We start from the raw sequence: 226263 nt of genomic DNA on the forward strand, positions 1-226263 counted from the left end.
TCCTTCCCGGCCTTGAAGGTGGGAACCCATTTCGCCGATACCGTGACCGGCTCACCTGTTTTCGGATTGCGAGCCTGGCGGGAAGAACGGTAATTCAGGTGGAAACTGCCGAATCCGCGAATTTCAACGCGGTCACCGTTAACCAACGCGGCATGGATGGCCCCGAGAATCTCCGCCACCGCCATCTCGGCATCCTTCTGCACGAGTTGCGGAAAGCGCTCAGCGAGCAGGAGGATGAGTTCGGAGCGGGTCATGCCGATATTTTACCTGAGGCGGCTTTTGCCCAACCGGAGTGAATCAGCCGTAGGTGTTTCCGCAGGGGTTGATGCGCGGGAAAGTCGCGAGAGCATGAATTGTCGGAATGTCCCGATGTTCATGGAGAAGCGCCATCATGGCCCACCCCAACGCCCATCCCGTTGTCGCCGTGCAGGGCGGCGTAACCGCTGCGCCGACCCTGCTGGGGCAAGGCCCCGCCCGCATTCCTACCGGCGGCAAGATCCGCGCCGGCATCAAGGTGCTCACCAAGAAGGCCGCCGGAGAGCCCCGTGCCAAGGCGATCTACGACCAGGGCGTGGCCGCGGGCCAGTCCTTCGAACAGATCGAGCGTGCCATCGCCGAAGCCTTGCCTAACCTCAAGACGCCGCTGGTGCCACGCAACGTCCCGTGGTTCACCGTGCGGGCCCAGGACTTTCCCAATCACGATATCGCCCGGGATATTCTGGAAGCCTATGGCGAGGACCGGGGCGAAGGCCGGCGCCTGTACCGGTTCCCGGTAGTGTTCCCCTCCGACTACTGGCAGACCGTGATGCCGCACGAGTTGGCGGCCTGGGGTGCGCACGAAAAGCACTACTGGTCGCAATACTCGGCCGATGGCCGGGTGCGCCACTGCATGTGCCATGCCCCGGTGCCGGTCGACGAGACGGGCCGGCGCACCATTCGCCTCTTCGGGGGCGCAAGACCATGATCCGCGAAGACAACGGCGGCCTTTGCGAACCCGAGGCCTGCTGCGAGTATCAGCAGCGCCAGTGCAACCTCACCGGCCGCTTCCTGTTCTTCATCCCCGGCATCCGGTCGATCAGCGCCTTCGAACTGCATACCAACAGCTTCTATGCGATGAACGCCGCGATCCAGAAGTTCGAGACCGTGGCCTTCCTGCGCGGCGGACGTATCTCGGGTTTCCTCGACCGGCAACGCACGCCTTTCTACCTCACGAAAAAACTGATGGAGGTGGCCCACATCGACGAGCAGGGGAGGGCGGTGCGCGTGCCGCAGTGGATCATCGATCTGGAGGCGCCGGTAGATGTGACGGCGTTGCTGCGCGACAACGACGACACCGAGACGGCCCTGGTGCAGGCGCAACTGGCGACGCAGGTGCTTCAGGGGAGCTCGGCTGCGGTGAGCGCCGAACCGCTGCGGCTGGAGGCGGCCGACATCCAGGCTGTGGCGGCGACCAACGAGGCGACCGTCGAGGAGCCGCCGTTGCGCGACGGCCGTCCCAGCTTCGAGCAACTGATGGCGCGCGCGCAGGCCTACGGGATCGCGCCGGAACGGTACCAGGCCTACGCCGACCGGCGCTGGGGACGGGGCTGGAAGATCAACCCGCACGGCCGGGCCCGGGCCTGGAATGAACTGGAACGCTACGGCAACGATCCGCAGGGCTATCTCGACAAGATCGAGAGCGAGATGCAACTGGCTTCTCGGGGGAGGACGGCATGATCCGCATCGCGCACTTCTCCGACCTGCACTACGGCACCAAGAACCTGGCGGAAGCCGACCGTTGCTTCGGCGCCGCCCTCGACCGGGCCATCGCGTTGGGTGCCGAGGCGGCGGTTATCTCGGGCGACGCCACCGACCATGGCCTCGACTTGCACGCCCCGGCCGCCGAACGGCTGGTCGCCCAGGTGCGGCGACTGGCCGACCATTGCCCGGTGCTGATGCTGCAGGGGACGTTCTCGCACGAACCCCCTGGCACCCTGGCAATCTTCCGGCTGCTGGGTGGACGGCATCCGGTGCATGTCGCTGATCGCATCGCGCAAGTTGCGCTCACGGCCCACGGCGAGTGGCTTTCTTCAACGAGTTGGTGCTTCGATGGGGTGCCGGCCGGTGCTCGTGCCCTGTTTTCCTGCATCCCCACGGTGAACAAGGCGGTGGTGGCCGCAACGGTCGGTGCGGCCGAAGCGGCCCAGGCCGTGGGGGAGCATCTGGCCCTCTTGTTGCGCGGCTACGCACCGACCCATCGCGCGGCCCGTCGGCAGGGCGTGCCGACAATCGGCGTGTCGCACGGTACGGTGTTCGGCTGCGTGAGCGAACATGGCGTGCCGATGGCCGGCTTCGATCATGAGTTCACTACCGGTGCCCTGTTCAGCGCCGAGACGCAGGCCTTCATGCTCGGGCACATCCACCGGCATCAGGCATGGGAACAGGAAATCAGGGTAGGGCGGCAATGCATCGCCTATCCCGGCTCGATCGGTCGTTTTCACTACGGTGAGGAAGGGGAAAAGGGGTTCTTGTTGTGGGAGGTCGACGCCGACCAGGCGCGCTTCACTCTGGAGCCCACGCCCGCGCGTCGGACCGTCGATATCGTGTTCGAAGGCAAACCCGATCTCGACGCCCTGCGCACAGCCGTCACCCAGCAGGACATCGCCGGCGCGTTCGTGCGCGTGCGCTGGACCGTCGCTGATGAAGACCGCCACCAGGTCGACCGCGCGGCGATCGAGCGGCTACTGGACGGGGCGGCGGAAACCAAGCTGGAGGGACGCATCGTGCCCGTGGTGCGCACGCGGGCGGCGGGGATTTCGCACCTGGCGAATCTGGCGGACAAAGTGCGCGTCTGGGCGCGGGTGACCGAGGTGCGGGCGGAGCCCTTGCTCGAGTGCCTCCAGTCGCTGTCGAGCCAGGAACCGGATGCCATCGCCGAGCTTGTGCTGCGTGGGCAGGAAGTCCCTGATGGCGGGGAATGCATCGACACCGCTGTCACCCTGTCGCCCCCGAGGGCCGATCTTGAGCCCGCGCTGCTGTTTTGACCTGGCCGGGGCCGGTCCCTTGGGGACGGACTTGCACACCCTTTTTCGTGCGGGAGACTGACCTGGTCATCCCGCTGGAGTACCACCATGCAACCGCTTTCACTCACTCTCAAGGGCTTTCGCGGCATTCGCGATGGCCTGGGACGCGATGTCCTCACCCTCGACTTCGAGCGACTGGCCGATGGCGCCGAACTGGTCGCCATCGCCGGCGCCAACGGGCGCGGCAAGAGCACCGTGATGGACAACATGCACCCGTACCTCACGATGCCCTCACGTGCCGGCGCGGCGGGGCCGGGTGGGTTCTCCTACTACGACCACGTCAGTCTACCTGAGAACGAGAAAGACCTGATCTGGGCCCACGACGGTCACCGTTATCGCTCGCAGGTGGTGATCCGCGTGAACGGCCGGCGCAGGACCGAAGCCTTCCTGCTTCGGCTCGCGGACGACGGCGCATGGAAGGCTGTGGTGCTGGACGATGGCACTGTGTCCGATGGCAAGGTGGACACCTATACGCGCTGCGTCGAAGCCATCTGCGGCAGCGCCGATACCTTCTTCACCTCGGTGTTCTCGGCCCAGGGCAAGCGGCAACTGAGCACCTACCGTAATGCCGAGATCAAGACCTTGCTGGCTGACTTGCTCGGACAGGAAGAAATCCGGGTGCTGGGCCAGAAGGCGAGCGAAACGGCCCGCCTGCTCAAGGCGGGCCTGGCGGCGATCCGGCAGGAACAGGCGGGACTGGATGCGGAAGCGCAGCGTATCGAGGCCGAGCAGCGCCGGCTCGACGGCGCGCCAGCCCGCGTCGCGCAGTGCCTTGCGGGGCGCCAAGCGGCCCAAGCCGCGCAAGAGTCGGCGCGAACCCGGCACGCGCAACTGATGGCCGAACGCGAGCAGTCGCGAGGTGTGGAGGCACGCCGGGGGCAACTTCAGGGCGAATGCCAGGCCGTGATCCAGGCCGGCACCCAGGCCATCGACATGTTGAAATCCCAAGACCGGGGCGAGGTTCAGCGGCTGGAACGGCTGGATCAGCGTATTGCACAGCGCCTCGCCCAGGAGTGCAACCGCCGGCAAGCGTTGCACAACCGGCGTCGACAATGCCTCGCGGTGTTGGCGGGTGTGCAAGCCGTGCGGCATGCCGAGTGCCGTCTGCCCATGGCCGAGCGGGTATTGTCGCTGCGTTCGGCGCAGGTCGGGGCATGGCGCCAACAGGTCCAACGCCTGACGCAGTGCCAAGCGGCGAAGGGTATGGTCCAGCAGAAGTTGTCCGGAATCGAACGCGAGGCCGGTCAAGCGGCGCTCAAGGCTGAGGAACTGATGCGGCGCTTCGGTCTCACTGGCGAGGTGCCGTGTGCCGGCACCGACCTGCAGGGGCAATGCCAGCTCCTGGGCGATGCGCGAGATGCCAAGGCCCTGATGCCCAGCGCCCAGGGGACGATCCGGCGGCTGGGGGCCGAGAAGACGGCGACACAGCAGGAACTGGACGCCTTGTGCAGGCAGCATGAGGAACTCGCGGGTGCGCCTCAGGCATTGGCCAGGGCCGAGCACCTGGCCGAGCTGGCCCGGGCGCGGGCCTCGCGGTTTGCGCTGCTGGCGGCCCAGGCAGGCGAAATGGTGCGGGCGCGGAGCACACTGGCCGGGCTCGAGCAGGAATTGACAGAACTGCCGGCCGCACAGGGAGCGGATGCCGCTGCCGGTCAGCAGCAGGTGGAGACGCCCGAGGAGGCGGCCGAGCGCCGACAGATCAATGCAGCACGGCAGACCATAGCCACCCAGCACGAGCAGCAGGCCACGCACTACCGTGCCACCCTGGATCGGCTCAAGCAGGCGCTGGCGGCCTTGCCGACCCCTTACGACGAGCAGCGCCTGATCGATGCGCGGAACGCAATGGACCAGGCGGCGCAGTCGGTCACTTCCGCCGAGCAGGATCACCTGGCCGCGGTGCGGGACGCCGAAGCCCTGGGCGCTCTCGTGCAGCAGGCAACCGCCCTGGCCGGTCGCCAAGCCCGAGTCACCAACCGCATCGCTAAGGTCGAAACCGAGTTGGCCAACTGGAACCTGTTCGCCAAGTGCATGAGCAACGACGGCCTGATTGCGCTGGCCATCGACGATGCCGGTCCGGCCTTGGCGGGCCTGGCGAATGATCTCCTGCTGGCCTGCTACGGCCCTCGTTTCACCGTCTCCCTCCAGACGCTGGTGGAGACCGGCAAGGGCGAGCAGAAGGAAGGATTCGACATCCTGGTGCACGACGGCGAGTCGGGCGAGAGCAAGAGCGTCAGTCTGATGAGCGGTGGCGAACGGGTCTGGATCAACGAGTGCCTGATCCGGGCGGTGGCGCTGTACCTCGCCCAGCACACGGGGCGGCGCTACGGTGCGCTGTTCTCGGACGAGGCCGATGGTCCTCTGGACCCCGAGCGCAAGCGCATGTTCATGGCGATGAAGCGGGAGGTGCTGCGCCTGGGCGGCTACCAGAGGGAGTTCTTTGTGTCGCAGACGCCGGAACTGACTGCTATGGCGGATGCGGTGATTGATCTGGAGGTCTGCGCGGCGGGTCCCATGCCTTGTGGCAGATGTTCCTCGGCAAGGGGGGCTCTCGACAGGAATGCTCCAGCCCTTGGCGCGCCCCTTGAAAATACGGACAACGGTAACCACTAAAGTTGTTAGTTGTGCCTTACGAGGGCGAGCCACCCTCGGGCTCCGAGATGAAGGATATTTTCAACTCAAGACCCAGCGTCTTGGCGAGTCGATAGAGAATCAACAAGGAGGGATTCGCGATCCCCCGCTCCAATTGCGACACGTAGGTCCGGTCAACTTCCGCAGCGAGCGCAAGTGACTCCTGGGAGAGTTTGGCCTGTTGTCGGGCAGCCTTGATTTGCCCTGCCAACTGAAGGCACAGCTTGTTGAAATCTTTATCGTCCACGCCCCCAGCTTGGGGGTGGCGAGACCTTTAATCCACGGATTATAATCTACAAAAATTCCATGTGCTTATTGATGGCAGCCGCTTCCGATGTTGCATCTCTACCTGAAGCCGAACTGTTGCCTGCTGATTAAAGGACTGATCGATTGGCTGTTATCGGTGAACCAAAACTCCAATTCAAGGAGCTCGATCGACTCCTGAGGCGTGCCAAGGCTTTGCTCGAGAAGCAGGGATTGGACAGGGGGTGTGGTTTCGCGACCTGTCCGGCAACCGATTCGGCTGCGTTCGACAAAATCCTTAGCGATGCGCTGATCTTCCTCACCGAGCGCTTCTACCATGAAGAAGAATTGATGAGGTCATTTACGGCAGATCCGCTGTTGCGAAACCATATCGATCGGCACAAGGAGGATCACGCCGAACTGTCGTCCGAACTCCTGGCGATCGTGTTGAATCTCCAGAAGCACGCGCTAAAGGAATTGGTGTTCCGGTTTCAACGACTCTTTGGTACTTCCCTCGACAACCATCGGAGGAACTATGACGCGGTACTGGATCAATGGCTGGCGGAGATAACGCCGGAGAAATCCGGTGTGTTGCCAAAATGAAGTGAATGAGCCCAGGGCCGCTGGGTCAGGATGGTATCCAAACGTTGACCGGGAAAAGGTGATGATCGTCGACGAGGATGGACGTACTAGGCGGGCTTCGACCACGACGCTGCGCCGGAAATTCCAGAGAGATCCTCGGTGGCCAGTCGCCGCGATTAGGTATTTCAATCCCTTTCTTTAAAGGCGAAATCATGTCAGCCTGTGACCAATCAGTGTGGGAATCCTATAAGACTGACCCGAACTTCCGTTGTTATCTGGAGGTGTGTCGGAATTTTGATCCCGAAGGATTCGATCGGGCATTAACGGAAGAAGAGGATGCGCACAGTTTCGACTTCCGGCGCGTCATCATCACGGCCTACCTGGAAGACTCTCTGGCTGGGGTGGTGCGATGATCTCGTTGCCCCCTGATCGACCGCCGGTTTGTTACAAGGGGTGACGATCTTGCTTGGTGAATTGGCGAGATATCGCCATTGAGTCGCACTGTCCGAGTATTCATATGCATCTGGGATGCCGGGCGCCGCCGTGATCATGTCTTCCATCACGGCGGCGCGTTAATCTAATTTCGGTCTGTTTACAACCACCTTATGCGCCGGGCGCGGACTGGTCGTAAACCGGTAGGAGGTCGATCACGGCCGCCTCGCTATCGAACTTCAGCCAGACGATGCCGGCCTGCTCGGCAACCTCGAAGATCGCCGCCAAGTCGGCTTCCGCCGGAATCCGGTAGCGTGGTGCCCCGACATAGATGAAGCCGCCGCAGTCGGTCGGGTAGGCGTTGACCGACAACTCGTCATCGGCCAGTTTCAGGCGGGTGCTTGAACTCAGATGCGAGATCGATAACGAAGCCAGGGGTTCAGCCTGCGCTTGCAAGCTTGCCACAGCCGGTTTTTCCATGCGGTTCTTCTTCATCTTGATGAGACGTCGACTTGGTCTTGGGGCGCCAGTCTGACGACTGAAGTTCATGCCGCAGTCGCGATAACGGAACCAGCGCAGGCGGCCCAGCGTACCCAGCGGCACGCCGTCGCCCGCGCAGACAGGACATTGGGGCGGGATTCTCGTCGACATGATGATTTCCTCACGCGACAGAAAAGGCAGCCCGACCCGATGAGGCAGGCATGCCTTTGAGCATCGGACGCCACGCGGTTGGCCGGCGGCGCATGGCGTTACACCAGTCCACATTCGGCAAACGACACCACCGTGTCGCCAGCGACGACGAAATGGTCGATCACCCGCACATCCACCAGGCTCAGCGCATGCTTCAGGTTCTGTGTCAGCAGTTCATCGGCCCGCGAGGGCGCGGCTTCCCCGAGGGATGGTTGTGCGCAACGGCCAGCGCGGCGGCGTTACGGGCGAGCGCCCCCTTGACCAGTTCCCGAGGATAGACGGAAGTCTGGGTCAATGTCCCCCGGAACAACTCCTCGACTTCGATCAGGCGATGCTGGGCGTCCAGGTAGAGCGCCAGGAACACCTCGTGCTCGAGCCCAGCGCAATACAGCCGCAGCCAATCGCGCAGGACTTGCGGCGAGTTCATCAGCGGGCCGCTGCGCATCTGCTCACGCAGATCGCGCAGCAGCAGTTCGCGGGCAATGCCCAAGCGATGGGCGAGAACGGTATCGGTGGTGCCGAGCATGCCCATTTGCGCCACGGCTTCGCTGACGTGCAATGGGTTGGTACCCGAGGCGCAAACCAGGGGTGAGAGTAATTCGCGGATCAGATCGGCGCGGGACAAGGCAGAAAGATTCATGGCGTTCTCCTCGATGTAACAAGAAAAGCGGGAACGCCGATCCCAAAGGGGACGAGGTCCCCGCTTGGGATGAATGTGCGGACCTGGGTCGGCACGATGAATGAGGCAGGTATCGACTGCGACGCCGGCTCGGGGCCGGACTACATTCCACGATGGAATGCAGGTATGCCCAGTCAGTTTCCAACATCAGTAGGGTGGATTCAAGGGGATGCGGAGGACGCAACGTTCAAGCGGCCGGAATTCGACGGGCTTGCGAATGGCGTTGGTGATGAGGGGGATGTGCCGGGATGAAGCCAAAATTTCACCGCGGACTTGTGTAACGCATTGACGTATTGGGGTTTGTCTCCGAACACATCACGGATGCCCTGATCGCGGCGCCGGAACTGGAGGCCCGCAACTTCGGGTTATGCTTATGCCGTCAAGCTTCCAGGGAGGCTTCATGGCGTCTGTCGAACGTACCGCCTATCCGCGGTTCGTCCGCTCCGACAGCCCGGCGGACCTCAAAGCAACGTTCTCGGTCTCCGAGGACGAGATCGAGTGGCTTCGAACCAAGACGCCGACTGCCCGCCATCGCCTCGGCCTCGCTGAAATCCCCGCAGAGGTCGTCAGCCACATCCGGGAAACCCTGGGCTACAGTCCCCGAATCCAGGTCGACTACTCCGGAAAGAACACCCTGCACCGGCACATGGCCGCGGTTCGGAGTTCCCTCGGCGTCACCGCCTTCTATGGCAAGGCCGCGTTCAAGGTGGCCGAGGAATTTGCCAAGAATGCCGCTGAAATCCTCGACCAGCGGGCCGACATCATCAATGCCCTGGCTACACACCAGCGGTGGCGGTGGCCTCGGCGGTGCCGCCCCTCCTGTTGGGCGCCGCATTCCTGGTGACAGGCTGAAATTCAAGGCTGAATACGTCCGATGTCGACCGCGATCTGCCCAGCGCCGACGGACGGAAGCTTTTTCCTGAGCACAGCGAAATCTTGCTCACGCCGGTTTTCCACCGTGAGCTTCTCGCTATCCCGGTCGATCAGGTGCAGGTTGAGCCGGCCGATGTACGTCGCCTGAGCGGCCTTCACCACGAAGGGATAGCTGAAAGTATCCTTCCGGCTGTCCTCGGCGCCCCCCTTCGGATCGGGCTCCCTCAGCCTCCAGGCGTAGAACTCATACTGTCCGGCTGGGAGGCGCATGGTTGTCAAGCGTCCAATGGGCGTCCCGTGGTCGATCACGTCGAGCGGCACGGCAGCGCCCGGCACCTTGACCCCCACGCCCCAGTCGGCGTCCCGGCGCCCACGCTCGCTTTGCATCCACTCTGTATGTTCCCTGGCCGATCTGAAGCGCGGGGTCGCTTCCGTCACCTGCTCGCCGTGAGGAGCGAGCGGCCTGACCCGGAATTCTAGGCTGGACACCTTGTCCAGCGGCTTGCCCGACACGGTCAGCGATACGACGGCCAGCCCCTCGGGGCTTTGGGGATTGAGGACGAAGTCGGGGGCAAGTCGGGAGCAGTGGCGCAGCCGGAAAGGCCCGCGGCAAGTAAGGCGGTCATTAGGCAATGTTTCATGATGTTTCCTTTCGTGGTTTGCATCTCAGCCTTCGACTACTACATCGGTGGTGCGCCGGCGTAAGATCTGTTGGCTATTGATTTCGCGGCCGATGGCCTTGAAGCGCAGGTAGAGGGTGGACACCAGCTCGGGGTGGGAGAGGAGAATCTGCTCCACCATCTGCCCTACGCGGTCGGATTCCTTCACGCCGGTCCCCGGCCAGGTGGCGGTGCTAATGGTCAGGGTGCCCTCGTTCACGTCGGTGAGGAAGGCGCGGCCGGCGAAGGCCAGGGCGGCGAGTACAATGGGGCTGACGGCGGCCACCGCCTGGGTAGCGGCCAGGGTAATTGGGGTCGCCGGCTCAACCAACGTCGGCCAGGCCATTGGGCTGAAAGTGATGGCCGTCATCCCCAGCCGCCTTGAAGACGACAAACGCAGTTCTCGCATCGAATTCTCCTTGTTGGACAGGAAAAATCCGGCGAGACCGGGAAGCTGGCTAAATCAGCAGCAGAAAATAAGGGGGTATCTCGCCGGGCTTAGGCAGCGAGAGCTATGTTCGGGCGCTCAGGCCCGTCGGGGATATGGGAAATATAAGTGGGCGGGGGAAGGTCGAACAGGGCCGCCCCCTGGGGAGTACCGCCGTGATGGGCGCGCTCAGGAAACATTGCCCGCCATTCAGATGTGAACTGCAATCGTTGTCGGCACTCGCGTTGAGCTTGCCCGGATCGCTCTTGCCCTGATCGCCGTGGGCCGTGTGCTTGTGCTCGTGATGTCCGAAATGCCGGGTGGCCTGTCCTTCCTCGTGCTGGCAATAAACGCCCCCTCCGGCCCATGCGAGCTGGAAAGGCAGGATCAGCACCAGGAAGATCACGAATACTTTTCTCACGATGACGAGTGTACCAGAGGTGGCGGCAACCCATCAAAATAAGACCAAAACCATGAGACAGAAAACGGGAAAGGCCTATTACCAATCCAGTCGATGCTTCTCTTCGGTTTCCTGGTGTCTGACATCGTCTCTGGAATGGAGGTAGATCGACGTGGTAGAAAGGGATTCGTGCCCGAGGTTATCCCGCACATGGCGGAGGTCCATCTGGGCATCTGCCATGCGGGAGCCTGCCGTGTGCCGCAGCCAGTGTGCCGCAGCCAGTGTGCCGAGGCGCGGCGCAAGTGCTCGACCTGGTGCGCCATATCCTCGCCCCGCAGGGCCAGCCGTTCGGCCGCCCGAACACCCGCTTGATGATGCCGTGCAGCGCTGAGCGCGTGAGCGGCTTCGGTTTCCCGGCGATGGTCAAGACGAGCGGCATGGTGTCGCCGGGCAGGGGCAGCGGCGCCAATCCGTACCCCCGGCGATAATGGATCAATTCCGCCAACAGCTCGTTGGTAACGGGGATGATCCGGATCTTGTCGCCCTTGCCGACGACTTCCAGCCACCATCGATCTTCGCATCGGGCATCCTTGCGGCAGAAAAAGCCGCCCATCGTATTGTCTGCCATCTCGGAGATGCGCAGTCCGCACCCGTACGGCAGGGAAAAAACCCAGCGCGCCCGGCCATAGTGCTCCCGTTCCCGGTCGGTCTCCCGCGGCGGGGCGGCGATTGTCGCCTTGACCGCCTGCCAGAGATCGTCATCGAGGAAGCGGGTCACGCGCGGCTTGGCTCGTCGGCTACGCTGCCGGGATAGCGATAGCGGGTTGCCGGCCAGGTAACCGGCGTTCACCAGCCACGAGAACATGGCATTGAGGATGACCATGGCTTGGCGCTGGCTGGTAGTTGCCAAGGGGCCGGCAAAGGGACGCCACGCGGGATTTTGGCGCGAGGGCTTGCGCCCCGCCCGGAACACCCATCGGCTGGCCGGCTGCGGGTCCGCCAGGAAGCGCTGATACACCAGAAAACCCTCATGAGTTAGGGAGGACAACCGCTCTTGCCGAAGAGCTGCAGCGTCTTCGTGCCACGGAGCCTACTGGGAACGCTGAAAGAAAGCCGGGAAGGAGCCGGAAAGCCCCCGAGAGTAAATAAATTACCTCGTCAACTCAATTTGTTACGCACGTCCATGGGGGGGTTTTTGCTTTATCCCGGCTGTACCCCATGAGGGCGTGCCGATCGCTTTCTGCGGCGCAAAGCTGCCGCCAGCTTGGTCAAAAGGGCCTACTTGCACGCCAGTGTGACCTGGATGCCAGTCTATTAGCACTGCATAAATTTTTTGCGTGATCGCCGTAAAACCCGCGACAAGTCTTAAAAATTTGATCAAGATAAAGGCTCAACCCTTCACGTAGAACGACGATGATCCGCCTCGGTTCGCACATTCGACTCACACGCCGGGAGGTCGAGCGCTTCCGGAAGATCACCGACATCGAGCCGGTGAACATCCGCACGCTCGACGACCTGGACGCCTACATCGCCCGATGCAAGGCGCACTACTGGGGCGTCTCCAAGGACACCCAGTTCCTGCATTGGCTCATCGACCGCGAATACGCCCAGTGCCGCCTGGCGGCGTAGCACGGTTGGTTTTCTGCGGGCGACCGCCTCCCCAGCGTTTCTGCCGGGGAGGCATTGCTCCATTGGGTAGTGCCCTCGAAGTCACTGGAAGACACGCGGCTCGATCGTCGCGCCGCGCATGAAGGCGAGGTAGGCGCCGGCCTTGCCGATGTCCCGGAAACTGGCGACGACTTCTTCGCGCCGCAGAACGTCCCAGGACCGGTCGGCGTCGCCCGAAGGCTTGATGCTCAAGTCGGCTTCGCGGTAGGCGGCATGGCGATACAGGAAGTCGGCCGATTCCCAATCCACGATGGCAAGGAGGCAAGCGCACAGAATGGCGCAGCCGCCATGCTCGCCGGACTCGATCAGCAAGGGGACCTTCAAACTCCCCGTCGAGCGGCCGATCCGGCCGACGACGTCGTGCTCTTCCAGCCAGGGTTCGCCGGTGCTCGTCTCGCCCAGGATCAGGCGGACCTTCCGTTCGCGGGTGCGGCAGGATTCCAGGACCCTGGTGGCCTTGGCATCCGTGCCGGGATCGAAGTAGGTCGTGCGCGTCAGGGGCGACTGGCTCCAGGCCTGGATGGCTTTCAGGTACTTATCGTAGCCGGCGAGGGTCGCGTAGTCCTCGTCCGTGAACGCCAGGTCGGCACGGCCCAGCTTGCTGGCGATCTGGTTGGCGTGATCCCGGGCGTTGGCGAAACCGAGGCAGGTATAGCCCTCGCCGCAATTGATCACGTAACGCTGCTGTGCCGCATTGATACTCACTTTGTTCATCTCGGGTTCCTTTCGAAATGTCGTGGAACCCCACCCCGTCGGGCGTGAGCCCCACGGGGTTGTTGGATCTCCGGCAGGCCGAATGTCAGCTGGCCGGTGGTGTCGCTGCGGCTCAGGCCGCCTGCGCCACTGCCTGGAATCCTTGCGCCAAGGCGCCAGCCTCGGTGGCGACTACGACCTGGTCGGACAGCAGGCGGTCCAGCTTCAGCAGCAGGGCGTCGGCGTGCTCCTGGTCATCCGGGTAGAGGGACGGGCGCAGTTTCTCAACCTCCTTCTTGATGAGGCGAAGCTCTGGGACGATGGCGCGCTCAGCGTGCGCTTCGATAGCGTTCAGGATGGCGGTAATGGTGATCATCAAAGGCTTCCTTTCATTGCTAGAAAAAGATGGGCCGGCATGCCGGGGGCAGATCGGCGGGCGGGGTTTGGCCCGACGGGCGCAGATGGCGTAGCGGGCGGATGGGGGCGCCCTGTGAAGTCGCCTTGCCGGCGTTCACGGGCACTCGATGGGGTGTGCGGGGATCGGGGCGAGCACCGCACGCGCCGCTGGGTGAGCAGCGGGCGTGGGCGTTCGGCGATCCGGATGCGACGGCTGGTGCCGGCCACATCACAGGCCGGGCCGGTGATGGCCCGGCGCTTCTCGGGTCAGGTGGCCGAGCGCGTTGTTTTTGCGCTGGGCGAGGCCTGGGCTTCGGTGGATACTGCTAGCGGATTGGTCGCAGGCTGGGCCGCCTGTTGCTCGAAGGCCGTGTGTGCCGTCGTGAACTCGGTTTCCCGAGCCAGGCGGCGCACTTGGGCCACGGCCGGTTCCTTGACCACTTCGGGCAGGCATTCGACGGCGATGTCGCTGCCGTGACGCAGACCCTTCTGCAGACTGTGCAGCGGCCGGACGAACAGGCCGTGGCACAGCCAGCGGACGAACTGGCCGATCCGCTTGTTGCGCGCCTGGCGGGCCTTGTGCCGACGCAGGGATTCCTTGCAGCACAGGTACAACGCCAGATGGGTACGCTTCATTTCGGGATCGGACTCGAGCTGGGCCATGACTTCGGTCGCGATGGCCGGATCACGGCCGACGCGCTGGTAGAAGCCGACCCAGGCACGCTCTTCCTCGGACTCGATACCGGAGCGCCGGGGGCGAGGACGGGGTTTCTCAAGGGACATGATGTTCTCCAAAGACGAATAGAGGGAACACCTGTCCCTGGTCGGGGAGGTGGTGGACTCCCCGGGGTTGCACGGACCTGCGGCGCTGCTAAGCTGAACGCTCACAGGTCAAGAGGTGCCCACACCATGCTGCGTGCAGGCGATGCACTACGGTTCACGCCCGACGAAATCGAGGACTTCCGAAAACTCGGTCTCGACTTCGACGGGGCGCGAACACAGGACGACATCAACCAGGCGTTGACCCGATGGGCCGATACGCTGAACGATGAACGTCCCGATCTGCTGGACAGAATCGCTGCGGCAATGGCGAAGGCCAGGGGCATCACGCTACCCGCACGCTTGACGCGGATACGTTGATGCGGCTTGCCTGCCGTTGTCCTCGGCAATCCTCAGCCAGCGGTCGGCGATCCGGTCCAGGTAGACCAGATCGTCGGCTTCGATCTCACCCGACTCTCGCAAGCGGGCGATCACCTCCTTGACCAGAGACGGATCGTCCTTGGCCAGTTGGATCACAGTGGCGGCAATGCGCCGGCGGTAGAGGCTGATCGGCATGGTCAAGCCCCCGCCGCACGGTACTCGGAAGCGCAGCCAGACCGTCCGGGGACGGTAGGCCGCGGCTTCAACAACGCCGGCACAGTCATACGCTGGGACCGTCGGGCGTACCCGGAACCACCCAGCAGCACGGCGACCGGGCGCGACTCTCTCGTCGCAGGGATTGCGAACATGGTGTTCTCCTTCAGGAATGAAAGGGAACACCCATCCCTGGCGGGGAACTTGGGGTTCCCCGTTCGGGATGCTCCGCCGTGGACGGCAGAGCGGCTCGGCAACGTGCCAGGCGGCACGTGCAGGATGAAGGCCCACAATTCTAGCGAATGGGGCCTTCGCTCGATGCCGATCGACCCCGAAGGTCGCGCGGCAGGATACGGCGTTCAGCCAGGCGGCTGAACCGGACACTCGGCCAAAGACATGGCCGGACCCGACCGAAGTCGGGGATCCAAAAGGCAGGTAACGACTGCGACGCCAGCAAGGCTGGACTTCAGGGCGACCGGGGTCGCCGATGAAGGCTGTGCAGACACGATGTCCACAGAAAGCGCTTGTAGTATCGCGCTGGACTTATCCGGGATTCAAGACAGCGGTTTTGTTTGCCACATGCAAGCGTCGGGAATTCCAAGCTTCTTGGCGAGGTGCGAGCTTTGCGCGGGTAATCTACCCACGGCGAGGCAGTTATGTGCCATCCAGATGGCACATAACCACCGGTGGCAACGACCGGGAAAACAGAGAGGTGCTGATGGAGTTGCGCGCCACGACCACTACAGGTAGTGGTATAAATTCGCCGAAGCACCGTATATAGTATATGCGCTTCCTTGACACCCCGCGTCTGTTAAGCCTAGACTCGGTGCCGTTGATGGTTCCCCACCCAGGGATTAAAAGGGAATCCGGTGCCGAGTCTGACTCGAATTCCGGGGCTGCCCCCGCAACTGTAATCGGCGAGCGCTTCGCCAACACATGCCACTGGATGCGTCCGGGAAGGTAGGTGAAGCGCGCTGAACCGAGAGCCAGGAGACCTGCCGCAACGAACTTTCTTTCATGGTTTTGGGGCGGGGTGTCCCTGACGAGAGGTTTATTGCGTGTCTTTCTTGCCGTTCGTTCGTCTGGCCGATTCGACCACGGGTTGCTACCCGCTGGCGTCGCGGCTGGTCGCGTCGAATTCCGGCCTGGCGCAACGTCGATTCTCCGCCCCCCGATACGGAGAATCGCCTTGCAATCGAATATTCACGCCCTTTCCGCCAGCAGCGAGTATGCCGTGGCTGCCCTGCAGGTCATCCGCCGCAACGGCGCCGTCGTTCCCTTCCACGCCGACAAGATCGCCGTTGCGCTGACCAAGGCTTTCCTCGCCGTCGAGGGTAGCCAGAGCGCCGTATCGTCGCGGGTTCGCGAAGTCGTTGCCCGGCTGACCGATGCCGTGGTCCGTTCGCTGACCCGTCGCCTGCCCGATGGCGGCACGGTGCAAATCGAGGACATCCAGGACCAGGTCGAACTGGCCCTGATGCGCTCCGGCGAGCACGACGTGGCCCGGGCCTACGTGCTTTACCGCGAGCGCCGGGCGGCGGAACGCGCCACGCTGGCGGTGGCGCAGGGCGCGCCGGCGCTGCATGTGACGGTGGATGGCGAGCGCCGGCCGCTCGATGCCGGGATGCTGCTGCAGACCTGCGAGGCCGCCTGTGCCGGGCTGGGCGAGGTGGTTTCGACGCGGACCATTCTCGATCAGGCGCTGAAGAATCTCTACGACGGCGTGCCGCTGGCCGACGTGCAGCAGGCGCTGATCCTCGCCGCGCGCACGCTGATCGAGCGCGAGCCGGCCTACAACCAGGTCACCGCCCGGCTGTTGCTGGCCAGCCTGGGGCATGAGGTGCTCGGCCGCCCGCTGGGGCTGGACGAGATTGCTACGGTCAACGGCGAATATTTGCCAAAATTCATCGCGCAGGGCATCGCCGCCGAACTGCTCGACCCGCGCCTCGCCACCTTCGACCTGCCGCGCCTGGCCGCCGCGCTGAAGCCGGAGCGCGACCGGCAGTTCGGCTACCTCGGCCTGCAGACGCTGTACGACCGCTATTTTCTGCACATAGCCGGGCGCCGCATCGAGCTGCCGCAAATCTTCTTCATGCGCGTCGCGATGGGCCTGGCCTTGAACGAAATCGACCGCGAAGCCCGCGCCATCGAGTTCTACGACCTGATTTCCAGCTTCGATTTCATGTGCTCGACGCCGACCCTGTTCAACAGTGGCACGCTGCATTCGCAACTGTCGTCGTGCTACCTGACCACCGTGGCCGACGATCTGGAAGGCATCTACCAGGCTATCAAGGAAAACGCCCTGTTGCAGAAATACGCCGGCGGCCTGGGCAACGACTGGACGCCGGTGCGCTCGCTGGGCAGCCGGATCAAGGGCACCAACGGCCAGAGCCAGGGCGTCATTCCCTTCCTGAAAGTGGTCAACGACACGGCGGTCGCCGTCAACCAGGGCGGCAAGCGCAAGGGCGCCGTGTGCGCCTATCTCGAAACCTGGCACCTCGACATCGAGGAATTCCTCGACCTGCGGAAGAACACCGGCGACGAGCGCCGGCGCACGCACGACATGAACACCGCCAACTGGATTCCCGACCTGTTCATGAAGCGGGTCATCGCCAACGGCGAATGGACGCTGTTCTCGCCGGTCGATGTGCCCGATCTGCACGACAAGTTCGGCGCCGAGTTCGAGGCGGCTTATGTCGGCTACGAAGCGCAGGCGGCCAGCGGCCAACTGAAGCTGCACAAGACGCTTCCCGCCGTGCAGCTCTGGCGCAAGATGCTGACCATGCTGTTCGAGACCGGCCATCCGTGGATCACCTTCAAGGACGCCTGCAACCTGCGCTCGCCGCAGCAGCACGTCGGCGTCGTGCACTCAAGCAACCTGTGCACCGAGATCACGCTGAACACCTCGGACGAGGAAACCGCCGTCTGCAATCTCGGCTCGGTCAATCTGCTGGCCCATTTGAAGGACGGCCAGCTCGATCAGGCCAAGCTGGCGCGCACCGTGCAGACGGCCTTGCGCATGCTCGACAACGTCGTCGACATCAACTTCTACGCGACGCCCAAGGCGCGCAACGCCAATCTGCGCCATCGCCCGGTCGGCCTGGGCATCATGGGCTTCGCCGATTGCCTCTACGAAATCGGCCTGCCTTACGCGTCGACCGCGGCCGTCGAGTTCGCCGACAAGACCATGGAAGCCGTCTGCTACCACGCCTATTCGGCATCGAGCGAACTGGCCCGCGAGCGTGGCCGTTATTCCAGCTACACCGGCAGCCTGTGGGATCGGGGCATTCTGCCGCTCGATTCGATTCGGCTGCTCGAAGCAGGGCGGGGCGGCCACGTCGAACTCAACCGCGACTCCAGCCTCGACTGGGCCGGACTGAAGGAGCGCATCGCCCGCCACGGCATGCGCAATTCCAACTGCGTCGCCATCGCGCCGACGGCGACCATCTCCAACATCGTCGGCGTCTCGGCCAGCATCGAACCGGGCTACCAGAACATCTACGTCAAATCCAACCTGTCCGGCGAATTCACCGTGGTCAACGCAGCGCTGGTCCGCGACCTCAAGGCGCTGAATTTGTGGGACGAAGTGATGGTCGCCGACCTCAAGTACTTCGACGGCTCGCTGGCCCGCATCGAGCGCGTGCCGGACGAACTGAAGGCGCGCTACGCCACCGCCTTCGAGATCGACCCGGTGTGGCTGATCGAAGCGGCCGCCCGTCGCCAGAAATGGATCGACCAGGCGCAGTCGCTGAACCTCTACCTGGCGCTGCCCTCCGGCAAGAAGCTCGACGAAATCTACAAGCTGGCCTGGCTGCGCGGCCTGAAGACGACCTACTACTTGCGCACGCTGGGCGCCAGCCAGGCGGAGAAAGCCGGGGCAGGGACGATGCCGTGACGTCGGAAGAACCGAAATTTTGCAGCATCGACAATCCGGAATGCGAGGCCTGCCAATGAACGTCAACCAACCGCAAGCGATGACCATGCTTTCCCCGTCGCTGCCGCGTCGCATCCTGCGCCGTGACGGCTCCGATGTGCCCTTCGAAGCCGACCGTATCGCCTCGGCCCTGGCCCGTGCCGGTGCGGCCAGCGGCGAATTCGATGCCGACGAGGCGCAACTGCTGACCGCCCGCGTACTGAAGTTCCTCCGCCATCGCTACGGCCACTCGGCGCCGGGTATCGAACAGGTGCAGGACGTCGTCGAGAAGACCCTGGTCGACGCCAACCACCTCGCCACCTTCCGCGCCTACGTCGCCTACCGCGACCAGCACCGCCGCCTGCGCGCGGACCGCAAGACGCTGGTCGATGTCGCCACCGCCATCGACGAATACGTCGACCGTGCCGACTGGCGCGTGCGGGCCAACGCCAACCAGGGTTATTCGCTGGGCGGCCTGATCCTCAATGTCTCCGGCAAGGTCATCGCCAATTACTGGCTGTCGCACGTCTACCCGCCGGAGATCGGCCAGGCGCATCGCGACGCCGACCTCCACATCCACGACCTCGACATGCTGTCCGGCTACTGCGCCGGCTGGTCGCTGCGCCAGGTGTTGTTCGAGGGCTTCAACGGCGTGCCCGGCAAGCCGGAAGCCGATCCGCCGAAACACTTCTCCAGCGCGCTGGGCCAGATGGTCAATTTCCTCGGCACCCTGCAGAACGAATGGGCCGGCGCCCAGGCTTTCAGCTCCTTCGACACCTACCTGGCGCCTTTCGTCAGGAAGGATGGACTTTCCTACGAAGCGGTGCGCCAAGGCATGCAGGAATTCATCTACAACCTCAACGTGCCGTCGCGCTGGGGAACCCAGACGCCATTCACCAACCTGACCTTCGACTGGGTCTGCCCGGAGGATCTGCGCGAGCAGGTGCCGGTCATCGGCGGCGTCGAGATGCCCTTCGCCTACGGTGACCTGCAGGCCGAAATGGACCTGATCAACCGCGCCTACATCGAGGTCATGAGTGCCGGCGACCGTCGGGGCAGGGCCTTTACCTTCCCGATTCCGACCTACAACATCACCGAGGATTTCCCGTGGGAGTCGGACAACGCCGAACGGCTGTTCGCGATGACCGCCAAGTACGGCCTGCCTTACTTCCAGAATTTCCTCAACTCGGACATGAAGCCCAACCATGTCCGTTCGATGTGCTGTCGCCTGCAGCTCGACCTGCGCGAGTTGCTCAAGCGCGGCAACGGCCTCTTCGGTTCGGCCGAGCAGACCGGCTCGATCGGCGTCGTGACCATCAACTGCGCCCGCCTCGGCTATCTTCACGCCGGCAATGAGGCGACGCTGATGGCCCACGTCGACCGCCTCGCCGACATGGCCCGCGACAGCCTGGAACTCAAGCGCAAGGTCGTGCAACGCCTGATGGACGACGGTCTTTTTCCCTACACCCGGCGCTACCTCGGCACCTTGCGTAACCATTTCTCGACCATCGGCGTGAACGGCATCAACGAGATGGTGCGCAATTTCACCGCCGGCGCCGCCGACATCGCCAGCCCCGAGGGCCACGCGCTGGCGCTGCGCCTGCTCGACCGCTTGCGCGACAAGATGCGCGACTACCAGGAAAGCACCGGCAATCTCTACAACCTGGAGGCGACGCCAGCCGAAGGCACGACCTACCGTTTCGCCAAGGAGGACAAGAAGCGCTGGCCCGCCATCCTGCAGGCCGGCACGGCGGACAAGCCGTACTACACCAATTCGTCGCAACTGCCCGTCGGCTTCACCGACGACCCGTTCGAGGCGCTGACCCGGCAGGACGAACTGCAGACGCGCTACACCGGCGGCACCGTGCTGCACCTCTACATGCGCGAACGCATTTCCAGCCCGGCGGCCAGCCGGCAACTGGTACGCACGGCGCTGTCGCGCTTCCGGCTGCCCTACATCACGATCACGCCGACCTTCTCGATCTGCCCAAAACACGGCTACCTGGCCGGCGAGCACGAGTTCTGCCCGAAGTGCGATGACGAAATCCTCGCCCGGCGCGGCCAGGCACATTGAAATTCCCCCCACTGCGAAAGGAAGAAACCATGTCTAAAAAGAAGTCCCAAGCACTCCTGAACGACGCCGAGCGCCAGCGCTGCGAGGTGTGGACCCGCGTCATGGGCTACCACCGGCCGGTTTCCGAGTTCAACCCGGGCAAGCAGAGCGAGCACGGCGAACGCCGGCACTTCGTCGAGCCGTGCCCGGCATCGCATGCGTGACGCCGAACTGGTGGTGGGCGGGCTGACGCCCTTCACCACCATCGACTTCCCCGGCCGGCTGGCCGCCGTGGTTTTCTGCCAGGGTTGCCCGTGGCGCTGCGGTTATTGCCATAACCCGCACCTGCATTCCCCGCAGGGCAGGGAAAGGCCGTGGAACGAAGTGCTCGACTGGCTGGAGACCCGGCGTGGCCTGCTCGACGGCGTCGTTTTCAGCGGCGGCGAACCGCTGCTGCAACGTGGCCTTTGCACCGCTCTCGGCGAAGTTCGGGCGCGCGGCTTCGCCACCGCGATGCATACGGCCGGCATCTACCCGGAACGTCTGGCGGCCGTACTGCCGGCGCTCGACTGGGTTGGGTTCGACGTCAAGGGGCCGTTCGAGGACTACCGCCGCATCACCGGCGCCGACGGCGGCGAAACGGCGCTGGCTGCGCTGGATGTCCTGCTCACTGCGGGGACGGACCACGAAATACGCTGCACCGTGGATACCGGGCTGCTGGATGCCGACGCGATTGCCCGGCTGGCACGCCAGTTGGCGGCTCGGGGTATCTCGCGGCTCGTTCTGCAGTCTTGCCGCGGGGTCGGGCAGCCGGCACAACTGCCCGACGCTCTGCTCGACGCAGCGGAGGCCTATCTGCCGCAGGTCGAATCGAGATAAGCGGATTAACCCATTTCACTGAAAGAAAGCCCGATAACAATGAATGCACCATCCCCCCACGCCTTGTTCAATGACTGGGAACTGCCGACACCCACGACCATGGAAACAGCGGCTGACCCCAGGGGCGACCCCGAAAAACCGGCAAAAACCGAAGTCGACCGTGGCATTTCGCCGGTCGCTCCGGTTCTCGCTCCGATCAACGCCGCCGACAAGCGCATCGTCAACGGCAAGGCCGACATCAACCAGCTCGCCCCGTTCAAATACCCGTGGGCCTGGGAGTTCTTCCTGAAGGCCAACCGTAACCACTGGACGCCGCTGGAAATCGGCATGGCGCAGGACGTGCACGACTACCACCACAAGCTCTCTGCCGCCGAGCGCCACGTCTTCGAGAACGTGCTGGCCTACCTGACGACTTCCGACATCCTCGCCATGCGCAACATCGGCCTGGCCGTCATGGAAAAGATGAGCGCGCCGGAAATCCAGATCTACCAGGCCCGCCAGGTCTACGAGGAAGCGCTGCATACCTGGTCCTACCAGCACTGCATCGAAAGCCTCGGTATCGACCAGCAGGAAATCTACAACCGCTACCGCGTCGTGCCGGAAATCCACGGCAAGATCGCCCTGGCCAACCGCCGGCTGGAGAAGGTGCTGCACCCCAAGGGTACTTCCTGCGGGGCGCGCTCGGATTTCGACCTCACCGACCGCGCCAAGCTGCACGAATTCGCGCTTTCGTACTTCTTCTTCGCGGTGATTTTCGAAGGCTGCTGGTTCTACAACGGCTTCACCCCCGTCTTCGCGCTGCAACGGCGCGGCCTGATGAAGGGCGCCGCCGAGCAGCTGCAATACATCATGCGCGACGAGGTGCTGCACTGCGCCTTCGGCATCCGCGTCATCCGCGAACTGCTGATCGAGGAAAACCTGAGCCTCGACCCGGCCGCCCTGCGCGAATTGTGGGACGAAGCCGAAGCGGCCGAAACCGCCTACGCCGGCTACATCCTGCGCGAACCGATTCTTGGCTACAACGCCGAACTGCACGTCGCCCAGTTCCGCTTCATCGCCAACCGGCGGGCCCGCCAGGTCGGGGTCGCCGAGCCGTTCCCGGGGGCTGAAAACGTCCTGCCCTGGCTCGACGAACAGGCCAACCTGCGCAAGGAGAAGAACTTCTTCGAAACGCGGGTGACGGAGTATCAGACGGGCGGGGCGCTGGCTTGGGGTTAAATCCGAGCGACGCCCATTTCCAGCGGCTTGAGTAGTGAGCGTCGGCTTCGCCAAAAAAATCCCCCACAGCCTTTCGGCCATGGGGGTGAAATCAACTCAAGCGGCTTGCCGTGCCTCGTCGGCGTCGACCTTCGCGCTACCGGCTTCGTCCTTGTCCAAGTCGAGCTGCTTGAGCAACTCGCGTTGCCGGACCAACAGATCGGTCAGCCGGCCTTCATGCTCGAAGGACCGGGCCAGTTCCAGCCGGAGGTCTTCCAGCCGCTTGCGGCGGGTTTCCAACTGGATCCCGGCATCGGCGTGATGCTTGCCCACCGATTCCAGCGCACCCAGCAAGGCGGCCACCAGCGCCGGACCCGTTTGATAGGGCTCGGCGTTGTACAGGCAATGTCCCGCCAGGTACAGGTTGGGTGTCTCGTCGCCGCGGGCCGCGAGGATACCGAGGTCGAAGCCGCCGAATCGGCCGACGATCCGTTCGATCATCCGGCTGGCCGTGCGTACCTCTTCCTTGGCCGTCCTCACCAACCCGCGCACAGCCTCGCCGACCCCATCGGGGCCGACGATCTTGCGCCCCGCCAGTTCCACGGCAATGCCCAGCATGGTCTGCGGCTCGATCCGGGCCGCATCCTGCGCGTACAGCGCGACCTTCTTCTCCAGCGCCTCGATCATCATCGGCAACCGGCCCACTTCGCTTTCGTTGGCGTAGCGCTGGTTGCGCCACACCGAGAACAGCGTCGAGAGCTTGGCCACCTCCGCGTCCACGCCGGCTTTCTCGATCACCAGCGGATTGCCTGACGCCAAGGCTTTCACCTCGGCATAGGACAGCGCCGCCAGTTCTACATCCTCCAGCGACCGGATGCCCTGGTCGCCCTTCATCACCTGGGCAATGAAGCGCGCCTTGGTCTCCAACGTCTGCCACATGTAACTGTCAAAACTGCCTTCCGTGACATACCGGAAGATTTCCACCTCCTCGCACTCATTGCCCTGGCGCAGGATGCGCCCCTCACGCTGCTCGACGTCGCAGGGACGCCAGGGCGCATCGAGGTGATGCAGGGCCGTGAGACGCGTCTGCACATTGGTGCCCACCCCCATCTTGGCGGTGGAGCCCAGCAGCACCCGCACCCGGCCCTCGCGCACCGCCTTGAAGAGCGTCGCCTTCTGGACATCGGTCTCGGCATCGTGGACGAAGGCGATCTCCTTCTCGGGGATGCCAGCCCCAATCAACCGGTTCAGTAGGTCGTCATAGACACTGAAGCTCTTGCCGCCCTTGGGGGACGACAAGTCGCAGAACACCAACTGGGCGCCGCGAAACTCCGCCGTGCGTTGCCAGATGGCATGGACCTCACGCACGCAGGCGGCCACCTTGCCGTGCTCGTCGTAGCGTGCCAGCGGCGCCACCAGCCGGAAATCCAGCGCGGCCTTGCGGCCGTCGGTGGTGATCGCCAGCATGTTGTCTTCGTTCGGCTTGACGTCGCCGTTGCGGATGGCTTCCGCCCGCTGGACCAGCGTCTGCACGAAGGCCTTCAGCGACGGGCTCGCCGGGCAGGCGACGATGCGCGGCTTGCCGCCGCGCAGCTTCGGCACCGGCAGATCCAGCATCTCCGCCGTGCGGATGTCGGCTACTTCGCCGAACACCGCCATCAGCTCGGGCACGTTGATGAACCGCGCGAAGCGCGTGTGCATCCGGTAGCCACTACCGTCCGGCGCAATCTCCAGCGCCGTGACGCTCTCGCCGAAAGTGGCGGCCCAGGCATCGAACTGCTGCAGCCCGAGCTCCTCCAGCCGGTTGGGCTGCAGGTACCGCATCATGGTGTGGATCTCGGCCATGGTGTTGGCCACCGGAGTCGCCGTCGAAAACACCACCCCACGCTGCGCATGCCCATGGAGTTGCATCGTGTAGCGCGTCTTCAGGAACAAATCGAAGGCGCGCTCCGAACTGGTCAGCGGCAGGCCCGCCACCCGCGTCATCTTGGTGAACCGATAGAGGTTCTTGTGCAGATGGGCTTCGTCCACGAACAGGGCGTCGATGCCCAGCAATTCCCAGCTGAGCAGGTCATCCTTCTTCTGGTCAGCAGACAGCTTTTCCAGCCGCACCACCCAGTTCTTCTTCATCGCCTCGAGTTGCTTGACGATCCGGTTGGACCGGTCGTTGCTCTTCTCGGCGCGTACCGCCATCTCTATTTCATGGATGATCTCCTTGATGAATCGCTCGCTGAATCGCGGCGACATACTGATGCGCTCGAAGCTCGAGTGCGTGATGACTACCGCATCCCAATCCCCGGTGGCGATGCGCGACACCAACTCGCGCCGGCGGTCGCCTTCCAGGTCTTCCTTGCTCGCCATCAGCACCGACGCGTTCGGATAGAGCCGGACGAATTCCGCCGTGTACTGGGCCAGCATGTGGTTGGGGACCACATGGCAAGGCTTATTGACGAAACCCAGCCGGCGCAACTCCATGCTGGCGATGACGCATACTGCCGTCTTGCCGGCACCGACTACGTGGAACAGCCCGGTGTTGCCGGACTGCACGATGCGCCACACCGAATCCAACTGGTGCGGATGCAGCACGAAGCAGCGGGAGAATCCCGGCAGCTTCAGGTGCGAGCCATCGAAGCGCCTGGGCCGCGTGGCGTTGAACAGGTCGTTGTAGATCCGGCACAGCTTCTCGCGGCGTTCGGTATCTTCGAAGGCCCAGACGGCGAACCGCTCCTTGATGAGGCCCAGCTTCTCCCGCGCCGCCAGCGTCTCGTCGGGATTGACGAAATACTTGTCGGTTAGCGGATCGCGGTCGCGCACGGTCGGCACCTGCACATTGAGCGCGCACTGCACGAGCTCGATCGCGTTCATGCGCGAGGTGCCGAACTCCTGGGTCACCTTGACGTTCTGCCGCGCTTCCCACTCGCTGTATTTCACCGACCAGGCGCCGGCTTCGGCCGAGTAGCCCACCTGGCAGTCCTTGAGTTCCAGGACCTGCTGGATGAACGCCTCGACATCGAGGGCCGGAATCCACACCGCGCCCAGGCGCGGCTCGATGGCCGCCGGTGGCAGGTCTTCCGGTTGCACCCGTTCCAGCGCGTCGATGTTGCGCTGGTAGGTACTCCCGGACAGCACCGCCTGCTTGAGCTTCGCTTTCACGTTGCCCGACAGGTAGTCGTCGGCGGTCTTCCACTCCCCGTCGGCCGGGTCGAGGAAAACCTGTCCCGCTCCGGCCAGTGCCTCCAGCACCGCCGCTTCGGGTGCCCCAAGCAGTTCGGCCATGTAAGCCGGATCGACCCGGCCACGCCACTGGACGGACGCAGCCAGCGCTTCGGCCGGCTCGCCCGCGCTAATCGGTTCGATGACCCGGGTCAGCGTGCGCCGGGTGAACAGCGCAGCCTTACGGGCCGTGTCCGACTCCTCGTCGTAATGCTCCAGCGACAGCAGCAGCGGATAGTCCGGGTCGCGCCGGAACGCCAGCGCGTTGGCGCGGGTGGACAGGCAGCCATAGCGCGACACAAAGCGCTCGTAGGTTCCATTGAGCATGGCTCGCAGGTGACCCAGGCGAGCGTCGCCCTCATCTGCCAACTGCGCGTCGAGCAGGGCCCGGGCGTGGTCGCGGATGGCACACAGGCCGGTGACGCGGGCCCGCTGCGTAGCATTGAGCTGGTCATGGACGTCGACCATCTCGCTGCCCTCGACCCGATGCACCCGCCCCTGGTGGAGACGGTAGCTGCCGGGACGGGCACCGGCCTCGGCCGGGACCACCACTCGCAGCGGGGCTGCCTTGTGCGCCACCGGCTGGTAAGCACCAGCAGGCAGCAAAGCGATGCGCTCGGGTAGGGCCGCCTCCAGGTCGCCCTCGAACACGGCGACCGGGACTTCCTCGTAGCCATTGCTCTCGCGGCGGATACGGCCAATGCAGAACTGGGGGTGCTCGGCGTACCAGGCGTTGATCTGCAGGTAGCGCTCGTAGCACTGGGGATGCCGGAGACTGTCGGGCACCGTGCCCAGCTTCAACCAGTTGGCCTCGACCGTCTCGGCCCGCTGCCGCTTGCGCAGGAACAGGATGTCGGTCTGCACTTCGGTCGAGGCGATCCCGGCGAAGGTGCCCTTGGGGAGCCGGATGGCACCGAGCAGGTGAGCCTGACTTGCGATGTACTCGCGCACCGCGTCGTATTGGCCATCCATCGTGTGGCTGCTGGTGATGAAGCACACCAGCCCACCGGGGCGCACCAGGTCGAGGGCACGACCGAAGAAGTAGTTGTGGATGCTGAAGCGGGCATAGGCCCGGTTGCTCGCGTCGGCGACCTTGTACTTGCCGAAGGGGACGTTGCCGATCACCAGGTCGAACCAGTGGTCGGGCAGCGGGGTTTTCTCGAACGGGGAAATCCGCACGTCCACGCCGCCGGGCGCGTAGAGCGCCTTGAGGATGCGGCCGGAAACCCGGTCGATCTCGACAGCGGTGGCGCTGCTGCGCTCGGCCAGATTTCGCGGCATGGCGCCGATAAAGTGGCCGATGCCGGCGGCGGGTTCCAGGATGCGCCCGCCGGTGAAAGCGAAGCGCTCCACCGCCTGCCATATCGCGTCGATCACGTGGACCTCGGTGTAGTGGCTGTTGTTGACGGATGCGCGCGCCGATTCGTAGTCCTCGGCGGGAAGCAATTCCTGCAAGCGACGGGCACGTTCGGCCCAGGTGCTATCTGGGGCTTCGAGATTGAAGCTGGCGGGCAGGCCACCCCAGCCGGTGTAGCGCTGAAGAACTTGGCGATCATCCGCATTGGCTGGCCGGCCTTCGGCTTCGATCTGGCGCAGAAGCGTGATGGCTGCCAGATTGGCCTCGAACTTCGCGCTCTGGCCGGTCAGGTGCTCCAGGTCGGCGCGGGTCAGTTGCGGCCAGAGGATGCGCGGGGCGGCCTCGGTTGCGGTGGCCACCACCCGCCAGTTGGCGCGGACGGTGGCCACAAACTGCTCTTGCTCGACGTCGCTGAGGTTCTCGTCGTGGATGACCTCGACAGGCTCGGCGGGCTCGCAAGAAACGGAAAGGCAAACCTGCTCTGCAGGGTGGGGCAGGGCTGGGGCCGCCGGGTCGAACCCGGGCAGCCACAGGGAAGGCGCGGTAGGACGGGCCATCGGTGTGTTCTCCAAGGAATACGGGGAACACAGCGACCCCATCGGGGAGGCGGGCTCCCCGGGTGGGATGGGCAAGAAAACGGTCGTGGACGACCGGTTGGCAAAGGCCAGACGTACGCGACTGCGCCGGACTTCATGGCGAAACCGGCAGATCGGGTACGAGGCGGCGAACGCCAAGGGCTTGGAAACCCGCCGACGAGCGTCGGCCGGCGCAGGGCTCAGTTCAGCGTGGTGCGCGGAACCAGGGGCAGCGATCGAACGCTGCCACAACAAAAATGCGGGTAACGACCGCAACGCCCGAGGCGACTCGGGAGCGCTCGAACGAGCGCGCGTTGGCCGAAGCCAGATGCCCTAACAGTGTGCCGTCCGGCGTGCAGCCGTGCGCACCGCTCGGCCATTCGCCTGCGAAATCCCTGGTGGAGCAGGCGGGTTGCGGGTGGCAATCGGTTGAGCGCCCACGAGTGGTCGGTACTGTACGGGGCTCGGTGCGCATCCGACCGTCACAGATGTGAGACTGAATGCGGAATCCGGTTTCATTGACTGCGCGAGCCGGTAAGTGCTGACCGAAGCACTGCTCCTAAACCGGCGGTGTGCGGTCAGTGCCGGTCATCCAGCGGCTCGAAGAATCTGAGCTTTAATGGTGCGTAAGCCATCAGGGACCGTCTAATCAACGCTGCTGGTAATTGGCCTCCTCCTCCTCCTCGGCCTTTGCTGCCGGACAGGAAGCGCCGATTGGGCGGCGGCAGTGCTCCATTCAGCCGTCACGCGGTGAGCAGGCACCAGGTTGATTAGGTGGGCTGCCCGAAAGAGCTGTCTTTATGCGTTCATGCAGGACCTGACACCCAACATTCCCGCATGCCGTGCTTGGCAGAACATCTCCTTGGCGCTGGGCATCAAAGTTGTATTTCTGGGATTGGGCCTGTTCGGTAGCGCAACCATGTGGATGGCTGCGTTTGCCGACATGGGGGCCAACCTGCTGGTCGTCGCCAACGGGTCTGCGGATGTTGCGAACCTCCGCGCCACAAACCAAAGCCTGATTAGCAACAATCGTCAGCCAGTCTCACGTGTTGAGAGTGAGCATCCGTAGAGTGATTGCCATCAGACTACGAGAGTAGCCATCATGGCGATGAATCGAATCCAATTTCAACCGGGGCTGTCGATGCCGGAATTTCTCAAAGACCACGGTACCGAGACGCAATGCGAACAAGCGCTCGAAGCGGTACGCTGGCCGGAAGGGTTTCGCTGCCCGCGGTGCGCAGGTACGGGGCACTATGCGCTGCGCGATGGCCTGCGCAAGGTCTTTCAGTGCAGCGCCTGCCGTCACCAGACCGCTGATTGCCGGAACGGTATTTCAGGGCACCAAGCTGCCCCTGAGTACTTGGTTCCTGGCGATCAACCTGATCAGCCAAAGCCAAGACCGGCCTGTCGGCGCTGGCCTTGAGGCGCCAATTGAGCGTGAGTTACCCCACGGCCTGGCTGATTCAGCACAAACTGATGCAGGCCATGGCCGACCGGGAGGCGCGCTATGCGCTGGAAGGCAAAGTCCAGGTCGATGATGATGCCTATCTGGGTGGCGAGCGCACTGGTGGCAAGGTCGGGCGCGGTTCCTAGAACAAGGTCGCCTTTGTCGCCGCCGTCTCCCTGACGGATGAGGATCGTCCGCTGTGGGTACGTGCGACTCACACCGGTGCCGGGTTTTACCCTCAAGGCAGTGGCTGCCTGGGCCAAGGAGCACCTGGCCTCGGGAAGTACGGTGTTCTCCGATGGCTTGGCCTGCTTTGCAGCGGTCACCGAGGCCGGCTGCACGCATCACCCGACAGTCATGGCTGGATGCAAGCCGAGGGAGGTCCCCGAGTTCAAGTGGATCAACACAGTGCTCGGCAATCTCAAGACCAGTTTGTCGGGTTGCTACCATGCTTTCGACTTTCAAAAGTACGCGGCGCGCTACTTGGCTGCCTTCTGCTACCGTTTCAATCGGCGGTTCGAGCTGCGTACGCTTCACCAGCGTCTTCTGGTCGCCGCGGCCACTTCCGCACCCTAGCCGCTTCGCTTGATCCGGTTGGCTGACGTTCATTGCTAATCAGGAACCAAAGATTGAAGACCCGTTGTTGGTCGGCATCGGCAAAAGCAGTGGGGCCGTCAGCAAGCCAGTCGTACGCCTATTTCGGTCTCGCCATGGGCCGATTTTGCGAAAGCCTCCCCGTCATGCATCCGGGCAATCGCGCTAACGATGGCGAGCCCCAGCCCATGATTCTGGTGGCCATGGCTACGCGAGGCATCTACGCGGAAAAAGCGATCGAAGATATGAGGCAGGCTCTCAGTGGAAATCGGTTCCCCTTGATTGATCACTGAGAGCTTGATGTGTCCACGAGTTTCCGCGGCGATACGAATCACGATTGAACTTCCGCGCTCGGCATGCCGAGCCGCATTACTCAGCAGATTGGACAGGACGCGCCGGAGTAGTGCCGCGTCGAGCAGGACCGATGCATCGCCTTCGATAGACCATTGAAGGTCGGATTCGATCAGCACCGCTTCGTAGTAGTCGGCCACTTCGGCGCAGAGCTGGGCAAGGCTTTGAACAGGCATTCTCCGGGCTTTAGCACCACGGTCGGCTTGTGACAGGAACAGCATGTCGGTGACGATGCCCGACAGCCTGTTCATTTCTTCGAGATTCGAACCGATGCAATCGCGTAGGCGTTCGTCCTTGTCGTTACTACGCAAGGCCAACTCGCTGCTGGCGATGATGTTCGCCAGTGGGGTTCTCAATTCGTGCGCCACATCGGCATTAAACCCTTCGAGCTGCTGATAGGCCTTTTCCAGTCGATTCAGCAAATCGTTGAACTGATCGACGAGAACTTGCAACTCGGCTGGAATCCCTTCTGTATCCAGGCGCTTGTCGAGAGAAAGGATCGCGAGACTGCGCGTTTGCTGAGCCAGCGTCCGAATGGGGGCCAGTCCGAAATAAACGATCAGGTAGCCGCCCAGGGTGATTGCGGCACTCCCGATCAACGCAGCCCCCAGAGGATGGCTGCGAGGCGATCCAGAATCGCTTCATCGGGCGCAGTCTCAAGTGCCAATTCGGCAACGGCAAAATCTGTCCTCTGTGCTTCATCGGGGAGCGCAAACGAATAAAAACGAGCTTTTGACGGCCACGCGCTCGGCGTCGAGATGAAGCGAGTCTCACCCAGCCGATCGATCAACTTGAGATGCGAGTCCCGATTGATTTTCAGAAGATCTTCCAGGTCATGCTCAAGCGACCCCGGTTGCAGGTGTGCCGGTGTTTCTTCAAACAGGTGCTGAATTGCCGTACTGAGCTTTTTAAGACGCAGGTCCTGTTGTGTTTCAAGGTTGGCCTTGACCGAGAAAAAGACTCCAAGGCACAAACATCCGAGGACACCCAAACTCAGCGAAGCGAGCCAGCGTATGAGGCGACCGCTCAGCGTCGGATTGATCATCCTTCCGAGTCTCATTCGCGCAGTTCGAGGACATAACCCATGCCGCGCACGGTATGCAGCAATTGCGTCTCGAAGGGCGTATCCATTTTGGCGCGAAGTCGCTTGATTGAAACTTCTACTACATTGGTATTGCTATCGAAGTTCATATCCCAAACCTGCTCGGCAATCTCAGTGCGCGATAGCACCTCGCCTTGTTTCCTGAGAAACAGAGAAAGCAGCAGGAACTCCTTGGCACTCAGATCGACGCGCTGACCGTTCCTGGAGACCTTGCGGCGAGCCAGGTCCATTTCAAGATCATGCAATACAAGACGGTTCGATGGGGCTTCCGGTTGCAGCGGCGCCGACCGGCGCAGCAGACCCTGGATTCGAGCGATCAGCTCAGAAAAGGCAAACGGCTTGACCAGATAATCGTCGGCGCCGGTCTGCAAACCGTTAACCCGGTCCTCCACTTTGCCCAGCGCTGTCAGCATCAAGACCGGTGTTTGTTTCTTGGTGCGCAAGGCGGCCAACAAGGAGAGCCCGTCCATGCCGGGCAGCATGGCGTCGAGGATGATGGCCGCGTAGTCGAACTCCAGACTCATGTGGAGTCCAGTGACGCCGTCGTGGGCAAGGTCAACGACGAAGCCTGCGGTACCCAATCCCTTTTGCAGGTACTGGGCAAGCTTTTGCTCATCTTCGACAACCAATAGTTTCATTTCTTCACGAATCGAAAGATGTCAATTTTGTAAACTTCCTGTTGGCGTTCTGTCACTGCTGATTTTTTATAGTTCATCCATGCCGTTCAGTTGTTCGGCATGCCCTAAACCCGATGAACCGAAACATCAATGAAGGAATTTCATCATGAACGTCAAACAAGCCCTTTCCATTCCCGTTCTCTGTGCTGGATTGGCCCTATCAGGGCAGGTGTTGGCCGAGTCGGTCATGCACAGCACGCCGGAGGGTCCGACAAAATTCTACCCGACGCACGATTCGAGCAGCAAATCCGCCCAGCAGGTGCAACAGGAACTCGATAACTTCAAACGCAACCCGGTTAGCGCTGACGGCCAGTATCGCTATGTTGGCGGTGACCAGGGCTGGGTGCTAATTCCGCACGAATATGCCTATCGTGATGGGAAATGGCAACACGTCGACAAACTCCAGCACAACACGCCTGCGCCATCCATGGTGATGACCCCGGAAGAAAAGAAGCAGCGCGAGGCGTTGTACCAGGGCGGTTAATGATACGCCAAGGAAGGATGTGTCGTCCATTGGATGATGACCAGGGAAACGCTGGTCATCATCCGGTCGCCTTACAATTCAATCCCCTCCGGAGACTTGGTTTTTGAACACACTTCTGTTCTGTTACTATTCACCTCATGCGTCGCTGGCTATCCATTTTCCTGGTGATTGTCTTGCCGCTCCAGATTTCCTGGGCGCTGGCAGCGACCTATTGCCAGCACGAAACGGGATCGGCACAGCGCTTCGGTCATCACGACCACAAGCACGACGCTGAAGATAACGAGAAACTGGCCAAAGCTTCTCCTGCCGACGTGGACAATGATTGTGCTGTCTGTCATGCAGGCTCTATTGCCGCATTGACCGCCTTCTGCAGTTCGCTGCCCGAGATCGGGGTAGTTGCTGATCATTTTCAGACAGTCCCGTTTCTGAATTCCCTGGTTGCTGCGGCCTGAGCCGCGCGCTGTGCCATTCCTGCTTGCCGGATGGTGCCCCGCCGATTCCCCAACGTGTATTTCATCACTGGAGAATCGGATGTGCCCAAGAAATTTAGCTGCCACGTTGCTGCTCCGAACCTGTTCGGATTCACGGTGTTTGCCAGCACCAACCTCTCGGCGCAGATGCAAGACGCGCTGTCCGCAACAACGTTTGCTCCTGCGCTCGCCAAGGCAGACTGCTGATAAAGCCTCCAAGCGATTGGGGGCTTTAATTTTTTATAATATCGGCATGCTCAAGCCTGCCTATCCTGCCCAAACGGAACTGGAGATGGTGACGTTGGAGAAACTGGTAATCGGCGCCCGGGCCGCAGGTGTTTGTTTGATACTGAAGCGCAAAGGAGAAATGAAATGAAAAACACGATCTTGGCAGCTATATTGTCTACCGTTGTGCTCTTGATGCAGCGCCAGCAGTGGATGTGGCAGCAGCCGCAATCGCGATAAGCCGCCTGCAGGGCGCGCTGAACATTAAGACCGCCGCGAGCCTGATCGTCGTTCTCGACGGCCTGCCGCCGCGTGTAGAGTATGGCGCTAATTTGCCGAATGCCCTCCGATTGCGCGATAACCCTGTTGCGATTACACTGCTAACCGTGACCAAACAGCTTTTGTTCATCCTCTTGATGCTGATACTGCCGCTCCAGTCTGTCTGGGCGGCGGCAAGCGCCTATTGCCAGCATGAACAGGGCACCGCCATGCATCATTTCGGCCATCACGCGCACCAGCATCAGACGACGGACAAGTACAAGTCGGGTGGCGGACCGCAGGCCACCTTACATGCGGACTGCGCCTTTTGCCATCTCGGTTTCGTGGGGGTTCTCACGTCCTCGCTCGACGTACCCCGGCCTACCCCGGCATCCCCGGCAGTCTCGCCAGAAATCAGCTTCCTCCCCTCCATCTTCCTCGAAGGCCCCGAGCGGCCCAAGTGGGCTTCCGCCGTCTGACCCGGCGGGACGCCCTTAATCTCTAGCTTCCCCTTTGCGGCTTGACCTGCACCTGCAGGCACGCATGCGTTCCATCGGATTTCTCCCCCCGATCCATCAAATGGAGATTTCGACGCGATATGCTTTCGAACAATTATTGCGGGCGCTTCGCTCGCTTCACCGCAGCGGTGGTTCTTTCGGCGGTTGCGCTGGGAACTCGGGCGGCCGAGCCCCCGCTGACCCTGGAACGCGCCTGGCAACTTGCAGAAGAAGCCAATCCCACCCTCAAGGCGGCGCAAGCCAGCCTGTCTGCCGCCGAGGGGCAACTCACCGATGCGCGCGGCCTACTCTGGAATAACCCGCAACTGGCCGCTGAACGCGCCCGCCGCAAGGTGCCGCAGCCGGGCTTGGGAAATGACGTCCAACGCGAATGGCGCGCCGAGATTTCGCAGACTCTCGAGATCGCCGGGCAGCACGGCTATCGCCGGGGAGCGGCCGAGCAGGATTTGTCCGCGTTCAAAGCGACCGTCGAGGAGACCCGCCGCGAGGTGCGCGCCGAAGTCGCGCAGAAGTTTGTCCGCGTCCTGGGGTTGCAGGCGCGCACCACCATGGAGGCCGAACTCGTCGGCCTGATCAGGGATGCCGCTGGCGCGGCCAAAAAACGCTTCGAAGCCGGCGAGGACACGAGGCTAGATGCCAATCTCGCCGAAGTGGAACTGGGGCGCGCCGAGAATCAGCTCGAAGCGGCGCGTGAGCAACTCATCCAGGCGCGTGCCAAACTCGCCACCACGCTGCAACTGCCGGCCGAGGCGCTGCCGGAAGTGCAAGGGGCGCTCTCCTCCGAAGCCGGCGTTCCTTACACCTTGGAGCAGCTACAGGCCGTGGCCGCCGACCGGCCCCTGCTGCGCGCCCTCGACCATCATGAGCAAGCCGCCCGCAGCCGCCTCGGCCTGGAGCGCGCCGCGGTCTATCCGGACGTGACCGTCGGGCTCTTCGCGGGCCGCGAAGGGCCGGGAGATGTGCGCGAGCGGATCACGGGCCTCTCCGTATCGCTGCCCCTGCCGCTGTTTCGCCGCAATGCCGCCGGCATCGGCCGGGCCTCCACCGAGCTCACCCAGACCCAGATCGAGCGGCAGGCCGCCCTCCGCGACACGCGCGCGACGGTCCTCGCCGTCTGGCAGCGGCTGGACAGCCTGCGCGCTCGGGTGCAGCGGCTGGAGCAGGTGGTCCTGCAACGTCTGCAGGAAAACCAGCGCCTGTCCACCACCGCCTACCGCGCTGGCGAGATCAACCTCACACAGTTGCTGCTCGCCACCCGCCAGGTCCTGGACACCCGCCGCGAGGTGCTGGAGGCCATGACCGATCTCGCCCTCACCCGCGTCGAACTGGAACAGGCGGCGGGCTGGAGCAGGGAGAAGGCGCAATGAAGCGTTCCGGCCCTCTCCTTCGCCCATGCCCTCCATCGAGAAACTACGCAGCGAAAGATCATTCATGAAACGCACATTCCCACGAGTCGGACTTCTTGCCCTCGGCTTGTCGGCCTTGATCCTCGGCGGCTGTGGCAAGAGCGAGGCACCGCAGGCCTCCGCCTACAAGAGCACGGTCGCTGACAAAGCTGAAGAAGAGCGTTCATCAAAGGACGCGCCCGGCGGGCAAAAGGACGAGCATGGCGAGGCGGAGTCGTTGAAGCTCAAGCCCGAGGAGATCCAGGCCGCCGGAATCAAGATCGAAGACCTCGCGGAGCAGGTGGTCAGCGAGCAGTTGACGCTGACCGCCACCATCCGCCCCAACCAGGATCGCATCACGCACGTGGCACCGCGGGTGCCAGGGCGCGTCGTCAAGGTCAACGCCAACCTGGGCGATCAGGTGAAGGCTGGGCAGACCTTGGCCGTGCTCGACAGCCTTGAAGTGGGCGAGGCGCACTCGGCCTATCTCCAGGCGGCCACCCAGCACACCGTAGCGAAGGCTGACTTCGAGCGCGCCGAGAAGCTCCATGCCGACCAGATCATCGCTGCGAAGGATCACTTGCGCGCCCACGGGGAGTTCGAGAAGGCGAAAGCCGCGCTCGCGGCCGCCGCCGACCGGCTGCGCATGTTGGGCGTGACCCCGGCGCCCGCCGCCGAAGGCAAGGCGGTGTCCACCTTCCCCCTCACCACCCCGTTTGCCGGTACGGTCATCGAAAAGCACGCCATCCTCGGCGAACTGGCCCAGCCGGACAAACAGCTCTTCATCGTGGCCGACCTCTCGACGCTGTGGATCGAAGCCAACCTGTTCGAGAAGGATATCGGCCGCGTGATGCCCGGAGCGGCGGCGGCCGTCACCGTCGCAGCCTACCCGGAAGAGATCTTCCCCGGCCGGCTCACCTACATTGCCGCCAGCGTGGACAAGGAGACGCGCACCGTTCAGGCGCGGGTGGAGGTCGCCAATCCTGACGGACGGCTCAAGCCCGAGATGTTCGCCACCGCTGCCATCACTACGAACGGCACGGGCGGCAAGGGCGGCCAAGTCAAGGCACTGCTACTGCCCGAAGAGGCGGTGGTGCTGATGCAGGGCCAGCCCACGGTGTTCATCGAGGAGCATGGTGCCTTCGAGCCGCGCGCCGTCGAGCTGGGCGACAAGCTGCGCGGCCGGGTCGTGGTGAAGAACGGGCTCGCCGCTGGCGACAAGGTGGTGACGGCAGGGACCTACGCCCTCAAGGCGCGGGTCATGAAGTCCCAGCTTGGCGAAGGCCACTGAGGGGACCAATATGTTGAATGGTATCGTCGCTCTTTCGCTGCGCTACAAGCTCCTGGTCTTGCTGGGGTTTGCGCTCGTCATTTTTTTTGGCGTGCGCGCCTTTTTCACCGTGCCGGTGGACGCCTTCCCGGACGTGACGCCGAACCAGGTCAACGTCTACACCGAGTCGCCGGGTCTCGCCGCCGAGGACGTGGAGAAGCTCCTCACGACGCCGATCGAGACGGCCATGGCGGGGCTGCCGGGCGTCGAGCAGATCCGCTCCGTGTCGCTCTTCGGTCTGTCCTATGTCGGTATCTATTTCAAGGACGACGTAGACATTTACTTCGCCCGGCGCCTGGTCGGCGAGAAGGTGCAGGAGGCGAAGGAGCGCCTGCCCCAGGGCTACGGCGAGCCCTCCCTCGGACCGAACAGTTCGGGCCTCGGGCAGGTGTTCTGGTACACGGTGGAGTCGGCGGACGAGAAGCTCTCGGCCATGGACCTGCGCACGCTCCACGACTGGAGCGTGCGGCTCATGCTGCGCACGGCGCCCGGGGTGGATGATGTCACCACTTGGGGCGGCCAGGAAAAGCAGTACCAGGTCCTCATCCATCCGCAGAAGCTCATCAAATACAGCCTCTCCTTCAAGGCTGTCATGGAGGCCCTGGCCGCAAACAACCGGCAGGTAGGCGGGCAGTACGTGAATCTCGGCCAGGAGCAGTATCTGGTGCGCGGCCTGGGGCTGGTGGCCAACACCACTGACATCGGCAACATCGTCGTCGCCGAGCGCGAGGGTGTGCCGATCCACGTGCATGAAGTGGCCGAAGTGAAAGAGGGCCCGGCGCTGCGCTTTGGCGCCGTGACGCGTGACGGCAAGGAAGTGGCGCTGGGCATCGCGCTCGCCCGCATCAACGAGAACGCCAAGAACGTGGTTGACGCGGTGAAGCAGAAGCTCGAGTTGGCGCGCCAAGCGCTGCCGGCGGGCGTGACCATCAACCCAGTCTACGACCGCACTGACATCGTCAAGAAGGCTCTCAAGACTGCCGAGAGCGCACTGGTGGAAGGCTCAATCCTGGTCGCCATCGTGCTGTTCCTCTTCCTCGGCGAGATCCGCTCGGCGGTGGTGGTGATCGTCACCTTGCCGCTGGCGATGCTGATCGCCTTTCTGCTGATGCAGCATTTCGGCCTGTCTGCCAATCTGATGTCATTGGCGGGGCTCGCCATCGGTATCGGCATGATGGTGGACGGCGCCGTGGTCATGGTGGAAAACGGTTTCCGCCTGTTGTCCCACCAGGCTGGCAAAGCGGTTAACCGTACCCACGTTATCTTGGAGGCGGCGCGCGAGGTGATCAACCCGATCGCCTTCGCCATCCTCATCATCATCGTCGTCTTCCTGCCACTATTCTCGCTGACCGGTCTCGAAGGCAAGCTCTTCAAGCCGATGGCGCTCACCATCACCTTCGCCATGGCGGGCTCGCTCGTCCTCACGCTGACCCTGGTGCCGGTGCTCTCGGCGCTGATCCTGAAGCCCAAGGAAGAAAAGGACACCATCCTGGTGCGCTGGGTCAAGGGCGTATATCTGCCCCTGCTCGATTGGGCGCTGGAGAACAAGAAGAAGGTGATCGGCGCGGCGCTGGCGCTACTGGTAGCAGCACTCGCCACCTTTCCCTTCCTCGGCAAGGAGTTCATGCCCACGCTCCAGGAGGGCGCGATCATGTTCCGCGTCACCGGCATTCCCTCCACCTCGCTGGAGGAGTCCGTGCGTGTCTCCCAGAAGATGGATGCGACGCTCAGGCAATACTACCCGCAGACCAAGTCGGTGCTGGCGACCATCGGACGCGCGGAAAAGGGCGAGACCACCGACGCCAACTATATGGAGGTGCTGGTGGATGTGAAGCCCCGGGAGGAATGGCCGGAGCAGATCTCCATGCCGGAGCTCTCGGACCGGATGAAGGAGACGCTGGAGCAGGCCATACCGACCGTGGTCCTGGGCAATACCCAGCCGATCCAGATGCGCGTGGAAGAGCTGATTTCCGGCGTGCGCGCCACGCTGGCCCTGAAGCTCTACGGCCCTGACCTGGCGACACTGGATCGCTTGGCCGCCCAGATCAAGCCGGTGTTGGGGCAGGTGGCCGGCATAGCCGACCTCTCGCTGGAAGCCAACAAGGGCAAGCCACAGCTCGTAGTGAAGGTGAATCGCGAAGAGGCCGCTCGCTTCGGCATCAACGCCGACGAGATCCTGGAAGTGGTCCAGGCCGGCATCGGCGGCAAGGCGGTGAGCACCCTCATCGACGGCGTGCGCCGCTTCGACATCCAGGTGCGCCTCGACAGCGCCTTTCGCGACACCCCCCAGGCGATCAACGACATTCCGCTGCGCACGCCGACCGGGGCCTTGGTGCCGCTCTCCCGCGTCGCCACCGTGGATACCGACGAGGGATACACCTTCGTGCGCCGCGAGCAACTGAGCCGATATGCGGTGCTGCAGATGAATGTGAAGGGCCGTGACGTGGACGGCTTCGTCAAGGAGGCGGACGCGAAGATCAGAGACCAAATCAAGCTGCCTGAAGGCTACCGGATCGAGTGGGGCGGCGCCTTCGAGAACCAGCAGCGCGCCATGGCGCGACTCGCCCTGATCGTACCGCTCACCATCGGCCTCATCTTCGTCCTGCTCTACACGGCCTTCAATTCGCTCACTCACGCCACGCTGATCATCGCCAACGTGCCCTTCGCCATCATCGGCGGCGTGCTCGGGTTGGCGGTCACCGGGCAGTACGTGTCGGTGCCCTCGGCCATCGGCTTCATCGCAGTGTTCGGAGTGGCGATGCTGAACGGCATCGTGCTGGTGTCCTTCCTCAATGACCAGCGTCAGCAGGGATTGACGATCCGCGAGGCCGTGCGCCGAGGTGCAAGTCTGCGCCTGCGCCCGGTGCTGATGACGGCGTCGGTGGCGATCCTCGGTCTCGTTCCCATGCTGCTTTCGCAGGGCGTGGGAGCTGAGACCCAGCGGCCGCTGGCCACGGTGGTGGTGGGTGGGCTCTTCACATCCACGGCGCTGACGCTGCTCCTGCTGCCGCTCATGTACGAGTGGGTGGAGATGCGGCGCGAGCGTAAGGCTCCGTCGGCCGACTGACCTGACCAAGACAAGGAGAACTCCCATGAAAGAGATCAAGGCATACATCCGGAAATACCGCATCGCCGACGTGGTGCAGGCGCTGCGCGACTCGGGTCTGTGCGATCTGGGCGCCAGCACCGGCTGCCACAACATCACGGTGGTCCAGGTGCTGCGACCACTGGCCAGTGCAGATCCCGCGGACCAGCACTATTCGATGGAGCTCGCCGAACCCGTCGTGGCCGAATTCAAGCTGGAACTCGCGTGCCCGGACGACTTGGTTGACGCGCTGTCGGACCTCATCGCCAAGGCGGCGCATACGGGGCAGCCCGAAGCGGGATGGATTTTTGTGACCGATATTCAGCGCGCAACTGAGATTCGATGAGCGCCCGAAAACGAACACGATTCGCGAAATGACATGGCAGACCCACTCGGCAAGGACATCCCGCAGGAGAACGAGATCGTGCAGAGCCAGCACGGGAGGCGGTCACGCCTGAATCACATTGATGGAGGACATTATGGGATTGTCGAGAAATTGCTGAGAGGGATGGCGGGTATCACGGCGGTTTACGCTGTGATCATCATGGCGAGGGAGATGGGTATCCAGATTTCCTTTCGTTGAAGCAATGGTTCCCATCGCCTGTACCAACGGAGATATCCCTGGCCATGGTTTCTGATGAATCGAGTTTGTTATTTGCAAACGCAATCCGGCGTGCCGTCGTGAACAATTGTCACGACAAGAGATGATCGAACAGGCACGGCAAATGTTCGAAAAGATCTCGCACGTCGCCATAGGTATGTGGCGACCGTACCGGATTGCCGCACAGAAGGTGCTGCCCAACGCCAAGATCGAGGTGGACAAGTTCCATGTGGTCAGTAAGGCCAATGCCGCGTTTGACGCGGTTAGGCGCAGCATCGGCAACCTGGACAAGAAGAAGCCGAAGTTCGAGGATATGGCAATGAGGCGGATGGCCTATTTCATAATGTCCAGCATGGAAGATGAGGAGGAATTCGAAACTCGGATTCAGACCCGCCAGGGCAGCCTCGGATGCGACCTGTCCGCCCTGGTGGCTATTTTTGACTCAGGGCAGTTCTAGGCCGTAAACCGGCTCCGTCCACCGGAAAATCCGGAAGCCCGATTATTTAACCCAACGAAAGGAAAGACCCATGAAATCGACTCATCTTGTCGCTGCTTTTGCCTTGTCCCTATTCGGCCTTGCCTACGCCGCCGGAGATCACGATCACGGCCATGAACACAAGGCATTGCATGGCGGCATCGTGAACGAAGTCAAGGATGTGGACTACGAACTGGTGGCCAAGCCTGATTTGGTGCAACTGCATCTGCGCGATCACGGCAAGCCGGTGGATGTCTCGAAGGCCACCGCCAAGCTGACCATTCTCGTTGGCACCGAGAAACAGGAGGTGGAATTGAAACCGGTTGGTACCCGATTCGAAGCCCAGGGGGCTTACAGGATTGCGGGTGGCAAAGTCACCGCTTTGGTGTCCGTCCCTGGCAAAGCGCCGGCAACGGTTCGTTTTGCATTGAAATAGGAGGAACTCTCAATGCCTACGCCAGCAAAATGGTTTACCGCACTTTTGATTGCTTTTGCGCTCGCCGGGTGTGCCGGGCACTCCCATCGGCTGGCGTCGGGCAATGCTTTGGAACGCGTCACTGGTTTCTTCAACCACGAAGGCAGCCAGGAACCGACGATGGTTCTTGACATCGACGGGATTCGATTCGAAGGAAGCGGGTTTGAGATTCAGCGGGGCCAGAATCTGCCTGGACTGCGTCGCATGTTTGGTCCCGGCAAGCACTACGATCGAATCATCAGCAGCCTCGACACAGATCATCTTGTTTACTCGGCAAACCCGGAACTGCGCGCCAAAAGTGGAGAGACGATTCGGTGCTTGTTGGTTTGGAATTCAGGTCAAGGTCCAGCCGGGGTCTGCACAAAGTCTGATGGAAAGCAGATTGATGTTCGTTTCCAATGACTCGGGACAAACTTGTTTCGGGAACACGTTTGGAGATCATCATCAGCCATCCATGGTAGGTAGCGACATCGGCGTCCTTGGCGGAGGACTCGCCCGTCAGTTGTCGTCTGGAACGGCTGCTGCACTTTACTACCTGCCCTTCGGCCGGCGACGGGCCGAAGGGCAACAATGGACATTAGAATAGGCACGAAGCAGACCGACAAATTGCACTTGTCATCCGGCCGCATAGGGGTCGGAAGTGACTATTCGGCTTGTAATGAACGGTGTCGGAGGTGTCCTGCAGAATAGCCACGGTGTCGGCATTGTTTCGATATCTGGCACGATACCGGAGCGCCGATGGGGCGTGGTGAATGCCATTTACCGCACGTTTGTCCTGTGCCCGTAGCGGCACTTGTGTCCAGCAGCGACGCCTGGAGCCTTGAAGGTCGGCGTTGGGATGAGATTCTGAACCCATGGTCATGCCCATCGGCATGCCTCGTTCAACCGTTCAGGAGCCCTCCGCATGAAATTCACGCAAGCCGAAATCGACGCCATCATCGAAGCGTCACCCCGTACCTTCGTTCCCTTCAACAAGCTGGTCCTCTCGCAGGACTATCAGGCGCGCGCCGGTGGCAACACGCCGAAGATGAGCATCGTCGAACTCGCAGCCTCGATCAAGGAAAGCGGGGTGCTGCAAAATCTCGTGGTCGTGGAAGGTGCTCGGGGCCACTACGAGGTCTGCGCCGGTGGCCGTCGCCTCGAAGCGCTGGCCCTGCTGGTGACCAGAAATGACATCGCCGGCAACTACCCGGTCCCGGTGCTAATCGTCCCTGCCGACAAGGCGCTGATCGCCAGCATCGCCGAGAACTGCTTCCACATTCCGATGCATCCTGCCGACGAGTTCGCCGCCTTCGCCAAGCTGACCAGGCAAGGCAAGTCGGTCGAGGACGTGGCTGCCGCCTTCGGCGTCACGCCGTTGGTGGTCAAGCGCCGCATGAAGCTGGCAACGGTCTCGCCCAAGCTGATAGCCCTGTTCCGCGACGATAAGATCAGTCTGGACTGCCTGATGGTGCTAGCCTCGGTCGATGACCACGAGAAGCAGGAACAGGCGTGGGCCAACCTGCCATCGTGGAATCGTCATCGCCGTACTTGACGTACTCGTCATAGACATAGCGCGTGCGGACATCGACCCATTTCCAGCCTTCGGCCTGTACCTAGGATGCTAACGGCTTCCCGGCCATCGGTGAACGCTTGGGCGCGAAAGTGCCGCGCCCGAGCATAATCGAGGGACCCGGCGGGCGTGACTAAGCCGTGCTGTGCTGCGCGTCGGTGGCGTCGTGAGGGGAGGCGGCCACAAGATCTTCATCTGTCGTCGCGGGTGTGTTACGCGACGGGCTGGCTCCCAAATACGCACATGCGGCTCTTGCCCGCGCATGCCCCGCCAACTGCGACACCGCCAGCCGCGCCGCCCGAGCCAGTTCCGGTGATACCGGCCCGCCACCCCGGACCGGGGACGGCACACCAGCGATGTCTTCATAGGCATTGTTAAGAACCTCGTGGCGCAAGCCGTGACCTGTCGCACCTCGCTTGCGCAAGGTGATGCCGAATTTCTCCAGGACGTAATCCAGCCGCCGCAGGTTTCGCTTCAGGTCCCGACGCGGATCGCCCATGTGGGCGTCGCGACTGTCGACCACGCCTTGGGCAAACGCCAGCGCTGCCAGATGGGCCGTGCTGTTCAGGGGAATCCAGCGCACCCGGCCGCCCTTGCCCTTGACCCATGCATACCGATCTGCCTGCTGCTGGTTCTCTGGTAGCCCGGTCTCGCTGAACGGCATGACGTGCTGGAATGGCCGGAACTGCACCGACTCCTTGCGCCGCAGCCCCAGGGTCGACATCAGCCGCAGCGAGGCGCCGACACGGAGGTCGAACTTGCACACCTCGGCGATTACCGCATCCGCATCGATCCCTTGGGCCGTCCAGCTCTTGTCACGCTGGGCCGACTCGTGGCGCTGGTACTCCTCCAGGCTCAAGCCGTAGTGGCCCGGCTTGCGCACGAAGCCGTGCTTGCCCATCCACATCGCCAGCCCCCGCAGGAAGCTCAGGTAGGTCTGGATCGTCGCCGGTGCCAGATGCGCCTGCTGCCAGACCTGCACCATGGCGTGGATGTGCTTCTGCCCGAGGTTGCGCGGGTCCGGCACCGTCTTGAAGCCCGCCTTCAGTTTCAAGTCGCGAAAGAAGCGCCGTAGAAACTGCCCGCGTTCCTGCCGCGTCTTATGCGAGACGGTTTTCTCCAGCGCCGTGTGCTGGGTGTTGAAGAGTTTGATCAGGACCTCCAGCACCTTGAGCGGCGGCGCCTTGCCCGGCTGGTAGCGGGCGAGGATTTCCTGGGGTGTCTTTCCCGCCCAACCCTGGGGGCGAACGGGCTGCTGCTGGCTCGAGTGACCGGGGCTGGCAGGTTCCTGCAGCCGGCGGCGAGATATACGGCGAACGGTGTTGCTGGGGATTGCGTTCGACATGGTCATAGCTCCTTGGTCGGAGGCCCGCCGCCCGAACGGCAAGCCGATGTTGGCGATGAAAGTGGAATCCAGTGCAGTTCCCGGCAGGACGGATTCCGTTGCCAGCGCCGGTCAGTGGTCTAGAACTTCGGCACCGCGCGCGACCACCGCGTCGCGGCACCTACCCAGGGGTTCGTCGGCAGCGCGTCTGCGCTCGCCAACTCGGTCGGTCTTAAAAACGAAACGGGTTGATCCGGCCCATCCGTGCATTTCTGCAGCCATGGGGGTTGTGATGCCGGCCGGCCTCTGGGGCAGGACTTCAGCATCAGCGACGAGGTCGGGCCTCGCGCCGTCTGGTGGATCGGTTCTGGAGTCGTAGCGCCATCCACTCGCATGGGTCCGCCCCTGACCGAAAGTCCAGGGCGGTGTCGAGGGTGTGAGCGAAGACGCGCGGGGAGCCCAAAGGGGCAAACACAACCGCGCGCTGCGGGGAACGCGTGCTCAAAGGATGGCGGGAACAGGGGCACGGCATCGGGTGCCGGCCGGGTGCTCTGTTGGCCGTGGTGCGCTTCAGGGAGCGCCTAGCGATGAACGCTGGCCACGCCACGGCGACTTGCACTACGAGAAAGACCTCGTGACCGCCGCCTCAAGGGCGACGGCATTGCCGGTTCGAGACCGGCGCTTCAAGGGCAGGTAACGACTGCGACGCCTTTTGCTCCGCGATGGAGCGGGGCCAGGATGGCCCTCGGGAAACCGTAGTTGACGCCAAGCGGGTAGGGCGGTCAAGCGGGCGGCTTGCAAACGCGCCGATTTGCCGGCGATTGCGGGTGGCACTTGCTCGTTCGGGAGAGTGCGGTAAGGCGCATTTATTGTCGCGAAGCGGCGGGCAACGAGGTGGCGGGCGGGCTTGACGGGGGAAATCTCTGCCTCTGGTCCTGAGCTGGGCAACTCAGGGCGATGCTCGCGCGCTGACCGCTCCGGCGGCATCTGCCGCGCATGGGGTTGATGCCCGCCATTTGAATGAGAGCGTAGTGACACACACGCAGCCCCGCCGGGGGATGACGCTTTCAAGTGTCAGCGAGATGTCCGTGCATCGCCGGTTCGCTGACAGCGGGCCGGGCCCGATGCCGAAATAGGCCTCTTTGAGTGGGGATTCCGTGTGGCGGGATCAGATCGCCCTGTCGATGCTGATCGACCTCAACCCTTCCTTGGAGCCATGCTATGGAATTGATCGTCAGAGCGGTGGATGTCGGATCCGGCAACACCAAATTCGTCACGGCCGCGGCCGGTACCGACATCCGCTGCGCCAGTTTCCCGTCCGTTGCCTATCCGTCGAGCGACGACTCGCCGTCGTGGCCGGCCAGTGAACGCAAGAAAACCGTGTGCATCCCCATCGGCCCGCTGTTCTACGAGGTCGGGCCGGACGTGAATCTCGCCGCCGATACCTTTCGCGCCAAACAACTGCACGATGAATACACCGAGACGCCCGAGTACATGGCGCTGCTGCGCGGGGCGCTCAGCACGATGAAGCTGAGCCGCATCGACCTGCTGGTGGTGGGGCTACCGGTGGCGCTCTTCGCGGTCAGAAAGGCGGCGCTGGAGAAGGCCATGACCGGTCGGCACGACGTCGGCGGCGGCAAGACGGTGACCGTGGGTAAGGCCCTGGCCGTGGCTCAGCCACAGGGGGCGCTGGTGCACTACGCCTCCGAGCACGAGAAGATGGCGGTCATCGGCAACGAGCAGAGCTTGATCATCGACCCGGGCTCGCGCACCTTCGACTGGCTGGTGGCGCGGGGCATGCGGCTCGTGCAGAAGCAGAGCTACTCCTTCAACCGCGGTATGTCCGATGTGCTGCGCCTGCTGGCGGCCGAGATCACCAAGGACATCGGCTCGCCCTACCGCGACTACGATGCCATCGACCTGGCGCTGCGCACCGGCAAGCAGCCGATGATCTTCCAGAAGCCGTACGACATGAAGCGCCTGCTGCCCTTGGCCGAGACCGTCGCTGAGCAAGCCGTGTCGTCGATGAAGGAGTGGATCGAGGCACCGCACAGCTTGCAGAACATCATCCTGGTCGGCGGCGGGGCGTTCCTGTTCCGCAAGGCGGTGAAGGCGGCGTTCCCGAAGCACCGCATCCACGAGGTGAAGGAACCGATGTTCGCCAATGTGCGAGGTTTTCAGCTGGCCGGGCAGAACTACGCGCGCAGTTCAATGGCAGCCACCGGGAAGGAACGCGTCCAGGGCGTGTCGGGAGAGATTGAATGAGCACCGATCATGTGAAGGATCCCAAGCCCATTCGTCTCGTCTTCGAACTGGCGCGGGCCGACCATCCGCGTCTGTATGACGAATTGATACAGTTTCACAAGGGTACCAAGCGGGTCAACCGCCTGCGCGTGCTGGCCTACGATGGGTTGCTGGCGCAGAGCGGTGTCTTCGCCGGCATGGGACGTGGCTCGTCTCATCTGTCTTCCGCAAGTAGCGCGCAGGAGGGCAATGGCGACATCACCAACGACCTCTTCGCGCCAGCGATCGATGCGTGAGCCGGCCATGGGCAAACGATCGCGCCGGTCGGTGAGCGGCCGGATGGTCAGTGCTTCGGACCTGGCACAGATGGGCCGCTGCGAACGGCTGGTGGTATTCGAGCATCTCCATGGAAGCCGGCGTACGGTTTGGCAGCAACAAGCCCGGGCACGCGGGCTGGTCGAGCATGAGCACTTCTATAGGGAAGGTTTGGCGGCTTCCGCGCAGGCCGGACGGAAGGGGCGCTGTTTCATCGCCACCTGCGTGTTCGGCGACCACCCCCGTGTTTGAGGAAGCTCGACATTGTCTCTCCGCCAAACTGATTGCGAATTCTGAATGGCCGGACGTCGGGGTAGTTCCTGGGATCGGGTGTCCTCGCTGCGCTGCGTGTAGCACCAACCTGAAGACCCTGCTGTGTCTATTCAGGTCATTTCTGCCCGCCCTTTCAAGAGGGTTGGATGGCGAGTTATTTTGCTGCATAATCGTTTTTGAGCAACGAGCATTGAATGTAATTGATTTGACGCAGCCTTAACCAAGTGGATGCCGACTCCTTGCTTGCATCATCGTTTTTGAGCAAACGAAAACTGTATTCCCTGGAGACGCCGCATGACCGGACTACCGACAGAACTGATTGGTGCTGCCTGGCTGGCGCAGACCTACGGAGTGATGCCGCTGGGGAGACCGCCTGTGATCAGTCAGATCGGGGGGCGGCGCGCGACCCAAGTCGACAACGGCTTCCGTTCGGAGGTCTATACGGAGGCCATGCGGCCAGCTGCGGAGTCGGCGGCGCACCTGCAGTTTCACCTTCGTCACGAGGTACCCCATCTGGAATTCCTCGCTCGCCTCTTCGAGCGAAGCGGTCCGGATTTCGTCCAAGCCTGGGTCATGGCCGAACCGACCGGGCAGTATGCCCGTCGGGCTGCCTTCCTGTACGAATGGCTGACGGGAGAGACGCTGGCGGTGCCGGAGCGCCTGGGGGGGAATTACATCGATGCCATTGACGACGCCAAACTGGTGGCGGCATCACCCGACCGGGTCGTCAAAGTGCAGCGCTGGCGGGTGAATGACAACCTGCCGGGGGCTCGGAATTTTTGCCCCATGGTGCTCAAGACCGATGCGGTGAATCGGGCTGCCAGTCTGGACGTGCCGCGCCTGTTCGGGGAACTGACCGCCGAGTTTGGCGAAGACCTGCTGATGCGGGCGGCAGTCTGGATGACGCTGCGGGAGAGCAAAGCAAGCTTTGCCATCGAAGGGGAAGCCGATCGGGCAGGGCGGGTGCAGCGTTTTGCGGATGTGATGGCGCGGCGCACCGGTCAGGGAGATTTACCGTTCAGTGATGCCGCGCTGGCCGAGTTGCAGCGGGAAATCCTGGGCGATCGGACAACGATTACCCATTTCGGGATGCGCCAGTCTCCCGTGTTCGTCGGCGAGACTGTGCGCTACCAGGAGGTCGTGCACTACGTGGCGCCACCGGCTGACGAGATCGCCGCGATGCTGGACGGGCTGCAAACATTCTTGGAAAGAACGCAAGGTCAGTCGCCCACGATGCGTAGCGCAGTGGCGGCTTTCGGCTTTGTCTACATCCACCCGCTGGCCGACGGTAATGGCCGTGTGCATCGGTTCCTGGTCAGCGACGTCTTGCGTCGCGATGGCGTGATCCCGGAGCCTGTGATTCTGCCCGTATCCGCCGTCATCACAGACGACGCCGGGGAGCGGCGCGGCTATGACCGGGTGCTGGATGAGGTGTCCAAGCCCCTGATACAGGCCGTGCGGGAGCAGATCGTGTTCGAGCCAGTGCGGACTACCTACCAGGATGGGGTGGTGTCGAATTTCGCCTTCCACGGTACCGAACAGGCCAGGCCGCTGTGGCGTTATCCCGATCTGGGGCCTCACGTGGTGTTCCTGTCCAACGTCATCGGGCGGACCCTGAGCGAACAGATGCGCGAAGAGTCTCGTTACCTGCGTAGCCATGCACGGGCACGCGCTGCACTCAAGGAGGTGGTCGAGATGCCGGATCAACAGGCGGACAGGGTGCTGCGCTCGCTCGAGCAAAGCCGTGGCGAACTCAGCAATGTGCTTGCCAAAGAAATGCCTGTGTTGCGGCAGCCCGGTGTGTGGGCGGAAATCGTCGAAGCTGTTACCCAAGCGTTTCAGGATTAGGATAGGACAAATCAGGACAGGGCCACGTTGCGGCAGCGAGCAGGCGAGGTGATAGGATGGTTTGCTTACGGTCATACTCCATCACCTCAACATGGACTGCCTTGTTTCGCTCAGGGATGTCCCATCGTAGGCGCTTCGTTAGCATCCCGGCAACAAATTCATGTAGCGATGCAGTAAAGCCCTGGACGAAGGGCTCCTTCCCTATCTCGACCGGCGATAACACGAAAGCGGGCAGATATCTATCGAGGGCGAATGGTATGTCGCGCAGCCTCGACGAATAGAACCAGGCTGTTCGTACCCAGGAGGCCTTGTACCTGGCCTGACGGTGACGCAGTTCTGCATTCGCCTGCGGCGATACGAAATCTTGATTTGCGGCTATGCTCTGGGCTTAGGTGCTTTCTGGATTTGTCAGCTAACACTACGCGTTACTACGCCTTGTCTTCAGGGGCTCGATTGAGTCTTCCCTTTATCCTTTTGGTAAGCGCGATTTAGAAAATCAGCGAAGGAGCCGCTAGAATTTCATCAGATTAAAAAAGTACTGTGCCTGTGCTCCCACCTCTGCATATACATTTGCTGGCTCATCCCCGCTCCGATGTGGCCAACGAGCTTGTCCAGGCGTTGTGGGCCCGACTGGTTGAAGCGCCAGCCAGCGGTGGTTTACGCGTGCCGGTCTTTTTTGCCCCAGATTGCGGGGATGATATGCCACCCACGCTCGTTGGTGACGGTGCCATAAAGCTTGATGCTGCCCAGCACACCCTTGTCGTTGTACTGGCAGATGCCCAGATGTTGCGTACTGTGCCGAGTGGAACGGGCCGAAATTGGCAAAACTTCGTCCGGCACCTTCGGGCGCAGACACCTCTCGATATCAGCCCGCACCATCTATTACCAGTAGCGATTGATCAGGAGGGTTTTCGAATCAACGATCAGGGGCATGTGCTGCCGGCGCTCTTGAACGCATCTTTAGCCGAAAGTGCCGCGATCGAACAGCGGCTGGCCGAGTTGTCCTTTCACGTCGCTGCGCGTGCGCTCCAGTTATTGGAGCACGGCAAAGTTCCTGCCGTTGCACCAAGCCGCATGCAGGCACCGGTCTGCCTCTTTCTAAGTCATGCCAAGGCCGATCTTGATCCGGGGTGCCATGACCCTGTACGTTATACGGCTGCCGCCTGTGATGATGAGGCATTCCCAATCGAGCGATGGTTCGATGCGCGCGACATTGCTACTAGCCAAGACTTTGTCGACGCTATCACCGCCGGAATTCGGGATTGTTCCATCATGGTGGCCTTCAAAACTGACCATTACAGCGCTCGCCCGTGGTGCAGGTGCGAGGTGCTGGAAGCGAAGCGTTTGGGGGCCCATATATTGGTGGTCAATGCTCTGGAGAAGGTTGAGCCGCGCAGCTTTCCCTACGGTGGTAATGTCCCGGTAATTCGGTGGAACCTGGCTGGTCAGCCGGAGGTGGAAGCCCGTCGCGTCATTGATCGGGCAGTGCTTGAGGCGCTGCGCTTTAAGCACAATCGCGCAGTGCTGGAAACCTGGGCGGAACCGGGCGATCTCATATTGCCAGCGCCACCAGAGGCACTCACATTGGCGGATATGATCAAGTCCGGTACTCATCAGTCCTGTCTTTATCCAGATCCACCTCTCGGGCGTGAAGAGCTTGAGGTTCTGTTCAAATTACGTCCGGATGTGCATTTCGTTACCCCGTTGACCCGACTGGCTGCACGGATTAAACCCAAATTGTCGAAACGCTTTGTGTGAGTATTTCGGAAAGCGGTGACGCTCGTCGCTATGGTCTGTCCGACCTTCATCTCACCGCGCTCAGCGACGAAATACATCTTTACTTGCTTCTGGCCGGGTTGAAGATCGCCTATGGCGGCGCCTTAACCGGGAGTTTCCCGCAAGGCTATAACTTCACATTGCGCCTGTTCGATCTCGTTCGAGGATATTCAAAACTTGCCGAGGGGGTGAGCGCTCAGCCACTCACTGTAGCTGTCCTTAACGTCGCGCCATGGCCGCTTCGACTTAATTATGGCGATCGCGAATGGGCTTTGTTTGATGGCGAGGTGGCGCGCTATCAGGAGGGGCCGCGCCCTGATCTTCCGTGGAGCGACGATGACTTGTTTCCATTGCATGGGGAGAAACGCAATTTGGCAGCGGATAACCCGCGCAAGCGCTATGCGTGGGCTCACGGCCTGACAGCCATGCGGCAATCCATTACGGTTTGTAGCCAAGCACGCCTCGTCTTGGGCGGTAAGATGACAGGATTTGCAGGTCTGGTTCCTGGCGTCATTGAGGAAGCTTGGATGTCTCTCAACCAAGGGCAGCCTGTGTACCTTGCCGGCGGCTTCGGTGGTGCAGCAAGAGCCGTTTGTGACTTGCTGCGAGGTTACGAGCGGAAAGAATTCAACGAGGATTGGATCGGTCTCAATGTCGCTGGCTACACGGACGCGGTCGGCTGCTTTCCTGCCGATACCACGCGGCTTAATTTGCTGCCCCGCATCGGCTCCGAAATCGCGGCTCTTGCTGGCGAAGATTTGGGCAAAGTTTTGAAGAATGGTCTCGACGATAGTGAAAATCGCGAACTCATGGCGAGCACCGATGCTCGCCAGATTACCGAATTGGTATTAAGAGGGGTAGGTCGTCTGTAGCCCGGCTCGTCGGGCTACGAAAGGATATTTCGAATCCGATTTCCTGATGCTTTAGGAATACCATCGGTCGCCAGTGCGGTTATTCGCGAAGCTATCTAAGGTGTTGTCCGGCGGCTTCTTGTCCCTTTGCAGGAAGGCTTGGTGTATCCAAGCCTGTACTTGGGATGGATTGTTGCTCCAGTCGTACAAATTGGCGAAACCGAATTTAATGTTGTAGTGGAGGCGCGGCGGGATGGTATAGGGGTCGTACTCTTTCGGTCCGGGTTTAGCGTAGGTAGGCAATAAAATCCCCAATAGACCAGAGCGAGGGTTATGCTGGGTGTGCCGAATGCTTGAGCCAATCTCCCAGTCCACATGTTTCCGCTGCCAAGTTTGTGATCCGACCAAGACAACGGTCACGGTGGAGTCCCCCAAATACTCGTCACGAATTTTCTGGCGAATGGTTTCCGTCTTCATATTTTCAGGAATGTCGCCAATTTGGACCGACCTGGAGCGCATGATGTCGTGCTGATTGGCAAATAACTCCTCGAAACTATCGCGGTAGTGCTGATCGTTTGCGTGGTGATAGCTCACGAAAACCTTGTGACGTGGTTTCGGGGGAGGGGAAAATCCGAACATTGAGCTTAGGCTCCTTTAACGCAATATTCATTGTATTGGATGTGCTGGCCATTCATCTATCGGCGCAGCGGCAGCTAGAATACGCAGTCATAATTTTGTGATCAACCTTTCTGGGTGTCCGAAATGAATACGTGGTTGTGCAGGGTATGGACCGACAGTGAAAATCGGGCAACACCGGCGTCATCAAGTCAGCATCAAGGATCCATTCGAAAATCTGTGTATGGCAATTTATAGCCGACGTCCGTGTAAGCGTGCGTTCTTATCGGTAATCGTAAGCAATGCGATGCACGGCTGGAGTTTTGTGCCTACGACCATGAGCTGATGCTCATGATTGCCACTACATTTCTCTCCTCAGCAGATATTGCGCAGCATCAGGATGACCTCCGTGAATACCTCTACTTCGATCACCTCGGGTGGTGCCACCTGGAGCGAGTGGTTAAAACAGCATGCATTTGGTGACCTTTTTGCCAGAGAAGGTGACCGGAAGCTGTTTGATCAGCTAACCTGGCAGCCCGGTGAGGCAGACCGCTTAGCAGCGTGGCAACTCTACACAGAACTACGTACGCGCATCGCGACCCAGGCATTGCCTTATGGCCGGGGTGATGAGGCGACGGCACTCAAGAGCGTATATCAACTCTTCGAACTGTCGCGTACCGCTATTTGTCGCTACCCGGAGGGCAGGCACTTTGCGTCGCTGATGGTGCGTGTTCTGAATCAGAGGGTCCGTCCATTTACTGCCAAGTGGCATCGATTGAGCGCAGATGGGGGGCTTTCCAATGCCGACGTTCGGTTTCGCTTCCGAGGCGAACTTGATGAACTACGCCAGTTTCTGGCGCAGTTTTGTCGCCTGCTTGGAGTGCTTGTGGAAGATCCCGAGGCCGAATTCTCCATTGGCAACGTATCTGGCGACGAAGACGAAAAGAATTCGGAAAGTCTTTGGAAGCCTTTAGCCTTTGGCATATCGAACGGGATTTCAATCGTTAATGAGTCGAACAGGATTGATTCTGCGGAAAAAGACGAGATTCGCGCCCGGCGGCGTTATTACGGCTGCACCAGTTCTAATGATGACGCTGATGCCATTGGGCTGGCAATCTCAGGCGGCGGTATCCGCTCTGCAACATTTGCGCTCGGCGTCGTACAGACACTAGCCCGCAAAGGCATCCTGCGCGACGTTGATTATTTGTCGACAGTGTCAGGTGGAGGCTATCTTGGTGCATTTATTAGCTCGTTTCTAAATGACCCTGCCTCGGAGACCAGCCTCTGTCCGGGACATCTGCCATTCGGTGCGACCGGACAGCCCGAGGCAAAGAGCGTGCGTCACTTACGGAACCACAGCAAGTATCTCAGTGAGGGCGGGTTCAAAACATTTGCGACGATCACGGGGCTCGGTGCATACGGTATCTTCGTGAGCATATTGCTACTGATGCCACTACTCTTGATCGGAGCATTAACTGCCGTGCTCTGGTTTGGCGAGTCTTATCGAAACGAAACCTATAGTGTGCTCCCCCTAGGTTTGGTAACGGCGGTGGAGCTTACTGGGCTGGCTGCTAGCGTCCTGCTGCTGCCAGTCGTGCACCTATTTGGACCGAGTCGGCGCTGGAAATCTAACTGGGAAAGTGTTTGTGTCTGGCTGACGGTTTTCGGCGTGTTCTTCTTGGTGTGCGAGGCCCTGCCAGCAATCTATCATCTGATTCGTTTGAATATTGGTATCAGCTCTGCGCTTGTTGGCGCAATGCTCTTCCCGTTTGTCGCAGGGGTACTAGGGCTAGGCTTGGGCGCAAAACGACACACCGGTAGATTCGTTTTAGGGTTGATTGGCCTGTCCGGTCCGCTGTTTGTCATGGCAGGCTTTTTTGGGCTATGCGAATTGTTGGTAACGTATTTCGTAGCAAGTAGCTTTCTGCACTGGGCGGTGCTGCTCTTACTGGGCCTCTACACTGTTTTTGCCGTCAATATCAATTTTGCGTCACCACATCGCTTCTATCGAAATCGCCTTGCACGTACTTACTTGACGCGTCTGCTCGGGCAGAATGGAGCAGGGGTTGTCGACCCACAGCCGTTGTCGCAGATGAATTGTGCTGCCAAGGCTCCATATCACTTGATTAATGCAGCTGTGAATATTCCGGCATGTGTTAATCCAGACCTTCGTGGTCGCAATACCGATTTCTTTCTTTTTAGCAAACACTTCTGTGGTAGCCCGATTGTCGGCTATTCGCCAACTGCCGAATGGGAATCTGTCGATGCTCATCTCGATCTGGGTACCGCAATAGCAATTTCTGGCGCAGCTGCTGCGCCACATATGGGCACACTTAATACCGCGCGCTATCGGTTTTTGTTAGCAATGCTCAACGTCCGTCTCAGCTACTGGTTGCGCCGCCCGAATCCGAAGAGTTGGTGGAGATCTATTCTGCCAGTCGGTGCCTGGTACTTTTTTCACGAGTTGACTGGCTGGATGAACGAAAAAACAAAATGCCTGAACTTGTCCGATGGCGGTCATATAGAGAATCTGGGAATCTATGAACTTCTAAGGCGGCGCTGCAAATTCATTATTGCGATTGATGGCGAGGCTGATCCGACACGCTCGTTCGGGGGACTGCTGACACTGACCCAATTGGCTCAGATTGACCTTGGTGTGTCGATCGAGCCTGATCTCTCTGATCTGCGTACAGAGGCAAACGGGCATGGGCGCGCGCATTTTGGATTGTCGCGTATCGATTATCCCAATGGTGAGCACGGTCTGTTGCTCTACATCAAGTCTTCGCTGACTGGTAACGAGTCAGAGTTTTTGAAACGGTACCAAGCGGAAAATCCAGATTTCCCGCACCAGAGCACGCTGCAGCAGTTGTTTGGCGAAACCCAGTTCGAGGCGTACCGAGCACTTGGCGAACATATTGCGGACGACTTGTTTCGTAAAGATCTCGTTGGTGATTGGGAGAACAGTTTTCGCGTGGAAGGCTGGTTCAAACGTCTGGCGAAGAGTCTACTGTAGGAACATCTCCATACAGGGGGTATCGACGAACGTTCCACGCAGCGCATTGATTTAGAGTTGATCGGATTATTGAGCACGATAGCTATTTCTCCAATCCCATGAGATTTCGTATGTGCGCCAAAGCGGTGTTTAAGCATTCGCAGAAATTATTGGAGTCCGACCAACAGCGCTGGAATAAGGGCAGGCCATTATCCTCGTTGATGGAAATTTCCTAGGGCTCGCCCCGCCAGTGTGCCAATCTAAAACACTGATGTGTTACAGCAAAGTTGGCCCAATAAAACATTTTGCGTTATTTTTGCTTTGTTTGCCACACGCAATTACCAAGGGTTTTCGGTGGCTCCAATGTGGCGAATTTTGTTCTGGTAATGTGCAAGCCGAAGTGCATATACTTGCTCAATCAGCACACGATTTGCGTAGATTCCAAGAGTTGGACTGTTACCAATAACAGATAGACGGGCTACGCTGATGTGTTCCTGACCAGATCAGAATAGGTTAGCAGAGGCGATACTTGGCCTAGCCGTTGGTAAAAGGGGAAGATGGTGTCGCGCAATGTTGCGAACGTGTTTATTAGTCATGTACACGAAGATGATTCGAGGCTGGGCGCTCTCAAGAGTCTTATGGCGAATAATGGGCTGCATGTGCGCGATGGGTCGATCAATAGCGACAAGCCGAATGCGGCCAAGAACGAAGCCTATATCAAGAGTGCGATTCTTGCTCCGCGGATTCAGTGGGCCGGTACCCTCGTTGTGCTCATCTCGCCACAAACTAAGCAGAGTGAGTGGGTCAACTGGGAGATTGAATATGCCCAGTCCCTCGGTAAGCGGATTGTCGGTGTTTGGGATCACGGGGCAGCAAATTGTGATGTCCCGGACGCACTTGATACTTATGCAGATGCTGTTATTGGCTGGCAAGGAGCGCGGGTAATCGACGCGATCGCCGGCAAGATCAATAATTGGGAAACGTCAGAAGGGGCTCTACGTGAGCCTCGGCAAATCCCTCGTTACGGTTGCTGAGCAGAGAATATGCGGCTTTTTTCTTACGTGGTTGCCCGTGACTATGGTTTTGCACCCAATCCATTTTACGGATTCTGCACGTTGGCGACGTGCAAGCCTGGTATCAGGCAGTCGGCACATGTTGGTGATTGGGTTGTTGGACTGACATGTGTCGGTGATCGTGCATCACGCGGACTTGTTTATGCCATGCAGGTATCTGAGGTGTTGGCCTACGATCAGTATTGGCGCGATGCCCGATTTTCTGAAAAGCGTCCTGACCTGCGGGGCAGTGTGAAACGGGCTTTCGGGGACAATATCTATCACCGAGCCGATCCAAGGGGGCTCTGGTTGCAGGCTGACTCTCATCACAGCTTTGAAGATGGATCACTCAATAGCGCCAATGTTGAGAACGATACCCAATCCGACAAGGTGCTAATTGCGACGCGATTTACATACTGGGGCAAATCTGCTCCCGATGTCCCCTCCCATTTGCGTGACTTTCAAGGGCATGATCTTGTTGTCGGCAGGGGTTATAAGAACAGTTACCCACTGGATTTTGTTCGAGCATTTGAGGCGTGGTATGACTCTTTGCATGTGGAGGGGTATCAAGGCTCACCATATCGATGGTGAATGCGGAGAGGGGGCGTATGGGTTTCGTTGTGCATTCGCTAAGGTCAGTAAGCTTTCGTCTGGCCTCTATTGGGTATGTCTCTACACCAGAGTTGTCAGCCGTTTGGTCGTAAATTCATCATGAGATGCTTCAATTACAGTGCTTTCACCGTAATCGGTTAAAACTTTGAAGTGATGCGCCAGCATCTTTCGCCAGTCAAATTCACTTGATACATAAAGCGTAATGGACCTAAATTCAGCCAGCGGGACACTAACTTTTCTCCATGTAACGGATTGCCATCTTTCGGCCTCTGCGACGGTTCAAACCATTGATCGGAAAACCAAAGCGCGGGGAGTAGATCAGCCACGGCGATCAAGAGTCCTTCAGGATGCGCTCCACAAACTGGCTGAAGACTTCGAACAAAGAGGCATGACCATTGATGGTGTATTGTTTTCCGGTGACGGTACGCTCAAGGGCGATCCAAATGGTCAATTAGAACTACGTAAGATGCTTCTTGCCGAGCTAGGCCGTATTGGGATTACTCCTGCCAACATCATTGCAACACCGGGTAATCACGACATTGTTGCGGGAACAGAGCCAAATAGTCCGGAAAGGTATGGTTTATTTCAGGACGCTTGGCTCCAGTCGGATCCAGTGGTCGTGCCGTTCCTCGAAGGCATTCACGACATCAACGATCTCGATATCTCATCACATGTGCTCAGGGCCCCCCAAGGCGATTGGGCTGCGTTCCCGATTAATACGGCGAACTGGTCGCAGTTAAGAATCTCCGATGACGAGGATGCTGAGATCGCCGACCTCAGGTCTCTTATCAAGGCAGATGGTAATGCCAAGCGTATTTCAACCTTGGATCGGCTATGCACCTACGATATTGCACGGGTGTCTGACGATCAGTTGGAAGCACTACGAAAAATGGTTAAGGAGGTGGGTGATGTTCGCCTTCGAATCGCCGTTCTCCATCATCATTTGCTACCCGTTGATGGGCGGGAGGAATTTAAGTCATTCGAGAGCATTACCAATCTTGGGCTGCTCCGGCAGGTGCTGCGTGATCTTGGATTTCACGTCGTCGTGCATGGACACAAACATGCCACCGCAGCCTACTACGATCACATTTACCCTGATCACTCTGCTCAGCAGAGTGCGCATCGGGTGCTGACTATATCGGGTGGCACCTTCGGACCGAGTTCGCAACATCCCGATACCCCGTTTCAGCTTATTAAGTTTGAGGGTATACCTCACGCACCAAGATGCACGATTGAATCGCTGAGTTCTGCAGTCGCTGGCCGCAGTCAAAAAACATCGAAGTCTCCTACCTACCGGCTTTGGGAAGATGATCCGACAGCAAGCGGGCCAGCGACGGTCTTTGGGACATCGATCGATGACGTCTATGTGCGGGCAATTCAAATGGTCAAGGATGCCCCCAATCGACCCATTATCTGCACCATCGATTTTTCCCCCGAAGATGAGCAGCTTCCTTTTCCCAAAGACTACCCCCGCGACGGAACCCCTGAGGAGAGGCGCGAGTGGTTTGGCGAGACAGTTCAGTGGTGGCAACTGCATGCTTCTCGAATCGAGGCCAGAATTCCCTATCTTCACGGCAGTCGTCTCAAACGATTCGGGGGAGCTTTGATCAAATTAAGCGCGTGGTTGATCTGATCAAAGAGGAAAAGACGACCAGTAAAGCCATTGCCCTAGTTGTTGATCCGGGGCGGGACTTTGGCGGAGATAGCCCTTTCGCTTCATTTTGTTTCGTTCAATTTTGCCTTCGTCCAGACAAAACGCTGGACTGTATCGGTTATTACCGTGCCCAAGAGTTTCAGTCCTGGTGGCCTGTCAATGTTGCCGAGTTGCGCTACCTGCAATTGGAGGTAGCAAAAAAAGCAACGGTCACACCTGGGAAAATAACCACCATTTCCCCTTACCCCCGCCTTAGTAAGGATCAGGACAATATTCGGCAACCAACGAAGGTGGCGGTACCGTTGATTGATCAGTGGGTAGACAATCACCCGGTTCGCATAGCAAAAATTGCGTTGATGCTGACGAACAATACCGCCACGCCGGATCCAGAAGGCATTCTGTTCTGGAATCGTTGTCTTGCTGATTTGGAGCAAACCGCAAATACAAAATTTCATCAGGATGGTGTCCAGGTAGCTATCGACGGTATAGAGCTACTGTTGCACTGGCTGGAGGCGACGACTGCTACCAAACAAATTGTCGATCCGATCCGGGGGTGCTAGAGACCAACAAGCTCTATGATCGAGGCCCGAAGGAAAGTCCCGATTTCACATCTTGGCAAAGAACGATGAGAGAGAAGTTGAGTTGCTTACGTAGCTTGCAAAAATCCTCCCTTGGTATCACTGATGAAATTTCGTCCTGAACGATCCTCTTCGCTGATATCCGCTCAAACTTCAATCAACAGAAATGGTTAATGGTGGCTATCAAACTCCTACCAAGTGCATCAGCAAACGGATTTTTCGAGTCAGCCAAGGAATCTGATTCATGATCCACCTGTTTGAAGGCAATACGGCTGATGAAATCTGGCGTCGGGCTGCAGATGACCTGATTCACATGGAGATGAACTCGCTTCAGGCAAGTCGTCTTGGCCCCATGCGCGAACGCATGCACAGTGGTCTCCATTTGCGCGATCCGCGTCAGCGCTGGGTTTTGTCGCGCCGGCCAGCGATAAATCCTGCTTTTGCCATTGCTGAACTGGTGTGGATACTGCAAGGACGCAACGATGCCGCTTTCCTGAATTATTGGAATCCGGCCTTGCCCAATTTTGCCGGCCATGGTGATACCTATCACGGTGCTTACGGATATCGCCTACGACGGCATTTAGGGGTAGATCAACTCGAACGGGCATACCAGATATTGGCTAGCAATCCGGATAGCCGGCAGGTTGTGCTGCAGATATGGGATCCGCGGATTGATCTCCCGCATCCCGATGGTACTGCCCGTAATGCTGATATCCCCTGCAATGTCATGGCTATGCCAAAAATCCGTGCCGGAAAGCTCGAGTGGTTGCAGGTAATGCGGAGCAATGACCTCTTTTTGGGTACCCCCCATAACTTCGTTCAGTTCACATCATTGCAAGAAATCATGGCCGGCTGGCTCGGCGTTGAAGTTGGTTCATTTGTCCTGATGGCAGATAGTCTGCATCTCTACGACAGTGATATTGAGAAGCTGGCAGTTGCAGAGCAAGCTCCTTTGACGGCAAACAACGATCGCCTTAATCTGAATAAAAATGAATTTGATAGAGTTTTAGCTCTGGTCGGTGAGGCAATGGATGAATTGCGCTCGGCCCCCTTGTTACCCGCACGATTTGTCCAATTGATTGAACGCAACGATCTGCCAACAGCTTGGCATAATCTGCTACGTATCGTTGCGGCAGATTCGGCGCGTCGGCGTAATTGGCGGGATGAAATGAAACTGGCCTCCAGTTCCAATACCAATCCAATGCTGGATGCCGCCTGGCGTGCTTGGGGAGAAAGATGTGAACTGTCCTCTGCAGGAGAAGCAAAGCTCCTCTCATAGTTATTCAGTATTCATGACGAAGCTACGATTTTTAATATCTCGTCAGCAACCAGATCAATCCGATTTTCATTTTTGATTGAGACTACCGGGTACTTAGCGGATTCCTGCTCAGCCAACTTCCGATAAGTCTGTGCTATCTCCTGTGGAACTGATGTCGACGAACGGCTCATCAGGAAAAGGGTTGTCGGCGTAACCTCCTGCCAGATCAAATGCTCGACGGAGAGTAGTCGATTGAGTTGTGCCACAGGCACTTTGGCGGCACTGCCGTAGATCCAAGTCGACCACCAGTATCGATCTAATAAGACCGTCTCACCCCGACGGAGCAACGGCAAAATGCGCTGCTCGATGGTATCGACATGGGCTGCGACATGGAGGATTTGCAGGCTCAGCGCTGACAAGCCTTCAACACCGAATTGGGCTGGCTGATGATGCAGCGCATAGATATGAGCCCCCAGCGTTCCAGATTCTCTACCTGGAAATGAAAATCGTGAGCAGGCCTGACCAGAGTCATGGAGGCGTTTTTCTACCGCCTCGATGGTGGTCGTTTTGCCCACACCATCGGGGCCTTCAAATACGAATAGCCTGCCCATTATTCAACTTTCGTATCAACAATGTCGTCACCATCATTCATTTTCAATAGCCTCATCTTCGGTCGCATCTCGAATGCCTGTATGCCATGAATCTACTGCAGCTGCTTGAGTAGCAGAGGCGCCCAGGGATTGGGGGCGGGTGATTGGGGTTGTCGTTCAACGCTGCAATCAGCATGGTTGGTATTCTCAGTAACTGGTGGCAATCACGCTGGCGACTGCAACGGTGCTGGTATGGCTGACGCTGACTAGCCATCCCGCAACTGTCCGCTCCAGTGCCAACTCGGATAGTTTTCGTTTGAGAACGACCGTTGGCGCTCCGGACTCCAAAGTGACGACTTCGACGTCGGTAAATGCAATGCCATTTCCCCATCCTGCACCTAGCGCTTTCATGACAGCCTCTTTGACGGCAAAGCGGCCTGCCAAACGCTGTATCTGAGTCACACCATCACCGGCAGCAGACATTTCGGCTTTGGTGAAATATTTATCCAGGAAGTCTTTGGCCGGATCTCTAAAGAGTCGGGAGAAGTCAGCGATATCTACGACATCGAGTCCGTGTCCAACTATCGAACCACGGCTCGGGCAATCATCTTGCCTTGGCGTGGGTTGAGCTCGACTATCGGGCTCTGAGGTCAAAGCGGATCACCTAAATCGAGTATCTTTTGCCTCCCGGGTCTCGCCACAGGTATTTCCTGATCGGATTGTCTTGTAATCTCTCCGGCAGAAAAGCTGGCCGCGATCTTTTCATTAATCCCCCATTTGGGTGGATACCAAGGGTCGACGAGCGCGCCGATGGGTGAGAATTTCTGCTTGATTCTGGTCCGGCCTGAAATTCCTGAGATGTCTGGATGGGCTACGCGTGCATATTTGTCGACTTCGCAGAACAGGTTCTGGCAATCAATAAGCTGCAACCTGCGCCCCCAGAGTGACTGGAACGAGATGCCCAGGCGTTCGAATTCGCGTTCTTGGTTATCGACCATCAAGCGAATGAGTTCCGCCTCGTTGAGTCCGGCGCTATCGGCAAAGCACTTCCGGATTCCATCCTTGGCTCCGGGGCCCGGGATGACAAAATCCATCTCGGAAAAATTGGTGATCTCGCTGTAATTGATGTCGGTCACAAACTGATAGGCGAGAAAGTCGCCGATGGTTGGATAGCTTCGCAATAGCTCAAAAGCCTGCTGCATTCTCTGCATCTTCTCGAGTTGTCCAGCCAGGTTGTCGGCCATCATCCGTTCGAGAAGACGAAGGTGGTTTTGGTGCTTGGCGCTATGGCCGAAGGCAGCGCTTCCCGGAGGCATGATGTAAGCTGCAGAGTAGATACGTTTGCCGGCCCGCATCGCTTGGCTCAAGACCTCATCGTAGTGTTCGAAGCGGTAATCCTTGAACGTGATGGCGCCGAATGTTTGCTCAAGCAGTTTCCAGGTTTCGATTTTGTTGAACAGTTTGAACAATAGCGTTCGAAACAAAACTTCGGCGCCCGAGGTCGGGAGGTCTTCTCGGTAGATGACATGGCGAACGAGATACTGGCTGACCCGGTCGGACGCACGGTAAGCGTTTGTGAATTTATGTGCCAAAACGATCGGGTCCGTTGTCCACGGACCTGGCTCGCCAGCCAGGCGACGGAAAAAGACGTTTTGTCGTTCCACCGCGAAGCGCCAGTAGCTATCAAAGACAGGGGTAAGCTTGAGGGGCGATAGGTGGGTTGGTCCTGTGCATGCCATTGGGGGCTGCACTTTCGAGCTCTCTGCGTTTTCGGCGAGAGCAGGGGGAGGGGCGAATCGGCGAATCACGTTGTGGTCTCTAGTTCCATTCTTGGTGCATGTGCAGAGTTTGATTCATCCGGTGCTGGGGAGGCGATACAGGTTCGTGCTGCAGCAATAAGTGGATTCATCGAAGCATCTGTTTTTGGAATTTCATCAAGTTTTTCAATGCCCACCATGACATTCAGGCGAGCCAATGGCATTTTCATTTCGTGAGCCATAAATGCGGCCAGCCGTGCGAGTCCCAGGTAATTTCCATAGCCTTTCTTCAATATCAACTGAGTCGCATAAAATGCATTGGCAACCAGTCCATCGTCCGTTGGCTCAAAGGTGACGTGCTGCAGGCAGGGAAACCCAAGCTGCGATGAGGCAACATGGTCACGCACCGGATCAAAAGTTGTCGCCTGAAACATCGATCGGCGTACGCCTGATCGGTTGTTGTGCTGAGAAATGATCCATTCGAGCTGGTTTCCTGCGCAAGGAGCTTCTTGGTTGTAGCTAGTCAGGCGCTCGAAGTACAGTCCGCGACCATTCAATTTTCGATTCATCGCTTGATACCTCGGAAAAGCCAAGCGATAGTACTCGAACAATTTGGCACGATTGCCGGCTGACATCTGCCAGAGTCGCTCAGGAAAGATCGTGTAGGCGACGTCTTCGACGTTTTGCATATTTTTCAGGATGAGCAATTCATCCAATGCCTGCCGAAGAGCGGCATCTTCTACAGCGATGCCATTATCCTGAAAACCCGTGATGCTGAGGACGAGGGGGGTGATTTCTTTCCCCGAGTTGTCGATGATATGCAGGAAGGCTTGCGCCCACGCCCTTGACAGGCAGGGTTCATTGACGACAAACGGTGCTGTGGCGGGATGCTTACTCATCAGTTGAATCCTCCAAGTGGCGATAGCGTGCCAGGCCTATGTATTGGCGTCTGGCAACTCGAACATAGGTTGCCCAGGGGGTTCCTGGAATTACGACGCGTGTAATGCCAGGTTTCAGCGTTCGAAAAAGTCGGCCCTTGGCAAGGTCACGTTCAGGCATCAGGATGCCGGTGTCGACAACGACCCCGGTCGGCAGCAGCAACAAGGCTCCTTCTTCAGCATCAAGCGTCGGAGAGTTCCAGTATTGATCGGCGACAGTCAAAGGTTCTGAAACGGTCTCGCTCAATAATTCGGTTCTAATCATCTTGGGGGTGATGCGCCCGAGTGTTGCTCGTTGAACAGGGGTAATCATATCGATGCCATATGCCATATGATTGACCAGAGTGGCTTGCCCGACACCAAAATTGCAGGCCACGGCATAAATATCTGAAGCCGATGCCGTGTTGGGGTCGAGGCCACGCCGGGTGAATGCTTCACGAAGCCCCAGGGTTGGCATGAGAACAAAGGAGGCAAAGGCGTCGGCAATTACCTCGTTAGGGGGGCGATTCGAGTATTTCGATTGTTCGTCTTGCAGTTCGTCAATTGTCGAACCATGGCCGAATACGTGGTGACCCAATTCGTGAGCACAGGTGAAATTCCGTCTCGCCAAGGGCCTGAGTGCCGAAACATGGATGCGCGGTTTGGGCTTCTGGTCGTACATGCCTTCCATGTTGATGTCGTTGAAGCGTACTACGACACCAAGTGCTTCGCATAGACCGTAGATACATGCGGGGCTCTTAAGGTCAAGGCGCGCTTTTGTCCGCACCGACATCGACATTTGCATGCCTTTCATCACCAGCGATTTTTGTGCGGCAGCGGGGGAGGTACTCATCGAGCGCGCGTTCATTTTGTGGGCTCCACGCCGTCGGCATCAGAGTTTCGCATGGATGCCAAGAGTCGCAAGAGGCGGTCAAGATCATCTGGTTTGAGTTTGCTCAGTTCGCGAGCGGCAAGTTGCAGCCGGGGATCATCCGTTGTTAGCTGCTCCGCTGTTTCAGCCAGCAGCCATGAGATGGTTACGTCGTAGAGTTCGGCAAATTTGGAGAGTTCGTCAGCTGATACGCGTCGATTTCCTGCCTCGATTTCTGAAATTGTCGGGCGGTGTAGTTCAAGCATTTTGGCTACCTGGCCTTGAGACAGACCAGCCATTTTCCGGGCTTCGCGTAACCGGGATGCCACCAAGGCACGCTTGTTATCTTTCGCTTCGTTCATTGCGCATTCGCCACTTTGGGTGTTGCCTGGACTTGAGCTATCGCGATATCGACAACCATTGCCACTGTTTCATCGATGGTCAAGCAAACGCAGCCTTTTTCACGACTGAAGATATTGACGTCGTCGGCAATGGCGATGCCGAGTTCCGCGGCCAGCATCCCGATTGCTACCGGCCAAATCTTGCTGTCGAACTGTGGCAAGGCTTCAAGCGGCTTGGTGGCGCCCGTGATTGTGGGGCATTCCAAGCCGCTTGCGGCCTGAATGTTTTGAAGCACTTCGACCAGTTTGGATTGCACAAGCATGGCGTTCATGAAAGCCTCCATTGGATTCTTACGAGTAGTAAGAATATCTTACCACTGGTAATCCGCTTTGCAATACTTTTTCTTCGGGATGATTCGGTCTTCGGGAGGGTTATCGCAATAACGATGGATGCCTCGTCCGTCGCCAATGCCTAATCACTCAATATCAGCAGGCATCGACAGCCAATGGTGCTTTAATCCGGCGTATAAAGCCAAGGGGAAATGCTGGTTGCAGCTACGCGATTTCGATAACTGGCCACTTGAACTTCAGCTGACGTGTCAATTTGTGCGTGCTGTAGGTGCTGATGGGCGATGGATCGTAAGGCCCCGGCGAAGTCATCTGTGAATTGAGGGCTTAGACCGTGAAGATAGTGTCCACTAAAACCGATGGTGGACACTATGGAAATCGAGAAGCCGAGCCGCCGCAGACGGACGCACCCCGAGGCGTTCAAGCTGGCAGTGATTGCGGCCTGTGGTGAGGCCGGGGCGTCAGTCGCCGGCATTGCCCTGGCCAATGGCGTCAATGCCAATCAGCTCCGGCGCTGGATGCGAGAGCGAGGCGTTGAGCCACCGAGCCGCTGCCTGCCGGGACGGTCCGTTTCACCGGCGCAAGGAACAGACCCCGCCTTTGTGCCGGTGCCGATTCCTCCCCTGGTCTCGGGCATCCCCGACATCCGGATCAAAGTGCGGCGGGGCCCTACGGCGGTCAAGATCGAATGGCCTGCCCAGGCGGCAAGTGACTGTGCGGCCTGGCTGCGAGACTGGCTACGGTGATTCGGGTCGATGCCCTGTGGCTCTCGACCACCCCGCTGGATATGCGCGCCGGCACCGAAACGATCCTGGCACGGGTGGTGCAGGTGTTCGGCGAAGCCCGGCCGCACCACGCCTATCTGTTTGCCAATCGCCGAGCCAACCGGATGAAGGTGCTGATCCATGACGGGCACGGTATCTGGCTGGCGAACCGTCGGCTCAATCAGGGGCGGTTCTACTGGCGACAGGGTAACGCCAGCGTTGAGCTGAGCCGGCCGCAGTTCGATGCGCTCGTTCTGGGTTTGCCGTGGGAACGACTGGCTAACGGCGGTGTGATCCGGATTATTTGACGGTCCACCATTGGGGAAGTCCACGATAGCCAGAGTCTGTGGTGGCCGGCATGATGCCGGTCATGTCCTTGCCAGCCAATCTCGACCAACTCAACGCTGACGAACTGCGTCGCCTGCTGGTCGAGAAGGACCGCGAGTTGGACTGGCGCCAAGCCAAGATCGACAAACTGACGCATGAACTGGCGATGCACAAGCGCTGGCGTTTCGGGGTCAAAACCGAGCACTGGCCGGTCGAGCAGGCGCAACTGTTCGAGGAAACCCTCGATGCCGACCTGGCGGCGATGGAAAAAGAACTGGAACAGCTTTCTCCAAAGCCCGCGAAGGCGAAGGGGCAAGCCAAGCGCCAGCCGTTGCCGGCCAATCTGCCGCGCACCGACATTCACCATGAGCCGGAATCGGCAGTCTGCCCCTGCGGCTGCACGATGCAACGCATCGGCGAAGATGTGGCCGAGAAGCTCGACTACACGCCCGGTGTCTTTACGGTCGAGCGCCACATCCGCGGCAAATGGGTCTGCGGGCAATGCGAAACGCTGACCCAGGCGCCGGTGCCGGCGCATGTGATCGACAAGGGCATCCCGACGACCGGTTTGCTCGCGCAAGTCCTGATTGCCAAGTACCTCGATCACCTGCCGCTCTACCGCCAGGAAGCCATCTTCGGCCGGGCCGGGCTGGCCATTCCGCAATCCACCCTGGCGCAATGGGTGGGGAAATGCGGGGTGGCCCTCCAGCCCCTGGTCGATGCGCTAAAGGGTGAGATGCTCGGGCATCGGGTGCTCCATGCCGACGAAACGCCGGTCGCCATGCTCGATCCAGGCGCCGGCAAGACGCATCGCGCCTATCTCTGGTCGTACAGCATCGGCGCCTTCGAGCCGATCAAGGCCGTGATCTATGACTTTGCCGAAAGCCGTGCGGGCAGGCATGCCCAGGCATTCCTCGGTGACTGGCGCGGGACGCTGGTCTGTGACGATTACTCGGGCTACAAAGCCCTGCTGGCCAACGGATTGACCGAGGCCGGTTGCATGGCGCACGCCCGCCGGAAATTCTTCGACCTGCACAGCCAGCAGCAAAGCCTGATCGCCGGCGAGGCGCTGGAATACTTCGGCCGGCTCTATGGGGTCGAGCGGGAGACTGCCGGATTCGAGATCGAGGAGCGACGACGAATCCGTGAGGCCAAAGCCCGACCGATTGCCGATGACCTGCATGCCTGGCTGAGCCGCCAGCGCCAGCGCCAGTTGGTGCCCAATGGCTCGGCGACCGCGAGAGCCATCGACTACAGCCTGAAACGCTGGGGTGCGCTGACGTATTACCTGTCCGACGGCCAGGTGCCGATCGACAACAACTGGATTGAAAATCAAATCCGGCCAATCGCGCTCGGACGCAAGAACTGGTTATTTGCCGGCAGCTTGCGCGCCGGAAAACGCGCCGCCGCGATCATGAGCCTGATCCAGTCGGCCAAACTCAATGGCCACGAACCCCTGGCTTACCTGAAGGATGTCCTGACGCGCCTGCCGACCCAACCGGCCAGCCGCGTCGCCGAACTGCTGCCGCATTGTTGGCAACCTCAAAATCCTGCCTGACTGAAACTTACGGGATTACCGGGGCGTTACGATGGATCCGGCGCCTTTGCTAGTCGGTGCTAAGCCGTGGATACCTTCGGTGATCAGGGGTAAGTACTCCAGGCAGGCAGACCTCCGCCAAAGCGCCTTAGTGTCGTCCACTTGATGCCGCTCTCTTCAACAAAGATGTCCGGATTGCCATTTGTGTACTTATTTTTCTGCACAACGGGGTAAAGATTCAGATATTCCTGGCCTTTGAATATCGCAGAATCCGTCTCGAGAATTGGCATGATCGCCAGGCATCCTGGTTTAAAACCATCGAAAAATCCCAATTCCCAAGGCATCCATTTCGAACTGCTCGCATTGTCCGTTGCGACATAGATTAAGGACTTCGATTGACGCATCCGTCTACGAAGCAAGTCTGCGGTCTCTTTTGATACGGTCTGGCGGTTTAGGTGAGGATCCTCGACCCAGTCAACATAGACTTTGAAGCCTTGGCTTTCCAATAGGGCCTTAACACCAAGAATCAATTCGGCATCGCTGATGGCGTGCGATAGGAATATGTCGAATGTGGCGCTGTCCTGTGCCGAGAGTGCTTCCTCTTTGAGAATTCGATCAAACGTCTTACCTGCACTCCGCTGAACTTGGCGGCCAACGGAGGCGGCGGAGCGTGCTTCGGATTTTGTAAAGTAGGCCATGGGAAATTACATTTTATGAGGGTCGGTCAGCGCAACCACTAAGGTCTGAAGCTGGTCAGATAGCTAACCTGGCTTCGTTCCATATGCGCAGTGTTGGCCATCGCATGTAATGCCTAGACGTGAGCGAAGCATGAATCAGCAATTTTCTTCAAATCGTCACGGGGCATATTTTTCCTGACCGCGACTTGAGCCTTCAGCCATTCGCTCCGCTGCATTATCTCGGTGGTCATCATGTAAATCTTGGATCCGTCCCACATTTCCTTGAGTTCTTTCTCATACAAATCTTGGTAGGTGCCACTGATGCCAATTTGTAGCACATCTCCCACCGAGATGCCGGCATCTGCCAACGTTGTCGCCAGAGGAAGCCCCTTGCCGTTCAGACGAATCCTGTAAGAAAAGCTCCACTTCATTCCGACGTTAGGAAGCTCAATGTTCCACGGGAGCGACAAAGTGTCAGTGAGGTATTGAATGGTCTTCTGTACAGTCCAGGACAAAGAACAACTCATTCGAAAGAACTTGTCAAACCGAGTCGAATGAAGATAGACAAATTCTGCATCTGGCATTTCGACGTCTGGCCAAGGGAATACGGCATCTTTGTCGGCGGCAACACACGCTGCGGTGTCTTTTCCCCAAAGGGATAGCAGTTCCTTTAGAGCGGAGTCATAGTCATTTCGGAAGTCTGCGTACCTTCTATGAGCAAGGAGGGGTGGAATTTTGCAGTCCTTCAGCAGGATTGGAAGCAAGAAGGATCCACCGTTTGCGACCTGTTTCATTAGCGCAGCGTTCAATTCTTCGGTAACCCACTTGGAGCTAATAGCAGCCGGGGACAGAACAATGGCAAAGTATTTAGAGTCAGCAATCCCATCATTGATCTTCCCGGGAACGCTCTCACCGATTCTCAAGTCGAGTTTGTCGTACCAGACTGGAAAGGAGTGCTTTGCGAGGTCAACTGCCAGGCGATCAACAAATGGTTTGTCGCAACTGGCATGAGACAAAAATACTTTTCCAACCTTCGTCATGAAGCGTGTCCTACCTTGTGATGGCTAATAGTTATTTAGGAGCAGAAGTGTCCGAGTCATTTCCAATATTACGGACATCATTGAATCGCCTGTAAGGTTTTAAATGACGTGGAGATTATCCGATGCCGGTCTCCTTATCAATCAACAATCATATGGACAGAGCCATTGTCCGGTATTGGGTTGTTTCTTGAGAGACCGCTGTTGACTGATAGTTTGAGTAGGTTCGTGCGCCCGTAAGTCGACATTCGCTGAAACTTGAAAATACCAATGGCTGCAATGCGGCACGTACGTCACAGACCAGGGTCATTTTTACTGTGTTGCTAACAACAGCGCGGCTAAAAAAACGTTGCAGCGAGCGAATCCCGGCTCTCAAACAACAAATGAGAGTCCTTGCCTGTGCTCAGGCAGCTTTCGCTTCGTAGAGGGACAGATGAGGACTGGCCTCCACAGAGTCTTTGAGGCAACCACTGGGGTGAAAGGTCACGACGTGACGAGCGGAAATGGGGGTTTCTTCACCTGTCTTGGGATTGCGCCCTGGTCGTGCAGCTTTCCTACGAGTATTGAATACGCCGAAGCCGGCCAGTTTCACGTCTTCATGATGTTCCAGGCAGTCCGAGATTTCTTTGAAAAATCCCTCAACCATCTCCTTGGCCTCACGGTGGTTGAGGCCAACGCCGTCGACGAGTTGTTCCGCGAGGTCTGCTTTTGTGAGGGTCATGGTTCGACAGCGAGATTAACGAAGGGGTGATGATAATTCGCAACCTTGCTTGGTGAAAGTCGTGAACGCTGGAGAGTGCTCCAAGAGATACGGTTTTCTGCGCGATGGGAATTATGATCATGCTATTCCCCCAAAGCGGAGACCGGATCTTGGATCACCCCATCATCAAACAGTTCGAGGCCCATGCCGAACTGCTGGACATCAGCGGCAGCGTTGAAGCCATCGACGAGGCCATCGTGCAGCTTGCCACCTGGATGGATGGGCTCGAACTTTCCGAGGATGATCAAGCGCTTCTCTGCCACATCGGCGCGGTGCTCTACCGCGAGGGACTTCGAGGCCGGATGGGAGAGCGTCTGTGATCTACGGGGAAAAATGGGGGCGCTAAGCCAAGCCTCTCTCAAATCTGGGTGGCTTTCTTGAGAGGGGCTTGCCCGAAAAGGCGATTTCATTTTGAGCGGTGTATCTTTTCGGCATGAAACGCGAATCAACTTGCTCAGTCGCAGCCGAAATTCTTGAAATCGAAGAGGTGCTCGACCTCGAAACGGGGGAGTTCGTGCAGGCAAGGGAGAAAATCGGCGGGGACTATGAGAAGGCCCTTCAACTGCGGATGTCGGATGATGATGACGCGGCGCAATCTTTGATCGAAATCGGCGACGTGCAACTCTTGCTGTCAGACGCGCCATTGAAGTAAAGCAGATTGATCTGCAGCCCTGGAGATCCCATGAGTGCCTATTTTGCGTTCGAACAGACGAGCCCCAAGGGGGAGTTGAAGCACTTTGTGTTTGGCTTGATGACGTCGCCAAGATCCTGGAGGCACGGCAAATCTTGGGGGATACTGAGTTAATCAAGGCCCATGTCCAGGGCACCATCATTCCGAAAGCTGCGGACAATAATCCAGACTGGTCCTTTGGATCCGAAGACGATAGGTTTCTTCGAAATGCAGATGGAGGTCTGTGATGCCAATGTCACCTATGTCGAGGAGCATCTCGATGAGGTGGGAGGCTCTCTCTTGCCAAGGAGCTTCTGGTGCCCTTGGAGTTCCAGGCTGGTGGCTGAGGTCTCGTGGCTAGCCGAGCCTGACCCCTCGACTAGCAAATGACCACCTGGTGATCAGCGCGCTGCGTCCTGAGTAGCGATAAGGTATTGCGCGCGCAGCCGAGGAACTCTTGCGGTAGGGATTTAGAACTTATCCATAAATTACGTTGACGGCCATCGGGATCTTTCGGAAGGAGATGATGGCTGCAGCCAAGTGATTGAGCGCCATGAAGCTGCGTTCGAGTTTTTCATAACGGACCAGCAACTTGCGGAATCGGTTGAACCAACTATGGGCGACCTCGACAATCCAGCGACGCGCCCGCTTACCCGGCTGGCGCTTCAACGCCCTGGCTTCTTGGCTGCGCCCCTTCACATGCGGGATGTAGCCGTGCTTGTGAATGCGCTTCATCGCCGCAGCGCCGACGTAGCCAGCATCTGCATTCAGGTGCTTCGAGCGGCGCTTGGGGGGCGTCCGGCGTTTGACCTTCACGGCGCCAAGTACCGCCGCCAACTGCGTCACATCATGTCGATTCGCGCCGGTCACGATGAGCGACAACGGGACGCCACGCCCATCGACCAGCAGATGGCGCTTGCTCCCATTTTTTTCCCCGGTCCGTCGGGTTCGGACCCACGGCCTCTTGCGCCAAAGGGGCCTTCATCATGGCCCCATCAATGCTCTGCCAGCGCCAGGCGATGCCGGCCATGTCGTCATATTCGGCCAGGCCGGCCCGCCGGCAACGCCTTCCACTGACACCCCGTGCGCAGTACAAACACAATGCCCTCGAAAACCAACCGGGCGGGCTTCGCCTTGCGCCCTGCGTCCGGCTTTCTCACATACTGCTTGTCTGCTACGCGAACCTGCCGCGCCGGTATCAATGGCGCCACCCGCTTCCAAAATTCGTCCGTTACTTCCCACGATTTCGCCTTCATCCGCGAACCCTCCGCGGCTAATGCCTCAAAATATCATGGACCTCAAATTACGGATAAGTTCTTAGTACTGTGTGCCCTTTGGGGGAGGAGCGGGCATTAGTAGCCTGCGATGCTGGTTTGGGCCCTGCGAAGGAGGTAGACATCGGGCTAGGCTATGGCATCATTTGATGCTTGGGCGTGGGTAAGTGCGCGTGGTTTATCTCCGATGCTGAAGTCTTCATCATCAGGTCGTATCATGACGTGCCACTCTAGCCCACTGGTTTTGACGGTATCTCTGACGGTATGAAGGACTTTATGGAACGCTACAACCCTAAGAACACAAGCGTGTGGCGGTTCAATGAATAATCGAGTGGGAATGATCGAAGATCGAATCGCTGCCTGAACCGGCAGGAAACTCAAGCGAAAAGCCCTGAGCGATCAGGGCTTTTCTGCTTTCCGGTGGGCGAATGCATAATCCCGGCAAATGCAGATCAGGCAGGGCAGGTATTTTTGACTGAACTGTAAGAAGCCGCCCGCTGTCACGACTAACGGAAATACCGATTCGGAGAACACCAATGCGTGACACTTTTCCCCTGCTGGTCAAGACGGACTTCCCGGCCCTCCGGCGCCGACGGCTCGACACCCTGCAGGCCAACCTCGGGTATCGCTGTAACCAGTCCTGTTTCCACTGCCATGTCGCGGCCAGCCCGAAACGCACCGAGGAAATGGGCTGGGAAACCATGGCCTTGCTCCTCGAATTCGCCCGTCGACACGATCTCGAGACGCTCGACCTGACCGGCGGCGCGCCGGAACTGAATCCGAATTTCCGCCGCCTGGTTACCGAAGCTAGGGCAATGGGGCTGCGTGTCATCGATCGTTGCAACCTGACAATCCTCGGCGAGCCGGGATTTGAGGCGTTGGCTGATTTTCTCGCCGCCAATCAGGTAGAGGTTACTGCGTCGCTGCCGTGCTATCTCGAAGAAAACGTCAACGCCCAGCGTGGCGATGGCGTATTTCAGGCGAGTATCGCGGGTTTGCGCCTGCTCAATGCGCTGGGCTACGGGCTGCCCGACAGCAGTCTGGTCCTGAACCTGGTCTACAACCCTATCGGGCCAAGCTTGCCGCCGGACCAGGGCAAGCTGGAGCAGGCCTACAAGGAACAACTGGCGACCCGGCACGGCATTGTCTTCAATCACTTGTTCGTGCTCGCCAACATGCCGATCAAGCGTTTCGGCAGCCAGCTGATCTCACGCAACGAATTTCACGGTTACATGGCGCTGCTCAAGGGCGCCTACCAGGCGGCCAATCTCGATGGCGTGATGTGTCACTCCCTGATTTCGGTCGGTTGGCAGGGCCACGTCCATGATTGCGACTTCAATCAGATGCTCGGCCTGAATTTGGGCGGCGCGCCAGGCGGGCCGGTGCATCTTTCCGAACTGCTCGATGCCGATCTCAGCGGTCGTCCGATCCACGTCGCCGATCATTGCTACGGTTGTACGGCCGGGCAGGGGAGCAGTTGTGGCGGTGCGCTGGCGCATGCCGGCAGCCAGTCGGCAGTGGCGGTGGTGATCGGCGAACGCTAGCCAGCAGGCGCCGCTCGCGACGCAAGCGTCGGAACTATCCGGCCTCAATGCCACTCGGATGTTCAAGACGCAATTGCCGACCGGCGGTGCAACGATTCTGCTGTAAGAAATGCGCCGACTGCTACGACAAACGATCAGGAGGTAGCCCGAGCGTCGACACCCGTCGTGCCAGCTAGCCCCCAGGAGAACACCATGAACCGTCGCCACTGGATTTACCGCGTTTCCGGGCTGCTGGCCAGCATGGCCCTGCCCGTGGCGCCGGCTGCCGCCGCAGCCGACAAATTTCCGCTCAGCAAACCACGTCAGGAGTGGAAGAAGCTGCTGCCACCAGATGCCTACAAGGTGCTGTTCGAGGAAGCGACCGAGCCATCCGGCAGCAGTCCGCTGAACAATGAAAAGCGCGCCGGAACCTTCATCTGCGCCGCCTGCAATCAGCCCTTGTTCGCCAGCGCCCACAAGTACGAGAGCGGCACCGGTTGGCCCAGCTTCTGGCAGCCGCTGGCCGGTGCGGTCGGCACCTCGACCGACTTCAAGCTGATCTACCCGCGCACCGAATACCACTGCTCACGCTGTGGCGGGCATCAGGGGCATGTCTTCAACGATGGCCCGCAGCCGACCGGCAAGCGCTATTGCAACAACGGTGTTGCCTTGAAGTTTGTGGTTGAGGGGGCCGCAATGCCGGCGCTGCTGACATGAAAACCCTTCATTACTTCAAGGTGCTGCTGGCCGTCGCTGGGCTGGCCATTGCCGGCCATGCCCTGTCCGCCGATGTGTCGGCGACCAGCGACGCCAATCGCGCCACGGCGATTTTCGCGGGGGGCTGCTTCTGGTGTATCGAAAGCGATTTCGAAAAACTGAAAGGCGTCAGCGAAGTGGAGTCAGGCTATACCGCCGGCAAGCTGCCGAACCCGAGTTACGAGCAAGTGAGCCGGGGCGGTACCGGCCATACCGAAGCGGTACGGGTGATCTATGACCCGAAGCTCGTCAGTTACGCGGCACTGGTCGAATATTTCTGGCGCCATATCGACCCGACGGTCAAGGATCGGCAATTCTGCGATGCCGGCTCGCAGTACCGGAGCGGCATCTACTGGCAGAACGAGGCCGAACGCCAGGTGGTCGAACGCAGCCACCAGGCCTTGCTGAACAGCGGCCGCTTCAAGGTCATCCACACCGAACTGGCGCCGGCCTCGGCCTTCTGGCCGGCCGAGGAATACCATCAGGACTACTACAAGAAAAACCCGATCCGCTATAACTATTACCGGGCATCCTGTGGCCGGGATGCGCGGGTTGCTGAAGTCTGGGGTGAGAAGCGGAAGTGACGGGGTACTCGCAGAGCCGGAAGTGTCGATTCTGATCGGAGGTGTAAGGAAACCCTGGGTTCCTGCGACTATAGGACATGACGGAGACTTCTCTTCGTCCCCCATTCGACCTAGCAGGAGTGATAGATGAAATATCGGAAACTGGCGCTAGTGCTTCTGCTGGGCGTCATCGTTGCCGCCTATTTCATCTTCGATCTCGGGCAGTACTTCAACCTGTCGACGCTGAAGGCCAGTCAGGCCAGCATCGAGGGGTTCCGGGTCGAGCATCCGGTACTCAGTGTGGCTCTCTATTTCGCGATCTACGTCGTCGTCACCGCGCTTTCGCTGCCAGGGGCAGCGCTGTTGACGCTGGCCGGCGGCGCTGTCTTCGGCCTGCTCTGGGGCACGCTGATCGTCTCCTTCGCCTCGACCATCGGCGCGACCGCCGCTTTCCTGATTTCCCGTTTCCTGCTCCGCGACTGGGTGGCCGAGCGTTTCGGCCAGCGCCTGGCGGCGATCGATCAAGGCGTCAGGCGGGAAGGGGGCTTCTATCTGTTCACCCTGCGCCTGGTACCGGCCTTCCCGTTTTTCATGATCAACCTGCTGCTCGGGCTGACGGCGATGCCGGCCCGCACCTTCTATTGGGTCAGCCAAGTCGGCATGCTGGCCGGCACGGTGGTCTACGTCAATGCCGGCACCCAGCTGGCGCGGCTCGATTCGCTGTCCGGCATCCTATCGCCGGCACTGCTCGGCTCCTTCGTGCTGCTCGGCATCTTTCCGCTGCTCGCCCGCAAGCTGCTCGAGGTCGTCCGCCGCAACAAGGTGTTTGCCGGTTGGCGAAAGCCGGCGCGCTTCGAGCGCAACCTGGTGGTCATCGGGGCCGGCAGCGCTGGGCTGGTTACCGCTTATATCGCGGCCGTCGTCAAAGCCAAGGTGACCCTGGTCGAGAAACACAAGCTCGGAGGCGACTGTCTGAATACCGGCTGCGTGCCGTCGAAGGCGCTGATCCGTTCGGCGAAGTTCCTCTCTCATATTACCCGCGCCCACGAATTCGGCATCAAGTCGGCACGCGCCGAATTCGATTTTGCTGACGTGATGCAGCGGGTGCAGCAGGTGATCACGGCCATCGAACCGCATGACTCGGCGGCGCGCTACGGCGAGTTGGGGGTCGATGTCGTGCTTGGCAGCGCGAAGATCGTTTCGCCCTGGGAGGTCGAGATCACCGGCGAAGACGGATCGACCCGCCGGCTGACGACGCGCAGCATCGTCATCGCAGCCGGGGCGCGCCCTTTCGTGCCGGCTATCCCCGGGATCGAAGCGGTCGGCTACCTGACCTCGGATACTGTCTGGAATCTGCGTGAATTGCCGGAACGGCTGATCGTGCTCGGCGGCGGGCCGATCGGTGCCGAGCTGACCCAGGCTTTCGCCCGGCTCGGCGCCCGGGTGACTCTAGTCGAGATGGCGCCGCGCCTCCTGCTGCGCGAGGATCCGGAGGTTTCCGAACTGGTCACCCGGCGTTTCCGGGCCGAAGGCATCGCCGTGCTGGTTGACCACCGCGCCAAACAATTCGTCGTCGACAACGGCGAAAAAATTCTGATTGCTGAGCATGCCGGCCAGGATGTGCGCATTCCATTCGATGCCGTGCTGGTCGCCGTCGGCCGCAGTGCCAACCTGCAGGGCTACGGATTGGAGGAGCTGGGCATCACCACCGGGCGCACCGTGGAAACCAACGAGTTTCTGCAGACGAAATATCCCAATATTTACGCCGCCGGCGATGTCGCCGGCCCCTTCCAGTTCACCCACACGGCGGCGCATCAGGCTTGGTACGCCGCGGTCAATGCGCTGTTCGACCCGTTGAAGAAATTCAAGGCCGACTACTCGGTGATCCCCTGGGCGACCTTCGTCGAGCCGGAAGTGGCCCGTGTCGGCCTCAACGAGCAGGAAGCCGCCGAGCAGGGCATCGCCTGCGAGGTGACGACCTACGGCATCGACGACCTCGACCGGGCGATTGCCGATGGTGAGGCCCACGGCTTCATCAAGGTGCTGACCGTGCCCGGCAAGGACCGAATCCTTGGCGTCACCATCGTCGGCGAACATGCCGGCGACCTGATCGCCGAATACGTGCTAGCCATGAAGCAGGGCATTGGCCTGAACAAGATATTGGGCACGATCCACATTTACCCGACCCTGGCCGAAGCCAACAAGTACGTCGCCGGCAACTGGAAGAAGGCGCATGCGCCGCAGCGCCTGCTCGCCTGGGTCGAGCGCTTACATGGCTGGCGTCGGGGCTAGGCGCTATGCTGCCAATCTCATGAGCGCACGCCTTTCGATCATCCTGCCGGTACTGAACGAAGCCGAGGGCATCGTCCAGGCGCTCGAACGCTTGCAGGAGATGCGCCGGCGAGGGGCCGAGGTGATCGTGGTCGACGGCGGGAGCAGCGACGAAACGGCGGGGTTTGCTCGGCCCCTGGCGGATTGCGTCATCACGGCGGCGCGCGGCCGGGGGCGCAGATGACTGCCGGGGTCGCCCAATCCACTGGCGACATCCTGCTCTTTCTGCATGCCGACACGCTGCTGCCGCCCGCTGCGCCGGAACTGGTCGCCGCGGCGGTCGCCGGCGGCGCTGACTGGGGCCGCTTCGATGTCCGGATTGCCGGTTCGCTGCGCGGCCTGGGCCTGGTCGCCGGCATGATGAACTGGCGCTCCCGCCTGACCGGCATCGCCACTGGCGATCAGGCGATCTTCGTGAGCCGCGAAGCCTTTCGGCAGGTGGGCGGCTTTCCGTTGATTCCGCTGATGGAAGACATCGTGCTTTCCAGCCGCCTGCGCGCTCTCAGGTCACCGGCCTGCCTCCGGGAAAAGGTTCTAACCTCGGGCCGGCGATGGGAACGGCACGGGCTGTGGCACACCATCCTGAACATGTGGTGGTTGCGCCTGCGTTTCCATTTCGGCGCCAGTCCGGTGGCACTAGCCCGGGAGTACGGCTATGTCCCCGATGAGCACTGAGCAGGCTTCCCAGATCGGCGTGGCGATCCTGGCCAAGGCACCGATTGCCGGATACGCCAAGACGCGGCTGATTCCCCGCCTCGGCCCGCAGGGGCCGCCACGCTGCAGTGCTGGCTGCTGCGGCGCACTGTGGCCACTGCCATGCAGGCCGCCATCGGGCCGGTCAGCCTGTGGTGTGCGCCGGATGTCGATCATCCCGAATTTGCCCGCATCCGCACGGCCGGCGAGCTCACTATCCGGGCGCAGCCGGCCGGCGACCTGGGGCGCGGATGCATGCCGCCATCGTCGACTCGCCGGCCCTTGCCGGAACCCTGGTGATCGGCACCGATTGCCCGCTGCTCAGCCCGGAATTGCTGCGCCAGGCCGCGGCCGGCCTGCACCAGCACGACGCCACCGTGGTCCCCGCCGACGATGGCGGTTATGTGCTGATCGGCCTGCGCCGGGCGGCGCAGCAGGTGTTTGAACGGGTAGCTTGGAGCACCGCCGAGGTCATGGCTCAGACCCGCGAACGCCTGACCGAACTGAACTGGCGCTGGGCCGAACTCTCACCCCTGTGGGACATCGACCGCGATGCGGATTTCGTGCGGCTCGCCGAGCTTTTCCCCGAGTTGCGAACACTGGGCGCCGGATGAAACATCTCGTCCTGGCCGGCGGCGGCCATGCCCATCTGCATATCCTAAAGGCACTGGCCGCCCGCCGGTGGCCCGACGTCAACGTCACGCTGGTGGCGCCGCACGCCCGCCAGATTTACTCCGGCATGGTGCCGGGCTGGATGGCCGGCCATTACCGCATCGAGCAGTGTGCCGCGCCGCTTGGGCCGCTAGCCTGGGCCGCCGGGGTGCGCTTCATCGAGGATAGCGTGAGCGGCCTCGATGCCGGGCAACGCAGGGTCAGGTCCGCGGTGTCGGGCGACCTCTCCTACGATGCGCTGTCGCTCGATACCGGAGCGGAAATCGATTGTTCCTGTCTGGCGGCGACGGGCGCCCAATTGCTGCCCATCCGTCCGCTGGAAAATTTTGTCGTCGGCTGGACGCGTCTGCTCGAGTCGCTGCCCACGCTAGGCAGGGCAGCCATTGCCGTGGTCGGTGGCGGCGCGGCCGGCGTCGAACTGGCCCTGGCCGCCCGTTACCGGCTGACCCGGGAGCTGGGTGCGGCCAGTGTTCAGGTGACCCTGGTGACCGGGCCCCAACTGTTGCCTGGGCATGGCCAGCGTATCGTCGCCCGCGTCGCGCGGACCCTGGCCGACCATGGTGTCAGTGTCGCCAGCGGCTATGCCGCCGGCACGCCCAACGGGCTGCAACTCGACGACGGAGGCCGGCTTGACGCCGATGTCGTCATCGCCGCCACCGGTGTCCGGCCCGCCGCCTGGCTGGCAACCTCCGGCCTGGGGCTGGATGGGGACGGCTTTGTCGCCGTCAACCAGGGGCAGCAGAGCATTTCGCATCGGGAAGTCTTCGCGGCGGGCGATGTCGCCTCGCGCATCGATGCGCCACATGCCAAGTCCGGCGTCTATGCCGTGCGCGCCGGGCCGGTGTTGACGGCCAATCTGGAGCGGATGCTGAACGGAATGCCGCTGCTGGCCTATCGGCCGCAAAGCCGCAGCCTCTACTTGCTGGCCACCGGGCCGCAAGAAGCCATCATGTCGTGGGGCGGGTTCGTGGCGGGCGGGCGCTGGGCTTGGAAATGGAAAGACTGGATCGACCGCCGCTTCATGAGCCAGTACCATCCGGGTAATGCCAACCGTTCCGGAGAAATGCATGAGTCCGTCTGAAACGCTTGCGTCCAGTAAGTTGTGCCGAGATCGGGGTGGGGCATGACGGCACCCGATCAGCTGTTGATTGACGACGCCTTCCTCGACGACATCCGCCGCGACATGATCAAGTTTGCCCATCTGCAACTGCGCGATGCGGCCCAGGCCGAGGATGCGGTACAGGAGGCGTTGCTCGCTGCAGTCAGCAACGCCAAGGCATTTTCCGGCCGCTCGGCGATGAAGACCTGGGTATTCGCCATCCTGAAGAACAAGATTGTCGACCTGATCCGGCGTCAGGTGCGGACCACCAACCTGTCGGCACTCTCGGCTGAAGAGCAAAGCATGGAAGAAGCCTACGAATCCCTGTTTAAGGCCAACGCCCACTGGAGTCCGGAGACCCGACCCAGGGACTGGGGCAATCCTGAGGAAGCCTTGCGCGAGAAGCGTTTCTGGGACGTCTTCGATGCCTGCCTGAAACATCTGCCGGAAAACACCGCCCGCGTCTTTATGATGCGCGAGTTCCTGGAGTTCGAGACCAACGAGGTCTGCCAGGAATTGAGCATCACGACCAGCAATTGCAACGTGATTCTGCACCGTGCCCGCAACGGCTTGCGGCGCTGTCTGGAAAAGAACTGGTTTTCGGCAGGAGAGCAGCCATGCTGAGCTGTAAGGAAGTCACCCACTTATTGTCGGAAAGCCAGGATCGGCCGCTCGGCATGTCCGAGAAGATGCAGCTCGAGATGCATCTGGCCATTTGCAAGGGCTGCAAGAATTTCAAGAGCCAGATGAGTTTCCTGCGCGAAGCCTGCAAGCGCTATCTCGCGGACCATACCGGGGAAGGCAAGTAGGGGAGCGCCGCCAGTGGCGCTATACTGGGCGCCCTCCGGCGGCCCTTGCGCAGGCAGGCTGTCTCGATCCGAGTCTGGGGTATTCATTCAAATCTATGGTGTGGCAATCAATGGACAACAGCGGCCAGAATCCGTTGTTCGCAGGCAAGTGGAAATAAGCGTGGAATCGGTCGGCGGGCTGAGCGACGAATTCTTCATGCGCGAGGCGATATCGCTGGCGCGGGCTGCCGAATGCTTGGGCGAAGTGCCGGTCGGCGCGGTCGTGGTACAGAACGGAGTCATCGTCGGTCGCGGCTTCAACTCGCCGATCGGCGAGAGCGATCCGACGGCCCATGCCGAGATCGCCGCCCTGCGCGATGCCGCCCGCGTGCTCGGCAACTACCGCCTGCCCGGCTGCGAACTGTTCGTGACGCTGGAACCCTGCGCCATGTGCGCCGGCGCCATCATGCATGCGCGGATCAGCCGCGTCATTTATGGCGCCCGTGACCCGAAGACCGGGGTTCATGGCAGCGTCGTCGACCTGTTTGGAGTCGAACGTCTGAATCACCACGCGACGGTCGATGGCGGCGTGCTGGCCGACGAGTGCAGCCAGATGCTGTCGCAGTTCTTCGCCGACCGCCGCAAGAAGAGCCAATGAAGCTGCTGATTTCAGTCGCCCGCCAGATGATGACGGTCTTCGACGATCAGGGGGCTGTCTTGCGCGAATACCCGGTTTCAACCGCCAAGGCCGGTGTCGGCGAAGTCTCCGGCAGTTACCAGACGCCGCGCGGGCGGCACGTCATTCGCGCCAAGATCGGTGCCAGACAGCCGGAGAACACGGTGTTTGTCCGCCGTCGCCCGACCGGCGAAATCTGGACGCCGGAATTGGCCGACGCCTTCCCCGGCCGCGACTGGATACTGACCCGTATCCTCTGGCTGTCCGGCTGTGAGCCAGGCCGTAACCGGCGAGGCTGCGTCGATACCATGCGCCGCTACGTCTATATCCACGGCAGCCCTCCGAGTACGGAGATGGGCGTACCCGGTTCGCATGGCTGCATCCGCATGCGCAATGCGGACATCGTCGAACTGTTCGATCAGGTGCCGTGTTTCAGCGAAGTGGAAATCACCGAAGACTGAAGCGGCCGGCCATCGGGGCCGAAGCTCTGTTCATGCAGGTGGATGGCCCCGTCCGCCCGCTGCCAGACCAGCGTCGAGGCCCGTGTGCCATAGTTCTCCGACTTGACGAAGACAGCCGACAGCAGGCGTTCCCATTCGATCGGGACACCGGTTTGTGGCAGACTCTCGTCGGCCACGATGGCCTGATCGGCCAGTAGATCGAAGAACGTATTTTCGGTTGGCAGGTGCTGAAGCGCTTCGCCGAAGCGTTGTCTGGCCTTGACCAGCTTCGGCCACGGGCTGTCCAGCAGGTGGTTCGACAGGCCATAGATGCCCGGCGGCAATGGGCGCGGCTCGCCATCGCGATTGGAGCAATAGAACAGCGAATCGCCGTCGGCGAGCAGCAGGTTGAAACCGGAGTAGCGGTTGGGCTCGATATTTTTGGCGTAATCGCTGGCCGGTTCGCTCGAGAGCAGAAATTCGCGGGTCAGCGCGCCGCGGGAAATTTCGCCCTTCGCCATCCCGGGTTCGCGCACATTGGTCACGGCGGCGAAGCGCCCCGATTCGGTGATGCCCAGCCAGGTACCGCCGGCTTCGAGGTCGCGCCCGCCGATGGCCTGGGGGACATCCGGCCAACGGGCGGCATCAGCCGTTGGCCGCGCGTAGAACTCGTCGCGGTTGGCGGCGACCACCAGCGGATAGTCCGGGTGGGCTCGCCAGCCGACGACGATCAGGCACATCCTTGCACTACGCCGGATTGACCGCTGCCGCCTGGACCTGCGGACCCTCGCGGGAGCCGAGATGGACGTTGGTCGAGAAGTTCGACTGGACGACGGCGAGCGCCTCGTAGCCGCCATGGGGTGACGGGGCTGCGGTCATCACCATACCGCAGGCCTGGTCCGGATTGTCCGGCGAGTGCAGGGCATCTCCGGCCTTCAGTGAGTGCTGGCTGGCGAGGCGGTAGAGGTGGCGTTTGACCTTGCCGAGATATTGCGTCCGGGCGACGATTTCCTGGCCCGGGTAGCAACCCTTGTGGAAGCTGACGCCGCCGATCTTTTCGAAATCGGCCATCTGCGGCACGAATTCTTCCTTGGTAGCCAGGGTCACCAGCGGATAGGCATTTTGGATGTCCAGCCAGCGCCAGACCGGCACGCCGGCCGGCCGGGCCTTGACGCTTAGTTTCTGCCACAGGGCGGCCATCGCCGTTTCGGGCGCCGCGATCATGAGGCGTCCGCCATCGAGGCGGATCACCGTGATGCCATCCGCCGCCAACGTTGCCATCTGCGCCGCCGGGCAGGGCAGGCCGGCATCGGCCAGCGTCTCGTCGGCTTGCGGTCCGGAGAGGCCGAGCAGGACCATGCTATCGGTTTGCGCAGCCAGTTTGACCTTGGCGCGCAGCACGAACATCTGGAGCCGTTTCTGGATGGCTTCCTGGAGGTCGGCCGCCAGCACCAACTGGTAATTTTCGCCATTGCGCCAGATCAGGAAACTGGCCTGCATCCGGCCCTTGGCGCTGCACCAGCCGGCATGCTGGGCCTGGCCCTCGGCCAGGTGATTGATGTCGCTGGTGAACTGGCTGTGCAGGAAGGCCTTGGCTTCCTCGCCGGTGGCTTCGATCAGGCCGAGGTGGGTGAGGGGGACTAGTACGGTCTGTTTGCTGGCGGCGAGCAGTTCGCCGGCGGCATCGCCAAAGTTGAGAAGATCGGAAGTCGCGCCGTCGAAAATGCCGTCGGCAGACTCCAGAAAGCTGCGCCAGTTGGGGTTCATGGGGGCTCCTGTGGGGGTTTGGGATATTATATCGTCCCTTATAACGTGCTCGTTCCAGACGGGCAAGACCCGCTTGCAGCCGACGAGTTCCCGTGCGCCTATTCCTTAATATCTTTTTCCTGCTGGCCTTGTGGGCCGGAGCCGCCGCCGGCGGTCTCTGGTGGTGGGGCAACCAGCCCCTGAGCCTGCGCACCTCGCCGCTCGACTTCCGCGTCGTGGCTGGCAGCAGCCTGCGTTCGGCCATCGTTCAAATGCAGGAGGCAGGCATCGAGGTTCAGCCGTCACTGCTCTCGCTGCTGGCGCGGGTCAAGCGCTCGGAGACTGGCATCAAGGCGGGCAGCTATGCGGTCAAGACGGGCGTGACCCCGTTGCAACTGCTGGAGAAGCTGACCCAAGGCAAGGTCACGCAAGGCGACATTACCCTGGTCGAGGGCTGGACCTTCCGGCAATGGCGGACGCGGCTCGATGCCCACCCCGATCTTTCCCACGAGACGCAAGGCTTAACCGAGGCCCAGATAATCGAACGCCTGGGGCTGAACGTCGCGCGTTTGGAAGGCTGGCTTTTTCCGGACACCTATCTGTTCGACAAGCAGTCGAGCGATCTCGAACTGATTGCCCGGGCAGTGCGTTCCATGCAGCGTCGGCTGGATGGCGAATGGGCCGGGCGGGCCGATGGCCTGCCATACAAGAGCCCATTCGAGGCGCTGATCATGGCTTCGATCATTGAAAAGGAAACCGGCCGCGAGGCGGACCGAGCGCTGGTAGCAGCCGTCTTTGTCAACCGCTTGCGCAAGGGCATGTTGTTGCAGACCGACCCTACCGTGATCTACGGCCTTGGCGACTCCTTCGACGGAAATCTCCGCAAGTACGATCTGCTGACCGACACTTCCTACAATACCTACACGCGGACTGGCTTGCCGCCAACGCCGATTGCCATGCCCGGGCTGGCGTCATTGCGGGCCGCCCTGCATCCGGCACCGTCCGAAGCACTTTATTTCGTCGCACGCGGCGATGGCAGCAGCGAATTTTCACAATCGCTCGACGAGCACAACCGGGCAGTCAACAAATACCAGAGGAGAGGAAAGTGAGAGGAAAATTCATCACTTTCGAAGGCATTGATGGTGCCGGCAAGAGCAGCCATGTCGAATGGCTGGCGGAATGGCTGCGTTCCCGTGGGCTGGTGGTACAGGTTACCCGCGAGCCGGGTGGAACGGTGCTTGGCGAGAAGTTGCGCGAGATGCTGCTCAACGACAGCATGCATCTCGAAACCGAAACCCTGCTGATGTTTGCGGCGCGCCGCGAGCATCTGGCCCAACTCATTGAACCGGCGCTGGCGCGCGGGGAGTGGGTGGTTTGCGATCGTTTTAGCGACGCCACCTATGCTTATCAAGGGGGCGGGCGCGGTCTCGATCGCGCCAAGTTCCAGATTCTCGAACGTTGGGTGCATGAGCACGTCCAGCCCGATCTCACCCTGCTTTTTGATCTGCCCCTCGATGTGGCGCGCGAGCGTATTGTACTGGCCAGTCGCATACTGGATCGCTTCGAGCAAGAGAGGGCGGATTTTCACGAGCGAGTCCGTCAGGCCTACCTGGAAAGAGCGCATGCCCATCCCTCGCGTATTCAGGTTATCGATGCCCACAACAGCCTCGATAATATTCGCAAACGACTTGAACAAATTGTCATAACAAATTGTTTATGAACGTTATAAGGCTTCACGAAAAGGTCTGGTTGAGCCTTCAGGCGCGACGGAGACAACTGCCACACGCCTTATTGCTGGTCGGGCAAAAGGGGCTGGGAAAATTGGAACTGGCCAGGCAGTTCGCCGCCAGCCTGCTCTGTGAGCAGCCGCAGGCAAGCGGTCTGGCTTGCGGACAATGTCTGGCCTGTAACTGGTATGCGCAGGGCAATCACCCTGATTTTCGGTTGCTGCAACCGGAGGCACTGGGCGATGAAGTGGAGGCGGAAGAGGGTAAGAAAAAGCCAAGTCAGCAGATCACCATCGATCAGGTGCGTGGCCTGGATGACTTTCTGAATGTCGGTACACATCGAGGTGGTTTGCGTATTGTCCTGGTCAATCCTGCCGAAGCGATGAATCGCAACACCGCGAATGCAATTCTTAAAACACTTGAAGAACCTGCGCCAAGTACATTGTTTTTAATAGTTTCAAGTGATCCGGCGCGCCTGCTGCCGACCATTCGCAGCCGCTGCCAGGTGATGCCCGTTCCGCTTCCCGGGGCACAGCATGCGGAGAGCGTTCTGGTCGCCGAAGGTATTTCCGATGCCCGGCGCTGGCTGGCGCTGGCTGGTGGTTCGCCCGGTCTGGCGCTTGAACTCGCGGCTTCTGGGCAATTGGCATGGCTGGAGACGCTGGTCAAGCGACTTGGCGGCGGAAGAGAAATCGACCCGCTGGGGGTGGCGGCCGATTTGGAAAAGGCGATCAAGGAGAGCAAGGGAAAGCTCTTGCTCAAACAGGTGCTCGAGGCGCTGCAGAAATGGTTGGTTGATCTGACGCTGGCCAGGAATGGCTTGCCGGTCCGCTATTTTCTGCCGCAGTCGGCCACAATATCGGGCCTGGCTGATATGATTCCCGCCATGCGCCTGAACCATTTCTATCGCGACCTGATTTCACGCCGTCAGGAAGCTGAGCAGCCGCTGAATGCGCGCCTGTTCCTGGAGGGGGTTTTTCTCGATTACCGTGGCCTCTTTGCCAATTGACAAGCAACGAGTGGATAAGCAATGAGTGAAGCCAAGCCCGCTCCCCAGCGCCCCAGCGTCCTGTCGCTGAACATCAATTCAAAGTCGGCGCTGTACGCCGCCTTCATGCCACATTTACGCGCCGGTGGCATCTTTATCCCGACGACCCGCAACTACAGCATTGGCGACGAGGTTTTCATGCTGCTCTCGCTGATGGACGATCCCGCCAAGCTGCCGATCGCCGGCGCGGTGGTCTGGATTACGCCGGCCGGAGCGCAGAATGGTCGGGCTCAGGGAATCGGGGTTCATTTCAACAACGACGAAAGTGGCCAGGAAGCGCGCCGTAAGATCGAGGGGCTGCTGGGTGGTGTCATGCAGTCGTCGCGCCCGACACACACCCTCTGATTGACCCCATGCTGGTCGATTCCCATTGTCATCTGGATTTCCCCGGCTTAGCCGACCATCTTCCGGATGTCCTCCGGCGCATGGCTGAAAACGGTGTTGGCGCCGCCGTCTGCATCGGCGTCAACCTCGAAGACCTGCCCAAGGTACTGGCGATTGCTGAAAGTGACGAACGGCTTTTTGCCACGGTCGGTGTTCATCCTGAGTACACCGATCTTGAAGAGCCAACCGAGGATCAACTGGTCGACCTGGCTGCCCACCCGAAAGTGGTTGCCATTGGCGAGACTGGTCTCGACTACTACTGGCAGAAAGATCAGCCGGAATGGCAAAGGGTGCGCTTTCGCAATCATATTGGCGCCGCAAAACGCTGCGCCAAGCCGTTGGTCATCCATACCCGCGAATCGGCTTCCGATACCCTGCGTTTGATGCGTGAAGAGGGTGCCGAAGCAGCGGGTGGTGTCATGCACTGTTTTACCGAGAGCTGGGAAATCGCTCGCCAGGCACTTGATCTTGGCTTCTATCTCTCATTTTCCGGTATCGTCACCTTCAAGAACGCGACTATCGTCAAGGAGGTTGCGCAGAAATGTCCGCTTGACCGGCTTCTCGTTGAGACCGATTCGCCCTATCTGGCGCCCGTGCCCTATCGTGGCAAGCCCAACGAGCCGGGCTATGTCCGCTACGTGGCCGAAGAAATCGCCAAGCTGCGCTCCATTGAACTGGATGCGCTGGTGGCAGCAACGACCGACAACTTTTTCAACCTGTTCAAGCACGCCAGACGGCCATCCAATTGATGAAGAAAAGACTTCTGATAGCAGCTGTCGCTACTCTTCTTCCTCTGTTCGCTGAGGGGGGGGCTTACGATGATCTGATTGGCTCGGCCAAGCTGGGCGATACCCGGACTGTGGCCGAGATCCTCCAGAAGGGTGCTTCGATTAATACGACCGATATCGAGGGCAACACCCTTTTGATGCTGGCGGCGCGTGACGGTCATGTCGAACTTGTTGATTACCTGATCCGGCAGCGGGTTAAGCTCGACGCCCGCAATTCGGCGGGGGATACCGCGCTGCGTCTGGCGGCCTTTCGCGGGCACCCGGCGGTCGTCGAAAAACTGATCGCAGGCGGTGCTGCCGTCAATATGCCGGGCTGGACGCCATTGAACTATGCTGCATTTGCCGGTCACGTCGAAATTGTCCGGTTGCTGCTTAAAGCTGGTGCCGACGTCAATTCGCCCAGCGAAAACGGTACTACCCCGTTGATCGCGGCGTCACGTGGCGGACACATCGAAGTCGTCCGGCTGTTACTTGCCGGCAAGGCCGATCCCAACAAGCCCCAGGATTCAGGGGAAACTGCGCTCGACGTGGCGCGCAAGAATCAGCACACCGATATTGGCGAACTCTTGCTAAAGGCGGGCGGCAAGTCTGGGCGCTCGGTTACCATCGAGGTTCGTTGACGTGGGGTAGTCGTCTAATTCAAGGTGCAGGGGTATAGTAGAAACTGTTAATTTTCAACCGGTTTCTCGGTGCATCTGTGACTTGAGAGAGGTACTTTCAATGAACGCCGACAATGCTGTTTTCCTGCCCGATGCGCTGGTAATCAACGTGCCGGAAGTTGACGAGCAGCATGCCGGACTGTTTGCCAGCTTGGCTCGTTTAAAGGACCGCTGTGTCGAATCCAATTGCCTGCCCACGGAAGATGCGACAAAGCTACTGGAGATTCTGCGTGTGCATTGCGCAACTGAAGAAGCTATGGCCCGTGAGGCTGGTCTGGAGTTCTCTTCGCATACCGCAAAACACCAGCAGATGCTGAAAGGCATCGCGAAGACCCTAGACGAGGTCCGTGAGGGGCACACCGATGCCTTCAGCCTGATTCGCTACCTGGAGTACTGGTTTGAGCGCCACATCAGAGAAGAAGACATCGGCTTTGGCCTGCGTCTGCAAGACTCGGGCGCCTTCGATGGTGGCGGCTCAGCCCGTGAATGAAACGGGGGCTACGCGCCTGCCAGGGGGCAGTAGAAACTGTTGGCAGGGAGTAGATTCTTAATTCCCCCGGATTCGCCGGCTCTTAGCCGCGAACGGATTCAGGCAGATGGCCTTCGATCAGTTTGAGTAGCGGGGCGAAGACCTTGGGGGTGCCGGCAATCAGGTTGCCGGTTTCAAGGTAGTTGGCTTCGCCTCGCATGTCGCCGACCAGACCGCCAGCTTCCGAAATCAGCAGGGCACCTGCCGCCATGTCCCACGGGGACAGGCCGAATTCCCAGAAACCGTCGTAACGGCCACAGGCAACGTAGGCAAGGTCCAGTGACGCGGCGCCCGGGCGGCGCTGGCCGGCAGTCTTCTGGGCGATTTCCTTGAAGATGGCCAAGTAGGTATCGATGTGATCGAACATGCGATAGGGAAAACCGGTACCGATCAACGATTCCTGCAGCTTGGTACGTCGCGAGACACGAATCCGCCGTTCGTTCAGGAAAGCCCCGGCGCCCTTGCTGGCGGTAAAGAGCTCATTGCGGTTGGGATCGAAAATGACCGCCTGCTCGAGCGAGTTGCCTTTGGCCAGGGCAATTGAAATGGCATACTGGGGCATGCCGTGAATGAAGTTGGTGGTGCCATCCAGCGGATCGATGATCCACTGATACTCCGCATCGCCCCGGCCGGCCGTGGTGCCGGACTCCTCTGCTAGAATGCCGTACCCGGGGTAGGCCTCCTGCAAGGTTTCGATGATGACGGCTTCCGCCTTCTTGTCGACTTCGGTGACGAAATCATTCGGTTGCTTGGCAGTGACCGTGAGCAAGTCAAGGTCGTTGGAAGCGCGATTGATGATCTGGCCGGCGCGGCGCGCCGCCTTGATGGCGATATTCAGGGCTGGATGCATGGCTTTAAAGAGCTATCGGGTGGCCAAGGCCACCCGATCTATATATGAAAGACCGAATTTTACACTATGAACCCGGAACTCCTGCTTTCACGTATCAGAGTCGTCCTCTGTCGCCCTAGTCATCCGGGCAATATCGGTGCTGCGGCACGGGCTCTGAAGACGATGGGTCTGTCGAATCTCTATCTGGTCCAGCCCAAGCAGTTTCCCGATCCGGAGGCCGATACCCGGGCAACCGGCGCAGTGGATGTCCTGTACAGGGCTCAGGTTGTGGCATCGTTGCCGGATGCCTTGGCCGGGTGTGTATTCGCCGTCGCGCTGTCGGCCCGTCAGCGTGACTTGGGGCCGGTGATTGGCCAGCCCCGGGAAACGGTGGCCCGCCTGCTGGCGGAGGCGGAACAGGGCGAAGTTGCGCTGGTCTTCGGCAATGAAACCGTGGGACTGAGCAATGAGGAAATTCTGCATTGCCAGGCGGCAGTAACCATCCCAACCAATCCCGAGTTCAGTTCGCTCAATCTGGGGTCGGCGGTCCAGGTGTTGTGCTACGAATGTCGCATGGCGGCCTTTGCAGAGCGGCCGCCGACCGGCGGGCAGGGCGTAACTCCGTTTGCTTCTCCAGCGGCCACCCACGACGAGGTGGAGGGCTTCTTGGGGCATCTGGAGTCGGTGGTGACCGATACCGGTTTTTACAACCCGGAACAACCGGGGAGGTTGATGCCAAAATTACGTCGCTTGTTCAGCCGGGCAAGACTGGAAAAGGACGAAATCAACATCCTGCGTGGTGTCCTGGCATCGACCCAGGTGAAAACCGGGCATGGTCGGAAAGGCTGAAAACCCGTCAGGAGAAGGCGGCGTGCATCTCGGTCGCCAGCGCATCGATCTCAGGTCTCAGGTATCCGTATTTTTCTTCAAGGACAGCTAATTCGGCTGGGCTCTCTGCTTTGTCCTGCATCAGCCATTCAAAGTGCCCGTCAGCCAGCATGTTGGCGACGTAGATTACGTCGTTGAGGGTCCGGATTGGCGAAGGGGTGGGGCGAATGTGGTCGTGATCAACCGTGGCGTCGACGATTTCCTCGGGGATGCCCAGCGCGTTAAGCAGCGAAGCGCCAATGCTTTCATGCCACTGGATGATCAGGTATCTGACACTGTCCGGGCGGTGGCGGAGTTCCTCGTATTGCGTGGCGCGGTAAAGCATGTAGAAGGCGCCCAAATCATGAATCAGGCCGGCAAGCATGGCTGCGTCCGCATTGAGTCGTGTCACGGTCTGGCCGATGATCCGGGCTGCAGCGGCGGTCTTGATTGAGTGTTCCCACAGCGAATGGGTCAGATCGGTAAATTCGGCCATCCCCTTGGCGCGGAGTAATTGGGTCATGACGATCGACAGCGCAGTACTGCGTACCGCATTGAGGCCAAGCCGGGTGATAGCAGACTTCAGGTCGACGACTGAGCGGCCTTCCGGATTGAAAGCGACGGAATTGGCAAGGTGCAGCAGTTTGGCGCTGATCAGCGGCTCAATGGAAACGGCGGCGGCAATACCGCCGATGCTTTGATTGGGGTCCTGAAGCACCTTGCGCAAGCGCAACACAGCGTCAAAATAGGTGGGGAATACAACCTCGCCAGCCAGTTCCTTGGCAATGTCCTCGAGCATTTGAAAACGTTGTGCCTTGAGGCTGTCGCCCTTCTTGTCCTGGTCGTTGCTATCGAGATACGAGGTCATTTGCTTACTCCTCTCAACAAAAACCCCGCTACGGGAGCGGGGTTCCTGTTTTCCTTTTCAGGAATTATGGTGGGTGCTGACGGGGTCGAACCGCCGACATTCGCCTTGTAAGGGCGACGCTCTACCAACTGAGCTAAGCACCCCGATGCCTCTTAGTTGATGGCGTCTTTAAGGCCTTTGCCTGCGCGGAACTTGGGCGACTTGGCAGCCTTGATTTCCAGAGTCTTGCCGGTGCGCGGATTGCGACCGGTGCGGGCTGCGCGCTCGCCGACGTAGAACGTACCGAAGCCGATCAGGCTGACGGTGTCACCGTTCTTCAGCGCATCCTTGACAGCAGCAACGGTGGCATCCAGTGCACGGCCGGCGGCAGCCTTGGAGATTTCAGCGGAAGCGGCGATCTGATCGATCAGTTCAGTCTTGTTCATTTTGTTCCTTTATTGAGTGGATTTATGAAGCGAATTTTTTGTGCGGACGAATTTATATCGCTCCCGAAATCCTTGTGTCAAGCGGATTTTGGCGGGATGCCCGGAGTCGGACGTCACCGAAAAGGATGCCGACATCAAGATGCCAACATCCTTTCCTTGAAAATCAATGGGTAAGCAGTGTCTGTGCGCTCGCCGCTTCAGCCGCCGTCTTTACCGCGGAATTTTCATCGGATTGCTCTGTCAGAGCCTCCGGGAGGCGTTCCAGGGCGCGCTCGAGGACTTGGTCGATCCACTTGACGGGCACGATTTCGATCTTGTTTTTGATGTTGTCCGGGATCTCGGTCAGGTCTTTGACGTTCTCTTCCGGGATCAGTGCAGTCTTCACCCCGCCACGCACGGCGGCCAGTAGTTTTTCCTTGAGACCACCGATGGCCAGTACTTCGCCACGCAGGGTAATCTCGCCTGTCATGCAGACGTCGCAGCGCACGGGGATGCCGGTGTAGGCCGAAACCAGCGCCGTGGTCATGGCAATACCTGCCGAGGGCCGTCCTTGGGCGTGGCGCCTTCTGGAACGTGGATGTGGATGTCGGTCTTCTCGAAGGCCTCGTCCTTGATGCCCAGACGCCGCGAGCGGGCGCGGACGACGGAGCGGGCGGCCTCGACCGATTCCTTCATGACATCGCCGAGCGAACCGGTGCGCAGGATGTTGCCCTTGCCCGGCATGTTGGCGCATTCGATGGTCAGCAGTTCGCCGCCGACTTCCGTCCACGCCAGACCGGTGACCTGACCGACCTGGTTTTCCTTTTCGGCCATGCCGAAGCTGTAGCGCTGCACGCCGAGGAATTTGTCGAGGTTCTTGGCGTTAACCAGAATTTTGCTGTCCCGCTTCTTCAAGACTAGTGTCCTGACCACCTTGCGGCAAATCTTGGAGATTTCCCGTTCAAGCGCCCGCACGCCGGCTTCCCGGGTGTAGTAGCGGACGATGTCGCGAATGGCGCTGTCGGCCACGGAAATTTCAGTCTTCTTCAGGCCGTTGTTCTTGATCTGCTTGGGCAGCAGATAGCGCATGGCGATGTTGACCTTCTCGTCTTCCGTGTAACCGGACAGGCGAATGACTTCCATGCGGTCGAGCAACGCGGCCGGAATGTTCAGCGTATTGGCCGTCGCCACGAACATCACGTCGGAGAGATCGAAATCGACCTCGACGTAATGGTCCTGGAAGGTGTGGTTCTGTTCCGGGTCGAGAACTTCGAGCAAAGCTGACGACGGGTCGCCACGGAAATCCTGGCCGAGCTTGTCGACTTCGTCGAGCAGGAACAGTGGATTGCGCACGCCAACCTTGGTCAGGCTGCTCAGGATCTTGCCCGGCATCGAGCCGATATAGGTACGGCGGTGGCCGCGGATTTCGGCTTCGTCACGGACGCCGCCCAGGGCCATGCGCACGAACTTGCGGTTGGTCGCCTTGGCGATCGACTGGCCGAGCGAGGTCTTGCCGACGCCCGGGGGCCGACCAAGCACAGGATCGGTGCCTTGACCTTGTCGACGCGCTGCTGCACGGCTAGATACTCGACGATGCGTTCCTTGACCTTCTCCAGGCCGTAGTGGTCGGAGTCGAGTACCTTCTCGGCTTCGCGCAGATCTTTGCTGATCCGCGTCTTCTTGCGCCAGGGCAGGCCGATCAGGGTTTCGATGAAATTGCGGACGACGGTGGCTTCGGCAGACATCGGCGACATCAGGCGCAGCTTCTTGAGTTCGCCCTGCGCCTTGGCCAGGCCTTCCTTGCTCATGCCGGCGGCCTTGATCTTCTTGTCCAGTTCCTCGAGGTCGGCACCTTCCTCGCCTTCGCCGAGTTCCTTCTGGATGGCCTTGACCTGTTCGTTCAGGTAGTACTCGCGCTGGCTCTTTTCCATCTGGCGCTTGACGCGGCCGCGGATGCGCTTCTCGACCTGCAGGATGTCGATTTCGGATTCAAGTTGGGAGAGCAGACGGTCGATACGGTCGCGGATGCTTTCCATCTCCAGCACTTCCTGCTTCTGTTCCAACTTGAGCGGCAGGTGGGCGGCGATGGTGTCGGCCAGGCGGCCGGCGTCCTCGATGCCGGCGATCGAGGAGAGGACCTCCGGCGGAATCTTCTTGTTGAGTTTGACGAACTGGTCGAACTGGGCAACCACGGCGCGGCGCATGGCCTCGATCTCGTGGTCTTCGACGCCAGGTTGCGGTAGCGGCACGGCGGTCGCCATGAACACCGAGGCTTGCACCTCGATGGCTTCGACGCGGGCGCGCTGGGTGCCTTCGACCAGCACCTTGACGGTGCCGTCGGGCAGCTTGAGCATCTGCAGGATGTTGGCCATGCAGCCGATACGGTAGAGGTCTTCGGGCTCCGGTTCATCCTTTGCGGCCGACTTCTGGGCTACGAGCAGGATGTTCTTGCCAGCTTCCATGGCCATTTCGAGGGCCTTGATCGACTTCGGGCGGCCGACGAAGAGCGGGATGACCATGTGTGGGAAAACGACGACATCGCGCAGCGGCAGCAGCGGCAGTTCAACGGTTTCCGGGAGCGTGTTGGGGTTCGACATTACGATGCCTTTGAAATAGGTATGTGCCCCCTAAGTGAGGGCGGGAAACCGCAATTCAAGTCCCGGCTCAGTTGGAGCCGGAAACCTTTGGCTGATCGGCGTAAATGAGCAGGGGCGGGGTGTCGCCGGAGATCATGTTCTCGTCAATGACCACCTTTTCGACATTCTCCATGCCCGGGAGTTCGTACATCGTGTCGAGCAGGGCATGTTCCAGGATCGAGCGCAGGCCACGGGCGCCGGTTTTGCGTTCGAGCGCCTTCTTGGCGATGGCGGACAGGGCGCCGGGACGGACCTCGAGTTCGACGTCTTCCATGCTGAACAGCTTCTGGTACTGCTTAATCAGGGCGTTCTTGGGTTCGGTCAGAATCTGGATCAGGGCCGGCTCTTCCAGTTCCTGGAGGGTAGCAACGACCGGCAGGCGACCGATCAGTTCCGGGATGAGGCCGAACTTGATCAGATCTTCCGGTTCAGCATCGAGCAGGACCTGGCCGATCGCCTTCTTGTCGGCCTTGCTCTTGACCTCGGCACCGAAGCCGATGCCGCCGCGTTCGGAGCGGTTGAGAATGATCTTTTCCAGTCCGGCAAACGCGCCACCGCAAACGAAAAGGATATTGGTCGTGTCGACCTGGACGAAATCCTGATTCGGGTGCTTGCGGCCGCCCTGCGGTGGAATCGAGGCGACGGTGCCTTCAATCAGTTTGAGCAGCGCCTGCTGCACGCCTTCACCGGAAACGTCGCGGGTGATCGAGGGGTTGTCGGACTTGCGGGAAATCTTGTCGATTTCGTCGATATAGACGATGCCTTGCTGTGCCTTCTCGATATCGTAATCGCACTTTTGCAGCAGCTTCTGGATGATGTTCTCGACGTCCTCGCCGACATAGCCGGCTTCGGTCAAGGTGGTGGCATCGGCCATCACGAACGGCACATTCAGCAGGCGGGCCAGGGTCTGGGCGAGCAGGGTCTTGCCCGAGCCGGTCGGGCCGACGAGCAGGATGTTGCTCTTGGCCAGTTCGACATCGCCGGCATTCTTGGCGGTGTGGCGCAGGCGCTTGTAGTGGTTGTAGACGGCGACGGCTAGGATGCGCTTGGCGACCTCCTGGCCGATCACGTACTGGTCGAGAATCGAGCAGATCTCGCGCGGGGTCGGCAGATCTGAACGACCGGCCTTGGCCGCTTCTTCCGGCAACTCGTCGCGGATGATGTCGTTGCAGAGTGCGATGCACTCGTCACAGATGAACACCGACGGGCCGGCGATGAGCTTTTTGACTTCGTGCTGGCTCTTGCCGCAGAAGGAGCAATAGAGCAGTTTTTCCTGGCCGCCTTTAGACATCTGAATTTCTCCGGTCAAGCCGCGTCGCGGCGGGTTAGCACCTTGTCGATCAAACCATATTCTGCTGCTTCGGCGGCAGAAAGGAAATTGTCGCGATCGGTGTCCTTTTCAATGCGTTCCAGCGGCTGGCCGCTGTGTTCCGCCATGATGCGGTTCAGTCGATCACGAATCGACAGGATTTCCTTGGCATGGATGGCGATATCCGACGCCTGGCCCTGGAAGCCGCCGAGCGGCTGGTGAATCATCACGCGGGAGTTGGGCAGGGCAAAACGTTTGCCCTTGGCGCCAGCGTTGAGCAGGAAGGCACCCATCGAGGCGGCCTGGCCGATGCACAGCGTTGACACGTCCGGCTTGATGAACTGCATGGTGTCGTAGATCGACATGCCGGCCGTCACCGAACCGCCCGGTGAGTTGATGTAGAAGTAAATGTCCTTGTCCGGGTTTTCCGCTTCAAGGAACAGCAATTGGGCGACTACCAGGTTGGCGCTGGAGTCGTTGACCGGGCCGACAAGAAAGATCACGCGCTCTTTCAACAGGCGGGAGTAGATGTCGTACGCGCGCTCACCGCGTCCGCTCTGTTCCACCACCATCGGGACAAGGCCCAGTGCTTGCGGGTCCCAGTTGCTTGAGTTGTCGATATTCATGTCAGCCCTTCGTTGTTGCACAGTGTCGTTACATTCGAGACGTTTGTCGCTTTTGCGACAGTGTTCAGATTACTGCTTCTGGCCCATCAATTCATCAAAAATCGCAGCCTTGTCCGTGACCTTGGACTTGCTCAGAACCCATTCAACCACGTTGTTCTCGATCGCCACCCCTTCAACCTCCTGGAGGCGTTGCGGCTGGGCGTAATACCAGCGGATAACTTCTTCCGGATGCTCGTAGCTCTGGGCGGTTTCCTCGACCATGGCACGAACCTGTTCCGGTGTTGCCTGAAGCTTTTCCGTTTTTACTACCTCAGCAAGAATCAGGCCCAGGGTCACGCGACGCTTGGCTTGGTCGGCAAACCATTCCGGCTGGATCGGGAAATCCTTGGTCTTCATGCCGCGCTGTTCCATATCCTGGCGGGCTGCCTGCATCAGGCGCTGGACTTCCATTTCGACGAGCGCAGTCGGAACGGTGATCGGGTTGGCCTTGAGCAGGGCTTCCATGACCTGATCCTTGAGCTTACCTTCGATGCGACGCTTCACTTCGCGCTTCAGGTTGGCTTCGATCTCGGCCTTCATCTTGGCGACGTCGCCATCGGCGACGCCCATGCTGATCGCGAAATCGGCATCGATTTCCGGCAGCTTCGGGGCCTGGACTTGCTTGACGGTAATGTCGAACTGGACCGTCTGGCCGGCCAGATCCTTGGCGTGGTAATCGGCCGGGAAGCTCAGGTCGAAAGTCTTGGATTCGCCAGCCTTGGCGCCTTCAACGGCGTTCTCGAAGTCGGGCAGCATCTGGCCCTGGCCGAGCACGAAGGGGTAGTCGCTGGCCTGGCCGCCGGCGAACGGCACGCCGTCCTTCTTGCCGAGGAAGTCGATGACGACGCGGTCTTCCTTGGCGGCGGCGCGGTCGGTGTCTTCGTAGGAGACACGCTGCTTGCGCAGGATGTCGAGAGTCTTCTCGATTTCAGCGGCGCTGACTTCGAGCACCGGGCGTTCGACTTCGGCGCTTGCCATGTCGCCCGGGGTGAATTCCGGATAAATTTCGAAAATCGCCGAGAACTCGAGGTGGGTGGTGCTTTCGGTGGTCTTCGGCTCGATACGCGGGTAGCCGGCAACACGCATCTTTTGCGTGGTGACGGTTTCACCGAAGACGCGGTCCAGTTCTTCGGACAGCACTTCGTGGCGCGCCTGGTCGCCATACTGCTGCTTGACGATGCCGAACGGAACCTTGCCCGGGCGGAAGCCGGACATCTTCATATTCTTGCCCATACGCTTCAGGCGCTGATCCATTTCCTTCTCGACATCGGCGATGGCGATAGAGAGGTCGACGCGGCGTTCGAGTTCGTTAGCTTGTGCAGTGGTTGCTTCCATGAGAATTCCTTGTGACAACAGGGCCGAAAAATAAAGCGGACGATTCTAACACGGCCGACGAAATGCTGATGAGCCCCATGCAGCATAGAAATATTGCAGAAGTGCTGGACACGATTGCCGGGAGTTCGTACAATGCGCGCCTTCTTCAGTGGCGGCTGTAGCTCAGTTGGTAGAGTCCCGGATTGTGATTCCGGTTGTCGTGGGTTCGAGCCCCATCAGTCGCCCCAGAATTTAACCCCCGCACGCCGCAAGGTGTGCGGGGGTTTTCACTTTGGAGTTGCCAAAATGCCGTCATCGAACATTGACTCCCTCTTTTCCGGCTTGCAACCATCGACCGTCTGGGCGCATTTCGCCACGCTCTGCGCCATTCCACGGGCTTCCAAGCAGGAAGGCGTGTTGCGCGACCGACTGCAGTCCTGGGCCGGCGCCCGCGGGCTGAATGCTGCGGTCGACGCCGCCGGCAACCTGATCGTACGCAAACCGGCCAGCCTGGGGCGGGAGGCTTGCCCGGGCATCGTCCTGCAGGCGCATCTGGATATGGTGTGCCAGAAAAATGCCGATAGCCGCCATGACTTTTCGGCCGATCCGATTCGACCAGTGGTGCGCGATGACTGGCTTGCCGCCGAGGGCACGACGCTGGGCGCCGACAACGGGATCGGCGTCGCGCTGATCCTGGCCGTCCTGGAGGATAAAAGCCTGGTGCATGGTCCACTCGAGGCGCTGCTGACAGTCGATGAAGAGGCGGGCATGGGCGGGGCGCGGGGGCTGGCGACCGGCGTGCTGCAGGGTAGTCAGATGCTCAATCTCGATACCGAGGAATGGGGCGAGTTCTACCTTGGCTGCGCCGGTGGTCTGGATGTCAATGTCGAACGGGCGGGCTCCGCCGAGCCGCTGCCCGCCGGTTATCAGGCCTGGCAGATCAGCCTGCGCGGCCTGCGTGGCGGGCATTCCGGGGTCAATATCCATGAAGAGCGGGGCAATGCGATCAAGTTGCTGGTTCGCGTGCTGCGCGAACTGGAAACCAGATTTCCGCTACGCCTCGCCGGCTTGCTGGGCGGCAGCGCCCGCAACGCCTTGCCGCGCGAGGCCTTCGCGACGCTTGCCCTGCCCACAGGGGCAGAGGTCGATTTGGCCGAATGTCTGGGCGAGATGCAATCCTTGTTGCGTCTCGAACTAAGTGGGGTCGATGAGGGGTTGGCGCTCGACCTAGCTTCTGCCCAAGCGGCGCCAGAAATCATGTCCGTGGCCGAACAGGAGGTCTGGCTGGCCTCGCTGCATGCGGCACCGCATGGCGTGCGCCGAATGAGCCGGCAGGTGCCGGGCGTGGTCGAGACTTCGAACAATCTGGGCATGGTCGATCTGCACCCGAATGGTGGGTCGTGCAACTTCATGGTGCGTTCGCTGCTCGACAGCGGCAGCCTGGCCTTGGCCGACGAGATCGTCAGCCTGTTCGCGCTGAGCGGCACGGCGGCCGAAAAATCGGGCTATTACCCGGGCTGGGCGCCGAACCCGGGATCGCCGCTGCTGGCGCTGTGCCGGTCGGTGTTCAAGCGTGATTTCGGTAGCGAATCGCGGGTCCAGGTGATCCACGCCGGTCTCGAGTGCGGCATCATAGGGGCCAAGTATCCGGGGCTGGATATCGTCTCTTTCGGGCCGACCATTCATGGTGCGCATGCCCCGGGCGAGTCCGTCGAAATTTCATCGGTCGATCGTTGCTGGGCTTTGCTGAAAGCGATACTGGCCGAGATTCGCTGAACAAGGAGATTGCTCCATGAAAACAATTTTGGGTTTCGTTGCGGCGCTGTCGCTTGCCGCCTGCGGCGTCGAAACGGCCAGTACCGCAGCCACCGCGGCTGCCCTCAAGAAGCAGGAGATCGAGCAGGGGCAGCAGAATCTGCAGCAGTTCCAGCAGAAGCTGGATCAGGCCAACCAGCAGTCGCAACAGCGCGCCGAACAGGCGGGCGCCGAGAAGTAGCGGTCAGCGGCCGCGCAGCGCTTCGCGGCGGGCCAGGCCGAGCTTGGTCGAGCGTTCCATCTTCTGCACGAAGGCCGGAAAATCGAGGCCGAACTTGGCGCGCAGCTCCTTGGCATAGTTGTGCAGCCAGCGCCAGCGCGGTTCGAAGTAGCGCTCCTTGAAGGCATAGAGCACATGGTTGCCGTCGTCCGGCACCGAGATCACGATCACCTGGTCGTCGAAGACGTGCATCGCCTCACCGATCAGTCCGGCGTAGGTTTCCTTCTCGCCGGCCAGGTTGATGACCAGCACGCCGTTGCCGGCCAGCTTGGCAAAGGCGTTCTCGAAAAATTCCCGGTTGGCCAGGCTGGGCGCGAAACCGGTCTTGTCGAAGGCATCGACGAGCAGGACGTCGATACCTTTTTCAGCCTTTTCGATATATTCGGCGCCATCGGCTTGCAGCACTTCGAGGCGTGGGCCGTCTTCGGGCACCAGGAAGGTGTCGCGCAGGGCGATCACGTTGGGGTCGAGTTCGATGGCGGTCAGTTGCGTGCCGGGCATCCGGTGGTAGCAGAACTTGATCAGCGAGCCGCCGCCGAGGCCGATCAGCACGATGCGCCGGGGGCGTGGATGAAAGAGCAGGAAGCCCATCATCTTCTGGGTGTAGCGGATAGCCAGTTCGTTCGGCGTCTTGAGCGACATTTCGCTCTGCATCAGGCGGACATTGAAATACAGGAAGCGCGACTTGCCGTCATCGACGACGAAGGGCTTCGGGTAGCTTTCGTCGAGCAACTGGGCGCGCAGCTCGCCGGCCCTGGCCCAGGACGGTTCGAGCATGAGCACGGTACCCGTTTCGTTCTCGAACGGGCTGGGCAGTTCGTAGAGCTTGGTCAATCCGGGAGGTCGGCGGCTTGCAGCAGGAAAACGTATTCGTCGCCGGCGGCGGTGTCGAGCCAGGTGAAGGGCAGGTCGGGGTAGGCGTCTTCGAGCACCGCCCGGTTGTGGCCGATCTCGACGATGAGCAGGCCTTCCGGGTTGAGGTGCTGCTTCGCTTCGCGCAGGATCAGGCGGGTGAAGTCGAGGCCATCGTCGCCCGAACCCAGCGCCAGTTCTGGCTCGTGCAGGTATTCCGGCGGCAGCGCGGCGACCGCGTCGGCATCGACATAGGGCGGGTTGGAAATGATCAGGTCGTAGCGCTTGCCCGTGAGCCTGGTGAACGCGTCGGACTGGATCAGATGCACGCGGTCGTGCAGGTGGTAATCGGCAACATTGCGTTCGGCGACGGCCAGGGCATCCGGCGACAGGTCCACCGCATCGACCTCGGCTTCCGGGAAGGCAAGGGCGGTCAGGATGGCCAGGCAGCCGGAACCGGTGCACAGATCGAGGGCCGAAACCACCTCGTAGGGGTTTTCCACCCACGGCGTCAGTTGGTCTTGCAGTAGCTCGGCAATGAAGGAACGCGGCACGATGACGCGCTCGTCGACATAGAAGCTGTGCTCGCCGAGCCAGGCTTCGTTGGTCAGGTAGGCAGCGGGCAGGCGCTCCTCGCAGCGGCGGCGGTAGATGTCGAGCAGGGCTTCGCGCTCGTGCGGCAAGAGGCGGGCGTCGAGGAAAGGTTCAAGGCGGTCGAGTGGCAGGCTCAGCGTATGCAGCGTCAGATAGACCGCCTCGTCCCAGGCGTTGTCGCTGCCGTGACCGAAGAACAGGCCGGCCGCGGTAAAGCGGCTGACGGCATAGCGGAGGTAGTCGCGAACGGTATGGAGTTCGCCCTTTGCAGCGTGATCGGTCATGCGGGGAGCACTTGTTCGAGGATGCGGGTGTAAATGGCGGAAAGCTTCGGCAGGGCGGCGATATCGACACATTCGTCGATCTTGTGACTGGTCGCGTTGACCGGCCCGATTTCCAGCAACTGGTCACAGATTTCGGCAATGAAGCGGCCGTCCGAAGTACCGCCGGTGGTCGATAGTTCCGTCTCGATGCCACATATCTCGCGGATGGCCAGGGTCGCAGCGTCGGCCAGCGGGCCGCGGCCGGTCAGGAAGGGGCGGGCGCCGAGCGTCCATTTGATCTCGTAGTCCACGCCGTGCCGGTCGAGAATGTCGCATAGCCTCTGTTGCAGGCCTTCCGGCGTACTGGCGGTCGAAAAGCGGAAGTTGAACTTGATCTCGACGCTGCCCGGCACGACATTGGTGGCGCCGGTGCCGCCGTGGATGTTGGAGACCTGCCAGGTGGTCGGCGGGAAGTATTCGTTGCCCTTGTCCCATTCGGTGGCGGCCAGTTCGGCGAGGGCCGGGGCCACGTCATGGATCGGGTTGCGCCCCTTTTCCGGATAGGCGATGTGGCACTGGATGCCCTTCACCGTCAGAACGCCGGACAGCGAACCGCGACGGCCGTTCTTGATCATGTCACCCAGCGTATCGACCGAGGTCGGTTCGCCGATGACGCAGAAATCGAGCGCCTCGCCGCGCGCTTTCAGCGCTTCGACGACGGCGATGGTGCCGTCGTTGGCATCGCCTTCCTCGTCGGAAGTGAGCAGGAAGGCAAGCGACCCGGGATGCGCCGGATTGTCAGCGACGAAAGCTTCGACTGCCGTCACCATCGCGGCCAGCGACGATTTCATGTCGGCCGTGCCGCGTCCGTAGAGCATGCCGTCGCGGATTTCCGGAGCGAAGGGCGGCGAAGTCCACTTTTCCAACGGCCCGGTCGGTACGACATCGGTGTGGCCGGCGAAGACGAACAGAGGTTTCACGGCGCCGCGCCGGGCCCACAGGTTGGTGACGCCATTGCGGTTGATGAATTCGAGGGAAAAACCGAGCGGTTTCAGGCGCGCGGCGAGGATCTCCATGCAACCGGCGTCGTCCGGGGTGACGGAAGGTCGGGCGATGATCCGGGTCGCCAGTGCAACGGTAGAGTCTGACATCAGGTGTTTTCTTCGTCGGGGTCGGCAAGGCTGAGCGTGAATTCCTTGAAGGAGGCGCCGCCGGCGTTGGTGCTGTCGAATTCCAGCGCGGTATCAATCTTCTTGTCTTCCTTGCCGTTGGATGTGGTCAGTTCCGAGTTGTTGATCAGCCACGACAGATTGGTCGGCGAATCGGCATTGGCCAAGGCTTCGTCGAGGGTGATGACTTCTTCGCGATAGAGGCGGAAAAGATCCTGCTCGAATGTCTGCGATCCCGGGGCCAGTGTCTGTTCCATCGCATCCTTGATGCCCTGGACTTCGCCGCGTTCGATCAGTTCGCTGATGTGACGGGTGTTGAGCATGACCTCGCTGGTCGGGGCGCGCTTGCCGTCCGGTTTCTTGACCAGGCGCTGCGAGACGATGGCGCGCAGGGCGACGGAAAGGTCGAGGAAGAGGGCGGGCCGGTTTTCCAGCGGGAAGAAGCTGATGATGCGGTTCAGCGCGTGGTAGCTGTTGTTGGCGTGCAGGGTCGCCAGGCATAGGTGGCCGGTCTGGGCATAGGCGATTGCTGCCTGCATGGTTTCCTTGTCGCGGATTTCGCCAATCAGAATGCAATCTGGTGCCTGACGCATGGCGTTTTTCAGCGCCGCCTGCCAGTCCAGCGTATCCATACCGATTTCACGCTGGTTGACGATCGACTTCTTGTGCTTGAACAGGAATTCGATCGGATCTTCAACGGTCAGGATGTGACCGCTACGATGGGCATTGCGGTGATCGAGCATCGAGGCGATGGTCGTTGACTTGCCGGAACCGGTGGCACCGACGATCAGGATCAGTCCGCGCTTTTCCATGATCAGGTCGGCAAGTACCGAGGGCAGGCCGAGATCCAGGAGCGGCGGAATGTTGCCGAGAATGAAGCGGACGACAATGCTGACCGAGCCACGCTGGCGGAAGATATTGACCCGGAAGTTGCCGACATTCGGGACGCCGAACGAGAGGTTCATCTCCCAGGTGGACTCGAAGGTCTTGATCTGCTCCGGCGACATCAGTTCGTAGGCAATCTTCTCGATCATGTCGGGCAACATGACCTGCTGATTGACCGGCAGGGTGTTGCCCTGGATCTTGATGTGGATCGGTGCGCCGGCGGATATGAAAATATCCGACGCCTGCTTTTCCGACATCAGCTGGAACAGCTTGTCGAGGATCATCGAAAGACCTCCGGGTCCGTAGGGTGTGGCTTAGGGGCGCAGCAGTTCGTTGATGCTGGTCTTCGAGCGGGTCTGCGCATCGACCTTCTTGACGATGATCGCGGCGTACAGGCTGTACTTGCCGTCAGCCTTGGGCAGGGTGCCGCTGATCACGACGGAGCCCGGCGGGACACGGCCGTAGGTCACTTCACCGGTTTCGCGGTCATAGATCGGGGTACTTTGGCCGATATAGACGCCCATGGAGAGAACGGAGTTCTCGCCGATGATGACCCCTTCGACGACTTCCGAACGGGCGCCGATGAAGCAGTTGTCTTCGATGATGGTCGGGTTGGCCTGCAGCGGCTCGAGCACGCCGCCGATGCCGACGCCGCCGGAGAGGTGCACATTCTTGCCGATCTGGGCGCAGGAGCCAACGGTCACCCAGGTGTCGACCATGGTGGCTTCATCGACGTAGGCGCCGATGTTGACGAAGGACGGCATCAGTACGGCATTCTTGGCGACAAAGGAACCCTTGCGGACGATGGTGCCCGGCACGACGCGGAAGCCGCCCTGGCGGAACTGCTCTTCGCTCCAGCCTTCGAACTTGGTGTCGACCTTGTCGAAGAAGCGGATGTCGCCGGCTTCCTGGACGCGGTTGTCGCGGACGCGGAAGGAGAGCAGCACGGCCTTCTTGATCCACTGATGGGTGAACCATTCGCCGTTGATCTTTTCGGCGACGCGCAGGTCGCCGGAGTCGAGCATGCCGACCACCTGGTTGATGGCAGCAATGGTGTCGACCGGGGATTGCGGGGAAAGCTCAGTGCGGCGTTCCCAAAGTTCTTCAATGATGGCTTGCAGGGGATGGCTCATGGGGCGGTTCTCTCTGTTTACAGTTGTTGGGCGAATTGACGGATGCGGCTGGCGGCTTCGAGGCATTCATCCAGCGATGCGACGAGGGCGATGCGGATGAAGCCGGCGCCCGGATTAACGCCATTGGCCTCGCGGGCCAGGAAGCTGCCGGGCAGGACCACGACATTATAGTGTTCGAGCAGACCGCGGGCGAACTCGGTATCGGCGATCGGCGTCTTCGCCCACAGGTAGAAACTGGCGTCCGGCATGGCGGTGCCGAGCACCTCGGCAATCAGCGGGGTGACGGCGGCAAACTTCTCGCGGTACTGGTCGCGGTTGTCGAGGACGTGCGCCTCGTCGTTCCAGGCGGCGATCGAAGCGGTCTGCACCGGCGGTGCCATGGCGCAGCCGTGGTAGGTGCGGTAGAGCAGGAATTTCTTGAGAATTTCGGCGTCGCCGGCGACGAAGCCCGAGCGCATGCCCGGCACGTTGGAGCGCTTCGACAGGCTGGAGAACATGACCAGCCGTTCGTTCGAGCGGCCGAGCAGCTTGGCCGCCTGGAGGCCGCCGATCGGCGGGTTGGCCTCGTCGAAATAGATTTCCGAATAGCACTCGTCGGAGGCGATGATGAAACCGTACTTGTCGGACAAGGCGAACAGGGTCTTCCAGTCGTCCAGCGACAGCACCTTCCCGGTCGGGTTGCCCGGCGAGCAGACGTAGAAGAGCTGGACGCGCGCCCATTCTTCTTCGGAGAGCGCGGCGTAGTCGAAGGCGAAGCCGTTTTCCGGCAGGTTGTTCAGGAAACGCGGCTCGGCGCCGGAGAGGTAGGCGGCGCCTTCATAGATTTGATAGAAGGGGTTCGGGCTGACGACCAGCGGCACATGCCCACGGCTGGGGTCGATCACTGTCTGGGCGAACGAGAACAGCGCCTCGCGCGAACCATTGACCGGCAGAATCTCGGTCTCCGGATTCAGCTCCAGCCCGTAGCGCCGCTGGCACCAGCTGGCGATGGCCTGACGCAAGGCCGGGACGCCCGGCGTCGTCGGATAATTGGCCAGGCCCTTGAGGCCGTTGGCCAGTGCTTCCATAATGAAAGCCGGCGTCGGGTGCTGCGGCTCGCCGATGGAGAGCTTGATCTCCTTGTATTGCGGATTGGGCGTAATGCCGGCGAACAGGGCGCGCAGCTTTTCGAAGGGGTAGGGCTGGAGTTGGGCGAGGTGTGGATTCACGTCGGACGTCGAATGGGTGTCAAAATGCGGATTATCCCTGAAAACGCCATTGCTGCCTTGTGTACAAACGCCTAGTCACTATCTTGCTGCTTCCGTCGCTCGCCCTTGTTGCCTGCGCCTTCGGTTACCAGGCTCGCGGCAGCTTGAGCGATGTTCCGGGCGAACTGAGCGGCAAGGCTTATCCGGGAAATGCCCAAGGCGGTGGGCGCTTCGTGCTGGCCGACCGGGAAGGGCGCTTGAGCTGTGACGGGCGGGCTTTGCCGCCGACTGCCTCGACGACGCCGGGGAGTTGTCTGGGCGAAAGCGGCGAAGGGGTCATGCGGTGCAGCGACGGCCGCGAAATTCCCTTGCGCTGGCAGGCGATCAGCTGTCGCTCCTGGCAAGGAAACGGCACCGATGCCAAGGGGAACCACCTGGAGTTCCGCGTCGAGCGACGCTAACTTCCTGGGCTTTTTAGCTCGGCAGGCGCAACCAATCAAGACAAAACGGAGTCCAATATACAAGTTAACAGTGGGTTCAGAGGCAGCGCTTTTTACGCTACACCATTCGGAATGGGCGACAGCGTGAAGTGGTCAGAGCGGACGGATGCGGCTGAATTTCAGTTCAAGGCCGTAGATAATGTGGCGTACGAGACTCTCGGGTCTGTTCGTGGTGGCTATACAGATAAGTATGGCCGCATGCACCACGGCACCGTTTGGCGATCGGGCGCGCATCATCAATGTTCCTCTGGCTTCGGTCCAATCAGATATCGAGTTCAGTATCACCAGCGGATCGCGGGCAGATTTGCCGTGTGCGGCAAATTCGGCTTGCTTGAGCGTAGTGGAGCAGGCAAGACTGAGGCTTTTTGTGCTGGAGGTTGGGCAGATTGCCAGTGTCCTGCAAAAGACTGCACTCCAGCGCTATCCCGATTTGGCGTGGTGCTCGCCAAGAGAGAATGGCAACTGTTTCGACGTTTATGTTGTCGAGGGTGAAGAAACGGGCAGTTCATCGAGCGCCAACGGGCGGATTGCGCTGACGCTGGGGCTCGGCCGGTGGCGGGTGCATGATGGGGTGCTGGCTTTCGCCATTGCCCGCGAAATGGGCCATGTGATCGCAGGCCACCATGCGGAAAGATCATCAATCAGCCTGGTGACTTCCGTTGTCCTAAATCTTCTGCTTCCCGGGAGCGGAGTGCTCAAAAGCCTGATTTCGACCGGGGGGGCGCGACTCGCCGCGGTCAGCAGGCACAACGCACAGGCAATCGAGGCCGATGCCATTGCCTTTGGCCTCTTGCAGGGCGCCGGTTTTCGTCTGCCCGATATCGCCAATAGCCTACGCGCAATGCCTGTTGCTATCGATCAGAGTTCCTGGTCGAAGGACTTTGCCCGATCGTCGACCACGCTGGTTTCGGAAGCTCGTACTGCGGAATCCACCGTCACCGCAGCGACGAACCGAAAGCTCATTGCACGCCAAGAGCCTGTCCTGACTATTGCTCGATAGCATCGACCCGATTTCGGGTACCAAACTCGTCGGCTGATGACCCTGTTTGGTCGGATCAGTACAGCGTACGGCTGGGATTGGCGGCCCAGCGTTGTAGCGGCTGCAGCGCATCCGCCATCGGACGGTGTTCCATGATGATGCTGCGCGCCGAGAAGTGAAGATTCAGTTCGTTATATAGCTCGTCGTCGCAGAAACCGATGGCCGAGGCCTCGGCGCGGCTGTTGGCGAAGACGATGCGCTTGATGTGCGCCCAATAGGCGGCCGACAGGCACATCGGGCATGGTTCGCTGGACGAGTAGAGGGTGCAGTTGCTGAGGTGAAAGTGGCCGAGTTCGGCGCAGGCGGTGCGGATGGCGTCGATTTCCGCATGGGCGGTCGGGTCATGACTGGCGACGACGCGGTTCCAGCCTTCGGCGATGATTTTTCCATCGCGGACGAGCACTGCGCCGAAGGGGCCGCCTTCGCCGCTTTCGCTGCCTTGGCGGGCCAGTTCGATGGCACGGGCGAGAAACTGGTCATCCGGGTTCATCTGGCCGCGATCTCCTGTATGCAGGGAAGTCGATCAAATACGTCGATGCTATTATACGGCCCCCATCATGGCGGGGGCATTGATCTCCGCCGGAATCAGGCATGCGTCTCACCAAACTCAAACTCGCCGGTTTCAAATCCTTCGTCGATCCGACGGCCGTTGCCCTGCCCGGGCAACTGGTCGGTGTCGTCGGCCCCAACGGTTGCGGAAAATCCAACATCATGGACGCCGTGCGCTGGGTGCTGGGCGAATCGAAGGCCTCGGAACTGCGCGGCGAGTCGATGATGGATGTCATCTTCAACGGCTCGTCCAACCGCAAGCCGGTGTCGCGTGCCTCGGTCGAACTGATTTTCGAGAACCTGCTCGGCCGGGCGCTCGGTCAGTGGTCGCAATACACCGAGTTGTCGGTCAAGCGCACGCTGACCCGGCAGGGGCAGTCGGACTACTTCATCAACAATCTGAAGGTCCGACGTAAGGACATCACCGATCTCTTCCTCGGTACCGGCCTCGGGCCACGGGCCTACGCCATCATCGGCCAGGGCATGATCTCGCGCATTATTGAAGCCAAGCCGGACGATCTGCGCGTCTTCCTCGAAGAAGCGGCCGGCGTCTCGCGCTACAAGGAAAGGCGCAAGGACACCAACGGCCGGCTGGAGGACACCCGCGAGAACCTGACCCGGGTCGAGGACATCCGGCTCGAACTGGGCAGCCAGATGGAAAAGCTGGAAGCGCAGGCCGAGGTAGCCCGTCGCTATCATTCCCTAAACGAACAGCTTGTGCAGCGCCAACAGGTGCTCTGGCTGTTGAAGAAGCGCGAAGCCGAGGCCGAACGCCAGCGGCTGTCGCTCGAAGTCGAGCGCGCCGTCACCGAACTCGAGGCGCAGAGCGCCGCGCTACGCGAAACAGAGGTCCGGGCCGAGGACACGCGCGAAGCCCACTTTGCGGCCGGCGATGCGCTGCATCTGGCGCAGAGCGAGATGTACACGGCCAATGCCGAAGTGGCCCGGCTGGAGGCGGAAATCCGCCATCGCCGCGAGTCGCGCAATCAGCTCGAGGCCCGCCTGGTCCAGCTCGAGGGCGAACTGGCCCACTGGACGCAGACCGCCGAGAAACTTGCCGAAGATCGCCTGCGTTGGGAGGAGGGGCAGGAACTTGCCCGGTTGCGCGTCGATGAGGCCGAGGAGCGCCTGCACCAGCAGATGAACATCGCGCCACAGGTCGAGGAAAGCCACGCCCAGGCCCAGGAAGAGCTGCAACGCCTGAAAGCCCGCACCGCCAACGGCGAACAGCGCCTGGAAGTCGAACAGACCAACAAGGCGCATGCCCAGCGTGCCCTGCAGGCCATTACCCAGCGCCGCGACCGCTTGCGCGAGGAAAGCGGCGGCCAGGATGCGCCGGACGCCATGGACCTGGCCGAGAAGGAAGAAGAGCTCGACCTGCTGCGCGAGGAATTGGCCGGCGATCAGGACCATTTGCAGCAATTGCAGCAGGAACTGCCGCAACTGGAAGCGAGCCGCAAGCAGGTGCAGGCCGAGGTGCAGCGCATCGAGCGCGAACTGGCGGCCGGCCAGGCCCGCCGTGCCGCGCTGGAGCAGATGCAGAGCAGTGCCCGGCAAAGCGGCAAACTGCCGGAATGGCTGAGCCGCCATGGCCTGACCGAGGCGCCGCCGCTCTGGCAACAGATTCATGTCGAAGCCGGCTGGGAGTCGGCCGTCGAGGCGATCTTGCGCGAACGGCTCAATGCCATCGCCTGCGACGACTCGGCCAAGCTCGACGAATGGCTGCACGACCGGCCGGATGCGCGGTTGTCGGTGATGCTTTCGGCCGAAGCGGTGCCGGGCGAACGGGCAGGGCGGCTGATCGAGCGTGTGCGCTGCGACAACCCGGCGGTGGCGGCCGTGCTGGCCGACTGGCTGGGTTCGGTCTTCACTGCCGAGACGCTGGATGTGGCGCTGGCCCGCCGGGGCGACTTGCCGCCGGGCGCCGAACTGGTGACGGCCGGGGGCGACCTGCTGACCCGGGCCAGCGTGACTTTCTTTTCGCCGGACAAGAGCGAGCATGGACTGCTCGAACGCCAGCGCGAAATCGAGACCCTGGCCGAAGGCATCGCATCCTACGAGGAACAGGCCGAGGCGATCCGCGAACAGTTGGCCATGCTCGACGAGCAGTTTTCCGACAAGCAGGAAGAAATCGGCGAAACCCGCCAGTACGTCACCGACCGCCAGCAGCGCGTGCATGCCGTTCAGCTCGAGGTCTTGAAGCTGAGCCAGACCATCGAGCGCTATCGCGAGCAGAAGGAACGACTACAGGAACAGCTGGCCGAGCTGGCCGAAGAGGAAGAGACCGAGCGCGAACGCGACATGGCGGCCGACGAGAAGATCGCCGAAGTGCGCGATGGCCTGTCGCGCATCCGTGTTCTGGTTGCTGGGGCCCAATCGCGGCTGGACGAGGCCGAGCGGGCCGTGCGCGCCGAGCGCGAGCGAAATTCCGATTTCGACCGCGCCTTGCGCGAAGCGCAGTTCTCGTTGCGCGAAGCCGAGAGCAAATTGCAGGATGTCTTCGCCCAGCAGGCGGTGGCCCAGCGCGAATTGAACCGCATCGAGCAGGACCGCGCCCAGTGCGCCGAACAGGTCGAGGCGGCGCCGGCCGATGTCATGGAAGAAAATCTGCAGGCCGCCTTGGAAACACGGCAGGAAAAGGAAAAGGCGTTGGCCGTCTGCCGCGATGCGCTGGAGGCGGCGACCAACGCCTTGCGCGGCCTGGAAGAGCAGCGCATGAAGATTGAGCAGGGCCTGGAGCCGTTGCGCGTGCGGATCGGCGACCTGAAGCTCAAGGAGCAGGCGGCGGCCCTGAATACTGAGCAGTTTGCCCTGCAACTGCTCGAAGCCGGCGCCGACGAAGCGGCCTTGCTACCGGAACTGGGCAACGCCCGGCCGGCCAGCCTGCAAGGGGAAATCACCCGGCTCGGCAACGCCATTGCCGAACTCGGGGCGGTCAATCTGGCGGCGCTGCAGGAGCTGGAAACCGCCACCGAGCGCAAGGGCTACCTCGACATGCAGGCGGCCGACCTGACCGAGGCCATGGAAACCCTGGAAAACGCCATCCGCCGCATCGACCGCGAAACCCGCGACCTGTTGCAATCGACCTTCGACACGGTCAACAGCCATTTCGGCCAGCTTTTCCCCGAGTTGTTCGGCGGTGGCCGGGCCGAACTGGTGATGACCGGCGAGGAAATCCTCGATGCCGGCGTCCAGGTCATTGCCCAGCCTCCAGGCAAGAAGAATTCGACCATTCACCTGCTTTCCGGTGGCGAAAAGGCGCTGACCGCTATTGCCCTGGTCTTCTCGATGTTCCAGCTTAATCCGGCGCCGTTCTGCCTGCTCGACGAGGTCGATGCCCCGCTCGATGACAGCAATACCGAGCGTTTCTGCGGCATGGTCAAGAAAATGTCAGCGGCAACGCAATTCCTGTTCATTTCCCATAATAAAATCGCCATGGAAATGGCCGAGCAACTGGTCGGCGTGACGATGCAGGAGTCCGGCGTCTCGCGCGTCGTGGAAGTGGATATCGAAGAAGCTTTGAAGATGAGGGATGCGGCTTAAATGACCGAACTCCAAATGGGATTGATTGGCTTGGGCGCGACGGCGGTGGTCGGCGTATTCGCTTACAACAAATGGCAGGAGTACCGCCATCGCAAGCTGGCGGAAGCGGTATTCAAACCGCAGCACGAGGACGTCTTGCTCGGCGACGGGCCGAAGATGGCGGCCCGGCCAGCGGTTGCCGAGCGTAGCGAGCCGGAGTTCCGCGAGGACGAAGCGCCGGCCGCCAACGAGCGGGTCGAGCCGGTTTTTGTCGATTCGCATTCGGCCGTGCCGGAAGACGATTACCTGTCGCCTTCGTTCGATGAATCGCCGGTCGTCGAGGCACCCCCGGCGGTCGACGAGCCATCGTCCGTCGATCAGGCGCCGCCGGAGCCGTTGGAGAATAACGATCTGCCCGAGATCGCCGCCGCTGCATTGCCGCCGGAGTTACTCGATCCACGGCTCGAGTTCATCGTCTCCATGGAGCTGGTCGAGCCGGTGTCGGCAATCCAGATACTGCATTCCCAGCGCGATGTCCTGCACCGCCTGAACAAGCCGGTGCATTGGGCCGGATTCAACGAGCGGAGCCGCGAATGGGAGCGCCTGCTGCCCGACCGCGATCTGCACCTGCGCCGGCTGCGGGTTGGCCTGCAACTGGTTAACCGGATGGGCCCGGTGTCCGATGGCGACATCACTATTTTTGCCAACGCCATGCAGGCGCTGGCCGACGAGTTGATGGCGGTGGCCGACATGCCGTCGTCGCGCGTCCTCGATCAGGCGGCCGAAATCGATCGTTTCTGCGCCGCAGTCGACCTCGAGATCGGGGTCAATCTGATCAGCCGCGGCAACGCCTTCGCCGGCACCAAGATTCGCGCCCTGGCCGAAGCGGCTGGCATGGTGCTTGGCATCGATGGCTTGTTCACCCGCTACGACGACGCCGGGCGGGCCCAGTTCAGCCTGCAGAATTACGAGAGCACGCAGTTCACCGCCGAATCGGTGCGCACGCTGACTACGCACGGCCTGACCTTCGTCCTCGATGTGCCCCGGGTCGACCACGGTGAGCGCGTCTTCATGCAGATGACCGAGCTGGCCCGGCGTTTTGCCGACACCTTGCAGGGCATGCTGGTCGATGACAATCGCCAGCCGCTCTCCGAATCGCAACTCGACCATATCCGTCGCGAATACATCGGCAAGCCGCAGGCGACGATGGCCACTTTCGGCTTGCCGGCCGGCTCGGCCCAGGCGCTGCGGCTGTTCTCCTGATGGTGGTGCCGGTCAGGGAAGCGGAGCGCGCCGCCGGGCTGCGCGCCGAGATCGAGCGTCACAATAAGGCCTATTACGTGCTCGATGCGCCGAGCATTCCGGATGCCGAGTACGACAAGCTGTTCCGTGAGCTGCAGGGGCTGGAGCAGCAATTTCCGGAACTGCTGACTGCGGATTCGCCGACCCAGCGGGTCGGGGGGCAGCCTCTGGCCCAGTTCGCTCCGGTACGCCACGATTTGCCGATGTTGTCGATCCAGACCGAAACCGACACCGAGTCGAGCGGCGCGCTGAATTTCGATGCCCGTATTCGCCGCGAGCTGGGATTGGCGGCCGAGGCACCGCCCATCGTGTACGCCGCTGAGCTGAAATTTGATGGTTTGGCGATCAGCCTGCGCTATGAACACGGTGTGCTGGTGCGCGGGGCGACGCGTGGTGACGGCGTGACCGGCGAGGACGTCACGCAGAATTTGCGCACACTGCGCCAGATTCCCTTGCGTCTGCGGGGCGAAGCGCCGCCTGTGCTGGAGGTGCGCGGCGAGGTGTACATGCGGCGCGACGATCTCGAGAAATACAATGCGGCGGCGGCATTGCGCGGCGACAAGATACTGATCAATCCGCGCAATGCCGCCGCCGGCAGCATCCGCCAGCTCGATCCGGCGATTGCCGCGAGCCGGCCGCTGTGTTTCTTCGCCTATGGCCTCGGTGCGGTCGACGGCTGGGACATGCCGGAAACCCATACCGGCCTGCTCGATGCGCTGGCCGCTTTCGGCCTGCCGGTATGCGAACACCGGGCGGTGCTGGCCGGCGGCGACGCCCTGGCCGGGTTTCATGCCCGGATCGCCGCCTTGCGCGACCGTCTCCCGTTCGACATCGACGGCGTGGTGTACAAGGTCAATAGTCTCGAATTGCAGCGGCGCCTCGGTTTCCGTTCGCGCGAACCGCGCTGGGCCGTGGCGCACAAATATCCGCCGCAGGAAGCGTTGACCGTTGTTGAAGCGATCGACATCCAGGTCGGGCGCACCGGGGCGCTGACGCCGGTGGCGCGTCTGGCACCGGTCTTCGTCGGCGGCGTGACGGTGACCAATGCCACCCTGCACAATGCCGACGAGGTGGCGCGCAAGGGTGGCATCTGTGTCGGCGACACGGTGATCGTGCGGCGGGCCGGCGACGTCATTCCCGAGGTGGTCGGTGTCGTCGCCGAGCGGCGGCCGGCGGAAGCCCGGGCTTTCGTGATGCCCGAGGCCTGCCCGGTGTGCGGTGCCCACGTCGTCCGCGAGCCGGGCGAAGCCGTGACGCGCTGCTCCGGCGGTTTTGCGTGCAGCGCCCAACGCATCCAGGCCATCCTGCATTTTGCTGGGCGGCGCATGCTGGATATCGAGGGCTTGGGCGAACGTTATGTCGAGCGCCTGGTCGAGTTCGGCTACGTGCATGGCGTTGCCGATCTGTATCGCCTCACACTCGACGACCTGCTGGAAATGAAGCGGCGGGCCGACGAGCGCGACGGCACGGTGCCCGAAACGGTCAAGGCGGGCCAGACGCCGACGCGCTGGGCCGAGAACCTGCTGGCCGGTATCGCCGCCAGTCGCCGACCCAGCCTGGCCCGCCTGCTGTTCGCCCTGGGCATACGTCATGTCGGCGAGAGCACGGCAAAAACGCTGGCCGACTGGCTGGGCAGCGTCGAGCGCGTCCGCCGGGCACCGGCACCTTTGCTCGCGGTACTGCCCGATATCGGTGCAACGGTCGCGGCGGCGATTGCCGATTTCTTTGCCGAAGAGCGCAATGTCCGGGCGGTCGACGAGCTGTTATGCCCGGAGATCGGCGTTGCGCCGGCCGACGAGCACCCGCCGCGGCCCGGTCTGGCCGAACGCCTGGGCTGGAGCGAGCTGTACGCAGTGCTCGGCGTGCCGCGTCTGACGCCGGTGCGGGCCAAACAACTGGCCGCGGTGATCGATGGGGCGACGCTGGCGACACAGGGTGTCAACGCAGCGGCGCTGTCGGGCGCCGGCATTCCCGGCGAGGTCATCACGGCACTTGGGGACTGGTTGCAGGTACGCGGCAACCGCGGTCTGCTGGCGGCTGTGGCTACCCGGCGCGACGAACTGCTCGCGGCACTGCCGGCGGCGCCGGCGCAGGATGAGACGGCGCTGCCGCTGGCCGGCAAGACGCTGGTGCTGACCGGCACCTTGCCGACCCTGAAGCGGGACGACGCCAAGGCCATGATCGAGGCGGCCGGCGGCAAGGTGGCGGGCTCGGTATCGAAGAAAACCGATTTCGTGGTGGCCGGCGAGGAAGCCGGCTCCAAACTGGAAAAGGCGCTTGAGCTCGGCGTTCCGGTGATCGATGAGGCAGAATTGATGAAATTGCTCAATGAGAGAGTCGAACAATGAAAAAAGTCCGTAAAGCCGTATTTCCCGTCGCTGGTTTGGGCACCCGTTTTTTGCCGGCGACCAAGGCCAGCCCCAAGGAGATGCTGCCTATCGTCGATAAGCCGCTGATCCAGTTCGCCGTCGAAGAAGCCGTCGCAGCCGGGATTACCGACATGGTTTTCGTCACCGGTCGTTCCAAGCGCTCGATCGAGGATCACTTCGATAAGGCCTACGAGCTGGAAAGCGAACTCGAAGCGCGCGGCAAGAGCGAACTGCTCGAATTCGTGCGCAACATGATTCCGAAGAGCATCAACTGCATCTACATCCGCCAGGCCGAAGCCCTTGGCCTCGGCCATGCCGTGCTCTGCGCCAAGCCGGTGATCGGCGACGAACCGTTCGCCGTGCTGCTTGCCGACGACTTGCTGGATGGCGATCCGCCGGTCATGAAGCAGATGACCGACACCTACGATTACTACCGCTGCTCGGTGCTCGGCGTGCAGGATGTGCCGCGCGCCGATACGCGCAGCTACGGCATCGTCGATGCCCGGCGGGTGGCCGATCGGCTGGAGCAGGTCAATGCCATCGTCGAAAAACCGAAACCCGAGGATGCGCCGTCCACGCTGGCCGTGGTCGGTCGCTACATCCTGACGCCGCGTATTTTTCACCATCTGGAAACCATCCAGCCCGGGGCCGGCGGAGAGATTCAATTGACCGACGGTATCGCCTCCTTGCTCAGCGAAGAGCAGGTTCTCGCCTATCGCTATCACGGCACCCGTTACGACTGCGGTTCAAAGCTGGGCTACCTGCAGGCGACGGTCGTTTTCGGCCAGCGCCACCCGGAAGTCGGGCCGGAGTTCGACGCCTATTTGAAGAGCCTGGAGAAGTAAATGGACGACAAAAAAGCCCGCGCTTTGCTCGCCAATGCCGATCTGATTCATTCCGAAGAAACCGTTCAGGCCGCGCTGACGCACGTTGCCGGCCTGATCCGCGAACGCCTGGCTGACAAGAACCCGCTGGTCCTCTGCGTGATGACCGGCGGCGTGATCTTCTGCGGCCAGTTGCTGCCGAAACTCGATTTTCCGATCGATTTCGACTATCTGCATGCCACCCGCTACGGCCCGGAAACCCAGGGCGGCAAGATTTCCTGGCGGATGGCCCCGTGGACCTCGGTCAAGGGGCGGACCGTGCTGGTTGTCGATGACATCCTCGACGAAGGCGTCACCCTGGCTGCAGTCAAGGAGAGCCTGAGCCGCCTTGGGGCGGCCGAGGTGCTGCTGGCCGTGTTCACCGACAAGCTGAATGGCAAGGCCAAGCCGATCGCCGCCGATTTTGTCGGCCTGACCGTGCCGGATCGCTTCGTCTTCGGCTATGGCATGGATGTCGACGGCGCCTGGCGCAATCTGCCGGCCATCTACGCCATGAAGGACGATTGATGAGCGGTGCGACCATTGCCGATTTCATCGGCTATTGGGAAGTGGAAGGTCAGAATTATGTCCGGCGCGGCGATTACGAGTGGATGGCCTCGCTGGTGCCGGGGCCGCGCGTACTCGAAATCGGCAGCGGTGTCGGTTTCGCGACCCAGGCGCTGGCGGCCCGCGGTCTGAGCGTGCTGGCACTCGATGCGCTGGCCGAGTGCATGGAAGCCACCCGGCAGCGGGTTGAAGGCAAAGGCGTTACCTTGTTGCAGGCCGAACTGACCGCCCTGAACGCCGAGCAGCGCGCCCGGATCGAAGCCTTTGCGCCCGACACCGTCGTCTGCTGGCTGATGGGGGCGCCGGCCGAAACGACCGGCGCAACGGCCAGTGACGGCGGCCAGGCGGTGGTCGTTTACCGTGAAAAAATTCATCGCCTGGTGGCCGAACTGGCGGCCAGCCTGCCCAGCGTGCGAGCTTTGCATTTTGTCGACCGCACGGCGATTCCCTGGCAGGCCAAGGATATCGGTCGCGACACCCTGGTCAGCTACCACATCGGAAAAACGCTGCGCGATCTGCCCTTTGCCGCCGATCGCCGCAATGCCCTTTACCGCAAGCTCGACGACAATAGCGCCGAGCTGGCGAAACTTCGCAATTCGCACCCCGCCATGAAGAGCGTGGTGCCGACGCTGGCCTCGCTGCTGGTCGAAAGGAAATAACAAGATGCTGGCTATCATCGGTGGCAGTGGTCTGACGACCCTCTCCAACCTGGACGTTTCGCATCGCGAAGTCGTCCGCACCCCCTACGGCGAGCCTTCCGGCGCCGTAGTCTTCGGCCAGATCTGTGGCCAGCCGGCGATGTTCCTGCCGCGTCACGGCTACGGTCACACCATTCCGCCGCACATGGTCAATTACCGCGCCAATCTGTGGGCGCTGCATCACCACAAGGCGACCGGCGTCATTTCGGTCGCTTCGGTTGGCGGCATACGCGGCGACCTGCAACCGGGTGACATCGTGCTGCCCAACCAGATCATCGATTACACCTGGGGGCGGAAATCGACCTATTTCGATGGTGCCGGTACGCCGGTTACTCATATCGACTTCACCGAACCCTATGACCACGACCTGTGCCGCCGCATTCGCGAAGCCGGCGAGCAGCTGGGACTGGAGGTCAAGGTCGGTGGCGTGTATGCCGCTACCCAGGGACCGCGCCTCGAAACGGCGGCCGAAGTCAATCGCCTGGAACGCGACGGAGTCGACCTGATCGGCATGACCGGCATGCCGGAAGCGGCCCTGGCGCGCGAACTCGGCTTGCCCTATGCCGCCATCAATGTTGTTGCCAACCATGCGGCGGGGCGGGGCAGCAGTGCCACTGGCATCCATTTTGAAAGCCTCGATGTCGTGCTTCAGGAGGCGATGGGCCGGGTCAAGGCGATCATCGAAAAACTGGTCGGCTGCCAGGAAATTCCCCAGCCGCCAGCCGGAACACCGGATTCGGCTTAAACCTTCAGCCGCTCCATGAGCTCCGTTTCGAGGCGGATGCGGCTGGCGCTTTCGCGCAGGTCGCCGCCGCTGATCAGGAACACGTCTTCGGCGCGCTCGCCGAGGGTGGTGATCTTGGCGGTGTGCAGGTTGGCACCGTGTTCGGCCAGCGTGATGGCGACGGTGTAAAGCAGGCCGGGGCGGTCGGCGGCAACCAGCGAGAGGATGAAATGGGCGCCTTTTTCGTCGCCCAGGATGCTGGCCTCTGGCTTGATCGGGAAGTGCTTGACCTGGCGCGACAGACGACCCTGCGACGGGGCTTCCGGCGGTAATTGCCGCATCAGGCGCTGTTCCATTTCGTGCTCGATGTAGGGCACCATTTCCCGATTGTTGTCGCGATTTTCGACGTCGAGCACGACGAAGCTGTCCAGCGCATAACCGTGAGCCGTGGTGTGGATCTTGGCATCGACGATGCTGTAGCCGTTACGGGCGAAGAAGCCGACGATGCGGGCGAAGAGGTCGGGCTGGTCCTGGGTGTAGACCATGACCTGCAAGCCTTCGCCATCCTGGTAAAGGCGGGCGCGCACCACCGGCTGGTTGTTGAAGATGCGGTAGTGCAGGGCACGCGTGTGCCAGGCGATTTCTTCGGCCGAATGACGCAGGAAATAGACGGTGTCGAGCTGCTTCCAGAGCCGTTCATGCACGGTGTCCGAGAGGGCGAAGAAGCGCAGCAGACGCATCGCTTCGGACTGTCGCTCGGCGATGATGCCGTGCGGTGCCGGGCTTCGCCCTGGGTCAAGTGGTGCAGGGTCAAATAGTAAAGATCGGCCAGCAGCTTGCCTTTCCACTGGTTCCAGACCTTCGGGCTGGTGCCGCGGATGTCGGCGTGGGTGAGCAGGTAAATTGCTGCGAGGTGACGGGTATCGCCGACCAGACGGCTGAAAGCGGCGATCACGTCGGGGTCGGTCAGGTCTTCCTTCTGGGCGACTTGCGACATGACCAGATGATTCTTGACCAGCCAGACAACCAATTCGCTGTCTTCGGCATCGAGTCCGTGCTGTTCGCAGAAGTCCTGCGCATCGACCGTGCCGAGTGCTGAGTGGTCGCCGCCGCGGCCCTTGGCGATATCGTGGAAGAGGGCGGCAACATAGAGCAGCCACGGACGATCGAGTTCGCTGACGATGCGCGAGCAGAGCGGGTACTCGTGGGCGAACTCGCTCATCGTGAAGCGGCGCAGGTTGCGCAGGACCTGCAGGATATGCTGGTCAACCGTGTAGACGTGGAAGAGGTCGTGCTGCATCTGGCCGACGATGCGACCAAAGTTGGGCAGGTAGGCGCCGAGGATGTCGAGCTGGTTCATGCGCCGGAATTCGTGGACCACGCCTTGTTCGCTCTGGAACAGCCGGATGAAGGCGGCGCAATTTTCCGGGGCAGCGCGGAATTCGGGGGTGATCAGTTCGCGGGCGCGCCACAGGGCGCGCAGCGTGCGGGCGGTCATGCCGTGCAGTTCATGACTCTCCTGCATGACCAGAAAACTGTCGAGAATCGCTGCCGGGGCGCGTTGGAACAGGTTTTCGTCTCGGATGTCGAGCAAATTGCCAACCGACTGGAAATTGTCGTCGAGCATCTGCGGCACCTGTTCATCTTCCGGAGCGAGGGCGGCACCCATGTTCTGGAGCAGGATGGTGTTGAGCAGGGTGACCGCCTTGGCGTTCCGGTAATACTCCTGCATCAGCTGTTCCGATGCGCGGCGGGCCTCGGTCGAGGCAAAGCCGAGTTTGGTTGCCAGCGAATTCTGGTAGTCGAAGAGCAGGCGGTCTTCACGTCGGCTGGCCGTGTAATGCAGGCGGATGCGCAGATGGCGCAGGTATTCCTCGTACTGTTCGCCCTGGGCTTGTTCCTCCGGCGTCAGGAAGCCGTTCTTCTCGAGGTCGGCCCAGGTCGAGCCGTAGCCGGCTGCCTGGGCAATCCAGAAGATGACCTGGAGATCGCGCAGGCCGCCGGGGGAATCCTTGCAGTTCGGCTCCAGGCTGTAGGGGGTTTCGTTGAAGCGCTGGTAGCGTTCCTGCTGCTCAAGGCGCTTGGCCTCGAAGAAGACCAGGGGGTCGAGGTTGCCGCGCAGGCGCTTCTCGAAGGTCGCGAACAGCTTCGCGTTGCCGGTCAGCAGACGGGCTTCGAGCAGTGCTGTCTGGACCGTGATGTCCTTGGCGGCTTCCGTCAGACAGTCCTGGATGGTGCGCACGCTGTGGCCAATTTCCAGGCCGATGTCCCAGAAATGGCCGATCAGGCGTTCCAGTTTGGCCTGCACCGTGGCGCTGGCTTCCTGCGGCAACAGAATCAGCAGATCGATGTCGGACGCCGGGTAGAGTTCGCCCCGGCCATAGCCACCGACCGCAGCGAGGGTCAGCGATGCGGGAAAGTTGAGCGAAGCCCAGAGCTGTTTGAGTATGTCGTCGACCAGTGCGCAGCGCTGGCGAAGCAGGCTCCTGGCATCCCCGGCTTGTTCGTATTCCTGTTGCAGCTGGTTTTGGCGGTTCTTGACTTCGGCGCGTAGCGCCGCGACATCGATCGACATTACTTGATCCAGTCCGGTTTCGGACGGCAACCGGCGGAGAGGGTCATCACTTCGTAACCGGTTTCGGTGACCAGCAGGGTGTGTTCCCATTGGGCGGAGAGGCTGCGGTCCTTGGTGACGATGGTCCAGCCGTCGGCCATCTCGCGGATCGCTGCCTTGCCGGCGTTGATCATCGGCTCGATGGTGAACATCATGCCGGGCTCCAGCCGGGGGCCAGTGCCGGCCTTGCCGTAGTGCAGGACCTGTGGGTCTTCATGGAATTTCTTGCCGATGCCGTGGCCGCAGAATTCGCGGACGACCGAATAGCCGTTTTTCTCGGCGTATTTCTGGATGACCGCACCGATATCGCCGAGATAGCCCCCCGGTCTGACGACGGAAATGCCCAGCCACATGCATTCAAAGGTGATTTCGCAGAGGCGTTTGGCCTGGATCGAGCCTTCGCCGACGATGAACATGCGACTGGTGTCGCCGTGGTAGCCGTCCTTGATGGTGGTGATGTCGAGGTTGATGATGTCCCCGTTTTTCAGCACGCGGTCGCCAGGCACGCCATGGCAGACCTGCTGGTTGATCGAGGTGCAGATCGACTTCGGGTAGGGATCGTAGCCGGAGGGCGCGTAATTGAGCGGGGCGGGGATGCAGCCCTGGATATTGACCATCAGGTCATGGCAGAGGCGGTCGAGTTCTTCGGTGGTGACGCCGGCCTTGACGAAGGGTTCGATGTAGTCGAGAACCTCGGCGGCGAGGCGTCCGGCGACGCGCATTTTTTCGATTTCTTCGGGCGTCTTGATGGTGATGCTCATGGCTGTTCTATCTGGCGTTTAGGGGATTGGGAAGGATAAATGATGGGGGCTGTTTCTCAAAGCCGGCCTTGGTCTGATGGCATACTTGGCACCTTTCCGGTTAAACGCTAGGTCTATGAGCATTCTTCTTCTGGGTAAAGATGGTCAGGTCGGCTGGCAGTTGCAACGCTCACTGGCTCCGCATGGTCGCGTGCTTGCCTGTGGTCGTGCCGAGTGCGATTTGGCCGACCTGGACCGCATTCGTTCCGTGGTTCGTCAAATAAAGCCGTCGGTGATCGTCAATGCCGCTGCCTACACGGCCGTCGACAAGGCGGAATCGGAGGTGGCGCTGGCGCAGCGGATCAATGCCGAGGCGCCGGGCGTTCTGGCGGAAGAGGCTGCCCGACTGGGGGGCTTGCTGGTGCATTACTCAACCGATTATGTCTATGACGGCACCAAGACCACCCCGTGGGTCGAGAGCGATCCGACCTGTCCGCAAAGCGTCTATGGGGCGACCAAGCTGGCTGGCGAGGCGGCGATCCGGGCGGTCGGCGGCAAATCGCTGATTTTTCGTACCAGTTGGGTGTTCGGGGCGCGTGGCGGCAATTTCGTGAAGACCATCCTGCGTCTGGCGCGCGACAAGGAGAGTATCAATGTGGTCGATGACCAGATCGGATCGCCGACCCCGGCAGCACTGATTGCGACCGTCACCGGAGTCGTGCTGGCCATGCTGCTGCGCGGCCAGGTCCTGGAAAGCGGCGAGAACCGGCTGTATCACCTGGCGGCGGCACGGCCGGTCAGTTGGTGCGAATTTGCCCAAACCATCGTTGGTCTTGCCGGGGTGATGCCAGGCTTCGATCTGCGCCTGCAGGCCGAGGCGATCCGGGCAATTGCGACGGCCGAATATCCGACGCCGGCCCGTCGACCAGTCAATTCGCGACTCGACTGCACTCGCCTCGAAACGGACTTCGGGCTCCAGATGCCCGATTGGCAGTCTTACCTCGAACGCATGCTGCAACTGCTGGCCCTGAAGCAGAACGGTTATTGAGCTTTTAGGGCGGCTATTCTGCTGCTATAATCTGCGGGTTTTTCTCGGCCGACATGGCTGAAAAGAACGGTTGTGCACAAAGTGTGTGCAACCAAAATCCACACATCCGCCGATTAAGGGTGCGCGCCAGAATACAAGAATGGCGGGCGTTTCCGGCGGGTGGCGGTTCAACCCTTAAGGAGTTTTAGTATGTCCGTTACCATGCGTCAAATGCTGGAGGCCGGTGTGCACTTCGGCCACCAAACCCGTTTCTGGTCCCCCAAGATGGCTCCGTACATCTTCGGTGCGCGCAACAAGATTCATATCGTCAATCTCGAAAAGACCCTGGCCAAGTACAACGAAGCCATCGCTTTCGTGAAGAAGCTGTCCTCCAATCGCGGCAACATCCTGTTCGTCGGCACCAAGCGCCAGGCCCGCGAAATCATCGGCGAAGAAGCACTGCGTGCCGGTGCGCCGTTCGTTGATCAGCGCTGGCTGGGCGGTATGCTTACCAACTTCAAGACGGTCAAGACCTCGATCAAGCGTCTCAAGGATATGGAACTGGCTGTCGAAGCCGGCGAACTCGAGCGCATGCCGAAGAAGGAAGCGCTGACCTTCCGTCGCGAACTGGAAAAGCTGCAGAAGTCCATTGGCGGCATCAAGGACATGGCTGGTCTGCCCGATGCCATCTTCGTCATCGACGTCGGCTACCACAAGATCGCCATCACCGAAGCCGAAAAGCTTGGCATTCCGGTCATCGGCGTGGTCGATACCAACCATTCCCCGGACGGCGTCGCTTACGTCATCCCGGGTAACGATGACTCCTCGCGCGCCATTCAGCTGTACGCCCGTGGTGTTGCCGACGCCATCCTCGAGGGCCGTAGCCAGGTTCTCCAGGAAATCGTTGCCGCCGGTGGCGATGACGAGTTCGTCGAAGTTCAGGAAGAATCGGCACAATAAGCTTGTAACGGCGGGGCCTCAGGCTCCGCCTGTTTGATAAGTTCAGGAGAATTAAGTATGGCGGCAATTACCGCAGGCATGGTGGCAGAACTGCGCGGCAAGACCGACGCACCCATGATGGAATGCAAGAAGGCGTTGACCGAAGCCGATGGCGACATGGCCAAGGCCGAGGAAATCCTCCGCGTCAAACTCGGCAACAAGGCGACCAAGGCCGCTACCCGTATCGCTGCAGAAGGTATCGTGGCAGTCAGCATCTCTGCTGACGGCAAGCTGGGTGCCATCATCGAAGTCAACAGCGAAACTGACTTCGTCGCCAAGAACGACGAATTCATCGCGCTGGCCAATGGGTCCGCTGCGCTGGTCGCTGCCAATAACCCGACTGACGTCGCTGCGCTGTCCGCGCTGCCGATGGGCGAAGGTACCGTCGAATCGACCCGTTCCGCACTGGTCGGCAAGATCGGCGAAAACATGGCGATCCGCCGCTTCGTTCGTTTCGAAGCCAAGGGTAAGCTGGTTTCCTACATCCACGGTGGTGCCAAGGTCGGCGTCATGGTTGACGTAGTCGGTGGCGACGAGCAACTGGGCAAGGATCTGGCCATGCACATCGCCGCTTCCAAGCCGAAGTCGCTGGATGCTTCCGGTGTGTCGTCCGACCTGCTCGATACCGAGCGTCGTGTCGCCATCGAAAAGGCCCGCGAAGCCGGCAAGCCGGAAGCGATGCTGGAAAAGATCGCCGAAGGTACCGTCCAGAAGTACCTGAAGGACGTTACCCTGCTCGGTCAAGTCTTCGTCAAGGCTGCCGACGGCAAGCAGACCATCGAACAACTGCTGAAGGAAAAGGGCGCTTCGGTTGCCTCCTTCACGCTGTTCATCGTCGGTGAAGGCATCGAGAAGAAGGTTGACGACTTCGCTGCCGAAGTGGCTGCCCAGGCTGCCGCTGCTGCTGCCAAGAAGTAATTGAAAGGAATGCCGATGACCGCACCCCAGTACAAGCGAATTCTCCTGAAACTCTCCGGCGAGGCCCTGATGGGCAACGACGCCTACGGCATCAATCCGCAGACCATCGCGACGATTGTTGGAGAGATTAAGGCGGTCGCCGACATGGGTGTGGAAATCGGTGTCGTGATCGGCGGTGGCAACATCTTCCGCGGCATGGCCGGTACGGCCACCGGAATGGATAGAGCCACTGCAGATTACATGGGCATGTTGGCCACGGTGATGAATGCCATGGCCCTGTCCGATGCCATGCGCCAGGGCGGTCTGAATGCCCGTGTGCAGTCGGCATTGAATATCGAGCAGGTGGTCGAGCCCTACATTCGCGGCAAGGCCATCCGCTACCTGGAAGAAGGCAAGATCGTGATCTTCGGAGCCGGTACCGGCAACCCGTTTTTCACGACTGACACCGCTGCAGCATTGCGCGGTTCGGAAATCGGCGCCGAGATCGTCCTCAAGGCGACCAAAGTCGATGGTATCTACACGGCCGATCCCAAGAAGGATCCGGCGGCGACACGCTTTGACCGGATCAGCTTCAATGAAGCGATCTCCCAGAATCTGGCGGTGATGGATGCGACCGCTTTCGCGCTTTGTCGCGATCAAAAATTGCCGATCAATGTGTTTTCGATTTTCAAGGCCGGTGCGCTGAAGCGCGTGGTCTGCGGTGAAGACGAAGGCACGCTGGTCTATTGCTGAGGAAAGAAGATGATTCCGGAACTGAAAAAAACAGCCGAAAGCAAGATGCAAAAAACGCTGGATGCCCTGAAGAACGATCTTCAGAAAGTCCGTACCGGCCGGGCTCATATCGGCCTGCTCGACCATGTTCAGGTCGACTATTACGGCTCCATGGTGCCGGTCAATCAGGTGGCCAATATCACCCTGGTCGATGCCCGCACCATCGGCGTCCAGCCTTGGGAGAAACCCATGCTGCAAAAGGTCGAGAAGGCGATTCGTGATTGCGACCTCGGCCTGAATCCGGCCTCGCAGGGCGACCTGATTCGCGTGCCGATGCCGGCACTGACCGAAGAGCGGCGCAAGGAAATGACCAAGATCGTCAAGAATGAAGGCGAAGGTGCCAAGGTCGCCATTCGCAATCTGCGGCGTGACGCCATTGCGCATCTGAAGGACGCCCTGAAAAAGGGCGAAATTCCGGAAGACGACGAGCGCAAGGCACAGGACGATATTCAGAAGCTGACAGACAAATTCATCGTCGAAGTCGACAAGATGCTCGCCGTCAAAGAGGCCGAGCTGATGCAGGTTTGATCGCCTGCTCAGGCTGATTGCCGGCTGAATGGCACTTTTTTCGAGTTCAACGCGACAGGTTCCCCCGGCGGCAGCTGTGCCCCGTCACGTCGCCGTCATTATGGACGGCAACGGTCGCTGGGCCAAAAAACGCTTCCTGCCGCGTGTCGCAGGGCATGTCAAAGGCGTCGAACTGGTGCGCGAAATGGTTCGCGCCTGTCTTGAGCGCGGCGTCCAGTACCTGACCCTGTTCGCGTTTTCTTCCGAAAACTGGCGACGGCCGCAGGAAGAGGTTTCCCTGCTCATGCAGTTGTTCGTCAAGGCGCTGGAGCAAGAGGTCGAGAAGCTTGACCGTAATGGTGTTCGCTTGCGCGTGGTCGGCGAACTGTCGGCTTTCGAGCCGCGCCTGCAGCAATTGATACGCCAGGCGGAAAGTCAGACTGCCGGCAATACCCGTCTCGATTTGACCATTGCCGCCAACTATGGCGGCCGCTGGGACATCATGCAGGCGATGAACCGGATGCTCGAGGCGCAGCCAGAAAAGCGCGAAGGCTGGAACGAAGCCGATCTCGAACCGCATCTGGCGATGAGTTTTGCACCGGAACCGGATCTGTTCATCCGTACTGGCGGCGAGGAGCGCATCAGCAATTTCCTGCTCTGGCAACTGGCTTATACCGAACTCTTTTTCACGCCGACGCTGTGGCCGGATTTCGACACGGTGGAGTTTGACAAAGCGATCGCCTCCTTCCAGCAGCGCGAGCGCCGTTTTGGACGGACCAGCGAGCAGATCGCGGAAAAGCCGAATGCTTAAGACGCGCGTTATTACCGCGCTGGTCCTGGTTGCCCTGCTGCTGCCTGCACTTTTCTTTCTGCCACAGAATTACTGGGCACTGCTGGTCGCCGCCTTCATCGGCATTGCCGGCTGGGAGTGGGGGGCATTGCTGGGCTGGCGTGCGACGGGCCGGGTGACGCTAGGTCTGGTTACTGCGCTAATCTGTGCCGTCGCCTCGCTCATTGATCCCGTAGCCATCGGCAGCGCAGGCCTTGGCGGCCTGGCGGTTAGTTGGGTGCTGGCGGCGTATGGCGTAGCGGCGATTTTCTGGTGCCTGGTCATGCCTTTCTGGCTGCAGAAAAAATGGGCGCTGGCCGGTCCGATCGGTCTTCTGGTCGGCGCCGTGGTTTTGCTGCCGACCTGGCTGGCCATGGTCCAATTGCGTGTGCTCGGCCCCGGTGTGCTGCTCGGTATCTTCGCAGTCGTCTGGATGGCGGATATCGCCGCCTATTTTTCCGGCAAGGCTTTTGGCAAGCACAAGCTGGCGCCCTCGATCAGCCCGGGGAAAACCCGCGAAGGGGCACTTGGCGCGGTGGTCGGTGTGGTGGTTTATGGCCTGGTTGTCCGGCAAATATTCGGGCTGGACATCCTTCCCCTGCCCATGTGGATCGTTGCGCTGATCGCTGTGACGGTGATCAGCATCGTTGGCGATCTCTATGAGTCGCTGTTGAAACGCAAGGCCGGGATCAAGGACAGCAGCAATATTCTGCCGGGACATGGCGGCGTCCTTGACCGCATCGACAGCCTGACTTCGACCCTGCCAGTTGTCGCGCTGCTCTGGCTGCTCTTGATTCATCCCCCGACATGAAAGTCCAGAACGTCACGGTACTGGGTTGCACCGGTTCGATCGGTGTCAGCACGCTGGATATCATCCGGCGTCATCCCGATTGCTATCAGGCTTTCGCACTCTGTGCCCACAGCCAGCTCGACAAATTGTTCGAGCAGTGCCTCGAGTTTCGTCCGCGTTTCGCCGTCTTGCGCGATGTGCAACTGGCCGGCCGGTTGGCCGAACGCTGTCGTCAGGCCGGTCTCGATACCGAAGTGCGCCATGGTGTTGAGGCACTGGTCGAGTTGTCTTCGTTGCCCGAAGTCGATTCGGTGATGGCTGCCATCGTCGGCGCCGCCGGTCTTGAACCGACCCTGGCCGCAGCCAGGGCTGGCAAGAAGGTGATGCTGGCCAACAAGGAAGTGCTCGTCATGGCTGGCGAGTTGTTCATGCAGGCGGTTCGGGAGCATGGCGCGACGCTGTTGCCGGTGGACAGCGAGCACAATGCCATTTTCCAGTCCTTGCCGGCCGATTTTGCTCGAGGCTTGGCGGCGTGTGGGGTACGGAAAATCTTCCTCACGGCATCCGGCGGGCCGTTCCGCAACACACCGTTGTCGGAACTCTGCGAAGTGACGCCCGAGGCCGCCTGTGCCCATCCCAACTGGGTGATGGGGCGCAAGATATCGGTCGATTCAGCGACCATGATGAACAAGGGGCTGGAGGTGATCGAGGCGCACTGGCTTTTCGCCGCACCGCCGGAAATGATCCAAGTGGTGGTTCACCCGCAGAGCGTCATGCATTCGGCGGTCCAATATGTTGATGGCTCGGTGTTGGCCCAACTGGGCAATCCGGACATGCGGACGCCGATTGCCTATGCGATGGCCTACCCGGAGCGCATCGATGCCGGGGTTGAGTCGCTGGATCTGTTCAAAATTGCTCGCCTGGATTTTTCGGCGCCGGACTTCGCGCGTTTTCGTTGTCTGCAACTCGCCTACGATGTTTTGTGCGAGGGGGGGACGGCCTCGGCGATTCTCAATGCGGCCAATGAAGTCGCGGTGGCGGCATTTCTCGAACGTCAGCTGCCTTTTTTGGGCATCGCCCAGCTCAATGAAGCGGTGCTGACAGCGCTGCCAGCGGGGCCGGAAGGTAGTCTGGGCGATGTTCTGGCGGCCGATGCCGAGGCGCGTCGCGTGGCCGGGCAAATGATACGGGAACGTCGTTTCGCGTGAGCGAACTTCCATTCTATCTCGCCGCTTTCGTGGTGGTGCTCGGAGTCCTGATCGTTGTCCACGAATATGGACACTATGCGGTAGCGCGTTTGTGCGGCGTCAAAGTGCTGCGTTTCTCGATCGGCTTCGGGCGGGTCCTCTGGCAGAAACGTCTGGGCCGTGACCAGACCGAATGGGCGGTCAGCATTTTTCCGCTCGGTGGCTACGTCAAGATGCTGGACGAACGCGAGGGCGAGGTATTGCCTGAAGAGGCGCATCGCGCCTTCAATCGACAATCGGTTGGCAAGCGCAGTCTGATTGTGGTGGCCGGGCCGCTGGCCAATTTTGCCTTGGCCATTCTGCTCTACTGGGCTGTATTCATGCTGGGCAGCGAAGAGTTGATGCCCATCCTCGGTACGCCACCTGCCGGAACGCCGGCAGCGATGGCCTCGATCAGCAATGGCGAGCAGGTCAGGGCGGTCGATGGTCAACCGGTTTCCACCTGGAACGACCTGCGCTGGCTGCTGTTGCAGAAGGCGGTCGAGCAGGAGAGCACCGAGCTGGAGGTTGTCAACGAGCGAAACGAAATTGCCGTCCGCCGTCTTTACCTGGCTGCGGCTGGCGAACAGGGTTGGGAAGGCGACGCACTGGAACGTCTCGGGATCGGCTTCTATCGTCCTAATCTCCCCGCGGTACTCGGCAAGGTTGTTGCAGGCGGCCCCGGTGAGCGGGCTGGTCTGCAAGTGGGGGATCATGTGCTGGCGGTGGATGGACGGCCGATAGCTGCCTGGCATGAACTGGTATTGATTATTCGCGATGCTACAGAGCGTTCACTGCATCTTGAACTGGAGCGGCAGGGGCAGGCTCTTGCGGTCGATGTGATTCCTGAAGGCCATCCCGAGCGCGGCCGGTTGGTCGGCAAGATCGGCGTGGCGGTTGCGGACGACGGTCAATTTCGCCGCGAAGTGAGGACCTTTGTCCGCTACGGTTTCTTCGAGGCAGGGGGCAAAGCCTTGAAGGAAACCTGGGATAAATCAGCATTCAGTCTCGTCATGATGGGCAAGATGCTGACTGGCGAAGTGTCATTGAAAAACCTCTCCGGCCCGGTGACGATTGCCGACTATGCAGGGCAATCTGCAAAACTTGGATTCGATTACTACATTAAGTTTATGGCGCTGGTCAGCATCAGCCTCGGGGTCCTGAATCTGCTGCCTATCCCGGTGCTGGATGGTGGGCATTTGCTGTATCATATGATCGAAGTCGTCAGACGACGGCCCCTTACAGAGCGGGCCATGGGAATCGCACAGCAAGTTGGCGTTTCCATATTATTCGTCTTGATGGCTTTCGCCTTTTTTAACGACTTGAATCGCCTGTTCTTCGGCTGAATAATGAATAAATCCCTGTTGTCTGTCCTGATCGCCAGTGTTTTCGCCGCACCCGCGCTGGCCTTCGAGCCTTTTGCGGTCAAGGATATCCGGGTTGAGGGAATTCAGCGCACCGAAGCCGGGACGGTGTTCAGCTACCTGCCGGTCAAGGTCGGCGATACGCTGAATGACGAAAAGGCCGCGCAATCGATCAAGGCGCTATTTGCCACCGGGTTCTTCAAGGATGTCCGGATTGAGGTCGACCAGAATGTGATGGTCGTTGTGGTTCAGGAGCGCCCGGCCATTGCCAAGCTCGATTTCATCGGCATGAAGGAATTCGAGAAAGATGTCATCGTCAAGGCGCTCAAGGAAACCGGAATTGCCGAAGGCCGCATCTTCGACCGTGCCCTGCTGGAGAAGGCCGAGCAGGAGCTCAAGCGCCAATACCTGACGCGCGGCAAATACGGCGTCAATATCACGACTACCGTAACGCCGCTGGAACGCAACCGGGTCGGTATCAATTTCAACGTTGAAGAAGGCGTGGCCGCCAGGATCAAGCAGATCAATCTGGTCGGTACCAAGGCGTTCAACGACAAGGAATTGTTGAGTCAGTTCGAACTGACGACACCTGGTTGGCTGACCTGGTATACCAAGAATGACCAGTATTCCCGACAAAAGCTTTCGGCTGATCTGGAGAAGCTGAAATCGTTCTACATGAATCAGGGTTATCTGGAATTCAGTGTCGAATCGACCCAGGTTTCCATTTCTCCCGATAAGCAGGATGTTTACATCACGATCAATGTGAGTGAGGGGGATCGTTATCAGGTTTCCTCAGTCAAGCTGGCCGGTGATTTCACGATTTCCGAGGACGAGCTTCGCAAGCTGGTCTTGGTTAAGCCGGGCGACGTATTCTCCCGTGAGCGTCTGAACGAGTCGACCAAGGCAATTGGTGATCGCCTTGGCAAGGAAGGTTATGCCTTTGCCAATGTCAATGCGGCACCGGAAATCGATAAGGAAAAGCGTAAGGTCGCCTTTACCATTTTTGTCGATCCGGGCAAGCGTGTGTATGTCCGGCGCATAAATGTGAGCGGCAATACCAAAACGCGCGATGAAGTGATTCGTCGCGAAATTCGCCAGATGGAAGGCGGCTGGTACGATGCCGACCGTGTGACGGTCTCGAAGCAACGGATCGACCGGCTCGGTTTCTTCACCGATGTGATCGTCGAAACGCCGGCTGTTCCGGGGACGGCCGACCAACTGGATGTGAATCTGAAGGTGACTGAAAAGCCCACCGGAAATCTGATGCTTGGTCTGGGCACTTCAAGTACCGACAAGGTCATTCTTTCCGGTTCCATCGCCCAGAACAATTTTCTGGGCAGTGGCAATAACGTCTCGATCCAGGTCAATTCGGCAAAATCCTATCGTACCTACGTGTTTTCCTATACCAACCCATATTTCACGCCCGATGGCGTGAGCCAGGGGTTCGATGTCTATCATCGTACGGTTAACACTAGTTCGACGGCGATTGCATACTACAGTTCGGCATCGACCGGCGGTGGCATTCGCTTCGGTTTCCCGATCGGCGAGAAGCAGTCTTTAGGTCTTGGATTGGGCGTCGATTTCACTGAAATCACCGTCTATCCTGATAGTCCAAAGTACTATCAGGATTTCGTCAGTGATTTTGGCGACAGCAACCTGTCCGTTCCGCTCAGCTTGAACTGGGCCAGTGACGGCAAGGACAGCTTCTTCTTCCCGACCAAGGGCACCTTCCAGAAGGCAGGCATCGAAGTGGCGGTGCCGGGAGGTGACTTGACCTATTACCGCGCCAACTACCAGCTTCAACACTTCATCCCGTTGAACACCAAATTTACCTTGATGCTGAATGGTGAATTGGGCTATGCCGACGGTTACGGCGGCAAGGGTCTGCCGTTCTACAAGAATTTTTACGCCGGTGGTGTCAGTTCGGTACGGGGCTATAAGGCGTCTTCGCTTGGTCCCATCACTGAAGACTTTCGTATTGGCGGCAATCGCCGGGTAGTCGGCAATGCCGAACTGTTGTGGAGCATTCCCGGCATGGAAAAGAGCCTGCGCATGGGGTGGTTCTTCGATGCCGGGCAAGTCTATGGCAAGGGTCAGAACATTGCGTTGGGCGATCTGCGGTATTCTACCGGTCTCTCTGCCGCCTGGATCTCGCCGATCGGGCCGCTGAAGTTCAGTTTCGGTTTACCGCTCAACAAGCAGGATAACGACAAGTCGGAATCCTTCCAGTTTCAGTTGGGCACCACTTTTTGATTCAGGAGTGTCATCTTGAAAGTTAAGTCTCTAGTTCTCGCCTCTTTAATGTCGGCCTTGTTCGTGACTGGGGCTAGCGCGGCGGAATTGAAAGTCGGCTATGTCAATACGCAGCGCATTTTCCGTGATGCGCCGGCTGCGCAGAAGGCGGCAAAGAAGCTCGAAGGCGAATTTGCCAAGCGTGATCAGGATTTGCAGCGCATGGCCAAGCAGTTGCAGGGCCTGCAGGAAAATCTGGAAAAGAATGCCGTGACCATGGCTGAAAGTGACCGTCGCGCCAAGGAAAAGGAATTCGGCGAATTGTCGCGCGAATTCCAGCGCAAGCAGCGTGAATTCCGTGAAGACCTGAACCTGCGTCAGAACGAGGAAAACGCCGCGGTCATTGAAAAAGCCAACAAGGCTATCAAGCAGATTGCCGAAGCGGACAAGTTTGATCTTGTTCTGCAGGACGTCGTTTGGGTCAGCCCCCGTCTGGACATTACCGATCGCGTGATCAAGGCGCTCGCCGAAGGCAAGTAATGCCCGGCGCAGCGGCTGTCGCCCTTTCGCTGGCCGAAATCGCCGCCCGTCTGGGCGGCGATGTGCTTGGTGACGCGCAAATTCAGATTCGGCAGGTTGCGACCCTGGCGTCAGCCAGCGAGGGCGACATTGCCTTCCTGGCCAACCTGAAATACAAAAGCCAGTTACAGACGACCAGGGCATCGGCGGTTATCGTGTCACCGGATTTCGCTGATGCGGTCGGTTTGCCGCGGATTGTGACCCGGAATCCCTACGCCTATTACGCGCGTCTGGCGACGCTACTTAATCCGCGAGTACCTAGCGCACCCGGTGTTCATCCAGCGGCGCATACCGCCTCGGAACTGCCGGCCAGCGCCAGTATCGGGCCAAATGTCAGCATCGGGCGGGGCGTGGTGCTGGGCGAGGGCGTCGCCATTCAGGCCGGGTGCGTGCTTGGCGAGGGCGTCAAGGTTGGCGATGGCAGTGTTTTGTATCCCAATGTCATTATTTACGCCGCTTGCGAAATTGGCCGCAATGCCATCATCCATTCCGGCGTCGTCATCGGTGCCGACGGTTTTGGCTTCGCGCCGGACCAGGGGCAATGGGTAAAGATTCCCCAGATCGGCCGGGTGGTGATTGGTAGCGATGTCGAAATCGGGGCCAGTACGACAATCGACCGTGGGGCGCTCGACGACACCCTGATTGGTGATGGTTGCAAGCTCGACAACCAGATCCAGATCGGTCACAACTGCGTGATCGGCAAGCATTGTGTGATAGCCGCCTGCGCGGCGATTGCCGGCAGCGTGACGCTGCAGGACAACGTAATCGTTGGGGGAGCGGCGATGATCGCCGGGCACGTGACGATCGCGTCGGGCGCGGTAATTTCCGGTGGCTCTCTAGTCATGAAAAATATAACGAAGCCCGGGCAGTACACCAGTGTTTTTCCGCTCGAAGAGCATAGCCACTGGCTACATAACGCGGCTCAAATCCGGCACCTGGCCAAGTTGGCCGAACGCGTTTCCGAACTTGAGAAAAAACTTAAGAATACTGATGGAGAGGTTTGATTAAATGGATATTCACGAAATACTTGAACACTTGCCACATCGCTATCCCTTCCTGCTCGTCGATCGCGTGCTTGAAGTGATACCCGGCAAATCGATCCATGCCTACAAGAACATCACGATGAACGAGCCGTATTTCGTCGGCCATTTTCCGCACCACCCGGTGATGCCGGGCGTACTGATCATGGAAGCGCTGGCCCAGGCTGCCGGCATCCTGTCGTTCAAGACCATGGATGCCAAGCCGGACGCCGATTCAGTCTTCTACTTCGTCGGAATCGACGAGTGTCGTTTCAAGAAGCCGGTGACTCCGGGCGACCAGTTGCATCTGCATATCGAGATTGCTCGCCAGATGCGCGGTATCTGGAAGTACAAGGCCGAAGCACGCGTTGATGGTCAGGTGGTGGCCGAAGCAACACTGATGTGTGCCAAGCGGGATATCTGAATATGATTCATCCGACAGCCATTGTCGATCCGGGTGCCAAAATTGGCGCCAACGTCGAGATCGGCCCCTATTCACTGGTCGGTCCGAACGTCGAGATCGGCGACAACACGGTGATCGGTCCGCACGTGGTGATCAAGGGGCATACCCGCATCGGCCGTGAGAATCGTATCTTCCAGTTCTGTTCGCTCGGAGAAGTGCCGCAGGACAAGAAATACGCCGGCGAGCCGACCCGTTTGGAAATCGGCGATCGCAACATGATCCGCGAGTTCTGCACCTTCAATCTGGGCACCGTCCAGGATGCCGGTGTGACCCGGATCGGCGACGACAACTGGATCATGGCCTACGTGCATATCGCCCACGATTGCCAGGTCGGCAACAAGACCACCTTCGCCAATAATTCCCAACTGGCCGGTCATGTTGTGGTCGAGGACTGGGCCATTCTTGGCGGTTTTACCGGCGTGCACCAGTTTTGCCGTATCGGCGCCCATGTCATGACGGCAGTCAGTACCGTGATTCTGCAGGACGTGCCGCCTTACCTGATGGCGGCCGGTAACACGGCGACTCCTTACGGCATCAATGTCGAAGGCCTGAAGCGCCGAGGATTTACGGCCGAGTCGCTGTCTGCACTGAAGCGCGCCTATCGCACGCTGTACAAGTCCGGTCTGCTGCTCGAGGAAGCCAAGCTCAAACTGGCCGAGGAAGCCAAGACGCAACCTGATGTCCAGCGTTTTGTCGATTTCCTGGCAGTCTCCAAGCGCGGCATCATCCGCTGATGGGAAGTACGGTTCGGATTGCCATGGTGGCAGGAGAGGCCTCCGGGGATCTCCTGGCCAGCCACTTGATCGCTGCCCTGAAAGCCAGGCTGCCGGATGCCGTGTTCTACGGCATTGGCGGTCCACGCATGGAAGCCCAGGGCTTCGATGCCTGGTGGCCGATGGAAAAACTGGCGGTCATGGGCTATGTCGATGCACTGAAGAACTACCGGGAAATTTCCGGTATCCGTCGCCAGCTCAAAAAACGCCTGTTCGACATCCGGCCTGATATCTTCATCGGTGTCGATGCCCCGGATTTCAATCTCGGCCTAGAAACCGACCTCAAGGCGGCCGGGGTCAAGACCGTCCACTACGTCAGCCCGTCGATCTGGGCTTGGCGGGGCGGGCGGATCAAGAAAATCGCCAAGGCGGTCAATTGCGTCCTGGCCTTGTTTCCGATGGAGCCGCCGCTCTACGAGAAAGAGCGGATTCCGGTGACCTACGTCGGGCATCCGCTGGCCGACATCATTCCGCTGGAAACCAACAAGCTGGCGGTGCGCGAAAAGTTGTCGTTGCCTCGTGATGTGCCGATTTTCGCCTTCCTGCCGGGAAGCCGGCAGGGCGAGCTGGAAATGATGGCCGACACCTTCGTGCAGACCGCCAAGATCATTCGTGAACGTTTCCTGCCCAATGCCCTGTTCGTGGTGCCGCTGACCACGCGCGAGACGCGTCTGCAGTTCGAGATGGCGATCTACAAGCAGGAAGCCGGCGACGTGCCGTTCCGCCTGCTTTTCGGCCATGCCCAGGATGCCCTTGGGGCGGGAGATGTCTCGCTGGTGGCGAGCGGCACGGCGACGCTGGAAGCGGCGCTGATCAAGCGGCCGATGGTCATCACCTACAAGATCGCCAAGGCTTCCTACTGGATCATGAAGCGCATGGCGTATCAGCCGTTTGTCGGTTTGCCCAACATCCTGGCCGGGCGTTCGGTCGTGCCGGAAATCCTGCAGGATGAAGCGACGCCGGACAACCTGGCCGAGGCGTTGGTCAAGTTGTACGAGGACAAGGAAAACGCGGCCGCCGTCGCCGAGGCATTTACCGACATCCATCTGCAGCTTCGCCAGAACACCGCTGAGAAGGCCGCCAATGCGGTCATTGAATGCCTGAACTGATCGTCCCGTTCGGTCTCGTCTGTGGCATCGACGAGGCGGGGCGTGGTCCGCTGGCCGGGCCTGTGGTCGCCGCGGCGGTTGTCCTCGACCCGGAGCGGCCAATACCTGGCCTCAACGACTCCAAGAAACTCAGCGAGAAAAAGCGCGATGCGCTCGCCATCCTGATTCGCGAACGGGCCGTGGCCTGGGCGGTAGCCGAGGCTAGTGTCGAGGAAATCGACCGCCTGAACATCCTGCATGCCACCATGCTCGCCATGCAGCGTGCGGTCGCCGGTCTGGCAGTGCGGCCGACCAGTGCAATGGTCGACGGCAATCGCTGCCCGCCACTGGATATACCCGCCGAGGCGGTAGTCAAGGGTGACGGCAAGATCGCCTCGATCGCCGCCGCCTCCATCCTCGCCAAGACAGTACGCGATGGCGGCATGCTGGCCTTGCATGAGCAATATCCCATGTATGGCTTCGATCGCCATATGGGCTATCCGACGGCGGCGCATTGCCTGGCGCTAAAAGAGCATGGTGCCTCACCCGTCCATCGCCGCACTTTCGGTCCGGTAGCCAAGCAGCTTTCGTTGCTATGAAGCTGATCCAGTCGCGCGACAACCCGTTCTTCAAGTCGTTGAAGCGGCTGGCCGAATCCGGCCGCGAACGCCGGAAAACCGGGAAAACACTGCTCGACGGCATCCATCTGGTCGAGGCCTATGAAGTGGCGATCGGTCCGGTGGAAACGCTGGTAGTCGGCGAGTCGGCACTGGCAGGCGGCGAGATTGCCGGCTTTGTCGGTGGCCGTGAAACGGTGGTCCTGGCCGATGCCCTGCTGCGCGACCTCGGCCTGGTCGATACGCCGAGCGGCCTGTTGGCCGTCGTCGCTATGCCGACCGGGAAGGCCGTGACCGACCTCGCAATAGACTCTGTTTTGCTCGATGGGGTGCAGGACCCCGGCAACGTCGGCACCCTGTTGCGCACGGCAGCAGCAGCCGGCGTCAAACAGGTTCTGCTCTCGCCGGGTTGTGCCGCCGCTTGGTCGCCCAAGGTTCTGCGCGCCGGGCAGGGCGCTCATTTCGTGCTGGCCATCCACGAAGAAGCCGATCTGGCGACCTTCATGGCCGACTATCGCGGGATAACGGCAGTGACTTGTCTCGATGGCGCCACCTCGCTTTATGCGGCCAAGCTGGAGAGCCCGCTGGCCTGGGTATTCGGGGCCGAAGGGCAGGGGGTCAGCACCGATTTGATCGCCGCCGCGCGGCTGCGGATCAAGATTCCAATGCCGGGCGCGGTCGAGTCCTTGAACGTTGCTGCAGCAGCGGCAGTCTGCCTGTTCGAGGCGGTGCGGCGACGGCTGGGGTAGGGACCCAGCGGGTCTTCGGGCGCTCGGCCGATATCAGTCGGCGTCGCTTCAGCGAATGACCAGAAGCTCCCCTTCCCGGTAAACCGGCATGGAAAATTCGAAAAGATCGGCGTGGGTGGCGATATCGAGGTCGGCCCGAGGTAGATTGGGCCAGGTGCCGGCCGCGAAGCGCTGCCCGAAGTCGGACTCCCGCACGCGTCGAGCGAATTGATCCGGCCTGGCCGGATTGCCACACAACAAGGATTCAATGTAATCGGCGCATGCGATGTCCTCGTCGCCATCGCGATCGACCCATTCGCCGGTGATGACAAAGCAAACGTCCTCGGCACCCGCGACGCGGATCGCCTCTCCCGTTGCTCGGGCGCAAACGAGGCTGGCGGCGTACAGCCGCCGTGCCTGGCGGAAACTCTGCAGGCCGCGGACACCCGCCGCCGTGCTCATCACGACAGTCTTGCCGGCAAGGTCAGCATCCATCAGCCGAGAGGGGGAATTGCCAAAATCGAATCCGGGTACCGGGTCGCCGCCGCCCACGGCGCCCACCGATACCGAGTTGGGGAGCCGGCCAAGCAGCGCCATCGCCACGGCAACGCCCGCCACCGGGTAAATGGCGCGCGCCCCGTTGGCAAGTGCCACCGCTGCCGTCGTGAACGAGCGCAGAACATCGATCACGACGACTGTGTCGTTGGCATTGGGCCGATTCTGCAGGCGGTTCAGGAAGAGGCGGGAAAATTTCATGGCAAATGGGGAAGACCAATGCACACCCTTTGCAAACTCGCGCAGGGAGATGCCACAAAATAACCGCACTGGCACTTCCGGACAACAGATTCCGTATGGCAGAGCCTGAAACGCAAGCGGAGGACGGAGAGACAGTCATCGCGAGAGACGGCTCCAAACCAGTGCGATTCGTTGTCGAAGATCAATAGGTGCTTCATTCGTTTGAAGTAGCTTGACAACTATTACCGTTGCGAGTCGGAGGGCCGAATCATGAAGTCACTCTTCAAGCTGTCAATCGCTTGCATCCTGGCTTGCTCCTTCGCCTGGGGGCAGAGCCCACGACAAAACCGGCGTTTGTCGAAAAACCAATAACGCTTGAACTCCTGAACAAAATCCGCGCCGGCGGCTTTGTCCTCTATATGCGACATGGCAATACCGACAACAGCCGGCCGGATCGCGTACCTAACGTAGACCTCGCCGATTGCAGCACCCAGAGACCATTGTCTGACGATGGGCGCAAATTGATGAGACAGGTTGGCAAGGCTATCCGAGACGCCAAAATTCCCTTGGGGAAAATCCTGGTAAGTCCGATGTGCCGCACCAAGGAATCAGCCCAACTGGCCATCGGTGAAAACTTCCAGATCGTTGAGTCGCTGATGTATTCCGCCAACATGACCAGCGAAGAGAAAAAACCACGTATCGAAGCACTGAAAAAACTTCTCGCCTTGCCTGTGCCACGAGGCGCCAACACCCTGATGATTGCGCACGCACCCAATCTCGACGATCTGATTGGTTTCTTCGTCAAACCTGAGGGAACGATAGTCGTCTTCAATGTCGATGGAGCAAACGGTTATGAGTATGTGGCCAGCATTCACCCGGAGGATTGGCATACACTGCTGCCGAAATAATTTTGGTAAGTGGTTTAGATGAAATCCGGACGTACGTTCCTGTTGATCTTCCTCTTGCCGGTTCTTGTCGCCGGCGCCGCCATGCTGATCAACATGGGGGTTCTATACAGTCTCAAAGAGCAGCACCGCGAGGAGATTTCAGCGCAACAAGGCAGCCTGAACCTGCTCAATGAGGTGACGCGCGTTAGTGACGAGATGGCAGCACAGCAGCAACGTGTCGCGGAGGTGCTAAAGGAAGCGGAGCGCGGGCGACTTAGCGAAAGCGCGATCTACCGGGTCCATTCGGAGATGGTCGATGCCCTGGCTGCCCTCAGCGTTCGGGTGCAGCAGTTGAACCGATCGGCTACGGCGCTCGCGGTGTCGCCTGACGATACGGCCGCACTGCAGGCCGACTACGAGAAATATCGAAACTACGTGATCATGGCTACCGACATCGCGGCGATCGATCCGCCTGTGGCTGGCCGTCACATCAGTCAGGCGCGTGACCATTTCGTATCCTTCTCGCAGCGCGCCCATCACCTTGCGCTCGACCTTGGCAAACGCGTCGAAAAGAGTGGCAAGGCCGCAGCCGATGCCTTCAACACGGCTTTTCACCGGGCGATCAGCGTTGTCGCTATCAGTCTGGTGGTCATGCTGGCATTTGCCATGACCTCTTCGCGGTCGATGGGGGCGCGAGTGACAACGTTGGCCACCGCCCTTCGGCAACTGGCCAGGGAAAAAGAAGACCCCGCGCCGTTACCGGGCATCGAGCAACTACATGAGAAGAAGAACGGCGAATTCGGCGAGCTTGCAGGCTCGGTTTTGAGTTTTCGACAAGCCTTGATCGATCGACGTAAGGCTGAAAAGGAGTTGCTGGAGTATCAGACGAATCTCGAAAAACTGGTCGAGGCACGGACTGCCGAGCTGGCCGAGGCGAGGGACGCTGCGGAAGCCGCAAATATTTCGAAGAGCGCCTTTCTCGCCAACATGTCGCACGAGATACGAACGCCACTTAATGCCATTACCGGCATGTCGCACCTGATCCAGCGCTCGGGCGTCAATCCCGAGCAAGCCGAACGGCTCGACAAGATCAATACGGCCGGACAGCATTTGCTGGGCATCATCAATGCCATTCTTGACCTATCGAAAATCGAGGCCGGAAAATTCGTGCTGGAAGAAGTGGAGGTCAATGTTCCCGGCATCATCAAGAACATCGTTTCCATGCTTTACGACAAGGCGCAGGTGAAAGGCCTGAAGCTGCTTGCCGACCTTCCGGTACAGCCCCTCAAATTAATGGGTGATCCGACCCGAATCCAGCAGGGATTGCTGAACCTTGCCACCAATGCACTGAAATTCACCGAGGCCGGAAGCATTTCGTTGCGCTCCACGATTCAGGATGACGGTGCCGGAAGCGTGCTGGTGCGCTTTGAAGTCCAGGACACGGGAATTGGGATTCCATCGGAGACGGTGCCGAAACTGTTTTCCACTTTCGAACAGGCGGACAGTTCGATTACCCGGAAATATGGCGGAACCGGCCTTGGCCTGGCGATTACCAAGCGTCTGGCGCAAGTCATGGGCGGCGAAGTCGGGGTAAATAGCGTCTTGGGGGTTGGCAGCACCTTCTGGTTTACCGTCCGTCTGAAAAAAGGCGCGGTGCTGAACGAGGAGATGGCCACGTCTCCCGCGGGTGCGGCCGAGGCCAGGATTCTGCATGACTACAAGGGCAGCCGAATACTGCTGGTCGAGGATGATCCGGTCAATCGTGAAGTCTCGTCACTATTACTGGAAGACGTAGCGGCGAAGGTCGATTGTGCCGAAGATGGTGCGGCGGCACTGGCCATGGCAACTCGCAACGAATATGACGTAATCCTGATGGATATGCAGATGCCGGTGATGGACGGTCTTGAGGCGACCCGGCGCATTCGCCAGTTGCCGCAGGGCAGGTCGGTGCCGATCCTCGCCATGACAGCCAATGCCTTCGTCGAGGACAAGCAGCGTTGTCTTAATGCCGGGATGAATGACTTCATTTCCAAACCGGTTGATCCCGAGTTGCTGTTTTCTACGCTGTTGCTATGGCTGAAGCGGTCTCGAAGCCAAGATGTTTGCGTCACGGACCAAACGTCCGGTTTGCCAGCGTCGCCAATCAGCGCAGTTTCAGTTCCTGCAGAATAGTCGTCGAGATTTCCTCGATCGATTTGGTCGAGGAATCGAGCCAGCGAATGCCTTCGCGGCGCATCATCTTTTCGGCTTCGGCAATCTCGTAGCGGCAATTGGGCAGCGAGGCGTACTTGCTGTCGGCGCGGCGCTCCTCGCGAATCTGGTGCAGGCGCTCGGGCTGGATGGTCAGGCCGAAGAGCTTGGAGCGGTGCTTTTCCAGCGTGCCGGGCAGGCGGCCGCGGTCGAAGTCTTCCGGGATCAGCGGGAAGTTCGCTGCCTTGAGGCCGAACTGCATGGCCAGGTAAAGCGAGGTCGGTGTCTTGCCGCAGCGTGAGACGGCAACCAGAATCACGTCGGCCTCGGCCAGATCGCGGTCGGTGATGCCGTCATCGTGAGCCAGCGTGTAATTGATCGCCTCGATGCGTTGCTTGTAGTCCGAACTATCGGCCGTGCCGTGCGAGCGGCCGACGGTGTGGCTGGACTTGACGCCGAGTTCGGCTTCAAGCGGCGCCAGGAAGGTTTCGAAGTAGGAGAGGCAGAAGGCATCGGCCTGATGGACGATGCTGGCCAGTTCCTGATTGACCAGCGTCGTGAATACGATGGAGCGCATGCCGTCGGCCTCGCCCTGGGCGTTGATGCGGGCGACTGCATCCTGGGCCTTGGCAATGCTGTCGAGGAAGGGAATCCGGATCTGCTTGAATTCGACATCCTCGAACTGGGTCAGGAGGCTGTGTCCGAGGGCCTCGGCGGTCAGGCCGGTGCCGTCGGAGACAAAAAAGACGCTGCGTTTGATGATGGTAGGCATCCGCCGATTTTAACCGCTGTTGCGCAATCCCGACGCAATGCCGTTGATCGTCAGATGGATGCCGCGGGCCACCCGTTCGTCGGTTTCGCCGGAGCGGTGGCGCTTGAGCAATTCGACCTGCAAATGGTTGAGCGGGTCCATGTAGGGCGAGCGCAGTTGCAGCGACCGCTTGAGCAGCGGGTTGTCGGCGAGGAAGTCGTCCTGCTCCAGTATGCTCAGCAGGTGCCGCTTGGTCAGCGCCCATTCGGCCTTTATCTGGCTGAAGATACGGTCGCGCAATTCGCCGTCGGCGACCAGTTCGGCATAGCGCGAGGCAATGGCGAGGTCGGTCTTGGCCAGCACCATGTCCATGTTCGAGAGCAGGCTCTGGAAGAAGGGCCAGGACTTGACCATGCGGCGCAAGGTGGCGAGGCCGTCGGTGCCGTTTTGTGCACTCGCCGCCAGGTAGCCGTCGACCGCCGCGCCGAAGCCGTACCAACCGGGCAGCATCAGGCGGCATTGCGCCCACGAGAACACCCAGGGAATGGCACGGAGGTCTTCGATACGCTCGGAAGCCTTGCGCGAAGCCGGGCGGCTGCCGATGTTCAGCGAGGCGATTTCCGAAACCACCGTCGATTGCCGGAAGTAGGTGGTGAAACCCGGCGTTTCATAGATCAGGCCACGATAAGCGTTGAAGGCGCGGGCCGAAAGCTCGTCCATCACGGCGTGGAACTGCTCGGCCGGCTCGACCTTGTTCTCGTGGTCGGTCAGGCTGGCTTCCAGCGTCGCGGCGAGCAGCACTTCGAGGTTGCGGCGGCCGGTATCCGGGTTGCCGTACTTGGTCGAGATCACTTCGCCCTGTTCGGTCAGCCGGATCTGGCCGGAAACAGCGCCGGCCGGCTGGGCGAGGATGGCATGGTAGGAGGGGCCGCCGCCGCGACCAACCGAACCGCCCCGGCCATGGAACAGGCGCAGGCGGACGCCGTGGCTGCGGAAGACGCCGGCCAGTTCGATTTCGGCCTTGTACAGCTCCCAGCCCGAGGTCAGGAAACCGCCGTCCTTGTTGCTGTCGGAATAGCCGAGCATGACTTCGTGCTCGTTGCCGCGACCGGCGATCAGTTCGCGATAGGCCGGGATGGCGAAGACGCCTTCCATGGTGGCGGCGCTCTTCTGCAAGTCCTCGATCGTTTCGAACAGCGGGATGATATTGACGTCGAGGCGCGGTGTGGCACCGGGCAGCAGCAGGCCGGATTCCTTGAGCAGCAGCGCGAGTTCGAGGAGGTCGGAAACGCCGTCGGTTTTCGAGATGATGCAGTTGGGCAGGGCGGCAGCGCCGTAGCGTTGGCGCAGTTCGCGGGCGGCGAAGAAGATCGCCAGTTCGCCCTGGGTTTCCTCGGAATACTCGAGGTAAGGCGAATAAAGCGGGCGCGGCGTGCTGATTTCCTCGACCAGCAGCTTCCGGCGCTCGGCTTCGGAGAGCGCCTCGTAATCGGGGCAGCGACCGGCGCCGGCGAGCAACTCGGCGACACTGCGGGCATGCACTTCGGAATTCTGCCGGAGGTCGATCGGTGCCAGATGGAAGCCGAAGACCTGCACCGCGCGGAGCAGGCGGCGCAACCGGCCGCCGGCCAGATTGGCGCTGCCGTTCAGCTTCAGCGAATTGGCCAGCACCTTGAGGTCGGCGCGTAGCGCGTCCGACGTGGCGTAGGGTTCGGCGTGGCCGATTTCATGGCGCACCGGCTCGAAGTGATCCAGCACCCGGGCGGTAGCGGCGAGGCGGGCGTAGATGCCGGACAGCGCGCGACGATAGGGTTCGTCGGAGCGTTGCGGCGAATGGTCGGTCGAGTGCTCGGCCAGGGCCAGCAGTTCCGGGGTGACTTTGATCAGCAGGTCGGAGAGCGGCAGTTCGCCACCCAGTTCATGGACTTCTTCGAGGTAATGGTTGAGCGCGGCAGCCGATTGCAGACGCAGAGCTTCACGCAGGATTTCGGCGGTGACGAAGGGGTTACCGTCGCGGTCGCCGCCGATCCAGCTGCCGACGCGGAAGAAGGGGGGCAGGGCCCAGCGCTGCGCCGGGTAGCGCTTGTGCAACTGCTGGGTGGCCTGGATGTAGAGGCGCGGCAGTTCGGTGAAGAAGGTTTCCTTGAAGTAGGTGATGCCGTTCTTGACCTCGTCGAGCACCTTGAGGCGCACCGGGCGCAGCATCCGCGACTGCCACAGTGTGAGAACGGAATTGGCCAGGGCCAGATCGTTCTCGGCCTCTTCCTCGGGCGTCATCTGCAGGCGTTCGCGCTGGTCGAGCAGGCGGGCGATATCGCGGTGATTGCGGATCAGGCTCTGGCGCTGGACTTCGGTCGGATGCGCGGTGAGCACCGGGGCGACCAGAGCGTGGGCGAAGAAATCGGCCACCGCTTCCGGCGAAACGTTTGCCGAATGGAGGGCATCGAGGGCGAAAATCAGGCTGCCTTCGCGCGGCGGCGAGCCGACCAGGTCGTGGGCGCGGCGCCGGCGGATGTGGTGCTCGTCCTCGGCGATATTGGCCAGTTGCAGGAAGTAGCTGAAGGCGCGAACGACGGCCTGCGTCGTCTCGCGCGGCAGCGGGTCGAGCAGGGCGGCGAGTTCGGCGCGGGCGGCGGGGTCGCCGTTGCGGGCGAAGCTGACGGCGGTCTGGCGAACGCGCTCGACGATGTCGAACACGGCGTCACCTTCCTGTTCGCGCACGGTGTCGCCGAGGACACGGCCGAGCAGGCGGATGTCGGTGCGGAGCGGTTCGTCCTTGTTAGTGTCCAGGGCGCGATCTGACATTGGGGTTCCCATCGTGAATGATCCCCGACTGGGCGGGGATCTATTGATTTTTCAGGCGTCATCTTCCCGCCATGGCGGGCAGCGCTAGAGCTTACACAGTCTAGTGCGACAAGCCCAGAGGCTGGTGCTAGTGCTTGCGGACCAGTAGTACCGAGGCGTCGGCGATCTTGGCCAGTTGTTCGGCGACCGAGCCGAGAATCAGCGTTGCCAGGCCGCGCTGGCCATGGCGACCGACGACGATCAGATCGACACCGAGTTCCCTGGCCTTGTCGGCCACCGTTTCCGAAACGCGGCGATTGCGGGCTTCCAGCATCAGTGCTTCGGCGTCGACGTCCGTAGCAGATTGCATCGCCTTGTCGAGCAGATTGCTGCCAGCCTCGGTCAGGTTGGCAATCGCGCCTTCCAGGTTGATGACGCTGGACAAGGCATGGCCATGAATATTGAGGATGGTTTCGTCGGCAACGTGGGTGATGTAAAGCTTGGCCTTGCTGGTGCGGGCGATATGCATGGCCTCGGCCAGTGCGCTGCGGGAGGTTTCGCTGTCGTCGATGGCAACCAGAATTTTCTTGTACATGGGTGTTCTCCTTGAATTCGTTGAATGGGTCGTACCTTAGCAAGTCGCCGGGATTTCGGCTGTTAGGGAAATCCTCAACATGCGGGCTGCGGTCGGCTGCATTTTTCGAGCAGATAGGCGATCGACTGGTAGGTCAGTCCGGTTTCGGCGGTCAGGCCGATTTCACAGGTCCGGTTGGTCGACACGCCGCAGGCACAATTGTTCGGCAGTTCGTCGTGGATCTTGCGCAAGGCGTGCCGGTTCAATTCAGGCACGACAAAGCCGCGGTCGCCGGCAAAGCCGCAGCAGGTGACGCCGGCCGGTTCGATGATCTGCTCGACGCAGGCGGCGAGCAGTTGCTTGAGCTTGGCGTCCGAGCCGTTCTTGCGCACGCTGCAATTGACGTGGAGGGCGATCGGGCCGGTCTCCCTGGTGATCATCAGGCGCGGCAGCAGGGCGTCGTGGGCGAATTCGTGGAAATCGTAGAGCTTGAGCCGGCCGGCCAGGTGCTTCTGCATGCGGGCCGAGCAGGTGCTGGCATCCATGATCACCGGGTAGCGGCCGTTGTCGGAGGCCTTCATCAGAGCTGCTTCGAGGGTTCTCGACATGCCGTCGGCTTCTTCGGCCATGCCTTTGCTGGCCAGCATCTGGCCGCAGCACAACTGGTCGAAGCCCTCGGGCAGGCGGGGGCATAGCCGGCGCGGGTCAGCAGTTCGATGATCACGTCGCCGAGCTGCTGTTCGCCTGATTTCGAAGGTCCGAAGATGCGGCCGCCGCAGGTCGGGAAATAGACCACCGGATCGCCCTGCATCGTTCGGGCGACCGGCGACTTGCCGGCTTTCGGCATGTTCTTTTTCCAGGCGCCGCCGGAGATGCGGCCGAGGAAGTTGTCGCCCAGCACGCCGGAGACCGCGTGGCCGACCGACAGCCCGAGGCGCGAGGCGTTGGCGAAAGTGGCGAAATGCTCGCCGGTCCAGGTGTTGATCGCCCGGCTGGTGTCGCCGAGCTGGCGGCCGCGCAGACGGCGGGTCAGGTCGCCGGTATCGATGCCGACCGGGCAGGCCGTCGAACACAGGCCGCAGGCAGCGCAGGTGTCGAGACCCATGTAGGGGTAATCCTCGCCGATGGCGCCGGCCGGTTCGCCGGCGGCGGCGCGGCGCGCCAGTTCGCGGACGCTGACGATGCGCTGGCGCGGGCTGAGCGTCAGGCGGTGCGAGGGGCAGAGCGGTTCGCAGAAGCCGCACTCGATGCAGCGGTCGACGATGTCTTCGGCAGCCGGCATCGGCTTCAGGTTCTCGAGGTGGGCGTGCGGATTGTCGTTGAGGATGACGCCGGGGTTGAGCAGGTTTTCCGGGTCGAAGAGCTGCTTGATCTTGCGCATCAGGTCGGCGGCTTCCTTGCCCCATTCCAGCTCGACGAAGGGTGCCATGTTGCGACCGGTGCCATGCTCGGCCTTCAGCGAGCCGTCGTACTTGTCCACCACCAGATGACAGACGTCGTCCATGAAGCGGGCGTAGCGGTCGACTTCGGCCGGGTCGCCGAAATCCTGGGTGAAGACGAAGTGCAGGTTGCCTTCCAGGGCGTGGCCGAAAATGATCGCCTCGTGGTACCCGTGGTGGCGCAGCAGGGCCTGCAGATCGAGCGTGGCATCGGCCAGCGACGCGATGGGGAAGGCGACGTCCTCGATCAGCACCGTGGTGCCGGTGCGGCGCATGGCGCCGACCGAGGGGAAGGTGCCCTTGCGCACTTTCCAGTACATCTCGCAGGTCGCCGGATCGGTCGAGAAGACCATCGGCTCGACTGTTGCCACGCCGTCCATCGCGGCATGCACGGCGGCGATGCGTTCCTGCAGGCCATCGACCGTGCCGGAGCGGACTTCAATCAGCAGCGCGGCGGCGTCTTCGCCCAGTTCGCGCATGATGGCCGGCAGGCCGGGCTTGTTCTCGACCGAATGCAGGGCCGGGCGGTCGAGTAGTTCGACCGCCGAAACCGGCTGCGGCTTGAGGCGGATCACCGCCTCGCAGGCGGTGCGGATATCCGGGAAGAAAACCAGGGCGCTGGCCTTGAACGGGTCCTCGACGACGGTCTGGTAGGTGATGCGTGAAATGAAGCCGAGCGTGCCTTCCGATCCGATCATCAGATGGGCCAGGATGTCGAGCGGATGCTCGTAGTCGACTAGCGCGTTGAGGCTGTAGCCGGTGGTGTTCTTGATCTTGAACTTGTGGCGGATGCGCTCGGCGAGCCGGGTGTTGTTGCGCGTGTCGCGGCCCAGGCGCTCCAGCTCGCCGAGCAGCACGGCGTGGCTCTTCGAGAAGGCGTCGATGCTGAGATGGTCTTCGGTATCGACCAGCGTGCCGTCGGCCAGCATGACGCGCAGGCCGGCCAGGGTCCGGTAGCTGTTCTGCGCCGTGCCGCAGCACATGCCGGAAGCGTTGTTGGCAGCGATGCCACCGATCTTGCAGGCGTTGATCGAGGCCGGATCGGGGCCGATCTTCTTGCCGTGCGGCGCCAGGCGACGATTGACCTCACCGCCGATGATGCCGGGGCCGACTTTTACTTTAGTGGCGTCGGCGTTCAATTCGTAGGTCGCAAAGCCTTCGCCGATCAGGGCCAGGATGCCATCGGTGATCGCCTGGCCGGAAAGGCTGGTGCCGGCGGTGCGGAAGGTGAGCGGGGTGTTGTGCTTTTTGGCGGCGGTTAACACCGTTCTGAGGTCGTTTTCGGTTTCGACGACGGTGATGACTTGGGGGATAAGGCGGTAGAAGCTGGCGTCGGTGCCGTAGGCCAGGCGTCGGAGATCGTCGATGATGATTTGGTGGTCGGGGAGGTGCTGGCGGAGGTGTTGGATCAGTTCGCTCATTTTGCGTTTGTCTCGTTGTTTAGACGTTTGTCTTTGTTGTGGCTTGGGGTTCCGCCTTGCTGGCGGGCGTACTTTCTTTTGTGTGGCCAAAAGAAAGTAGCCAAAGAAAAGGCCACCCCTGGGTCGGTGCCCGGCGGAGCCGGGTACCCTGCGCTACTCGAAACGCCGGGCGGCTGCGCAACTCGGGGCTGCGCCCCTCAAACAGTGCTCGCCGACTACCCCCGGCGCTTCTGCGTTGCTCGGCACCTCTCAAGGGGCCCGGAAAAACGACCCGTGGTGAAACGGTGGCACGGTCATTCCCACGTAGGCGGGAATCCATGCATGAGACTGGACTCCCGCCGGCGCGGGAGTGACGGTGGTCGGGAACGGGCTCGGTTTTGCCTCTCGGGTCCCCGTGTGCAGCGCCGAGCAACGGAGCTGCTGGCGGAAAAAGGGCGAGGACTGTCTGAGGGCCGCAGGCCCGAGTTCCGCAGCCCCCGCCAGTAGCGAGTAGCGCAGGGGAGTCGGCGCAGCCGACCGCGTAACCCGGGGTCGCCTTCTTTTTGGCTACTTTTTCTTGGCGAAGCAAGAAAAAGTACGCCCGCGCCTCAAGCGCGGAACCCAAGGGTTCAGAAAAGGCAAAAGCCATCAGCCCCGTTCCCTCAACATATCCCTCAACCGCTTAGGCGCCGGCCGCAATGGCACCCGAACCGTAGTCCACGCTCCCTGATTCGACGGCATCAGCCACCCAAACCGACTCCCCAGCCACGAAACCATCCGATACAACCCAGGCGAGCGATAAACCGCCGCCCACCCCCGCCAGATACCCGTCATCAACCGGCTATACCCCGCCCCCTGTCCTCGCATCGCCGGATTGGCATGAGGCGCCGTAAACGCCTCCTCCCGCAAACGCATCAACAACTCCGGAATCGGAATCTTCACCGGACAGACCTCCCCGCATGCCCCGCACAACGACGATGCGGTGGCCATGGAAGACGTCGCCTCCAGCCCCAGCATATGCGGCGAGATGATCTTGCCGATCGGGCCGGGGTAGGTCGTGCCGTAGGCGTGGCCGCCGATCCGGGTGTAGACCGGGCAGTGGTTCATGCAGGCGCCGCAGCGGATGCATTGCAGCGTTTTGCGCAACTGCTCGTCGGCATAGGCCTGGCTGCGGCCATTGTCGAGCAGCACCAGATGCACTTCGTTCGGCCCGTCTTTTTCCCCTGCCTTGCGCGGGCTGGAGATCATGTTGAAGTAGGTCGAGATGTTCTGGCCGGTCGCCGAGCGGGTCAGCAGCGAGAGCAGCGGCGGAATGTGTTCGAGCTTCTCGACGATCTTCTCGATGCCGGTCACCGCGATATGGACCGGCGGCGCCGTGGTGCACATCCGGCCATTGCCTTCGTTCTCGACCAGGCACAGGGTGCCGGTTTCGGCCACCGCGAAATTGACGCCGGAGAGGCCGATGTCGGCTTCGCGGAATTTCTCGCGCAACACGTTGCGGCCGATCTGGATCAGCGCATCGACATTGTCGGTGTAATCGACGCCGGGCACCTTCTCGTGGAAGAGTCGGGCGATCTCTTCCTTGGTCTTGTGGATGGCCGGCATGATGATGTGCGAGGGCTTCTCGCCGGCGAGCTGGACGATGTATTCGCCCATGTCCGATTCCAGGGCGCCGATGCCGGCGGCTTCGGCCGCATGGTTGAGCTCGATTTCCTCGCTGACCATTGACTTGCCCTTGACCATCAGCTTGGCCGAATGCTTCTGGCAGATGCTGAGGATGATGGCGTTGGCTTCGTCCGGCGTCTCGGCCCAATGGAGCTGGATACCGTTACGGGTGAGGTTGGCTTCGAGCTGTTCGAGCAGGGTCGGCAGCTTGGCCAGATTGTACTGGCGGATGCTTTCGCCCAGCGTGCGTAGGCTTTCCAGTTCCTCGGTGTCGGGGAATTGGGCAGCGCGCTTGCTCATCAGGAAATCCATGGCGCCGCGGAAGCTCTGGCGCAGGAAGGGATTGTCGACCACCGCCTTGGAGCGGGCGCGGAAGCCCGCCGATGGCATGAACTGGAGGGTGTGCGGCGTCATGTTGGCATGTTCCGTAGGGGCGTTCATTGTTCGTCTCCGATCAGCAGGACCACCAGTTCCTTCGGGCCATGGGCGCCGTAGGCCAGGGTCTGCTGGATGTCGGCGGTTTTCGAGGGGCCGGAGATGAGCAGGGCATTGGTCGGCAGGCCGCTGGCCCACCCTTCCTGCCGCATGGCTTCGTAGAAGGTGTTGTAGATATGGGCGGTATCGAGCAGCACGATATGCACCGGCGGCACCAGCGACATCAGGCGCGGCTCGTTGGCATCCGGCCACAGGATCAGCGTGCCGGTTTCGGCAATCGCAGCGCGGGCGCTGGTGAAGGCAGCCGGAGTGTCGCGGAACATCGCCTCTTTCCAGTTTTCGATCGGCTGGTCGTAGGCCGGGCATGCGATCCCCAAGGCCGGCAGTTCAGCCTGGGCGCGCGCGCCGTGGGCCGTGCCGGGGGCCACCAGCAGGTTGCCGATCTGCTTGGCGCTCAGGACTTCCCAGAGCTTTTGCAGCCAGCCGCCGCGGGAGACGGCGTAGGTTTCGGCATGGGCGAGTTCGATGCACTGGCGGAAACGCTTGGTCTTCGCGACAGCGTCTTCCTGGACGCGGTGCGTGGCGTACCAGCCGGCGACGTCGGGCAAGGCGGCCGGCGCCGCGTTGGCCGCCTTCAATTTGGCGAGGATGCGGTCACGGGCGCTCATTGATTACTCCCTTCGGTCCGGCGCAGCAGGAATGTGGCGATGTGTTCGCCGGGCAGGCTCGGTGTCTTGCGGCCTTCCTGGTCATCCTTCCAGGCGGCGTGGCCGAGGATGTTCATCAGGCAGCCGCAGTCGGCACTGACCACGCGCTCGGCACCGGTCGCCTTGAGCGCCTTGACCTTGTCCTCGACCATCGCCCCGGAGATTTCCGGCTGCTTGACCGAGAAGGTGCCGCCGAAGCCGCAGCATTCCGATTCGTGGTCCTGCTGGGCGACCTTGACCTTGTCCATGCCACCGAGCAGTTTGCGGCCGGTCAGATGGACGCCCATCTCGCGGCGGGCGGAACAGGAGGTGTGGAGGACGACGGTGCAATCGCCACCCTTGTCCTTGGGCTGGTAGCCGAGGACATTGACCAGGAAGTCGGTGAATTCGTAGATGCGCGCCGACAGGGCTTCGGCCTGTGCCTGGCGCGCCGGGTCCTTGGCGAACAGCGTCGGGTAGTGGTGCTTCATCATGCCGGCGCAGGAGCCGGAGGGCACGACGACCGGCCAGTCGTTGGGGAACAGCGTCAACTGATGTGCCGCCACCTTGCGCGCCTCGTCGGGGAAACCGCTGGTGTAAGCGGGCTGTCCACAGCATGTCTGGTCATCAGGAAAGTGGACACGAATGCCTTCGCGTTCGAGCAGCGTGATGGCGTCCAGCCCGGCTCCGGGAAAGAACTGATCGACCACGCAGGTGGCAAAAAAGTAGATGTCGCTTGGCCGCGCCAGGCCGGGTTTCGCACTATTCATTTTGTCTCCGCTGTTAATTATTTAACGGTACATTGGTAAGACCAATAATTCATGAGGTGAAAATTTACGTGAATACCGTGACTTAGTCAATTAAGTAAGGGAAAGTCCTATACTTGCAGTTTGCCGATTGGCTGTTTAAAATGTGTTGGTCTTACCAATCAAGGTGGTCTTACCGATGACGAACAAGGTGCAGGTTCCGCGTATATCCGATGCCGTTGCGGCATCGCTGGAACGTCGCATCCTGGAAGGATCGCTGAAGCCGGGCGATCGCCTGTCGCCGGAACGCGAGCTGGCGGCCGAGTTCGGCGTGTCACGGCCGAGCCTGCGCGAGGCGATTCAGAAGCTGGCCTCCAAGGGGATGGTGCAGAGCAAGCAAGGTGGTGGCACCTATGTGACCGACAGCCTTAACTCTACCTTCTTTGATCCGTGGCGTGACATGCTCGGCAACCATCCGAACCTGCGCGAGGACATGCTGGAGTTCCGCCACATGCTCGAGGGCCAGGCCGCCGCCTGGGCTGCCGAGCGGGCGACCGATGCCGATTTGCTGCTCCTCGAACAAACCTTCAACGCACTGCGCGATGCCTTTGCGAGCGACGACACGGAAAAGCGTTCCGCTGCCGACATCGCCTTTCATCAGGCAATCGGCGACGCGGCCCACAATGCCTTGCTCGGCCATATGTCGGCCGCGCTGCTGCGCCTGATGCACGACAACATCCGCCTCAACCTCGGCGAGCTCAAAAGCATCCCCGCCGCCAGTTCCCTGCTCATGCGCCAGCACGCCGCCATCTTCGAGGCCATTCGCGAGCGCAAGCCGCAGGCGGCCCGCAATGCCGCCGAGACACACATCGATTTCGTCCGCGAAACACTGGCCCAGTCGCTGCGTTCCGCGGCGCGCCGCGAAACCGCCGAGCGCCGCCTGAATACCGATTTTTCACCTTCCACTTTTTCTTGATTTGACCCCTCTGAAAGGAATCCGTATGGAGCCCCTGGTTATTCCCTTTGAAAAATTGCGCATGACCGATGTTGACCAAGTCGGCGGCAAGAACTCCTCGCTCGGCGAGATGATCAGCCAGCTGGCCGATTCCGGCGTCCGTGTGCCGGGCGGCTTCGCCACCACGGCCCAGGCCTACCGCGATTTCCTGGCCCAGAGCGGCCTCGACAACAAGATCAATGCCGCCCTCGACGCGCTCGATGTCGAAGACGTCAATGCACTGGCCGCCTGCGGTGCCCAGATTCGCCAGTGGATCATGGAAACGCCGTTCCCGACCGCGCTAACCATCGAGATCACCGAGCAGTACCAGCGCCTGGTTGCCGACTCCACCTCCGACATGTCCTTCGCCGTGCGTTCCTCGGCGACCGCCGAAGACCTGCCGGATGCTTCCTTTGCCGGTCAGCAGGAAACCTTCCTGAACATCGTCGGCCTGGAAAACATCCTGCACGCCATCAAGGAAGTCTTCGCCTCGCTGTACAACGACCGCGCCATTTCCTATCGCGTGCACAAGGGTTTCATCCACGCCGATGTCGCGCTCTCCGCCGGTATCCAGCGCATGGTGCGCTCCGACAAGGGCGCCGCCGGCGTGATGTTCACCCTCGACACCGAATCCGGTTTTCGCGATGCCGTCTTCGTCACCTCCAGCTACGGTCTGGGCGAAACGGTGGTGCAGGGCGCCGTCAATCCGGACGAGTTCTATGTGCACAAGCCGATGCTGGCTGCCGGCAAGAAGGCCGTCGTCCGCCGCAATATCGGTTCCAAGATGATCAAGATGACCTTCTCCGCCGAGAAGGCTGCCGGCAAGTCGGTGATCACCGAAGAAGTCGAAGAATCCCTGCGTCACCAGTTCTCGATCAATGACGAAGAAGTCATGGAACTGGCCCGCTACGCGATGATCATCGAAAAGCACTACGGTCGCCCGATGGACATCGAATGGGGCAAGGACGGCGTCGACGGCAAGCTCTACATCCTGCAGGCCCGCCCGGAAACCGTGCAGTCGCAGACCGGCGCCGGCAAGATCGAGAAGTTCAAGCTCAAGCAGTTCTCCAAGGTGCTCGCCTCCGGCCGCGCCATCGGCCAGAAGATCGGTATCGGCCCGGTCCGCATCGTCAAGGATCCGAAGGAGATGGACCAGGTCAAGCCAGGCGATGTGCTGGTTGCCGACATGACTGACCCGAACTGGGAACCGGTCATGAAGCGCGCTTCCGCCATCGTCACCAACCGTGGCGGCCGGACCTGCCACGCCGCCATCATCGCCCGCGAACTGGGCATCCCGGCCATCGTCGGTTGCGGTGACGCGACCGAGACGCTGACCGAAGGCGACACCGTCACCGTTTCCTGCACGGAAGGCGATACCGGCCACGTCTATCGCGGTCGCCTCGACTTCGAGATCACCTCGCGTGACATCTCGGCCATGCCGGATGTCCCGGTCAAGGTCATGATGAACGTCGGCAACCCGGAACTGGCCTTCGAATTCGCCCAACTGCCGAACGCCGGTGTCGGTCTGGCTCGCGTCGAGTTCATCATCAACAACGTCATCGGTATCCACCCCAAGGCCATCCTCGACGTCGAGCGCCTGCCGGCTTCGAAGCGCGACGAGATCAAGCGCCGCGCCCGCGGCTATGCCTCGCCCAAGGACTTCTTCGTCGAGAAGCTGGTCGAAGGCGTGTCCACCATTGCCGCCGCCTTCTGGCCGAACCCGGTCATCGTCCGTCTCTCCGACTTCAAGTCCAACGAGTACCGCAAGCTGCTCGGCGGCGAACTCTACGAGCCGGAAGAAGAAAACCCGATGCTCGGCTTCCGCGGCGCCTCGCGTTACATCGCCCAGTCCTTCCGCGACTGTTTCGAGATGGAATGCCGCGCCATGAAGCGGGTTCGTGAAGAGATGGGCCTGACCAACGTGCAACTGATGGTGCCCTTCGTGCGTACCGTCGGCGAAGGCCAGGCTGTCGTCGATCTGCTGGCCGAACACGGCCTGAAGCAGGGCGAGAACGAGCTGAAGTTGATCATGATGTGCGAAATCCCGTCCAACGCACTGTTGGCCGACGATTTCCTGAAGATCTTCGACGGCTTCTCGATCGGCTCCAACGACCTGACCCAGCTCACCCTTGGTCTCGACCGCGACTCCGGTCTGGTTGCCAACCTGTTTGACGAGCGCGATCCGGCCGTCAAGATGCTGCTGGCGATGGCCATTTCTTCGGCCAACAAGGCCGGCAAGTACATTGGCATCTGCGGCCAGGGCCCATCCGACCACGCCGATCTGGCCGAATGGCTGATGGATCAGGGTATCAGCAGCATCTCGCTGAACCCGGATACCGTGGTCGATACCTGGACGCGTCTGGCGACGCACAAGAAGGGCTGATTCGTTTAGTAGGTTGCGAAGAAGCAGAAAGGCCGGGGCAACCCGGCCTTTCTTTTTTCTGCACCGCCGTTTCATGTTGCGGAGCGGGGCGTGTCATATATGGCGAATAAATTTCATTTTGCCAAAAATGGCGCGCTGATCGTCCCCGTCCGGTTAGTAGCGCTGCGGTTTTTCCATGTCTCCGGTGCCTCGATGGCAATGGAAGCACACCGTTCAAACATTGGCACTACAGGCTCTCGGCCGTGCCGACGGCTTTGATCTCCTTTTTTGGTGGGCTCGGGACCTGATGATTTTCCTGGCTGAGTTCGCTGGCATATGTCTTGCGAATAAAACATGGTGACTGAAAGTGCAGTCATCAACCGTGGGGAAATTGGAGGAAATTTATGGCATGGGATCTGTTGTTCACGTCAGATATTGGCCTGCTTAGTCTGCTTACCATCGGTTTTATCCTGGTCATGGCGGTGTACATACTGCGGTATGTCGCACAGCATGCCAAAGCGGATGCCAAGGAAAATCTCGCATCCGGCTCGTCGCATGGACTGACCCCGAGCAAGTAGCAGGCGTCGAGTTTCAGGCTGTCCAAAGATGGGCGGCCACGGAAGCGCTTCAATCAAGGAAAGGCTGGGCTGATTGTGCCCTTGTCGCTCCCACGGCAGTGGGCGGCCGTCGGCAGCTATCTTGAGTGGAGGGTATTCGGGGTCGCCCAGCTTTTTCTGGCGAAGTGCTAGTCCGAGATGCGCTTCAGCAGGGCCGCAAGCTGCGGATAGTAGGCGAGCACGCTGACATCGATTCGGCGTCCGATTTCAACGGAATCAGCCATCTCGCGGGCGGAAGCCGATTGCCGCACCAGGCTCGGGAAGGTTCTCGAGGCGTCGGTCACGGCAAAAATGGTCTGCAACAGGTGGCCACATGCCTGGTAATAATCCGGGTCCAGTCGTACGAACTTGGCACCGTTGTCGCAAGCATCCAGATAAGCCGCGGCGGTCGTCGCGGATTCTTCGAGGGTACTGAGATCGTTCTGGCTAAGCTTCGACATGGTGGCACTCCTTGTTTGTTCATTCCGGAAAACTGCTTCCGTAATGCTATTAACGGCAGGAGTAGCCCCTAAGTTGAGGCCTTTAACGTGTTGTAACAACTTGCTACATGCCGCATACAAACCCGCTCTGCCTGCCGAGTGCCAGTATCATTTGAAGCGTCGGGCGACCTTCTGGTAGGCGTGCTGCAAATCCTTGTAGGCATCGGCGAAGCCCTGCTTGGTGTCGTTCCAGGCGGCGCCGGTTTCCTTCGCCATTGTGTCGAGCTTGGCGGCAGTGTTGGCGCGCATGACCTTCAGCTCTTGCATTTCCTTCTGATACTGGGCTTTGGCCTCACCGGTAGCCTGGGCGGCCTTGACCTCCAACTGCTCGATCCGGGCGTCGGTTTCCTTCATCAGCTTCTTGCCGTAGGCGACGGCCTCGGTCTTTTTTTCCAGCGTATAGGCCTTGATGTTGTTCCAAGCCTCATTTTCCTGGCTGGCTTCCGCCGTGGGCGGCGGCTCCGCCGCCAGGACCGGAGGCACCCAGAGCGCAGCGATGCCAGCGACAATCAATGAAATGATCGATCGAGTCATGGTGTTTTCTCCTGCGGGATTTAGGGTGATCGCGGGTTAGCTCAAGCGACCGTTGAGTTCGTCGATAACGCCCGCCCAGTCTGCATCTTCGATGATTTCTTCCTTCAGGAAGGCGCGTTGTGCAGCACTCCAGAAGGGCGCGCGGTAGAGGGCGATGTCGCTGTCCAGCGGGCGGTGGGCGGCGATGAAGCTGTCAATGGCGGCCTGGTCGGCTGGCAAGCCGAGTTGGGCGAACAGATTGCTCATGGTGTGCTGGTTTGCATTCATGGCGAACTCCTTGTTGCTGATGCAGACCTCCATTCGATAGGCGGGGAAGGCAACAGTTCCGTCAAATGTCATGATCGATCCCGCGCAAGCGCAGGGCGGTGACGAAGACCCACAGCGTCAGCACGCCCGAGGCCAGGCGTTCATAAAGGCCGGTGTGGGCATGCGTCGCTTCGCTGGCCGACATCAGCGCCAGGAAGATCAGGCCGGCACCGCCGGAGATCAGCGAATAGGCGCTCAGCGAGCGCAGCTGCCGGGTACTGCGGAAGAGAATGGCGCCGAGCAGGGCGGCGCCGGCGATTGCGAGGAAGGCGATGGTCGCCGACTGGCCGTGCAGGCGCTGACTCAGAACATCCGGTGCGGCGCAGCCCGGTTCGCAGGAAAAGATGCCGGCACCGATGCGGCCGAGGCCGTTGAGCGCGATGAGCAGGGCGACGAGTAGCGTCAGCCGTGAACGATGGGTGCCGCAGTTCACCGTGGTGTAGAACGCCAGTGCATAACCAATGTGCATCAGTCCCGTCGCCACGAAACCGCCGTAGCGCATCGGAATTTCGGTCGAACTGCCGCGTTCGCCGAGTTCGCTGATGTACTGGACGACATGATCGAAGCCGGGGCGCAGTTCGCCGGTAATCACGATCATGGCGGCCCAGAGAACGGGTGCGACCAGGCCACAGAGGAGGCCGGCACGGAGCATCCGAGTTGCCAGATCGGCGCCGGATTTTTGCTGCGACGGCGCTTGCGATGCGGGCTTGGCTTTGGCTGGCATGCGTGCGGTTCGACCTTATGCGAGGTAGCGCCTGACGACGCTGATGAGTTGCAGAAAGAGCAGGACGGGATGCCGGTTCATGCAGGTTTTTCCTGAGGTGCAGCGGCGGCGATGGCTAGTGCCAGCCGCTCGTGCATGTGTTGCCAGTGACTGCCTTCCCAGAATACGCGCTGGCACACGCTGCAGGTGCTGAACCGCTGCTGGCCGTTGCGGACATTGGGGGGCAGGGTATCGACGACCTGGGCCTTGGTTACCGAGCGCAGCGGCGTGTTGCATTCGAGGCACAGCGAAAGTGGCCGGACGCGGGCGGTGAGATCGAGGCGGGCGAGGATCTCGACCAGTTGTGCCGCCGGCTTCAGGGCATGGACGTAGCAGCCGTGGGTGATGCTGCGCCGCTTGAGCAATGCCCGGTCGCGGGTCAGCACGATGCGGCTGTCGCTGTCCGCCAAGCGCTCGATTTCGTCATCGGCGAAATGGTTGTCGTAAAGCGTGTCGAAACCGGCCATGCGCAGCAGGCGGGCCAGGCCGCCGAGATGGGCGTCGGCGACAAAGCGCGTTACCCGCAAGGGCTGCCGGCGCAGACGGAGCAGGGGGCCGATGTCGAGGCTTTCGAACTTCGGGTAGACCGAGACGTGGTCGCCCGCCTGCACGCGCTGTTCGAAGCCGACCGAGACCCCGTTGACCAGGATCAGTTCGACCTCGGTGTGCGGCACGCCGACCGCCTCGATGACATGCTTGAGGCTGGCTCGGGCGGCGCAGGCGAGGTCGGAGTCGCGATAGCGCCGCTCCGGTGCGATGAAATCGTTTAGCTCCTCGTAGAAACGGAAGCTGGCCGTCACCATGGCCGCTGGCTCGGCGGCTGATGGTGTGACGGATGGCATTCGCTTGGGCATGGTTATCCTTTCCCCGGCCCTACCGGCAACTCACCTCCAGAATAGTACAAGGCCGATAACCGGGCACCTTTTGGCGCCCGGCATGGTCTGATTTCAAGGATGAAGCACAGCCGCGAAGGGAGCTGCCATGACGATCAGTACCACCGAGCTTGTCGAGTTGATCCGCGAAGTCGAGGCCGAAGATCCGATCGATTATGGCGATCTGCCCTATGCCGAAGACGACCTGCGCCGGCTGGTCTGCGATCAGATTCACGGCATTGCCGAGCGGGCCGAGGAACTGGGGGAGGAAGACTACCGCAGCGTGCTGCTGGCGGTGGCCGCCAAGCTGGTTCTGGAAAATCTCGTGCTCCATATCAAATTGTTGCAGGCACAGGGCGCCGTCCTTGATGAAAGCTGCGCGGCGCTGTTCAAGCGCCTGCGCGGGCAGCCGGATTCCTAGCACTGCCTGGCTTTCCCGCTGGGCAGCGCCCGAGCTTGCAGCTGTCCTGAGGTAAAGTGCTGATCCTTGTATCCGACGACGCGATCGCCCTCGTGTCTCCCTGACCATGAATGAACAAACCTTGGCGCGACTGGCGCTGTTTCTGCGCGATCTCGGGCAGGCGCTGCATGTCAGCGGCGCGCCGGCGCACGATCTGGAACGGGCGATGAAGGACATCGGCCAGCGCCTCGGCGCGCGGGTCGAAGGTTTCGCAGTACTGACCTTCCTGGCGCTGACCGTGGTTTCCGGCGATCACGCGCGGCGTGTCGAACTGCTGCGCCTGCCGCCCTACGACTACAACATGGCCCGCTTGATCGGGCTCGATGCGCTGTGCCGCGAGATTTCCTCGGTCGATGATCTGGCGGTCTACGCCGAGCGGCTCGCCGCGATCATGGGCCAGCCGGCGCCGTGGTCGGGCTGGCGTTTCGTTCTCATGGGCTTCCCGCTCTCCGCCTCGGTCGCCTTGCTGCTGCGCGGCGGCTGGGTCGAGATGCTGTGCGGCGGGGTGATTGGCATGTTCTTCGTCGCCGGCTTCCTGCTGTTCGCCCGCATTCCGCGCCTCGGACCGGCCGTGCCGGTCATTCTCTGCGCCCTGGCGGCGATCGGCGCGCAGGGGCTGGCCCAGCTCCTGCCGCAGCAGGTGCCGTTCATTTCGGCGGTGGCCGGCATCGTGCTCCTCCTGCCGGGTTTCATGATCACCATCGCGATGTCTGAAATCGCCACCCAGAACTACCTAGCCGGCACCGGCAGGCTGACCGGCGCTTTCGTGCTGCTTTTTCTGATGGGCGCCGGGCTCGCCATCGGCACCCAGGTCAGCCTCGCCTGGCTGCCGGCCGTGCCGCTGCCGGAAAGTGCCGCCGTCCTGCCCGCCTGGGCGATCTGGGCGGCGATTGCCGGGCTGGGCGTCTCGCTGCTCGCCGTGCTGCAGGCGCCGTGGTCATCGGTCAATGTCTCGGTCGGCGCCTGCCTGCTCGCCTGGGCCGTCTATTCTCTGGTCGATGCCCGAATGGGCAACGTCGTCGGCGCCTTCGTCGGCGCGCTGGCCGTGGCCAGTGCCGGCCATCTTTACCAGTACCTGAGCAAACGCCCCGTCGCCCTCGTCCAGATTCCCGGTCTGATTACGCTGGTGCCGGGCGCCATGGGTTTTCGCGGCGTCCATGCGCTGATCCAGCAGGACAGCACCGCCGGCATCAGCCTGCTCACCGACATGGTGATGACCGGCGCCGTGCTCGCCGTCGGCCTGCTGCTTGCCGACAACATCCTGCCCCTGCTCTTCGAACGGCGGGGCGAGGGCAAGGCCGGCTAGATCCGGCAGCCTCAAGCCGGCGCGGTTCCCGGATCGCTGCAGAACTGGTAGCCGTTGGCGCCCCGCGCCTTGACCTTATACATCGCCTGGTCGGCCAGTTCGAGCAGCTTGTCGGGCTGGTGATGGTCGGCCGGGAAAAGGCTGATCCCGATGCTGGTCGATACGGTGACCGGGGCGCCATCGATCAGGAACGGCGTCCTCATGCATTCGATGATTTTCTCGGCGACCAGTGCGGCGTGCTGCGGGTCATCGAGGTCGGGGAGGACGATGGCAAATTCGTCGCCGCCGAGCCGCGCCGCCGTGTCGTTGCGGCGGATCGTGCTGCAGATGCGGGTGGCCGCTTCACGCAGGACCTGGTCGCCCGCCGCATGGCCAAGCGAGTCGTTGATATTCTTGAACCGATCGAGGTCGATGAACAGCACCGCCGCCTTGCCGCCGCTGTGCATCGCCTCGGCGGTCGCCAGCTCGAGGCGGTCGAAGAGCAGCGAACGGTTGGGAATGCCGGTCAGCACGTCGTAGTGGGCCAGGCGCTCGAGTTTGTCCTCGAAGGTCTTGCGTTCGGTGATGTCGTAGAAGATGCCGCAGTAATGCGTCGCCTTACCCTCGCTGTCGCGCAGCGTGCTGATCGAGAGGAATTTCGGATAGATCGTGCCGTCCTTGCGCAGGTCCCAGATGTCGCCCTGCCAGTGGCCGTTCTCGGAAAGCGTTCGCCACATCTCCTCGTAGAACGCCTGGTCGTGGCGCCCCGATTGCAGCACCCGCGGATTCAGGCCGATCGCTTCCTCGCGCGTGTAACCGGTCAGCCGGGTGAAGGCCTGGTTGACTGCGATGATCTGCGCCTTGCTGTCGGTAACCACCATCGCTTCGTCGGTGGTCTCGAAGACCCGTTGGGTCAGGCGCCATTCCTCTTCCTTCTGGCGCTGGGCGGTAATGTCTTCGCCGATCAGCACACTGCAGGTCATCTGCCCGCTTTCGTCGCGCAGCGCGGTGACGTGCCAGGACATCAGGTGCGAGCGGCCGGCGGTGTCGCGGACGGCGCACTCGAAAGCGTGCGGTGGCGTGTCGGCGACTTTGCGCAGACGTTCGGCCGGCGGCTCATCAATCGCTTCGGCGTAGTGCCCGAAGAACGGGCGGCTGATCGCCTCGCGCGGTGGTTCGTCGATCAGGTCGAGAAAGGGCTGGTTGAAGAAAATCAGTTGCCCGTCGAGGTCGATTACCGTCGCCGGCAGGCGGATTTGCTTGAGCAGTTCGGCAATGCGATGGTCGGCCGGGTTGGCGCCGGGCAGGGCATGAACGGCCGGCGAGAGATCGAGACAGAAACCCGTGAAGCCGACGGTTTCGCCGGATGGGGCGATGCGCGGTAGGCTCTCGAACGCCATGCCGCAGTAGATGCCATCCCGCCGGCGCAGCCAGACGTGCCGGCGAAAGCCCTGGTTCTCCCTGGCGGCACGCTGAAAGGCCCCGTGCAAACTGGCCAGATCGTCCGGATGAACGACCTGCGCCCAGCCATCGGCGATCAGGGCGGGGCGCTCCTGGCCGGTGAACCGCGACCACGACGGGCTGAGAAATTCGATGCGCCCTTCGGCGTCGGTCAGCCACAGGAGGATTTGCGACGGCTGAGTGGGTACCCGAATATGGGAATCGGATTCCCAGTGGCGGGGGCTTGGTCGGGCAAATTCGTTCATCTGGTGTGCGCTTTCTTGTTGTGGCGCAGTGCAGTTGGGCAAAACGTGCTCGGCGCGCGTCACCGGTTCAAGCAAAATTGGTGCCGTTTTGCCGCCACCTTTCGAGATCGCGAGCCCCCGGCCCGATTTACAGCAAGGCTTCGATCGCTGGCGTCAGCTCTTCCGGCTTGGTAGCAGGGGCGTAGCGTTCGACCACCTGACCATTGCGATCCACCAAAAACTTGGTGAAGTTCCACTTGATCGCCTCGGTGCCGAGCAGGCCGGCCGCCTCATGTTTCAGATAGTTGTAGAGCGGGTGGGCGTTGTCACCATTGACGTCGATCTTGGCGAACATCGGGAAGCTGACCCCGAAATTGGCCTGGCAGAACTGCCCGATGGCAGCCGCGTCGCCGGGTTCCTGGGCACCGAACTGGTTACAGGGAAAGCCGAGGACAACCAGCCCGCGGACCCCGAGATTCCGGTATAGCGTTTCAAGACCGGCATATTGGGGTGTAAAGCCGCACTCGCTGGCGGTATTGACGATCAGCAGCACCTTGCCCCGGTATACCTCGAGCTGTTCTTCCTCTCCGTTGAGGCGGCTGGCCCTGAAGTCGTAAATCGAGTTGCTCATTGGGTTTTCCTTTGTATTGTTGGGGCACGGCTTAGGGGGCGAACTTGTAATAGCGCTCGGCGAGGTAGGCGCTGATTTCTTTTTCGTCATCCGGCGAGAGGCCGGCCTTCACCATCTTGTTGCAGAAGGCGACGCGCTTGTCCAGCGCCGGGCGGCTCTGGATCAGGCGGTTGCTGCGCAGATACATCTGCGCCCCGTCGCCACCGTATTGCTCGACGTGGCAGCTGGTGCAGTGCTTGTCGTGCAGGGACTGACCCTTGGATGCATCGGCGGCCAGTGCTGCCGGCAAGCCGAGACCGATCAGCAGCAGGAAGACCGGCACCTGGCGGCCGACAAATGTGTCCGGCCAGGCGGGGTTGAAGCGAGGAGCGTTCATGGCAGACCCTTTCTTGTTCGGTTTGGAAATGCCGTTCAGCGAGGCGCGTCTGGTGTTGGGGCTGGGGGCGTGGCCGGGGTGGCTATGCGTGCTTTGATTGCCGCTTGGCCGAACTAGTTCGAACATTCGTCATGCGGGAGGGCCGGCCGGCGCCAGCGAAGGCTCAGGGGGCCACTGCATCCTGTTGAGCATGATAGGACGGCAAGGCGAAGGGCGATCCGGCAGCGCAGACCTCGCTGTCGCGCATTGTCGCCATGATCTTCTCGGCGAAGACATGGCTCGGCACCGCCACGGTCATGACCTTCTGGCTGATCACCACGCGTTTTACCACGATGCCGGCGGCCAGCGGCGTCGCGCTGTCGTCGAGCAGCAAGGGGCCGCCGGACATGCCCTGGCGCACCGCGCAATCGGCAAAGATCACGTTGGCCAGACTGATCGCGCCATGGTGGCCGGACCAGTTGCGGCAGTGCTCGTCGGCATAGAGGCCGCTTTGTCGGCGGCCCAGGGGGTAGCCGACAATCGAGAACAGGGCGTCGCGTGCCACCCGCGATCCCGGGGAAACCAGTTTGATCGGCTCGACGCCGGTCAGCGGACGATCCAGCTCGACCAGGCCCCAGTCCTGCGCAATGGCTCGCAGGTCAAAGCCGGGCGGGCCTTCGCTCATGACGAAATCGGGATCGGCCGCCACCACCCGCCCCCAGACCGCCGGCACCGAAGCCCGGCCGCTCTCGCCCTTAGGGATGTATTTGACCGGCATGCCGATTCTTGCGCTTTTGCCGGTGCGCGCCAGGACATGGCCTGCCGTCAGAACATGGCAGGCGCTGATCAGGAAACCGGTGGCCATCGAAATGGCCGACCCTGGTTCCCCCGAAACGACCATGCCGACCGCCCCTAGTTTGCCGGTGAGGGCAGAGTCCGCCGCCAGCGGCTGCAACTCGCTGTCGAACGCTGCCCGCGCGGCGCACCCGGGCAGCAACGCCAGGGCAGCAAGCAGCAGAACGCAGCGGGTTTGCCGTGTCGGGTATGAGGCGGTGGTCTGGCCGGGTGATTTGAGTCGAGGCATGAATCAAGACTAGCCCAACGATCAGGCAGCGCCAGCCCATTCGTTGAGAAACTGCGCGACAAAGGCGTGCATGAACTGGTCGCGGGACTCGGCCAGGGCGCGGCCGGACGGCGTGTTCATGCGCTCCTTGAGCAGAAAGAGCTTCTCGTAGAAGTGGTTCAGGCTGGCGCCCTTGGATGCCTTGTAGGCCTCGGCCGTCTGATGCATCACCGGCGGGTAGTCAGGGTCATGGATCAGGCGCCCGGCGTGCCCGCCATAAGCGAAGCAGCGCGCGATGCCGATGGCGCCGATGGCATCCAGGCGGTCGGCATCCTGCACGCATTGGCCTTCCAGGCTGCGCATCGCGCTACTGACGCCGGCGCCCTTGAACGAAATAGTCGCCACGATATCGACCACCGCCGCCACGACGTCTGGCGGCGCCCCTTCGCGAGTCAGCAAGGCCTCGGCCTCGCGCGGCCCGACGCTGTCATCGCCGCCATGGAATTTCCAGTCGGCGATGTCATGCACCAGCGCGCCCAGTTCGGCGATTTCCTGATTGGCCCCCTCGCGGGCGGCGATCTGGCGGGTCAGTTGCCAGACCCGGTTGATATGGTGCCAGTCGTGACCGGAGCTTTCGGCGAGGAATCTGGCTTTGACATGGGCCGCGACGCGGTCGACTAGATTTGGCATGGGGTTCTCCTCGGGGAAAGATCGTAACCGGAGAGCAAAGCTCGGCGGGCGGCTTGGGGCTGGTTTTTTTCGGACCGTGGGCAGGTGCAACGTGCAGTAATTTTCCCTGTACAGCTAAGGTGGGGACCAGGAAGCAATTCGATCATGGCCGGAAACGCTCTCCATTAATCGGGTGTGGAGGCTTCGCGCCGGAGTAGGCAGTTGCCAATGACAAGCAAGTCCAGCCCGTGTTTTCGGTAGCAGGTGTAGGCATCCGTCGGTGAGCAGACAATCGCTTCGTCGGCGCCGTTGAAGCTGGTGTTCACAAGGACAGGACAGCCGGTAAGTGCCTTGAATTCGGATAGCAAGGCATGGAAATGGGGGTTGGTGGCGGTGCTGACCGTTTGCAGCCGGGCGGTATGGTCGGCGTGGGTGATGGCCGGAAGTTCTGACAATGGACTCTTCAGGCGGTCAAACCCGGTTGCCTCGCTGGCCACGCGGCGGTGAGTGGCAATTTCGGTAGTTAACAGCATGTAGGGGCTGGTGATGGCTGGAGCGAACCAGTCGGCAACGTCTTCGGCGAGTATGGCCGGTGCAAAGGGGCGATAGGCCTCGCGTTCCTTGATTTTCAGGTTTAGGCGATCACGCATGTCCGGTCGCCTCGGGTCGGCAAGAATCGAGCGATTGCCCAGTGCGCGGGGCCCGAATTCCATGCGCCCCTGCATCCAGCCAACAATTTGTCCGGTCGCCAGTGCGCTGGCAGTTGCCGCGATGAGTTCCGGATCATCGAGGACCACATATCTGGCCCCCACCTTGTTCAGCTCGGCCTCGATTTCAGCCTGTGAGTAGGCTGGCCCGAGCAGGGCGCCAGCCATGTCATCAATGCCTCGCCCCAGAGGGCGGTCGCCGCCCAGTTCGTGGTGCGCCAACAGGGCGGCGCCGATGGCAGCGCCGGCATCTCCGGCCGCCGGTTGGATCCAGACTTCCTCAAATCCGCTCTCCCGCAGGATGCGGCTGTTGGCAAGGCAGTTCAGCGCGACACCGCCGGCCAGACAGAGATTTCTGGCGCCGGTGTCGCGAGCAATGGCGCGGGTAAGTCGAAGCACGACTTCCTCGGTGACGGCTTGTATGGAGGCGGCAAGATTGGCATGGTGAGCGGTGAGTGCCTCGCCCGGCTGGCGCGCCGGGCCGAACAGTTCTTCGAAGCGCCGGCTGGTCATCGTCAGGCCCGTGCAGTAGCCGAAGTACGATTGATCGAGGCGGAGACTGCCATCGGGCTTCAGGTCAATGACCCGGTCGAAAATCTGTTGTGCATGGCATGGCTCACCCAGTGCGGCCAGCCCCATCAGCTTGTATTCACCTGAGTTGACGGCGAATCCGAGGTGGCCGGTGAAGGCCGAGTAGAGCAAGCCAAGCGAGTGCGGAAAGCGTTGTTCACGCAGCGTTTCAAGGCGCGTACCGGAGCCGATGGATAAGGTGGTGGTGGCCCATTCGCCGGCGCCATCAAGGGTCAGCACGGCTGCATCGTCAAAAGGCGAGGGGTAAAAGGCGCTGGCTGCGTGGCTGCGATGGTGTTCCGAGAAAAGCAGCCGGTCCGCGATATTGCGCCCGCCGCATTCCTCCAGAGCACGGATCAACTGCTGCTTCTGGAACAGGCGCTCCCCCAGCCAGGTCGGCATGGCATGGCGAAAGGCCGCAAGCCCTTGGGGAGCAAAGGCCAGCCAGGTTTCGATCAGGCGATCAAACTTCAGGAATGGCTTCTCGTAGAAAACCACATGATGGACATCGTTCAGGCTTAGGCCGCCTTCCTGCAGGCAGTAGGCCAGCGCGCGGGCGGGAAAGCGCCGGTCATGCTTGCATCGGCTGAAGCGTTCTTCCTGTGCCGCGGCAATGATGCGGCCATTGACGATCAGGGCGGCAGCGCTATCGTGGTAGTAGGCTGAGATGCCAACGATGTTCAACTAAAACTGGTCCCGAAGCTTGCTGGCGCGGCTGGGGTCGCGGGCGATCCAGTAGGAGTCGGCGCCAGGCAGGAAGCGCCGACCCAGCGTATCCCGCCCCAGCCAGCGGAGGACCAGCGCGACCGGGCTCACCACGAGGAAAAATACCAGCACTACGAGCAGGAAGGCGGGGGCATCCTTGAGCCGGAGACGAACCGTGCCCGCTAAGTTTGGCCTGGCCATCTAGGGAATCTCCCCGCGCAGGCGACGGGCCGCTTCGAAATGCGGGCGGGCTTCATTTGCCCTGCCGCTCTGGCGCAGGGCCATGGCCAGGTTCTGCCTGGCCTCTACCGACTCGGGGGCAAGTTGTACTGCCGACTTGAAGTGAGAGATGGCAGCGTTGAGGTCGCCCGTATTGGCGAGAAAAGCCCCGAAGCTCAGATGCACCTTCGGTTCTTGCGGACCATGCTGGAGCGCCTTGGTGTAGAGGTCGCGGGCACGCCTTGCGTCTTGAGCGGCCTCGGCCAGCGCGGCAAGCCCGAGGTAGGCGTCGGTCTCTTTGGGGTCGATGCTCAGGGCCGTGTCGAAGGCGGTTTGCGCGCCGGAGCCATCGCCCCGATTGGCGAGCGCAATACCCAGATTCACGTGGGCTGTCGAGCTGGTCGGAGAGAGCCTGGTCAAGGCACGATACTGCTCGGCTGCGGCTACCCAATCGCCTTCGGCCACCAGTAGTTCGGCGAGGGTTGCGGCATCCTGGGCGTTGTCAGGGGAGCGTTGCACAACGGACGTCCGATGCTGTTTTTCCGCCATGCGATCACCTGTCTGGTGAGCAAGATCAGCCAGCCGGCGCCATGGTTCGGGTGCCTCGGGAAAAGCGCTGGCCGCCTGGCGATAGATATCGCCCGCTTCGGTTGTCCGTTTCAATCGCTCTGCTGAAAGGCCCAGGCGCAGCAGGAGGGGGAGGTGGTTGCCAAGTAAGGCACGGGCATCAAGCAGCAGGCGGTGGGCCTCGTCGATGCGCCCGGCCCATCCGAGAACAATCCCCAGGTTCATCAGCGCCCGTCCGTTGGCCTCGGCGTCCAGCGTGCCCAGCGCATGGGTCGTGATGCTGGCAATGCCAGCTTCGTCAAGCCTGCCATGGACGATGCCCTGTTGCTGAAGGTGCTTGAGCAGCGCCAGCCCAAGCTGGCGATAGCCTTCAATGCTCGGGTGCACGTGGTCAACAAACCATTCCTTGCCAGGGATGGCGAGACCGGTGCTCTGACGGCTGGCTTCTTCCATCATCGCGGCGAAATCGACGAGTGGAACGTCATGCTGGCTGGCTACCGTGCGGAGCAGCGTTGCCATTTCAGGCAGCATGCGCAGCGGAGCGATGTCTTCCTCCAGGGCCCGCAAAAAGGCTGTTTTCGCTTCGTCCGCTCGGTTCAGGGTAACGAGGGTGCGGCCACGCTCGTAGTGCAAGGCGGCGTAACGCGGGTCTTCGCTGGCCAGACGGTCGAGCTGTTCCAGTCTGGTACGCGGTTCGACGGTGCCGAGGGCGGCGGCAAATCGAGACTGCCAGGCTCGCGCGGCCTGATCGGGCAGGCTGCTTTCGCTCTTGAAGGGCCCCATGTCCTTGAGATTGGAGCCCGGCATGATCAGGGTCAGACCGGCGCCGCTGCCTCGCGCCATGTCGATCATGCGCGTCAGGTTGAAACGGTAGTGGCCGATGATGGCTGTGCGTTCGGCATCGTTGCGGTGATAGTCCTCCGGACCGACCGTCTTGGCCAGTCGTTCTTCGACCTCGGGGCCGAGTTTGGGCTGGTCGTCGGTACGCACAACGAGGTTGCGCAGTGCCGTGAACAGGCGGCTGTGGGCGAGCAGCGTGTTGGCCTCGATCAGCCAGTTCGGCAGGTCGCGCAAATGTCCGTAGCTGCGGGCCTCGATGAACTCGTTCTGGCCGGTATAGACAATGAACAGATCGGGTTCATAGGAAACCAGTTCTTTCATCAGGGCTGCTACCCGATAGCTGGCGTAACTGATCCCGCCGGCGTTGATGACTTCCCAGTAGCGTGATGGGTCGGTGGCCGACAGGAAGCGCTGCAACCAGCCACAGAAGGACATCTCGTTGGTCCATGGGTGTCCGTAAGTGGTTGATCCGCCCAAGCAGAAAATGCGGTAGGTAGTAGCCGGTTTGCGGCGGGGGAAACTCTGCTGGTTGAAGAATTGCCGCTTGGCGTCTGCTGTCGTCATCCAGACTTCGTTTCCCCGTTTTTCTTCGACGAACAAAGTATTCTGGGTCGAAAAGTCGAGGTAAGGGTCGCCACGGGATGCCAGCGGAGTGACCCCGGCCACCGCAAGCAGGAGTTCGATTGCAGCGAGCAGGAAGAGTACGGTTCCCACTGCATAAAGGGTCAGACGCAGACGGGACATCAGAACAGGGCGTAGATGAAGGGGAGGGCAACCGTTGCCTGGCCCAAAAAGGCGATTCCCCCGAGCAGGAAAAGTATGGCGACCAGAGGCAATAACCAGAGCTTTTTCTGGGACTTCAGGAATCGCAGGTATTCGAGCAGGATGTCTTTCATGAAATGGCCGGCGATGCAAGAAGAATGCCTGATTTTAGCAGAGGCAGGGCACCGGATCTGGCTGGCCGGACACCGCGCCGGTCGCCCAGGGTGTGGGTGCTGCGTTCATCTTCGCCGGGCAGATTGTCGGCGATGTCGAGCTTGGATTAGCGTCGGCAATAAACTGCTATTGGTTTCCCGTGAAAACCCCAAAAAATTCAAAGATCGAGCGCCATTCCCGGATCTTGGAAAAAGTTATCGCCCTTGAGAGCGAACGCCACCGGCCGAAAACGTATCTGGCCGACTGGTGGGGATTTCGCGGGCTGGCATTGGGTTTGCTAAAGCATCGGCGCCTGCGGCACGGTGCTGCGGGATGTTCTGAATGTTTCGGGGGAGACCAATGTTGAGCCAGGCTGATCGCAATCCATCCCAGAATCGCTGTGCCCGCTATGCCGCGCGCCAGCGCCGTATCCGTATCAGGGTCAGCGCCCTGGCCGGCGCCTTGTTGTCGCTGGGCGCCTTGACGACGCTGCAGGCCGCTTCGCAGAGCGGCGGGCATCTGCCGGTGAAGCAGTCCGTGCATAGTGCTGGCAGCCGCTTGTTGTCCGGGATTGGCATCGGCGATTTCGCGGCGGATGCGCTGCCCTATGCGGTTCTGGCTGGGCTGCCGAAGCCGGCGACGGAACAGGCGCCGGCAGGCGCCGTGGGTGCCGAGTCGCCCGGTGCGGTGGTGGAGGTGCCGGCGGCAACGACCGAGGCGCCGCAGGATGCGTCGGCGGCAAGCGAAGAGGCCGTGCTGGCCGCCATTGAGCAGTGGGCCAAGGCCTGGCGCAGCAAGGATGTGGCCGGCTATCTGGCGGCTTATGGCGAAGGCTTCCTGCCGGCCAATGGCGTCAGTCGCGACGATTGGGCCAGGCTGCGGCAGCAGCGGATTGCGGACAAGCGCGTGATCCAGCTTGAACTGCGCGACATCGAGGTGCAGAGCGAAGCGGCGGATCGCGTGCGGGTTAGTTTCGTCCAGGACTACCGCGCCGACCAGTTCGTCGAAAAGGGCACCGCGAAGTCGCTGTTGCTGGCATTGGAAAAGGATGGATGGCGGATCTTGGCCGAGGAGAGCGCGCGCTAGACGCTTACTCGCAGGAGGGGAACCTGGGGCCGGCCGAGATCATCGGACCGGCCATTTTTTTGCTTCAGGGCTGGGTCGTGACGGCAAGGTGGTTGATGAACATCACGCTGGGAAAGCTGCGCTTCAGGAGTTTGCTGTAGAAATCGCGCATTACGGCGCCGTCTTCATAGCGGATGCGGGTGCCGGGGCGGATTTCCATCTTTTGCACGGCGATCCATTCCTTGCCATTGCCCCGGGCGACTTCGAGGTAGGTGAATTCGTTGGCGTGGATGACGTCGACCACCGTGCCTTCGTTCGGCAGTTCGCTGGCGCCCGGCGGTTTGTCGGGGAGCAGCATGTCGCGGGCCTGGGCCGGGCTCGGGTGCCCGGTGGGCGGCGCGGCGAAGGCGGGCAGGGCGGGCAGGGCGATCAGGGCGGCCAAGGCCAGTGCCTGGCGGGCGATCAGGATGGGGGCGCGCGTTTTCATGGCGAAACTCTTTCGGTCATCGGCAAGACGGCTTTTTATCACGCTAGGTGCTGGCCGGACAGTCGAAACTTCGGGCCGGCTGCCAATCGACGGCTCTTTTGATGGCCAGCACGCACACATCGACTGAATCATTTGCCATTGCATGGTCGAAGCTATCGACCATGCGCGCCTGGCGCGTATCCTTGTCGCCCTGCCAGCCCATACGCCGCCCATGTCCACCGCGCTTTCTCCCCGTGCCGAACGTTTCTTCCTGCTGACGCTGGCCGGCATCCAGTTCAGCCATATTCTGGACTTCATGATCATGATGCCGCTCGGGCCGGTCCTGATGAAGGAGTTCGGCATCGGGACGCATGAGTTCGGCTTGCTGGTGGCCTCCTACAGCTTCAGCGCGGCGGTTTCGGGGATTCTGGCGGCAACCTTCGTCGATCTCTTCGAGCGCAAGCGCCTGCTGCTCATCGGCTTTGCCTTGTTTGGCCTGGCGACGCTGGCTTGCGGCCTGGCGCCGGGCTATTCGACCCTGATCGTGGCGCGCGGCCTGGCCGGCGTTTTCGGCGGCATCATGGGGGCGCTGGTGCAGACCATGATCGCCGACGCCATTCCGTTTTCCCGGCGGGCGCGGGCGAGCGGCATCGTTTCCAGCGCCTTTTCGATTTCGACGATTGCCGGGGTGCCCTTGTCGCTGTGGCTGGCCAACCATCTCGGCTGGCGGGCACCGTTCATATTCATCGCCGTCTTGAGCGTGGTCTTTATTGCGGTCGGGCTGCGCTTCCTGCCCGAGTTGCGCCACCATCTGGGCGAGGAGAAGCGCGCCCATCTGTTGTCGGCAACCTTCAGCGTGCTGGGTGACGGCAACCACCTGCGCGCCTTGCTGTTCTCGGCGCTGATCATCTTTTCCGGGTTCACGGTGATTCCCTACATCACCGTCTATGCCGTGAACAACGTCGGCATCGCCCTGCAGGACATCCCCATCGTCTATCTGGTGGGCGGTTCCGCCACCTTCATCAGCGCCCGGCTGATCGGGCATTGGGCCGACAAGCACGGCAAGGTCGAGCTCTACCGCAAGGTGGCGCTGCTCGCCATGCTGCCGGTGCTGGCCCTGACCCATGCCGGGCCGCTGCCGCTGTGGGGCTGGCTGATCTGCTCGACCAGCTTTTTCGTGCTGATCTCGGGGCGCATGATCCCGGCCATGGCGATCATCGCCTCGTCAGCCCAGCCCAAGCTGCGTGGCACCTTCATGTCCTTGAACGGCACCGTGCAGTCGCTGGCCATGGGCCTCGCCACCTCGCTCGCAGGATTCCTGATCTCGCTCGACGATAGCGGCCGGATCGTCGGCTACCCGCTGGTCGGCTATGTGGCCGTGGCGGCAAATCTGGTAGCGGTCTGGTTTGTATCGCGGATTGTCATACATGGGCGGAATGCCTAGCGCGGTCTGTCCGGATTTGCACGCTTGCTGTCCGCCCGCACAGTGGCCGTCGCCGAACGGCTCGCCTACGATGTGGTTATGACCAATAAGGAGGAGGCAGCATGCAGGCGTTTCAGGATTACTACCCGGAGAACCTGGCCCATTGCTACGGTTGCGGTCGCAACAATGCGCAGGGGCATCAGATCAAGACCTTCTGGGACGGCGACGAAACAGTCACGCATTTTCAGCCGCTCCCCGAGCACACGGCGATTCCCGGCTTCGTCTATGGCGGGCTGCTGGCCTCGCTGATCGACTGCCATTGCACGGGAACGGCCGCGGCGGCGATGTACCGGGCCGAGAACCGCAGCATGGACAGCCAGCCGGCCTTCCGTTTCGTCACCGGTTCGCTGCAAGTCAGTTACCTGAAGCCGACGCCGCTCGGGCCGCTGCTGGAAATCCGTGGCCGAGTGAAGGAGATCAAGGGCCGCAAGGTGGTGGTCGAGGCCACGGTGTTCGCCGAAGGCGAGGCCACGGCCCGCGGTGAAGTGGTCGCCCTGCAGATGCCGGACAGCTTTGTTGCCAAGTGAACACTGGCGCTGAGCGGTGCGCCTAGCGGCGGAGCGGGTGAGGCGCTTTCGAGGGCAGGTCTCGGGTTTGTTCAGAGAATTTGCAATTCATCTATACAAGATCGATTTAACCAGCGATAATTCGCCACCTTTCGGACGCATGCGTCCGACCGAATTCTCTGATTCGGGTGGAGGAGACAAATCACCAGAACATCAAAAAGCCCGCTTAGACGGGCTTCTTTTTTGTCTGCCGTTCGGCGGTCGAGGCTGACCCGTTATCGGCGTTGGCGATTGACCGGGCAAAAAAATGCCCGCACGAGGCGGGCATAAATCCATTTTTTTAGGATGGAGGAGACAGCCGCTATTGTCCCACACTTATGCTGCGCTGCAACAAAATAATATGGATTCTTTGCCAAGTGTTGCCACGACGGGCTGAATGGCTTTCTCTTCGGCATTTCGATGCCGGATCGGCGGCCCGTAGCGAATCCAATGCAATCTGGCGGCTGCCGATTACTATTTGTCTCTGATTGCACAGCTTTGGAAAGCGCGATGAGTGAAACGGCCTGCTGGATTCTGCGATGCGAACATCGCCTGCTGACGATTGCCGGGAATGCTTCCGGCGCGATTTTTCCGTCCGGCTCGGCCGCCGACTTCGGCAACCCGGAAAATGTGCTGCGGATCGGGGAATTGGCCGGGCTGCCTTGCTACGCCGCCGACGTCGAACAGTTGCCGGAAATCCCCTCAGCCGAACCGACGCCATTGCGCGCCATCTTCCAGCTGGCTGGCCCCGAAACCTTTGCCCTGGCAGGACGGGCGACCCAGTTGCTGGACTGGCAGAAGCATCATCGCTTCTGCGGCCAGTGCGGTACGCCGACGACCATGAAAGCCGGCGAGCTGGCGATGCAGTGCCCGAGCTGCGGGCTGCTGGCCTATCCACGCATTTCGCCGGCGGTCATGGTGCTGGTCCGCGATGGCGACCAACTGCTGTTGGCGCGCAGCCCGCACTTCAAGCCGGGGGTGTTCAGCGCCCTGGCCGGTTTTGTCGAACCCGGCGAAACCCTGGAGGAGTGCGCCGCCCGGGAGGTCCGCGAGGAAGTCGGGATCGAGATCGCCAACCTTCGCTATTTCCACAGCCAGCCCTGGCCGTTCCCCAATTCGCTGATGGTGGCTTTCTTTGCCGACTACGCCGGCGGGACGATCACGCCAGATCCCAACGAGATCGAAGCCGCCGACTGGTTTGCGCTGGATGCGCTGCCGCTGCTGCCGGAGCCGATCAGCATTTCGCGCCGCCTGATCGATGCCGCACGGCATGAGGGAGGTGAGGGGGCCGGGAGAATTTCTCATCAAACTCGGGAGTGCAAATGATTCGCTGGCTGTTCTATTTATTGGCCTTGATCGTCATGACGATCGTCGCCTGGGTCGTGACCCCGATCCTTCCCGCCTTCGCCACACCGCGCATGGGGCCGATCGATAACAACCACGGCCAGGCGGTCGAGCCGCGCTTGCCGCTCTGGCTGGCCTGGTTCGATACGCCGGACAACAGCCTGCTTGGCGACAAGAACTGGAAGGCGACGCACGATGGCGGCTATTGGTCGCAGGTGCAGTGGCTGTATCGGAACACCCTGTATGGTTTCAAGTGGGGGCCGCTGGCGGCGCCGATGAGCGAGCTGCGGATCGTCGCGGGCGACCCGGCGATCAACCGCAATAACGGCCACTTCGGCACCATGAGCATCACGATGGGCGTTTTCTGGCAATGGAAGTGCGTCAAGCCGATCGGGCAGACCGGCTATTGCTGGATGCTCAATTTCGGCTGGCTGCTGAACGATGCCAGCCAGACGCGGGCGCTCTTCATGTTCTCGCCGCGCTGCGTGACGATAACGGCGCCGCCGGCCGGCGCCTGACGCCCAGGCTGGGGGCGGGGCGGCAAGGGCGAAATCACTTGCCCTTATGTTGGGCAGCGTACAAACCGCTACGCCGGCTTTCGGTATGGTTGGGACTCTGGTTGGCAATGTTCTTGTGGCCTGGGTGCCGCAATCTCGTCGCCCGCTATTTTGTCCAAGCAGCAACGACCGTCCCGGGAGGTCTCATCATGAACAAATTCACCCTTATTGTCGTCGCACTCGCCGTCGGCACCGTTTCCGGCTGTGCCGAGATGACCGAAACCCAACGCACCACCGGTACCGGGCGGCGATCGGTGCCGCCGCCGGCGCGGTGGTCGGTGGATTGACTGGCGGCGGAGGCAAGGGCGTGGCGACCGGTGCCGTGATCGGTGGTGCCCTCGGCGCCGGCGGTGGGTATTTGTGGTCGCAACGCATGCAGGAACAGAAAGCATCGATGGAGCAGGCGACGCAGGGCAGCGGCGTGCGCGTCAGCCAGACGGCAGACAACCAGTTGAAGCTCGACATTCCGAGCGATATTTCCTTCGACTCGGGGCGGTCTGACATCAAGTCCAACCTGAGCCCGATTCTCGACCGCTTCGCGACGACGCTGAACCAGAACCCGGTGACCACGGTGAAGATCATCGGCCACACCGATAGCACGGGGTCCGATTCGGTGAATGAACCGCTCTCGGTCAATCGCGCGATTGCGACACGCGATTACCTCGCAAGACGCGGGGTGGCGAGCAACCGGATCAGCGTCGATGGTCGCGGTTCGCGCGAACCGGTCGCCGATAACAACACGCTGGCTGGACGGGCGATGAATCGCCGGGTCGAAATCTTCGTCGCCGAGCCGGCACGCTGAGGTCTTGCCAGGCCGCTTGGGTGGCGCAGGTTTTACTTACTGCGCAGTGACGATCACCATCCACGACACCCCGAAGTGGTCGGTAAGCATGCCGAAGCTCGGGGCGAAGAAGGTCTTGGCGAGCGGCATCCGGACCTGACTGCCGTCGGTCAGCGCGGCAAAGCAGCGTGTGGCTTCTTCGGCCTTGGTGTCGAACCTCTGGCAAGGGGTGATCCTGTACAGGTGGATATGGCCACCAGTAAGGCAATGTTCAGAGCCTTGCGACGAGTTCGGCAAGTTGATCCGTGGCCTTGCCCCAACCCTCATGGAAGCCCATCTGCTCGTGTGCTTCGCGATCGGCCACGGTCCAGTGGCGAACGCGGGCCGTGTATCGGGTCTTGTCGCCGAGCGCCTCGAAGCTGAGGATCAGCGTCATGAAGGGCTTGTCCGCGGGTTCCCAGGCTGCCGTGTAGGCATCGGTGACCACCAGCCTTTCATTCCTGACGACTTCGAGATAGACGCCGCGATTCGGGAATTCCTGGCCTTCCGGACTGCACATGACGACCAGGCTGGAGCCGCCCGGCCGCAGGTCGGTTTCGGCATGAATGGTGGTCCACGGATGCGGGGTGAACCATTGCACGATCAAGGCCGGTTCGGTCCAGGCGCGAAACAGCTTCTCGGGCGGGGCATCGATGATGCGGGTCAGTACCAGCTCGCGGCCCAAACCCGGGACTGCCGGTTGCGGTGTATCCATTGTCCTTGCTCCTCTGTGGGGGATTTGACGATCGATCGAGCGGCGACAGGTTTGTTGGACAACGGGCCTTGGCCGGCGGTTCTCCCGGGCAGGGCGGGCCTTGCCGTGAGGCGGATGTGATTTTGTTAACGTTTCTCCGTGCCGAGATGGGTGTAACTTATCCAGTGTGGATTTAATTCGGTGCTCGGGAGATCGGCCCCGATTCACTGGTCGGAGCCGTACCGCCAAGCGGTACGGGAGACAGGAAACAAACAACGTCAGGAGCAGCTATGTTGTCGTCAACGCAAACCAGGATCTCGACCTCGCCGCAGGGCGAAGGCTTCACGCTGCCCGAGGCGGGCGACTATGCCGCCGAATATGAGCGGGTCAAGGCGCTGGCCGAGGCGGCGCGGCGCAATGGACAGGAGGTGGTGGTGGTCATGGGCGTCGGCTTCGTCGGCGCGGTGATGGCGGCCATCGTCGCCGATTGCTCCGACCGCGAGGGCAAGCCGAGCAAGTTCGTGATCGGTTGCCAGCGCCCGTCGACACGTTCGTTCTGGAAGATTCCGCTGCTCAATCGCGGCATTTCGCCGGTCAAGGCCGAAGACCCGCAGGTCGATGTGCTGATCGGCCGCTGCGTGCTGGACAAGAAGACGCTGACCGCGACCTACAACAGCCAGGTGCTCGATCTGGCCGATTGCGTCGTGATCGACGTGCAGTGCGATTTCCTGAAGCAGGAACTCGGCAATATGAAGTCGGGCGAATGCGACATGGCGGCGCTCGAAGCGACGCTGAAGACGGTCGGCCAGCATATCCGCCCGGATTGCCTGACCCTGATCGAGACGACGGTGGCGCCGGGGACGACCGAGTTCGTCGCTTGGCCGATCCTGAAAAAGGCTTTCGCGGGGCGCGGGATCGACACGGTGCCCTTGCTCGCCCATTCCTACGAGCGCGTCATGCCGGGCCGCGATTACGTCGCCAGCATCCGCGATTTCTGGCGTGTCTGCGCCGGCTGCGATGCGCCGGCCCGGGCGCGGGTCGAGAAATTCCTGCGCGACGTGCTGAATACTGAGAAATTTCCGCTGACCGTGATGGACCGGCCGATCGAGTCGGAAACGGCGAAAATCGTCGAGAACAGCTACCGGGCGACCATCCTCGCCTATCTGCACGAGTGGTCGATCTTTGCCGAGCGTAACGGGGTCGATCTGGTCAAGGTGGTCGATGCCATCAAGCTGCGCCCGACGCACAGCAACATGATCTTCCCCGGTCCGGGCATCGGCGGCTATTGCCTGCCCAAGGATGGCGGCCTCGGCTACTGGGCCTACAAGCACATCCTGGGTTTCGAGGATGGCGACAAGGTGTTCCGCATGACGCCGGTGGCGATCGACATCAACGACACCCGGGCACTGCACGTCGCCGAGCTGACCCGCGACGCGCTGCGCAACATGGATCGCTACATCGCGGCCTCACAAGTGCTGATCGCCGGCGCCTCCTACCGGCAGGATGTCGGTGATACCCGGTACAGCGGTTCGGAACTGGTGGTGCGCAAGCTAGCCGAAATGGGCGCCGAGATGCGGGCACACGACCCGTATGTCGAACAGTGGTGGGAGTTCGCCGAGCAGGACAGCTATCCATCTTCGGGGCTGTCATGGAAGCGTTTTTTCCGCAATCAGGATCATTTATCTGAACTCAAGGTCGACAACAACCTGCAGCAGGCCCTGCAGGGCGTCGATGCGCTGATCCTGGCTGTGCCGCACGATGCCTACCGCAGCCTGACGCCGGAGCAGGTGGTTGAATGGGCCGGGCGGCCGATTGCGGTCATCGACTGTTTCGGCCTGCTCGACGACGCCACCATCGCCCGCTATTTCGAGCTCGGCTGCGAGGTGAAAGGCTTGGGGCGCGGGCATATCCAGCGCATCAAGAAAGCCGTTCGCAAGGATTGAGCATGATTCCCGGGTTCCTTGCTCCGGATTGGGCCGCATGCCCGGCGCAAAACGCCGGGGCACAATAGCTTCCAGGAGGTGAGCGATGGTTGCGAAATCGCTGGTCAATAAACTCCGGTCGATGATGGGCCCGGGGTCGGAACGCATCGCCCTGACGATGCGCGGTGTCGAGCAGTTGCGGGCTCAGTTGCGCGAATGTGCCGCGGGGCTGGGTGGCGAAGTCTCGGCCCGCGGCCGGGCGGCACGGCTGGCCGAGACCTATCTGCATCTCAACGACGAGGGGCGGCATCGCTTCCTGAAGCTGATCGCCCTGGAATTCGGCCCCGATCCGGCGACGGTGGCGACGGCGCATGCGGCCTATCAGCTGGCGATCGGCACGGCGGAGCAGTGGAAGGCGGAGGCGGCCTTGCGCGGCGCCATGCGTTCCTCGCGCATCCGCATCCTGACGCAGTTCAATGCCATTCCGCAGGGCGTCAAGTTCCTGGTTGATTTGCGCGCCGATCTGCTGCGCTACCTGGAGAACGACCCGGAACTGGCGGTGCTCGACCGCGAACTGGAATCGCGGCTGAGCGCCTGGTTCGATGTCGGCTTCCTCGAACTCCAGCGCCTGACCTGGAATTCGCCAGCCGCTCTGCTCGAGAAGCTGATCGAGTACGAGGCGGTGCATGAAATCCGCTCCTGGGCCGATCTCAAGAATCGGCTCGATTCGGATCGCCGGCTGTATGCCTTCTTCCACCCGCGCATGCCGGCCGAGCCGCTGATCTTCGTCGAGGTCGCACTGACCGACGATCTGGCCGGCAACGTCCAGGCTCTGCTCGATGAGCATGCCCCGGTCTTCGACCACCGCAAGGCCGATACGGCGATCTTCTATTCCATCTCCAATACCCAGGTCGGCCTGCGCGGCGTGTCTTTCGGCAGCTTCCTGTTGAAACGGGTGATCGACGACCTGCGGCGGGACTTTGCCAAGCTCGACAAGTTCGCCACGCTGTCGCCGATGCCCGGGCTGGCGGCCTGGGTGCGGAAGAATCCGCAGGTGCTCGGTGAGGTCGGCATCGAATTGCCGTTCGAGATCTTGTCGACCGAAAGCTGGGCAGCCGACAAGCACCAACTGCGCGTCTTGCGCGATCCCTTGGTACGCCTGGGTGCCCGCTATCTGTCTGTGGCCAAGCAGGGCAGCGGAGTGCCCTTCGACCCGGTGTCGCGTTTCCACCTCGGCAACGGCGCCCGGATCGAGCGCCTCAATTACCTGGGCGACAATTCGCCCAAGGGCTTCCGCCAATCCTTCGGTCTGATGGTCAATTACCGTTACGTGCTCGAGGATATCGAGAACAACCTGGAGGCTTTCGCCAGCACCGGCACGGTCGCGATGTCGGCCGGGGTGCGGCGGCTGGCCCGCGAATCCTGAGCGGCGTGGCCGCTGAAAATGACAAAGGCCGGCAAGTACCGGCCTTTTGCTGGTGCAGCCCCAGCTGCCTCAGACGCGCAGGAAAGCCTTGCACAGCCGTTCCGAGAGCTGGGCTTCGGTGAATTGCGGCTCGTTGGGCGGGTAGAGGGAGTTTTCGTCGATGGTGAAGCCATGCTCCTGGGCCAGGGCACGCAATTCCTTGATCTTCTGGCAGGCCTTGAGCTGTTCTGCCAGTTCGGGGTTGGCTTTGGCTTTTTCGGAAAAGCCTTTGATCGGAACGATGGACATGTTTTCTCCTGATGGATGTTGTAGGGAATAGCCTTGGGTGCTGCGCGGGGTCGTTGCTGGATGCGCCGCCGCAAGCCTCGGCTGATCTCGCGAAAAATTGTCGTGATTAATACAAAACGCCCGGAATTTCCGGGTGTTCTGGCTTGATAAGCAAATTGAAGGCCAAGGCCATGGGGGCGAGCCTGGCTCCGCCGTCGGGAACGACGCGGGCCGGGGCCGAGCGGCCGGGGGCGCCGGGCGATGGCGTGACGCTCCGCCGTCAGGCTGAGCGCAAACCGGCTACTTCTTGAATGCCTTGTGGCAATCGCGACAGGTATCGTGCAGCGCCTCGTAGGCGACGCTGACCTGTTTCTGGTCGCGGCTGTCGGCAGCGGCAACCAGCTTGTCGGTTGCCTTGAAAAAGGCCTGGCGGGCGGCTTCGAATTTTTCCGGCTCGCTCCACACCTTGTCGTTGGCATGGGTCGGCGGGTAGTTGGTGCCGGCGCCGAAATATTGCCACGGCCCATCCTTGCGGGCGGCCAAGTCCCTGGACTGGGTGATGAACTGGTCGGCGTTGTACTTGTTCTTGCGCAGCTGCATGCCCATCGGCTCGAAGGCCTTGAGGATCTTCTGGAAGGCGTCGCGACGATGGGTCACCGGCTTGTCGGGGTGATTGTCGGGTGCTTCGCCGCAGGCAACGAGGCTGAGGGCAATCAGGGCGGCGATCGGTACGGCTTTGCAACGCATGGCGCAATCCAGTCAATTTTGGCGAGGACGGATTATGGCCTCTTTTGGGCGCTTCCCGAACATCGCGCTGCGCCTCTGATTTTCGCGGCAGACGGCGCATCTGCTAAGATTCGGCCCTGATTTTTCAGGCTTCCCTCCTTGTCCTCCCTCCCGGAAATTTTTTCTCCCGATGGCCCGCTGGCCCGCGCCATCAGCGGTTACCGCGTGCGCGACCAGCAGGTCGAGATGGCCGAGCGCATCGCCGCCGCCATCAAAGGCTGTTCGGTCTTCATTGCCGAAGCGGGCACCGGCACGGGCAAGACCTTCGCCTACCTGGTGCCGGCGCTGCAATCGGGCGGCAAGGTGATCGTCTCGACCGGCACCAAGACCTTGCAGGACCAGCTCTTCAACAAGGATCTGCCGATGGTGCGCGACGCCCTGAAGGCACCGGTCAAGATCGCCTTGTTGAAGGGGCGGGCAAATTACGTCTGTCCCTACCATCTCGAACGGGAGCTGGCCGACGGCCGTTTCCTGACCCGCGAGGATGCCGCCGATGCCCGCCGTATCTCGGTTTTCGCCAAGGTCACGCAGTCCGGCGACAAGGCCGAGTGTCTGGAAGTGTCGGAAAACTCGCCGGTCTGGAACCATGCCACCTCGACCCGCGAGAACTGCCTCGGCCAGGATTGCCCGGACTACAAGGATTGCTTCGTGATGCAGGCCCGGCGCGAGGCGATGGCGGCCGATCTGGTGGTGGTCAATCATCACCTGTTCTTCGCCGACGTCATGCTCCGCGACGAGGGCATGGCCGAACTGCTGCCGGCCTGCAATACGGTGATCTTCGACGAAGCGCACCAGTTGCCGGAAGTGGCGACACTGTTCTTCGGCGACACCATCTCGACGGCCCAGGTTCTCGATCTGGCCCGCGATGCCCGCGCCGAAGGCCTGACCAGCGCCCGCGACTGCCTCGAACTGCAAAGCGGGGCGCGCGAACTGGAAAAGGTCGCCAAGGATTTGCGGCTCGCCGTCGGCCTCGACGCCGGACGCTTCTCCTACGGCCAGCTGGCCGAGAAATCGGAATTCGCCCCGGCCCTGAAGGAACTGGAAGACGAGGTTGCGAAATTCGCTGCCATTCTGGAAAGCCAGGCCGAGCGCGCCGAGGGGCTTGAAAAGTGCTGGCAGCGGGCGGTCGAACTGGTGCAGCGTCTCGGTCAGTGGCAAAAAGTCACCGACGACGGCTATGTGCGCTGGGCCGAAGCCTTCACCCATTCCTTGCAGCTCAATCTGACCCCGCTCGATGTCGCCGAGATATTCAGGAAGCAGATGGGCGGCCATCCGCGCGCCTGGATCTTCACCTCGGCCACCTTGGCGGTGCAGGGCAAGTTTAACCATTACTGCGCTGAACTCGGCCTCGGTGAGCCCGAATCGGCTTGCTGGCACAGTCCCTTCGACTATGGCAAGCAGGCCATGCTCTACGCGCCGCTTGGCATGCCGGAGCCGAATTCCTACGGCTATACCGATGCCGTGGTCGAGGCCGCCTTTCCGGCCGTGATCGCGGCCGGCGGCGGCGCCTTCTTCCTGTGCACCAGCCTGCGCGCCATGCGCCGCACGCACGAACTGCTCAAGGCCCGGCTCGAAGATGAGGGCCACGACATGCCCTTGCTGATGCAGGGCGAGGGCAGCAAGAACGATCTGTTGCAGCGCTTCCGCCACCTCGGCAACGCCATCCTGGTCGGCAGCCAGAGCTTCTGGGAGGGCGTCGACGTGCGCGGCGAGGCGCTGTCGCTGGTCGTCATCGACAAGATTCCCTTCGCGCCGCCCGATGACCCCGTGCTTTCGGCGCGCATCGAGCAGATGAAGCAGCAGGGCCGCAATGCTTTCATGGAATACCAGCTGCCGCGCGCCGTAATCAACGTCAAGCAGGGCGCTGGCCGGCTGATCCGCGACGAAAGCGACACCGGCGTGCTAATGATCTGCGATCCCCGACTCATATCAAAGCCTTATGGCCGCCGCGTCTGGCAAAGTCTGCCGCCGATGAAGCGAACCAAGGAACTTGCCGAAGTGCTCAATTTTTTCGCCAGCAGGAACGACCATGTTTGACCGGAAAGCCTTGAAGCGCGCGATCGAGGCCGGCGGCACGCTGGACTTCGAGGCCCTGGCCGTCTCCCATGCCTCGCTGTTCTCGCAGGCCGCCGTCTGGCTGCCGCCCGAGAAGCTGCAGGCGATCGCCGAACTGGTTGCCGCCATCGAAGCGGTGGTGGCGCTCCCGGCTTATCAGCAGCGCGTGCTGGCCTGGGCGCCGGCCGGCGCCCGGCGGTCCTTGGCGGCGCGCAGCGTGTTTTTCGGCTATGACTTTCATCTCGCCGGCAGCGGCCCGAAGCTGATCGAGATCAACACCAATGCCGGCGGCGGCATGCTCAATACCTGCCTGCTGGCGGCGCATGGCCAGGCGGAAGCGGCGCAGGCTGTCGAGCAGGCCTTTGTTGAGATGTTCCGTGAGGAATGGCGCCTGATGCGCGGCGATGTGCCGCTGCAACGTATTGCCATCGTCGACGAGAACCCGGCCCAGCAATACCTGGCGCCCGAATTCGAGCTTTTCCGCCAGTTGTTCGAAGCCCACGGCATTGCCGCCGTGATCGCCGATCCCGGCGAATTCACCCGCGATGGCAATCGGCTGCTGCATCGCGGCAAGGTGGTCGACATGGTCTACAACCGGCTCACCGATTTTTCGCTGGACGCGGCGGCCAATGCCGAACTACGGGCGGCATTCGACGCCGATGGCGTGGTCGTCACCCCGCACCCCCGTGCCCATGCGCTCTATGCCGACAAGCGCAATCTGATGCTGCTGTCCGACGAGGCGGTGCTGGTCGAATTCGGCGTGCCGGAAGCCACCCGGCGCACGCTGCTGGCCGGCGTTCCGCGCACCGTGGCGGTCGCGGCGGGCGAGGGCGAGCGTTTCTGGGCCGAGCGCAAGCGCTGGTTCTTCAAGCCGGCCGCCGGTTTCGGCAGCCGCGCCGCCTATCGCGGTGACAAGCTGACCAAGCGCGTCTTCGAGGAAATCCTGCAGGGCGGCTATATCGCCCAGGAAATCGTGCCGCCCTCCGAGCATGTGGTGGTGATCGAGGACGAAGCGCAGACCATGAAGGCCGATATCCGGGCCTTTGCCTATCAGGGGCGAGTGCAACTGTTTGCGGCGCGGCTCTACCAGGGCCAGACAACCAATTTCCGGACGCCGGGCGGCGGCTTCGCGCCGGTTTTTGCGGCTTGAAAGGGTAAAATCCGACCATGAAAGTATTTGGTATTGCCGGCTATTCCGGCTCCGGCAAGACGACCTTGCTGGAAAAGCTGATTCCCCAATTGACCGGGCGCGGCCTCAAGGTCTCGGTGATCAAGCACGCCCATCACGGTTTCGATATCGATCGTCCGGGCAAGGATTCCTACCGTCACCGCGAAGCTGGGGCGAGCGAAGTGCTGCTTTCCTGCAACGACCGCTGGGCCCTGATGCACGAGCGGCGCGCCGACAGCGACGTGACGCTGAACGAACTGCTCGAACGGCTGGCGCCCTGCGATCTGGTGCTGATCGAGGGCTTCAAGCAGGAACCCGTGCCCAAGCTGGAAGTCTACCGCCCCGAGAACGGCAAGCCGCCGTTGTTCCCGGAGCGCGACGATATCGTGGCGGTAGCCACCGATGCCGAGATCGTCACCACCCTGCCCAAGCTGCCGCTCAACGATATGGCGGCGATCGCCTCTTTCATCATCGCTACCCTCAACTTGCCGGAACGATCATGCTGAGTTTTGAACAAGCCCTGGAAAAACTGCTTGCCGCCGCCCAACCGGTCGAGGAAGTCCGCTCCTTGCCGCTGACTGCCGCCGCCGGTCGCGTGCTGGCCGTGGCACAGTCGTCCACGGTTGCCGTGCCGCCCCTCGACAACTCGGGGATGGATGGCTATGCCGTGCGTACCGCCGATGTCGCTGCCGCCGGTGTTTGCCTGCCGGTCAGCCAGCGGATTCCGGCCGGTACCGTCGGCACCTCGTTGCAGGCGGGTACCGCTGCCCGCATCTTCACCGGTGCGCCGGTGCCGGCCGGCGCCGACGCCGTGGTCATGCAGGAACTCTGTGAGCATGGTGCGGGCGGGGTGGTGGTCAATCACGTACCGCGCCTCGGCGAGAACATCCGCCGGGCCGGCGAGGACATCGCCATCGGGGCGGAAATCCTCAAGCCCGGCATCAAACTGCGGCCGCAGGACATCGCGCTCGCCGCCTCGGCCGGTTTGCCGGAACTACCGGTCTATCGCCGGGTGCGGGTCGGTGTCTTCTTTACCGGCGATGAACTGGTCCAGCCGGGCGAACCCCTGCCGCCGGGCGCCATCTACAACTCCAACCGCTACGCCTTGCGGGCCCTGCTCGAAGGCATGGGGTGCGAGGTGCGTGATCTCGGCACGGTGCCCGACAACCTGGCGTCGACCCGCGATGCCTTGCGCCGGGCGGCAGCCGACAACGACCTGATCATCACCAGCGGCGGCGTCTCGGTCGGCGAGGAAGATCACGTCAAGCCGGCAGTCGAGGCCGAAGGCCGGCTCGACATGTGGAAGATCGCCATCAAGCCGGGCAAGCCGCTGGCCTTCGGCGAAGTCCGCCGGAATGCCGACAACGGCGGCGGCAAGGCCTGGTTCATCGGCCTGCCGGGCAACCCGGTGTCGGCCATCGTCACCTTCCTGATCATGGTCCGGCCTTTCGTGCTGCGCTTGCAGGGGGTGAGCGAGGTAACGCCGCGCGGCTTCAATCTGCGCGCCGATTTCGACTGGCTGCGCCCGGATGTTCGCGCTGAGTTCCTGCGTGGTCGGATCAACGACTCCGGTGGCGTCGACCTCTACCCCAATCAGGGCGCCGGCGTCGTCACCTCGCTCTGCTGGGGCGATGGGCTGGTGCTCAACAAGCCCGGACTTGCCATCAAGCAGGGCGACAGCGTGCGCTTTGTGCCCTACGCGGAGTTGCTGTCATGAGCGTGAAGATTCTCTATTTCGCCAGCCTCAAGGAAGGGCTTGGTATGGCCGGCGAATCGATCGTCCTGCCGGCCGGCGTGACCACTGTCGGCGCCTTGCGCGACTGGCTGGTCGGCCAGGGGCGGGAAAAACTGGCGAGTGCAAAGAACCTGCGTTGCGCCGTCAATCAGGATATGGCCGGGCTCGATGCACCAGTCAAGGAGGGCGACGAGATCGCCTTCTTTCCGCCGGTGACCGGCGGTTAACAAGGAAACGTAATGTCTATTCAATGGTATCCCGGCCACATGACCTCGGCCCGCAAGAAGGCCGCGGAAACGCTGGCCATGGCCGATGTCGTGGTCGAGGTGCTCGACGCCCGCCTGCCGCAGGCGAGCAGCAACCCGATGATTCACGAGCTGCGCACCTTTCGCCAGCGCCCCTGCCTGAAATTGCTGAACAAGGCCGACATGGCCGATCCGGCGGTGACCAAGCTGTGGCTGGAATATTTCGAGCAGCAGCCGGGCGTCAAGGCGGTGGCGATTTCCTGCAAGAAGGCCAGCGACGTGGCGCGTATTCCCGGCTTGGCGCAGAAGCTGGCGCCGCATCGCTGCGATGCCGTCAAACCGCTGCGCCTGATGATCATGGGCATCCCCAACGTCGGCAAATCGACGCTGATGAATGCGCTGGTCAAGAAGAAGGTCGCCGCCGTCGGCGACCAGCCGGCGGTGACCAAGAGCCAGCAGCGCATCGACATCAGTTCGCGGCTGACCATCTACGACACGCCGGGCATGCTCTGGCCGAAGATCGATCATCCGATCGACGGCCTGATGCTGGCCGCCAGCCATGCGGTCGGCGTCAATGCCTATATCGATGAGGAAGTCGCGACCTTCCTCGCCAGCTTCCTGCTCGAAGCCTATCCGGCCATGCTCACGGCCCGCTACGGCTTTGCCACGGCAGGCCTGGACGGTGTGGCCGTGATCGAAGCCGTCGCCAAGAAGCGGGGCTGTCTGCTCAAAGGGCGAGGCGGCGAGTTCGATCTGGAAAAAGCCGCGGCCATTCTGCTCACCGATTACCGGACCGGCGCCATCGGCCGGATCAGCCTCGAAACGCCGGCCCTGCGCGAAGCCAGAGCCCGGCAACCGGCCCAGAAATCACCGCTCGACACCCCGGAAGGCGAGTGACCGGATCCAGCATTCTGGTCTGCCTGATCGCTCGCTAGGCTTGGTGGGATCGTGGCGACCGCCTCCGGTCGTTGCTGTGTGCTCCGGCCAGCCCTTGCTTGTTTTTGGTCGAGCCGGCTAGCTAGCGGACGATTGCCGAAATGATGTCGATGTCGCGTTCGGCTGGCTTGCTGGCGTTGCGGCTGGCTCGGTCGCCGACATTGCCTTTGCTGGCGCTCTTGGTCCGTGCGCCTGCTGCCGGCTTTGCATTTGCCTGAGTCTTCTTCGCTTTCGTTTCCTTGACGACTTGGCGATTCGTCGCTTGGCTGCCTTCTCCAGCCGCCGGCTGACGGCTGGCCGGTTTATCAAGTTCGCGCTGTATGGCCTGGAAAACGTTCGTCCCGGCCTCCCGATCCGTCGCGCCATCGCCTTGAGGACTAGCGGCGGCAAGGATTAACGCCGCCCCCTCGGTCGGCTTGTCAGGTGCGGGCAGCGCGGCTTGTTGCTGGGCGCCAGCGGGCACCAGGTCGGTGCTGGCAGCGCGAGCTTGCTCGACCACTGGAATCGTCCGCAACTCTTCGCCGGAGGTGTTCATTCCCGACTGGAGGCTGACGACCATCCAGGCCGCCCCGGCCAGAAATGGCAGAAGGGCCAACATCCAGAATAGCTTGCTGTTTTTCCCTGACGACGGGGTGTCACGAAACCTGGAGTTTTTCGGGTCGAGATCACTCAGGATGCTCATCGGTTTGCTTTTGTCGGGTTCCAAGCGGGGCTCCGTTGGTCGGCTGGTTGAATGCAAATGGAATCAATGCATCATTGTAATATGAAAAATGGAAGTTACAGAATGCATCCATTTGTATTAAACTGTAACGCCAATGGCATGTTGTAAATCTGCCAGCATGCCCGTTAGGCGGGCCAATCGGAATTACTGGTAAAGGTATTGGCTTGATCCAATTTGCCGTTTTGGCATATTTTCTGCTGGTCGCGATCGCCGTTGTAATGGTTGTTTTTCCGGACTATCGGATGCGCATCATGGCGACCTTATGGCTTGCCGTGAGCAACGCCTGTATGCCGGTATTCAGATTCAGCCAGCGCATTTCCGGCAATTTTTCGACCATTCTTCTGGCATCAAAATGCCGATTTTTCGGTATCGGAAAATTCGTTGCGACCAATCCGGGCTTGAGTGCTGCCGCCTTGATGGTGATCCTGGCTCCGTCGTTGATCGTTGTCGTCATGGGCGGGGCGACGGTGTTCGATTTTGCCGACGACGGTGCGCTTCCCGACCGCCAGATCGTCCGCTTGCTGGAGGGGGAGCAACTGGCGCCGCCGCCGGCGCTGCCGCCCGAGGTATTCACCACGCGCGAGGTGGAAATGGTGCGGCCCGACATTGCCCATGCCAGCCGCAACTGGAAGCAGCTGGACCAGGAATTCACGCAGCGCCTGCTGATTGTCTTCAAGCTGATGAAGGAGCGCCATGGCTACGAAATGGTGCTGATCGAAGGTTATCGCAGCCCGGAGCGTCAGGCGCAACTCCAGGCGCAAGGAAGTCACGTGACGCAGGTCGGGGCCAACATGAGTTATCACCAACACGGCCTGGCGGCCGATTCGGCTTTTTACCGGGACGGCAAGGTCGTCATTTCCGAACGCGATCCCTGGGTAATGCGGGGCTACGAACTCTATGGGCAAATTGCCGAGCAACTCGGGCTGACCTGGGGCGGGGGCTGGAAAATGCAGGACTACGGGCACGTCGAACTGAGGCGCAAGGGTGTTCTTGGGCACCCGGCCCGATAGACCGGAATTATCTGAACAATTGGAGTAAAGATGAGCAGACCTTTCATTCTTCTGGGTGACAAAACCGATCATGGCGGCGTCGTCATAACGGCTTCCGAAACCAGCGATTGCGACGGCAAGGGGATCGCCCGTATCGGGGATCAGGTGACCTGTCCGCAGAAGGGGCACGGCAGCGTGACGACCATCGTGACCGGCGATCCGACGGCGACCATCGACGGCAGATCGGCGGCTCGCCACGGCGACAAGACGGCCTGCGGGGCAACCCTGATCGCCAGCCAGTCGCTGACCACCGACTGACCCAGAGCAGCTCAATATCCATGTGGCCGACAGTATTCAAGGTGCTTGGCGGGAGTCTGCTGACTTTGGCCATTGTCTGGGGCCTTGTCCTCGCCTGGTGGCAGTCGAACGACTATGAGCCGAGCACGATCGATCTGGTCCTTTACCTGGGAGCCATTCCACTGGCCGTGATTGGCGGCTACTGGCTGTTACGCGGCTTCATCGAGCATCTGAAGGCGCCACCGCCAGTCGCCAAGCCAAATGTCCAGAGCGCGGTCGATGACGATCCGCTGTCCGGTACGCGAGCCCGAACAGCAGCTGCCGAGCGCTGTTTTTCATTGTGTCTGATCGACTCCTGGCTCAACGTGCCGGCCGGCGCATCGGCGGACGATGTTCTCGCCGCCCTGGAGGCTGGCAAGTCTCCTGAGCCCAGTGCGCAGCTGACCGACGCAGCTGGCTTTCCGGTCTTTGTCGCCGAGGTCAAGGAGATCGACGTGGACGGCATGGCGGAGCGCTTGCTTGGCGAGGCCCGGCCGATCCGCCAGTTTTCCGATCAACCTGACATGGTCAGGGCCTTGGCTCTGCTCGATGATGTTCTGGAGAAGGCCCACGGGCAGGTCAACTCGCTTCTTGAGCAGTGCCCCGACAAACTCGGTTTGCAAATGCTCTGTCTGGTTCCGGCCGACTGGAACCCTGCTCATTTTCCGGCGATGCGTATCTGGTTGGGCAATTACTGGCCCGAGTTCGATACGGCACGCCTGGAAATCACGCTGCTGCCGGCGGTCAGCGAAGTCGATGCGATGCGGCAGGTTGACGAGACCATCCTCCGTGCCAATCGCGAACCGTCCGCGAATGAGTTGTTCCTGATCGTCGGCGCTGCCTCCGCGGTCAATGAGCGAACGGTGGAAAACTGGGCAGCCAGCCAGCGTTTGTTCACCGCCAAGCATCAGCACGGCCGAATTCCCGGCGAAGGGGCGGTCGCCTTGCTCCTCGCCAGTCCGGCGCTGGTTCAAGGTCTTGATCTTGCGGAAGCGACGGTGATCAGCCGGGTCAGCCACGGCCAGCGCGACAAGCGCGTGGACGCGGGCGGCCGGATCGGCGGTCGCTTGATCGAGCAGCTGATCGAAGGTTTGCTCGACGTGACTGCCCTCGACAGCACAAAAATCAAGGCCGCCATTTCCGATGCCGACCATCGTTCCGGCCAGATTACCGAAATGCTGGAGGGCCTCGGACAGGTCTTCGAACATCTTGATCCCATCAAGGATTGCCTGGCGATCGGGCGTGTCAACGGCTCACTGGTGCCCATCGGCAGCCTGATTGCCTTGGCCTGCGCCCGCGCCAGGGTATTGGCCGACGACGCGCCGATCCTCTGCCTGAGCAACCAGCACGACATCGACCGGGCTGTGCTTCTGGCCATGCCTTTTGTCGCCCAAGCTCCCATTGAACCCAGCACCACTTGATCAAAGCCCACCTCCGATGTCCCGACTCCGTTCATTACTGACCGACTCCCGTTTTCTCTCCGTTATTGGCATCCTGGCCATCACGGCGTTCTTCTTCCTCGGCGCCAAGACGCTGAAGGTGGCGATGCTCTGGGCTGCGCTGGCCAGTGCGCTGATCCTCACCGTCTGGGCCGCCGTCTGGCTGATTCGTCGGCATCGCGCCCGGAAAGCCGGCGAAGCGATCGGCTCGATGCTCGAACAGCAAGGCGATGCGGCTCAGAAGCGCGCCGGAGCGGCAGCCGGGGCGGAGATCGAAACCCTGAAGCAGCGCATGCAGGAGGCCGTCAAGACAATCAAGACCTCCAAGCTTGGCCAGATGTCCGGATCCGAAGCGCTGTACGAACTACCGTGGTACATCACCATCGGCAATCCGGCCGCCGGGAAAAGCACCGCCATCGTCAACTCCGGCCTGAAATTCCCGTACGACGACGGTGGCAATGCCATCATCAAGGGCATCGGCGGCACCCGGAACTGCGACTGGTTCTTTACCACCGAGGGCATTCTGCTTGATACGGCAGGGCGCTATTCGGTGCATGAGGAGGATCGGGAGGAGTGGCTGGGTTTTCTCGGCCTGCTGAAAAAACATCGGCCACGGGCGCCGATCAACGGGATTCTGGTGACGGTCAGCATCGGCGAATTGATGGGCAACTCGCCGGCGTTCGCCATCAACCTCGCCAAGAGCCTGCGTCAGCGGGTGCAGGAACTGACTGAAAAACTCGAAGTGTTCGCTCCGGTCTATGTGTTGTTTACCAAGGTCGACCTGATTCCGGGCTTCCATGATTTCTTCCTCGATCTCGACTGGAACGAGCGGGACCGCGTCTGGGGCGCGACGATTCCCTACGACCAGGCCAGCGGCAATGAGCTGATTTCACTGTTCGATCGCCATTTCGACGAACTCTATGAGGGGCTGCGCGCCATGAGCGTGGCCCAGCTGTCGCGGGTCCAGGGAGACAACACGCCGCCCGGCCTGCTTACCTTCCCGTCCGAGTTCGTCGCCATCAAGCCCGCCCTGCAAGCCTTCATCGCAACGCTGTTCGAGGACAACCCTTTCCAGTTCAAGCCGGTATTCCGCGGCTTCTACATTACTTCGGCAATCCAGAGTGCCGACATCAAGCCGATCTCCAGCGACCGTGTGTTGCGGAAATTTTCGCTGAGCGGAGGTGGTGGCGCCCAGGTTCGTACTGCCCTCAATCACGGTTATTTTCTCAAGGAGCTTTTCTCGAAGGTGGTCTTCCCGGATCGCAATCTGGTCCGGCAGCACACCACCCGTGCAAAAACCAGGGTGCGCCAGTTCGCCGTGCTCGGTGCCCTGTGTTTTCTCGGGCTGGCGCTTGGTGGCTGGAGCTGGTCTTATCTCAACAATCGCAGCCTGCTGGATAACGTCGAGCAGGATATCGCCAAGGCGGTCCGCGTCCAGGAAGGGCGGATCGACCTCCAGTCTCGGCTGGAGGCGCTGGATATCATCCAGGATCGCCTGACCCAGCTCGAACGCTTTAATGAGGACCACCCAATTTCGATCGGCCTCGGCCTGTACCAGGGCGGGTTGATGGCCGACAAGCTGCGCAGCGAATACTTCACCGGCGTCAGCAACCTGATGCTGGCCCCGGTAAAGGAAAATCTCGAAGCCTTCCTGAACGAGGTCAATGCCCACGGCGATCGCCTCAAGCCCCAGGCGGCGGAAGCAAATGCCACGGCATCGGGCAAGCCTGCCGCCCCAAGACCCTACAAGGATGCCACGCCATCCGATGTCGAAGACGGCTACAACGCGCTGAAGACCTATCTGATGCTGTCGAGCCACGAGCACCTCGATGTCGGCCATCTCTCCGACCAGATGACGCGATTCTGGCGGGGCTGGCTGGAGGCCAACCGGGGGACGATGAGTCGCGAGCAGATGATTCGTTCCGCTGGACGCATTCTGTCCTTCCATTTGGAGCAGGCGAACCATCCGGATTGGCCGGTGATCGGCAACAACCTGGCGCTGGTCGACGAAGTGCGCGACAAGCTGCGCCATGTCGTGCGCGGCATGCCGGCTGCCGAGCGCGTCTATGCCGAGATCAAGGCCCGGGCTTCGACGCGCTTTGCACCGCTCACGGTCGCCAGCATCGTCGGCCCCGACAATGCGGCTCTGATGGCCGGCAGCCATGTGGTTTCCGGGACCTTCACCGTCGAAGCCTGGCGGGACTATGTCCAGGCCGCGATCAAGGATGCGGCGACCAGCGAGCAGAAGAATGCGGACTGGGTCCTGCAGACCTCGACCAAGGACGACCTGACGCTGGAGGGCAGCCCCGAGCAGATCCAGAAATCGCTGATCGCCATGTACAAGAAGGATTACGCGGAAGAATGGAAGCGCTTCGTACTGGGCATCAGCGTCGCCTCCTTCGAAACCTTCCCGGAGGCTGTGGCCGCGATGAACCGTCTGGGCGATGCGCCGACCTCACCGGTTGGCACGCTGATCAAGGTGATTTTCGATCAGACCGCCTGGGACAATCCGGAGATGGCTAATCTTGGCCTGCAACGAGCCCAGAAGGGCTTCATCGAATGGTTCAAGCGCTCGGTGCTCCAGATGTCGCCGAGCCGGGTTCAGGTCGATGTCAATGTTGCGGCCAAGAATGCGGAAGTGCCGATGGGGCCGATCGGCAAGGAGTTTTCCGGGTTCGGCCGCCTGGTGATGCCGCGCGACAAGGGCGACCCGGTGGTGGATACCTATCTCAAGCAATTGTCCAAGATCCGCACCCGTCTGAATCAGCTGAAAAACCAGGGCGATCCCGGCCCGGGGACGCTCAAGCTGATGCGTGAAACCATCGACGGCGGCACTTCCGAGCTGGCCGAGACGTTGCGCTTCGTCGACGAACAGATGCTGACCGGGATGCCGGACAACCAGCGCGCCGTCCTCCGCCCGCTGCTTTTGCGTCCCTTGCTCCAGTCCTACGCCGCCATCATCAAGCCGGCTTCGGAAGACTTGAACAAGACCTGGGAGGCCCAGGTCTACGAACCCTTCAACCGCAAGCTGGCGGTCAAGTATCCGTTCTCGCCGAAGTCGAACATCGAAGCCTCGCCGGCCGAGATCGCCCAGGTCTTCGGACCGGAGGGGGCGATCGCCAAATACGTCGAAACGGCCATGGGTTCGCTGGTCGTACGTCGTGGCAACACGGTGACGCCGCGCACCTGGGGCGATCTTGGCCTGACGCTGCAGACCGAGTTCATGCAGGACTTTGCGCGCTGGGTATCGCCGCTGGAAGGTGGCGCCGCCGCCGATGCCGGTGCTGGCGGCGCCGGGGCAGGGCAGGCGCAGACGGTCTTCATGCTGCGGCCGCAACCGTCGCCGGGGACGACCGGCTATGTCATCGAGATCGATGGGCAGAAGCTGAGCTACCGGAACGGGGCGGCGCAATGGGCCAATTTTGTCTGGCCCAACGCTTCCGGTGCGCCGGGCGCACGGGTCACCGCTACGACCTTCGAAGGCAAGATTGTCGAAATCATCAATATTCCCGGGCGTTTTGGTCTGGAAAAAATGATCAATTCGGCCAAGCGGACGCGGCAGCCTGACGGCACCTTCCGGCTCACCTGGTTGAATGAAGGCGTCGAGATCGGGGTCGATCTTCGTCTGCTCAGCAGCGCACAGGCCCAAGCCACCAACCAGAGCGAAGAGGGTAATGGCGGACGTGGACTGGGCGGACTCATTCTGCCGCGCAGCATCGTGCTGGCGGGGACGGCACCGCCCACGCCGGCTCCCGTCGAGGCAGAGCCGCCGGCGGCGCCGCAAAAGCTGGCCCGAGGTGAACAATGAGCGCGCTGAACGCCTCACCGGCGACATGTTTCGGCAAGATCCCGTCGCGCGGCGACTTCGTCAAGGGGGCAGGCCAGCATCAGCTGATCAGCGTCCTCGACCGCTGGGTCTCGCTCGCCATGGAGCGGCTCTCCGAAGATCCGCGCTGGAAGATCGCCTATGACGGAGCTTGTGCGGTCGATTTTGCCTTCCTTGGCGCGCGCAGTCGCCTGGCGGTCGTCGGCCACTTGCGGCCGAGCACCGATTCCTCCGGTCGTCGCTTTCCCTTTATCGCTGCGGCGACCGTCGAGCGCGAAGATTCGCTGATGTTTCGCTGTGCCCCGGTTGGCCTCAACCATTCCTTTGGCACCTTGGCGAGAATTTCGGAAACCGGGGTCAACGGTGCCGACGCCGCGCAGTTGCTGGCGGAACTCGACTCCGTCAATTGCGCCAGCGACTTCGATACGGCGATCCAGGCGGATCCCCTGGGTAATTTTGTCCGCCGTACCACGCTCGACTCGCTGGCCGCCATGCTCGGTTCGTCCGGTACGGATCGGGTACGGCGGATAATTCTGGCCATCGGCTTGCTGATGCGGCCGGTGCTCGGCCAGGGTTCGGTTGCCATCGACAAGGATATCGTCCTGCCGCTGCCGAGCGAAGAACGCCACCGCAATCTGGTCGCCGGTCTCTGGCTCTATCTCGTCTCGGCATTCCTGCGCAAGACGACAGTCGAATTGCAGGTCATTGTCGAACGGCGCACTGCGCATCCGCATCTGGTTCTCGGGTTCAACGGCAGTTCGCCGATCACGTTGCTGACTGCGCTTTCTCCGGAAACCACCGCCGACAAGATCATCTCGCTGGTCGACCCGGAGTGGATCGACGAGCAGCCGGACATGACCGGCGATTACGGTGTAGCCAAGCTTTCGGCCTATCTCGACCAGCCGGCGATCACCCTGGAACTCGCCATCAATACCTTCCGGGAAGTCTTCCTAGGGGAATGAGCATGAAAACACGAATCATCGCTGCGGCATTGGGTTGCCTGTTTACTTCGACCATCCTTGCCCAGACGGGTTCAGTCAGGCCAGCCTCGCCGGGCGAGGAGCCCGCCAAGGTGGTCGCCTCCGGCACGCTTCCCGACGAGGCCTCGCGCGCCGCCATTCTCGGCAAATTACGCGATCTGTATGGCGCTGCCAACGTCGTCGATCGCATCGAGGTCGGCGGCGTCGTCCCGCCGCCGAACTGGACCGAACACATGGGCAAGTTGCTGAACGCCAACCTGAAAGAAGTCCATAAGGGGCAAATGCAGGTCAACGGAACGCAGGTCGCGATCAAGGGCAATGTCGCCAACGAAGTGCTGCGCCAGCAAGTGGTCAGCGACATGGCCACCGCGCTCAACCCGACCTATACGGTCGACAACGGCCTCGTGGTTGTCGCGGCAGCGGCGCAGAATGTGCTGGACAAGACCCTGTCCAATCGCGTCGTCGAGTTCGAAAGCGGTTCGGCCACGCTGACCCTGACCGGGCGCGCCATCCTCGATGAAATGGCAACCGCCATCAAAAAGATCGGCACGCCGTCGGTTCAGGTCATCGGCCATACCGATAGTGTTGGCAACCGACTGGGTAATATCGGCCTGAGCCTGGCCCGTGCCAATACGGTGCGCACCTACCTGATCGACAAGGGGATTCCGGCCGAGTCCCTGAGCGCCGTCGGTTCCGGTCCCGATCATCCGGTCACCACGAACGAGACGACCGAGGGCAGGGCCAAGAACCGGCGAATCGAATTCCGGCTGGCCGGCTAGGCGAAACAGATGGCGGCCGGCGGCGGCCGAGGGCAAACCGCCGGCAGTCCTGGCGGATTAGCTCCCGCCGCCGCCCTGGATCATGGCTTCGACACCGAGCAGTTCTTCCATTCGGGCCAGGGCCGAATCATCCTTGACGACCGTGCGCAGCCACTCGTGCAGCGACATCGATCCCCATCTCGCCGCCTTGTCGGCCAGATAGGCCACCGGGCTGTGCGGCTCGGTCCGCCGGAAAAAGGCGGCAATTTCCTGCAATTGGCGAATCGCCTGTTCGCGCGAGGCGACCGGTCCCGAGCTTTCCGGCAAAACGATCGACGGTTCTCGGCGCCCTCCCGACTCGGTAATGCCTGCGTTTGCCGGCGGATTGGCCGCACCTACTTCCGGCTGCTGATCACCCGCCTGACGCCGAAAGAAACGGAAGACATCGTCCAGCGTATCGAGTGCCGGCCCAAAGGCCGGGGCATCGCTGCCCATTCGCGGATCAAGCACTGCTTGCAGGGCCTTGATGGCCTCCTTCAGGCGCTCGGCATCCCGCATGCCGGCGATGAAGTGCGGGGCCGGCGTATCCTTCAGTGCCGCCTCGAAGGCATCCAGGGCAACCGGGGCCGAGCGTGCCAGTTCTTCAGCGAGGCCCGGATTACGTTCGATATTCTTCGCCGTCGCCCGCGCCGACTCCTGATCGATCGACGAGAACGTCCCCTTGGGCGACAGCGTCAGCGGGGTCTCGCGGACCAGTCGTGAGGTTTGATTGACCAGCCAATCGAGGACGCCTATTCGCTGTTCCAGTTCGCCGTCCTCGAGGCGCGGATGAATGTCGTCCCAGAAGTTCTCGCACAGGCGGGCGAGCAGGGCGTAACCATCGGCCAGACCGGCCAGGCCACCGAGCTTGCCCTTGGCTTCGGTCAGCCAGGCGGCGACGCGCAAATCCTTGGCGCGCTTGGCGAGAACGCTCTCGCAAACACGGACCACCTTATCCCAGTCGGCCTCCTTGACCTCGGTCACCCATTCGCCTTGTGCCAACGAGGGGTCATCGAAGCGCCGCGCTAGCTGTATTTCGTCGAACTCGGCGGAAAAAATCAGATCTTCACCGCAGGGACCCGAAGCGGATTCCAGCGGCCGAATCAGATGCTCAAAATCCATCATCAGGCCTTTGTCGAAATGAAGAGTCATGCAGAGGTTGTGGGCCTGGTTGGCGTCGGATTCGACGCGGGCCCCCGATATGATGCCATCGTCAAGTAAAAAAATCCGCCGAGTAATGAAATTTAGATATTCTGGCGGGCCTCAAGGCTGCCGTGCCGTGGGCGTTTTTCCTGCGCTTCGTTGGGGTTAAAAAAGAAAAAATAGGCAATTTCCCGGATGGCTTTTTTGACCCTCGGGCGTTATAAACCAAGTTGGCCGCAAGCTCCCTGAAGATGACACCCGTGACAACCCATTCCCCTACGATCGAGGCAACCCTGGATGCCGTTGCCGAACACCTGCGCCGGGCGCGCAGCGCCTTGTTTATCACCGGCGCCGGCATTTCGGCCGATTCGGGTTTGCCGACTTACCGAGGGGTAGGCGGCTTGTATGACAGCGAGGCGACCGATGACGGGCTGCGCATCGAGGAAGCCCTTTCCGGCGAGGTCTTCGCCGTTCGCCCCGACATCACCTGGAAATACCTGATCCAGATCGAGGAAAACTGTCGCGGCGCCAAACCGAATGCAGCGCATCGGGCGATTGCCTGTCTCGACCGCCATCTCGACCGGGTCATGGTCTTTACCCAGAATGTCGATGGCTTGCATCGCCTGGCCGGCAGCCGGGAAATCATCGAAATCCATGGCAATCTGCAGACCCTGCAGTGCACGTCCTGTCCGCATCAAGAGACGGCACCGGATTTTGGCGGCCGTGAAGTGCCACCGCGCTGCCCCATCTGTGACGCCGTCCTGCGCCCGAAGGTCGTCCTTTTTGGCGAGATGTTACCCGCCGACAAGTTGGACCGATTCATCGAGGCCTTGCAGGAAGGCTTCGACATGGTCTTCAGCATCGGGACCTCCAGTGTCTTCCCCTATATCACGCAGCCGGTCGTTTTCGCTGCGGGCAGCGGCATTCCCACGGTCGAAATCAACCCGTCCCGAACCCAGCTCAGCGACGTGGTCGATTACTACCTGCCTCTCGGGGCAGCGGTTGCGATGACGGCCATTCTCGAGCGGGCCGGGATCGACTTCGAGCAGCCCTGGACGCCTGCTCAGCTGCCGAATCAACGCCCGAAATAATTACCCGAAAAGAATTTGGTGCGGTGCACCAAAAAGTGGTTGACATCGATTCTCTGGTGGCTAAAATGGAGTCATGTTGCAGTGCAGCAAAATGCGGCCTGCGAAGATTACCCAACCCCAGGAGAAAACCATCATGTCGATCAAACCCGAAGATTTTGCCAAGTCCGGTGCTAACTTTGCGCTGTTCTTTGCCAACGCCACCTTTGACGGTATCGAGCGTCTGGCTCTGTTGAACCTGGCCGCTGCCCGTTCCGTGTTCGAAGTTTCGCTGTCCAACGTGACCACGCTGCTCGGTGCCAAGGATGTCCAATCCTTCGTCAATCTGCAGAAGACCCTGTCGGCCCCGTCTATCGAGAAAGGCCTTGAGTACTCGCGTAACGTGATCTCCATCGCTGCCGAAACCAAGGACAAGATCGCCAAGGAAGTCGAAGTTCAGGTTGCCGACACCAACGCCAAGGTTTCCGGCATGGTCGAGAAGGCTCTGGCTTCCGCTCCGGCTGGTTCCGAAGTCGCCGTTGCTGCCGTCAAGACCGCAATCAAGACCGCCAATGAAGCCTACGAAGGCCTGAACAAGGCTGCCAAGCAGGCTGCCGAAGTCGCCGAAGCCAGCGTTGCTGCCGCCACCCAGGCTACCCTGAAGGCTGCCAACGTGGCTGCCCCGAAGGCTGCTAAGAAGGCTGCCTGATTCTTTCGCTTTCTTGCAAAAAAGCCGAGGCTGAATGCCTCGGCTTTTTTTATTTGTATGACCCGGTTTGTTTGGTGAGTGCCGGGTTAAGCCTTTTGACGGTAACGTGCAATGCCCAAACCTGCCATGGACATCCCGAGCAGAACGAGCGACCCAGGCTCCGGCACATTTTGAGTACCGGTTTCAAAGGTTGCCGAGATATAGGGGGCGCTTGAATTCAGGTTCTGATCGACCCATGAAAACGTCACGAAATCGGACCCGAAATTCATTGATACGCCAGCCAGGGTGGTCGCAAAAGAAACTCCGGTGATACCTCCCAGGTCCAGGCTGCTCAGCTTCAGTTCGATCAGCTCGCCGCCGCAGGACATTCCGCAAAAATTGTTCAAGGACTGAATGGTGAACGTGAAATCACCGAAGTTGACTTGCTGATTGCCGAAAATGGCACCTTCTGGGCCGTTGCCGACAATGGAGCTAAAACCGGCTCCATAGCTGATTCCAGAATGCAGCAAATCAGTGTTTACTGTGTCGCCGATCAAGCCGGCGTTGGCAGCGCCAGAGATGCCGATCGACAGTAGAAGCGCCAATAGAGACTTTTTCATTTTTTTCCCCCTGAGATAAAACTATTGATTGTGCCAATGATAAGCAATACGTATGCCATTTCGTTTTGCACAGAGCGTGTTGTTTGTTGTTTTTAAAATTTATATATATATCAATATATTGCGTTGCGATTTTGTTGGCTTTGATGTTTTTTTGTCTTATAAACCCAAAAAACTGCAACGGCTCAGGGTAATAGTGTAAAAAAAACCGACACCTACCATTATTCGCCGACCCATTAAAGAGTGACAAATTTGGTGGGTGTGAGGAATTTGGCTACGTCAAACGAGCTGGCGCAAGCTAGTTACGGCTCGGTGCGTTGCTGCTTGGCCATACTGGTGCCAAGACTCGCCGCCCTCTCGGGAGGCGGTTTCCGAAAGGGCAGGTTTCGAGGAGTCGCTTTACTTTCGGCTCGCCCTGACCAGCTTGCCTTTGCCGCCCCGGTTGCCGCGGCAGATATCGAGGCGCTCCCCCTTGAGCTTGCCGGCGACTCCGTCGATGACGGGCAGGATGTCTTCCAGCGCCGTTTTGCCGGGATCGGCATCGATCAGCTTCAGGCCGCGGCCCTTGGGCAGCAGGCGGATTTCCTCGACGCTGAAGACCAGCGCCCGGCCATCCTTGGTGATGCAGGCAATTTCGCCTTCCGGCGCCGGTGCGAAAACGACCGGCAGTTCGTCGTCGGGCAGCGTCATGAAGGCCTTGCCGGCCTTGCCGCGCGACAGGAAGTCGCTGCCCTGGCAGCGGAAACCGTAGCCGCCGCTGGCCGCAACCAGATAGCGGGCGTCGTTCTTGATCGCCATGGCGAGACAGGGTTTGCCGCCGTCCTGGAAGTCGGCCAGCGACGTGGCCGGGATGCCGTCGCCCTTGCCGCCGGGAATGTCGGAGGCCGGAATCGAATAGGCGCGACCCTTGGTGTCGAGCAGGATCAGGTTGTCCACGGTCCGGCAGGGCAGGCAGGCGAGCAGGCTGTCGCCGGAACGGAAAGTCAGTTGTGTGGGGTCGATGTTGTGGCCCTGACGCGAACGCAGCCAGCCGTGTTTGGAGACGATCAGCGTCGTCGGTTCATCGACGATGGACACCGTCTTGGCGTCCGACATCGTGACCTTGGCATCGGTCTCGATCAGCGTCCGGCGGTCGTCACCGTATTTCTTGGCATCAGCCTCGATTTCGCTGGCGACGCAGGCGCGCAGGGCTTCTTCGGAACTAAGCAGCTTGTTCAGGCCGGCCGCTTCCTCGCGCAGCTTGGCCAGTTCGTCGCCGATCTTGATGCCTTCCAACCGCGCCAGCTGGCGCAGGCGGATTTCGAGGATATCTTCGGCCTGGATTTCCGACAGCTTGAAATGCGCCATCAGGTCGGCCTTGGGGTCGTCCGATTCGCGGATGACCTTGATCACCTTGTCGATGTCGAGCAGCACGGCCAGCCGGCCTTCGAGAATGTGGATACGCTTCTCGGCGGCGGTCAGGCGGTGGCGGGTGCGGCGTTCGACAGTGGCCAGGCGGAAGCGGCACCATTCGGCGATCATGCTGTAGAGCGAGGCCTGGCGTGGCGTGCCGGTGACGCCGAGCACCGTCAGGTTGATCGGCGCATTGGTTTCCAGGCTGGTGTGGGCGAGCAGCATGCGCACCAGATCGTCCTGGCCCTGGCGCGACGAAGCCGGTTCGATGACCAGGCGGATCGCATGCTCCTTGCCCGACTCGTCGCGCACGCCGCTTTCCGAAATGGCGGAGAGGAAGGCTGCCTTGAGGTTCAGTTGCTCCGGCGTAAAGACCTTCTTGCCGGCCTTTTCCTTGGCCACCGGGTTGGAGCAGGCTTCGATCTCCGACATCACGGTGGCGGTCGATACGCCCGGCGGCAGTTCGGTGATCACCAGCCGCCACTGGCCGCGGGCCAGGTTCTCGATCTTCCACTTGGCACGGACGCGCAGGCTGCCGCGGCCGCCGCGGTAGATGGCGGCGATTTCCTCGGGCGACGAGATGATCTGCGCTCCGCCCGGGTAGTCCGGGCCGGGAATCAGCGCCAGCACCTCGTCTTCGCTGAAATCCGGGTTGCGGATCAGGCTGACGGCGGCGTTCGCCACTTCACGCAGGTTGTGGGCCGGGATTTCGGTGGCCATGCCGACCGCGATGCCGGAGGCGCCGTTCAACAGCGCAAAAGGCAGGCGGGCCGGGAGCAGGGCCGGTTCGTCGTTGGCCCCGTCGTAGTTCGGTTTCCAGTCGACTGTGCCTTCGTCGAGTTCGGCGAGCAGTAGCTCGGCGATCGGCGTCAGCCGGGTTTCCGTGTAGCGCATGGCGGCGGCGTTGTCGCCATCGCGCGAGCCGAAATTGCCCTGGCCATCGACGATCGGGTAACGCAGACTCCAGTCCTGGGCCATGCGAACCATCGCGTCGTACACCGAGGAGTCGCCGTGCGGGTGGTATTTGCCGATGACATCGCCGACGACGCGCGCCGACTTTACATGGCGCGGGCTCTTGTACAGGCCCATCCGGTGCATGGCGTAGAGAATCCGGCGCTGCACCGGCTTCTGGCCGTCGGCGGCCGAGGGCAGGGCGCGGCCGGTGACGACGCTCATCGCGTATTCGAGGTAGCGGCGTGCGGCGTAGTCGGCCGGCGAGGGAATGTCGCTGGCCGGTGCGCCGGCGGCGGGTGGCAAGTCAGGCGGCAAGCCGTCTGACAGTTCCGGCGCCAGGGCGGGGGCATAGCCGCCGGCTCGGATTCGGTGGTTTCCAGTTTGGCGTTCGGGTCGAAGAGATTCAATTGGTCGGTCATGGTGTCCTGCAAATCCGATAAGGGCTCATCGGCGCGCGCGGGGGGTTAAATTTTGAGGCCGAATTGTTACGCGCTTTGCCTCTCGCCACAACACGCGTTTGATCATCCCGGCAAATATTCCCGCAGACGCAAAGTCTGGCGAGGCTTAGTCGGCGCAGCGCACCTTTTCGGCAAAAAAGGTGCAATTGAAATATTGCCGCTCGGGCTCCAGATTCATCAGGCGCCCATTGGTCAGTTGCTCGTAACGCTCGACCATCTCGCCACCTTCGCTACCGGCCGCCAGCGCCGAGAACAACAAGTTGATAACTTCGGCCTCCTTGGCGGTGATCTCGGCTTCCGAAACCTTGCCCTGGACAAAGATGAGCCAGATCTTCTGCAGTTCGCCGAACACCTTCTTGAAGTAGGGGCGGCCGCAGGTTCCCCATTCCTGCAGCGCAATGGCGCGATAGTAGAAGACCCGGGACACCTCGCCGGAGATGGTTCGGGCGTTGTACTTACGGTTCCATTCGACCAGATTTTCCGAGCACTGACCGCTGCCTTCAATGTAGGTGTTCAGCACCTGCAGCGGCGCCGTCGGCAGCGCCCTGGCGGGTGTGGCCAGGCCCCAGAGCCAGATCGCCAGCAGACAGATTGAAATCGGGTGCATGTTCAAGATCGTACAGAAAGTAGCGGAGCATTGTCCGCAAACTGCGGTCCCCGGGCCTGGCGGCGGACAACGACTGCCGCGCGTCGTCGGCAAATCTATCACGGTGGCGGCACTTTCGTTCGCTTACGTGGGCAATCCGCTAGACGGCGCGCCCGGCGCTTGATATTACTGTCATATCGTGCCCCAGGAGTCAGGCAAGGCCATGGAACATACCGGCATGCAGATCGCCCGATTGCAGCCTGCCGCGGCGCTGGCCGCGCTGGACAGCGGCCGCGACGGGCTGTCCGGGAAGGAGGCGGCGCGGCGTCTGGGCGAATTCGGCTCCAACCGGGTCGAAGCCGTGGCGCGAAAGTCACCATGGCTCAGCCTGCTCGGCGAATTCATCCATTTTTTCGCACTGGTCCTGTGCTGTGGTTTGCCGCCGCGCTGGCCTTTACTGCGGCCACGCTCGAACCGGGGCAGGGCATGTTCGAATTGGGCCTGGCCATCGTCGGCGTCATCGTGGTCAATGGCAGCTTTTCCTTCTGGCAGAGCCATCGCGCCGAGCAGGCGCTGGCCGCGCTGGAAAAACTCTTGCCGCAGCAGGTCAAGGTACGGCGCGACGGGCGCGAGATGGATATTGCCGCCGATCAACTGGTGCCCGGCGATATCCTGCTGCTCGCCGAAGGCGCCAAGGTACCGGCCGATTGCCGCCTCATCGAAAGCTGGAGCCTGCGCGTCAACCTGTCAACGCTGACCGGCGAAACCTATCCCAAAGCGCGCAGCGAAGCCGCCGAGCCGGCCGCGGCGCTCGACCCGCTGGCCGCCCACTGCCTGCTGCTGGCCGGCACTTTGGTGGTCTCCGGCGAGGGTTGCGCCGTGGTGTACGCCACCGGCATGCGCACAGAGTGTTCGGCCATATCGCCCACCTGACGCAGAGCACCGGCGATACCGAGTCACCGCTGCAGGCTGAAATCCGCCGCGTTTCGCGGCTGGTCGCGATGATGGCGCTCGGCCTCGGCGTCACCTTCTTTCTGCTCGGCCAGGCTATCGGCCTCAATTTCTGGGTCAACCTGATGTTCGCCATCGGCATCATCGTCGCCAATGTACCGGAAGGGCTGCTGCCCACGGTCACGCTGTCGCTCGCCCTGGCTACCCAGCGCATGGCCCGGCGCAATGCGCTGGTCCGCCATCTGCCGGCGGTCGAGACCATGGGCTGCGCGACGGTGATCCTGACCGACAAGACCGGCACCCTGACCCAGAACCGGATGGCGGTGCGCGAGTGGTATGCCGGCGGCCGCCACCATCTTGCCGCCGAACGCTGGCCGGCGGCGCGCGAGCCGCATCTGCGCGCCGTCGCCCGTTTCTGCCACAGCCTGAAATTCAGCGACGGCCAGCCGAGCGGCGATCCGATGGAAATCGCCCTCTGGCAGTTCGCCGGCGAAATGCCGATGCAATGGCAATTCGCCGGCGAGATCGCCTTCGACGCCGAACGGCGGCGGATGTCGGTCTATAGCCGGGAGGCAGATGGCAGCGGCGTGCTGCTCTGCAAGGGGGCGCCGGAGAATGTGCTGGCGCTGTGCACGACCTGGCTCGAAGGCAATACCGTGCGGCCTTTCGACAGCGATGCGTGCGAACGCTTCCGTCTTGCCCATGAAGACCTGGCCAGCCGCGGCCTGCGCGTGCTGGCCTGCGCCTGGAAGCCGCTGGCTGCCGGCGAAGCGCCGGGCGAAGAAGGGCTCGCCCTGTGCGGCCTGATCGGCCTCGAAGACCCGCCCCGACCGGATGTGCACGCGGCGGTCGGGCGCTGCCATACGGCCGGGCTGCGCGTCATCATGGTCACCGGCGACCACCCGACGACGGCGCTGGCCGTCGGTCGCGAAGTCGATCTGATTCGCAGCGCGACACCGCGCGTGCTGACCGGCGATGCGGTGCGCCAGATGAGCGCCGCCGAACTGCAGATCGCCCTCGAGGCGCCGGAAATCATCTTCGCCCGGGTCAGCGCCGAGCAGAAAATGCTGATCGTCCAGGCCCTGCAGGCCAAGGGCGAAATCGTGGCGGTCACCGGCGACGGGGTGAACGACGCGCCGGCTCTGCGCATGGCCGATATCGGCATCGCCATGGGGCTGTCGGGCACCGACGTGGCGCGCGAGGCAGCCGACATCGTGCTCCTCGACGACCACTTCGGCACCATCGTCAATGCCATCGAGGAGGGGCGGGCGGTCTATGAAAATATCCGCAAGTTCATCACCTACATCCTGACCTCGAACATCCCCGAGCTGATTCCCTATCTGGCTTTCGTGCTCTTCCGCATCCCGCTGCCGCTGACCGTGATCCAGATCCTCGCCGTCGATCTCGGCACCGACATGCTGCCGGCCATCGCGCTCGGCGCCGAAAAGCCGTCGCCCGACATCATGCAGTGCCCACCCCGGCCGCGCGGCGAACGCCTGCTCTCCGGTGCGCTGCTGGCGCGTGCCTATCTTTTCCTCGGCCCGCTCGAAGCGTTGGGCGCGATGGCGAGCTTCTTCTTCGTGCTCCATGGCTTCGGCTGGCAATACGGCGAAACCCTGGCCCTCGGCGACCCGCGCTACCTACAGGCGACCTCGGCCTGCCTGATGGCCATCGTGCTGGCGCAGATGGTCAATCTCTTCGTCTGCCGCCATCCCCGGCTGCCGGCCTGGCATTTCCCGCTGCTCGAAAATCGCTGGCTGCTGGCCGGGCTGGCCAGCGAGGTGGCGTTGCTGCTGGTCATTCTCTATACACCTTGGGGCAATCGCCTGTTCGGCACCGCCCCGTTGCCGGCTGAGGTTTTTCTCTACGCGATGCCATTCGCGCTTTTCCTCGGCCTGGCCGAAGAGGCCCGCAAGTGGCTGATCCGGCGCGGCCATCCGAATGCTTGATCGGCCCTTCCTTTAGCCTGCGGGCGCGGGTACGCTAGCGGAACCTGTTGTCCCGCAGCGAGCTGCGGTTCTCGTTCCTGAATGCAAACCTTATCGGATCAAGAAGGCACCATGCTCCAGCGCGACACCACCCTCACCACCGACCAGAAGGCCCTGGCCGTCAATCTCGACAAATACAAGTACGGCTCCATCGTCGAAATCGGCGCCGCCCAGGAAGTGGCGCGCCGCTTTTTCAAGGTCGGAGCCGCCGCCGGCACCATCGCCAAGACCATGTCAGCCTACGACATGGCGATCAGCGACGACATCTACGGCCACGTCAGCCGCTATGTCAGCCGCGACCGGCTATTGCAGATGCTGGACACCGAATTCAGCCAGGTGGTCAACCATCTGGCCCCGTTGCGCGCCAAGAACACCACCTTCTTCGCCTACGCGGCCACCGTCACCGCGCGCAGCTTCAAGCAGAAGAACGAATGCCACGGCTGGATCGGCATCCGCCTGCAACTGCACCCCGGCGCGGCGCCCAGCGACGTGATCCTGCATGTCCGCATGCTCGACAACGACAACGCCCACCAGGTGGATGCGCTCGGCATCCTCGGCGTGAATGTGATCCACGGCGCCTACTTCAATCACGAACAGCCGGAATGGATCATCGAGGGCCTGGCCGACGGTCTGGGCCGGGAACGCATCGAAATCGACCTGATCCACTTCAGCGGACCGCATTTCGAAGAAGTCGAAAACCGCCTGATGAACCTGCATCTGATCCGCAGCCAGCTGACGCCGGCCGTGGTCTTCAATCCTGACGGCAACGTCGTCGTCCCCGGCGACCTCTTCCACGGCAAGCCGGTGATGGTGATGCGTGGCGACTTCAAGCCGGTGACCTGTATCGACGTCGACATGATCTCGGCCGGCCTCAAGCAGTTCAGCCAGCTCGCCGCCGTCGACGAGAGCGAGATCGTCTCGCTCGCCGAAATCACCCTGAGCTCGCTGCTCAGCGGCGACCGGGTGGATGGTGCCGACTTCCTGGCCCGTCTCGATCTGCTCGCCTCGCAGGGCTACACGGTGATGATCTCGGACTACGTGCGCTATTTCCGGCTACGGGCCTATCTCCGGCGCTACACGCCGAAGCCGATCGGCATCGTGCTCTCGGTGCGCGAATTCGAGGTCCTGTTCGACGAAAAATTCTACGACAGCCTGGAAGGCGGCATCCTCGAAGCCTTCGGCAAACTCTTCCCGGACAACACCCACGTCTACGTCTACCCGGTGCGCCTGAGCGCCGCCCAAGGCGCCGAACTGATCACGCTGGCCAATGTCGAGGTGCCCGCCAACCTGCGCCATCTGCTCGCCCACCTCGTCGAAAATACCAAGCTGCTCGCCGTCGAACCGGTGGACGACAGCCACCTGCATATCGATGCCCGGCAAGTCCTGGCCAGCCTGCAAGGCGGCCGCAATGACTGGCAGGGCAGTGTTCCCGAAGGCGTCGCCCGGCGCATCGTCGACCAGCGGCTGCTCGGCTACGGCGGCCGTTAGCCGCGCGGGCCGGGCTATTTCAGATAGCCCCAGCTCTTCAGGCGGCTCTGCGAATAGTCTGCCGCCTTGCCCTGGCGGGTGCTGCGCAGGTAGGCCGCATACTGGCCGGCGGCTTCCGGTTGCTTGCCCATGCCTTCGAGCGCTACGCCCTTCAGGAAAGTGATGCCGGCATTGCCCGGCAGCAGGCGGTCGTAGCGATCGAGGTGGTCGTAGGCCAGCGCCGGGTCGCGCTGGCCGAGCGCCAGAACGCTGACCAGCTTGTGTGCCTGGGCTTCCTGCGGGTAGATCCGGGTTGCCGTCCGGGCGTAGTCGAGGGCCTGGGCGTCCTTGTCCTGTACCGACAGGCATTTCGCCATCAGGACATTGGCCGCGTAGTCGCGCGGCGTGGCTTTCAGCGCCAGCCGGAACTGCTCCTCGGCCTTGGCGTACTGCTTGGACGCCATTGCGGTTTCGCCGTTCTGGCAGGCGTCGATACACGGCTTGATGCGGCGCAGATCGGCCGTGCTGTCCATGAAGCGCTCGCGGCCCGGATCGCGCTTGTTGCTCGCGGCGTACTTGCTTTCGGCCAGTTGGCGGGCCGTGTCGCGGCGCTCGCTGCTCATCGGGTGCGTCGAGAACATGGTTTGCAGCATGCCGGGCGAGCTTTTCTGCTGATCGACCAGCAGCTGCTGCAGGCCGACCATGCCGCTCGCCGGGTAGCCGGCGCGCACCATGTATTCCTGCCCCAGGCTATCGGCCTCGCGTTCGTTGTCGCGCGAATAGCTGGAGAGCAGCACGCTGGCGCCGAGCTTGGTGCCGACGTCTACCAGCCCGCCATAGCCGGCGGCACTGCCGATGATATTGGCCCCGGTCATCGCGACCTGCGCGACCATCGCCTGACCCTGGCGTTGCGCCGCGTGCCGGGCATTGACGTGGCCCAGTTCGTGGCCGAGCAGGGCGGCCAGTTCGGCCTCGTTGTCGAGCTCGACGAGAATGCCGCGCGTCACCCCCATGGCGCCGCCGGGGAAAGTGTAGGCATTGACGTAATTGGCGTTGAGCACGCGGTAAGAGTAGGGCATCTGCGGGCGATGGGTGTTGGCATCCAGCCGGCGGCCGACATCGCCCAGATAGCGGTTGAGGGAAGCGTCCTGCACCGCCCCGAGGTCCTGTGAGAACTGTTGCGGCCCGACCTTCTGGTCGACGGCCTTTTCCTCGTCCTCGCTCAGGCCGACCAGAATCGCACCGCCACCGGTCGGCGAGCTGGCACAACCGGAGAGGGCGGCGGCGCCGAACAGGCAGAGCACCTGGCGGCGCGTCAGGCGGTTGCGGCGCAGATGCAGCGCCAATTCATCATGATCGTTCATCGGAAGCCTGCCGGAGTAAGGACGATGGAATCCTGATTTTGCGACAAAAACCGTTGGCTGACCATGCGTGGGGGGCAGAAGAGTGAGCCGGTCGCGTGCCAGTTCATCTGGCCGGCTTGCAGCCAGATTGGGTTGGTGCAAGCGGGGTACCTGATGGCAGAAGAACACAAATCTTTCGGCATAAAATTGGTGACGCCCCCTCGCAAGGGGGCTACCATGAACAAACGTTCAGCATGGTCTTGGACAGCGCTGAGTTTTCAATAAATCTCTGAAATTAAAGGAACTTATATGGGAATCTTTAGCAATATCCTGGCCAAACTCGGTTTTGGCGACAAAAAGGAAGAGGCAGTCGCCGCCGCACCTGGTGCCGCCGAAACCACAGCGGCCCCGGTCCCGGTGGCAATCAGCAGCGTTGATGTCGTGGCCAAGCTGGAGGCATTGGCGAGTGCCCATGGCGAAAAACTCAACTGGAAGGTATCGATCGTCGATCTGCTGAAACTGCTCGGTCTGGACAGCAGCCTAGCAGCGCGCAAGGAGCTGGCATCCGAACTGGGCTGCCCCGCCGAGAAGATGGGCGATTCGGCGCAGATGAATATGTGGCTGCACAAGACCGTGCTGCAGAAATTGGCTCAGAACGGCGGTAATATCCCGGCCGAACTGCTGTAACGCCACGCCAGTCGCTTTTTTTGACAGAGAAGGCCCGCCCAGCGCGGGCCTTCTTACGTTATGTGAATGCCCTTGAATACCCTTGAACAACTGTGCGCCGGGGAACTGGCCGGGTGCCGGCGACTTAAGCTGGCCTGTGGCCTGAGCGAATTCCCGCGCGAGATTTTTGATCTGGCCGATACGCTGGAAATCCTCGATCTGTCGGGGAATGCGCTCTCGTCGCTGCCAGACGAGCTGCCACGGCTGCACAAGCTGCGCATTCTGTTCTGCTCGGACAACCAGTTCACCGAGCTGCCCGAGGTTCTCGGGCAATGCGCCCAACTCGGCATGATCGGTTTCAAGGCCAATCAGATCCGGACCGTCTCTGCCGCCGCACTACCCTCGGCGCTGCGCTGGCTGATCCTGACCGATAACCGGATCGACGAACTGCCGGCTGAAATGGGCCGCTGTGCCCAACTCCAGAAGCTGATGCTGGCCGGCAACCGGTTGCAGGCTTTGCCGCCGGAGCTGGCCAATTGCCGGCGTCTGGAATTGCTGCGGATCGCCGCCAACCAGCTTTCCGCGCTGCCCGAGTGGCTGTTCTCCTTGCCGCGTTTGTCCTGGCTGGCTTACGCCGGTAATCCGTTCTGTGAAAATGTCGCGTCGGCGCAGACGCCGATCGGCAGTATTACCTGGAGCCAGCTACAGATCCTGCACCGCTTGGGCGAGGGCGCCTCGGGCGTGATTCACGAGGCGGAATGGCAGCATGGCGACGGATCGCAGCCGGTGGCGGTGAAATTGTTCAAGGGCGCCCTAACGAGCGACGGTCTGCCGCAAAACGAAATGGCCGCCTGCATTGGGGCCGGATCTCATCCCAATCTGATCCCCATGCTCGGCAGGATCGACGGCCATCCGGAAAATGTCGATGGCCTGGTGATGGCGCTGATCGAGCGCGGCTTCAGCAATCTGGCCGGACCGCCCAGCCTGGAGTCCTGCACGCGGGATGTTTATCACGACAACACCCGTTTTACCCTGGACTCGGCGATGCGCCTTGTCCTCGGCATCGCTTCCGCCGCCAGCCACCTGCATGCGCTGGGTATCGTCCATGGCGACCTGTACGCCCACAACATTCTGCATGCGGGCGACGGCCAGGCCTTGCTTGGCGATTTCGGTGCCGCCTCGTTCTTCGCCCCGGATGATCGGCCGCTGGCCGAAGCGCTGCAACGCATTGAGGTCAGAGCCTTTGCCTGTTTGCTGGATGAGTTGCTTGAGCGCTGCGTTGTTCCGGTCCACGCGTCTGATTTGCTGAAAGCGCTGACCGGACTGCAGACAGCCTGCGCCGAGGAAAAAGTCGAGGCGCGCCCGCTGTTTGCGGAGATTGTGGCGACATTGCAAACGCTGGCGCCTGCCTGAGTTCCGCCCGTACCTTCTAGCGCTGCGCCGACAAGGCCCGCGAAATGAAATAGCGGTGCACGCGTGGTTTCGGCGTATTTCCAGAAAACCAGCTGCGCACATCCTCATCCAGCCCGATACCGTGCATGTAGTTGTAGAGCGCCTTGTTGAGGGCGACGCCCAGGGCGCTGTGGTCGACGCCGGTCGGGTCGATGAATTCGACGTCGTTGGTGGCGAAGCTGATCGGAGGCAGCGGCTTCAATTTGATGCCGTATTCGGCCGGGTTGAGGCCGACCGGCGAATGCACGGTGCACGCGAAGCGGTGGAAGAAGCCGGACTGGATGCAGCCTTCGGCAAAGAGCTGGCGGACGTATTCCAGGGCATCGACGGTGTCCTGTACGGTCTGCGTCGGGAAGCCGTACATCAGGTAGGCGTGGACGAGGATGCCGGCTTCGCTGAAGGCGCGGGTGACACGGGCCACCTGGTCGACCGAGACGCCTTTTTTCATCAGCTTCAATAGGCGGTCGGAGGCGACTTCCAGGCCGCCGGAGACGGCGATGCAGCCGCTGTCGGCCAGCTGGTTGCAGAGTTCCGGGGTGAAGGATTTCTCGAAGCGGATGTTGCCCCACCAGGAAATCGCCCGGTTGCGCTTCTGCAGTTCGTCGGCCAGTGCCTTCAGGGCCTTGGGCGGGGCCGCTTCGTCGACGAAATGGAAGCCGCTCTGGCCGGTTTCGGCAATGATTTCCTCGATGCGGTCGACCAGCAAGGCGGCCGGGGCGCCGTCGTAGCGCCCGATGTAATCGAGGCTGACGTCGCAGAAGCTGCATTTCTTCCAGTAGCAGCCATGCGCCACGGTCAGCTTGTTCCAGCGCCCGTCCGACCATAGGCGGTGCATCGGATTGAGCATGTCGAGCAGCGAGAGGTAGCGGCCGAGCGGCAGGCCGTCCCAGGTCGGGGTGCCGACGTCGGCGAACGGGATGTCGGCTTCGCCGGTGTTGAAATAGCGGACCTGGCCGTCGACGCGGGTGAAGGTGCGCACCAGGTTCAGGCGCAGGCGTTGGCCGGCGAGGTGTTCGAGCAGCGCGACGATCGGCTGCTCGCCGTCGTCGAGGGTGATGTAGTCGAAATAGTCGAAGACGCGGGCTTCCTTGAGTTCGCGCAGTTCGGTATTGACCCAGCCGCCGCCGAGTACGGTGACGATGGCCGGGTGCCTGGCCTTGATCGTCTGCGCGATGCGGAAGGCGGCATAGACCGAACCGGGAAAGGGCACCGACAGCAGCACGATGGCGGGGCGATGGCGTTCAATGGCGGCCAGGGTCAGATCTTGCAGCGTGTCGTCGACCAGGGTTGGCGGGGCTGCCAGCGCCCTAGCCAGCGGCTCGAAAGTCGGCTGGCTGCGGGCCAGCGATTCGGCGTAGCGGACGAATTCGAAGCGGCCATCGACGGCTTCGCGCAGCACGTCGGCGAGATCGTCGAGGTAGAGGGTCGCCAGATGGCGCGCCCGGTCCTGGACACCAAGCGAGCCGAAGGCCCAGGCCAGCGGGTCGCCACCGTCATCGTCGATATAGTTGTCGAGCGACGCAAAGCGCGGCCCCTCGGGCAGGAAATTGCGGCCGCAGATGCGGTGGCCGATCGAGGGGTCGGCGCCCTGCAGGAAGGCGACGGCCGGCGTGACGGTAGCCAGATAGCGGTCGAACTGCGCGGCGAAGCCGGCCACCACCGGCGAGCGCTTGCGCGCCGGTATGGCCTCGACGTGCTTCCTGATCGCCTGCAGGCCGGCCTGCGAAAACAGTTCGAGGACGAGGGCCAGGGCGATGTCTTCCTGCACCGCATCGACCCCGCGCGAACGCAGGAAGCCAGTCAGGTAGGCGGTCGACGGGTAGGGGGTGTTGAGCTGCGTCATCGGCGGGATGACGGAGAGGACGCGAATGGGGGAGGCGGGCATGGTGGGGCGAATGATAGGGGAAGCGGCTGGCTTGTAAAGGGCGTGAAATCTTGGGGTGCTTAAATGGCTATCTCTTTATCTCGATAACCCCGTTGCCCGATGCTGCGATCCTGTCTTTTCGGCCGTGCCTTGTCCGCCGCCATTTTTGCCCTCGTCCTTTTCGCGATACCGCCCGCCCAGGCCGCCACCTCCGGCGACCCCGGCCTGATTGCCCAGGATATTGCCGGCGCCGGGCGCCTGCGCATGCAGTCGCAACGGCTGGCCAAGCTCTATCAGCAGGCAGCCATGGGTATGGCCGCGCCGGTGGCTTCGCGGCAGATCGGGGAGGCCGCTCTTGAAATCGACGGTGAACTTGCCCGCCTAGCCCGCTATGCCCGGAAACCGAATGTTCAGCGCGTCCATGGCCGTTGCCAGGAGATCTGGCTGGAATTGCGCGCCACCCTGAAGAGCAACTCCGGCCGGGCCGCGATCGAGCGCGTGAATCAGCTGGCCGATGAGTTGATGATCCACACCGGCAAGCTGGCGATGCTGATCGAGGCCGAGGCGGAAACGCCGGTTGGCCGCCTGCTCGATCTGTCCTCGCGGCTGAATATGCTCTCCCAGCGGCTGGCCCGGCTCTACTTGCTAGCCCAGGCGGGCGACAAGTCGCAGGGGGTGCTGATCGATATCGCGCAGGCGCGCAAGGAGTTTAGCGCCGGTCTGCACGAGCTGGATACGGCCCGCGAGAATACCTCGGCCAGCCGGGAGGCGATTGCGCTGGCCAAGAACCAGTGGATCTTTTTCGAGCTGGCGATCAGCCAGCTGAACCAGGGCAACCGGGGCGACGGCCGGGCGGCGCAGCATGTCGCGACGAGCAGCGAGCGGATCGCCCAGGTGCTGGACGAGGCTAGCGCGCAATACGCCCGGGATTATTCGGGGAGCCTGCGCGCCGCCAGGTAGCGGCGGCGTCAGCGGGCGAGCTTCTGGCGGATCATGGGCAGGGCGGCAAGGGCAGCGCGCTCGCCTTCCATGATCGCGTCGTGGCGGGCGGTGAAATCCCAGGATTTGACGTAGGGCAGGTTGGGGCGGATGACGATGTCGGCATCGCGCAGCTCTGTTTTGCCGATCAGGCCGCCCATGATGGTGGTGGTCTGCCACAGGATGCTGGTCAGGCTATCGACCGGCTGGCCGTCGGGGATGGCGGAAATGTCCACCGCGATCACGAAGTCGGCGCCCATCTCCCGCGCCGCCCGAACCGGGACCGGGCTGGTCAGCCCGCCGTCGACATAGCTCCTGCCGCCGAACTGGGTGGGCTGAAAGACGCCGGGTACCGCGGCCGAGGCGCGCACGGCGAGGCCGGTGTCGCCGGTGCGGAAGACCACGCGCTCGCCGGACTTGAGGTCGGTGGCGACGGCGGCGAAGGGCTTGTTGAGCTTTTCCAGCGGGCGGTTGTGCAGATGCTGGTTGATGAAGTCCTGGAGCGCTTCGCCCTTCAGGATGCCGCGGCCGCCCAAGGTCCAGTCCGCGAAGATTTTCTCGTCGAGCTGCTGGGCAATTTTCTGCATCGCATAGGCGTCGTTGCCGCTGGCGTAGAGCGCGCCGACGACCGCGCCGGCGCTGGTGCCGACCACGTAATCGGCGACGATGCCCTGCGATTCCAGCATCTTGATCACGCCGATATGGGCGAAGCCGCGCGCCGCGCCGCCGCCCAGGGCGAATGCGACTTTCGGCTTGTGCACCGCCAGGGTCGGCGGCGGGGTCGGTTTGCCGGGAAAGAGCGCTGTGCAGCCGGCCAGGCTGAGGATACAGGCCGCCAGCAGGGTACGGCCGAGCAGGGCAACCGCTCTTGATGTGTTCAGCGGCTTGGCAGCAGCGCTGGCGGCTTCGAGGTGTTGATATTTCATGCAGTTTCCGGGCGTGCTGTTCGCCAATGGGGCGGGCGCCAATTTTCTATCAAATGACGACGCAAGGCTGGTTTTTTTGGCCTTACCGGCACATCCGGCGAATTTCATCTTCCTTGATCGCCTCTTCGACCTGGAAGAGGACCGCCTCGACGTCGGCCAGATGTTCGTCGAGGACGACCTGACCGGTCAGGACCTGATCGGGTTGCAGTGTGCCGCTCTCGTAGAGGCCCCAGATTTCCTTGCCGTACTGGCTGTCCTTGAGCGCCGGCGCGAAGGCGCTGAAGTAGCTGCGCAGATTGATCACGTCGCGCTCCAGCATCTCGGCGGACATGCTGTTCGCCGCGGCATCGATGGCCTGCGGCAGGTCGATGATGACCGGCCCGTCGGCGGCGACCAGAATGTTGTATTCGGAGAGGTCGCCGTGAATGATCCCGGCGCACAGCATGCGTACCACCTGATTGACCAGCAGGGCGTGGTATTCGAGCGCCACTTCCTCGCTCAGGGCAACATCGTTAAGGCGCGGCGCCACGTTGCCGTCGGCATCTGTCACCAGATCCATCAGCAGCACGCCCTCGAAGCAGATATGCGGCTGCGGCACCCGGACGCCGGCCGCGGCCAGCCGGTACAAGGCATCGACCTCGGCGTTCTGCCAGACCTCTTCCTGCATCTGGCGCCCGTAGCGGCTGCCTTTCTCCATGGCGCGCGCCTGCCGGCTGTTCTTGACCTTGCGGCCCTCCTGGTAGGAAGCCGCCTTGCGGAAACTACGCTGGTTCGCTTCCTTGTAGACCTTGGCGCAACGGATGTGCTCGCCGCAGCGAACGATATAGACGGTGGCTTCCTTGCCGCTCATCAACTGCCCAAGCACCTCGTCTACAAGGCCTTCTTCAACGAGTGTGGTGAGTCTTTTCGGGGTTTTCATGGGTGTGTTTGGGTTTCAGCGGCTTGCGGCAAATGATTCAGAGCCGAATCAGACCACGGTTTGGCCGGCAACACAAAGCCTGCTTCATTCTGCCGGTGTATCGCCCGACGGGAGGGGGCTTGCCGGCAGCTTTTGCAACTGCTGGCTGGCTTCTGTGATCTGGCTGTTGGCCTGGAGCACTTCGCTGTGCAGGCGGCGATTCTCGTCGGCCATCTCCTTGGCGCGGAAGGCTTCCTGGATGTTGGCACGGAGGTGGCTATCGTCCCAGGGTTTGGTCAGGAACTTGTAAATCGCACCCTCGTTGATGGCGTCGGTCACGGTCTGCAGGTCTGTATATCCCGACAGCACCAGACGGATCGTCGCCGGATGCAGCACCTTGACCCGGCGCAGGAACTCGACGCCGCTCATGCCTGGCATGCGCTGGTCGGATACGATGACGTCAACCCGGTGTCTGGCCAGCAATTCCAGCCCTTGCTCGGCGCCAGACGCGGTAAGGATCTGGTAGCCATCGGCCCGCAACAGTCGCTTCAGCGACGCGAGAATGTTCACCTCGTCGTCGACCAGGAGCAAGGTGCGGCTTCGTTTCATGCCGCCCAGCATCCGGCTGTCCAGTGAGCGACCGGTGCGCAGCAGGGCGGTTGCTTCCTCGGCGGGTAGCGGCCAGCTGAAATAGTAGCCCTGGATTTCATCGCAATAATTGGCGATCAGGAGGCCCAGTTGCCCCTCGGTCTCGACCCCTTCGGCAACCACCTTGAGGTTCAGGCTGTGGGCCAGGGTGATGATGGCGCGGGTGATCGACACATCGTTCGGATCGGCGATGATGTCGCGAACGAAGGCGCGGTCGACCTTCAGGCTGTCAATCGGGAAACGTTTCAGATAGGCCAGGCTGGAATAGCCGGTGCCGAAATCGTCCACCGAAAGTTTGACCCCCATCGCCTTCAGGCGGGTCAGGATGCCGATGACGTTCTCGGCATTCTTCATCAACTGGCTCTCGGTCAATTCCAGTTCGAGATAGGCCGGGGCCAGCCCGCTGGTATCGAGCGCCGCCCGCACCATCTGGTACAGGCTGTCGCCGAGCATCTGGCGGCCGGAAACATTGACGGCAATCGTTGGCGTGCCCAGCCCGGCCGCGTGCCAGTTCTGTGCCTGGATGCAGGCGGTGGTCAGCACCCAGGCGCTGACGTCGATGATCAGGTCAGTCGTCTCCAGCGCCGGAATGAAGTCGCTCGGCCCGACCAGGCCGCGTTGCGGATGTTGCCAGCGCAGTAAGGCTTCCAGGCCGGTCACCTTGCCAGTGGTGCAACTGACCTGGGGCTGGTAATAGAGCAGGAACTCGCCCCTGGGCAGCGCGTAGTGGAGATCGGCTTCCAGGCGCAGTTTGTCCTGGGTGTTGCGGTTCATCTCCGCGGTGAAGAACTGGTAGGTATTGCGCCCCAGATCCTTGGCCCGATACATCGCGCTGTCGGCATTGCTGACCAGGCCGTCGCTGTTGTCAGCATCGTCCGGGAACAGTGCGATACCGATGCTGGCCGAGACGAACAGCTCGTGGCCGTCGATCTGGTAAGCCTTGCGGCCGCTGGCGATCACTTTGCGGGCGACGTTTGCCGCCGCCTCGCTATTCTCGATTTCGGGCAGGATGATGGCGAACTTGTCGCTGCTCATCCGGCCGACGGTGTCGGTGTCACGCAGGCAGGCGGCAAGGCGACGCCCGACCTCCTGCAGGCAAAGGTCGCCGCCCCCATGGCCGAGCGTGTCGATGACCGTCTTGAAGTTGTCGAGGTCGACCGACAGCACCGCCAGCAGAGTCTGATTGCGCCGCGCCAGGGCCAGGCCCTGGGTCAGGCGCTCGTAGAACAGGGTGCGGTTGGGCAGCCCGGTCAGGACATCGAAGTAGGCCAGATAATTGAGCCGCTCCTGCTTGTCGAGATGATCGACGGCAAAGGCGATGTCACCGGCCAGTTCGGTCAACAGCCTCATCTCTTCTTCATGGAACAATTCAGGCTCGCCGGCGTAGAGGGCGAGCACGCCGATGGCCTGACCCGCCACCAGGAGCGGCAAAACGGCCATCGAACGGATGCTGGAATCGGCGTAATTCTTGGCGAACAAGACCGCCGGATCGTTTTGCGAATCGTTGGAAACGATGGTCGTCTTCTCGCGGATGACCCGGGCAACCAGCGTTTTTGGCGCATCCTCGGGCGACGACAGGATGGTCGTGATGGCGGTGACCAGTGCGTCACTCTTGCCGCTGCTGGCGACCGGGACAATCAGCCCGCTGCTGTCTACGACGGCGATCAGGGACATCCGGAAGCCGCCCGCGTCGACAGCAAGCCGGCAAGCTTCCCGGAACAACTCGGCCCGGTCACGGACGCGCACGATCAGCGTATTGATGCCGCTCAGCATGGCGTAGACGCGGTTCAACTGGGCGATTCTGTCCTGCGCTGCCTTGCGTTCGGTGATGTCGCGAAACATGCTCAGCAGACAGTCCTTGCCGCCCAGGGGAATGGCCGTTCTGGTGATATCGGCGTAAAACAGCGAAGCATCCTTGCGCCGGATGCGTGTATCCGTCGATAGAGGAATGTCGCCGTGGAGGATTCTATCGGTCTGCGCGATGGCGGATGAGGCCTCCGGTCTCGGATGGATATCGGCGATGCCGATATTGACGAGTTCCTCCCGCGTGTAGCCGAGCATCTGGCAGATGGCCGGATTGCCAGCGAGAAATTTGCCGCTGGCAATCTCGGTCACCAGGATGCCGTCGAGGGCGCTGTCGAAAATGGTGCGCAGTTCCAGTTCGGAATCGTGCAGCGCCTCTTCCGCCTGACGTCGTTCGGTGATGTCGATGTGCATCACGACGGCCCCGTTTTGCTGGCCGCGTACCAGCGGCGACACGGTCATCACGAACCAGCGTTGTTGGCTGGGCGAATGGCAGGGGTATTCGATGGTGAAATGCTGTTCCTGTCCAGCCAGCACCCGGCTGATGCCAGCTGCGACCTGAGCTGCCTCGGTCGCGTCTTCACCTTGAGCCCTGAGGCAAGTGTCCAGGTAATTTTCACCGATGCCGTAGTTTGCATCACGCAGCCCATTGCTGTCGGCAAAGCGCCGCCACGCCTCATTCACCACGATGATGCGTGCCTGGGTATCGAGCAAGGCGATATTGGCCGGCAAGGCGTTGAGAATGGCCGCCTGTTTGGCAGCTTCGGTGTTGCGCAACTGTTCCTGCACGTGGCGCAACAGATAGGTCCGGCCTTCGCGGTCGGCCACCCCGTCCACTTCACCGGCCGTCAGTTCTTCCAGGCGCTGGCTGGTCGAGTGCAGTGTTTCGATCAGCGCCAGAATTTCTTCGTTGCTGTCGCTGGGAGCGGAGGGTTGGGCCGGGTTCATTCAGCGAGACTGACCAAACCCAGGGCCAGCAGTACGGTCTGCGTATGACTCAGGGTGCCGACGATTCTGCGGACCGGGGCGGCGTCAGGGCGATCAGCGTCGGGGTCATGAAAATGCCTTCGGCCAGGGCGCGCTTCGGTTCCCGAAAGACGTCCACAATTTCGATTTCGTAACGCTCTGCCAGGTGAATCCGGCAGAACGTGGCCAGGTTGGCAATTGCCTGTGCCGAATTCGGCGCGTCGCCAGCGACATAGAGGTGAAACTTGAAGTGCGTGCGCCGGTTCATGGCGAATCCTCCTTGCCGCCTGCAATCGTTGCATCGGCACCGCGCAATTCCTTCATCTGGGTGCGGCCGCGTGACAACTCGCCTTCGTGGCTTTGCGTCGAGCGGACCAGCAATTCCTTCTCGACCTGCTTGGCGACGAGTTCGGTCTGCAACGACTTCAGCCGGACCTCGAGTTCGGCCTCTTCGGCATCAAGCCTGACCCGCTTGAGCTTGGCATTGGCCTCGGCGGCCTCGGCGGCCACGCGTTCGGCGCGTTCCTTTTCCCAGCGCAGCGTGCCCATCAAGACTTCGCCGCCGGCCGTATAGGTATCGGTCAGCGTTACCCCGGAATCGCTCAGGATCAGTTCGCGCACCTGGTTCGAATGGGCGGTGCCCCGGGATTTGACGATCGACAGCCCGCGATTGCGTTCGCCGGCCTGCATCAGGTAGTTGAGGTGAATCCAGGTATCGGCGAGGGCCGATATCTGCAACGGTGAGCCGCTTTCGGCCCGGTTCGACATCTCGTCGAGCAGGCTGGTGCACACCAGAGTGATGCCGTCGCCCTTGGACCAGTCGATCAAGCGGTCCGCCACACTCTGTGCGGTCAGGTCATCGCCGGATTTGTACCAGGTGGATACCGGGTCGATCACCACGCAACGGGCATCGTGTTGCTGGGCCAGCGTCTTGATGCGCACCAGATAGGTTTCCTCGCTGCCGGCGATGGAGCGGGCCGAGACCATATGCAGGCAGCCATTGTCCAGATAAGGATCCAGCCGGATGCCGACCGATGCCAGATTGCGGATGACCTCGTTGCGATCCGAATCGAAGCTGACGAACAGGGTGCGCTCCCCGCGCCGGCAGGCCGCCTCGGCAAAGGCGCCGCTCAAGGTGGTCTTGGCGGTGCCGGAGAAGCCGGTAATCAGAATGCTGGCGCCCCGGTAGTAGCCACCGCCGAGCATGGTGTCGAGTCGCTCGACGCCGCTCGAAACTCGCTCGTTGCTGACTTTGGCATCAACCCGGATGCGGGCGTGCGCCGCGTCGACCACCAGTCCGCTGGTGCCGATCAGGAATGGCGATTCATTTTCGTCGAAGCTGGAGCCGCGATATTTCTGTACCCGCAGATTACGATGCGACACCCCCTGCGCCACGCTGTGGTTGAGGATCACGGCGCAGTCCACCATGAATTGCATGAAGCCGAAAGGTTGCTGGATGACGGTGCTATCGTCATCACCACCGGCCTTCGCGGTGATGATCCCGGTCAGTTCCCTCGACAATAACCAGGCGTGCAGCCGGTATATCTCCTGGCGTCGTTTGGCCGGGTCCGGCAGCAAGGCCAGAACGACATCCAGGGCATCAAAGACAATGCGTCGCGCCCCCATGGTCTTGATCTGGGCTTCGAGCACCGCCAGCATGCCGCTCAGATCGAAGTCGCCAGACTGGACCAGGTCCGGTGGCGGCTGGGCATCCAGGAAGAAGAGTTTCTTTTTCTGCAAGGTGGCCAGCTGCCAACCGAAGCTTTCAGCATTGGCCACGATCCGCTGCGAGCTTTCCTCAAAGGCGACAAAGATGCCCGGCTCCCGGCAGTCCCGTGCGCCATGGGTCAGGAATTGCAAGGCGAGTATGGTCTTGCCGGAGCCAGGTCCGCCGACCAGCAGCGTGGTGCGGCCGCGGGGCAGGCCGCCACCGGTTATTTCATCGAAACCGGCAATGCCGGTCGGCACTTTGTTGGTCGCACTGACCAGGGGAGGCGGCAAGGACTTCATTATGTTTCCTATAGAAACCCATGATCATCCGAGTTGGCGTGAACCAGGCGCGGGGTATTGCTTGGTTCGAAAACTCCCCTTGCCGGCTGTTTTCGGCGTTAGTGGTGAAAATGCCAAATCTCTGTCGATTGCAGTCAAATGGTATTTGTTGCTGAAAATCGATATTTGATCTGCATCCTAGAGAGGATCAGCCAGCTTTCACTGGCCGTCTGTACGGCAGGACACGTAGCCGCCGAACTGTGGCTCAGTCCGTAACAAAGACCAATCCAAACGCACCAACGGAAGTCAGCTTCTCATTGACCGTGGTGTATGAACCGACACCAAATGAGTGGTAGCGGGAGGCGAACGAAGTTAGGTGGCCGATGCCGAGCACCCGTTCCAGCTGACTGCGTTCGGCAATGGCTTCCCTGATTTTTTCGCGGTGCTTTTCCGGCGAGGGATTGAGGACAACGGCAAGGACGATGGTAATGGCGGCAACGATAAAGGGGACTGCTTTCGACATGATGTGCTCCGCTATGGGGTGGTTAACTGAATCGGCCGGCGATATTTTCCGGCGCCACCGTTCAATACCATTCCAGCAAGGAAAAACCGACGCCGTAATAATTGGCGCGGTGGTTGTAGTCGATCATGCTTTCGCCGTAGCCTGAAAACCATTGTAGATGGCCGCGCAAGCTGCCGGCAATCGGGAAGGCGTAGTCGAGTTGCACGGCGCCATGGCTGTTCCGGCCACTTTGCAGGCTGTGGCGCAGCAGTACCGAGAACTGCTGGTCGCCCCAGCGCTTGACCAGATGCAGGTCGGCCCGGCCCAAATAGCTTGAAATATCCGGGTTGTCGTCCTGGTCGGCCGATTCCGGAATGCGCCACCAGGGACGGAAAGTCACCGTCCAGTCATTTTTTTCCAGCGCAACCGAGGCCATGACCCGGTTCCAGCTGCGCGACAGCGGCAGTGAGCGGCCATTCGACTGGTGGTTGATGCCAAACGATAGATAACGACCGCGCCAGCCGCCGAGTGCGTAATCGGTGCGCCAGACCAACATCAGTTCCGGCTCGTGGTTGGTTTCCCGGAACGGGCGCGAGGTGCCGCCGTGATAGACCTGCCAGCGCGAGGTCTGGGTATAGCCGAACCAGAGGTCGCCGTTGTCGCCGAACAGGTCTTCGCCCAGCTTGGTTTTCAGGCTGATCTGGAGCTTGGCTTCGTCGTTGCTGAGGTCGGCGGCCGAGGTGCTGGCGTGGCTGGCGGCCGGCGAGGCCGGGAAGCGGTTGGGGTTGCTGTTATGGAAGCCGGGCAGGATATAGACCGGCTTGTAGGGGCGAATGCGCAGGATGTGTCCCCGTTGCCCGGGGTCGAGTTCCCAGGCGCTGCCGAGCAGCGAAGGCCGACTGTCGGGTTCTTTCTGGGCGCTTGGCAGCAGGGCGTCTTGCGGCGTTTCGCTGTGGAGACTGCCTTCCTCCGGGCTGGTCAGCGCATCGTAGCAGGCCAGGCGTTTGGCATCATTCCCGATGCGCTGGCATTGGCCCAGCGACTGGCCGAGCGCGGCCAGCGGTGCGAGGCTAAAAAAGAGTAATGCAGAAACTCGGGGAATCGTACTCATGGGTGATCGATCACTTTCTGAATGCCGACTGTTGCCGGGGTTACTGCCGTAGTTTAAACGTCCGCTTCGACCAGCCCGCCATCCTTTTCCATCCACGCCCGGCGGCCGGCCGCTTCGCCTTTGCCCATCAGCAGCGTGAAGGTGGCGGTCATTTCCTTGATGGTTTCCCGGCTGGCCTGGAACGGCACCAGGCGGCGGGTGTCGGGGCAGAGCGTGGTTTCCCAGAGCTGGTCGGGGTTCATTTCGCCGAGGCCCTTGAAGCGGGAGACGGTGATCTTGTTTTCCGAGACTCCTTCATCGGCCAGTTTCTGCAGCGTCTGTTGCTTTTCGGCTTCGTCCAGGCAATAGACCTTGCGGGTGTGACCACGCGCTTCGACATCGACGCGGAACAGCGGCGGCTGGGCGACGTGGATATGGCCGCGCTCGACCAGCGCCGGGAAGTGCTTGAGGAAGAGGGTGAACAGCAGGACCTGGATATGGCTGCCATCGACGTCGGCATCGGACATCACGATGATCCGCCCGTAGCGCAGGCCGGAGACGTCGACACTGTCGATCTGCTCGATGCCGTGCGGGTCGACGCCAATGGCCACCGAAATGTCGTGGACTTCGTTGTTCTTGAATAGCTGGTCGCGGTCCACTTCCCAGGTGTTCAGCACCTTGCCGCGTAAAGGCAGCACTGCCTGGGTTTCCTTGTCGCGGCCTTGCTTGGCCGAGCCGCCGGCCGAATCGCCCTCGACCAGGAAAACCTCGTTGCGCGAAATATCGTCGGATTCGCAATCGGTCAGCTTGCCGGGCAGGGTGGCGATGCCGGAGGACTTCTTCTTTTCCACCTTCTGCGTGGACTTCATGCGGTTCTGCGCCGCCTTGACCGCCAGCTCGGCAATCTTCTTACCGTACTCGGCATGGCTGTTCAGCCATAGCTCGAAGGGGTCGCGCACCATCTGCGAGACCAGTTTGTAGGCGTCGCGGCTGGTCAGCTTTTCCTTGGTCTGGCCCTGAAACTGCGGGTCGAGGACCTTGGCCGACAGCAGGTAGGTCATCCGGCCGCAGACGTCTTCCTGTGCCAGCTTGACCTTGGCCGGCAGGATGGCGTGGTGGTCGGCGAAAGTCTTGATCGCCTCGAAGACGCCGGCCTTGAGCCCGGCTTCGTGGGTGCCGCCGTCCAGTGTCGGAATCAGGTTGACGTAGCTTTCCGGCTTGCCGCCGCCTTCCTCGAACCAGGCCAGGGCCCAGGTGGCGCCTTCGCCGACCGCGAAGCCGTTGGCGGTGTCGACGTATTTCTCGCTGACGAAAATCGGTGCCACCGGTGAGCCGACCATCATTTCAGCCAGGTAGTCGGCCATCCCGTTCTGGTAGCACCAGGTCTTCTTCTCGCTGCCTTCGATATCCAGTTCGACCGTGACATTGGGCATCAGCACGGCCTTGGAACGCAGCAGGTGTTCCAGTTGCGCCAGATTGACCTTCGGCGAATCGAAATACTTGGGATCGGGCGAGATGCGCACCGTGGTGCCGGTGTTGCGCTGGCCGCAGTCGCCAATCCGGCTCAACGGCTCGGTAACGAAGCCAGCCCCGAAAGCGATGTGGTGAATGCCGCCGCCGCGCTTGATTTCGACTTCGAGCCGCGTGGACAAGGCATTGGTCACCGAAACGCCGACGCCGTGCAGGCCGCCAGAGAAGCGGTAAGCATTGCCGGCTTCCTTCTTGTTGAACTTGCCGCCGGCGTGCAGCTTGCAGAAGACCAGCTCGACCGCCGGGCGGCCTTCTTCCGGGTGGATTTCGACCGGAATGCCGCGGCCGTTGTCGGACACCTCGATGACCCCGTCGGCGCGGATGACGACCGCAATCTTCTTGGCGAAGCCGGCCAGCGCCTCGTCGGCCGCGTTGTCGATGACCTCCTGCACGATGTGGGTCGGGCAGGTCGTCCGGGTGTACATCCCCGGGCGTTCCTTGACGGGTTCGAGGTCCTTGAGGACGCGGATGGAAGAGGCTGAATATTCGGTCATGCGCTTTTGAGAATGGGGCTGATTGGGCGGGCCACCGCAGGTTGCGGCGCGGCCGAATTCTACCGGTTTCCTTACCGAGATGAGTGGATTCCCCCTGTGGCATAATCAGTCCCCGGTCCATCGATCAATGAGGTAAAGCCATGACCCAGAAAGATACACAGGATCATTCGGCACGCTGGGTGCGTCCGCCCAGAGGCTCTGAACGCCGCCTCCGGACCCGGGTTGCGCCGCCCCCGTACCATACCTCCGAAGGGCTGGTTACGCTGGACCGGCGCTCCCACATTGATCGACGCTCGACGTGGATCAGGGATTTTTCCGTCGATCACAGTGATCACGAGGCGATCTGAGCAGCATTGCCGAAGCCTGTTTGTTCGATAGAATCCCGGCCTTTCAACCCAATGGAATAAAGTGATGGCCGGAGCCAGCCTGCTTGCCCTGATTGACGATATTGCGACGATCCTCGACGACGTCGCGCTGATGACCAAGGTGGCCGCCAAGAAAACTGCCGGCGTGCTGGGCGACGACCTGGCCTTGAACGCGCAGCAGGTTTCCGGCGTGCGGGCCGAGCGGGAACTGCCGGTGGTGTGGGCCGTAGCCGTTGGCTCGCTGAAGAACAAGCTGATCCTGGTTCCCGCCGCGCTTGCGATCAGCGCGCTTGCCCCGTGGGCGGTAACCCCCTTGCTGATGCTGGGCGGCTTTTATCTGTGCCTGGAGGGCGTCGAAAAACTCGCCCACAAGTGGCTGCACAGCCCGGAAGAAGACGCCGCGCACCACGCCGCCGAACTGGCCGCGCTGGCTGACGAAAACGTCGACCTGGCCGCTTTCGAGGCGGACAAGATCAAGGGCGCCATCCGGACCGACTTCGTGCTGTCGGCGGAAATCATCGTCATCGCGCTGGGCACCGTCGCCGATCAGCCGTTCTCTTCGCAGGTGGCCGTGCTGGCCAGTATTGGCCTGATCATGACGGTGGGGGTTTATGGCATCGTTGCCGGCATCGTCAAGATGGACGATCTCGGGTTTTACTTGCTGGAAAAGGGAAGTGCCGTGGCGCGAACCATCGGCCGCGGGCTTGTGCTGACCGCGCCGAAACTGATGAAGGCGCTGACGGTGATCGGCACCGCGGCGATGTTCATGGTCGGTGGCGGCATCCTGGCGCATGGTGTGCCGCCGGTACATCACGCTATCGAGCATCTCGCCGACTTGTCCGGAATGCTCGGCGGTGTGGTGTCGCTGACGCTCGATGTCGGCGTCGGCATTGTTGGCGGCGGGTTGGCCTTGCTGGTGGTCAAAGGCTTCGCGAAGGTCGCGGGCGCATTCCGGAAGGCGCAGGCCTGACCCGGAGCGATGAATTTGGCGATGTCCCCCGAGTGCAAACCGAAGTGCCACCAGTGCATGCATTACTTCATTACGCACGATGCGGTATTCCGCTACGGTTGCCGCGCTCTGGGGTTCAAAAGCCGGTCGCAACCTGGCCGTGAGGTAATCGCCGCCTCCGGCGAGCAATGCCTGTACTTTCAGGCCAAACCCGTCCGCGGCAAGCTGCCATGAAGCGCCGGGAACTGATTGGCGTTCTGGTGGCCGCCGCCGTTCTGGGGGCTTGCGGGAAAAAGTCGAAACTGCCGGCCATTGCTCCGGGTAAAACCGTACTGGCTTTTGGCGACAGTGTGACCTTCGGTACCGGCGCGGCGAGCGGCGAGGATTGGCCAACGCTGCTGGCTTCCCGGACCGGCTGGCAAATCGTGAATGCCGGCATTCCCGGCGATACGGCTGAAGCGGGCAGGGGACGCCTGCGCGGCTTGCTCGATGAACATCAGCCAGCGCTGGTGATTGTCGAAATCGGGGGCAATGATTTCCTGCGCCGCCGCTCAGCCAAGGCCGTCAAGGACGATCTGCGCAGCATTGTCCAAACCGTCAGGCAAGGAGGAGCACAGGTCGTACTGGTGGCCGTGCCCGAATTGTCACTGCTTGGCGTCGTGGCGCGACGGCCGGCTGACTCGCCCATTTACCGGGAACTGGGCGAGGAAGAGAAGGTGCCGGTCATCGAGGATGTGTTCGCGGAAATTCTGGGTCGCCCCGAGTTGTGCGCCGACCAGATCCATCCCAACGCCCAGGGCTACCGGGAGATGGCGACGGGGATTCACGCGGCCTTGAAAACAATGGGCCTGAGTTTGGCCCCCTGAACGCGATATCCAGGCGCCG

Annotated in this window: 217 protein-coding genes, 2 tRNA genes, 6 pseudogenes and 1 riboswitch (1 of these 226 running past the window's edge); of the genes and pseudogenes, 131 read left to right on the forward strand and 94 right to left on the reverse strand. The window is 61.4% G+C overall.

The features are described from left to right. A protein-coding gene (locus tag NQE15_RS13510) for an integration host factor subunit beta (RefSeq protein ID WP_265942121.1) crosses the window boundary here: on the reverse strand, nt 1-254 show its 5' portion. The gene continues 67 nt to the left of window position 1, outside the view; only the first 254 of its 321 coding nucleotides appear in the window; its start codon is at nt 252-254; its stop codon lies off the left edge, out of view. A gap of 107 nt (nt 255-361) precedes the next feature. Here NQE15_RS13510 and NQE15_RS13515 point away from each other — a divergent pair, with 107 nt between their 5' ends. From NQE15_RS13515 to NQE15_RS13530, 4 genes are all read left to right on the forward strand, one after another. Continuing rightward, nucleotides 362-964, forward strand: coding sequence for a hypothetical protein (locus NQE15_RS13515; RefSeq protein ID WP_265942123.1), 603 nt, complete (start codon nt 362-364; stop codon nt 962-964). Further along, nucleotides 961-1716 (forward strand): hypothetical protein, encoded by a 756-nt coding sequence (locus tag NQE15_RS13520; RefSeq protein WP_265942125.1) that lies wholly within the window; start codon nt 961-963, stop codon nt 1714-1716. Before NQE15_RS13515 ends, NQE15_RS13520 begins: the two co-directional genes overlap by 4 nt. After that, on the forward strand, nt 1713-3023 hold the full coding sequence (locus NQE15_RS13525) for a metallophosphoesterase family protein (protein ID WP_265942127.1): 1311 nt from the start codon (nt 1713-1715) through the stop codon (nt 3021-3023). The genes NQE15_RS13520 and NQE15_RS13525 overlap by 4 nt, the downstream gene beginning before the upstream one ends. 87 nt (nt 3024-3110) lie before the next feature. Further along, nucleotides 3111-5672 carry a DNA repair protein gene (locus NQE15_RS13530; protein ID WP_265942129.1) on the forward strand — a complete coding sequence of 854 codons (2562 nt, stop codon included), beginning with the start codon at nt 3111-3113 and terminating at the stop codon, nt 5670-5672. A 16-nt stretch (nt 5673-5688) separates the two neighbouring features. On the opposite strand, the gene NQE15_RS13535 is transcribed toward NQE15_RS13530, so the two are convergent. Then, nucleotides 5689-5937: a helix-turn-helix domain-containing protein gene (locus NQE15_RS13535; protein WP_265942131.1), complete on the reverse strand. Its 249-nt coding sequence runs from the start codon at nt 5935-5937 to the stop codon at nt 5689-5691. 143 nt (nt 5938-6080) lie between these two features. On the opposite strand from NQE15_RS13535, the gene NQE15_RS13540 reads away from it, so the two are divergent. Further along, entirely contained in the window at nt 6081-6536 is a 456-nt protein-coding gene (locus NQE15_RS13540) for a hypothetical protein (RefSeq protein ID WP_265942134.1), read from the forward strand. Between the two features lie 299 nt (nt 6537-6835). On the opposite strand, the gene NQE15_RS13545 is transcribed toward NQE15_RS13540, so the two are convergent. The 3 genes and pseudogenes from NQE15_RS13545 to radC form a co-directional block, all read right to left on the reverse strand. Continuing rightward, complete coding sequence (locus NQE15_RS13545; protein WP_265942136.1) at nt 6836-7075, reverse strand: hypothetical protein; 240 nt, start codon at nt 7073-7075, stop codon at nt 6836-6838. Nucleotides 7076-7118: 43 nt separating this feature from the next. Then, nucleotides 7119-7598 carry a hypothetical protein gene (locus NQE15_RS13550; protein WP_265942138.1) on the reverse strand — a complete coding sequence of 160 codons (480 nt, stop codon included), beginning with the start codon at nt 7596-7598 and terminating at the stop codon, nt 7119-7121. Nucleotides 7599-7696: 98 nt separating this feature from the next. Beyond that, nucleotides 7697-8169 (reverse strand): annotated as a pseudogene (gene radC / locus NQE15_RS13555) (RadC family protein). Between the two features lie 547 nt (nt 8170-8716). Between radC and NQE15_RS13560 the strand changes: the two are divergent. Further along, nucleotides 8717-9160 carry a DUF4158 domain-containing protein gene (locus NQE15_RS13560; RefSeq protein WP_265942140.1) on the forward strand — a complete coding sequence of 148 codons (444 nt, stop codon included), beginning with the start codon at nt 8717-8719 and terminating at the stop codon, nt 9158-9160. An 11-nt stretch (nt 9161-9171) separates the two neighbouring features. Here NQE15_RS13560 and NQE15_RS13565 read toward each other — a convergent pair whose 3' ends face one another. The 4 genes from NQE15_RS13565 to NQE15_RS13580 form a co-directional block, all read right to left on the reverse strand. Beyond that, nucleotides 9172-9822 carry a hypothetical protein gene (locus tag NQE15_RS13565; RefSeq protein ID WP_265942142.1) on the reverse strand — a complete coding sequence of 217 codons (651 nt, stop codon included), beginning with the start codon at nt 9820-9822 and terminating at the stop codon, nt 9172-9174. A 33-nt stretch (nt 9823-9855) separates the two neighbouring features. Next, nucleotides 9856-10257 (reverse strand): hypothetical protein, encoded by a 402-nt coding sequence (locus NQE15_RS13570; protein WP_265942145.1) that lies wholly within the window; start codon nt 10255-10257, stop codon nt 9856-9858. 517 nt (nt 10258-10774) lie between these two features. Continuing rightward, nucleotides 10775-10915 carry a hypothetical protein gene (locus NQE15_RS13575; RefSeq protein WP_323054892.1) on the reverse strand — a complete coding sequence of 47 codons (141 nt, stop codon included), beginning with the start codon at nt 10913-10915 and terminating at the stop codon, nt 10775-10777. Beyond that, nucleotides 10875-11558, reverse strand: a complete 684-nt coding sequence (locus NQE15_RS13580; protein ID WP_265942148.1) for a tyrosine-type recombinase/integrase — start codon at nt 11556-11558, stop codon at nt 10875-10877. Before NQE15_RS13580 ends, NQE15_RS13575 begins: the two co-directional genes overlap by 41 nt. A gap of 530 nt (nt 11559-12088) precedes the next feature. Here NQE15_RS13580 and NQE15_RS13585 point away from each other — a divergent pair. Further along, a complete protein-coding gene (locus NQE15_RS13585; protein ID WP_265942150.1) occupies nt 12089-12304 on the forward strand; it encodes a hypothetical protein in 216 nt (71 codons plus the stop codon). An 81-nt stretch (nt 12305-12385) separates the two neighbouring features. Here the strand turns inward: NQE15_RS13585 and NQE15_RS13590 are convergent, their stop codons facing one another. From NQE15_RS13590 to NQE15_RS13600, 3 genes are all read right to left on the reverse strand, one after another. Further along, a complete protein-coding gene (locus tag NQE15_RS13590; protein ID WP_265942152.1) occupies nt 12386-13057 on the reverse strand; it encodes a hypothetical protein in 672 nt (223 codons plus the stop codon). A 112-nt stretch (nt 13058-13169) separates the two neighbouring features. After that, nucleotides 13170-13412, reverse strand: coding sequence for a hypothetical protein (locus tag NQE15_RS13595; protein WP_150430412.1), 243 nt, complete (start codon nt 13410-13412; stop codon nt 13170-13172). A gap of 287 nt (nt 13413-13699) precedes the next feature. Next, nucleotides 13700-14215: a hypothetical protein gene (locus tag NQE15_RS13600; RefSeq protein WP_265942157.1), complete on the reverse strand. Its 516-nt coding sequence runs from the start codon at nt 14213-14215 to the stop codon at nt 13700-13702. Between the two features lie 126 nt (nt 14216-14341). On the opposite strand from NQE15_RS13600, the gene NQE15_RS13605 reads away from it, so the two are divergent. Continuing rightward, nucleotides 14342-14572 (forward strand): hypothetical protein, encoded by a 231-nt coding sequence (locus NQE15_RS13605; RefSeq protein ID WP_265942159.1) that lies wholly within the window; start codon nt 14342-14344, stop codon nt 14570-14572. Here the strand turns inward: NQE15_RS13605 and NQE15_RS13610 are convergent. Then, the gene (locus tag NQE15_RS13610) at nt 14543-14767 is read right to left on the reverse strand and encodes a hypothetical protein (RefSeq protein WP_265942161.1); all 225 of its coding nucleotides are present in this window, start codon (nt 14765-14767) and stop codon (nt 14543-14545) included. The genes NQE15_RS13605 and NQE15_RS13610 overlap by 30 nt on opposite strands. Before the next feature lie 837 nt (nt 14768-15604). Further along, nucleotides 15605-15803, forward strand: a riboswitch (cobalamin riboswitch). 171 nt (nt 15804-15974) lie between these two features. Here NQE15_RS13610 and NQE15_RS13615 point away from each other — a divergent pair. The 5 genes from NQE15_RS13615 to NQE15_RS13635 are packed head-to-tail and all read left to right on the forward strand — an operon-like array spanning nt 15975 to nt 22848. Further along, nucleotides 15975-18680, forward strand: coding sequence for a ribonucleoside-diphosphate reductase subunit alpha (locus NQE15_RS13615; protein WP_265942163.1), 2706 nt, complete (start codon nt 15975-15977; stop codon nt 18678-18680). Nucleotides 18681-18735: 55 nt separating this feature from the next. Beyond that, on the forward strand, nt 18736-20772 hold the full coding sequence (locus tag NQE15_RS13620; protein WP_265942165.1) for a ribonucleoside triphosphate reductase: 2037 nt from the start codon (nt 18736-18738) through the stop codon (nt 20770-20772). 29 nt (nt 20773-20801) lie between these two features. Next, the gene (gene nrdD / locus NQE15_RS13625) at nt 20802-20975 is read left to right on the forward strand and encodes an anaerobic ribonucleoside-triphosphate reductase (RefSeq protein WP_265942167.1); all 174 of its coding nucleotides are present in this window, start codon (nt 20802-20804) and stop codon (nt 20973-20975) included. Then, nucleotides 20968-21630: an anaerobic ribonucleoside-triphosphate reductase activating protein gene (locus NQE15_RS13630; RefSeq protein WP_265942169.1), complete on the forward strand. Its 663-nt coding sequence runs from the start codon at nt 20968-20970 to the stop codon at nt 21628-21630. The genes nrdD and NQE15_RS13630 overlap by 8 nt, the downstream gene beginning before the upstream one ends. 39 nt (nt 21631-21669) lie before the next feature. Then, nucleotides 21670-22848, forward strand: coding sequence for a ribonucleotide-diphosphate reductase subunit beta (locus tag NQE15_RS13635; RefSeq protein ID WP_265942171.1), 1179 nt, complete (start codon nt 21670-21672; stop codon nt 22846-22848). A gap of 96 nt (nt 22849-22944) precedes the next feature. Here the strand turns inward: NQE15_RS13635 and NQE15_RS13640 are convergent, their stop codons facing one another. Beyond that, nucleotides 22945-27954: an Eco57I restriction-modification methylase domain-containing protein gene (locus tag NQE15_RS13640; protein ID WP_265942173.1), complete on the reverse strand. Its 5010-nt coding sequence runs from the start codon at nt 27952-27954 to the stop codon at nt 22945-22947. A gap of 826 nt (nt 27955-28780) precedes the next feature. Here NQE15_RS13640 and NQE15_RS13645 point away from each other — a divergent pair. Together NQE15_RS13645 and NQE15_RS13650 are read left to right on the forward strand one after the other, a co-directional pair. Continuing rightward, nucleotides 28781-29041 (forward strand): hypothetical protein, encoded by a 261-nt coding sequence (locus tag NQE15_RS13645; RefSeq protein ID WP_265942175.1) that lies wholly within the window; start codon nt 28781-28783, stop codon nt 29039-29041. 33 nt (nt 29042-29074) lie between these two features. After that, nucleotides 29075-29995 (forward strand): annotated as a pseudogene (locus tag NQE15_RS13650) (IS1595 family transposase). Between the two features lie 98 nt (nt 29996-30093). Here the strand turns inward: NQE15_RS13650 and NQE15_RS13655 are convergent. The 3 genes from NQE15_RS13655 to NQE15_RS13665 are packed head-to-tail and all read right to left on the reverse strand — an operon-like array spanning nt 30094 to nt 32104. After that, entirely contained in the window at nt 30094-30963 is an 870-nt protein-coding gene (locus NQE15_RS13655; protein ID WP_265942178.1) for a heavy metal sensor histidine kinase, read from the reverse strand. Continuing rightward, complete coding sequence (locus tag NQE15_RS13660) at nt 30960-31409, reverse strand: hypothetical protein (protein ID WP_265942180.1); 450 nt, start codon at nt 31407-31409, stop codon at nt 30960-30962. Before NQE15_RS13660 ends, NQE15_RS13655 begins: the two co-directional genes overlap by 4 nt. 11 nt (nt 31410-31420) lie before the next feature. Then, nucleotides 31421-32104, reverse strand: coding sequence for a heavy metal response regulator transcription factor (locus NQE15_RS13665; protein WP_265942182.1), 684 nt, complete (start codon nt 32102-32104; stop codon nt 31421-31423). Nucleotides 32105-32249: 145 nt separating this feature from the next. On the opposite strand from NQE15_RS13665, the gene NQE15_RS13670 reads away from it, so the two are divergent. From NQE15_RS13670 to NQE15_RS13730, 13 genes are all read left to right on the forward strand, one after another. Continuing rightward, a complete protein-coding gene (locus NQE15_RS13670; RefSeq protein WP_265942184.1) occupies nt 32250-32627 on the forward strand; it encodes a hypothetical protein in 378 nt (125 codons plus the stop codon). 137 nt (nt 32628-32764) lie between these two features. Further along, nucleotides 32765-33079 carry a hypothetical protein gene (locus tag NQE15_RS13675; RefSeq protein WP_265942185.1) on the forward strand — a complete coding sequence of 105 codons (315 nt, stop codon included), beginning with the start codon at nt 32765-32767 and terminating at the stop codon, nt 33077-33079. A gap of 81 nt (nt 33080-33160) precedes the next feature. Beyond that, nucleotides 33161-33304: a hypothetical protein gene (locus tag NQE15_RS13680; protein ID WP_265942187.1), complete on the forward strand. Its 144-nt coding sequence runs from the start codon at nt 33161-33163 to the stop codon at nt 33302-33304. 233 nt (nt 33305-33537) lie between these two features. Continuing rightward, nucleotides 33538-34059: a DUF2946 family protein gene (locus tag NQE15_RS13685; RefSeq protein WP_265942189.1), complete on the forward strand. Its 522-nt coding sequence runs from the start codon at nt 33538-33540 to the stop codon at nt 34057-34059. Nucleotides 34060-34178: 119 nt separating this feature from the next. Continuing rightward, nucleotides 34179-35465: a TolC family protein gene (locus tag NQE15_RS13690; RefSeq protein WP_265942191.1), complete on the forward strand. Its 1287-nt coding sequence runs from the start codon at nt 34179-34181 to the stop codon at nt 35463-35465. 64 nt (nt 35466-35529) lie between these two features. Beyond that, entirely contained in the window at nt 35530-36774 is a 1245-nt protein-coding gene (locus tag NQE15_RS13695; RefSeq protein ID WP_265942193.1) for an efflux RND transporter periplasmic adaptor subunit, read from the forward strand. A 10-nt stretch (nt 36775-36784) separates the two neighbouring features. Further along, nucleotides 36785-39880: an efflux RND transporter permease subunit gene (locus NQE15_RS13700; protein ID WP_265942195.1), complete on the forward strand. Its 3096-nt coding sequence runs from the start codon at nt 36785-36787 to the stop codon at nt 39878-39880. A gap of 25 nt (nt 39881-39905) precedes the next feature. Beyond that, entirely contained in the window at nt 39906-40244 is a 339-nt protein-coding gene (locus tag NQE15_RS13705; protein WP_265942197.1) for a P-II family nitrogen regulator, read from the forward strand. 33 nt (nt 40245-40277) lie between these two features. Next, nucleotides 40278-40481 carry a hypothetical protein gene (locus NQE15_RS13710; protein WP_265942199.1) on the forward strand — a complete coding sequence of 68 codons (204 nt, stop codon included), beginning with the start codon at nt 40278-40280 and terminating at the stop codon, nt 40479-40481. A gap of 142 nt (nt 40482-40623) precedes the next feature. Beyond that, nucleotides 40624-40956, forward strand: a complete 333-nt coding sequence (locus NQE15_RS13715) for a transposase (RefSeq protein ID WP_265942201.1) — start codon at nt 40624-40626, stop codon at nt 40954-40956. Nucleotides 40957-41026: 70 nt separating this feature from the next. After that, complete coding sequence (locus NQE15_RS13720; RefSeq protein ID WP_265942203.1) at nt 41027-41410, forward strand: hypothetical protein; 384 nt, start codon at nt 41027-41029, stop codon at nt 41408-41410. A 12-nt stretch (nt 41411-41422) separates the two neighbouring features. Further along, nucleotides 41423-41851, forward strand: coding sequence for a hypothetical protein (locus tag NQE15_RS13725; RefSeq protein ID WP_265942204.1), 429 nt, complete (start codon nt 41423-41425; stop codon nt 41849-41851). A 502-nt stretch (nt 41852-42353) separates the two neighbouring features. Then, on the forward strand, nt 42354-42983 hold the full coding sequence (locus NQE15_RS13730; protein WP_265942206.1) for a ParB/RepB/Spo0J family partition protein: 630 nt from the start codon (nt 42354-42356) through the stop codon (nt 42981-42983). Between the two features lie 151 nt (nt 42984-43134). Here NQE15_RS13730 and NQE15_RS13735 read toward each other — a convergent pair whose 3' ends face one another. Continuing rightward, nucleotides 43135-44346: a phage integrase N-terminal domain-containing protein gene (locus NQE15_RS13735; protein WP_265942208.1), complete on the reverse strand. Its 1212-nt coding sequence runs from the start codon at nt 44344-44346 to the stop codon at nt 43135-43137. A 1200-nt stretch (nt 44347-45546) separates the two neighbouring features. Between NQE15_RS13735 and NQE15_RS13740 the strand changes: the two genes are divergently transcribed. From NQE15_RS13740 to NQE15_RS13760, 5 genes are all read left to right on the forward strand, one after another. Beyond that, nucleotides 45547-46590, forward strand: a complete 1044-nt coding sequence (locus tag NQE15_RS13740; RefSeq protein WP_265942210.1) for a PRTRC system protein D — start codon at nt 45547-45549, stop codon at nt 46588-46590. Beyond that, the gene (locus tag NQE15_RS13745) at nt 46587-46865 is read left to right on the forward strand and encodes a hypothetical protein (RefSeq protein WP_265942212.1); all 279 of its coding nucleotides are present in this window, start codon (nt 46587-46589) and stop codon (nt 46863-46865) included. Before NQE15_RS13740 ends, NQE15_RS13745 begins: the two co-directional genes overlap by 4 nt. Nucleotides 46866-47451: 586 nt before the next feature. Further along, nucleotides 47452-49005, forward strand: coding sequence for a Fic family protein (locus NQE15_RS13750; protein ID WP_265942214.1), 1554 nt, complete (start codon nt 47452-47454; stop codon nt 49003-49005). A 570-nt stretch (nt 49006-49575) separates the two neighbouring features. Further along, nucleotides 49576-50763 carry a toll/interleukin-1 receptor domain-containing protein gene (locus tag NQE15_RS13755; protein ID WP_265942216.1) on the forward strand — a complete coding sequence of 396 codons (1188 nt, stop codon included), beginning with the start codon at nt 49576-49578 and terminating at the stop codon, nt 50761-50763. Beyond that, nucleotides 50760-51653, forward strand: a complete 894-nt coding sequence (locus NQE15_RS13760; protein WP_265942218.1) for a hypothetical protein — start codon at nt 50760-50762, stop codon at nt 51651-51653. The genes NQE15_RS13755 and NQE15_RS13760 overlap by 4 nt, the downstream gene beginning before the upstream one ends. A 51-nt stretch (nt 51654-51704) precedes the next feature. Here the strand turns inward: NQE15_RS13760 and NQE15_RS13765 are convergent, their stop codons facing one another. Beyond that, nucleotides 51705-52271 carry a TIR domain-containing protein gene (locus NQE15_RS13765; protein WP_265942220.1) on the reverse strand — a complete coding sequence of 189 codons (567 nt, stop codon included), beginning with the start codon at nt 52269-52271 and terminating at the stop codon, nt 51705-51707. Nucleotides 52272-52656: 385 nt separating this feature from the next. Here NQE15_RS13765 and NQE15_RS13770 point away from each other — a divergent pair, with 385 nt between their 5' ends. The 6 genes from NQE15_RS13770 (at nt 52657) to NQE15_RS13795 (ending at nt 60414) form a co-directional block, all read left to right on the forward strand. Then, on the forward strand, nt 52657-55260 hold the full coding sequence (locus NQE15_RS13770; protein WP_265942222.1) for a patatin-like phospholipase family protein: 2604 nt from the start codon (nt 52657-52659) through the stop codon (nt 55258-55260). Between the two features lie 539 nt (nt 55261-55799). Beyond that, entirely contained in the window at nt 55800-56273 is a 474-nt protein-coding gene (locus NQE15_RS13775; RefSeq protein ID WP_265942224.1) for a TIR domain-containing protein, read from the forward strand. Nucleotides 56274-56282: 9 nt separating this feature from the next. Next, nucleotides 56283-56882 (forward strand): hypothetical protein, encoded by a 600-nt coding sequence (locus tag NQE15_RS13780; protein WP_265942226.1) that lies wholly within the window; start codon nt 56283-56285, stop codon nt 56880-56882. Nucleotides 56883-57105: 223 nt separating this feature from the next. Next, a complete protein-coding gene (locus NQE15_RS13785) occupies nt 57106-58536 on the forward strand; it encodes a metallophosphoesterase family protein (RefSeq protein WP_265942228.1) in 1431 nt (476 codons plus the stop codon). Next, nucleotides 58524-59117 carry a hypothetical protein gene (locus NQE15_RS13790; protein ID WP_265942230.1) on the forward strand — a complete coding sequence of 198 codons (594 nt, stop codon included), beginning with the start codon at nt 58524-58526 and terminating at the stop codon, nt 59115-59117. Before NQE15_RS13785 ends, NQE15_RS13790 begins: the two co-directional genes overlap by 13 nt. Nucleotides 59118-59379: 262 nt before the next feature. Continuing rightward, the gene (locus tag NQE15_RS13795) at nt 59380-60414 is read left to right on the forward strand and encodes a thymidylate synthase (protein ID WP_265942232.1); all 1035 of its coding nucleotides are present in this window, start codon (nt 59380-59382) and stop codon (nt 60412-60414) included. An 11-nt stretch (nt 60415-60425) separates the two neighbouring features. Here the strand turns inward: NQE15_RS13795 and NQE15_RS13800 are convergent, their stop codons facing one another. The 7 genes from NQE15_RS13800 to NQE15_RS13830 all read right to left on the reverse strand — a co-directional run bounded on the left by NQE15_RS13800 (nt 60426) and on the right by NQE15_RS13830 (nt 65201). After that, nucleotides 60426-61004 carry a dTMP kinase gene (locus NQE15_RS13800; RefSeq protein WP_265942234.1) on the reverse strand — a complete coding sequence of 193 codons (579 nt, stop codon included), beginning with the start codon at nt 61002-61004 and terminating at the stop codon, nt 60426-60428. A gap of 186 nt (nt 61005-61190) precedes the next feature. Continuing rightward, the gene (acpS, locus tag NQE15_RS13805) at nt 61191-61637 is read right to left on the reverse strand and encodes a holo-ACP synthase (RefSeq protein ID WP_265942236.1); all 447 of its coding nucleotides are present in this window, start codon (nt 61635-61637) and stop codon (nt 61191-61193) included. Continuing rightward, nucleotides 61634-62647 carry a nucleotide kinase domain-containing protein gene (locus tag NQE15_RS13810; protein ID WP_416336465.1) on the reverse strand — a complete coding sequence of 338 codons (1014 nt, stop codon included), beginning with the start codon at nt 62645-62647 and terminating at the stop codon, nt 61634-61636. Before NQE15_RS13810 ends, acpS begins: the two co-directional genes overlap by 4 nt. A 140-nt stretch (nt 62648-62787) precedes the next feature. Beyond that, complete coding sequence (locus NQE15_RS13815) at nt 62788-63639, reverse strand: hypothetical protein (RefSeq protein WP_265942240.1); 852 nt, start codon at nt 63637-63639, stop codon at nt 62788-62790. Continuing rightward, nucleotides 63632-64525 (reverse strand): ImmA/IrrE family metallo-endopeptidase, encoded by an 894-nt coding sequence (locus NQE15_RS13820; RefSeq protein ID WP_265942242.1) that lies wholly within the window; start codon nt 64523-64525, stop codon nt 63632-63634. Before NQE15_RS13820 ends, NQE15_RS13815 begins: the two co-directional genes overlap by 8 nt. After that, nucleotides 64522-64890, reverse strand: a complete 369-nt coding sequence (locus NQE15_RS13825; protein WP_265942244.1) for a helix-turn-helix domain-containing protein — start codon at nt 64888-64890, stop codon at nt 64522-64524. Before NQE15_RS13825 ends, NQE15_RS13820 begins: the two co-directional genes overlap by 4 nt. Next, nucleotides 64887-65201 (reverse strand): hypothetical protein, encoded by a 315-nt coding sequence (locus tag NQE15_RS13830; RefSeq protein WP_265942246.1) that lies wholly within the window; start codon nt 65199-65201, stop codon nt 64887-64889. Before NQE15_RS13830 ends, NQE15_RS13825 begins: the two co-directional genes overlap by 4 nt. A gap of 387 nt (nt 65202-65588) precedes the next feature. On the opposite strand from NQE15_RS13830, the gene NQE15_RS13835 reads away from it, so the two are divergent. From NQE15_RS13835 to tnpC, 3 genes are all read left to right on the forward strand, one after another. Beyond that, nucleotides 65589-65963, forward strand: a complete 375-nt coding sequence (locus NQE15_RS13835) for a transposase (RefSeq protein WP_265942248.1) — start codon at nt 65589-65591, stop codon at nt 65961-65963. Continuing rightward, complete coding sequence (tnpB, locus tag NQE15_RS13840) at nt 65960-66289, forward strand: IS66 family insertion sequence element accessory protein TnpB (RefSeq protein ID WP_265942250.1); 330 nt, start codon at nt 65960-65962, stop codon at nt 66287-66289. Before NQE15_RS13835 ends, tnpB begins: the two co-directional genes overlap by 4 nt. Nucleotides 66290-66351: 62 nt before the next feature. After that, nucleotides 66352-67866, forward strand: a complete 1515-nt coding sequence (gene tnpC / locus NQE15_RS13845; protein ID WP_265942252.1) for an IS66 family transposase — start codon at nt 66352-66354, stop codon at nt 67864-67866. Nucleotides 67867-67949: 83 nt separating this feature from the next. Here tnpC and NQE15_RS13850 read toward each other — a convergent pair whose 3' ends face one another. The 3 genes from NQE15_RS13850 to NQE15_RS13860 all read right to left on the reverse strand — a co-directional run bounded on the left by NQE15_RS13850 (nt 67950) and on the right by NQE15_RS13860 (nt 70280). Further along, nucleotides 67950-68543, reverse strand: a complete 594-nt coding sequence (locus NQE15_RS13850; RefSeq protein WP_265942254.1) for a hypothetical protein — start codon at nt 68541-68543, stop codon at nt 67950-67952. Between the two features lie 113 nt (nt 68544-68656). After that, a complete protein-coding gene (locus NQE15_RS13855; RefSeq protein ID WP_265942256.1) occupies nt 68657-69562 on the reverse strand; it encodes a toll/interleukin-1 receptor domain-containing protein in 906 nt (301 codons plus the stop codon). 400 nt (nt 69563-69962) lie between these two features. Continuing rightward, nucleotides 69963-70280, reverse strand: a complete 318-nt coding sequence (locus NQE15_RS13860; protein ID WP_265942258.1) for an integration host factor subunit alpha — start codon at nt 70278-70280, stop codon at nt 69963-69965. A gap of 149 nt (nt 70281-70429) precedes the next feature. On the opposite strand from NQE15_RS13860, the gene NQE15_RS13865 reads away from it, so the two are divergent. Beyond that, on the forward strand, nt 70430-70639 hold the full coding sequence (locus tag NQE15_RS13865) for a hypothetical protein (RefSeq protein ID WP_265942260.1): 210 nt from the start codon (nt 70430-70432) through the stop codon (nt 70637-70639). A 113-nt stretch (nt 70640-70752) separates the two neighbouring features. After that, nucleotides 70753-70971, forward strand: a complete 219-nt coding sequence (locus tag NQE15_RS13870; RefSeq protein ID WP_265942262.1) for a hypothetical protein — start codon at nt 70753-70755, stop codon at nt 70969-70971. A gap of 495 nt (nt 70972-71466) precedes the next feature. Here NQE15_RS13870 and NQE15_RS13875 read toward each other — a convergent pair. Together NQE15_RS13875 and NQE15_RS13880 are read right to left on the reverse strand one after the other, a co-directional pair. Next, nucleotides 71467-72245, reverse strand: a pseudogene (locus tag NQE15_RS13875) (IS5 family transposase). A 334-nt stretch (nt 72246-72579) separates the two neighbouring features. Further along, nucleotides 72580-72810, reverse strand: coding sequence for a hypothetical protein (locus tag NQE15_RS13880; RefSeq protein ID WP_265942264.1), 231 nt, complete (start codon nt 72808-72810; stop codon nt 72580-72582). Between NQE15_RS13880 and arsS the strand changes: the two genes are divergently transcribed. The 12 genes from arsS to NQE15_RS13940 all read left to right on the forward strand — a co-directional run bounded on the left by arsS (nt 72800) and on the right by NQE15_RS13940 (nt 81825). Further along, nucleotides 72800-73807, forward strand: coding sequence for an arsenosugar biosynthesis radical SAM (seleno)protein ArsS (arsS, locus tag NQE15_RS13885; protein WP_265942266.1), 1008 nt, complete (start codon nt 72800-72802; stop codon nt 73805-73807). The two genes, NQE15_RS13880 and arsS, sit on opposite strands and share 11 nt — an antisense overlap. Before the next feature lie 192 nt (nt 73808-73999). Further along, nucleotides 74000-74503 (forward strand): peptide-methionine (R)-S-oxide reductase MsrB, encoded by a 504-nt coding sequence (gene msrB, locus NQE15_RS13890; protein WP_265942268.1) that lies wholly within the window; start codon nt 74000-74002, stop codon nt 74501-74503. Further along, nucleotides 74500-75126, forward strand: coding sequence for a peptide-methionine (S)-S-oxide reductase MsrA (gene msrA, locus NQE15_RS13895; RefSeq protein WP_265942269.1), 627 nt, complete (start codon nt 74500-74502; stop codon nt 75124-75126). The genes msrB and msrA overlap by 4 nt, the downstream gene beginning before the upstream one ends. A 126-nt stretch (nt 75127-75252) precedes the next feature. Next, nucleotides 75253-77397 carry an FAD-dependent oxidoreductase gene (locus NQE15_RS13900; protein ID WP_265942271.1) on the forward strand — a complete coding sequence of 715 codons (2145 nt, stop codon included), beginning with the start codon at nt 75253-75255 and terminating at the stop codon, nt 77395-77397. A 19-nt stretch (nt 77398-77416) separates the two neighbouring features. Beyond that, nucleotides 77417-77620, forward strand: a complete 204-nt coding sequence (locus NQE15_RS13905; RefSeq protein WP_265942273.1) for a glycosyltransferase — start codon at nt 77417-77419, stop codon at nt 77618-77620. Further along, nucleotides 77617-78111, forward strand: coding sequence for a TIGR04283 family arsenosugar biosynthesis glycosyltransferase (locus tag NQE15_RS13910; RefSeq protein WP_265942275.1), 495 nt, complete (start codon nt 77617-77619; stop codon nt 78109-78111). Before NQE15_RS13905 ends, NQE15_RS13910 begins: the two co-directional genes overlap by 4 nt. Before the next feature lie 173 nt (nt 78112-78284). After that, nucleotides 78285-78743, forward strand: coding sequence for a TIGR04282 family arsenosugar biosynthesis glycosyltransferase (locus tag NQE15_RS13915; RefSeq protein WP_265950273.1), 459 nt, complete (start codon nt 78285-78287; stop codon nt 78741-78743). Then, nucleotides 78740-79882, forward strand: coding sequence for an FAD-dependent oxidoreductase (locus NQE15_RS13920; protein ID WP_265942277.1), 1143 nt, complete (start codon nt 78740-78742; stop codon nt 79880-79882). The genes NQE15_RS13915 and NQE15_RS13920 overlap by 4 nt, the downstream gene beginning before the upstream one ends. Nucleotides 79883-79924: 42 nt before the next feature. After that, nucleotides 79925-80524 (forward strand): sigma-70 family RNA polymerase sigma factor, encoded by a 600-nt coding sequence (locus tag NQE15_RS13925; RefSeq protein ID WP_265942279.1) that lies wholly within the window; start codon nt 79925-79927, stop codon nt 80522-80524. Beyond that, on the forward strand, nt 80518-80709 hold the full coding sequence (locus NQE15_RS13930; RefSeq protein WP_265942281.1) for a zf-HC2 domain-containing protein: 192 nt from the start codon (nt 80518-80520) through the stop codon (nt 80707-80709). The genes NQE15_RS13925 and NQE15_RS13930 overlap by 7 nt, the downstream gene beginning before the upstream one ends. Nucleotides 80710-80905: 196 nt before the next feature. Next, nucleotides 80906-81346 carry a tRNA adenosine(34) deaminase TadA gene (tadA, locus tag NQE15_RS13935; protein WP_416336541.1) on the forward strand — a complete coding sequence of 147 codons (441 nt, stop codon included), beginning with the start codon at nt 80906-80908 and terminating at the stop codon, nt 81344-81346. Beyond that, nucleotides 81343-81825: a L,D-transpeptidase gene (locus tag NQE15_RS13940; protein WP_265942282.1), complete on the forward strand. Its 483-nt coding sequence runs from the start codon at nt 81343-81345 to the stop codon at nt 81823-81825. Before tadA ends, NQE15_RS13940 begins: the two co-directional genes overlap by 4 nt. Here the strand turns inward: NQE15_RS13940 and NQE15_RS13945 are convergent. Next, nucleotides 81783-82544 carry an NRDE family protein gene (locus NQE15_RS13945; RefSeq protein WP_265942283.1) on the reverse strand — a complete coding sequence of 254 codons (762 nt, stop codon included), beginning with the start codon at nt 82542-82544 and terminating at the stop codon, nt 81783-81785. The genes NQE15_RS13940 and NQE15_RS13945 overlap by 43 nt on opposite strands. A gap of 7 nt (nt 82545-82551) precedes the next feature. After that, complete coding sequence (locus NQE15_RS13950; protein ID WP_265942284.1) at nt 82552-83571, reverse strand: YgfZ/GcvT domain-containing protein; 1020 nt, start codon at nt 83569-83571, stop codon at nt 82552-82554. A gap of 92 nt (nt 83572-83663) precedes the next feature. Between NQE15_RS13950 and mltG the strand changes: the two genes are divergently transcribed. The 7 genes from mltG to NQE15_RS13985 all read left to right on the forward strand — a co-directional run bounded on the left by mltG (nt 83664) and on the right by NQE15_RS13985 (nt 88646). Next, entirely contained in the window at nt 83664-84659 is a 996-nt protein-coding gene (gene mltG / locus NQE15_RS13955) for an endolytic transglycosylase MltG (protein WP_265942285.1), read from the forward strand. After that, complete coding sequence (tmk, locus tag NQE15_RS13960; protein WP_265942286.1) at nt 84656-85270, forward strand: dTMP kinase; 615 nt, start codon at nt 84656-84658, stop codon at nt 85268-85270. The genes mltG and tmk overlap by 4 nt, the downstream gene beginning before the upstream one ends. A 29-nt stretch (nt 85271-85299) precedes the next feature. Next, complete coding sequence (gene holB / locus NQE15_RS13965) at nt 85300-86286, forward strand: DNA polymerase III subunit delta' (protein ID WP_265942287.1); 987 nt, start codon at nt 85300-85302, stop codon at nt 86284-86286. 21 nt (nt 86287-86307) lie between these two features. After that, nucleotides 86308-86670, forward strand: a complete 363-nt coding sequence (locus NQE15_RS13970) for a PilZ domain-containing protein (protein WP_265942288.1) — start codon at nt 86308-86310, stop codon at nt 86668-86670. Between the two features lie 8 nt (nt 86671-86678). Next, complete coding sequence (locus NQE15_RS13975) at nt 86679-87458, forward strand: TatD family hydrolase (protein WP_265942289.1); 780 nt, start codon at nt 86679-86681, stop codon at nt 87456-87458. Next, nucleotides 87458-88117, forward strand: coding sequence for an ankyrin repeat domain-containing protein (locus tag NQE15_RS13980; protein ID WP_265942290.1), 660 nt, complete (start codon nt 87458-87460; stop codon nt 88115-88117). The genes NQE15_RS13975 and NQE15_RS13980 overlap by 1 nt, the downstream gene beginning before the upstream one ends. 100 nt (nt 88118-88217) lie before the next feature. After that, complete coding sequence (locus NQE15_RS13985; protein ID WP_265942291.1) at nt 88218-88646, forward strand: bacteriohemerythrin; 429 nt, start codon at nt 88218-88220, stop codon at nt 88644-88646. A gap of 82 nt (nt 88647-88728) precedes the next feature. Here NQE15_RS13985 and NQE15_RS13990 read toward each other — a convergent pair whose 3' ends face one another. Next, nucleotides 88729-89535, reverse strand: coding sequence for an inositol monophosphatase family protein (locus NQE15_RS13990; RefSeq protein WP_265942292.1), 807 nt, complete (start codon nt 89533-89535; stop codon nt 88729-88731). Between the two features lie 66 nt (nt 89536-89601). Here NQE15_RS13990 and NQE15_RS13995 point away from each other — a divergent pair, with 66 nt between their 5' ends. Then, nucleotides 89602-90363, forward strand: coding sequence for an RNA methyltransferase (locus NQE15_RS13995; protein WP_265942293.1), 762 nt, complete (start codon nt 89602-89604; stop codon nt 90361-90363). Nucleotides 90364-90370: 7 nt separating this feature from the next. Here NQE15_RS13995 and NQE15_RS14000 read toward each other — a convergent pair whose 3' ends face one another. The 7 genes and pseudogenes from NQE15_RS14000 to tig form a co-directional block, all read right to left on the reverse strand. After that, nucleotides 90371-91249 (reverse strand): HDOD domain-containing protein, encoded by an 879-nt coding sequence (locus tag NQE15_RS14000; protein ID WP_265942294.1) that lies wholly within the window; start codon nt 91247-91249, stop codon nt 90371-90373. 67 nt (nt 91250-91316) lie between these two features. Continuing rightward, nucleotides 91317-91392: transfer RNA gene (locus tag NQE15_RS14005), tRNA-Val, on the reverse strand. 9 nt (nt 91393-91401) lie between these two features. Next, entirely contained in the window at nt 91402-91674 is a 273-nt protein-coding gene (locus tag NQE15_RS14010; protein ID WP_265942295.1) for an HU family DNA-binding protein, read from the reverse strand. Nucleotides 91675-91837: 163 nt separating this feature from the next. Continuing rightward, a pseudogene (gene lon, locus NQE15_RS14015) lies at nt 91838-94250 on the reverse strand (endopeptidase La). A 67-nt stretch (nt 94251-94317) separates the two neighbouring features. After that, complete coding sequence (gene clpX, locus NQE15_RS14020) at nt 94318-95580, reverse strand: ATP-dependent Clp protease ATP-binding subunit ClpX (protein ID WP_416336466.1); 1263 nt, start codon at nt 95578-95580, stop codon at nt 94318-94320. Nucleotides 95581-95594: 14 nt separating this feature from the next. After that, nucleotides 95595-96224, reverse strand: coding sequence for an ATP-dependent Clp endopeptidase proteolytic subunit ClpP (gene clpP, locus NQE15_RS14025; protein WP_265942296.1), 630 nt, complete (start codon nt 96222-96224; stop codon nt 95595-95597). Between the two features lie 69 nt (nt 96225-96293). Further along, on the reverse strand, nt 96294-97598 hold the full coding sequence (gene tig / locus NQE15_RS14030) for a trigger factor (protein ID WP_265942297.1): 1305 nt from the start codon (nt 97596-97598) through the stop codon (nt 96294-96296). 151 nt (nt 97599-97749) lie between these two features. Here tig and NQE15_RS14035 point away from each other — a divergent pair. From NQE15_RS14035 to NQE15_RS14045, 3 genes are all read left to right on the forward strand, one after another. After that, a tRNA-His gene (locus tag NQE15_RS14035) sits at nt 97750-97825 on the forward strand. 58 nt (nt 97826-97883) lie between these two features. Continuing rightward, on the forward strand, nt 97884-99353 hold the full coding sequence (locus tag NQE15_RS14040) for an aminoacyl-histidine dipeptidase (RefSeq protein WP_265942298.1): 1470 nt from the start codon (nt 97884-97886) through the stop codon (nt 99351-99353). A gap of 16 nt (nt 99354-99369) precedes the next feature. Beyond that, nucleotides 99370-99573 (forward strand): hypothetical protein, encoded by a 204-nt coding sequence (locus NQE15_RS14045; protein WP_265942299.1) that lies wholly within the window; start codon nt 99370-99372, stop codon nt 99571-99573. A gap of 3 nt (nt 99574-99576) precedes the next feature. Here the strand turns inward: NQE15_RS14045 and NQE15_RS14050 are convergent, their stop codons facing one another. Genes NQE15_RS14050 through dapC form a run of 6 tightly spaced genes read right to left on the reverse strand, consistent with a single transcriptional unit; the run spans nt 99577 to nt 105716 of the window. Further along, complete coding sequence (locus tag NQE15_RS14050; RefSeq protein ID WP_265942300.1) at nt 99577-100446, reverse strand: spermidine synthase-like protein; 870 nt, start codon at nt 100444-100446, stop codon at nt 99577-99579. Next, nucleotides 100443-101342 carry a 50S ribosomal protein L3 N(5)-glutamine methyltransferase gene (prmB, locus tag NQE15_RS14055; RefSeq protein WP_265942301.1) on the reverse strand — a complete coding sequence of 300 codons (900 nt, stop codon included), beginning with the start codon at nt 101340-101342 and terminating at the stop codon, nt 100443-100445. The genes NQE15_RS14050 and prmB overlap by 4 nt, the downstream gene beginning before the upstream one ends. Then, a complete protein-coding gene (dapE, locus tag NQE15_RS14060; protein ID WP_265942302.1) occupies nt 101339-102472 on the reverse strand; it encodes a succinyl-diaminopimelate desuccinylase in 1134 nt (377 codons plus the stop codon). The genes prmB and dapE overlap by 4 nt, the downstream gene beginning before the upstream one ends. Next, a complete protein-coding gene (locus NQE15_RS14065; protein WP_265942303.1) occupies nt 102472-103659 on the reverse strand; it encodes a PilT/PilU family type 4a pilus ATPase in 1188 nt (395 codons plus the stop codon). Before NQE15_RS14065 ends, dapE begins: the two co-directional genes overlap by 1 nt. Before the next feature lie 30 nt (nt 103660-103689). Next, nucleotides 103690-104508 (reverse strand): 2,3,4,5-tetrahydropyridine-2,6-dicarboxylate N-succinyltransferase, encoded by an 819-nt coding sequence (gene dapD / locus NQE15_RS14070; RefSeq protein WP_265942304.1) that lies wholly within the window; start codon nt 104506-104508, stop codon nt 103690-103692. A 17-nt stretch (nt 104509-104525) separates the two neighbouring features. Next, the gene (dapC, locus tag NQE15_RS14075) at nt 104526-105716 is read right to left on the reverse strand and encodes a succinyldiaminopimelate transaminase (RefSeq protein ID WP_265942305.1); all 1191 of its coding nucleotides are present in this window, start codon (nt 105714-105716) and stop codon (nt 104526-104528) included. A 143-nt stretch (nt 105717-105859) separates the two neighbouring features. Here dapC and NQE15_RS14080 point away from each other — a divergent pair, with 143 nt between their 5' ends. After that, complete coding sequence (locus tag NQE15_RS14080) at nt 105860-106156, forward strand: hypothetical protein (protein WP_265942306.1); 297 nt, start codon at nt 105860-105862, stop codon at nt 106154-106156. A 229-nt stretch (nt 106157-106385) separates the two neighbouring features. After that, nucleotides 106386-107195 carry a M48 family metalloprotease gene (locus NQE15_RS14085; protein ID WP_265942307.1) on the forward strand — a complete coding sequence of 270 codons (810 nt, stop codon included), beginning with the start codon at nt 106386-106388 and terminating at the stop codon, nt 107193-107195. Between the two features lie 55 nt (nt 107196-107250). Here NQE15_RS14085 and NQE15_RS14090 read toward each other — a convergent pair whose 3' ends face one another. Beyond that, the gene (locus NQE15_RS14090; RefSeq protein WP_265942308.1) at nt 107251-107724 is read right to left on the reverse strand and encodes a nucleoside deaminase; all 474 of its coding nucleotides are present in this window, start codon (nt 107722-107724) and stop codon (nt 107251-107253) included. A gap of 101 nt (nt 107725-107825) precedes the next feature. On the opposite strand from NQE15_RS14090, the gene smc reads away from it, so the two are divergent. The 7 genes from smc to NQE15_RS14125 are packed head-to-tail and all read left to right on the forward strand — an operon-like array spanning nt 107826 to nt 117849. After that, nucleotides 107826-111326 (forward strand): chromosome segregation protein SMC, encoded by a 3501-nt coding sequence (gene smc / locus NQE15_RS14095; protein WP_265942309.1) that lies wholly within the window; start codon nt 107826-107828, stop codon nt 111324-111326. Continuing rightward, a complete protein-coding gene (locus NQE15_RS14100; protein WP_265942310.1) occupies nt 111327-112568 on the forward strand; it encodes a cell division protein ZipA C-terminal FtsZ-binding domain-containing protein in 1242 nt (413 codons plus the stop codon). It begins immediately after the preceding gene. Then, nucleotides 112568-114955, forward strand: a complete 2388-nt coding sequence (gene ligA, locus NQE15_RS14105; protein WP_265942311.1) for an NAD-dependent DNA ligase LigA — start codon at nt 112568-112570, stop codon at nt 114953-114955. Before NQE15_RS14100 ends, ligA begins: the two co-directional genes overlap by 1 nt. After that, nucleotides 114952-115821 carry a UTP--glucose-1-phosphate uridylyltransferase GalU gene (gene galU, locus NQE15_RS14110; RefSeq protein ID WP_265942312.1) on the forward strand — a complete coding sequence of 290 codons (870 nt, stop codon included), beginning with the start codon at nt 114952-114954 and terminating at the stop codon, nt 115819-115821. Before ligA ends, galU begins: the two co-directional genes overlap by 4 nt. Beyond that, a complete protein-coding gene (locus tag NQE15_RS14115; RefSeq protein ID WP_265942313.1) occupies nt 115822-116367 on the forward strand; it encodes a hypoxanthine-guanine phosphoribosyltransferase in 546 nt (181 codons plus the stop codon). After that, nucleotides 116367-117065: a class I SAM-dependent methyltransferase gene (locus NQE15_RS14120; RefSeq protein ID WP_265942314.1), complete on the forward strand. Its 699-nt coding sequence runs from the start codon at nt 116367-116369 to the stop codon at nt 117063-117065. The genes NQE15_RS14115 and NQE15_RS14120 overlap by 1 nt, the downstream gene beginning before the upstream one ends. Before the next feature lie 4 nt (nt 117066-117069). Next, entirely contained in the window at nt 117070-117849 is a 780-nt protein-coding gene (locus tag NQE15_RS14125; protein ID WP_265942315.1) for an S-methyl-5'-thioinosine phosphorylase, read from the forward strand. Here NQE15_RS14125 and NQE15_RS14130 read toward each other — a convergent pair. The 3 genes from NQE15_RS14130 to map are packed head-to-tail and all read right to left on the reverse strand — an operon-like array spanning nt 117846 to nt 121203. Continuing rightward, complete coding sequence (locus tag NQE15_RS14130) at nt 117846-118244, reverse strand: ACT domain-containing protein (protein ID WP_265942316.1); 399 nt, start codon at nt 118242-118244, stop codon at nt 117846-117848. The two genes, NQE15_RS14125 and NQE15_RS14130, sit on opposite strands and share 4 nt — an antisense overlap. Beyond that, complete coding sequence (glnD, locus tag NQE15_RS14135; protein ID WP_265942317.1) at nt 118169-120403, reverse strand: [protein-PII] uridylyltransferase; 2235 nt, start codon at nt 120401-120403, stop codon at nt 118169-118171. Before glnD ends, NQE15_RS14130 begins: the two co-directional genes overlap by 76 nt. Further along, nucleotides 120403-121203, reverse strand: coding sequence for a type I methionyl aminopeptidase (map, locus tag NQE15_RS14140; protein ID WP_265942318.1), 801 nt, complete (start codon nt 121201-121203; stop codon nt 120403-120405). Before map ends, glnD begins: the two co-directional genes overlap by 1 nt. A 115-nt stretch (nt 121204-121318) precedes the next feature. Between map and rfbD the strand changes: the two genes are divergently transcribed. From rfbD to NQE15_RS14225, 17 genes are all read left to right on the forward strand, one after another. After that, on the forward strand, nt 121319-122230 hold the full coding sequence (gene rfbD, locus NQE15_RS14145; RefSeq protein WP_265942319.1) for a dTDP-4-dehydrorhamnose reductase: 912 nt from the start codon (nt 121319-121321) through the stop codon (nt 122228-122230). A gap of 189 nt (nt 122231-122419) precedes the next feature. Further along, nucleotides 122420-123169 carry a 30S ribosomal protein S2 gene (gene rpsB / locus NQE15_RS14150; RefSeq protein WP_265942320.1) on the forward strand — a complete coding sequence of 250 codons (750 nt, stop codon included), beginning with the start codon at nt 122420-122422 and terminating at the stop codon, nt 123167-123169. A gap of 57 nt (nt 123170-123226) precedes the next feature. Further along, nucleotides 123227-124126 carry a translation elongation factor Ts gene (gene tsf / locus NQE15_RS14155; protein ID WP_265942321.1) on the forward strand — a complete coding sequence of 300 codons (900 nt, stop codon included), beginning with the start codon at nt 123227-123229 and terminating at the stop codon, nt 124124-124126. Nucleotides 124127-124141: 15 nt separating this feature from the next. Next, on the forward strand, nt 124142-124858 hold the full coding sequence (gene pyrH / locus NQE15_RS14160) for a UMP kinase (RefSeq protein ID WP_265942322.1): 717 nt from the start codon (nt 124142-124144) through the stop codon (nt 124856-124858). Nucleotides 124859-124867: 9 nt separating this feature from the next. Then, the gene (frr, locus tag NQE15_RS14165; RefSeq protein WP_265942323.1) at nt 124868-125425 is read left to right on the forward strand and encodes a ribosome recycling factor; all 558 of its coding nucleotides are present in this window, start codon (nt 124868-124870) and stop codon (nt 125423-125425) included. Nucleotides 125426-125453: 28 nt separating this feature from the next. Beyond that, complete coding sequence (gene uppS / locus NQE15_RS14170; RefSeq protein ID WP_265942324.1) at nt 125454-126215, forward strand: polyprenyl diphosphate synthase; 762 nt, start codon at nt 125454-125456, stop codon at nt 126213-126215. Continuing rightward, nucleotides 126208-127044 (forward strand): phosphatidate cytidylyltransferase, encoded by an 837-nt coding sequence (locus NQE15_RS14175; protein ID WP_265942325.1) that lies wholly within the window; start codon nt 126208-126210, stop codon nt 127042-127044. Before uppS ends, NQE15_RS14175 begins: the two co-directional genes overlap by 8 nt. Next, a complete protein-coding gene (gene ispC / locus NQE15_RS14180) occupies nt 127041-128231 on the forward strand; it encodes a 1-deoxy-D-xylulose-5-phosphate reductoisomerase (protein WP_265942326.1) in 1191 nt (396 codons plus the stop codon). Before NQE15_RS14175 ends, ispC begins: the two co-directional genes overlap by 4 nt. After that, nucleotides 128228-129595 (forward strand): RIP metalloprotease RseP, encoded by a 1368-nt coding sequence (gene rseP, locus NQE15_RS14185; RefSeq protein WP_265942327.1) that lies wholly within the window; start codon nt 128228-128230, stop codon nt 129593-129595. The genes ispC and rseP overlap by 4 nt, the downstream gene beginning before the upstream one ends. 3 nt (nt 129596-129598) lie before the next feature. Then, entirely contained in the window at nt 129599-131866 is a 2268-nt protein-coding gene (bamA, locus tag NQE15_RS14190; protein WP_265942328.1) for an outer membrane protein assembly factor BamA, read from the forward strand. A gap of 15 nt (nt 131867-131881) precedes the next feature. Further along, nucleotides 131882-132385 carry an OmpH family outer membrane protein gene (locus NQE15_RS14195; protein WP_265942329.1) on the forward strand — a complete coding sequence of 168 codons (504 nt, stop codon included), beginning with the start codon at nt 131882-131884 and terminating at the stop codon, nt 132383-132385. Further along, nucleotides 132385-133428: a UDP-3-O-(3-hydroxymyristoyl)glucosamine N-acyltransferase gene (gene lpxD, locus NQE15_RS14200; protein ID WP_265942330.1), complete on the forward strand. Its 1044-nt coding sequence runs from the start codon at nt 132385-132387 to the stop codon at nt 133426-133428. The genes NQE15_RS14195 and lpxD overlap by 1 nt, the downstream gene beginning before the upstream one ends. Before the next feature lie 4 nt (nt 133429-133432). Continuing rightward, nucleotides 133433-133867 (forward strand): 3-hydroxyacyl-ACP dehydratase FabZ, encoded by a 435-nt coding sequence (gene fabZ / locus NQE15_RS14205; RefSeq protein WP_265942331.1) that lies wholly within the window; start codon nt 133433-133435, stop codon nt 133865-133867. Next, nucleotides 133864-134640 (forward strand): acyl-ACP--UDP-N-acetylglucosamine O-acyltransferase, encoded by a 777-nt coding sequence (gene lpxA / locus NQE15_RS14210; RefSeq protein ID WP_416336542.1) that lies wholly within the window; start codon nt 133864-133866, stop codon nt 134638-134640. Before fabZ ends, lpxA begins: the two co-directional genes overlap by 4 nt. Then, on the forward strand, nt 134640-135788 hold the full coding sequence (gene lpxB, locus NQE15_RS14215) for a lipid-A-disaccharide synthase (RefSeq protein ID WP_265942333.1): 1149 nt from the start codon (nt 134640-134642) through the stop codon (nt 135786-135788). The genes lpxA and lpxB overlap by 1 nt, the downstream gene beginning before the upstream one ends. Then, nucleotides 135776-136366 (forward strand): ribonuclease HII, encoded by a 591-nt coding sequence (rnhB, locus tag NQE15_RS14220; protein WP_265942334.1) that lies wholly within the window; start codon nt 135776-135778, stop codon nt 136364-136366. The genes lpxB and rnhB overlap by 13 nt, the downstream gene beginning before the upstream one ends. Further along, nucleotides 136363-137133: a TrmH family RNA methyltransferase gene (locus NQE15_RS14225; RefSeq protein WP_265942335.1), complete on the forward strand. Its 771-nt coding sequence runs from the start codon at nt 136363-136365 to the stop codon at nt 137131-137133. The genes rnhB and NQE15_RS14225 overlap by 4 nt, the downstream gene beginning before the upstream one ends. A 48-nt stretch (nt 137134-137181) precedes the next feature. Here the strand turns inward: NQE15_RS14225 and NQE15_RS14230 are convergent, their stop codons facing one another. Continuing rightward, a complete protein-coding gene (locus tag NQE15_RS14230; RefSeq protein WP_265942336.1) occupies nt 137182-137868 on the reverse strand; it encodes a 2-phosphosulfolactate phosphatase in 687 nt (228 codons plus the stop codon). Between the two features lie 290 nt (nt 137869-138158). Here NQE15_RS14230 and NQE15_RS14235 point away from each other — a divergent pair, with 290 nt between their 5' ends. Next, on the forward strand, nt 138159-138755 hold the full coding sequence (locus tag NQE15_RS14235) for a histidine phosphatase family protein (protein WP_265942337.1): 597 nt from the start codon (nt 138159-138161) through the stop codon (nt 138753-138755). Between the two features lie 18 nt (nt 138756-138773). Beyond that, nucleotides 138774-140906 carry a hybrid sensor histidine kinase/response regulator gene (locus NQE15_RS14240; RefSeq protein ID WP_265942338.1) on the forward strand — a complete coding sequence of 711 codons (2133 nt, stop codon included), beginning with the start codon at nt 138774-138776 and terminating at the stop codon, nt 140904-140906. Here NQE15_RS14240 and NQE15_RS14245 read toward each other — a convergent pair. From NQE15_RS14245 to NQE15_RS14280, 8 genes are all read right to left on the reverse strand, one after another. Next, entirely contained in the window at nt 140878-141696 is an 819-nt protein-coding gene (locus NQE15_RS14245) for a pyruvate, water dikinase regulatory protein (RefSeq protein ID WP_265942339.1), read from the reverse strand. The genes NQE15_RS14240 and NQE15_RS14245 overlap by 29 nt on opposite strands. Nucleotides 141697-141705: 9 nt before the next feature. Beyond that, on the reverse strand, nt 141706-144465 hold the full coding sequence (gene ppc, locus NQE15_RS14250) for a phosphoenolpyruvate carboxylase (RefSeq protein ID WP_416336543.1): 2760 nt from the start codon (nt 144463-144465) through the stop codon (nt 141706-141708). A 142-nt stretch (nt 144466-144607) separates the two neighbouring features. Beyond that, nucleotides 144608-145054, reverse strand: a complete 447-nt coding sequence (locus NQE15_RS14255; protein ID WP_265942341.1) for a universal stress protein — start codon at nt 145052-145054, stop codon at nt 144608-144610. Between the two features lie 74 nt (nt 145055-145128). Beyond that, the gene (locus NQE15_RS14260) at nt 145129-145641 is read right to left on the reverse strand and encodes a (Fe-S)-binding protein (RefSeq protein WP_265942342.1); all 513 of its coding nucleotides are present in this window, start codon (nt 145639-145641) and stop codon (nt 145129-145131) included. Continuing rightward, nucleotides 145614-147893 (reverse strand): FAD-binding and (Fe-S)-binding domain-containing protein, encoded by a 2280-nt coding sequence (locus NQE15_RS14265; RefSeq protein ID WP_265942343.1) that lies wholly within the window; start codon nt 147891-147893, stop codon nt 145614-145616. The genes NQE15_RS14260 and NQE15_RS14265 overlap by 28 nt, the downstream gene beginning before the upstream one ends. Before the next feature lie 627 nt (nt 147894-148520). Next, nucleotides 148521-149951, reverse strand: coding sequence for a LutB/LldF family L-lactate oxidation iron-sulfur protein (locus tag NQE15_RS14270; protein ID WP_416336544.1), 1431 nt, complete (start codon nt 149949-149951; stop codon nt 148521-148523). A 23-nt stretch (nt 149952-149974) separates the two neighbouring features. Further along, complete coding sequence (locus tag NQE15_RS14275; RefSeq protein WP_265942344.1) at nt 149975-150640, reverse strand: LutC/YkgG family protein; 666 nt, start codon at nt 150638-150640, stop codon at nt 149975-149977. Beyond that, nucleotides 150637-151428, reverse strand: coding sequence for a (Fe-S)-binding protein (locus NQE15_RS14280; RefSeq protein ID WP_265942345.1), 792 nt, complete (start codon nt 151426-151428; stop codon nt 150637-150639). Before NQE15_RS14280 ends, NQE15_RS14275 begins: the two co-directional genes overlap by 4 nt. Nucleotides 151429-151603: 175 nt before the next feature. Here NQE15_RS14280 and NQE15_RS14285 point away from each other — a divergent pair, with 175 nt between their 5' ends. The 3 genes from NQE15_RS14285 (at nt 151604) to NQE15_RS14295 (ending at nt 155338) form a co-directional block, all read left to right on the forward strand. Next, nucleotides 151604-152380 carry an FCD domain-containing protein gene (locus NQE15_RS14285; RefSeq protein WP_265942346.1) on the forward strand — a complete coding sequence of 259 codons (777 nt, stop codon included), beginning with the start codon at nt 151604-151606 and terminating at the stop codon, nt 152378-152380. A gap of 25 nt (nt 152381-152405) precedes the next feature. Continuing rightward, nucleotides 152406-154781 (forward strand): phosphoenolpyruvate synthase, encoded by a 2376-nt coding sequence (gene ppsA / locus NQE15_RS14290; protein ID WP_265942347.1) that lies wholly within the window; start codon nt 152406-152408, stop codon nt 154779-154781. Nucleotides 154782-155164: 383 nt separating this feature from the next. Next, nucleotides 155165-155338: a DUF3149 domain-containing protein gene (locus tag NQE15_RS14295; protein WP_265942348.1), complete on the forward strand. Its 174-nt coding sequence runs from the start codon at nt 155165-155167 to the stop codon at nt 155336-155338. Between the two features lie 167 nt (nt 155339-155505). On the opposite strand, the gene NQE15_RS14300 is transcribed toward NQE15_RS14295, so the two are convergent. From NQE15_RS14300 to NQE15_RS14320, 5 genes are all read right to left on the reverse strand, one after another. Continuing rightward, complete coding sequence (locus NQE15_RS14300) at nt 155506-155817, reverse strand: hypothetical protein (protein ID WP_265942349.1); 312 nt, start codon at nt 155815-155817, stop codon at nt 155506-155508. Nucleotides 155818-155964: 147 nt separating this feature from the next. Then, nucleotides 155965-156390 carry a hypothetical protein gene (locus tag NQE15_RS14305; RefSeq protein ID WP_265942350.1) on the reverse strand — a complete coding sequence of 142 codons (426 nt, stop codon included), beginning with the start codon at nt 156388-156390 and terminating at the stop codon, nt 155965-155967. A gap of 36 nt (nt 156391-156426) precedes the next feature. Beyond that, complete coding sequence (locus NQE15_RS14310; RefSeq protein ID WP_265942351.1) at nt 156427-156657, reverse strand: DUF2789 domain-containing protein; 231 nt, start codon at nt 156655-156657, stop codon at nt 156427-156429. A 61-nt stretch (nt 156658-156718) separates the two neighbouring features. Then, nucleotides 156719-157420, reverse strand: a complete 702-nt coding sequence (locus NQE15_RS14315) for a DUF998 domain-containing protein (RefSeq protein ID WP_265942352.1) — start codon at nt 157418-157420, stop codon at nt 156719-156721. Nucleotides 157421-157497: 77 nt separating this feature from the next. Next, nucleotides 157498-158313, reverse strand: coding sequence for a Mut7-C RNAse domain-containing protein (locus NQE15_RS14320; RefSeq protein WP_265942353.1), 816 nt, complete (start codon nt 158311-158313; stop codon nt 157498-157500). 127 nt (nt 158314-158440) lie between these two features. Between NQE15_RS14320 and NQE15_RS14325 the strand changes: the two genes are divergently transcribed. After that, nucleotides 158441-158752 (forward strand): hypothetical protein, encoded by a 312-nt coding sequence (locus tag NQE15_RS14325; RefSeq protein ID WP_265942354.1) that lies wholly within the window; start codon nt 158441-158443, stop codon nt 158750-158752. Nucleotides 158753-158858: 106 nt separating this feature from the next. Next, nucleotides 158859-160097, forward strand: coding sequence for a threonine/serine exporter family protein (locus NQE15_RS14330; protein ID WP_265942355.1), 1239 nt, complete (start codon nt 158859-158861; stop codon nt 160095-160097). An 11-nt stretch (nt 160098-160108) separates the two neighbouring features. On the opposite strand, the gene NQE15_RS14335 is transcribed toward NQE15_RS14330, so the two are convergent. The 9 genes from NQE15_RS14335 to NQE15_RS14375 all read right to left on the reverse strand — a co-directional run bounded on the left by NQE15_RS14335 (nt 160109) and on the right by NQE15_RS14375 (nt 168983). Further along, complete coding sequence (locus tag NQE15_RS14335) at nt 160109-161782, reverse strand: diguanylate cyclase domain-containing protein (protein WP_265942356.1); 1674 nt, start codon at nt 161780-161782, stop codon at nt 160109-160111. 127 nt (nt 161783-161909) lie between these two features. Continuing rightward, the gene (locus NQE15_RS14340) at nt 161910-162392 is read right to left on the reverse strand and encodes a glutathione peroxidase (protein WP_265942357.1); all 483 of its coding nucleotides are present in this window, start codon (nt 162390-162392) and stop codon (nt 161910-161912) included. Between the two features lie 31 nt (nt 162393-162423). Then, nucleotides 162424-162768, reverse strand: a complete 345-nt coding sequence (locus NQE15_RS14345) for a hypothetical protein (RefSeq protein WP_265942358.1) — start codon at nt 162766-162768, stop codon at nt 162424-162426. 163 nt (nt 162769-162931) lie between these two features. After that, the gene (locus NQE15_RS14350; RefSeq protein WP_265942359.1) at nt 162932-163831 is read right to left on the reverse strand and encodes a trypsin-like serine peptidase; all 900 of its coding nucleotides are present in this window, start codon (nt 163829-163831) and stop codon (nt 162932-162934) included. Nucleotides 163832-163852: 21 nt separating this feature from the next. Further along, the gene (locus tag NQE15_RS14355; protein WP_265942360.1) at nt 163853-164500 is read right to left on the reverse strand and encodes an HD domain-containing protein; all 648 of its coding nucleotides are present in this window, start codon (nt 164498-164500) and stop codon (nt 163853-163855) included. A 164-nt stretch (nt 164501-164664) separates the two neighbouring features. Continuing rightward, a complete protein-coding gene (locus tag NQE15_RS14360; protein WP_265942361.1) occupies nt 164665-166440 on the reverse strand; it encodes a carbamoyltransferase in 1776 nt (591 codons plus the stop codon). After that, complete coding sequence (locus tag NQE15_RS14365; protein ID WP_265942362.1) at nt 166441-166662, reverse strand: hypothetical protein; 222 nt, start codon at nt 166660-166662, stop codon at nt 166441-166443. It abuts the gene before it with no gap. Further along, the gene (locus NQE15_RS14370; RefSeq protein ID WP_265942363.1) at nt 166663-168831 is read right to left on the reverse strand and encodes a tetratricopeptide repeat protein; all 2169 of its coding nucleotides are present in this window, start codon (nt 168829-168831) and stop codon (nt 166663-166665) included. After that, a complete protein-coding gene (locus NQE15_RS14375; protein ID WP_265942364.1) occupies nt 168831-168983 on the reverse strand; it encodes a DUF5989 family protein in 153 nt (50 codons plus the stop codon). Before NQE15_RS14375 ends, NQE15_RS14370 begins: the two co-directional genes overlap by 1 nt. A gap of 379 nt (nt 168984-169362) precedes the next feature. Between NQE15_RS14375 and NQE15_RS14380 the strand changes: the two genes are divergently transcribed. Then, nucleotides 169363-170088: a nuclear transport factor 2 family protein gene (locus NQE15_RS14380; RefSeq protein ID WP_265942365.1), complete on the forward strand. Its 726-nt coding sequence runs from the start codon at nt 169363-169365 to the stop codon at nt 170086-170088. A gap of 64 nt (nt 170089-170152) precedes the next feature. Here NQE15_RS14380 and NQE15_RS14385 read toward each other — a convergent pair whose 3' ends face one another. After that, complete coding sequence (locus tag NQE15_RS14385; RefSeq protein WP_265942366.1) at nt 170153-170554, reverse strand: hypothetical protein; 402 nt, start codon at nt 170552-170554, stop codon at nt 170153-170155. Between the two features lie 142 nt (nt 170555-170696). Between NQE15_RS14385 and NQE15_RS14390 the strand changes: the two genes are divergently transcribed. The 5 genes and pseudogenes from NQE15_RS14390 (at nt 170697) to NQE15_RS14410 (ending at nt 175264) form a co-directional block, all read left to right on the forward strand. Beyond that, entirely contained in the window at nt 170697-171977 is a 1281-nt protein-coding gene (locus NQE15_RS14390) for an MFS transporter (protein WP_265942367.1), read from the forward strand. A gap of 101 nt (nt 171978-172078) precedes the next feature. Then, complete coding sequence (locus NQE15_RS14395; RefSeq protein WP_265942368.1) at nt 172079-172543, forward strand: PaaI family thioesterase; 465 nt, start codon at nt 172079-172081, stop codon at nt 172541-172543. Between the two features lie 528 nt (nt 172544-173071). Continuing rightward, nucleotides 173072-173887, forward strand: coding sequence for an NAD(+) diphosphatase (nudC, locus tag NQE15_RS14400; protein WP_265942369.1), 816 nt, complete (start codon nt 173072-173074; stop codon nt 173885-173887). Next, nucleotides 173884-174423 carry a hypothetical protein gene (locus tag NQE15_RS14405; protein WP_265942370.1) on the forward strand — a complete coding sequence of 180 codons (540 nt, stop codon included), beginning with the start codon at nt 173884-173886 and terminating at the stop codon, nt 174421-174423. The genes nudC and NQE15_RS14405 overlap by 4 nt, the downstream gene beginning before the upstream one ends. 188 nt (nt 174424-174611) lie before the next feature. Beyond that, a pseudogene (locus tag NQE15_RS14410) lies at nt 174612-175264 on the forward strand (OmpA family protein). A gap of 36 nt (nt 175265-175300) precedes the next feature. Here the strand turns inward: NQE15_RS14410 and NQE15_RS14415 are convergent. After that, nucleotides 175301-175540 (reverse strand): hypothetical protein, encoded by a 240-nt coding sequence (locus NQE15_RS14415; protein ID WP_265942371.1) that lies wholly within the window; start codon nt 175538-175540, stop codon nt 175301-175303. Further along, nucleotides 175515-175997 (reverse strand): SRPBCC family protein, encoded by a 483-nt coding sequence (locus tag NQE15_RS14420; RefSeq protein WP_265942372.1) that lies wholly within the window; start codon nt 175995-175997, stop codon nt 175515-175517. Before NQE15_RS14420 ends, NQE15_RS14415 begins: the two co-directional genes overlap by 26 nt. Nucleotides 175998-176266: 269 nt before the next feature. On the opposite strand from NQE15_RS14420, the gene NQE15_RS14425 reads away from it, so the two are divergent. Together NQE15_RS14425 and NQE15_RS14430 are read left to right on the forward strand one after the other, a co-directional pair. Then, a complete protein-coding gene (locus NQE15_RS14425; protein ID WP_265942373.1) occupies nt 176267-177919 on the forward strand; it encodes a nucleotide sugar dehydrogenase in 1653 nt (550 codons plus the stop codon). 121 nt (nt 177920-178040) lie between these two features. After that, nucleotides 178041-179324 carry a malonyl-CoA decarboxylase gene (locus tag NQE15_RS14430; RefSeq protein ID WP_265950285.1) on the forward strand — a complete coding sequence of 428 codons (1284 nt, stop codon included), beginning with the start codon at nt 178041-178043 and terminating at the stop codon, nt 179322-179324. A 69-nt stretch (nt 179325-179393) separates the two neighbouring features. Here the strand turns inward: NQE15_RS14430 and NQE15_RS14435 are convergent, their stop codons facing one another. After that, nucleotides 179394-179612 carry a Nif11-like leader peptide family natural product precursor gene (locus NQE15_RS14435; RefSeq protein ID WP_265942374.1) on the reverse strand — a complete coding sequence of 73 codons (219 nt, stop codon included), beginning with the start codon at nt 179610-179612 and terminating at the stop codon, nt 179394-179396. A 279-nt stretch (nt 179613-179891) separates the two neighbouring features. Beyond that, the gene (locus NQE15_RS14440; RefSeq protein ID WP_265942375.1) at nt 179892-180338 is read right to left on the reverse strand and encodes a c-type cytochrome; all 447 of its coding nucleotides are present in this window, start codon (nt 180336-180338) and stop codon (nt 179892-179894) included. 138 nt (nt 180339-180476) lie between these two features. On the opposite strand from NQE15_RS14440, the gene NQE15_RS14445 reads away from it, so the two are divergent. Genes NQE15_RS14445 through ylqF form a run of 6 tightly spaced genes read left to right on the forward strand, consistent with a single transcriptional unit; the run spans nt 180477 to nt 186477 of the window. Then, a complete protein-coding gene (locus NQE15_RS14445; RefSeq protein WP_265942376.1) occupies nt 180477-182414 on the forward strand; it encodes an ATP-dependent DNA helicase in 1938 nt (645 codons plus the stop codon). Continuing rightward, nucleotides 182407-183582, forward strand: coding sequence for a hypothetical protein (locus NQE15_RS14450; protein ID WP_265942377.1), 1176 nt, complete (start codon nt 182407-182409; stop codon nt 183580-183582). The genes NQE15_RS14445 and NQE15_RS14450 overlap by 8 nt, the downstream gene beginning before the upstream one ends. A 17-nt stretch (nt 183583-183599) precedes the next feature. Then, nucleotides 183600-184106, forward strand: a complete 507-nt coding sequence (gene mobB / locus NQE15_RS14455; protein ID WP_265942378.1) for a molybdopterin-guanine dinucleotide biosynthesis protein B — start codon at nt 183600-183602, stop codon at nt 184104-184106. Next, the gene (gene glp / locus NQE15_RS14460; RefSeq protein ID WP_265942379.1) at nt 184100-185317 is read left to right on the forward strand and encodes a gephyrin-like molybdotransferase Glp; all 1218 of its coding nucleotides are present in this window, start codon (nt 184100-184102) and stop codon (nt 185315-185317) included. Before mobB ends, glp begins: the two co-directional genes overlap by 7 nt. Then, nucleotides 185314-185562 (forward strand): molybdopterin converting factor subunit 1, encoded by a 249-nt coding sequence (gene moaD / locus NQE15_RS14465; protein WP_265942380.1) that lies wholly within the window; start codon nt 185314-185316, stop codon nt 185560-185562. Before glp ends, moaD begins: the two co-directional genes overlap by 4 nt. A gap of 12 nt (nt 185563-185574) precedes the next feature. Further along, the gene (ylqF, locus tag NQE15_RS14470; protein WP_265942381.1) at nt 185575-186477 is read left to right on the forward strand and encodes a ribosome biogenesis GTPase YlqF; all 903 of its coding nucleotides are present in this window, start codon (nt 185575-185577) and stop codon (nt 186475-186477) included. 121 nt (nt 186478-186598) lie between these two features. Here ylqF and NQE15_RS14475 read toward each other — a convergent pair whose 3' ends face one another. Continuing rightward, entirely contained in the window at nt 186599-187222 is a 624-nt protein-coding gene (locus NQE15_RS14475) for a hypothetical protein (protein ID WP_265942382.1), read from the reverse strand. Nucleotides 187223-187488: 266 nt separating this feature from the next. Between NQE15_RS14475 and NQE15_RS14480 the strand changes: the two genes are divergently transcribed. The 6 genes from NQE15_RS14480 to NQE15_RS14505 are packed head-to-tail and all read left to right on the forward strand — an operon-like array spanning nt 187489 to nt 195586. After that, entirely contained in the window at nt 187489-188247 is a 759-nt protein-coding gene (locus tag NQE15_RS14480) for a M15 family metallopeptidase (RefSeq protein ID WP_265942383.1), read from the forward strand. 30 nt (nt 188248-188277) lie between these two features. Beyond that, nucleotides 188278-188544 (forward strand): PAAR domain-containing protein, encoded by a 267-nt coding sequence (locus NQE15_RS14485; RefSeq protein WP_265942384.1) that lies wholly within the window; start codon nt 188278-188280, stop codon nt 188542-188544. A gap of 20 nt (nt 188545-188564) precedes the next feature. Beyond that, a complete protein-coding gene (locus NQE15_RS14490; RefSeq protein ID WP_265942385.1) occupies nt 188565-189983 on the forward strand; it encodes a hypothetical protein in 1419 nt (472 codons plus the stop codon). Nucleotides 189984-189999: 16 nt separating this feature from the next. Further along, entirely contained in the window at nt 190000-193809 is a 3810-nt protein-coding gene (tssM, locus tag NQE15_RS14495) for a type VI secretion system membrane subunit TssM (RefSeq protein WP_265942386.1), read from the forward strand. Beyond that, a complete protein-coding gene (tagF, locus tag NQE15_RS14500; protein WP_265942387.1) occupies nt 193806-194789 on the forward strand; it encodes a type VI secretion system-associated protein TagF in 984 nt (327 codons plus the stop codon). Before tssM ends, tagF begins: the two co-directional genes overlap by 4 nt. A gap of 2 nt (nt 194790-194791) precedes the next feature. Beyond that, on the forward strand, nt 194792-195586 hold the full coding sequence (locus NQE15_RS14505) for an OmpA family protein (RefSeq protein WP_265942388.1): 795 nt from the start codon (nt 194792-194794) through the stop codon (nt 195584-195586). Between the two features lie 57 nt (nt 195587-195643). On the opposite strand, the gene tssA is transcribed toward NQE15_RS14505, so the two are convergent. After that, nucleotides 195644-196756 (reverse strand): type VI secretion system protein TssA, encoded by a 1113-nt coding sequence (gene tssA / locus NQE15_RS14510; RefSeq protein ID WP_265942389.1) that lies wholly within the window; start codon nt 196754-196756, stop codon nt 195644-195646. A gap of 251 nt (nt 196757-197007) precedes the next feature. Between tssA and NQE15_RS14515 the strand changes: the two genes are divergently transcribed. Beyond that, nucleotides 197008-197838, forward strand: a complete 831-nt coding sequence (locus tag NQE15_RS14515) for an NAD-dependent deacylase (protein ID WP_416336467.1) — start codon at nt 197008-197010, stop codon at nt 197836-197838. Nucleotides 197839-197971: 133 nt separating this feature from the next. Further along, nucleotides 197972-198523, forward strand: coding sequence for a phasin family protein (locus NQE15_RS14520; protein ID WP_265942391.1), 552 nt, complete (start codon nt 197972-197974; stop codon nt 198521-198523). An 86-nt stretch (nt 198524-198609) separates the two neighbouring features. Here NQE15_RS14520 and NQE15_RS14525 read toward each other — a convergent pair whose 3' ends face one another. The 3 genes from NQE15_RS14525 to NQE15_RS14535 form a co-directional block, all read right to left on the reverse strand. Continuing rightward, nucleotides 198610-199122 (reverse strand): PEP-CTERM sorting domain-containing protein, encoded by a 513-nt coding sequence (locus NQE15_RS14525; protein ID WP_265942392.1) that lies wholly within the window; start codon nt 199120-199122, stop codon nt 198610-198612. Between the two features lie 396 nt (nt 199123-199518). Then, nucleotides 199519-201768 (reverse strand): DNA topoisomerase IV subunit A, encoded by a 2250-nt coding sequence (gene parC, locus NQE15_RS14530; protein ID WP_265942393.1) that lies wholly within the window; start codon nt 201766-201768, stop codon nt 199519-199521. Nucleotides 201769-202029: 261 nt separating this feature from the next. Continuing rightward, on the reverse strand, nt 202030-202530 hold the full coding sequence (locus NQE15_RS14535) for a hypothetical protein (protein WP_265942394.1): 501 nt from the start codon (nt 202528-202530) through the stop codon (nt 202030-202032). A gap of 217 nt (nt 202531-202747) precedes the next feature. Here NQE15_RS14535 and NQE15_RS14540 point away from each other — a divergent pair. The 4 genes and pseudogenes from NQE15_RS14540 to NQE15_RS14555 form a co-directional block, all read left to right on the forward strand. After that, a pseudogene (locus NQE15_RS14540) lies at nt 202748-202879 on the forward strand (cation-transporting P-type ATPase); the annotation flags it as partial. Between the two features lie 56 nt (nt 202880-202935). Then, nucleotides 202936-203442, forward strand: coding sequence for a hypothetical protein (locus NQE15_RS14545; RefSeq protein WP_265950288.1), 507 nt, complete (start codon nt 202936-202938; stop codon nt 203440-203442). Further along, nucleotides 203418-205409 carry a cation-translocating P-type ATPase gene (locus tag NQE15_RS14550; protein WP_265942395.1) on the forward strand — a complete coding sequence of 664 codons (1992 nt, stop codon included), beginning with the start codon at nt 203418-203420 and terminating at the stop codon, nt 205407-205409. Before NQE15_RS14545 ends, NQE15_RS14550 begins: the two co-directional genes overlap by 25 nt. 111 nt (nt 205410-205520) lie before the next feature. Continuing rightward, nucleotides 205521-206936, forward strand: a complete 1416-nt coding sequence (locus NQE15_RS14555; protein ID WP_265942396.1) for a TonB-dependent receptor — start codon at nt 205521-205523, stop codon at nt 206934-206936. A gap of 14 nt (nt 206937-206950) precedes the next feature. On the opposite strand, the gene NQE15_RS14560 is transcribed toward NQE15_RS14555, so the two are convergent. Beyond that, nucleotides 206951-208279, reverse strand: coding sequence for a M48 family metalloprotease (locus tag NQE15_RS14560; protein ID WP_265942397.1), 1329 nt, complete (start codon nt 208277-208279; stop codon nt 206951-206953). 288 nt (nt 208280-208567) lie between these two features. Here NQE15_RS14560 and NQE15_RS14565 point away from each other — a divergent pair, with 288 nt between their 5' ends. Next, nucleotides 208568-208945 (forward strand): DUF3597 domain-containing protein, encoded by a 378-nt coding sequence (locus NQE15_RS14565; RefSeq protein ID WP_265942398.1) that lies wholly within the window; start codon nt 208568-208570, stop codon nt 208943-208945. 66 nt (nt 208946-209011) lie between these two features. After that, on the forward strand, nt 209012-210337 hold the full coding sequence (locus tag NQE15_RS14570) for a leucine-rich repeat-containing protein kinase family protein (RefSeq protein WP_265942399.1): 1326 nt from the start codon (nt 209012-209014) through the stop codon (nt 210335-210337). 16 nt (nt 210338-210353) lie between these two features. On the opposite strand, the gene NQE15_RS14575 is transcribed toward NQE15_RS14570, so the two are convergent. Next, nucleotides 210354-212261: a B12-binding domain-containing radical SAM protein gene (locus NQE15_RS14575; protein ID WP_265942400.1), complete on the reverse strand. Its 1908-nt coding sequence runs from the start codon at nt 212259-212261 to the stop codon at nt 210354-210356. A 129-nt stretch (nt 212262-212390) separates the two neighbouring features. Between NQE15_RS14575 and NQE15_RS14580 the strand changes: the two genes are divergently transcribed. Further along, on the forward strand, nt 212391-213200 hold the full coding sequence (locus tag NQE15_RS14580) for a type IV pili methyl-accepting chemotaxis transducer N-terminal domain-containing protein (RefSeq protein WP_265942401.1): 810 nt from the start codon (nt 212391-212393) through the stop codon (nt 213198-213200). 8 nt (nt 213201-213208) lie between these two features. Here NQE15_RS14580 and NQE15_RS14585 read toward each other — a convergent pair whose 3' ends face one another. The 8 genes from NQE15_RS14585 to parE all read right to left on the reverse strand — a co-directional run bounded on the left by NQE15_RS14585 (nt 213209) and on the right by parE (nt 224064). Beyond that, nucleotides 213209-214144, reverse strand: coding sequence for a patatin-like phospholipase family protein (locus tag NQE15_RS14585; protein WP_265942402.1), 936 nt, complete (start codon nt 214142-214144; stop codon nt 213209-213211). A gap of 82 nt (nt 214145-214226) precedes the next feature. Continuing rightward, on the reverse strand, nt 214227-215063 hold the full coding sequence (locus tag NQE15_RS14590) for a PA4780 family RIO1-like protein kinase (RefSeq protein WP_265942403.1): 837 nt from the start codon (nt 215061-215063) through the stop codon (nt 214227-214229). An 84-nt stretch (nt 215064-215147) separates the two neighbouring features. Next, complete coding sequence (locus NQE15_RS14595; RefSeq protein WP_265942404.1) at nt 215148-218441, reverse strand: EAL domain-containing protein; 3294 nt, start codon at nt 218439-218441, stop codon at nt 215148-215150. Nucleotides 218442-218490: 49 nt separating this feature from the next. Next, nucleotides 218491-218727, reverse strand: a complete 237-nt coding sequence (locus NQE15_RS14600) for a circadian clock KaiB family protein (protein WP_265942405.1) — start codon at nt 218725-218727, stop codon at nt 218491-218493. Continuing rightward, nucleotides 218724-220469: a circadian clock protein KaiC gene (gene kaiC, locus NQE15_RS14605; protein ID WP_265942406.1), complete on the reverse strand. Its 1746-nt coding sequence runs from the start codon at nt 220467-220469 to the stop codon at nt 218724-218726. Before kaiC ends, NQE15_RS14600 begins: the two co-directional genes overlap by 4 nt. 244 nt (nt 220470-220713) lie before the next feature. Continuing rightward, nucleotides 220714-220971: a hypothetical protein gene (locus NQE15_RS14610; RefSeq protein WP_265942407.1), complete on the reverse strand. Its 258-nt coding sequence runs from the start codon at nt 220969-220971 to the stop codon at nt 220714-220716. A gap of 61 nt (nt 220972-221032) precedes the next feature. After that, on the reverse strand, nt 221033-222061 hold the full coding sequence (locus NQE15_RS14615) for a phospholipase A (RefSeq protein WP_265942408.1): 1029 nt from the start codon (nt 222059-222061) through the stop codon (nt 221033-221035). A gap of 53 nt (nt 222062-222114) precedes the next feature. Further along, nucleotides 222115-224064 (reverse strand): DNA topoisomerase IV subunit B, encoded by a 1950-nt coding sequence (gene parE / locus NQE15_RS14620; protein ID WP_265942409.1) that lies wholly within the window; start codon nt 224062-224064, stop codon nt 222115-222117. Between the two features lie 411 nt (nt 224065-224475). On the opposite strand from parE, the gene NQE15_RS14625 reads away from it, so the two are divergent. After that, the gene (locus NQE15_RS14625; protein WP_265942410.1) at nt 224476-225399 is read left to right on the forward strand and encodes a DUF808 domain-containing protein; all 924 of its coding nucleotides are present in this window, start codon (nt 224476-224478) and stop codon (nt 225397-225399) included. Between the two features lie 209 nt (nt 225400-225608). After that, nucleotides 225609-226244 carry an arylesterase gene (locus NQE15_RS14630; RefSeq protein ID WP_265942411.1) on the forward strand — a complete coding sequence of 212 codons (636 nt, stop codon included), beginning with the start codon at nt 225609-225611 and terminating at the stop codon, nt 226242-226244. The last annotated feature ends 19 nt before the right edge of the window (nt 226245-226263 follow it).

This window comes from Dechloromonas sp. A34 (assembly GCF_026261605.1).
Lineage (GTDB): Bacteria > Pseudomonadota > Gammaproteobacteria > Burkholderiales > Rhodocyclaceae > Azonexus.

Excerpts from the sequence above, each read along its gene's own strand:
- NQE15_RS14340 (WP_265942357.1), bottom strand. The coding sequence starts at position 162,392 with ATGAGCAACTCGATTTACGACTTCAGGGCCAGCCGCCTCAACGGAGAG.
- NQE15_RS14535 (WP_265942394.1), bottom strand. The coding sequence starts at position 202,530 with ATGCACCCGATTTCAATCTGTCTGCTGGCGATCTGGCTCTGGGGCCTG.
- NQE15_RS13690 (WP_265942191.1), top strand. The coding sequence starts at position 34,179 with ATGCTTTCGAACAATTATTGCGGGCGCTTCGCTCGCTTCACCGCAGCG.
- NQE15_RS13610 (WP_265942161.1), bottom strand. The coding sequence starts at position 14,767 with ATGCCGATCAGCCTCTACCGCCGGCGCATTGCCGCCACTGTGATCCAA.
- NQE15_RS14395 (WP_265942368.1), top strand. The coding sequence starts at position 172,079 with ATGCAGGCGTTTCAGGATTACTACCCGGAGAACCTGGCCCATTGCTAC.
- prmB (WP_265942301.1), bottom strand. The coding sequence starts at position 101,342 with ATGACCGATCACGCTGCAAAGGGCGAACTCCATACCGTTCGCGACTAC.
- ppsA (WP_265942347.1), top strand. The coding sequence starts at position 152,406 with ATGGAGCCCCTGGTTATTCCCTTTGAAAAATTGCGCATGACCGATGTT.
- NQE15_RS14120 (WP_265942314.1), top strand. The coding sequence starts at position 116,367 with ATGAGCGGTGCGACCATTGCCGATTTCATCGGCTATTGGGAAGTGGAA.
- NQE15_RS14100 (WP_265942310.1), top strand. The coding sequence starts at position 111,327 with ATGACCGAACTCCAAATGGGATTGATTGGCTTGGGCGCGACGGCGGTG.
- NQE15_RS14375 (WP_265942364.1), bottom strand. The coding sequence starts at position 168,983 with ATGAAAGACATCCTGCTCGAATACCTGCGATTCCTGAAGTCCCAGAAA.
- uppS (WP_265942324.1), top strand. The coding sequence starts at position 125,454 with ATGGCACTTTTTTCGAGTTCAACGCGACAGGTTCCCCCGGCGGCAGCT.
- NQE15_RS13925 (WP_265942279.1), top strand. The coding sequence starts at position 79,925 with ATGACGGCACCCGATCAGCTGTTGATTGACGACGCCTTCCTCGACGAC.
- tadA (WP_416336541.1), top strand. The coding sequence starts at position 80,906 with ATGCGCGAGGCGATATCGCTGGCGCGGGCTGCCGAATGCTTGGGCGAA.
- dapD (WP_265942304.1), bottom strand. The coding sequence starts at position 104,508 with ATGAGCCATCCCCTGCAAGCCATCATTGAAGAACTTTGGGAACGCCGC.
- NQE15_RS14285 (WP_265942346.1), top strand. The coding sequence starts at position 151,604 with ATGACGAACAAGGTGCAGGTTCCGCGTATATCCGATGCCGTTGCGGCA.
- rnhB (WP_265942334.1), top strand. The coding sequence starts at position 135,776 with ATGCCTGAACTGATCGTCCCGTTCGGTCTCGTCTGTGGCATCGACGAG.
- NQE15_RS14560 (WP_265942397.1), bottom strand. The coding sequence starts at position 208,279 with ATGAACGATCATGATGAATTGGCGCTGCATCTGCGCCGCAACCGCCTG.
- NQE15_RS13590 (WP_265942152.1), bottom strand. The coding sequence starts at position 13,057 with ATGAACAAAGTGAGTATCAATGCGGCACAGCAGCGTTACGTGATCAAT.
- NQE15_RS13520 (WP_265942125.1), top strand. The coding sequence starts at position 961 with ATGATCCGCGAAGACAACGGCGGCCTTTGCGAACCCGAGGCCTGCTGC.
- NQE15_RS14275 (WP_265942344.1), bottom strand. The coding sequence starts at position 150,640 with ATGAGCGCCCGTGACCGCATCCTCGCCAAATTGAAGGCGGCCAACGCG.
- tssA (WP_265942389.1), bottom strand. The coding sequence starts at position 196,756 with ATGACTCTTCATTTCGACAAAGGCCTGATGATGGATTTTGAGCATCTG.
- NQE15_RS13950 (WP_265942284.1), bottom strand. The coding sequence starts at position 83,571 with ATGAACCCCAACTGGCGCAGCTTTCTGGAGTCTGCCGACGGCATTTTC.
- NQE15_RS14405 (WP_265942370.1), top strand. The coding sequence starts at position 173,884 with ATGATTCGCTGGCTGTTCTATTTATTGGCCTTGATCGTCATGACGATC.
- NQE15_RS14575 (WP_265942400.1), bottom strand. The coding sequence starts at position 212,261 with ATGCCCGCCTCCCCCATTCGCGTCCTCTCCGTCATCCCGCCGATGACG.
- NQE15_RS14010 (WP_265942295.1), bottom strand. The coding sequence starts at position 91,674 with ATGAACAAGACTGAACTGATCGATCAGATCGCCGCTTCCGCTGAAATC.
- NQE15_RS14040 (WP_265942298.1), top strand. The coding sequence starts at position 97,884 with ATGCCGTCATCGAACATTGACTCCCTCTTTTCCGGCTTGCAACCATCG.
- galU (WP_265942312.1), top strand. The coding sequence starts at position 114,952 with ATGAAAAAAGTCCGTAAAGCCGTATTTCCCGTCGCTGGTTTGGGCACC.
- NQE15_RS13795 (WP_265942232.1), top strand. The coding sequence starts at position 59,380 with ATGATCCACCTGTTTGAAGGCAATACGGCTGATGAAATCTGGCGTCGG.
- NQE15_RS13930 (WP_265942281.1), top strand. The coding sequence starts at position 80,518 with ATGCTGAGCTGTAAGGAAGTCACCCACTTATTGTCGGAAAGCCAGGAT.
- NQE15_RS14485 (WP_265942384.1), top strand. The coding sequence starts at position 188,278 with ATGAGCAGACCTTTCATTCTTCTGGGTGACAAAACCGATCATGGCGGC.
- NQE15_RS14230 (WP_265942336.1), bottom strand. The coding sequence starts at position 137,868 with ATGAAATTTTCCCGCCTCTTCCTGAACCGCCTGCAGAATCGGCCCAAT.
- NQE15_RS14000 (WP_265942294.1), bottom strand. The coding sequence starts at position 91,249 with ATGACCTCGTATCTCGATAGCAACGACCAGGACAAGAAGGGCGACAGC.
- NQE15_RS13910 (WP_265942275.1), top strand. The coding sequence starts at position 77,617 with ATGACTGCCGGGGTCGCCCAATCCACTGGCGACATCCTGCTCTTTCTG.
- kaiC (WP_265942406.1), bottom strand. The coding sequence starts at position 220,469 with ATGAAGTCCTTGCCGCCTCCCCTGGTCAGTGCGACCAACAAAGTGCCG.
- tssM (WP_265942386.1), top strand. The coding sequence starts at position 190,000 with ATGTCCCGACTCCGTTCATTACTGACCGACTCCCGTTTTCTCTCCGTT.
- NQE15_RS14440 (WP_265942375.1), bottom strand. The coding sequence starts at position 180,338 with ATGCGTTGCAAAGCCGTACCGATCGCCGCCCTGATTGCCCTCAGCCTC.
- ispC (WP_265942326.1), top strand. The coding sequence starts at position 127,041 with ATGAAAGTCCAGAACGTCACGGTACTGGGTTGCACCGGTTCGATCGGT.
- NQE15_RS13920 (WP_265942277.1), top strand. The coding sequence starts at position 78,740 with ATGAAACATCTCGTCCTGGCCGGCGGCGGCCATGCCCATCTGCATATC.
- NQE15_RS13560 (WP_265942140.1), top strand. The coding sequence starts at position 8,717 with ATGGCGTCTGTCGAACGTACCGCCTATCCGCGGTTCGTCCGCTCCGAC.
- NQE15_RS14480 (WP_265942383.1), top strand. The coding sequence starts at position 187,489 with ATGGCGACCTTATGGCTTGCCGTGAGCAACGCCTGTATGCCGGTATTC.
- NQE15_RS14630 (WP_265942411.1), top strand. The coding sequence starts at position 225,609 with ATGAAGCGCCGGGAACTGATTGGCGTTCTGGTGGCCGCCGCCGTTCTG.
- NQE15_RS13905 (WP_265942273.1), top strand. The coding sequence starts at position 77,417 with ATGAGCGCACGCCTTTCGATCATCCTGCCGGTACTGAACGAAGCCGAG.
- NQE15_RS13835 (WP_265942248.1), top strand. The coding sequence starts at position 65,589 with ATGGAAATCGAGAAGCCGAGCCGCCGCAGACGGACGCACCCCGAGGCG.
- NQE15_RS14300 (WP_265942349.1), bottom strand. The coding sequence starts at position 155,817 with ATGTCGAAGCTTAGCCAGAACGATCTCAGTACCCTCGAAGAATCCGCG.
- rpsB (WP_265942320.1), top strand. The coding sequence starts at position 122,420 with ATGTCCGTTACCATGCGTCAAATGCTGGAGGCCGGTGTGCACTTCGGC.
- NQE15_RS14385 (WP_265942366.1), bottom strand. The coding sequence starts at position 170,554 with ATGAAAACGCGCGCCCCCATCCTGATCGCCCGCCAGGCACTGGCCTTG.
- NQE15_RS13530 (WP_265942129.1), top strand. The coding sequence starts at position 3,111 with ATGCAACCGCTTTCACTCACTCTCAAGGGCTTTCGCGGCATTCGCGAT.
- nrdD (WP_265942167.1), top strand. The coding sequence starts at position 20,802 with ATGTCTAAAAAGAAGTCCCAAGCACTCCTGAACGACGCCGAGCGCCAG.
- NQE15_RS13730 (WP_265942206.1), top strand. The coding sequence starts at position 42,354 with ATGAAATTCACGCAAGCCGAAATCGACGCCATCATCGAAGCGTCACCC.
- rfbD (WP_265942319.1), top strand. The coding sequence starts at position 121,319 with ATGAGCATTCTTCTTCTGGGTAAAGATGGTCAGGTCGGCTGGCAGTTG.
- NQE15_RS13945 (WP_265942283.1), bottom strand. The coding sequence starts at position 82,544 with ATGTGCCTGATCGTCGTCGGCTGGCGAGCCCACCCGGACTATCCGCTG.
- NQE15_RS13765 (WP_265942220.1), bottom strand. The coding sequence starts at position 52,271 with ATGTTCGGATTTTCCCCTCCCCCGAAACCACGTCACAAGGTTTTCGTG.
- NQE15_RS13900 (WP_265942271.1), top strand. The coding sequence starts at position 75,253 with ATGAAATATCGGAAACTGGCGCTAGTGCTTCTGCTGGGCGTCATCGTT.
- tsf (WP_265942321.1), top strand. The coding sequence starts at position 123,227 with ATGGCGGCAATTACCGCAGGCATGGTGGCAGAACTGCGCGGCAAGACC.
- NQE15_RS14045 (WP_265942299.1), top strand. The coding sequence starts at position 99,370 with ATGAAAACAATTTTGGGTTTCGTTGCGGCGCTGTCGCTTGCCGCCTGC.
- NQE15_RS13600 (WP_265942157.1), bottom strand. The coding sequence starts at position 14,215 with ATGTCCCTTGAGAAACCCCGTCCTCGCCCCCGGCGCTCCGGTATCGAG.
- NQE15_RS14505 (WP_265942388.1), top strand. The coding sequence starts at position 194,792 with ATGAAAACACGAATCATCGCTGCGGCATTGGGTTGCCTGTTTACTTCG.
- NQE15_RS14295 (WP_265942348.1), top strand. The coding sequence starts at position 155,165 with ATGGCATGGGATCTGTTGTTCACGTCAGATATTGGCCTGCTTAGTCTG.
- NQE15_RS13725 (WP_265942204.1), top strand. The coding sequence starts at position 41,423 with ATGCCTACGCCAGCAAAATGGTTTACCGCACTTTTGATTGCTTTTGCG.
- NQE15_RS13580 (WP_265942148.1), bottom strand. The coding sequence starts at position 11,558 with ATGGTCATCCTCAATGCCATGTTCTCGTGGCTGGTGAACGCCGGTTAC.
- frr (WP_265942323.1), top strand. The coding sequence starts at position 124,868 with ATGATTCCGGAACTGAAAAAAACAGCCGAAAGCAAGATGCAAAAAACG.
- NQE15_RS13695 (WP_265942193.1), top strand. The coding sequence starts at position 35,530 with ATGAAACGCACATTCCCACGAGTCGGACTTCTTGCCCTCGGCTTGTCG.
- NQE15_RS13815 (WP_265942240.1), bottom strand. The coding sequence starts at position 63,639 with ATGAGTAAGCATCCCGCCACAGCACCGTTTGTCGTCAATGAACCCTGC.
- NQE15_RS13705 (WP_265942197.1), top strand. The coding sequence starts at position 39,906 with ATGAAAGAGATCAAGGCATACATCCGGAAATACCGCATCGCCGACGTG.
- NQE15_RS14355 (WP_265942360.1), bottom strand. The coding sequence starts at position 164,500 with ATGCCAAATCTAGTCGACCGCGTCGCGGCCCATGTCAAAGCCAGATTC.
- NQE15_RS13995 (WP_265942293.1), top strand. The coding sequence starts at position 89,602 with ATGAACCCGGAACTCCTGCTTTCACGTATCAGAGTCGTCCTCTGTCGC.
- NQE15_RS14565 (WP_265942398.1), top strand. The coding sequence starts at position 208,568 with ATGGGAATCTTTAGCAATATCCTGGCCAAACTCGGTTTTGGCGACAAA.
- NQE15_RS14265 (WP_265942343.1), bottom strand. The coding sequence starts at position 147,893 with ATGAGCGAACTGATCCAACACCTCCGCCAGCACCTCCCCGACCACCAA.
- NQE15_RS14085 (WP_265942307.1), top strand. The coding sequence starts at position 106,386 with ATGGCCGCATGCACCACGGCACCGTTTGGCGATCGGGCGCGCATCATC.
- fabZ (WP_265942331.1), top strand. The coding sequence starts at position 133,433 with ATGGATATTCACGAAATACTTGAACACTTGCCACATCGCTATCCCTTC.
- NQE15_RS14390 (WP_265942367.1), top strand. The coding sequence starts at position 170,697 with ATGGTCGAAGCTATCGACCATGCGCGCCTGGCGCGTATCCTTGTCGCC.
- NQE15_RS14370 (WP_265942363.1), bottom strand. The coding sequence starts at position 168,831 with ATGTCCCGTCTGCGTCTGACCCTTTATGCAGTGGGAACCGTACTCTTC.
- NQE15_RS13585 (WP_265942150.1), top strand. The coding sequence starts at position 12,089 with ATGATCCGCCTCGGTTCGCACATTCGACTCACACGCCGGGAGGTCGAG.
- clpP (WP_265942296.1), bottom strand. The coding sequence starts at position 96,224 with ATGAATATCGACAACTCAAGCAACTGGGACCCGCAAGCACTGGGCCTT.
- NQE15_RS13630 (WP_265942169.1), top strand. The coding sequence starts at position 20,968 with ATGCGTGACGCCGAACTGGTGGTGGGCGGGCTGACGCCCTTCACCACC.
- NQE15_RS14380 (WP_265942365.1), top strand. The coding sequence starts at position 169,363 with ATGTTGAGCCAGGCTGATCGCAATCCATCCCAGAATCGCTGTGCCCGC.
- NQE15_RS13620 (WP_265942165.1), top strand. The coding sequence starts at position 18,736 with ATGAACGTCAACCAACCGCAAGCGATGACCATGCTTTCCCCGTCGCTG.
- NQE15_RS14270 (WP_416336544.1), bottom strand. The coding sequence starts at position 149,951 with ATGACGCCGCACACCCTCCAGTTCATGCCATCGGCGGGCTTCCGCGCC.
- NQE15_RS14225 (WP_265942335.1), top strand. The coding sequence starts at position 136,363 with ATGAAGCTGATCCAGTCGCGCGACAACCCGTTCTTCAAGTCGTTGAAG.
- NQE15_RS13675 (WP_265942185.1), top strand. The coding sequence starts at position 32,765 with ATGCGTCGCTGGCTATCCATTTTCCTGGTGATTGTCTTGCCGCTCCAG.
- NQE15_RS14320 (WP_265942353.1), bottom strand. The coding sequence starts at position 158,313 with ATGCCCAAGCGAATGCCATCCGTCACACCATCAGCCGCCGAGCCAGCG.
- arsS (WP_265942266.1), top strand. The coding sequence starts at position 72,800 with ATGCGTGACACTTTTCCCCTGCTGGTCAAGACGGACTTCCCGGCCCTC.
- NQE15_RS13990 (WP_265942292.1), bottom strand. The coding sequence starts at position 89,535 with ATGCATCCAGCCCTGAATATCGCCATCAAGGCGGCGCGCCGCGCCGGC.
- NQE15_RS14350 (WP_265942359.1), bottom strand. The coding sequence starts at position 163,831 with ATGCCTCGACTCAAATCACCCGGCCAGACCACCGCCTCATACCCGACA.
- tagF (WP_265942387.1), top strand. The coding sequence starts at position 193,806 with ATGAGCGCGCTGAACGCCTCACCGGCGACATGTTTCGGCAAGATCCCG.
- NQE15_RS14525 (WP_265942392.1), bottom strand. The coding sequence starts at position 199,122 with ATGAAAAAGTCTCTATTGGCGCTTCTACTGTCGATCGGCATCTCTGGC.
- pyrH (WP_265942322.1), top strand. The coding sequence starts at position 124,142 with ATGACCGCACCCCAGTACAAGCGAATTCTCCTGAAACTCTCCGGCGAG.
- map (WP_265942318.1), bottom strand. The coding sequence starts at position 121,203 with ATGAGCATCACCATCAAGACGCCCGAAGAAATCGAAAAAATGCGCGTC.
- NQE15_RS13605 (WP_265942159.1), top strand. The coding sequence starts at position 14,342 with ATGCTGCGTGCAGGCGATGCACTACGGTTCACGCCCGACGAAATCGAG.
- smc (WP_265942309.1), top strand. The coding sequence starts at position 107,826 with ATGCGTCTCACCAAACTCAAACTCGCCGGTTTCAAATCCTTCGTCGAT.
- NQE15_RS14245 (WP_265942339.1), bottom strand. The coding sequence starts at position 141,696 with ATGCCTACCATCATCAAACGCAGCGTCTTTTTTGTCTCCGACGGCACC.
- NQE15_RS14585 (WP_265942402.1), bottom strand. The coding sequence starts at position 214,144 with ATGAAATATCAACACCTCGAAGCCGCCAGCGCTGCTGCCAAGCCGCTG.
- NQE15_RS13645 (WP_265942175.1), top strand. The coding sequence starts at position 28,781 with ATGCAGGACCTGACACCCAACATTCCCGCATGCCGTGCTTGGCAGAAC.
- nudC (WP_265942369.1), top strand. The coding sequence starts at position 173,072 with ATGAGTGAAACGGCCTGCTGGATTCTGCGATGCGAACATCGCCTGCTG.
- NQE15_RS13985 (WP_265942291.1), top strand. The coding sequence starts at position 88,218 with ATGAACGCCGACAATGCTGTTTTCCTGCCCGATGCGCTGGTAATCAAC.
- NQE15_RS13855 (WP_265942256.1), bottom strand. The coding sequence starts at position 69,562 with ATGACGAAGGTTGGAAAAGTATTTTTGTCTCATGCCAGTTGCGACAAA.
- NQE15_RS14595 (WP_265942404.1), bottom strand. The coding sequence starts at position 218,441 with ATGAACCCGGCCCAACCCTCCGCTCCCAGCGACAGCAACGAAGAAATT.
- parE (WP_265942409.1), bottom strand. The coding sequence starts at position 224,064 with ATGACCGAATATTCAGCCTCTTCCATCCGCGTCCTCAAGGACCTCGAA.
- NQE15_RS13850 (WP_265942254.1), bottom strand. The coding sequence starts at position 68,543 with ATGGCCTACTTTACAAAATCCGAAGCACGCTCCGCCGCCTCCGTTGGC.
- NQE15_RS13710 (WP_265942199.1), top strand. The coding sequence starts at position 40,278 with ATGGCAGACCCACTCGGCAAGGACATCCCGCAGGAGAACGAGATCGTG.
- glnD (WP_265942317.1), bottom strand. The coding sequence starts at position 120,403 with ATGTCGATCGATGTCGCGGCGCTACGCGCCGAAGTCAAGAACCGCCAA.
- NQE15_RS14345 (WP_265942358.1), bottom strand. The coding sequence starts at position 162,768 with ATGAACGCTCCTCGCTTCAACCCCGCCTGGCCGGACACATTTGTCGGC.
- NQE15_RS13745 (WP_265942212.1), top strand. The coding sequence starts at position 46,587 with ATGAGCACCGATCATGTGAAGGATCCCAAGCCCATTCGTCTCGTCTTC.
- NQE15_RS14310 (WP_265942351.1), bottom strand. The coding sequence starts at position 156,657 with ATGAATGCAAACCAGCACACCATGAGCAATCTGTTCGCCCAACTCGGC.
- NQE15_RS13660 (WP_265942180.1), bottom strand. The coding sequence starts at position 31,409 with ATGATCAATCCGACGCTGAGCGGTCGCCTCATACGCTGGCTCGCTTCG.
- NQE15_RS14590 (WP_265942403.1), bottom strand. The coding sequence starts at position 215,063 with ATGAAAACCCCGAAAAGACTCACCACACTCGTTGAAGAAGGCCTTGTA.
- lpxD (WP_265942330.1), top strand. The coding sequence starts at position 132,385 with ATGCCCGGCGCAGCGGCTGTCGCCCTTTCGCTGGCCGAAATCGCCGCC.
- NQE15_RS13545 (WP_265942136.1), bottom strand. The coding sequence starts at position 7,075 with ATGGAAGACATGATCACGGCGGCGCCCGGCATCCCAGATGCATATGAA.
- NQE15_RS14280 (WP_265942345.1), bottom strand. The coding sequence starts at position 151,428 with ATGAATAGTGCGAAACCCGGCCTGGCGCGGCCAAGCGACATCTACTTT.
- NQE15_RS13575 (WP_323054892.1), bottom strand. The coding sequence starts at position 10,915 with ATGGCAGATGCCCAGATGGACCTCCGCCATGTGCGGGATAACCTCGGG.
- NQE15_RS14240 (WP_265942338.1), top strand. The coding sequence starts at position 138,774 with ATGAAATCCGGACGTACGTTCCTGTTGATCTTCCTCTTGCCGGTTCTT.
- clpX (WP_416336466.1), bottom strand. The coding sequence starts at position 95,580 with ATGTCTAAAGGCGGCCAGGAAAAACTGCTCTATTGCTCCTTCTGCGGC.
- NQE15_RS14365 (WP_265942362.1), bottom strand. The coding sequence starts at position 166,662 with ATGGCCAGGCCAAACTTAGCGGGCACGGTTCGTCTCCGGCTCAAGGAT.
- NQE15_RS14065 (WP_265942303.1), bottom strand. The coding sequence starts at position 103,659 with ATGATCCTCGACAAGCTGTTCCAGCTGATGTCGGAAAAGCAGGCGTCG.
- NQE15_RS13830 (WP_265942246.1), bottom strand. The coding sequence starts at position 65,201 with ATGAACGCCATGCTTGTGCAATCCAAACTGGTCGAAGTGCTTCAAAAC.
- NQE15_RS14450 (WP_265942377.1), top strand. The coding sequence starts at position 182,407 with ATGTTTGACCGGAAAGCCTTGAAGCGCGCGATCGAGGCCGGCGGCACG.
- NQE15_RS13670 (WP_265942184.1), top strand. The coding sequence starts at position 32,250 with ATGAACGTCAAACAAGCCCTTTCCATTCCCGTTCTCTGTGCTGGATTG.
- bamA (WP_265942328.1), top strand. The coding sequence starts at position 129,599 with ATGAATAAATCCCTGTTGTCTGTCCTGATCGCCAGTGTTTTCGCCGCA.
- NQE15_RS14255 (WP_265942341.1), bottom strand. The coding sequence starts at position 145,054 with ATGTACAAGAAAATTCTGGTTGCCATCGACGACAGCGAAACCTCCCGC.
- NQE15_RS14335 (WP_265942356.1), bottom strand. The coding sequence starts at position 161,782 with ATGAACGAATTTGCCCGACCAAGCCCCCGCCACTGGGAATCCGATTCC.
- NQE15_RS13640 (WP_265942173.1), bottom strand. The coding sequence starts at position 27,954 with ATGGCCCGTCCTACCGCGCCTTCCCTGTGGCTGCCCGGGTTCGACCCG.
- NQE15_RS14570 (WP_265942399.1), top strand. The coding sequence starts at position 209,012 with ATGCCCTTGAATACCCTTGAACAACTGTGCGCCGGGGAACTGGCCGGG.
- NQE15_RS14430 (WP_265950285.1), top strand. The coding sequence starts at position 178,041 with ATGATGGGCCCGGGGTCGGAACGCATCGCCCTGACGATGCGCGGTGTC.
- NQE15_RS13570 (WP_265942145.1), bottom strand. The coding sequence starts at position 10,257 with ATGCGAGAACTGCGTTTGTCGTCTTCAAGGCGGCTGGGGATGACGGCC.
- NQE15_RS14555 (WP_265942396.1), top strand. The coding sequence starts at position 205,521 with ATGCTCCAGCGCGACACCACCCTCACCACCGACCAGAAGGCCCTGGCC.
- NQE15_RS14600 (WP_265942405.1), bottom strand. The coding sequence starts at position 218,727 with ATGAACCGGCGCACGCACTTCAAGTTTCACCTCTATGTCGCTGGCGAC.
- NQE15_RS14175 (WP_265942325.1), top strand. The coding sequence starts at position 126,208 with ATGCTTAAGACGCGCGTTATTACCGCGCTGGTCCTGGTTGCCCTGCTG.
- NQE15_RS14305 (WP_265942350.1), bottom strand. The coding sequence starts at position 156,390 with ATGACTCGATCGATCATTTCATTGATTGTCGCTGGCATCGCTGCGCTC.
- NQE15_RS13940 (WP_265942282.1), top strand. The coding sequence starts at position 81,343 with ATGAAGCTGCTGATTTCAGTCGCCCGCCAGATGATGACGGTCTTCGAC.
- NQE15_RS13780 (WP_265942226.1), top strand. The coding sequence starts at position 56,283 with ATGCGGCTTTTTTCTTACGTGGTTGCCCGTGACTATGGTTTTGCACCC.
- tnpC (WP_265942252.1), top strand. The coding sequence starts at position 66,352 with ATGTCCTTGCCAGCCAATCTCGACCAACTCAACGCTGACGAACTGCGT.
- NQE15_RS13825 (WP_265942244.1), bottom strand. The coding sequence starts at position 64,890 with ATGAACGAAGCGAAAGATAACAAGCGTGCCTTGGTGGCATCCCGGTTA.
- NQE15_RS13715 (WP_265942201.1), top strand. The coding sequence starts at position 40,624 with ATGTTCGAAAAGATCTCGCACGTCGCCATAGGTATGTGGCGACCGTAC.
- NQE15_RS14425 (WP_265942373.1), top strand. The coding sequence starts at position 176,267 with ATGTTGTCGTCAACGCAAACCAGGATCTCGACCTCGCCGCAGGGCGAA.
- NQE15_RS14625 (WP_265942410.1), top strand. The coding sequence starts at position 224,476 with ATGGCCGGAGCCAGCCTGCTTGCCCTGATTGACGATATTGCGACGATC.
- NQE15_RS14330 (WP_265942355.1), top strand. The coding sequence starts at position 158,859 with ATGAATGAACAAACCTTGGCGCGACTGGCGCTGTTTCTGCGCGATCTC.
- NQE15_RS14520 (WP_265942391.1), top strand. The coding sequence starts at position 197,972 with ATGTCGATCAAACCCGAAGATTTTGCCAAGTCCGGTGCTAACTTTGCG.
- NQE15_RS13740 (WP_265942210.1), top strand. The coding sequence starts at position 45,547 with ATGGAATTGATCGTCAGAGCGGTGGATGTCGGATCCGGCAACACCAAA.
- NQE15_RS13735 (WP_265942208.1), bottom strand. The coding sequence starts at position 44,346 with ATGTCGAACGCAATCCCCAGCAACACCGTTCGCCGTATATCTCGCCGC.
- NQE15_RS14610 (WP_265942407.1), bottom strand. The coding sequence starts at position 220,971 with ATGTCGAAAGCAGTCCCCTTTATCGTTGCCGCCATTACCATCGTCCTT.
- NQE15_RS13595 (WP_150430412.1), bottom strand. The coding sequence starts at position 13,412 with ATGATCACCATTACCGCCATCCTGAACGCTATCGAAGCGCACGCTGAG.
- NQE15_RS13975 (WP_265942289.1), top strand. The coding sequence starts at position 86,679 with ATGCTGGTCGATTCCCATTGTCATCTGGATTTCCCCGGCTTAGCCGAC.
- NQE15_RS14615 (WP_265942408.1), bottom strand. The coding sequence starts at position 222,061 with ATGAGTACGATTCCCCGAGTTTCTGCATTACTCTTTTTTAGCCTCGCA.
- NQE15_RS14435 (WP_265942374.1), bottom strand. The coding sequence starts at position 179,612 with ATGTCCATCGTTCCGATCAAAGGCTTTTCCGAAAAAGCCAAAGCCAAC.
- NQE15_RS13515 (WP_265942123.1), top strand. The coding sequence starts at position 362 with ATGTCCCGATGTTCATGGAGAAGCGCCATCATGGCCCACCCCAACGCC.
- NQE15_RS14325 (WP_265942354.1), top strand. The coding sequence starts at position 158,441 with ATGACGATCAGTACCACCGAGCTTGTCGAGTTGATCCGCGAAGTCGAG.
- NQE15_RS14115 (WP_265942313.1), top strand. The coding sequence starts at position 115,822 with ATGGACGACAAAAAAGCCCGCGCTTTGCTCGCCAATGCCGATCTGATT.
- NQE15_RS13800 (WP_265942234.1), bottom strand. The coding sequence starts at position 61,004 with ATGGGCAGGCTATTCGTATTTGAAGGCCCCGATGGTGTGGGCAAAACG.
- moaD (WP_265942380.1), top strand. The coding sequence starts at position 185,314 with ATGAGCGTGAAGATTCTCTATTTCGCCAGCCTCAAGGAAGGGCTTGGT.
- NQE15_RS13860 (WP_265942258.1), bottom strand. The coding sequence starts at position 70,280 with ATGACCCTCACAAAAGCAGACCTCGCGGAACAACTCGTCGACGGCGTT.
- NQE15_RS14315 (WP_265942352.1), bottom strand. The coding sequence starts at position 157,420 with ATGCCAGCCAAAGCCAAGCCCGCATCGCAAGCGCCGTCGCAGCAAAAA.
- ylqF (WP_265942381.1), top strand. The coding sequence starts at position 185,575 with ATGTCTATTCAATGGTATCCCGGCCACATGACCTCGGCCCGCAAGAAG.
- NQE15_RS13820 (WP_265942242.1), bottom strand. The coding sequence starts at position 64,525 with ATGAACGCGCGCTCGATGAGTACCTCCCCCGCTGCCGCACAAAAATCG.
- NQE15_RS13665 (WP_265942182.1), bottom strand. The coding sequence starts at position 32,104 with ATGAAACTATTGGTTGTCGAAGATGAGCAAAAGCTTGCCCAGTACCTG.
- NQE15_RS13525 (WP_265942127.1), top strand. The coding sequence starts at position 1,713 with ATGATCCGCATCGCGCACTTCTCCGACCTGCACTACGGCACCAAGAAC.
- tig (WP_265942297.1), bottom strand. The coding sequence starts at position 97,598 with ATGGAAGCAACCACTGCACAAGCTAACGAACTCGAACGCCGCGTCGAC.
- NQE15_RS14260 (WP_265942342.1), bottom strand. The coding sequence starts at position 145,641 with ATGTCGAGAACCCTCGAAGCAGCTCTGATGAAGGCCTCCGACAACGGC.
- NQE15_RS13550 (WP_265942138.1), bottom strand. The coding sequence starts at position 7,598 with ATGTCGACGAGAATCCCGCCCCAATGTCCTGTCTGCGCGGGCGACGGC.
- NQE15_RS13980 (WP_265942290.1), top strand. The coding sequence starts at position 87,458 with ATGAAGAAAAGACTTCTGATAGCAGCTGTCGCTACTCTTCTTCCTCTG.
- mobB (WP_265942378.1), top strand. The coding sequence starts at position 183,600 with ATGAAAGTATTTGGTATTGCCGGCTATTCCGGCTCCGGCAAGACGACC.
- NQE15_RS13635 (WP_265942171.1), top strand. The coding sequence starts at position 21,670 with ATGAATGCACCATCCCCCCACGCCTTGTTCAATGACTGGGAACTGCCG.
- glp (WP_265942379.1), top strand. The coding sequence starts at position 184,100 with ATGCTGAGTTTTGAACAAGCCCTGGAAAAACTGCTTGCCGCCGCCCAA.
- ligA (WP_265942311.1), top strand. The coding sequence starts at position 112,568 with ATGGTGGTGCCGGTCAGGGAAGCGGAGCGCGCCGCCGGGCTGCGCGCC.
- msrB (WP_265942268.1), top strand. The coding sequence starts at position 74,000 with ATGAACCGTCGCCACTGGATTTACCGCGTTTCCGGGCTGCTGGCCAGC.
- NQE15_RS14090 (WP_265942308.1), bottom strand. The coding sequence starts at position 107,724 with ATGAACCCGGATGACCAGTTTCTCGCCCGTGCCATCGAACTGGCCCGC.
- msrA (WP_265942269.1), top strand. The coding sequence starts at position 74,500 with ATGAAAACCCTTCATTACTTCAAGGTGCTGCTGGCCGTCGCTGGGCTG.
- NQE15_RS13970 (WP_265942288.1), top strand. The coding sequence starts at position 86,308 with ATGAGTGAAGCCAAGCCCGCTCCCCAGCGCCCCAGCGTCCTGTCGCTG.
- dapE (WP_265942302.1), bottom strand. The coding sequence starts at position 102,472 with ATGTCAGACTCTACCGTTGCACTGGCGACCCGGATCATCGCCCGACCT.
- NQE15_RS13750 (WP_265942214.1), top strand. The coding sequence starts at position 47,452 with ATGACCGGACTACCGACAGAACTGATTGGTGCTGCCTGGCTGGCGCAG.
- NQE15_RS13700 (WP_265942195.1), top strand. The coding sequence starts at position 36,785 with ATGTTGAATGGTATCGTCGCTCTTTCGCTGCGCTACAAGCTCCTGGTC.
- lpxB (WP_265942333.1), top strand. The coding sequence starts at position 134,640 with ATGGGAAGTACGGTTCGGATTGCCATGGTGGCAGGAGAGGCCTCCGGG.
- NQE15_RS14490 (WP_265942385.1), top strand. The coding sequence starts at position 188,565 with ATGTGGCCGACAGTATTCAAGGTGCTTGGCGGGAGTCTGCTGACTTTG.
- NQE15_RS13785 (WP_265942228.1), top strand. The coding sequence starts at position 57,106 with ATGGACCTAAATTCAGCCAGCGGGACACTAACTTTTCTCCATGTAACG.
- NQE15_RS14125 (WP_265942315.1), top strand. The coding sequence starts at position 117,070 with ATGCTGGCTATCATCGGTGGCAGTGGTCTGACGACCCTCTCCAACCTG.
- NQE15_RS13870 (WP_265942262.1), top strand. The coding sequence starts at position 70,753 with ATGAAACGCGAATCAACTTGCTCAGTCGCAGCCGAAATTCTTGAAATC.
- NQE15_RS13720 (WP_265942203.1), top strand. The coding sequence starts at position 41,027 with ATGAAATCGACTCATCTTGTCGCTGCTTTTGCCTTGTCCCTATTCGGC.
- NQE15_RS14420 (WP_265942372.1), bottom strand. The coding sequence starts at position 175,997 with ATGGATACACCGCAACCGGCAGTCCCGGGTTTGGGCCGCGAGCTGGTA.